We start from the raw sequence: 230686 nt of genomic DNA, 5'->3' as shown, positions 1-230686 counted from the left end.
CTATTTCGATCTGTTTGCCGAGAACCCCGCCGGCCGCATTGATCCGGGCGGCGGCAAGCTTGGCGCCATTCACGATGTCTGTTCCGGCGTTGGCACTGCTGCCCGACAGGGGCACGGGCACGCCGATCTTGATGGTGTCGCCCTGGCTATGCGCCAAACCTGGGGCCATGCCGGCGAGCACGGCGAGCGCCGCGATTGCCGCTAGTTTCGTTTTCCGCAAAACGCGATCAGCGCCGGACGTGTCATTGTTCTGAGCAATCATGTTAGTGACTCCTTATTGTGAAAGGGATCGGATCGATCCGCCAACGGGATTGCCGGTGGCGTCAGAAAACAATTGAAAACTTACATTTTCATGCACGTCTAGAGCTGCCGGTTCAGTCGCCTGACCAGGGCGCTCATCGCAGCGCAATCATGAAAGCACTCCTTTCATGATAGGTGCCGCCGCACGTTTGGAGCGTATAGGGTATCTGCGTATAAAACATCATGCAACAGTGTCGACACCATCGTATTTTTGAAAACCTTGGGGGATGTTCGCACCGTGACGCGTCGAATCACATGACAACGTTTGCTTTCGTAAAGTGGAGACCGGACTCCTTACTTGTTGCGTTGAGCAGGCGCTCTTTGGGTTTCACACAGATCATTTTTGATCCGCGGGACGGCCGGCGCCGAGTGCCTCGAGCAGAGGCCTGAGGGCATCGAGTTCCGAGCCGAAACCGCTCCAGTCTCCTGCCTTCAATCTTTCGATGGCGCGGTCATAGTGTGCCAGCGCCTCGCGGGCGCGCGCGTCCGCCGTGCCCCGGGGCATGGCTGCCGGGGTGGTCTCCTTGAAGAGCGCCGCCAGGGCTTCGCCCAAGGTTTCCTCCATCACCACACGGTCACCGTAGGCGGCGATCACCCGCTTCAACTCGGGCAGCTGACCGGACGCCGCGCGCAAGTAGAGCGGGGAAATGTAGAGGATCGAGTTCTCGATCGGCACGACCACCAGATGGCCCCGGATGACCCGCGAGCCCATCTGGTTCCACAGTGAGATCTGCTGCGAGATCTCGGTGTTCTGCTGGATGCGCGCCTCGATCTGGAACGGCCCATAGACCAGCTTTTCCTTGGGGAAGGTGTAGACGATGAGCTTGCCGTACTCGGGCGGATCGCAACGCGCCGCGAGCCAGGCAATCATGTTCTCGCGCTGGCTGGGCACCATCGGCAGCATCAGGACGAACTCGGCGCGCGCCGCCCCGGGGAGCCGCATGACGGTGTAGTAGGGCGGCATCGGCATGGAAGCATTCCCACCGTCGATGCCGGCCAGTTCCTGGGGAAACTGCCAGAGATCCTCTCGATTGTAGAAGACCTCGGGTGTGTCCATATGGTAGGCGCGGTACAGCTGCGCCTGGATCAGGAACAGGTCCTCGGGGTAGCGGATATGCTGCTGCAGGTCTTTGGGCATCGCCTCCAAAGGCTTGAACAGACCCGGGAAGATCCGCTGGTAGGTCCGCAGGATCGGATCGGTGGGATCGCTGACGTAGAAGTCGACCGTGCCGTTATACGCATCGATCACCACCTTGACCGCGTTGCGGATGTAGTTGCCGCCGTCGCCGATACCCGGCTGGGCGTAGGGGAACCAGCTGCTGGTGGTGTAGGCGTCCTGCATCCAGAAAAGGCGCCTGTCGCTCACGACAATATACGGGTCATGGTCGAGGCTCAGGAACGGAGCGATGGTGCGCACCCTGTCCTGAATGTTGCGGCGGAACAGGATCCGGCTCTGGTCCGTGATGTAGCTGGTCAGCAGGATGTTGGGATCGTCGAACTGCCAGGCGAAGAGGCTGCGTCGCGCCAGGCTGCCCACAGCGACACCGTCGTGCCCGCTATAGGCGGCGTAGACGTTGTCTTTTCCTTTTGGGTAGTCGAACTCGGGTACGTTGCCCTTCACGATCACATAGTCCTGATCGCCCCCGCCAAAATAGAGGCGGGGTTCGCGGATGGCCGGGCCACCGTTGGCGACGGGCGGAATATCCTGCAGATAGAGGGAAGGCAGGCCTTCCGTGGATTTCTCGGTGACCGGCGACATCACGACGCCGTTGCCGTGGGTGAACAGGAGATGCAGGTTCACCCAGGTCTGGGCGTTCGCCGGGAGCATCGCCGGATCCAGTTCGCGCGCCGACAGCATCACCTGCCGGTAGCCGTCGTCAAGCAGGTAGCGATCGATGTCCACGGAGAGGAATTTGTAGTAGGTCCTGATCTCCTGCAACTGGGCGTAGGTATCCATCAATGGCTGCACATCCCACAGGCGGATATTGTCGATGGTTGGGCGATTAGCCTGGAGCGAGGCGAGATTGAGCCCTTGCTCGGCCGGAAACGGTTTCGCCGCGATCTGCTCGAGGCCGTAGGCCTTGCGCGTCAGCGCGATATTGTGTTCGATATACGGCGTCTCCAGTTGGAGCTCGCTCGGCTTGACGTAGAAGCGCTGGAACAGCGCCGGGTAGATCACGGCAAACGCAAACGAGCCGCCGAACACCAGTAATACCGACACGGCAGGAACTCGATAGCTCCGCCAGCGCATATTGGCCCACGAGGCCACGGAGGCTGCAGCGGCAACGCCGACGAGCAGCCACAGGACCGGCAGCACGACGTGAACGTCGGTATAACTGGCGCCGACCACGACACCGTTGTCGCCGTACAGCAGCAGGAAGCGGTCGAGTCCGTAGGACCATGCCTTCAGCACGAAGAACAAACCGAGCAGTGCAGAACCATGAACGGCGGCGGCGGGCGAGAGTCCACGCGGCAACTGCTCGATGGCGATATCGCCGCGCATTGCGTAGACCGCGCCTGCAACGGCTGCGCTGCAGAAGAGCACACGCAGCAGCCAATTCTTGAGCGCGATATAGACGGGCAGCGAGAAGAGATAGAAGCCGATGTCCTTGCCAAAGATCGGATCGCGCTCGCCAAAAGGCACTTGGTGAATGAAGCGCAGCGCCATGTCCCAGCTCGAGATTTCGCTGGCGGCGACGAGCAGCCCTAAAACGATGGCGACGCCGGCGATGGCTGCGCGCCAACGAATGCGCGGCGCGACCCGGTTGGCCAGATCGCTGATAGCCGCCGATCGACCGAACGAAAAAGCTGCTGACACCTGCGAGAATCCAAGGTCCCTCGCGTAACGATGCGCGAGAAACCCCGACGCCCATATAGCACTTGCCGATACGGCGAATACGGCGACGAAGAGGAGCACCTGAGCTGCAAGAACCGTCCAGAAAACATCGGCGTAGCTGATTGAAGAAAACCACAGCCAGTCGACCAGGATGCCGGTGATGCGCCCGACGACAAGCAGGCAAAGTACGACGAGCGCAACCGTGATCGCAGTGCGTCTCAAGCGCGCGCCTGACCTCACTTGCGACCGCATCGATCATGCTCCTTTGCTGGCCCGTCAATCACGGCCGGCGGTGGCCCCATCATTGTCTGCCGTTGACCTGTCAGGCGCGTGGATCAACCCGTGATCGATACGCCCCTCATAGCTCAACGCGCAGCCACGCAATGACGCATGGCAGATGACGCCAGATGAATAATTGTAGTCCGGCGAACAAAAGGCGGTGCGCTCGCCAGACCGGACTTGCGCGCGTGAACGCGACGTGTCTGCAGCAGCCTCGGGCGGAATGACCCCGGCCCTTTCCAAGGCATCCCATGCAAAACGAAACGGGTGCATCGCACATAGTGGGAAGCCTGGCCCAGATGCGCCTGCCCATGACACTAGGGAATGCCTACGCTTGAGCCGCCGCCGTGCAGCGTCGTAAAATCGTGGCACATCGGTTTGGGGGACCAGCAATGTGTCTGGCTTCTCGTTGCGATTTCAGCCGCGATTTCCGGCGGCACCCGGCGCCCCGGCGCCCGACGCTTTTCCGACCCGCTCCTCGCGATGAGGCCAGCGGAGGTCACGGAATTGTCGTCAAATCCGCGCCATGATGCCGCTCATTTCCGTCAAAGGGCTCAGCAAGAGTTTTCCCGGCGTGAGGGCGCTTCACGAGGTCCAGTTCGAACTGGTGGCGGGTGAAGTCCACGCGCTGATGGGTGAGAATGGCGCCGGCAAGTCGACGCTGATGAAAATCCTCGCGGGCGTGTACACCCGGGATTCCGGCGAAATCCTCTATGACGGCCAGCCGGTCGAGTTCTTGAGCCCGCGGCAGGCGCAGGCCATGGGCGTCTGCATCATTCATCAGGAACTCCAGTTGATGAACCATCTGAGCGTCGCCCAGAATATGTTCATCGGCCGTGAGCCGCGCGGACGCCTCGGCGTGTTCCTCGACGAAGACAAACTCAATGCGCAAGCGAACGACATTCTCGCCCGCATGCATGTGAAGCTCAACGCGCGCGCCATTGTCAGCACTCTTACGGTTGCCAAGCAGCAGATGGTCGAGATCGCCAAGGCATTGTCCTTCGATTCGCGCGTGCTGATCATGGACGAGCCCACTTCGGCGCTCAACGGCGCCGAGATCGCCGAGCTTTTTCGCATCATCCGGGAGCTGAAGAGCCGGGGCGTGGGGATCATCTATATCTCCCACAAGATGGACGAACTGAAGCAGATTTCCGATCGGGTCACCGTGTTGCGTGACGGGGAATACGTGGCCACCGTCACCGCCGTCGACACCAGCGTCGAAACGATTATCGGCATGATGGTCGGGCGAACCTTGACTGACGTCGTGCCTCCTGACAGCGCCGCGGACAAAGGCGAGGTCGCACTCGATGTAAAGCATTTAAACGCCGGCCCGCTGGTCAGGGACGTGAGTTTCGCACTGCACAAAGGCGAGATATTGGGCTTTGCCGGCTTGATGGGCGCCGGTCGCACCGAGGTCGCCCGGGCGGTGTTCGGCGCAGATCCGATCGAGTCCGGCGAGATTGTCGTGAAAGGCGTGAAGGCGACGATCAGGAATCCGAGCGATGCGGTGGCGCGCGGCATCGGCTATCTCTCGGAGGACCGCAAGCGCTTTGGCCTTGCGACGGGAATGGACGTCGAATCGAACATCGTCATGTCCAATCTGCGCAAATTCCTGTCGCTCAATTTTTTCTTGCGCCGTGCCCAGATACGCCGGACAGCCTCCCATTTCATCAACCTGCTTGCCATTCGTACGCCCTCCGCAGCGCAGCCGGTGCGGCTTCTCTCGGGCGGCAACCAGCAGAAAATTGTCATTGCGAAATGGCTCGAGCGCGACTGCGACGTGCTGTTCTTCGACGAGCCCACGCGCGGTATCGACGTCGGCGCCAAGAGCGAGATCTACAAGCTCCTGCGCTCGCTCGCCGGGGAAGGCAAGGCGATCGTAATGATCTCGTCGGAACTGCCGGAAATCCTGCGCATGAGCGACCGCATTATCGTGATGTGCGAGGGCCGTATCACCGGCGAGCTCTCGGCCATGGAGGCGACGCAAGAGCGCATCATGCAACTGGCGACGCAGCGGGAATCCCTGAAAGCGGCATGAGTTTCGAGAGGAGAGGTTCAATTTATGACACTGCCATCGGATACTTCGGCACTGGCGAATGAGGGCCGACCGTCCAGCCTCAGAGCCCGCGTGTTCGCGCCGGCCGCTTTGCAAAAGCTGCTCGCCTTCGGGAGCCTGGTCCTGCTGCTGGCTTTTTTCAGCTTCGCCTCGCCCGCCTTCATGCAGATGGACAATATGCTCGGGATCCTGCAGGCGACGGCGGTCAACGGCGTTCTCGCAATTGCCTGCACGTTCGTGATCATCACCGGAGGCATCGATTTGTCCGTCGGCACCCTGATGACCTTCACGGCGGTCATTTGCGGCGTGTTCCTGACCTATTGGCATTTACCGATGACGGTCGGCGTGATTGCTGCGATTGCAACGGGCGCGATCTGCGGGACCATTTCGGGAACACTCACGGCGAAAATGAAAATACCGCCGTTCATTGCTACGTTAGGCATGATGCTGCTGCTGAAAGGGCTGTCACTGGTCGTCTCGGCCGACAAACCGATCTATTTCAGCGACACCGAAAACTTCTACAGGATCTCTCAGGATTCGCTGATCGGCTATGTACTGCCGAGCCTGCCCGTTCCCAACGCGGTCCTGATTCTGTTTTTCCTGGCGGTCGTGAGTTCGATCACGCTTAATCGCACCGCGCTCGGCCGCTATACCTTTGCGCTCGGCAGCAACGAAGAAGCCGTTCGCCTTTCGGGCGTGAATGTGGATCGATGGAAGATCGCCATTTACGGCCTGGCCGGCGCAATTTGCGGCATCGCCGGGCTGCTTATCGCCTCGCGCCTGAATTCGGCCCAGCCGGCGCTAGGCCAGGGTTATGAACTTGAAGCCATAGCAGCTGTGGTGATTGGCGGGACCTCGCTCAGCGGCGGTGCGGGCACGATCCTGGGCACGATCATCGGCGCTTTCATCATGAGCGTGCTGACCAACGGCCTGCGCATCATGTCGGTCGCTCAGGAATGGCAGATCGTGGTCACAGGTCTCATCATCATTCTCGCGGTTTATGCCGATATCCTGCGACGCAAGAAAAGCTGACGAAGGCTGACCCAGCACGAGACAAGATCAACACAAGATCAGAAAAGGGAGCGCCGGCGGCTCCCCCAACGGCTGAAGGTTAATGGCCCACCTTAGGAGGAGAACCACCATGTTGAAAAGAAGACTAATCGGTGTCGTGGTCGGCGTTGGCGCGCTCATTGGCGGGACAAGCATCGCGCGCGCAGACGAAGCCTACATCCCGCTGATCTCGAAAGGCTTCCAGCACCAGTTCTGGCAGGCCGTCAAAGCCGGCGCAGAACAGTCGGCCAAGGAGCACAGCGTCAGGATTACATTCGAGGGGCCGGAAACCGAGGCCATGGTCGATAAGCAGATCGACATGCTCTCGGCCGCGCTCGCCAAGAAACCCCAGGCGCTCGGCATTGCCGCACTCGACAGCAAAGCGGCCATTCCGCTGCTGAGGAAAGCGCAGTCCGAAAAAATACCGGTCATTGCCTTCGACTCGGGCGTCGACAGCACCATTCCGCTGACGACGTGCGCGACGGATAACGTTGCCGCAGCCGCACTCGCCGCCGACAAGATGGCCGACGCTATCGGCAATTCCGGCGAGGTCGGTCTGGTCGTGCACGACCAGACTAGCCGCACCGGCATCGATCGCCGGGACGGTTTCCTGAACGAGATGAAAACGAAGCATCCGAACATCAAGATCGTCTCGGTCCAGTATGGCGGCGGCGACCACCTGAAGTCCGCGGAAATCGCCAAGACGATGATCCAGGCCAATCCCAATCTCAAGGGCATTTTCGGCGCGAATGAAGGCTCGGCGGAGGGTGCCGCGATCGGCGTCAAGGAATCAGGCAAGAAGCTCGTCCTGATTGGCTACGACTCCGGCAAGGAGCAAAAGGACGACATCAATTCCGGCCTGATGTACGGCGCCATCACGCAGAACCCGGTTGGCATCGGCAAATGTGTCGTCGATTCCGCGGTGAAGGCGCTGAAGGGCGAGACGCTGCCCAAGAAGGTCGACACGGGCTTCTATTGGTACGACAAGACCAATATGAGTGATCCCAAGATCGCTGCCGTGCTCTATGACTGACCGTCGCGTCAGCGCGTGAAGACGAGAGGGGCCGCGGTATCTTTTGACGCCGCGGCCTTCTTTGTTCATGGGCTTGGTTCATAGGCTTAGTTCATGGGCTTAGTTCATGGGCTTGTTCCCAGGCGCGAAGTAGATATCTGTCGAAGAGGAGGATGTTCAGATGCCCACGATCACCAAGCTGTCCGTCCGGGACATCCGGTTTCCGACTTCGCGTTCACTCGATGGCTCCGATGCGATGAACGCCGCGCCGGATTACTCCGCCACCTACGTGACGCTCGAAACCGATTCGCCCGATGCGCTCACGGGCCATGGCCTGACCTTCACCATCGGGCGCGGCAACGAGATCTGCGTGAGTGCGGTACACGCGCTTAGCCCTCTTGTCGTCGGCAGAACGCTCGAGGACATTGCCGCGAACATGGGCGCTTTCTGGCGTGCGCTGACCTCGGACAGCCAGTTGCGCTGGATCGGCCCGGACAAGGGCGCCATGCATCTGGCGACGGCGGCTGTCGTGAATGCGGCCTGGGACCTGTGGGCCAAGGCGGAAGGCAAGCCGGTGTGGAAGCTGCTGGTCGACATGAGTCCAGAAGAACTCGTGCGTTGTCTCGACTTCCGTTATGTGACCGATGCGCTCACGCCGCAGGAAGCCATCGCGATGCTGCATCGCCATGCAAAGACCCGCGGCGAGCGCGAAAGGGAGATGCTGGCGCACGGCTATCCGGCCTACACGACGTCGGCAGGCTGGCTCGGCTATGACGACGACAAGATCCGCCGGCTCGCCCGTGAAGGCGTCGCGCAGGGCTGGACGCACTTCAAGCAGAAGGTGGGCGGCAATCTCGAAGAAGATATGCGCCGGGCCCGCATCCTGCGCGAAGAAATCGGCGAAAACCGGAAGTTGATGATGGATGCGAACCAGGTGTGGGATGTCGATGAAGCGGTCGCGAACATGCGGCGCCTGGCGCAATTCGATCCGTGGTGGATCGAGGAACCCACGAGTCCCGACGACGTTCTCGGCCACGCGGCCATCCGGCAGCGGATTCGGCCTATCGGCGTCGCGACGGGCGAGCACTGCCAGAACCGGGTGATGTTCAAGCAATTGCTGCAGGCGCAGGCGATCGACTTCTGTCAGGTCGACAGCTGCCGTCTGGGCGGGTTGAACGAAGTAATCATTGTCCTGCTGATGGCCGCCAAATTCGGCGTGCCCGTGTGCCCGCATGCGGGCGGCGTCGGCTTGTGCGAGTACGTCCAGCACATTTCGCTGTTCGACTATATCTGCGTGTCAGCGTCGCTTGAAAACCGGGTGCTGGAGTATGTGGACCATCTGCATGAGCATTTCGTCGATCCCGTCGTGATCCGGAACGGCCGCTACATGCCGCCGCAACGTGCCGGCTACAGCATCGAAATGCATGCGGCGTCGCTCGATCAGTATCACTTTCCCGAAGGTCCGGCCTGGCGCGCCTGAGACGGTACGCACGGCCAGGAAGGGGCGAACTTCTTCGCGGGCCGTGACCGCACGTCACTCATGACGTCGCGGCGTCGCCATGGTTTTTGTGCTGCGCCGCCATCCGCTCCTGCTGGGCAGGGGGAGCCGGATCGTAGTGGCTGAGCTGGATGCTGTAGTTGCCGTGCCCGCCGGCGATGGCGTTCAGACGCGACTGATAGTCGTTGAGTTCGGACAATGGCACCTGGCCTGCCACGACCACGGCGTTGCCAGCGGCCGTGCGGGTGCCGTGGACCTGCCCGCGCTTGGCGGACAGGTCGCCGATGATGTCGCCCATCGTGGCATCCGGTGTCGTCACTTCGATGTCCACAATGGGCTCGAGCAGGATGGGCCGGGCTTTCAGCACTGCATCGATGAAGGCCTTGCGCCCCGCGAAAACGAACGCCACCTCCTTGGAGTCGACTGAATGGCTCTTGCCGTCGAAGACGGTGACCCGGACGTCCTGCATCGGGAAGCCGGCAAGCGGCCCGCTGTCGATGACCTGCAAGATGCCTTTTTCCACGGCGGGCATGAACTGGCCGGGGATCGCACCACCCTTGACGGCATCGACGAATTCGAAACCCGCGCCTCGCGGCAAGGGCTCCACGCGCAGCATCACTTCGCCGAATTGCCCGGCGCCGCCGGTCTGCTTCTTGTGGCGGTAGCGCCCCTCAGCCTTGGCGCCGATCGTTTCCCGATACGCAATCTTCGGCGGCCGCGTCACGACCTCGAGCTTGTACTGTTCGGATAGCCGCTCCAGCATGAGGCGCAGGTGCAACTCGCCGAGACCTCGCACCACCGTCTCGTTAGTGCCGACCGGGTGCTCGATGCGCAGGCACGGGTCTTCCGCGCTCAGCTTTTGCAGAATCTCCCAGAGGCGCTGCTCGTTGCCCCGGCGTGCGGGTTCGATCGCGAGTCCATAGATGGGCGTGGGGAAGTCGAGCGGGGTCAGGTGGATGTCGCCGTCTTCGGGGGAGTCGTGCAGGACGCTGTCGAAACCGATTTCATCAATCTTGGCCGTGGCGCAGATGTCGCCTGGGCCGGCTTGCGGAACATCCACGTGTTCCTTGCCCTGCAGCATCATCAGGTGGGTGACTTTGAACGGCTGGCGCCCGTCACCGATATAGAGCTGGCTATCGCGCCTGACCGTGCCCTGATGGATGCGAAACACGGCCATCTTGCCGATGTAAGGGTCCATGACGATCTTGAAGGCGTGGGCCAATACATGCTTGTCGGCGATCGGTTCGGCGCGCACGACTTCCTGGCGGCCGCCGCCATCGCGGTAGAAGAGCGGCGGATTGCCTTCCATGGGATTGGGCAGGAGCCGGACGAACACGTCGAGCAATTCCGCGATACCGGCGCCGTTGGCCGCTGACGTGAAGCAGATCGGTACCAGATGCGCTTCGCGCAACGCCCGCTCGAAGGGCTCATGCAACTGCTCCGGGGTGATCGCCTCGCCTTGCTCCAGGTACAGCTCCATCAGGGCGGGATCGATCTCGACCACCTGATCGACCAGCGCATTGTGCGCCGCCGCAACCGACAGGAAGTCTGCCTCTCCGGCAGGCTCGAAAAAACAATCCACTACCTGACGGCCGTTTTGCGCGGGCAGGTTGATGGGCAGGCATTCCTTGCCGAAGGCCTCCTGGATCTGCGTCAGAAGTCCCGGAAGGTCGACCTTTTCACCATCGATACCGTTCACGATGATCATTCTGCAGAGCTTGCGTTTCTCGGCCCACGCCATCATGCGCCGGGTGGTCATTTCGATGCCGGTCTGTGCATTGATGACGATGGCGGCAATCTCCACAGCGGGCAGGGCGCTGATGGACAGCCCGGAAAAGTCCGGGTAGCCGGGTGTATCCAGCAGATAGATGCGGGTATCCCGGTAGTGCAGGTGGGCGACGGCGGAGTTCAGCGAGTGGTGATATTTGCGCTCGAGCGGGTCGAAATCGCAGACCGTGGTGCCGCGCTCCACGCTGCCTGGCGCGCGTAGCTCACCGCCCTGGTACAGCAGGGCTTCCACAAGCGAAGTCTTGCCACATCCGGCATGGCCGACCAGAGCGATGGTGCGGATGGCGTCGGGGCTGTAACGCATGATCGCCCTCGTCCAGTAGTGGATGTGGAGCAATTATTGGCGAAAACGGACCCGTATGCCATAAGGGGTAATTGGCTCGTTCGCAGGCACTTGCCGAAGAGCCCGCCTGGGCGCCATGTATTTGGCGAACCGCAATTGTCACGCCCGCGCTGGTCACAGCGCCGCCGTCAGCATGTTTTTCACGGGCAAGCGAAAGCGAACTATTCTTAAAGAATCGTGCGCAACGATCTCCCGTTCTCTACCTTTCAGAGGAGGTGCGTCATGTCAATGTCTGCCACTCTCGAGGACTGCCTGCGCAGCAAGGGCTCCCGATACGAAATCGTGCATCATCCGCACAGCAATTCCAGCATTGGAACTGCGGCGGCAGCGCATATTCCCGGCGATCGCCTTGCCAAGACCGTGCTTTTTGAAGACGAGCACGGCTATGTGGCCGCTGTGCTGCCATCGACTTACGCCGTAAGGTTGTCCGAGTTGTGGGCCAGGACCGGGCGCCACCTGATGCTGGCCAGAGAGTTCGACTTGCGCGAACTGTTCAAGGATTGCGAGGTGGGGGCGCTCCCGCCGGTATGTACGGCTTATGGCATGCAAACCTATCTTGACGAGAGCCTTGCCAGCCAGCCGGACGTCTATTTCGAAGCCGGTGATCATGAAGAGCTGATCCACATGGGCACGGATCAATTCCTGGATCTGATGGATCAAGCCGAGCGGGCGCGCTTCGCCCGTCGTATGCAGGCTTTGCCAACGTGACCGGCGCCTCCTGATGCGGCAAGGCTTGCGCAGCGCGGTATAAAGCGCGCTGCGCCACCCAACCTTTGCGCGAGGCAGATCATGCAACGCAGCGACACGGTCTTGAAGCAGGTGATGGCGGCCTTCGAACGCGACTCCCACCTGAAGCTCCACAATCATCCCATTCATATGAATTTCGACGGCGATGTCCTGACGGTGGCAGGCGAGGTGCCGGATATCGCATCCAAGAAACGCCTGCTTCAACTGACCCGGATACACAGCGAGGGGAGTGATCTCGTCGACCAGTTGCGTGTCACCGCCAACCCGCCGGTCGGCGATGGCGAGTTGAGGGCGCGTATCTGCGAACGGCTGGCGCAGGCGGTGGATTTTCGTAATTGCGTGATCTGCGCGCGCATCAAGGGTCAGCTCGAAGTATTGCGAGGCACCATAGACGAGGCGGGCAACGACGGCAGCGGCGTCATGGAAGTGACCGTCGAGGACGGTGTGGTGACCTTGACGGGGCAAGTGATCAGCTTGTCTCACAGGCGTCTGGCGAGCGTGACTGCCTGGTGGGTCGGTGGTTGCCGCGACGTGGTGAACCTGCTTGAATTAGTGCCCGCCGAAGCCGATGGTGACGATGAAATTTCCGAGGCCCTTCACCTGGTGCTCGAAACGGATCAGCGTGTGCGCGCGGAGCAGATCACCATCAATGTGGAAAACCACAGGATCACGCTGGGAGGTTGGGTGGCGACTGACGCCGAAAGACGGCAGGCGGAACAGGACGCGTGGTGTCTGGATGCTATCGATGGCGTCGTCAATCGCATCCAGGTGCGGGCCTGAGCCGACCGCAGGTCCGCGTGCGTAGTGTTGTCCGAGGTCGATGTCAAAGACGGCCTTAAGGTACAGGCGATACAGGCCGTTTGACCTTTACCGGACCCTGTCGCGAGATGATCCCGCGGCCTACCGTCAGGATGAGGCGCGGATACTCGGCAACCTGGGTACGCTCCTCAGCCAGACCCGGCGACCGGATGAAGCCGAGCAGGCGAGGCGTGACGCAGCCCGTCTTCTCGATACACCGGACCGCCGTAGATCGCACGGCAAGGCGCCTTTCAGTTACATGCGTTGCCGGGGCGGAACCAGGCGCCAGGTCAGTAGCACCACCAGGGCAAACACCACGTAGGCGAGAGTGAACATCCAGGCTGATACATCGTAGTAGAGGAGACGGCTCACCCAACGCTGGATAAAACCCTGCGTCCCAACCGAGCCATTGCGCAGCCAGTCTTCCAGGACCGTCAGGGGGCAAGCGATACCCAGCAGTGACAGCATCGACACCAGGCCGATCGCGAATAGATGAGCAAGCCGGAACAGCCGGAGGCGTACCCATTCCCAGCCGAGGCCCGAGCCAATCCAGATCGCCGCAAGTCCGCCTACGATAAAGAGGGCGATCAGCGCGTGCAGGACGAGCACCGCATCGGCGAGCCAGATCATGATGTCCTCACTCTATCCGCGGCGAACTTTCGACTGGTTTTTGTGCGGTGCCGCGATGCACGCCGCGCCCTTGGCTAAAGTTTTCCAATTTCTTGTCGTCATACAGAGCGCTACCTATTAGACCGGAGACCGTGATGAAGTCGGTAAGCGCAGAAATCGACATGTTGGAAAAGATGCTACATGAGCTGGTTCGGCGTCCACGTTTGATGCGTAGCGCCTACTGGTCGGCGAACATTGAGTGCCTTCTGGCACGCCCAGGACTCCGGGTTCAAGACAAAGCACGGCTGGCTGCCCTGCTCGATTTGATCGGCGCCGTAGCACCAGCCGGTGATGTCGCCCAGGATTTGCGAGCCGACGCCTTGGCTGCGACCTGAGCCGGGACCGGAGCGGTCCGCGAATTGACCGGGCGTTTCTGAGTCAATTCGCTCTGGCGAACTCCGCCGGAGTGGAGGGCAGCACTCGCTACGCGAACACTGCTGAGTGCCCTCTTTGTCCCAATATTTGCGCAATTCGCCCTCAGATCGACAGGTGCGGCAAAAAAAGGACGCCTGTATCGGGCGGCCAAACGATGAGGCGGTTGCGAAGAAATCGTGTCGATGTCAGCAGCTTGTCGCAAGCTGCCAAATCAGGAAACCTTCCGGCTATCTAGTAACTTGATTTACGTGTTCCGGGTTGTGCGGTGCTGGCTGCCCTATTCCCCTGAGTCGAATTATTGTTGTTTGGGTCGGAGTCGTAGTACGCATCGGCGTCGGGTTGTGCGCCGTGGTTGGGAGCGGCGTAGGTTCCACTGCCTGGCATATAGCCGCCTACCGACGGGTCGCCAGAAAAACTTGCGCCGCTTCCCGCGATGCCGTTCTTTGGCATGGCGCCACCATACATTGCCTGGGCGTCAGCGACGATCGGTATCAAGAGCACGAAGATTGCGAAGACGTTTTTCATTTGGGGGATCCGTTGTAACCCCCAAAAAATAGCGTACCGGGTTGGTGGCTGTGCGACGTTTTGTTGCCGCTGTAAGACGTTTGGGTCGAGGTGCCGGGTGAGGGCGCGATACCCGGGCAATATAAGCTTGCTTCGCGACCGACAAGAATCATTCGAACGATGCAGGTTACGCGGCACTGGCCTCGAACATGACGGAAGCGATTCAGCGGGTGATGTCGCTTCTATGAAAGCTGGATTTGACGCTGGTATGAGGGATCGGACTTGAACCGGTAAGCCGTTAGGCGGCGGATTTTAGCGAGGCGGCCAATGATCGCGGCGAGGGCAAGATACTAGGCGCGCCTAATATCCAGCCTGAAAAGGCACCGTACAGACATACAGGAATGCAACGCGAAAAACCCGCACAGTCTTACGTTGTGCGGGTTTTGATCTGGCCGGGGCGAGAGGATTTAAACCTCCTGCCATCCGGCGCATGGCTGATGAGCACAACGTGTGCATTCGGGAACGGAGCCGCAATAGCGACGCCTGTTACGGACATCGCGGTTATTGAATTGATGCTTCTGCGCGCTTAAGGCCGTGCTAAATACCAAGCATTGCTAAAGAATTTGATGAGAGCGCTTAAATCGGACCTTCTTGTGGACTGCATCTCGTCTCCTTCCTAGTTTTACCCGATACCTATCCGCGGTGCCGTCGGGCCCCGCCGCGATCAGTACAAGGCCGTTGCACGGGTTTCCTGCTCAGGGTTGATGTGATCGTTTTCCCTTACCCGACGACTGACTGACGCAGATCCGCAAAGCCGCAACCCCGTCTGCACGGTGCCACAGCAACCTCCCCGATCTCGCCGCTTGCCGCTCACAGCGGCTTGCACTTCCTTGACATGCAACAAAAATTGCGTAGTATTGGTATAGCAATATTAATTGCATAAGCGTTGGTGTCCAATCGCCAGCCGCGCCAGGATCGCACTCCGGCGTCACGCAGCGACAGATAACGGGAGGAGTGGGAGTCATGTATGAGAAGTTCGGTTTGTTCATTGGCGGCGAGTGGCGTTCCACGGGGGGCAATGGCTTCGCAGAGGTGTTCGACCCTGCCACTGAGGACGTCCTCGGTCACATACCCCTGGCTTCAGTGGAGGACGTGGAGCGGGCTATCGATGCGGCGGCTACCGGGCTGAAGCTCTGGCGGCAGACGCCTGCCTGGACGCGTGCGGACATTCTGCATCGGGTGGCCGATGAAATGCTCCGGGCGACAGAAGAGGGCGCACGGCGCATCACGCTCGAATCCGGCAAGCCGCTCGTTCAGGCGAAGCGGGAATGGCAGCTGAGCGTCGACCAGTTTCGCTGGTATGCCGAAGAGGCGCGGCGCATATACGGGCGGGTTGTGGAAAGTCGTGCTCCGGGCGGCCGGTTCGAAGTGCTGCACGAGCCGGTCGGGATCGTGGCAGCCTTTACGGCGTGGAATTTTCCCGCCGTGCTCATTGCTCGCAAGGTCGCGCCTGCGCTCGCTGCCGGGTGTTCAATCATTGTGCGTCCGTCGACCGAAGTACCGGGCGTGGCGATGGTCATCTTCGAATGCCTGCGCAAGGCCGGTGTGCCCGCCGGTGTGGCGAATCTCGTGATTGGTCCGACCTCCACGACCTACGCCACGCTCGTTGCCTCTTCTCAGGTGAGAAAGATCACGCTGACCGGGTCGACATCTGTTGGCCAGCAGATGATTCGCGATTCGGCACAGACGCTGAAACGCGTCAGCATGGAACTGGGTGGGAATGCACCCCTTGTGGTGTTCGATGACGCCGATCTTGAAACTGCTCTGGATCTGGCCGTTGCAACGAAATATGCAAACGCGGGGCAGGTGTGCGTCACGCCCGACCGCTTCTATGTCCAGAAGGGCATCTACAGCCGGTTCGTTTCTGGTTTCACCGAGCGTGCCAAGGCGCTACGCCTCGGCAATGGGCTGGACGATGCGACGCAGATGGGCCCGCTTATCAATCAGCGCCGACGCGAAGCCATTGAGTCGATCGTGGCAGACAGCGTCGCTGTCGGCGCAAGCGTCGCAGCGGGAGGAAGCCGTCCGCCAGGGTTCGGCAAAGGCTTCTTCTTCGAACCGACGGTGCTGTCCGACGTTCCTCCACAGGCACTGGCGCTAGTTGAAGAGAATTTTGGCCCGATCGCTGCGATTACTCCATTCGGTGATCCAGAGGACGCCTATACCTGGGCCAACGATTCTCCATACGGCCTGTCCGCCTATGTATTTACAAGGAACCCGAGACGAATCCGGGAAGCGGTGTCACGGATAGAGGCGGGCATGGTTGGTGTCAACAGTTTCGCACTCGCAGCAGCCGAGGCGCCGTTCGGCGGGATCAAATCGAGCGGCATGGGGCGGGAGGGCGGACTCGAAGGTGTCCTTGACTTCATGAATGTCAAGCTCGCGCAGATTGCAGTCTAGGAGAGGGGCTATGAAACTCAATAACATCAAGTTGCTGTGGTCAGACGGCAAGCCTGTCGTGAACGGCTGGCTTGCCTTGGCGTGTCCGTTCTCTGCCGAAATCATGGCAGAACAAGGATATGACTCGATCACGATCGACATGCAGCACGGCCTGGTTGGCTACGAAGTTGCCACCACCATGCTGCAGGCGATGCGCGCAAGCCCGGTGGTCCCGCTTGTCCGGGTGCCGTGGCTCGACCCGGGCGACATCATGAAAGCGCTCGATGCGGGCGCGTACGGCGTGATTTGTCCGATGGTCAATACAGCGGAGGATGCGGCGACGCTGGTTTCCTACGTACGTTATCCGCCCCTGGGCTCGCGCAGTTTCGGACCGATACGCGCGAATTTTTCCGCCGGTGCCGACTATGGCCAGCACGCTGACGAGCAGGTTCTCTGCTTTGCGATGATCGAGACGGCGGAGGCCCTTGCGAACATTGACGAGATCGTCTCGACACCCGGTCTGGACGGTGTCTATATCGGACCGGCGGATTTGACGCTTGGTTTGACGGGTAAGAAATATCCGCGTGGATTCGACCGCGAAGAGCCGGAAATGGTCGAGGCCATCCAGCACATCCTGAAGCGTGCACATCACGCCGGAATCAAGGCCGCGCTGCACAACGGAACGCCGGAATATGCGGCTCGCGCAGTGGAGTGGGGGTTCGACCTTGTTACGGTGTCCAGCGACGCGCGGCTGCTTGCGGGTGCGGCGCAGGCAAGCGTGAAGTCCTTGCGCGCGATGCTCGGCAAGACGACGTCTTCGGACGCAAAGCCGGCGGGAGGTTACTGACATGCCCCACGTACTGGTAGCCGGACGGATTCACGACGCGGGGCTGGATATCCTGCGCAATGCCCGCGGTCTGACATTCGATCTCGTCGAGGACATATCGGTCGCGTCCTATGCACCGCTGGTACCGAATGCGGATGCGATCCTCATCCGTACCCAGCCACTGCCGCGTGCGGTGATCGAATCCGCAACACGACTCAAGATCGTGTCGCGACATGGCGTCGGGTTTGACGCTGTTGATGTCGACGCATTGACCGAGCGGTCCATTCCATTGGCGATTATTGGCGACGTCATCTCAAACTCGGTCGCCGAGCACAGCATGATGCTGGTGCTTGCGCTCGCCAAGCGTACGATCGTGTACGACCAGAAGACCCGGGCCTCTTCCTGGCAATATCGGAATAGCTACGATGCATGGGAGCTCCACGGCCGGACGTTGCTGCTGCTGGGGTTCGGTCGTATTGGCAAGGCGATGGCGAGAATGGCCGCAGGGTTTAACATGAAGATTCTCGCCTACGATCCGTACGTTGCCGCCGAAATAATCAGCGCATCTGGCGTAACACCTGTCAGCGATCTGCGGCAAGCCCTCGCTGAGGCTGATGTCGTGTCAGTTCACATGCCGAAGTCAGTGAATGGTCCGTTGCTCGGAGCCCGGGAATTGGGGTGGATGAAACTCTCGTCGATCGTGGTGAACACAGCGCGTGGAGGAATCGTCGACGAGCAAGCACTTCGGGAGGCGCTGTCCGCTGGCCGTCTGGCCGGTGCTGGCCTGGACGTGTTCGAGAGCGAGCCGCCGGGGTCGGATAACCCCCTGTTTGATTTCGACAATGTCGTGCTAAGTCCACACTCTGCGGGCTTGACTGAAGAAGCGGCGGCCGGCATGGCGATGTCCGCTGCCACGAATATTGTTAACTTCTTCGCTGGCCATCTGGACCCGGCGCTGGTGGTCAACGACGTGGGAATTGCCCCGCCCGCGACAATGGACTGAGTAGAGGGCTGATGGGGCAAAGAGACAGTGGGGACAGGTGTGAGAGTATTGGTCGAGGGCGGCCACATGGGCGACGCTGACCGGGTATTGCGACTCAGGCTTGCCGGAGGCGACCACTGGTGGCATCGTTTGGCTGACAGGACTACCAGCGAGGCGAGACGCAACCGGAATGACGAGCGAAAAGAAACCGAAGATGACCAGGGAAACGACCGGCGAGCAGCTTATTCCGGAGGAGAACTACGAGGGGATCGTCAACGTAATCACCACGGAGTACCCGAAGCTGTCTGAGCGGTATCAGCAGGTAGCGCGGTTTTTCACACAGAACCCCAACGTGGTGGCGCTGGAGTCGATCAACGCGATCGCGGCCAAATGCGGGGCACATCCTTCCATACTCGTGCGTTTTGCACAGCACTTCGGATATTCCGGCTTCAAGCAACTCCAGGCGGTGTTTCAGACGCGTCTTGCGACCACCGCTCCGGGTTTTCGTGAGCGCATCAATGCCTTGGAGGTGGATCTCAAGCGCAACGTCGATCAGGGCAACCTTGGATTTTTGCATGACCTGGTGGTGCGTGACATTGCGACGCTGCAGGCGCTGTTAAGCAACGTGACCGAGGAAAGCCTCACGCAGGCAGCCCACTATCTGAAGGACGCGCAGACGATTTACATCGCGGGCCAGCTTCGTTCGGAACCCATAGCGCAGTTTCTGCGCTACATCCTCTCGATGCTGCAACGCAAGGTGATCCTGCTTGACGCATCAGGAGGACTGGCGCCGGAAATGGCTTCGACGATGGCCCGGGAAGATGTGCTGGTCGCCATCGCCTTTCGCCACTACGCCAAGGAGGTCGTCACGATCTCGGACATCGCCGCGCGGGCGGGCGTGCCCATTGTGGCGATTACAGACAGTCAGCTTTCGCCTCTCGCGAAGGACGCAAGCGTGCTCTTTGCCATTCCGGAAGAGGAGTACACGTTCTCGCGTTCGCTTGCTGCCCCCATGTGCCTGACTCAGTGCATCGGCATTGCCCTCGCTGCGCTTCTTCAGCCCGGCCATGACGGAGCGCCTCGCATTGCGACCGTCACAGAGAACGAGCGGAACCGGGGCAAACGGTCCCGGCAACGCACGCAATGAGGCGACTGATGTAACAGGCGCATCACGTCGGTCCGGCACAGTAGTCGCTTCAGGTTTTTCCCCCGGAATCCCGTTGCCGCCCGATGTCACCGGGCTGTGAGCGCTCGTACATCAAGGGGCAGAATGTACTGGGAAAACCCTTAAGCAATTTTTATTGCTGAAACATGTTATGTGCAATAAAGTTTGAGGAGAACGGCGGTGCGACTAGCCCGCGGCCATCCCGAACGTGTGAGGAGAAGATAATGTCGACCATTCGCTGCACCGTGGCACAAGCCATAGTGCGTTATCTGAAGAGCCAGCTTACCGAGATCGACGGAAAGCGCGTTCCGCTCTTTCCTGGCGTCTTCGGTATATTCGGACACGGCAATGTCACCTGTCTCGCAGAAGCGCTTGAAGCGGTAAAAGACGAATTCCCCACCTGGCGTGGCCAGAACGAGCAATCGATGGCGCTCGCCGCGATTGCCTTCGCAAAAGCGAAACGTCGTCGCCAGATCATGGTCGCCACCTCGTCAATTGGACCCGGTGCGACCAACTTTGTGACCGCAGCTGGCCTTGCCCACGCCAACCGGTTGCCGATCCTCTTCCTGTCCGGCGATACATTCGCAAGCCGTCGTCCGGATCCGGTCTTGCAGCAAGTCGAGCATTTCAACGATCCGTCGATGACGGTCAATGATGCGTTCAAGGCGGTCACCCGGTACTGGGACCGCATCACGCATCCGGAGCAGATCATTTCATCGCTGCCACAGGCGGTAGCCGTGATGCTGGATCCTGCGGACTGCGGTCCGGCTTTCCTCGGTTTGTGTCAAGACATCCAGGAAGTGGCATTTGATTATCCGGCTGCGTTCTTTGAACCGACAGTTCACTCGATCCCCCGGCCGAGGCCCGACAGCATTCGCGTGGCGCAGGCTGTGGCGGTGCTCAAGGAGGCGCAGCGCCCCATCATCATCGCCGGCGGGGGTGTACGTTATTCAGAGGCGGAGCGGGCCGTCGTGAAGCTTGCTCAAGAGCGCGGTATTCCCATCGTGGAAACAATCGCGGGTAAAGGCACGCTCACACATGATCACCCGGTCCACATCGGACCGCTGGGCATCGTCGGATCGACCTCGGCTAACGCGCTTGCCGGCGAGGCGGATGTCGTGCTCGCGATCGGCACGCGCTTGCAGGATTTCACTACCGGCTCGTGGAGCTGTTTTTCACACGGCGCGAAGTTTGTTGCTATCAACACAGCGCGCTTTGACGCGGTCAAGCACCGGTCGCTTGCGCTCATCGGTGACGCTCGGGAAACCGTCACTGAACTCGATGCCGCGCTTGGAGACTGGCACGTGGATGCGTCATGGCTTGAGCATGGCCGGCGTGAATTCGCACGCTGGAACGATGCCCTGGATGCTGGCCAGAAGCACACCGATGCCACCGTGCCTACGTACGCGCAAGTTGTCGGCGTTGTGAATGAAGAAGCCGCGCAACGAGACTATGTCATTTCCGCTGCGGGCGGTTTGCCCGGCGAACTGGTCAAGGGCTGGCGAGTCAAGGCGCCGGGTACGTTCGATTGCGAGTTCGGTTTTTCCTGCATGGGCTACGAGATCGCCGGCGGCTGGGGTGCAGCCATGGCTGATCCGTCACGTGACGTCTTCGTCATGGTCGGCGATGGCTCATACATGATGATGAACTCCGACATCTATTCGTCAGTGCTGGCAGGGCACAAGATGATTGTTCTTGTGTGCGACAACGGCGGCTTCGGCGTCATTAACCGACTTCAGAACGGCAAGGGCGGAGCATCGTTCAACAATCTGCTGAAGGACAGCAAGGTCAAGGAAGCCTTCCCGGTTGATTTCATCCGTCATGCCGAATCGATGGGAGCACTTGCTCGCCGCGCCAATACGCTCGACGAACTGCGCGATGCCCTGAAGTGGGCGAAGTCGAATGACCGGACCACCGTCATCTCGATCGTGACCGATGCCTTCGCGTGGACGCCGGGCGACGCGTGGTGGGACGTCGGGGTTCCGCAGGTCAGTGAGCGCGAAGAGGTACAGGCCGCGCGCAAGGATCAGGAAAAGGGCCGTATGAAACAGCGCATCGGCGTTTGATCACTCTTTCTACGGAAAAGAGATATGACACTTACAGCAAAGCTGGGTATTGCTCCAATCGCCTGGTCCAACGACGACTTGCCGCAACTTGGCGGCGATACACCACTCGAGACGTGCCTCGCCGAGAGCGCCGAAGCCGGGTTCCTCGGCGTCGAGACGGGCGGGAAGTTTCCCAAGACGAGTGCCGAGCTGAAGCCGCTGCTGTCACGGTTTGGCCTGCGGCTCGCGTCGGGGTGGTATTCAGGCACCGTCCTGGACTCAGACCTCGAAGCGGAAAAGGACAAAGTGCTGGCGCATCTCGCGTTATTTCGTGAATGTGGCGCCGCGTGCCTGGTGTACGGCGAGACAGCCGGCACCATCCAGAACCGCCAGAATGTCCCGCTGACAGGTCGACGCACGCTCAACGACGACGACTTCGTCGCATATGGTCGCAAGCTGACGAAGTTCGGCGAGTTCTGCGCCGAACAGGGCGTGCCGCTCGCGTTTCACCATCACATGGGTACCGCGATTGAAAGCGCACCGGACATCGACCGTCTGATGGCCCATACCGGGGAGGCCGTGCATCTTCTGCTCGATACCGGGCACGCGGTGTTCGCCGGTGCCGATCCAATCGCGATCCTGAACCGGCATGGAAAGCGGGTTATTCATGTGCATGCAAAGGACATCCGCGACGGTGTTCTGTCTGGATTGGACCGCTCACATGAGTCCTTTCTGGACGCGGTGCTCAAAGGCGTTTATACGGTGCCCGGCGACGGCGCGATCGATTTCCCGACTGTCGCGAAAAAACTTGCCGAGATTGGTTACGAGGGCTGGTTTGTGGTTGAGGCGGAGCAGGATCCTGCCAATGCTCCGCCGCTCGAGTACGCGAGAATTGGACATCGTTCGCTCACCATGGCATTGCAGCGAGCCGGCTACAACATCGAAAGGAGTACGACATGAATCAGCTAGAAGGAAAAATCGCGGTTGTTACCGGTGGCACTCAAGGTCTGGGCGCCGCTATTGCCACGCTCTTTGCACAACGAGGCGCAGAGGGAATCATCATTTGTGGTCGCTCGCGTGAGAAGGGCGAAGCAAAAGCGAGAGAACTGACTGCCGCGACAAAGGCGAAAGTGGTGTTCGTACCAGCGGACCTGTCAAGCGTCGATGACTGCCGTGCTGTCATCGCGGCGGCTGACCAGTCGTTTGGCCGGGTCGACGCGCTGGTCAACGCAGCAGCCATCAGCGATCGCGGCACAATTCTGGACACTACGCCGGAACGCTTTGACGAGATGTTTGCGACGAATGTGCGCGGGCCGTTCTTCCTGATGCAGGACGCGATCAAACTTATGCTTCGAACGGAAACCAAAGGCACGATCGTCAACATTTGTTCGATGGCGAGTCTCGCGGGCCAACCGTTTATCTGCGCTTACTCCGCTTCCAAGGGCGCACTGGCCACCCTCACCCGAAACACCGCGTTTGCGGCGCTGAAGAACCGGATTCGCGTGAACGGCCTGAACATTGGATGGATGGCATCCGAGGGCGAAGACCGGATCATGAAAACGTACCACGGGGCAAAGGACAACTGGCTCGATGAGGCCGCGCAAAAATTGCCTTTTGGCCGCCTGATCGATCCTGCCGAGGTGGCACGCGCAGTAGCGTTCCTGAGCAGTGACGAGTCCGGGCTGATGACAGGCTCCGTGGTCGAGTATGACCAGTCCGTGTGGGGAGGATACGACGAGCCTCCAGGCCCGAACGCGGCCTTGTGACCGGTCGACGAACTCGGGCCGTCAGTGATCGCGGCGCACGTCGTGCCGCACTTCTCGAACTTGAATGAGGTCGTGGAAATCATGCGTACCATCAAGGGGCCGGGTGTCTTCCTCGCCCAGTTCGCAGGCAATGAGGCCCCCTTCAGCACGTTTGCCGGACTGGTTGACTGGGCTGCGGACAAGGGCTTCACGGGAGTTCAACTGCCGGCGTGGGACGCGAGAGTCATCGATCTCGCGAAGGCCGCCGAGAGCCAGACGTATGCGGACGAAATAAAGGGCGTCGCGGCGGCGCGTGGTCTGACGGTGACTGAACTTGCGACACACCTTCAGGGCCAACTGGTAGCCTCTCATCCCGCCTACGACGTGATAGCTGATTCGTTCGCACCGCAGGCCGTGCGCGGCAATCCGCTGCGGCGTCAGCAATGGGCCCGAGAGCAATTGTTGCTGGCTGCCAGGGCTTCGCGCCGGTTAGGACTTGACCGTCATGTGACTTTTTCGGGCACGTTACTTTGGCCCTACCTGTACCCTTATCCGCAGTGGCCCGAAGGGCTGATCGATGAGGCATTCGACGAGCAGGCACGTCGCTGGCGGCCCATCCTCGACGCGTTTGATCAAGAAGGTGTCGACCTGTGCTACGAAATTCATCCGGCAGAAGATTTACACGATGGCCTGACCTTTGAGATGTTCCTCGAGCGCGTCGACAATCACCCTCGTTGCAACATCATGTATGACCCGAGTCACCTGGTTCTGCAATCGATCGACTATCTCTCCTACATCGATCACTACCACGAACGCATCCGTATGTTTCATGTTAAGGATGCCGAATTCCGTCCGAACGGCAAAACCGGGGCGTACGGTGGCTTCCAGCCCTGGGCCAGTCGCGCTGGCAGGTTCCGTTCACTCGGAGACGGGCAGGTTGATTTCAAGTCCATTTTCTCGAAGCTATCAACCTACGATTTTGACGGCTGGGCCGTCCTCGAGTGGGAATGCTTTCTGAAAAATTCCGAGGATGGCGCGGCGGAAGGTGCACGCTTTATTCGCGATCACATTATCAGCGTATCAGACCGGGCTTTTGACGATTTCGTGAAGTCGGGTGCGGACCGCGCGTCGAACCGGGCGATCCTCGGCCTCGGACAGGAGGCGCAATGAACAGCGCAAGGATCAACAGGCGTTTGCGTCTCGCCATGGTCGGCGGAGGCGAAGGCGCATACATAGGTGGCATCCATCGTTATGCATCCCGTCTCGACGACCAATACGAGCTTGTAGCGGGTGCATTCGACATCTCAGACGAAAAAGGGCGGGCGTTCGCCGGGAGCGTTGGTGTCGCAAGCGATCGTGCGTATGGCAGCTACCTCGAACTGATCGAAAGTGAACGTGCGAGGGCAGACAAGGCGGACATCGTTTCAATCTGCACTCCAAATCATACGCATTTCCCGATCGCGAAGGCATTGATTGAAGCAGGCTTTGACATCATTTGCGAAAAGCCGATGACGACCACCCTGGAGGACGCGGTGAGCCTGCATCAGTTGGCCCGGTCAAGTGGCCGCTTCGTTGGCGTCACCTATACATATAGCGGATATCCGCTTGTACACGAAGCCCGCGCGCTGGTTGAGCAAGGTGCGATCGGCACGGTGCGGGTGGTGCAGGTCGAATACCCGCTTGAGTGGATGGCTACGGCGATCGAGGCTGCGGGAAATGCCCAGGCGGAATGGCGGACGGATCCAAAAAGATCCGGGCGGGGCGGAAGCATCGGAGACATTGGCACACATGCTTACCATCTCGCCGCCTTCGTGAGCGGATTGAAGCTCGAAGCGCTATGCGCCGATCTGGCGACCTTCGTCCCGGGTCGATCACTGGATGACAATGCGCACGTGATGTTGAGGTACGAAGGAGGCGCTCGCGGCCTGCTCTGGTCCTCTCAGGTAGCGATTGGTCACTCCAATGGGTTGCGGCTTCGGATAACTGGCGATAAAGGCAGTCTCGCATGGGCCCAGGAACAACCGAATGAGCTGCTTCATACACCGCTTGGCGGCGCACCCGTCACTATCAAGCGCGGCCGTGACGATGTCTCAGACGCGGCAAGAGTCCGGACGCGCACCCCTCCGGGGCACCCGGAGGGATATATCGAGGCCTTTGCCAATCTCTATGGCGGGTTCGCAGAAGCGATTCGGGCGCGCCTGGACAATCGGCAAGCCGGCCCGCTCGGCCGGGACATACCGGTCGCCTACGATGGTTTGAAAGGCGTAGCGTTTGTCGATGCGGTGGTAGACAGCTTCGAGCGTGGATCGGCGTGGGTGAAGCCGGAGTTCGTCTAGTGGCGCGCGGAGCCCGTCGGTAGGTAATCCAGCAACCAGGACGCTGCCGTATTCCTGGGAAGAGAAATGCGGTTTATCGTTATCTTTATTGATAGGTTTATTAGTAATGCTATTCAATAAAATATGATCGTTCATTTCTGCATTGAGCGCGGCAGATCCAAGAGATCAGGGGATAGAGGTGGCAGTAACCCATCCCAAGACAATGAGTGCCTTGCTGAAAGGCACCGTGCGGTACCGCTGACTTTGTGACGGGAGAATCCCGGGCACGGTCTTGCAAGCGAATCTGTCCGGGAACTGTCCCACACCGGCGGTCGATGAGAAGACAGTTTTCAATCCGGAAGCGGCCCCTATGAATTGCGATTCAAAACCCGTTACACCGATTACTGCCAACACGCCAGGCACTGCGGTGGGACGCAGCTTATTTCGCCTCAGTGCGGCGGTCTTTATCTGCGGGATTACTTTTGGCGCCCTGTTACCGGTCGTTTCCATTTTCGTCGGGCGTCTGCTCGGGTTCAGCGACGTCGTTGCCGGTACGGCTGTAAGCGCGCATTTTCTAGCGACACTGCTCACGCGCGGATATGCCGGGCGTCAGGCTGATCATTTGGGAGCTCGCAGGTCGATGTTGCGGGGTTTGCTGTCCTGCTCGGCTGCTGGCGTGGTCTTCGCTGGCGCAACGCTGTTGACGGGAGCACCTGTCTTTCAACTTGCGTGCGTGATGGTCAGTCGTGTGTTTTCGGGTTTGGGAGAAAGTCAGCTCATCACAGGAGCGTTGACCTGGGGAATCGGCCTGGCGGGTGCGCAGCGCTCGGGCAAGGTGATGGCGTGGAACGGAATGGCGCTATATGGAGCCATTGCAGTCGGTGCGCCATGCGGTATGGCATTGGTTCACGTCGGAGGCTTCGCTCTGGTCGGCATCGCCACGATCGGGTTGCCGTTGATTGCGTGCCTTGCGGTACTTGGCCTTTCAGCGGTCGCAGCCAGCGGCGGGCATCGCAGCGGTTTTCGTGAGGTACTCGGAGTCGTTTGGCGTCCCGGGGTAACCCTCGCGTTGCAAGGGTTTGGTTTTGCTGCAATCAGCTCCTTTGTTTCCCTTTATTTCGTCGCGCGGGGATGGGCAAATGCGGGGCTGGCTTTATCCAGCTTCGGCTTCGCTTTCGTTCTGGTCAGGCTGTTGCTCGGATGGTTGCCTGACAGGCTGGGCGGGTATCGGGTCGCACTGGGATCGATGTGTGTCGAGGCAGTCGGCCAACTCATCATGTGTCTGGCGTCTAATGCTGCGATCGCCGTATTGGGTGCAGCCGTGACGGGAGCGGGATGTTCCTTGATGTTTCCTGCGCTCGGGTCGATGACCGTGAAGCGAATGCCATCGCACAGCCGGGCCATCGCCATAGGAACCTTCACCGCTTTTCAGGATATCGCCTATTTCGTAACGGGACCGCTTGCAGGCCTGATCGCGTCGGGGTTGGGGTACGAAGCCATCTTCGGAGCAGGCGTGGTTACGTCGTGTGCCGGAGTCGCCATGACGGTATGGAGCAAACGGGCCACATCACTGCTCATCAGCATGCGTGAGTCGTCTGATTCGACAGTCGAAGGCAATTGTCGGGACGCCCAGCTGCTTGGGGTAAAGAAAACATCCATGTAAGTAGTCACAGATCGTATGGCGGTTTCGCGCAGGTTGTTCGAGCTCGGCCGGGCATCGTTGCCGACGTAGCGAACGAGCTTGTCTACCGCCCGCGCAGATATTGGAACGCCTTGCCAAACGTGCGTTAGAGCGACGGTTCAAATCCTGGTGGCCATGCCGGCAAAGATATCGAATCGGTCGCTTTCCGGCATATTTAATATGCATAACGTATTAAATGAAGGAAGAGAATTTTCTGAACCAAACCGCATGTTTACGATTTGAACCAACAGATCGACTCGTGCCGCAAGACACATCGTGCGGTGGTCCGTGGGACCGGCAAGCATTCGGGGTCGAGGCCGGCCGCCGCCAACACGACGGCCAAAATAAACTGGCACGAACTCTTATGCGCGACAACGCAACAACAATTGCATGGGGACTTGCGCTGCGGCGTTCGATAGAAAGAGGTGCCCTGGAGCCTATCGTTTTCCCTTGGTTCACCTTGGCAGGTCGCGCTGCATGGTAGCGGAAAGCCTTGTCGCAAGGCGATCGCGGTTGATAAGGACAACCTCGGGAAGGCCGTCAGAAGGATACGGAAATCTTGACACGCAACAAAAATTGCATAATATAGATTGTGCAACATTAAGTGCCTTTCACACGAAGACATCGCCCCCTGGCCAGCAAGGCCACGCGCAGCAACGAAGGCTGACGGGCACACAGAGGAGCGAGTCATGTATGAGAAGTCCGGCTTCTTCATCGGTGGCCCGGGCCCCTTAATTGGGGCTCATGAGCGGAGTTGGATGAAACCATCGGCGATAGAGGTGAATACCGATCGAGGTGGTATCGCCGACGAAGCAGCGTTAGGTGAAGTACTTCTTTCACGCCGATTGTCAGGTGCCGGCCTCGACGTATCCGACATGGAGCCACCACTCGCTGACAATTCGCCGTCGCGCAGAGAACGCAGGGTACTAAATCCTTATTCAGCAGCGTTGACGGAAGAGGCTGCCACTCGAAGGTTGGGCGCTGTGGTGACGAACATCACGGACTTCTTTTCGGGCAGGCTCGATCCACAGCGTTGATAAACATCAGCCGGTCGGACTACCGGTGACCGTAAATAAAATTGGAGACAGGTATGACACGCATTGCCGTATTGGGCGCCGGACGAATCGGCAAAATCCATGCTGCAAACGCTGCTGCCAGCCGGCATGCGTCGTTGGTTGCCGTAGCAGATCCGTTCGGAGATGCCGCTCGGTCGCTCGCAGAACAACTTGGATGCGACGCTGATTCGAATCCCCTGGACGCAATTTCGCGTGCAGATGTGGACGCCGTGATCATCTGCACGCCAACCGACACGCACGTCGACTTGATGCTGGCTGCGGCACGTGCGGGAAAGGCCGTGCTTTGCGAAAAGCCGGTTGATTTGGATATCAAGCGTGCCGACGCCGCCGTGGCGGAACTGGAAGCACTGGGGGTGCCGGTGATGCTGGCATTCAATCGGCGTTTCGATCCCAGCTCGATCGAGCTTCGACGCGCCATCGACGCAGGCGACATTGGCGACGTCAGGCAGGTGATCATCTCAAGCCGCGACCCCGGGCTGCCGCCGCTGGATTATCTGAAGCACTCGGGCGGAATCTTCAAAGATATGACCATCCACGATTTCGACATGGCCCGATGGCTGCTCGGTGAAGAACCCGTGTCGGTAATGGCTGTTGCGAGCAGGGTCGTGGAGAGCACTCTCTCGGAACTCGACGACTTCGATACGTTGATGGTGATCATGCAAACGGAGTCCGGGAAGCAATGTCACATCAACTGCTGCCGGGAAGCCGTCTATGGATATGATCAGCGGTTCGAAATTTTCGGCTCGCGGGGAATGCTGCTTAACGAGAACTTGAGACCGACAACCGTGCGTCGATATACGTCGGAGCAAACCGAGTCCCGGCAGCCCTTGCTCAACTTTTTCCTTGAGCGCTATGCCGATGCATATCGAGCCGAACTCGAAGCGTTTCTTACGGCTTTGCGCGACGGCCGGCCCATGCCGGTCACGCCAAAGGATGGCCGTCAGGCATTGAAGCTTGCGGATTGCGCAGTGGAATCCGTGAGAACTGGACGGATGGTAAAGGTCGACTAAGGGCGGACGCGCCTCACGCACGGGTTCAGACCAACGAAGGATCTTGCGGCGATTTCACGGGTGCACCCGCTCATCGACCCAGCTTCAACGACCTGAAAGGCATGGGAGATTCAAAAGGTTACCGACACTTCCATTCGCTCCTCGCGAGAGAGGAGTCGGCTCAACGTGTCGTCAGTCACCGAAGCGTCACGGCCTCGATGCCGGGACGCTTACTAAATCAGGAGACAGGGTCTATGGCTATTCTTGAGTTAAGGAACGTATCGAAGAGCTTCGGCGCCATTCAAGCCGTTTCGGATGTCAGCTGTTCGATTGGAAAGGGCGAAGTAGTCGCCCTTATGGGAGACAACGGCGCAGGAAAATCTACGCTCGTGAAAATGATCGCCGGCAACTTTCCGCCGACCGGTGGTGAGATTTCCGTGGACGGCGAGCTTTGTCACTTCAACCGGCCAATCGATGCCAGAGAGAAAGGCATCGAGATGGTTTATCAGGACCTGGCGCTGAGCGATAACCTTACGGCCGCCGGAAATGTTTTCCTCGGCCGTGAACTAAAGCGCAGAGTTGGCCCGTTCAGCATCCTGGATGACAAGGCCATGGCAGAACGCTCAGCAGAACTGTTTGCTGAACTGAAGTCCGAGACTCGCCCGTGGCAACTCGTACGGAGAATGTCGGGTGGGCAGCGCCAAGCTGTGGCGATCGCCCGTACTCGTCTTTCCAATCCGAAGCTCGTTGTCATGGACGAACCGACGGCAGCCATAAGCGTTCGACAAGTCGCCGAAGTCCTTGCCCTGATCGAGCGGCTCAGAGACACGAATCACACTGTGATCCTGATCAGTCACCGCATGCCCGACGTCTTCGCAGTTTGCAGTCGCGTCCTCGTCATGCGCCGCGGTCGGAAAGTTGCGGATAAGAGCATTGCCTCGAGTTCGCCTGAAGAAGTCACTGGGCTGATCACTGGCGCGATCGAATCGGCCTGACGGCGATCTAGGAGGAAGTAATGATGAACAAGCAATCCGCAACGAGGATCGATGATTTTAGCGACATCGTTCAACGGCGCAAGTCTGGCTTTCTACAGTCCATTACGCACACTCAGCCAGTGTGGGTCTTTTTGGCGATGCTGCTCGTCTGCGTCGTAATGAGTTTTGTGAGTGACCAGTTTATGTCGACACGAAACGTCTTCAACACGAGTCGAAATTTTGCCTTTACAGGAATCATGGCACTGGGCATGACGACAGTCATTATCACCGGCGGCATCGATTTGTCGATCGGTTCGGTGATGGGCGTCTCGGGAATTGTGCTTGGAATGACAATGGCCGGAGGACACTCGATCTGGTTTGGGCTAGTAGCGTGTCTATTGACCGCGGCAGTGTGCGGTCTGATCAATGGGGTGCTGATTGCCTATTTCCGCATGTCGTCGTTTGTTGTAACACTCGGGATGCTCGCGATGGCCAGATCGCTCGCTCTGGTTTTATCGAACAACAAGCTCTTTTGGCAGTTTGGACCCGATCAGGCACTTTTGTTTCAAATCGGAGGAGGAACGGCGGCGGGCATTGCGAACCCCGTCTGGGTACTGGCGATCATGACTGTGCTCTTTGTCCTCGTGTATCGCTACTCGGCTTGGGGACGGCATATTTTCGCCCTTGGCGGAAACGCCGCGGCGGCGAAACTATGCGGCATCCCCATTGAGAGACTCACCGTCTCGGTCTACGTCCTGTCGAGTCTCACAGCAGGCATCACTGCTTTTCTGATGGTCGGTTGGCTCGGCTCGGTAACGAACGCCTTGGGACTATCAAGTGAGTTGCAAGTGATCGCAGCGACTGTTATTGGGGGTGCGAATCTGGCCGGTGGCATCGGCTATGCCATCGGCGCTCCGATCGGCGCGGCGCTAATCGAGGTTATCCGCAACAGCCTCTTGTTGGCCGGCGTTGACCCTTACTGGCAGGGCATGTTCCTGGGTGGATTCATCATTCTTGCAGTAATGCTGGAGAAGTTGCGTCGCAAGTCGGGTGATTGATCCTGACTCGACCGGTTATTCATAACATAACGGAGGAGTACACAATGAAAAAAGCAATGTTGCCGCTGCTGGCGCTCGGGGCTGCCCTGTGCGTCCAGTCGCTCACTGCCCGCGCTGAGGATGTATATGCGCTAGTTCCCAAGGCAATGAACAATCCCTACTTCGACCTGGCTCGTGACGGATGCAACAGCGTAGCCGACAAGTTGAAGGGCGCGAAATGCCTCTATATTGGCCCATCGGAGGCCAACGAGCAGGAGCAGATTCAAATCATCCAGGATCTGATTACACGTCACGTCAAGGGTATTGCGGTGTCACCTGCAAATGCGCCGGCAATAGCTCGTGCCTTGAAGTCAGCGCAGGACGCGGGCATTCCGACGATTACCTGGGATTCGGATCTTCTCCCACAAGACAAGTCATATCGGCAGGCCTACGTGGGGACGAAAAACTACGATATTGGTGTGAATCTGGCGAAGCTTCTTCAGCAAATGAAGCCAAAGGGAGGCAAGATCTGCTTGCAGTCGGGCGGGGCCGCAGCTGCGAACCACAATGAACGGCTGCAGGGGATTCGAGACACACTGGCCGGCACGCATGACAGCAGTCCGCCTGGAAACCGCTTGACGGGGCAACATGGCTGGACAGAGGTAGACGGGTGCCCGCTTTTCACGGACGATGACAGCGCAAAGGCGGACCAGCAACTGTCGGATATTCTGACGAAGTATGGAAATCAGCTGGATGCGTTTGTATCGACTGGAGCGTTCACCCAGTGGTCAGATAACGCATACCGTCAAGCCGTACAGTCGATGCTTCCGAGGATCAAGTCAAAGCAGCTCGTCGTTCTTGTTGCGGACACGCTGCCCATGCAGTTGCAGCAGCTAAAGGATGGCTACAGCAACGGCAATGTGGGTCAGCGACCGTTTGAGATGGGCGCGAAGGCGATTCTGATGCTGCAAGATATCTCATCTGGAAAGAAGGTTTCGGACACCACGTATACCGGCATCGATGTTTGCACGGCCGACAACGTGAACACGTGTCTCAAACATTAACAGGTATTGACAGGCATCTACTTCCGCTGGGCGACCGGATTTTCTTCGGTCGCTCTGCGGAACCCGGACTGTGCGGTTCAGTGAATACCATTGGCAAAACCCAGTGTGAGACGAGGCTCGGGTCACGATGTTAGCGTTCGGCTCTGGCTCCGAAAATGAACACAGGGAAACGGCAGGAGAGAGCAAGGGTGAATGACGAGCGGTTCGTCACGGAGGAAAACCATGAGAGGATCGTGAACGTCACCGCCGTCGAATATCAGAGGCGCTTGGAGCACTATCCAAGTTGACCGGTTCTTCGTGCAAAGCACAATCGGATCGGATAGTCATCTCTGGGTGCGATCTCACCCATGTGGACGCAAGAATCCAAGTTTGGTCAATTTTCCATGGCCATAAATTAGGAAGCCTAATAATGAAAAAGGAACTTCGCGTTGCAGTGGTTGGTGCAGGCCTCATGGGTTCAGATCACGTCGAACGGCTCGCCAATCGTATCGCCGGTGCGAGCGTAGTCGCCGTAGTCGATGTGGACGCGGAGCGCGCGCAGCGCGTTGCAAGCAGGGCACCTGGTGCGATCGCGGCCACCGAGCTTGGCTCGCTGTTCACTGGCGACCGTATCGATGCTGTGGTGATCGCGACGCCGGGGTTTCTTCACGAAAAAACGTTGCTGCAAGCTATGGAGCAAGGTAAGCCGATTCTTTGTGAAAAGCCGCTGACCCCTGACGCTGCCTCATCCTGGCGAATCATTGAAGAAGAACAAAAGATTGGCCGGAAGCTTATTCAGGTTGGCTTCATGCGTCGGTTCGACCGGGAATACCAGCAACTGAGACGCCTCATCGAGTCTCGTGAAATGGGGGATACGCTGATGCTCCATTTCTCTCACCGCAACGCAGCGTCGCCATCGAGCTTCACAAGCGAGATGCTGATCAACGATTCCGTTGTGCACGAGTTCGACGGAATTCGATATTTGACGGGCGAGGAAATCACGACCGTGCAGGTCCGGCTTGGTCGCCCGACGCGCCACGCGCATCACGGCCAGCACGACCCGCAGCAAGTGTTGATGGAAACGGAAAGCGGCATCCTGGTCGACGTCGAGATTTTCGTCAACGCGCAATTTGGCTATCAAGTTGCAGCGCAAGCGGTTTTCGAAGACGGGATTGTTAACATCGGCAACGACATTGGACCCTATATCCGATCGTCGGGCCGCTGGGGCGGGGCAGTACCGCCCAGCTTTGTCGGACGCTTCGAGGACGCATTCAACCTGGAACTGCAAACGTGGGTTGACGCCGCGCGGGAAGGCACGGTCAACGGGCCATCGGCATGGGACGGATATGCCACTGCAGCTTGCTGCGAGGCCGGCGTTGCAGCACAAAAGACAGGACAAAAGGTCAAGGTGGCGCTGAACGAAAAGCCGGCGCTCTATAGCGACGGGAAGGTCGCCACCGCAGCCTGATTTGAGCGCCGGCATCTGTAATCGTTTGCCATACAGAAGGCCCGGAAAAATAGCATACCGCGGTAGGAATCAAGCAATTGAACTGAGCAGAGACAACAATGAAACTTTCATTTTGTACTGACAGCCTCGGGTATCTGCCGTATGAGCAGATGCTCGATAAATTATGTGAGCTCGGAGTATCCGGCGTGGAAATGACCGTAGGTGGCTGGTCTTCTGCACCGCATCTGCGAGCGGACGAATTGTTGGAAGACGCGAGCAAGCGTCGTAGCCTCAAGGAGGCGCTGGAGAGCCGTGGCCTGGAGATTGCCGCACTGAACGTTTCAGGCAATCCGCTTGATCCGGGAACGCTCGGCATGAAGCACAAGGCCGATACGGACAAGACGATCCGGCTTGCAGAACTCCTTGGCGTAAAGAAGATTGTCATGATGAGCGGGCTGCCACCTGCTAGCCCGGAGGACCGAATTCCGAACTGGATCACCTCGACCGTCAGTTGGCCCCCGTCACTGAAAGATTGCCTGGACTATCAGTGGAACGACGTCGCCATTCCTTATTGGCACCAACTCGTTAGTCAGGCAAAAGCATGCGGCGTTGAAAAGTTCGCGCTGGAAAATTTCAGTTCAATGCTGGTCTGGAATCCCGCAACGCTGTTTCGGCTTCGCGAGGCCGTGGGGCCTATGGTCGGGCTAAACCTTGACCCAAGCCACATGATGTGGATGGGTGCGGATCCTATCGCCGCGGCGCGTGCGTTAGGTGACGCGATTCATCACGTGCACGGCAAGGACGCGCGCCTGGAACGGGGAATCGTCGATGTCAATGGCCTTTTGGAAACCAGGCCGATCGAAGATGTGGCACGACGCTCGTGGAATTACGTAGCGGTCGGCTGTGGGAAGGATCTCCAATGGTGGAAGGAGTTCTTCTCGGTCGTTCGGATGACCGGATACAACGATTGGGTATCTCTGGAAATGGAGGACCTGACAATGTCCGTGGAAGCTGGCATCAAGACGTCCGTTGAAGCACTGAAGCAGACCATTAGCCGGTGACGACGCGGCGGGCGCCGGCCGGCTTGCGAAGCGCCGAGCCCGCGCCGGATTTGACCATGACCGGGAGATTCGGAGTTTTTTGTCGCGCGATCTTACGCGACAGCACCGGCAATGTGCCAACCCCATGATGCGAGGTCAGGTACGGTCGACGCTGGACGGGTTCCGATTTTCCCGGTTTCCGCGAAAGAGATTCCCCATTCGGCTCTGTGTCTTCATCGTTGACGAATATACACTCGGGCCAAAGTTACACGAAAACAACGTCGGAGACACCCTATCGCAGGTAGCCCTTCGCTCCGCAATCTCCCGTACGTCGATGAAGCTCGCTGAGCAGGCGCGTCCAGTAACCAATTGGGTCACGTCGACCTCGGGCGGCAAGCGGCTCTAACAAGCAAGCGCAACTGAAGAAGCAGGACAGTCGGCCGACCTGATGTGTGCTGACCCGGGCCTGGAGGAGCGCGGTGTCTCCGGGCGAATGATTTGTGCTCCTCTCACTCGACGGGATCCGAATGAGAGGACGGTGGACACTACGCGCACTTCTCAACGGATGTTGGAAGCGCGCTTTGTGCGTGACTAACAGACGGCAATGGCCCAGTTTTTGACATTGCCGAACGTCAGGTACTGCCGGCAGTATCCAATCGCCACAACGCGATTTTCACCACAGCGGTAATTACTATAGTAGTACTACATAACATAATTAGGAGATGCAATGAAAAAGGTTCTGTTTGGGTTGTTCGCAATGACGGCGGCGGCGTCGGCCAGTGCGCAAAGCAGCGTCACGTTGTATGGCATCGTGGATAACGGGCTTGAATACGAGACCGGCATGCCGAAGGGCCATGTGGTCGGTGCGCAGAGCGGCGGCTGGGCCCAGTCGCGATTTGGCCTCAAAGGCGCCGAAGATATCGGTGGCGGAACCAAGGCTATTTTCCAGCTTGAATCGCGTCTGAACACACAGAACGGCAGCTTGGCCAACGGTAGCTTCTTCGAGGGGCAGGCGACGGTAGGTTTGCATAACGATACGTGGGGGCAACTGAAGCTTGGCAACATGGGCTCAGCCGAAATAAGTCAGTATTCGGGCGATGTCGACCCCCAGCAGACCAAGAAATATGCGATTGGCACGCTGGTGCGTGGCCGGATCTTTTCGCAGGCGGGTAACGGTGCAGAGTATCTGTCGCCGACACTCGGGGGATTTACGCTGCAGGGGCAATACGACCTGACGAACTCGACGAAATGGAACTCCGGGAATCCGGGAAGCGCTCCAGGCCAATTGGGCACGTCGAGCGGTCTGGGTAGTGCTCAGGGGCGATCGGACGGCATCAAGCTGTCGTACCAGACCGGGAGCCTTTTCTGGCAGGCCACCTATGACGAGGTCCGCGATCAGAACGGCCAGTTCAGCAATGTCTACCTGGCGTCGCGCTCCGCTCTTACCGGTGCGACCTACACGCTCGGCCCAGTGGTCGCGTATGTTGGTTATCAGCACCTCAGCGCACCCAACGCGTCCAACGCAGGATACTTCGGTACGGCCACGCCAACCACGTTGCCGGGAGGTACAACGCTGCCGACAGCAGTCAATCACGAATGGATTGGAGCCATCTGGCAGACTACGCCAGCGCTCTCGATCACCGGTGCGGTGTATCACGCCAACGCCAATCACGGCAATGGCAACGCGACGCTATACACACTTGGCACGAACTATTCGCTGTCGAAGCGCACGCTCCTGTACACCGAGCTCGGTTATGTTCGCAATAGTTCGACGTCCAACCTTGGGCTCGACAGCGGACTGTATGGCGCGAATACCAACAACGACCCGGTGAGCAGCGCCGCGTCGAGCACAAACCCGAACTACGGCAAGAGCCAGTTCGGCGTGATCGCGGGTATTGCCACTCAGTTCTAAGGAGAGCGGACGGGTTCGGAAAAATCTATATTCCGAACCCGACTCGGCTCACGCAGACTTGCCGCGCAGGGCACCATATTGTGTCTGATTGACGCAGAACCATTTGCATCAAGCGATTCGCGCTCCCGGATTCGACCATGAATCCGTGGCGCCGAGCGTTCGCGGTTTGCAACGCAACTTCATGTACAGGTACCCCCGAGCACCCCGTCATGGAATACGGGTTCGCGCCCGGTGATTCATCAAGTGCGGAGGCAGCGCGTCAACGGAGTGCCCCGTGGCTATCCGCTGCCACACTGCACGCTGCCTGCATCAACGCCCTTATCAACGAAACCGGCTACCTATATGCGCGGGAATATTCTCTGGTGTCACGACAACGACCGATGAAGATGGCGATACGGCCGACGCCGGCAGGAGTTTGTGGAAACAAATGATGTGTTGGCACGCCGAGCGCATGTCCTGACGTAGATCGTGATGGAGAATCGCCTGGACCTTGCCTTCACGCAGCAGACGCACGTTGTCTCGATCCAGATCGTGCCCGATAAAGCAAATCGGAGATTGCTGTTGTGCTTCGAGTGCTCGAAGAATAGCGACGTTTCCTCCGCCCATGGAGTAGACCGCGGCGATTTTGGTATCTGCGGCGAGGACATTGAGCACTCGTTTTTCGGTGGGCGTGTCAAGGCCGTGGCCGCCGCTTGCATCAATCAACGTAAGCTGTGGGTATCGGGTTCTCAACGCGCGCCGAAAGCTTATTTCGCGTTCCTCCTCGCCCCTGAACCGCTCATCGCTCATTGTTATCAGGATGTTGCCAGCCCGTGCGCCTAGCCACTGCGCAACGAGATAGGCGGCGGTGGCGCCGGCGACCCGATTGTCCAGCCCCGCGTATGCGACGCGTCCGGACAAGGGGATATCGGTGAAGATCGTGATGACCGGAATGCCGCGACGCTGGAGGTCGCCTATTGCTTCGGTAATCTCGGGAACATCGCGCGCCTTCAGCACAACCCCATGGCTTCCCCGACGTCCAATTGACTGAAGCGATTCGGCCACCTCAGCCGTGGTCATCGTTTCCTGCATCATGAAACGCGGACGAATGACTACCGGGTGCATACCCGCCAGTTCCGTTTCAAGCGCGTCCTTGATCTCGTCGGCAAAGCGTGCGGGCGCTTCCACGATCACGTCGATCATGAGCTTTCGTCCTACGGTCGCCAACTGCATCTCTTGCTTTTCAAGCTCCCTGATGGCTTGCTCGACGCGCTTGCGTGTGTGTTCACGAACGTGGGCACGTCCATTGAGCACCCGGTCGACTGTTGCCACCCCGACGCCGGACTGGAGAGCTATCTCCTTGATAAGAAAGCGGTGTGCCATGCCTGTCTTTCCATTCTTGATGTGTTTTTGATGTTTTTATGATAACCGCATATCGGCGCTGGGGGCTATGCTTGGTTCACAGTGGAGGGAGATATGAAACAGGGCGAAGGATACGTCGCAAAGCGTGAGCAGCAGTGGTTTAGCGAGCGTGATTGCTCTCTCAATCAATTTATCGACCAGCTCAAAGCGGGCGACGACTGCCCGACGCGTTATGCGGCGGACATCAGGCAGGGAATTCCCGTGTACGACTGTGATCAGCTCGATGGTCTGGTAGACGATGCATCCGGGCTCGCGCAGTTGCAGGCGGAATGGGTGCACGTCCTTCGGGATGGCGCGGGGGTGCTGGTGCTCCATCGGGCATTCGCCGACACACGATCCGTCGATGCCGCTACGGCCGTCTTCGAATCCATTATCCGCAGTGAGCTGGAGCAAGGCACACGAGCAGCAGACCATTTCGCGAAAGCGGGCGCCAATGACCGGATCTGGAATGCGCAGGAAAAGCTCTGCCTTCGAGCGCCGGCCGTATTCGCGGAATATTTCTCGAACCGGATGCTTTTGGCCGTGTCGGAAGCCTGGCTCGGCCCGTGTTACCAGATGACATCGCAGGTCAATGTGGTTCGCCCCGGCGGCGACGCTCAACTGGCGCATCGCGACTACCACCTTGGTTTCCAGACTGTCGCCGAAGCTGAACGTTACCCGGGGCACGTGCACACCATGTCCGCCTTTCTCACCCTGCAAGGGGCGGTGGCACACACCGATATGCCGGTCGAGAGCGGACCAACAAAACTCCTGCCGTATTCGCAACGGTATGCGCAGGGATATCTGGCATGGCGGCGTGCGGACTTCCGCGAATACTTCGAGGAGCACTTCGTCCAGTTGCCACTCTCGAAGGGCGATGCCGTGTTCTTTAATCCGGCGTTGTTTCATGCGGCGGGTGCCAATCGCACCGCGGACGTTCAGCGCATGGCGAATCTCCTGCAGGTCTCGTCCGCATATGGCCGCGCGATGGAAGTGCTTGACCGTAGAAGTATGTGCGAGGCGGTTTATCCGGTATTGCGCGAGCGCCGCGCGCTGGGGCGAATGAGTGGCGCCGAAGCCGCCGCAGCAATTGCGTCCTGCGCCGAGGGGTACCCGTTCCCTACCAACCTCGACCGCAATCCACCGGTCGGCGGGTTGGCTCCAGAAAGCCAACGGGAACTCATAGAACGCGCACTTGACGAGGATTGGGAGCCCGCCAGATTCACGCAGGCGCTTAACGATCATGCCTCGCGAAGCCGCACCGCATAAATTCGCGCCAGATCCGGGTAAACGTTTTGATTGATGGTTTTTTGATGTGTTTGGGCCTCTCAGCGATAGAGGGAACACAGTATTGTTGCCTGCCATAGACAAACAAGCGGCCAAGCAAGGTTCTCGATAATCGCGCGCCCGTGCGATCTGTCGCGCGATGGAACTTAGCAGAAAAGCAGGGTGATACAAGATGGATCAGTTTAAGGAACTGCAGCTGTTCGTTGAGGTTGCCGAAACCGGAAGCATCAGCCGGGCTGCGGAAGCTGTGGATCTTTCCATATCCGCGGCAAGCCGTTACCTGATCTCCCTGGAGACCCGGCTTGCGGTCCAGCTCGTGCGCAGGACGACACGCAATCTCTATCTCACACAGGCAGGCGCCGAGTTTCATAGACGATGCAAGTCCATCCTGGCGGACCTCGGCGAAGCTGAGTCGGTCATCAAGGATGCAACGGTACGACCGAGCGGAGTGCTTCGCGTCACTGCGTCGCTCTCGTTCTGCATGCTGCACATTGCACCTATGCTTTCGGAGTTTACAGCGCGTTATCCGGAGATCACGGTGGATGTCGTGGCGGCAAACCGGTACCACGACATCATCGAAAATGGCATCGACGTCGCCATCCGTACCAAGGTTCTTGAGGCGGATAGCAACATAACGGTAAGGCGGCTCGCCGCAACGCGGCGAATACTGGTCGCGGCTCCTTCGTATATTGAGGCAAATGGTTCGCCACGCCTGCCGGCGGAATTAGCCAGGCACAAGGTATTGAATTACGGACTCGCGGACAATCCGCGTGAGCTGGCATTTTGTCGCACGGGAGAATCGGTTCTCGTCAAGATCAAGCCTCTTCTTGAATCCAATGATGGCCAGATACTTCGGGTCGCCGCGCTCGACGGCATGGGTATTCTCGTGCAGCCCAAGTACATCGTGTACGACGACCTCAAGGCGGGCCGCCTGGTTCCAGTGCTCAATGACTGGGACCTGCCAAGGCTCACTATCAATATTGCATTCCAGACCCGGGCACATATGCCGGTGAAGGTTCGCCTCTTCATCGATGCACTCGTCGAGCGGTTTCAGCAGAACGAGTACGAGCGGCACTGGACCGCTTGACAGTCGCGCGGATGGGAAAATCCGGCCTGCTTTCGCGCACTTTCCCAGTCTGCGCGAAAGAGATTCCCTTTTTAGCTCTGTTTTGCCGACTTCGGGGAATATAGACTTGTCTCAAAGCAGTACGACAATATTGAAGGAGACACTTCATGCAGTATCCAGAACCCTCTGTTTCGGTATCCTCATCATCGTATTTCGATGAAGCGCGCTCTGCCGATGTCGTTAACGCCCGCATGGACCAGAATGCCGACGAGCGGCTGCAAAAGATCATGTCCATTCTGGTCAGGCATCTGCATGCGGCCGTGAAGGAAATCGAGCCGACGCACGAAGAGTGGTTTGCCGCGATCCGGTTCCTGACGGAAACCGGTCAGATGTGTACCGACTGGAGACAAGAGTACATCCTGCTGTCGGACATCCTCGGCGTATCGATGCTCGTTGACGCAATCAATCACCGCCGGCCGAGCGGGGCGACGCCCAATACGATTCTCGGCCCGTTTTATGTCGCGAATGCACCCGAGTATAAAAACGGCGCGAACATCTGCCTCGACGGAAAGGGCGAACCTCTGGTCGTGGCAGGCCGTGTGACGGACATCGGGGGCACACCTGTCCCGAACGCGAAGCTCGAGGTCTGGCAGACCAACGACGATGGTTTCTATGACGTCCAGCAAAAGGGGATTCAACCGGACTCGAATCTGCGAGGTGTATTTACCTCGGATGCAGAGGGCCGGTACTGGTTCAAGTCCGTCAAGCCGCGCCACTATCCGATTCCATCAGACGGTCCAGTCGGGAAGCTCCTGGGCGCAATGGGCCGACACCCGAATCGGGCTGCTCACTTGCACTTCATCGTGACCGCGCCTGGTTTTGACCCCGTCATCACTCACATTTTCACGCCCGACTGCCCGTATCTTTCCGAAGACTCGGTCTTCGGCGTCAAGCGTGAACTCATCGCCGAATTCAACAAGATTGATGACCCGGAAGCTGGCGAGCGCGTCGGGTTCTCATCACCGTTTTGGTCTGTGTCGTGGGACTTCACTCTCGCGACGTCCACCAAGCCCGCGCCGGCAATCCCGTAACCGTTTGGCACGCGGGAGCGTGTGCCGTCGACGAGCTGACGAAACTGAGAAACAGGATTACTACACATGAGCACGAAAAACATTGATCTGCTGGCCGCGTACTGGACTATTGCCGGTGACGTCTATCCGTGTGGACCGGCTGAAATCAGTCCGTTCCCGCTGCGAGATCGTTGCGAAGCGGCATCGCGTGCGGGCTGGAAAGGCATCGGCCTCATCCTCGACGATCTCGAGTACAGCGTCGGGAAATACGGGCTCTCCGGCGTCAAGAAGATTCTGGAAGACACGGGCATGAAGTATTTCGAGCTCGAAATTCTCATGGACTGGTACCTCGACGGCGAGGCGCGTGCCAAATCGGACAGCTGCCGGCGCCGTATCATCGAACTGGGCGGCGAACTTGGCATGCGCAATCTGAAAATCGGTGCGAGCCCTTTCGACGAAAGTCCGGCTGACTTTGCGCGCATGACCGCCGAATTCGCAAAACTTTGCGAAGACGTGGCGACGGTGGGTGCGACGGTTGCAATCGAGTTCATGCCTTTTTCGCCCATCAGAAACATCGGGGAAGCGCTGAAGATTACGCAAGGCGCCGACCAACCCAACGGTGGCCTGATGGTTGACCACTGGCACGTGGCACGCGGTGGCAGCCCTTATAGCGAGGTCGCCCAAATCTCTGCGCGCTTCATCAAGGGAGTAGAGCTGAATGACGTAGCCGCGCAGGTCAAAGGGACGCTGTTCGAGGACTCGAGCTTTAACCGCCAGCTTTGTGGCGAAGGGGCCGGCGACTGTCCCGCCTTTATAGATGCCCTGCAACAAGCAGGGTGCACGCTTCCTTACTACGGCGTGGAGCTCATCTCCGAGAAGCACCGGAAGTTGCCGCTCGACGAGATGGCAAAGCGCGCCTACGACACCACCATTGCCCAGTTTTCGGCGAAAAGCGCGACTTCCGTCTGACGCTCTTGACCTTAAATCACAAAGTACTCCTGGAGACTCACATGATTCGTATCGCTGTACTCGGCGCTGGCCGGATTGGCCGTATTCACGCAGGTAACGTGGCCGCGAGCCCGAACGCGAAACTGGTTGTCGTCGCAGACCCCATCGAGAAGGCTGCCAGCTCGCTCGCCGAACGACTCGGCTGCGAAGCGTCGACGGATGCCTCGACTGTCCTCGAGCGCGATGACATAGATGCCGTGGTGATTGGCACGCCGACGGATACCCACATCACATTCATGTTGCAGGCCGTAGCGAAAGGCAAGGCTGTGTTGTGCGAAAAGCCCATCGACCTGGACATGGAAAAGTCGCTCGCAGCGGCGAACGAGGTCGAGCGCCTCGGCGGCCGTGTGATGCTTGCGTTCAACCGCCGCTTCGACCCCACGTCCCAGGCCTTCCGCAAGGCGATCGACGCAGGCGATGTGGGCGAGGTGCGCCAGGTTGTCATCTCAAGCCGCGATCCTGGCATGCCGCCCCGCGACTACGTCGAGCATTCCGGCGGCATCTTCCGCGACATGGTGATCCACGACCTCGATATGGCTCGCTGGCTGCTCGGCGAAGAGCCGGTGGAAGTGATGGCGTTCGCGAGCCGGCTCGTCGACCCGTCGCTGGCCGAGCTCGACGATTTCGATACGGTCATGGTGCAGTTGCGGACCGCTTCGGGCAAGCAATGCCACATCAACTGCTGTCGCGAGGCTGTGTACGGCTACGACCAGCGTATGGAAGTCTCGGGCTCCAAGGGCATGCTTCTTCAGGAAAACCTCCGGCCTTCGACGATCCGTCGCTGGACGAAGGAGGCGACCGATGTCCGCGAACCCCTGCTCAACTTTTTCCTTGAGCGTTACGAAGCGGCCTACAAGGCCGAACTCGAAGCGTTCGTCGAGGCGCTGCGTACGAATGCGCCTCTGCCGACATCGGTGCAGGACGGCCTGAAGGCGCTGCGTCTGGCCGACTGTGCGTTCGAGTCCGCTGTATCAGGGAAATCGGTCAAGGTGTAAGTCGTAATCTGGAGGAGATAAATCATGACGCGAAAGATCGGTCCCAACGAAACGATAGGCGTGGCATGCCTTGGCGTCACCCACCCCCACACGTCCGGCCGGGTCAAGGCGATCCAGCGTCGCTCCGGCGCAAAGATGCTCGGCGCGTGGGACACCAGTCCGTTGCTCAAGCCGTTCGTGGATGCGCTCGGCCTCGAGGCGCGAACGAAAGAGGACATCCTCGCTGACGAAAATGTGCACGTCGTGCTCGTGCATTCGAAAAGCGAGAAGATGGCCGACCTGACCATTGAAGCACTCGAGGCCGGCAAGTCGGTCCTGTGCGAAAAGCCCGCAGGGCGCAGCTCCGCGGATGCTAAACGGATTGTCGAAGCGGTCGAGCGTACGGGCGGTCTCGTACAGGTGGGCTACTGCTGGCGCTTCGCTCCGTCGGTCGACGCCATGCAGGCGGCGCTGAAGAGCGGCCGCCTCGGGAAAGTCGTCCAGGTGCGCGCGCACGGCGGCTGCTCACATGACGAGGCGGGCACTGCCCACATGACCCAGCCGGGTGACATCGGGGGCGCCGTGTTCGTCATCGGCTGCCATCTGGTGGACCGCATCCTTCTGCATTTCGGCATGCCGCGAAGTGTTAACGCCCGCATTACGAAGTTCCCGAACTTTCATGGCGACGAGTCTCGCGAGGATGCGGCGGGCGCGGTGCTGAACTACGAAGACAAGATCGTGGTGATCGACTTCATGTCGTGGGACGTGCTGCCGTGGACCGAAAGCTGGGACATCACGGCGTACGGCACCGAAGGCATCATGTCTTCGCGATCGCTGCCGTCAAGCTACAAGGTCTACGACGCCGGCAAGGGGGCCTATCCGGAAGGATGGACCGAATGGCAGGAAACGAGCTTCCCCGAAATATGGGCCACGAAGAAGACCGAATATTCCCCCGATATCGCTGAAATCGGGAACCCGGTTTACTTCGACCGCGAATCGAATGCCTTTTTTGAAGCGCTTCGTAACGGTACACCGTCGGTCGTTCCCGCCACGCAGGCGTACAACATCAGCCGCGTTATCGAGGCTATGTTCGCTTCGTCGAAGCAGGCCGGTTCAGAGATCTTTATTGAGTAGGAAGGCGAGTGGCTGGCTGGCCTCCTTTCGGGACCAGCTACCAAAAACTGACTGAAGAAAGTCAGAAGTAAATTATGTAATCCTTATTAGGAGACAAACGATGAACATCATCAAGAACGTCGCTGTAGCTGTGGCCGCTTCGATTGCATTGTCTGCGGTGTCCCTGTCAGCCTACGCCCAGGACAAGGGTGTCATTGGCATTTCACTGCCGGACAAGACGGAATCACGGTGGATTACCGATGGCAAGAGCATGGTCGACGCGCTGAAGGCGAAGGGCTACTCCGCCGATCTCCAGTATGCCAACTATGATGTCCCGACGCAGGTCAATCAGGTCGAGAACATGCTGGCGAAGGGCGTCAAGGCGCTCGTGATCGCCCCGATCGATGGCAAGACCTTCTCCGACGCCCTGGCGCTTGCGCAACAGAAGGGTATCAAGGTTATCTCGTACGATCGCCTGATCAGCCAGACCAAGAACGTCGACTACTACGCCACGTTCGACAACTACGGTGTGGGTGTCCTGCAGGGTCAAAGCATCGTCACCGCCTGGCAGAAGGCGGGTAGCAAGACCCCGTTCAACGTGGAGGTCTTCGGCGGCTCCTCTGACGACAACAACGCGCATATGGTCTACGCCGGGGGGATGTCGGTACTCAAGCCGTATATCGACAACGGGAAGTTCGTTATCCGAAGCAAGCAGGTGGCATTCGAGAAAGTCGCCACTCGCAACTGGGACGGAGCCACGGCCCAGTCCCGCATGGACAACCTGCTGAGCGCCTTCTATGGCAACAACCGGCTCGATGCCGTGTGGACGCCGAATGATGCCATCGCGATCGGGGTGATTTCGTCGCTCAAGGGTGTCGGCTATGGTTCGGCGCAACAACCGATGCCGGTCGTCACCGGACAGGATGCGGACCTGCAGAACGTCAAGGGAATCATACGCGGTGACCAGACCACGACCGTGTTCAAGGATACGCGCAAGCTGGCTGGCATCACAGCCGATATCGTGGACGACGCGCTGACTGGAAAGCCTGTGCCCGTGAACGATACGAAGAGCTATAACAACGGCGCCAAGATCGTTCCGACCTACCTCGTGAAGCCCATCCTCGTCGACAAGGACAACTGGCAGCCGGAGCTCGTCACCAGCGGGTATTACACGCAGGCGCAGTTGAAGTAACAGTGTCCCGGCCTTCGTGGGCGCCGGGCTCGCGTCAGCAGCCCGGTACTGCACAGACACGCGTTGTACGTGAGTAACCCGAGGAATACGACGATGGAAACCATTCTGGAGATGAACGAAATTCAGAAGAGCTTTGGCGCGGTCAAAGCCCTGAATAACGTCAGTCTTAAAGTCCGCAAAGGCGAGATTCATGCCATATGCGGCGAGAACGGCGCGGGTAAGTCGACGCTGATGAAGATCCTGAGCGGCGTCTATCCACATGGCTCTTATGCGGGCAATGTGGTCTACGACGGTGAAGACCGCGCGTTCTCGGATATTTCGGACAGCGAGCAACTGGGGATCATCATCATTCATCAGGAACTCGCACTCGTACCCATGCTCTCGATTACCGAGAACATCTTCCTGGGCAACGAACAGTCGAAGTGGGGTGTTATCGATTGGCAGGGCTCCCGGTCCCTGGCTAAGGAACTGCTGGCGAGGGTGGGCCTGACTGATTCCCCCGATACCCCTGTAGGCACGCTCGGAATCGGCAAACAGCAGCTTGTCGAAATTGCCAAGGCGTTGTCGAAAGAGGTCCGTCTGTTGATCCTCGACGAGCCAACGGCAAGCCTCAACGAAAAGGACAGCGACACGCTGCTCAATCTCCTGCTGGAGCTGAAGGCGCGTGGCGTGACGTCCATCATCATTTCGCACAAGCTCAACGAGATCTCGCGCGTGGCCGACGGCATAACGGTCATCCGTGACGGCTCAACGGTCGATGCGCTCGACTGCAAGGCCGAAAGTGTGAGCGAAGACCGGATCATCAAGGCGATGGTCGGCCGTGAGATGTCTGACCGTTATCCCAAGCGGGTGCCGAATATCGGCGAGGTGATTTTCGAAGTCAGGGACTGGCGCGCACAGCATCCGACACAACGGGAGCGCGCCGTCATCAAGGGCGTTAATCTCAAGGCGCGAAAGGGCGAGATCGTAGGTATTGCCGGTCTTATGGGTTCCGGGCGGACCGAGCTTGCGATGAGCGTCTTCGGCGGAACGTACGGTCAGGACATTTCTGGAACCGTGCTCATGCACGGGAAGCCGGTAGACGTTTCTTCGGTACAGAAGGCCATTAAAGCGGGTCTCGCGTATGTGACCGAAGACCGCAAAGGAAACGGCCTGCTCCTTGACGACAACATTCAGCGAAACATCACCTTGGCGAACCTCGCAGGTGTGTCGAATCTCGGCGTTATCAACGAACACGAGGAAGCAAGGGTCGCGGGGGATTTCCTGAAGAAGCTCCGTATCCGCGCCCAGGGGGGAACACATGTTGTCGCCAATCTGTCCGGCGGCAACCAGCAGAAAGTCGTGCTGAGCAAATGGCTGTTTTCCGGACCCGAAGTACTCATTCTTGACGAGCCCACGCGCGGCATTGATGTGGGAGCGAAGTACGAAATCTACAGCATCATCAATCAAGCGGTTGAAGCGGGTAAGTGCGTCGTCATGATTTCTTCGGAAATGCCGGAGCTTCTTGGCATGTGCGACCGCGTTTATGTCATGAACGAAGGCCGCTTCGTCGGCGAGTTCACCGCGGAGGACGTCTCGCAGGAAAAGATCATGCGGGCAATCATGCGAAATGGAGGCATCTGAAATGCGTAAGACACTCTCACCGGCGGCGCCGCAGGACGCCGGAGTCAAACATAGCGAAATCGTTCGGGTGCTCAAGCGGGGCGCCAGTGAATACGGACTGCTGATTTCGCTCATCGTCATCATGGCTTTCTTTCAGATGTCGACGAGCGGCGTGTTGATGCAGCCGCTCAATCTGACGAATCTCGTGCTTCAAAACAGTTACATCGTCATCATGGCGCTCGGCATGCTGATGGTGATTGTTGCGGGCCACATCGATCTCTCGGTAGGTTCAACCGCCGGACTGGTGGGCGCACTCGCAGCGGTGCTGATGGTGCAGTTCAATGTCAACTACGTGCTGGCCACCATCATCTGCATAGCCACCGGCGCGCTGATTGGAGCCATCCAGGGTTACTGGATCGCGTTCTGGCGGATGCCGTCGTTCATCGTGACGCTGGCCGGCATGCTGGTATTTCGAGGCCTGACAAACCTCGTGTTGCAGGGCCAATCCATTGGGCCGTTCCCCGACGCTTTCGCAGCTTTCAGTTCCGGCTTCATTCCCGACATCTTTCACGGGCAGGGTCTGCACGTCACGTCCATCCTGCTTGGAATTCTGGTGGGTTTGCTCTTCTTCGTGATTGAATTTCGACACCGCGCGAGCGCAACGAAATACGGCATGGGTAGCGGGTCGTTCTCCATGTTCGTCGCGAAGAACGTCATCCTCACCGGCCTGATTGTCTTCCTCTGCACCATCCTTGCCTCGTATCGTGGCCTGCCGACAGTTCTCGTCATCATGGGAGTACTGATTGGCGTGTACACATTCGTCATGAATCGCACCACCATTGGCCGTCGTATCTACGCAGTGGGCGGCAACGCAAAGGCGGCGAGATTATCCGGGGTCAGCGTTCCGGCCATCAGTTTTTTAACCTTCGTGAATATGGGCGTTTTAGCCGCATTGGCCGGCCTCATTTTCGCGGCCCGCTTGAACAGCGGCACACCAAAAGCCGGAACGGGCTTCGAACTCGATGTGATCGCTGCATGCTTCATCGGCGGTGCGTCGGCTTCTGGCGGTGTCGGGAAGGTGGTTGGTGCCGTAGTAGGCGCCTTCATCATGGGCGTCATGAACAACGGGATGTCCATCATGGGTATCGGCGTTGACTACCAGCAGGTGATCAAGGGCGTGGTGTTGCTCGCGGCTGTCTTTGTCGATGTGTACAACAAGAACAAGGCCTGAGCGTCGGCATGACGGACGTGCAGCCAGATGGTACGGGCGAGAAGCAGCCAATTTCAAAGGCCGAGTACCTGGTGGACCTGGGCAAAGCATCCATAGGTGTGGATGACTAAACAAAATTCGCACGGACTTCGGTCGCAAACACGGAATCGAGATGATTAAGCACATCGTTATGTGGGATGTTCGCGGTGAGTCGCCCGAGCAAAAGAAGGAAACGGCTCAACTGGTGAAGAGCGCCTTTGAAAGCCTGATCGGCAAAATTCCGGGACTGGCGAAGCTCGAGGTCGGTATGGATGTGAGCGGGGTCGACTACGCCTGTGACGTCGTGCTCTACACGGAGTTTGAGGATCTGGAGTCACTGGAGGCGTACGCGTCCCATCCAGAGCATCTGCGCGTCAAGCAGGTTATCGGGGACAGCCGTATCGCGCGGCACCAGGTCGATTACATCTGAGCCGACGAACATCGAACGATAGGGAACTCCAATCTTATGTACGAATTTACCTACACGACGCATGCCTCGCGGGTGGTGTTTGGCGCGGGAAGCATGAAGCTCGTCCAGCAGGAAGTTGAGAAGCTGGGAGCCCGGCGGGCGCTGGTTCTGTGCACGCCGGAGCAGAGAGCGCAGGCCGAGGTTGTTTCGTCGCTTCTCGGTCCGTCGAGTGCCGGAGTCTTCGATGGGGCGCAGATGCATGTACCCATTGAAATCGTGCGCCGTGCGCGGGAGTACGCGAACGCGGTCGACGCGGATTGCGCGGTGGCGATTGGCGGAGGCTCAACGATTGGCCTGGGCAAGGCCATCGCCCTCCAATCGTCTTTGCCGATCATCGCGATTCCGACGACCTATGCGGGTTCGGAAATGACACCGATCTATGGGATAACGGAGGGTGGGCTCAAGCAGACTGGGCGCGACTCCAGGGTACTTCCTAAAACGGTCCTCTACGACCCGGAGTTGTCGGCCGATTTGCCGGATCATCTCTCGTTCGTGAGCGGCCTGAATGCCATCGCACATGCTGCCGAGGGGTTGTATGCAAAAGACGGAAACCCGGTCATGTCGCTTATGGCAGAAGAGGGAATCAGCGCGCTGTCGAATGGGCTTCGCGGCTTGAAGAAGAGCAGCAAGGACAAGACGGCGCGCGGCGAGTGCCTCTATGGCGCGTGGCTTTGCGGGATGGTTCTGGGAAATGTCGGCATGGCGCTCCATCACAAGCTCTGTCATACACTCGGCGGCACGTTCAACCTTCCGCATGCGGAGACGCACGCGATTGTTCTCCCGCATGCACTTGCCTACAACAGCGTCGTGGCAGAGGAAGCAATGGCACGAATCGCGCGTGCGCTCAATGTGGAATCCGCTGCGGACGGGTTGTATGAACTGAGCCGGGAACTCGGTGTGCCACGAGGGTTACGTGAGATCGGACTGAGGGAGGTCGACCTCGATCGTGCGTGCGAGATAGTAATGTCCAATCCGTACTGGAACCCGCGTCCAGTGGAGGCTGCTCCCCTTCGAGAGCTGCTCCAGCGTGCCTGGCAAGGAAGCCGGCCGTGTCCGTGAGAAACGGCTGGGCGCTTACGCAAAATGCACTGGTCCTCAAAAATCTCTATTGGAAAGAGCTCGTGAGAGGTATGAGCGGAGCGGGCTGAAGAGCGCATGACGTGTTGAACCTCCCGCTTTCTACGCCACTGATCGCTAGCCGCAGCGTCTGGAAGTCACCGGTCTTTTTGCTGAAAAGACACCGGTGTCAGAAGGAAGACGATTCGTCATGCGAACTAAAATTGGTTTAACCTAATTTTCTAAATTCAGAAATATATATGCCGTAAAGGTGGTATGTCACCACCGAGGAGAAGATCATGAGGATGACCGTAGGCAGGAAGCTCGCCGCCACGTTTGGCGCAGTAGTAGTCGTTTCTTTGATCGGGAACACGATCTCCATCATCAACTTCCTCCGGCTCAATCAGGCGAACGGCTGGAACATCCGTAGCTACCAGGTTCTGCGGACCAGCGACGACATGCTGACCAACATGATCAAGATGGACGCGAGTGTGCGTGAATTCGTGGCGTCCGGAACCGAACGGTTGCTGCAGCCTTACAACGCGGGGAGCGATCAATTTGCCAAGTCACTCAAGCTGTCCCGCTCCTTGACAGCCGACAATCCCGACCAGCAACAACGACTCAATACCTTGAGCGGGATGCGTACGAAGGTAAATGCGATCGACGAGAAGCTGATCGGACTGCGTAGAGAAGTAACTGCTGGCGAGCAACCGTGGAACGCGCTGACCGACTATTTCAGGCAGGGCAACGACAAGCAGTTCATGGATCGCTATCGAGCGGTCGCGGCCCAGTTCGACAGCGCCGAGCAGGCGCAGCTCGACAGGCGCGCTGACGAGGTGGCAGCGATGACGCGGGCGACAGAGCTTGCGCTTGCGGTAGCGGGCGTCATGACGGTGCTCCTCGCTATCGCGTTGGGGTCCTTGATTACCCGCGGGATCATTCGGTCGCTGGGTGGAGAACCCGTCGATGCAGCGGAGGTCGCGGCGCGCATCGCGCAAGGCAACTTGGCTATTGCAGCGCCGGTGGCAGCGGACGATCACGGCAGCCTGATGGCGTCGCTGGAGTCTATGCGGCAGCAGCTTAGAACCATCGTTGCAGGCATCCAGTCGTCAGCCGAGTCGATGAAGATTTCGGCTGGAGAGATTGCACAGGGAAACAGGGATCTTTCCGAGCGCACGGAAGAGCAGGCCGCATCGCTTGAGCAGACGGCGGCGAGCATGGAGGAACTGACCTCGACGGTGCGTCAGAACACGGAAAACGCGAAACAGGCGAACGCGCTGGCTGGAGATGCCTGTGCAGTCGCGATGCGAGGAGGCGAAGCGGTACATCAGGTGGTCGAAACGATGCAGTCGATTTCACGGAGTTCGGACAGGGTCGCCGCAATCATTTCCGTGATCGAAGGGATTGCGTTCCAGACCAATATCCTTGCGCTCAATGCGGCCGTTGAGGCGGCGCGGGCCGGTGATCAGGGCAGAGGGTTCGCGGTGGTTGCCAGCGAGGTTCGAACACTGGCGCAGCGCAGCGCCACTGCGGCGAAAGAAATCAAGGAATTGATTACCCAGTCCGTCGAGCGTGTAGCTGAAGGATCCGAGCAGGTTGAACGGGCCGGCGCGACGATGCACGACATCGTGAAGTCGGTGCGGCAGGTGACCGATATCATGGGCGAAATCACGGCGGCCTCGGAAGAGCAGGGAACCGGGATCGAGCAGGTGAACGACGCGGTCAGCCAGATGGACGAGGTTACGCAGCAGAATGCGGCGCTCGTCGAGCAGGCGTCGGCTGCCGCGCAGGCCATGTCTGAGCAGGCCACGGCGTTGCGGGACGCTGTCTCGGTCTTCAAAATCGAAGAAACGGCCACTTCAGGTTCGGGATTGTTCGACCAACGCCAGTCACTCGTCGCCGGACTGAGAAGCCTGCAACCGCAGGTGGATGACGCAACTGGCTGACGTCGAGACGAGTGGAGAGTTTGCCCGGGGAGGGAGCGTAGGAATGCACAGCGGTTCGTGAGCGGGCTGAGCGTCGCAGGGCGCAGGGTATTAATCTGGCAGGCTAGGGCCACGTACTGCGTTATCGCTCGACGTCGACGCCGTAAAATCTACGTTGGACGAAAGTGCAAGTTCAACTTTGAGTGACCAAAGGGAACCGGCAATGGAAGAAAAATGGAGAACCATCAGGAGCGAGTCTCTCTTAAAGGACCGCTGGATCGACGTGCGCGCGGATTATTGCGTTACACCAGGAGGGCGGGAGATTAGCCCTTACTACGTGCTTTCTTACCCTGACTGGATACACATAGTAGCGGTTACTGCCGATGACCAATTGGTCCTGGTACGTCAATATCGCCATGCGGCCGGCGATTTCTTTACGGAGGTACCTGCAGGAGCGGTTGAAAAAACTGACAACGATATCGAGCAGGCAGCGCGTCGTGAACTCGAAGAAGAAACCGGGTTTACGGCAAAGTCCTGGAGACATGTAAGTACGTTGCATGCGAATCCCGCGTCGCACACGAATCGGGTGCATATATACCTTGCGCTTGATGCCGTGTGCGATCAACAGCAACGCCTTGACCATGGAGAAGAAGGGCTGTCCGTTCATGTCATCCCCATTGCCCAGGTTCTTGCTAAGCTGCCGACGGGTTTTATTGGCCAGGCAATGCACGTATCTTCTATTCTGCTTGCGCTGAATGTTGCGGGGTATCTGAAATGAAGTCACGACTGGCAATCATTGGGCATTTCGCAGCCGGCCGTGCACCGGGCGGCGCGGCAGATCGAGCAGAACGTCGGGATGTCGCTGTACCGGCGGCGGGTGCACAGCGTGTCGGCAAATCCGTCCAGCAGGCATTCGTCGGGCATCTGCGTGAGGAATGTGCGTCCCGACTCTGAGCGCAGGTCAACTATCAGGTCGACGTCCGGGTCAACAGGCTCAACGCATGGTTCGTCGACCTGGCCTCGTCGACGATCCACTGGACGAACAAGTCGATGCTCCTGCGAGGCGTGGCCGATACCGCATGGTAGGCAACACCACAATCGGACAGCACGGGGAACGGTGCGACGAGGCGACCACTCTCCAGCTCGGATAGCGCCAGAGCGGGTGCGCTGACCACCACCCCCATGTCGTCGGCCGCCGCTTCCAGTGCGGTCATCGCATGCGCGAAATGGTGGCCGTGGGACTCGTCGGGGGCGGTAATGCGCGCGAATTGCGCCCACATTTTCCAGTACGATTCGCCGCCGCGTACGACCCCCCTGTCGTCGTACAGTAAAGGCAGCGAGACAAGTTGCCCGGGCTGGTTCAAGTCGATGCGCGATGCCAGAGAGGGCGATAACAAAGGCGTGAGCGTGAGCGGCAGAATGTGCGTGACATCAAGATTCTCATATCGCCCATCCCCTAGCAACAGCAGCACGTCCACCTCTGCCATCCATTGGCGAATGTTGTTTGCTTCCATGGCTTGCTGGGTCCACGCGAGTCCGAAGCCATGCATACGCGACACGATTCGCACATCGATATCAGCATGTTGAACGAGGAAACGGTGCAGCCGCGGCATCAGCCAGCGATTGGCAAAGGAAGGAGGGCAATCAATGGTTAGCGGTTCCTTGTCCTTAAAACGGCCGAGCAGTTCGATGGATTCGCGCATGATCCGGAAACTCTCCCGGAGTTTCGGTAGGCAGGCGCGACCTGCCTGCGTGAGCACGAGTCCCCCTTTCGTGCGCTCGAAAAGGGATACGCCGAGATGGGCTTCGAGTGCATTGACCTGGAAGCCGACTGCGGCCGGCGTGACGTGCATTTCCGCGGCGGCCTTCGTGAAACTCAGGTGACGGGCCGCCGATTCGAATGCTTTCAGTGCATTGAGAGGGGGCAGCGGCGTGGGCATTGTCTCGATTGGGCTGGTTGAGGCCACATACATTTTTCTCCGGCGCGTTGCTCAAGGAAATCTAGCAAACCGCACAAGGATTTCTCATGTGACCGCAGCGCGACAGGCGGCTAAACTGCACAGCCTTGGGGCCTGGGTTGGGTGACGAAATGTCGGATGCAGACGATTCTTACACAAAAATTCATAGCACGGCTGCCTCGATTCCCAGCATGGCAGATCCTGTCGTCCATACAAAACTGAATGCGTCCATTTAGCCGGAGGTCGTCGCGACTCCCGCGCTTGGGCACTTCGCGCGCTACACAAAGATGCAGCCGGACGAAGGTTCGATCTTCCAAGCCACTTCAGTGACAAGCCTCAGGGCCGGGCAATAACTGCGTCCGCCAGCTATCGGGGTGCGCGGAACACGCATAGAAAGCATGATCCGGCGTCATCAACAGAAAAGGAGACAACAGCGTGACTGGCCGACGAAGGTTTCTGAAAGGTGCACTCATTACCGGTACAGCTGCCGTGCTTGTGAAACCGAACGCCGGCGCCGCGCAACCCGCTGCTGCGGACAAGGGATCGGCAGTGGGCCAGCCGTCCGCGGCGCTGGTCGCTTCTGAGACTGAGGCGCCTTCGCTAGACGAAGCGCCCGCCACCGACACGGCACACATCGGCAACCCCGGTTCGGACTTCATGGTTGATCTGCTGCGAATCGCCGGCATCGACTATGTCGCGGCGATGCCAGGGTCGACCTTCCGGGGTATTCACGAATCAATCGTCAACTACGCCGGCAATACGCATCCGCAACTGATCGTTTGTACTCACGAGGAGGCGTCAGCCGCCATTGCGCATGGTTATGCCAAGGTCGCGGGAAAACCGATGGCATGTCTCGTCCATAGTACGGTCGGTTTGCAGCACGCTTCGATGGCGATCTACAACGCGTGGTGCGATCGAGTGCCGCTGATGGTGCTGGCGGGCAACATTGCTGATGCCGTGAAACGTCGCCCCGGCGTGGAGTGGTATCACACGGCGCAAGATCTCGGTGCGCTGGTGCGTGACTATACGAAGTGGGACGACTACCCCGTGTCGCTTCAGCATTACGCAGAGTCGTTCATGCGGGCTTACACGATGTCGGTCACCCCTCCCATGGAGCCTGTGCTGATTGTCGTCGATGCCGAGCTGCAGGAGCAGCCAATTGCCGATCCGCGCGATATCTTTGTACCGCCGCTGCGTGAGGTCTCGCCGCCTGTAGGAAGCCCGGATGCGCTTGGTGCGGCTGCCTCGCTGCTATGCAATGCGAAGGCGCCGGTCATCGTGGCTGATCGGGCCGTCCGGACGCAGGCGGCCATGGACACGCTGGTCAAGCTTGCGGAGTCGCTCAATGCGCCCGTCATTGATCTGCTCGCGCGCATGAACTTTCCGACTAACCACTACCTGAATCATTCTTCGCTGCAGACGAGACTGCTCGCAGAAGCGGATGTCATCCTGGCGCTGGAGGTTGGCGATGTATGGGGACTGACGGGAAGCGTGCCCGACACCATTGGCCGCCCATCGAAGCGACGTGCAAAAGGCGACGTCAAGGTTATCAGCATTTCCACCGCTTACCTGTATGGCAAATCAAACATGCAGGATGCCGAACGATATTTCTCACCCACTCTGCCTATCGCCGGCGACGCGGAGGCGTCGCTGCCCGGGCTGCTGCATGCCGTGCTAACGACGCTGACGCCGGCGCAACGTCAAGCCGTTGACATACGCGCGCAGCCGATGCGGCAGGCGTTCGAAAGGATGCGGAGCAACGCGCGTGAAGCCGCGACGCGGGCGTGGGACGGCAGTCCCATCAGTACCGCGCGCCTGTCTCAGGAAGTCTGGAATGCTATCCGGCACCAGGACTGGGCGCTGGTTTCTCCGACAGGCGCGATCAGCCAGTGGCCTCAGCGGCTGTGGGATATCACCAAGGTTTATCAGTTCATCGGTGCCGGGGGTGGCTATGGCGTCGGCTATGCTGCGCCCGCTGCAGTGGGCGCAGCTCTCGCGCATCGGGACGCCGGTCGCATAGCAGTCAGTATCCAGACAGACGGTGATCTGATGGTCCTTCCGGGTGTGCTCTGGACCGCTGCTCATCATGGTGTGCCCTTACTCATGGTGATGCACAACAACCGGGCGTGGCATCAGGAGACGATGCACATCCAGCGCATGGCCAGTCGCCGCGACCGGCATCCTGAAAGAGGCACGATCGGCACGGTGCTTCACGATCCGCCGATCGATTATGCGGCGATGGCGAAAAGCATGGGCATGTGGGCGGAAGGGCCGATATCGAATCCGGCCGATCTCGGCCCGGCGCTTGCGCGCGCGATGGCGCAGGTAAAGGAAGGCAAACCTGCATTGGTGGATGTGCTGACCCAACCCAGGTAACGGAACTGTCGATGCAAGCTCATTCTGGTTCAACCATCCGCATTGCAATGGCCGCCGTATTGGCGGCCGCTTGCACATGGCCAATCCTGTCCCACGCCGATTCAGCTGTCGATATAGAAGCAGGGCGCGCGCTCTTCATGCAGAAAGGCTGCTACGAATGCCACGGCATATTCGGGCAGGGCAGTATTGCGACTGGACCGGCACTGGCGCCACACCCGGTACCACTACCGGCGATGGAAGCCTACGTGCGGGATCCTAAAGGCCAGATGCCGGTCTTTAGCGAGGAGATCCTTTCGAATGACGATGTTTCGAAGATCCATTCGTATCTTGCTTCCCTACCGCCGAGTCAGCCGGCCGATAGTATTGCGCTGTTGAACAACGGCACGTCGTTGGCCACGGGACCTGTCAGCAGTTCGTCCAAGTCCCGAACTGAACATCCGCCTGCACCGGGTGCATCGATCTATGCGGCAAATTGCGCTGCATGCCATGGCCAGACCGGCGAAGGCGGAGTCGGTCCCGCGCTGATCGGTATTTCAAGCAGGTATCAGACAGCCGATATCGAAGCGCGCATCCGGGAACCGTCGGGCATCATGCCCCACCTGTATCCGAAGCCTCTCAGTGCTCGGGACGTACAGGATGTAGCAGGCTATGTGGTGTCCCTGAAATGAATGATGCGCGCTGAGAGCGCCTGTCGGGCGCACAGGGACGGACGATAGCGCGTCCACTATAGACTTGCGACTATCCACAATTTTTGTGGCTTCCTCCTGTCAACGGGGGATAAATTTGGGCGATACCACACATATCGACCTCGGTCGCCCAACGTGACTCTGCCCGACAGAGCCCTAATTTTTCCGTATGGGAGCGGTGGAATCGCGTTTGACCAGCACCGGGTCGGTGGTCCGAATAACCGGGGCGACATCCGGAGTGTTGGCGATGAGCTTCAGCAGCAACTCCACGCTTTGCTCGGCGATCTCGGCCGTAGGAATGGCCACGGTGGTGAGTGACGGCCTGGATTGACTCGCCAGTTCGATGTTGGTCACGCTGACAATGGACAGGTCGTCGGGAACATTCAATCCGAGCGAGGCCGCGGCGTTCAGCGCACCCAGGGCGGGAAGGTCGTTCGAGACGAACAAAGCCGTCAAGTCCGGACGTGCGGACAACAAGTCGAGCGCAGCGTCGAAGCCGCTTTGGAACGAGTCGCTGCAGAACCTCGCATCGGCCAGGACATGCTTGACCTTTTGCGCGCGCAGGGCATCGCGAAATCCTTGATAGCGGCCCCCGTGAATGCCATTTTTCGCGCTGCCAACGAGTGCGCCGACGCGGCGATGCCCGAGTTCCAACAGGTGATTCGCTGCGATAAAGCCTGCCTTGTGGGAATCAAAGGCAACGCACGGAACCCCCGGCGGATTGTCTGGAAGCTCCCAGATCGAAATAACCACGGGAGTCCCCGTTGCCTGAATGGCTTTCAATTCGTCAATCCGCAGCTCGCCGTTGTTCGCCACCAAAATGCCGTCCGACAATGAGCCCGCGACATCCGCAAGAAACCGTGTCCCGCCATCCGGCTCATAATCAGTATTGCAAACCAATAAAAAACGGCCGTGCCGGCGAGCCGCATTGTTTGCTTGCAGCGTGAATTCCGGATAGAAAGGGTTCGTGATGCAACCCAACATGAGCGCGAGCGTAGGTGCACGGCGTTCCACTAGCGCCCGGGCGTTCAGATTAGGACGGTAACCCTGCGCGGCCACCACCTCCAAAACCCGCTCACGCGTCGCGTCGCCTACCCGGCCGCGGTTTCGCAGTACGTTCGTTACCGTCGTCGGAGTCACGCCAGCCAACGCTGCGACCTCCTTGATCGTCGCCATCAGCCTTTCCCGCTTAGCCATTCTATTTCCCGGAATCTGCAGTGGTCACCACTTACAACTACCTTTAATGTCATGCCAGACGTCAATGTTACCAACGCTTGCGGCCGACCGACGGTGTCGATTGCGCTAAAAAAATTCTTGCCAATCGTACCGCACGCTGCTAATTTCCATCCGTACAACCACGTTGATCAACATTTCTCACGGCCCCGGGTCGTATTTTTAGAGGAGTTTGATTTAACGTTAAATCAAAAAAATTGGAGACGCGGTGGCAGCGATATCTTTGCAGGGCATTTCGAAGGCGTTCGGAGAGCATGCGCCGGTGCTTCGCGATGTAAATCTCGAGATTGCACACGATGAGTTCTGCGTGTTCCTCGGGCCGTCCGGCTGTGGAAAATCCACTCTGCTGCGCATTATTGCCGGGTTGGAGGACCCGAGCTCCGGAGAGATTTCGATCGGTGGCCGCGTCGTGAACACCGTGCCGCCGGCAAAACGCGGTGTAGCGATGGTGTTTCAAAGCTATGCCTTGTTCCCGCATATGACGGTCGCCGAGAACATGAGCTTTGGGCTGAAGCTGGCCAAATTGCCCGCGCCAGAGGTGGAGCGCAAGGTGCAGGAAGCCGCGAAGATTCTGGAGCTCGGCCCCTTGTTGAATCGCAAACCTTCGGCGTTGTCGGGCGGTCAGCGGCAGCGTGTGGCGATCGGCCGGGCCATCGTGCGCGAGCCCGGAGTCTTCCTGTTCGACGAACCCCTTTCGAATCTCGATGCGACCTTGCGCGGCCAGACCCGTGTCGAAATTGCGCGAATCCATCGCCGCTTCAGTGAGGCGAGCACCGTCTATGTGACGCACGACCAGGTCGAAGCCATGACGCTCGCCGACAAGATCGTCTTGCTCAATGTCAGCCGGGATGCGTCGGCATCTGGAAGCATCGCCCAGGTTGGCACGCCGATGGATCTGTATCTGCGGCCAAACAGCCGCTTTGTAGCGGGTTTCATCGGCTCGCCCCAGATGAATTTCCTGCCGGCGACAGTCAGCAAGTCAGAAGAGGGGAGCACGACCGTCACGCTCGGGGCGTCCCGCGAAGACGTCCGGGTCAAGCGGACAAACGCGCGCCTGACACCCGGACAGGCGGTGACGCTGGGCGTGCGGCCGGAGCACATCACGCTGCTCGCTTCGGGCGAGTCGGATAGGGATGAGCCGGGATGCGCTCGCTCGAAACTGACTCGCACCGTGTCGCTCGTCGAGCGGCTTGGCGAGCAGAGCTACCTCCATTGCAGCGAAGCGGACAGTGCCACGCTTCTCGTCAAGCTGCAGGGCAATACGCAGTTGCGCTCCGGCGAAGTGGTTCACCTCGCACCGGACCCCGCTTCATGCCATCTCTTTACCGAAGAAGGCCACGCCGTCTGAGCGGGCTCACACAACACCAGGAGACAAACCATGCAGAATCGATTCCGCTTGTCGTTGCTTTGCGCCGCACTGAGCTTCGCCGCCACTGTTCATGCCGGTACGCTGACTATCAATATGGCGTTCAAAGGGGCGAATCAACGCGCATTCTGGGAGACCACGGTAGCCGAATTCGAAAAGGCCAATCCCGACGTCAAGGTCAAGATTGCCTACATCGAGGAAGAGGCCTACAAGGTCCAGTTGCCCGGCTGGCTGATTTCCGAGGCGCCGGATATTGTCAGGTGGCATGAAGGTGAACGGATGCGGTACTACGTCGAGCGCGGCTTGCTGGAGGACCTCTCGCCGGACTGGCAAAAGAACGGTTGGAACACCAGCTTTGCCTCCCTGAAAGAACCTTCGTCGTATCAAGGCAAACAGTACGCATTGCCGACGGACTACTTCTCCTGGGGTGTTTTCTACAGAAAGGACTTGTTCGCGAAGGCGGGGATTCAGGGTGAGCCGAAGACGTGGGCTGAATTCCTCGACGACTGCAAGAAGCTCAAAGCAGCCGGCATTGCTCCGATCGCCGTTGGCGGGCGCGATTCGTGGCCGCTCGCCGCATGGTTTGACTACCTCGACCTGCGCATCAACGGCTACGCGTTTCACATGCAGTTGATGGACGGAAAAATCCCTTATACCGATGCGCGCGTTAAAAAGGTGTACGAAGCGTGGAAGGTGCTGATCGACAACAAATATTTTGTCGATAATGGGCTTTCCTACACGCTCGATTCCGCTCAGCCTTTGCTGATTCAGGCGCAGGCGGCGATGATGCTGATGGGCTCGTTCATCTCCGCTGGCCTGCCCGATACGGTCAAGTCGCAGACGGGATATTTCCAGTTCCCGGTTGTCGACCCCAAGATTCCTGTGGCTGAAGATGGCTCCGCGGACTGCCTGAATATTCCTGCCAAAGCAAAGAACAAAGTGGATGCACGACGTTTCATCGCGTTTGTGGGTACGCCTGAGATCGAGGGACGTCTTGCCAAGGCATTCGGTTCATTGCCGGCCAACAATCAAGCGACGGTGTCGGACGATCCGTTTACCAAGAAGGGGTTCGAGATTCTGTCGAATACCAAAGGTGGCATTGCACAGTTCTACGATCGCGACATGACCAAGGAAATGGCAGACGAAGGCATGAAGGGCATGCAGCGGTTCTTCAGCGACCCGTCCAAGCTCGATCAGGTACTGGCGCACCTGGAAGAGACGCGCTTGCGTATCTACAAAAAATGATACGCGACTATCTGGCGCCGTTGCGCGCCGGGGAAGGGATTGCTTAATCAACGTTTAGCCAAAATAGCGCGCCTCGGCGCGCATTACCGAGCTTCGTCATGTCCCCATCCATCAGTGCGTCTCCACTCGCGCGCCGCCGCCGGCGCTCGGCGCTGCTGTTCCTCGCGCCCGCTTGTGCGATGTTCTTAATCTATGTGATCTACCCGATCTTCAGCAGCATCGTGCTGAGCTTTTACGATTGGGACGGAGTAGGAGCGAGAACCTTCGTGGGGCTGGCGAACTACCGCGAATTGCTGCACTCCGACACGTTCTCCACAGCGTTGCTTAACAACGTGATCTGGCTTGTCCTGCTGTTGCTGGCGCCGCCAATCGGATTGCTGCTTGCGCTTTATTTGAATCAGAAAGTACGCGGCATCCGGATAGTCAAATCATTATTCTTTGCGCCGTTCGTTGTGTCGGGTGTTGTCATCGGCCTCGTCTTCAGCTGGTTCTACGACCCTTCGTTCGGTTTGCTGAAGGTACTGATCGGGCACGGTGTACCCGTGCTCGGCGACGAGCATATGGCCACACCGGGGATCATTGTTGCCGCGCTTTGGGTGCAGATTCCGTTCTGCATGATCCTGTTCCTGACGAGCCTGACCGGGATCAATCCCGAGGTCATCGAGGCCGGTCGCCTGGAAGGCGCCCGCGGCTGGACCCTGCTTTGGCACGTGGTGCTGCCCCAGTTGCGCCCGGCGACGTTCATGGCGATCACGCTGACCGTCATAGGGGCGTTACGGAGCTTCGACCTGATTTCCGTCATGACGGGCGGCGGCCCCTTCGACAGTTCGACTGTCCTTGCTTACTTCATGTACGACCAGGCAATTAAGTACTTCCGTTACGGCTACTCAGCCGCGATTGCGGTCGTGCTGTTCCTCATCATGCTGGTCTTCATCGTCTATCAGTTGCGGCGCTTGCTGCGCTCGGACAACTGATTCAGGAGCATCCCATGTATCCCTTACCCGTCGCCAGCTGGAAGCCATCGAACCGGGTGCTGTACAAGATATCTTTGCCGGTTGCGTTGTTTATCTGGCTGTTGCCCTTGTTGGCGGTGCTGGTCACCTCCATCCGCTCGTCCGATGAATTGATGCAGGGCAATTACTGGGGGTGGCCGCACGACTTCGCCGCCCTCCAGAACTACCGGACCGTGCTGGTCGATTCGCCGATGCTCCACTACGCGTGGAACAGTTGCCTCATCACGTTCCCGTCGGTGTTCGGTGCGATCGTGCTTTCCGCCATGGCCGGTTTCGCTTTGGCTACCTATCCGTTCAAGGGCAGCGCGGCCGTTCTGGCCACCTTCGTCGCGGGCAACTTCGTGCCGATCCAGATTCTGATGATCCCGGTACGCGACCTGACTTTGAAGCTCGGACTATTCAACACGGTCGGCGGCCTCATCCTGTTTCATCTCTCTTTTCAGACGGGCTTCTGCACTTTGTTTTTGCGCAATTTCATCAAGGAGTTGCCATACGAACTTGTGGAAGCGGCCAGGGTAGAAGGCGCCACCGAATGGCAACTGTTCTACAAGATTGTGCTGCCCTTGATCCGGCCCGCGCTTGCCGCGCTCGCGGTCCTCGTTTTCACGTTCGTCTGGAATGACTATTTCTGGGCGTTGTGTCTCACACAGGGTGACGACGCGGCGCCGCTGACGGTCGGGGTCGCTGCGTTGAAAGGGCAGTGGACCACTTCTTGGAACCTCGTCTCGGCAGGTTCGTTGCTGGCAGCGCTGCCGTCCGTCGCGATCTTCTTCGCCATGCAAAAGCACTTCGTAACGGGACTCACGTTCGGCGCTACCAAGGGCTGAATTCTTTCACTGCGGGCCGGTAGCGTTTGCGTCCGGTGCCTGTCATTCAAATCAGGAAACATTTATGAAGGTCGGTGTTGATTACTATCCGGAGCATTGGGACCGGGCGATCTGGGAAGAGGATGCGGCGCGCATGCAGGCCGCAGGCATTTCGCTCGTGCGGCTTGCAGAATTCGCCTGGTCACGGTTGGAGCCAACTGAAGGGCAATTCGACTTTGCGTGGCTCGACGATGCCATCGATATTCTCGGCCGCCATGATATCCAGGTGGTCATCGGTACGCCGACCGCGACGCCGCCCAACTGGCTGGTAGCGAAGTGTCCGGACGTCCTGCCGCTGGACAACAAGCGCCAGCCGGTCTATCCCGGCGTGCGCTTGCATCGCTGTTACAACAGTCCGTCGTTGCGCCGTTACACCCAGATAATTGTTGAAAAAATGGCGGGGCACTACGGCAAGAACCCGCACGTCATTGGATGGCAAACCGACAACGAGATGATCGGCAACGACAGTCACAGCGACGCCGCCATCAGCGACTTTCGTCTCTGGTTGCAGAAGAAATATGGTGACCTCGAAACGATGAACCGGGCGTGGGGCACCGTTGTCTGGAGCGGCGAGTACAGCGACTGGTCCCAGGTGAACACGCCTCTGGGTGGCTCACCTCATATGAACCCGTCCTACCTGCTCGACTACAAGCGCTTTTGTTCGGACTCCGTGGCGGATTTCAACCGCTTCCAGGCGCGCATCATTCGGGAGAATTGCAGCGGGCAGTTCATCACGCATAACCTGTGGGGTTACCCGGTCGTCAACGACTACTACGACCTGTTCGACAGCATGGATTTCGCATCGGTTGATTATTACCCGAGCACCGATCTCGCCAACGACAGCAAGTCGCGCGTCTATCACGGCGCCCTTACACACGATCTTACGCGCGGGCTCAAACAAAAGAACTTCTGGGTGATGGAGCAATTGAGCGGCACGCCGGGTTGCTGGCATCCCATGTCGCGAACGCCCTATCCGGGGATGATCCGTGCGCACGCGTGGCAAAGTGTTTCGCGTGGGGCGGATGCCATCGTTCAGTTTCGATGGCGGACTGCTCGCATTGGCGCCGAACAGTTCTGGCACGGCTTGCACGACCATCATGGTAAGCCCGGGCGACGCTTCGACGAGTTCACGCGCTTCAGCGAAGAAGCGCGACGGTTGTCGCCTTTGCTGGATGGCACGAGCGTGGTCAATGACGTCGCGATGTTGTTTTCGCACGATCAACTCAATGCATTGACGATCCAGCCTCAATCGGACGGTTTCGATTATCTTGCCAACTTCAAGCAAATACATCGGGCGTTCCTCAGGCTCGGTGTAGGTACTGACGTGATCAATTGGACATCCGATATCAGTCGCTACAAGCTGGTCGTGGCGCCATTCCTGTTTCTTATCAACGACGCCCTCGTCAAGACGTTGACCGGCTATGTAGCGGCAGGCGGAACGTTGATCCTGACGACCCGGACCGGCGTTAAGAACATGAACAACGTGTGTTTGCCGACACAGCTTCCCGGACCATTGAGCGAGCTTGCCGGCGTGCTGGTCGATGAGTATGACCCGGTGGGTCATGACACGCAGTTCGTCTCGCTCGCTGAAGGCAGTACGTTCGAATGCGCGCAGTGGTGCGATGTCCTCACACCGACCAGGGCCGAAACGGTGGGCACATACGCGAGCGAGTTCTTTGCAGGCCGGTCAGCCGTGACGAGAAACCGTTTCGGCAACGGGGAGACCTACTATCTCGGCACGGTGCTGAAGGACGACGGGTACAAGGCGTGGTTCGAGGGGATTTTGACCGGCCTGAATATCCCTGTGATGCCGCATCTTCCAGTGGGAGTCGAGGTTTCCGTTCGGGCTGACGGCGAGCGACGTTTTTTGTTCGTGCTCAACCTGACCAAGAGCGAACAGGTCGTCGAATTGCCTGAAGGTGACTATCAAAGTGTGCTGAGTCAGCTGGCTGCACCAAAGCACTTGGTGCTGGAGGCGATGGGCGTCGAGATCCTGCGGTCTGTCTACAAAATCTAGCGCGGCGTTTCGTCCGCAATTCGCTTGGCGCTTTAACACCCACGTTGGTGACCAGAGGCGTGCCTTTTATTGAACGCGCGAGTCGATGCATGTTGGCTACGAGGGCGCCCAACACCGGCGGAATTCTATCCTCCTGTAGATCAGGAATCCCTTGTTTGTTAAGGTCCGGTCATTCTGGCTGGACGATCATCTCGCATTGTGCCAAACAAAGACTTGTCCTTCGGCACGGCCGGCTTGTGTGGAAACCAGGAGTGTGTTTGCCGGGTATGGTCGAAGCGTTCCGGTGCTAGTGAGAAATGCTTTCCAGCGACGCACCCCTGGTCCTCGGCCCCATCATTCCAATGACGATCATCACGATCACCATTGCGCCCGCAATGAAGCAGAACACGCCAGTCACGCCGAAATCTCTCAGGATGAAAGCGATGACGAAAGAACTGAAAACGGCCGACAAGCGGCTCCAGGAATAGACGAAGCCCACCGCACGCGCGCGAATCGCGGTCGGATAGAGCTCCTGCTGATAGGTGTGGTACGTGAACGAGATGATGTTGCCCGCCAGCGTCAGGCTGACACCTAATGCGACCACCATCGCGGCGTTGCTCACCTGGCTGAAAATCAGCCCACAGGCAACGTTGGCGCCCGCCATCACGACGATTACATGCTTGCGCTCGAAGCGGTCGGCAATCCGGTAGCCAAGAAGCGGGCCGATGGGCGCCGCGAGTCCGATAACGGTTGTGTACAAGAGGCTGGACGTCACCGTGATGCCTTGTTTGACGAGCAAGGTCGGCACCCAGTTTGCGAAGCCGAAAAATCCGACCGTCTGGAACACGTGGAAGATGATCAGCATTACCGTGCGCTTGCGGTAAGGCGGCTTCCACATATCGCTGAAGCCGGCTTTGCGAACTACCGGCTCGGCAGGTCCGGGCACCGGCAACGGCTCGCCGTACTCTTTCTGAACCCTGGCTTCAAGCTGACTCAGCACCGCGTCCGCCTCGTCGAGCCGGCCTTTGCTAGCCAGCCAACGCGGGCTCTCGGGAAGGTTGCGTCGGAACCACCAGATCATCAGCGCGCTGCTGCCACCGAGCAGCACCACCCAGCGCCAGCCGTCGATGCCCAACGGCGTCCTCGGCACCAGCAGATAGGACAGGAAGGCCACCACCGGCACGGCCGAAAAGCCCACGGCCTGGCAGATCGCAAACGCGCGGCCACGCAGATGCTTGGGCGCGAGTTCGGACATGTAGGTGCCGATCGTGATCAGTTCGACGCCGATGCCGAGCCCCGAAATAAAGCGCCAGGTATTCAAGCCCAACGCCGTCGTTTGAAGCAGCATCGCCGTGTTGGCCACGACGTACCACAGCAGGGCATAGGTGAAGATCGCGCGCCGGCCGAAGCGGTCGGCGAGGAAGCCGCAGGCGATGGTGCCAACAAACAGTCCGGAGAACAGCGCGGCGATGAAACTGGCGACGCCGGAAGTGCCGAAGAGTCCTGCCGTCGTAGACGTGAGGATGCCACTTCTGACCAGGCCGGGCGCGATATAGCCGGTGAACAGCAGGTCGTAGATCTCGAAGAAGAAGCCGAGGCTCAGCAACACGATCAACTTCCAGACCGATCGCGTCGCGGGCAACCGGTCCAGGCGGGCCGAGATGTTGCCGTCGTCGCCGATGCGATCGACGTGGCTCGTGCTGGTAATGTCTATCGCCGGCTGGAGGTCCTGCGAAACGGGTTGTGCGCTAGCCATGCTTGTCTCCTGCTGTTATAGGTGTTCGACCGGCTCAAGCGAAGGCGACTCGCGACTGTCCGATCGAGCTGGCGATCGCTTCGCCCATTTGCCGCGTACCTTCGACTACGGCAGCGAATGCCCGCACTGCCCGAATGCAGACGCGCCGGCAAGCGCAGCCTCGATCGAGAAGTCGAAGTCGAACGGGCGCAACGCGTCAAGCACGCGGAGCGATTGAGCAACGACTTCCGGACCGATGCCGTCGCAGGCGACGACCGCGATCTTCATGCGTGCCGCTGCCGGAGTTCATCGAACGAGACGATTTCACCGGCAAGCGCACTCGCCGCAACGGTCGGCGGGCTCGCCAACCAAACCTGTCCGGGTCCCGAGCGGCCCGGGAAATTGCGGTTGATTGCGCTTACGGTGACCTGAGACGCGCCGGTGGAAGAGCCGGGTCCGCAATTCGCACACGCACCGCACGAGGGCTGCAACATCTCGGCACCGACGCGCTCGAAAGTCTCGATGTATCCGCGCGCCACACAGTAATCGCGAACGTCAGTGGTGCCGAACTGAAGATAGAGCTTCACGTGATCGGGCACGCGCAACCCGCGTTCGGCCGCCCACGAGAGCACCGCGTGATAGTGATCGAAGTCGTCGCGCTTGCCCGCCGTGCACGAACCTCCATACGCGACGTCGATCGCCGGCCGCTCCTGCAATTCGTCGATTGCGACCCCGTTACCCGGATCGCCGGGCAACGCCACCATCGGCTTGATGGCGGTGCAGTCAAGCACGATGGTGTCCGCGTACACCGCGCCGGGGTCACTCTGCATCCACGGTTCGAGCGTGAACTCGACACCGCGCCGCTCTTTCAGGAAACGCACCGTCTCCGCGTCCGGCGCCACGATGCCACTGAAGCCGCCAAGCTCGGCTGTCATGTTCGTGAGCGTTGCGCGTTCGTCGGTCGTGAGTTGAGTAATGGCCGATCCGGCGAACTCGAATACCTTGCCTACGCCCAGTCCCGCGCGAATCTTCGGGTTTGCGAGCAGATGCAGCACCAGATCCTTGGCGGTGACGCCGGCACTCACCGGCCCGCGCATGTCGATGCGCAGCGACTGCGGCACCGTCAGGCGCACAGCACCGGTCATGAACGCGTTCGCCATGTCCGTCGTGCCAACGCCGAACGCAAGGCAACCGAGCGCCCCGCTATGCGGCGTATGCGAATCAGTGCCGACGACGACCTGCCCCGGCAGTGCGTACAGCTCGGCCATCATCGCGTGAGAGATACCTTCAGACCCTTCAGCCGGCTTGCCGTCGATACTGTCGAGATAACCATGATTGCGCACACCATACTCGTCGGCGAACGTGCGGTGTGCCGCCGACAGTTCGCGCACGTTGGGCAGCAGGCCGTTCTTGATGTGCAGTTCGCTGCGATGCGAGTAGGACAGGTGATCCTCGAAGGCGAGGATGCTGGCGGGATCGAATAAATGAAGCGGCCGCCCGAAGGTGGCGTGCAACATGTGTGTTGCCATGCCGGTGTAGTACTCGTGGATAAAGCGCCAATCCGCATGCGCGAAAGCGCCGTTGCCCGGGTCGATCGACGCGCTGGTCTGCTCGGTGCGAATCGCGTGACGGGCGAGGATTTTTTCGGCAAGCGTGCGCGGTGTGGTATCCGCTTCGGCGGCAAGGCTCGTCACCGCGACGTGGCGCATGTTAGTTGCCCCGTAGCGCAACAGGCCGCCGCTACGCAGGATCGCGGCCGCCAGCGTATCGCGCGACGCCACCAGTTCCTCGATGTCGATCGGCTCGCCACGTTGAATGCGCTCGATCAGACCGAAATCGGTCGACGTAAACAGGCCGAGATTGTCGGCGTTCTGCCGGTAGATACGCTCGAAACTTCTGGCGATCACCAGCCGAATTCCCGCATTCACCTCCGCGACCGGGCTGTGTTCACGGGACGAACCCTTTCCGTATCGGTTACCCGCAACCGTGACGCAAAAACCGTTTGATTTGACGTCATCTACGCCGATCGGACATTGCTCGCGCGCGCGTAAGCCGACGTATGGGTAACGGCCAAGACGTTCGTCATATTGCGTCAGCACGCTCATCGGCGTGATCTCGTCGGTCGACACGTCGTCGCGCAGTTCTCCCGCAGTCGTAAGCGTCAGGTTTTCGCCTGCCAGTTGCCGTTCGATAAGACTCGGTTCCGCGCTCAGAAAAAGAATGCGTCCCGCTAAAGTCAAAATTGCCATGTCCGTCTCCTGACTGGCAATGTAGGCCGCGAGAGATCCCCGGACGAAGTGCTGCTTCGGCAAACCGGGCATCGCAGGTTGCGATGTCCGGGCTAACCCTCATCCCGCAGGTGACGACAGATGCTCGATCAACGCCTGGACGGCCTTCAGGCGCGGCGACTTGCGCAGCGCGTACACGCACAGCTCCCGCTGCCCCCAAGGCTCGTCGAGCGGACGTCTCACGAAATTGCGCGTGCCTGCGAACGCGGATGCTGCGCTCGTTGGCACGATGCCTATCCCCAACCCGGCCTCGACCATCCGGCACTGCGCGTCGAAACTGTTGACCGTGACGCTGATCCTGAGCGACGCATGCGCCGCGACAGCACGCTCTTTGAGGAGCAGGTCAAGCGATCCGCCCGCTTGCAGCGCAACCAGCGGAAATCTCACGACATCGGAAAAGGACAGCTTGGCCGCGTCGGCGAGTTCGTGACCGGGAGGAAGCACGACCATTAGAGGATCGTCGGCGAAATGCCTTGATTCGATGCCAGTCGGTACAGACGCCGGTGCGGCACACACGCCGACGTCGGCACGATCTTCCAGGCACGCGCGCAGCACGTCGTCGCTGATGCGCTCGTCAAGCGCGATTTCGACAAGCGGATACGCCGCCTGAAAGCTCATCAACCGTTCGGGCAGAAATCCGACGACGGCGGACGCGTTGGCAAACAGGCGCACGACGCCCGACACCTGCCCGCTGAGAGATTGCACGTCGCGGGCGAGCGACTGAAGGTCATCGTGCAGCCTGGTCGCACGGACGAACGCGTGCCGCCCGGCTTCCGTCAACTCGACGCCGGACGGAGAACGCACCAGGAGTGGAAGACCAATGGCGAGTTCGAGATCGGCAATACGACGGCTCAGCGCCGAAGGCGCAATGTGCTCCCGCTTTGCCGCCCGTGCAATGGAGCCCTCTCTGGCAGTAGCCAGGAATAGCTCCAGGCTATACGGATCGATTCTCATGGTTCGGCGTCGGGACGACTTCAGTTAGGTCGGTCGATCTTACAAGGCCAGTTGGCGCGAGCAATTTCACTCTACTGTCAGCAATCTTGGGGGGCGGCGCCAGCGGTAAAGACGAGACGCTCGCTATCTCTTGTGGCGCTTTGAAACTGAGCTCTATGGCCGCTCGGCTACCGGTCAACCGGACGCAAGAATGCTGCAAACAAGTCTTCACGGTCTGATGTTCACGCGACAAGAGACGGTCGGGCGTCATAGCGGAATGGCCGTACCTGGCAGGACTGAGCCTGTCGTGGCCGGCGGCACACGTTCCACATCGAATCTTCAACGTCAAATACCCCCTTTCCCGGCAGCACGGATCCGCGACGGCGCTACACTAAAAAGGAAGCCGCACGCTGGAGAAAGCCATGACAGACCTTGACCCTGATACCGCCTTTCGGTGGTTACCCTTGATCCCGGAGCAGGGCGTGGAAGTGAGGCATTACATTAAGTTGGAGACGTAGCAGGCCTGCCTTGGGACACGCCGGGGCTAAGCGCGATGCTTAAGGACATGCTGCAACCCCCAGGTGACGACAACGACGGATTCGATGCCTCGGTAGAGAGGACGAAAGCGGCCGCCGAGCGCGCAATGGGTTCCGTTGAAGAAGAGATGGATCCTACCGAGGCGAGCGAGGAGTGGAGCGCCGCGATGGAGTCGGAAATTATGAAAGGGCCCAAGCGGTAGGGCTAGCGGGGCCGATTGCGAAGTTTCTCTCATCGCTGCTGCGTGCGTTTTCTACACTTGAGCGCCAGTCTCGGCCCATCGACACACGGGGCCGCGATATTTCCATCGGACACACGAGGGGCTGAAGATGCGACTAATCGAACCGGATGAACACAAGGAGTTTCTTGCGACCTTGGAACGAATTGGTCTGGCAAGAGATGATTTCAGTCTTCAGGAAACGGATACGACGGATCCCAAAGGCGACGAGAATTTCGGTCTGCAGGGCTATGTCGTCATTACCAGGCTATCGACGCGGGTGGCGAAGGAATACAGAATCGGCGACGAAGGCGACTGGCTAGAGCATTTCAGGAAAGATCTCGAAGCGGGCGCCTTCGATCTGGAATGAAATTGCGCATGCCATGGGAGCGAAGGTGACAAATTGCTGCCTGAGCGTGCGGGCTCTCGGTTTGGACTTTGTCCGGTGGCTGCGCTTAAATTGAATGGCCGTAACTTCTGCTACCGCGACGCGTGAATGCGTTGGCCGCGCTGAGCGAAGGACACATTCGCTGCCTCAGGGCGGGGCGTTAGTATCGCGCAGTAGTCATCCACTTTTCCCGCAAGTCTTACCGCTTCGGTTTTGTCCGTCTCACGAAAATCAGTCTGGGTCTCATTAATTCCGTTTTCCAACACGGCTTACGAGGCCCGCCAGACCGGCGCTGTGTTGGGGTCAATGTTGGGGTCGAACTACACATAAGAAAAAAGGACCTAGCCCGTTAAGGCTAAGTCCTTGATTCTTCTACTGAATTACTGGTCGGGGCGAGAGGATTTGAACCTCCGACCACCTGCACCCCATGCAGGTACGCTACCAGGCTGCGCTACGCCCCGAAAGAGGAAAAGTATATCAGACACTCTGACGTTTTAGAACCTGCGGACTCATCTTTGAAGCAAAAGCCCGTCAGTTTCACTCTTCCATCGAGCAAATGGCGTTCATTCCGCCACCGTGACAGATGCCGGAACACGGCTCCGCGGTTCGGCTTAGCCTGACCGCGCCCACACTCAATAGCGCAACTCGGATTGCGTGTATTCGGACGTATGGATGATCACCGATGGTTCGACCGGGTTTCGGCTCCTCACGCGAAATCTCAAAGCCATCACGGCCGCGACAGCACAAGGAATCGCGTAAGCCAGGGCACGTTCGCCGCAAGCGGATAACGACGATAGATCGATGTACCGCTCACGATCGGTGGTGGTGGCCGACGCGAAAACGAAGGTCAGAGTGAAGTCCAGCAGCATTGCCAGACAGCAGAAGCCGATGAAAATCAGCGCGCCGTTCAACGTCGACGTACGGCGTCCTGTGTTCAACGTATTGCAGACAAACACAAACAACGCCAACAGCAAGAAATTGACGATCAATGGAAACCAGGGGAAATTCATCTCACGCCCGCTTGGTAATCTTGGTGGAAGAAAGGAGTCGTCACTCGTCGGTTCCGGAGAGCCGAACGAGCGAAGTGGCGCGATCTTCACACGAGCGGTAACGTGATTTGAATACGATTTATCCTAGTTTTCGAGGCTCCGGCGAAGACCCGCGCGAGCGGACGGGGGCCACCGGTCGCGGCATGGAGCCGTCGACGGAGTCATCGGCGGCGAGCGCTTCGGAGACGAAATCGATGAACGTCCGCACCTTCGTCGTCATGTATTTACGGCTCGTGTAAACGGCGTACACGCGAGGCGCGAAGGTCGCGTAATCGGGGAAAAGGCGCGTCAGCGCGCCCGACGCCAATTCCTGCGCGACGATCCATTCGGGAAGGTAGGCAAGGCCAATTCCCGCGCGTATAAGTTGCAGCGACATGGAACTGTCGTTGGTCTTGAGCACAGGGCTGTTTTTCACCGCGAAAACACCATCGGGACCGGAGAACTCAACCGTATCCACACTGGTGTACGACGGCAGCACGATTTCATGACGTTCGCTGAGTTCGCTGGGATGCCGCGGATAACCCCGCCGCTTCAGATACTCGGGCGAGCCCACCAGCACGAACGGCACTCTGCAGAGCGGTCGCACAATCATCGTGGGAGAGGGTTCCGACGTCGCCCGCAACGCCATGTCATATCCTTCTTCCACCAGGTCGGCAAAGCGGTTTTCCAGTCGCAGATCAATCAGCACGTCCGGATAACGCGCGCGATAGGCCACCAGAATATCGGCGAACTTCGCGGTTGCGAACCAGCCCGGCGCCGTGATCTTGAGCACGCCGCGCGGTTGGTCGGTCTGCGAGCCGACCGCCGCTTCAGCGGCCTGCAGGATATCCAGCGCCTCCCGGCACTGCTCGTAATAAACGCTGCCGGCTTCCGTGAGGCTCAGATGACGCGTCGTCCGGTTCAGCAAGCGCACGCCAAGTTGCCGTTCCAGATTAGCGACGTGCTTGCTGGTCATCGCCGTGGAGATATCGAGACGCTCGGCGGCTTTGACAAAACTGCCGGCTTCAACGACGTCCCGGAATACCCGCAGACTGGTTAATGCATCCATGACACTTTCCTGACGGGAAACGAAGTCCCCAGTTTAGCGGCGTTTGTCTTCATGCCGCGCGCGCCCGGGGCGCTTGGGCCATTCATCGAGTTCATCATTGAAGAGCGCGGCGACCACGCTGCGCAGCCACATGATCCGTGGATCGTTATGAAACTTGCGATGCCAGTGCTGCTTCAGATCGAAGTTCGGCAAGGGCAGCGGCGGTTCGGCCAGCGTGATGGACGCATGTTCTGTCACGTACGCATAGCCGATGGCGTGCGGCACCGTCGCAATCAGGTCGGTGCGCGAAAGAATGAACGGCAAGCTCATGAAGTGCGGTGTCTCCAGCACGGCGCGGCGGCGGATACGTTTCTTGTCCAGGAAGTTTTCCAGGACTTCCTGGCTGCGTCCCTCGGCCCGCACGACTGCGTGGCCGTACTCCACGTACTGGGCGAGCGTCAGGGGGCTGCGAGCGCACGGATGATCGCGCCGCATCAGGCAGATGAAGCGATGCGAAAAGAGCCGCTGCTGGAAGAAATTGTTGCCGGCGAGATCGGGGAAATAACCAATGGCCAGATCGATGTCACCGCTTTCCAGGGCGCGTTCGACCTGATCGTGTTTCAGCGACACCGAACGCAGGTTGGCCTGCGGCGCAACGGTGGCGAGGGTCTGCAACAGGCGCGGCAAGAACACGATTTCACCGACATCCGAGAGCGCGATGGCGAAGGTATCGGTGGTGAGGGCGGGATCGAAATGCTGGGTATCGAGCAAGCCGCGCTCGATCCGGTTCAACGCCTCGCGAGCCACGGGCACAAGCGCCAGGGCACGCGGCGTGGGTTCCATGCCGCGCGATGTCCGCACGAACAGTGGGTCGCTGAAATAGTCGCGCAAGCGGCCGAGCGCCGTGCTGACACGCGGCTGGCTCACGCCAAGCCGTTCGGCTGCGCGGCTTACGTTGCGCGTCTCCTCGATCGCGACCAGGTAGGGGATCAGGTTCAGGTCTAGCTCGTGCAGCGCGAGGTCCCCCGGTTTCATCGGCATGATTTGATTGGCCTCCGCCTAGCCACGTCTCGCGACCATGTCGGAGACACGCTGGGCCGCGTCCAGCAGCGGCTCCAGAAACGCCTTCACCATCTGCTTTGCGTTCTTGCGCTGCGCGTTGCCGCTGATGTTCAGCGCTGCGATCACGCGTCCCTGCCGGTCGCGGATAGGCGCGGACATCGAAATGAGACCTTCTTCCAGTTCCTGGTCGACGATCGCCCAGCCTTGCTTGCGTACCACGGCCAGCGAGGCTTTCAGCGCGGTTTTATCGGTGACTGTGCGCGGCGTGCGGGCTTCCAGGGAACTGGCGTCAAGCACGGCATCGAGTTTGTCTTCGTCGAGCGCGGCAAGCAGCACGCGTCCGAGCGATGTGCAGAACGCCGGTAAACGGCTGCCGATGGACAGATTGATCGTAATGATCTTATGCGTCGGCACGCGCAGCACGTACACGATTTCCGTTCCGTTCAGCACGGCGGCCGAACAGCTCTCATGCACCTGGCCTACCAGTTCCTCCATCACCGGTTCGGCGAGATTCCAGAACGGCATCGACGTCAGGTAGGCAAAACCGAGGTCCAGGATTTTCGCGGTCAGCGTGAAATGGCGCCCGTCAGCCTCGACATAACCCAGCGCCTGGAGGGTGAGCAGGATGCGGCGCGCGCCGGCGCGAGTCAGCCCCGAGGCCGCGGCGACTTCCGACAAGGTCTGCGCCGGACGCGTAGCATCGAAGGAGCGAATCACCGACAAACCGCGCGCAAACGACTGCACATAAGCATCGCCGGGCCGCGAAGGGGACTCGGAATCAGGCAAATCGGCTTCGCCAGGAGGCGTGGTCATCGCTGTCTCATCCTGTAAGTTGAGCAAATCGCGGCCGCATCGGGACAAACCCGAAGTTCATTGACAGCGCAACGAATGCGGGAATACCATGACGTTTGTTCGCTAAACGAATCGATGTTCGCATAGCGAACTAAAAAATGCAAGCGCTGCCGGTCGAAATCCAGTCATCCGGCGCGCTTTGATTCAGTTGCAATGCGGCTTCGATGCATTCGGCACTCGTCAAAGGAAGAGACGGCATGATCAACAAGATTTTCGACACGCTGAGTTCAGCGGTGAAGGACGTTCAGGACGGCGCGACAGTGATGATCGGTGGGTTCGGCACGGCGGGCATGCCGTCGGAACTGATCGATGCACTGATCGAGCAGGGCGCGCGCGAACTGACGATCGTGAACAACAACGCAGGCAATGGCGAGACCGGCCTCGCGGCGCTCCTGAAAGCGAAACGCGTGCGCAAGATCATCTGCTCGTTCCCGCGCCAGAGCGATTCGCAAGTGTTCGACGGCTTGTACCGCGCGGGCGAACTCGAACTCGAGCTTGTGCCGCAAGGCAATCTCGCCGAGCGCATTCGCGCGGCGGGCGCGGGTATCGGCGGATTTTTCACGCCCACGGCCTATGGCACGAAGCTGGCGGAAGGCAAGGAGACACGTTTTATCGATGGCCGGCATTACGTGCTCGAAGCGCCGCTGCACGCCGATTTCGCGCTGATTAAGGCATTCAAGGGCGACCGGTGGGGCAATCTCGTTTATCGGAAGACAGCACGCAACTTCGGGCCGATCATGGCGATGGCAGCCAAGACCGCCATCGTGCAGGTCTCGCAAGTCGTGCCGCTCGGTGCGCTGGACCCGGAAGACATCGTGACGCCGGGCATCTTCGTGCAGCGTGTGATCGAAGTGCCGCAAGCGGTGCACGCGGCAGAACTGGCGGCTTAAACAGAGTGGCAACGAGGGCGTAACGCCCAAACTGTGCACGCGGCAAATCCGGTTTCTCGCGCGACGGCTAAGCAAGGCACGCTGCGGTAACGGAAATCGAAGGCTGCATCAAGCAAGGACATCGACATGAAAAAACTGACTCGTGACGAAATGGCGCAACGCGTCGCCCGCGACATTCAGGAAGGCGCTTACGTGAACCTGGGCATCGGCGTGCCAACGCTCGTCGCCAACCATCTCGCGGCAGATCGCGAAATCTTCCTGCATAGCGAAAACGGTCTGCTCGGCATGGGGCCGGCGCCGGCGAAAGGCGAGGAAGACGACGAGCTCATCAACGCCGGCAAACAGCACGTGACGCTGCTTACTGGGGGCGCCTATTTTCACCACGCCGATTCGTTCGCGATGATGCGCGGCGGCCACCTCGACATCTGCGTGCTCGGCGCGTTCCAGGTGTCGGCGAAAGGCGACCTGGCGAACTGGCATACCGGTGCGCCCGACGCCATTCCCGCTGTGGGCGGCGCAATGGATTTGGCGATCGGCGCGAAAAAAGTGTACGTGATGATGGAGTTGCTCACGAAGCAAGGCGAAAGCAAGCTGGTGGCCGAATGTTCGTATCCGGTGACGGGCGTGAATTGCGTGAACCGCGTGTACACGGATCACGGTGTGTTCGACGTGACTCCGAGTGGTTTCGTGGTGCGGGAAATTATCGAAGGCTTGTCGTTCGAAGAACTGCAGAAACTGGCGCAAGTGCCGCTGACGTTTGAACCGCTCGACGCGGCCACGACGCTCGAAGCGTAATCAAGGAGTAGTCAAGGAGATGGGCATGAAAGAAGCTTTTATTTGCGACGCGATTCGCACACCGGTCGGCCGTTACGGCGGCGCCTTGTCCTCAGTTCGTGCCGATGACCTCGGCGCCGTGCCGCTGCGCGCATTGATGGAGCGCAATAAAGAGGTGGACTGGAACGCCGTCGATGACCTGATCTTCGGTTGTGCGAATCAGGCCGGCGAAGACAACCGTAACGTCGCGCGCATGTCGGCGTTGCTGGCCGGTTTGCCCGAAGGCATTCCCGGCTCGACCATCAACCGCTTGTGCGGATCGGGCATGGACGCAATCGGCGTGGCGGCACGCGCGATCAAGTCAGGCGAAGCCGCGCTGATGGTGGCAGGCGGCGTGGAAAGCATGAGCCGCGCGCCGTTCGTGCAGGGCAAGGCGACCACGGCGTTTTCGCGTCAGGCAGAGATCTTCGATACGACCATCGGCTGGCGTTTCATCAATCCGCTGATGAAGAAAATGTACGGCGTCGATTCGATGCCGGAGACGGCCGAAAACGTCGCGACCGACTATAAGGTGAGCCGCGAAGACCAGGACGCGTTTGCTGTGCGCAGCCAGCAGAAAGCGTCGCGCGCGCAGAAGGACGGAACGCTCGCGCAGGAGATCGTGCCGGTTTCCATCGCGCAGAAAAAGGGCGATCCGGTGCTGGTCTCGCAGGACGAACATCCGCGCGAAACGAGCATGGAAGCGCTGGCGAAACTGAAGGGCGTCGTGCGTCCCGATGGCACGGTGACGGCGGGCAACGCGTCGGGCGTGAACGACGGCGCAGCAGCCGTGCTCCTCGCCGATGAAGACAGCGCCAAGCGTTTCGGCCTCGTGCCGCGTGCGCGCGTGTTGGGCATTGCAACCGCCGGCGTGCCGCCGCGCGTGATGGGCATTGGCCCGGCGCCGGCGTCGCAGAAGCTGATGAAGCGCCTGGGCATGACCATCGATCAATTCGATGTGATCGAGCTGAACGAGGCGTTTGCATCGCAAGGGCTGGCTGTGCTGCGCATGCTCGGCATTGCCGATGACGATCCCCGCGTCAATCCGAACGGCGGCGCGATCGCGCTCGGCCATCCGCTCGGCATGAGCGGCGCGCGCCTGGTCACGACCGCGATGTATCAGTTGCATCGGACGGGCGGACGCTTCGCGCTGTGCACGATGTGCATTGGCGTGGGTCAGGGCATTGCGATCGCTATCGAGCGTGTGTGATGTCTGAGCCGACATTTTCGGCGTCGGGACGGCTGACGGACCTGATCTGCGGCACACGCGAGATGAATGCCGTGTGGTCCGCACGTCAGACCGTCCAGTCGATGCTGGATGTCGAGGCCGCGCTTGCGCGGGCATCGGCGGAGCATGGGGTGATTCCTTCGAGTGCGGTGGCGGCGATCGTGGCTGCTTGCAACGCTGATCTGATTGATCCCGACGCGTTGATGGCCGGAGCCGCGTCCGGCGGCAACCTCGCCATTCCGCTGGTGAAGTTGCTGACCGCAGCGGTCAAACTTAAGGACGCCGATGCCGCCAAGTATGTGCATTGGGGCGCGACGAGCCAGGACATTATCGATACCGGTACGGTCCTGCAACTGCGTTCCACGTTCGACTTGTTGGAAGCGGGGTTGAATGAGGCTTGCGACGCGCTGGCGAATCAGGCGGCGAAATTTCAGACCACGCCGGCGATCGGCCGGACCTGGCTTCAACAGGCTTTGCCGATCACGCTCGGCCTCAAATTTGCTCAATGGCTGGATGCGTTGACGCGGCATCGCGAGCGTCTTGCGCAATGCCGTTCGCGCGCGCTCGCACTGCAATTCGGCGGCGCGGCCGGGACGTTGGCGAGCCTGCGGGACAAAGCACCGTTGGTAGCGCTTTCGCTTGCCGACGACCTCGACCTCCAACTTCCCTCGTTGCCGTGGCATACCCAACGCGATCGCATTGCGGAAGCGGCGGCATGTTTCGGCATGCTGACCGGTACGCTGGGGAAAATCGCGCGCGATATCTCGTTGCAGATGCAGACGGAAGTCGGCGAACTGGCCGAGCCGGCTGCGGTGGGCAAGGGTGGTTCATCTACGATGCCGCACAAGCGCAACCCGGTTGGCTGTGCAGCTGTTTTAACAGCCGCAATGCGAGCGCCGAATCTGGTCGCGACCGTGTTCAGCGGCATGGTCCAGGAACATGAACGCGCGCTCGGCGGCTGGCAGGCTGAATGGGAAGCGTTGCCCGACCTTGCCCGCCTGACGGGCGGCGCGCTCGCGCAGATCACGGCGATCGTGTCGAATATCGAAGTGAATGCCGGGCGACTCGCCGCCAACCTGGATCTCACGCACGGGTTGATTCTCGGCGAGGCTGTGATGCTCGCGCTGGGCGACCGTATTGGCAGGCTCGACGCGCATACGCTCGTGGAACATGCATCGAAGCAAGCCGTGACCACCGGCGCGACGCTTTACGACGTGCTCTCGAACGACGAACGCGTCACGCAACAACTCTCTCTCATTGAACTGCAAGCCTTGCTCGACCCGGCGAACTACGCGGGCCAGGCGCATGCTTTTGTCGACGCCGCGCTGCTTGCGCATCGATCCCCTTCATCCAGGAGTCTCCCGTAATGCCTTTTGCCGCCGTCAACGGTATTCAACTCTTTTATCGCGTCGACGCCGCCGCCGGCAGCGACGCGCCCTGGCTCGTGCTGTCGAATTCGCTCGGCGCTGACGTATCGATGTGGACCCCGCAAGTCGAAACGCTCGCGGCTAAATATCGCGTGTTGCGTTACGACACGCGCGGCCACGGCCGCTCGGACGCGCCAAAAGGGCCGTACACGCTCGACCAGCTCGTAGGCGACGTGATCGGTTTGCTCGACACGCTCGGCATCAAGCGCGCGCACTATTGCGGCCTCTCAATGGGCGGGCTGACCGGCATTGCGCTCGCGGCACGCCACCCGGAGCGCTTCGAGCGCGTGGTGCTGTCAAATACAGCGGCGCTGATCGGCTCGGACGCAATCTGGACGCCCCGGGCGGCGAAAGCTCGCGAGGAGGGTGGCATGCCTGCATTGGCCGACGCCGTCCTGCCGCGCTGGTTCACGGCTGGTTTCATGGCGGCGCAGCCGCTTTTGCTGTCCGGCATTCGCGACGTATTCCGCCACACGCCGGGCGAAGGTTATGCGTCGAATTGCGAAGCGATCCGCGACGCCGATGCTCGCGAAGAAGCGAAGACCATCAAGGCGCCGGTGCTGGTCATTTCGGGCACGCACGACCTGTCCACGACTGCTGCACAAGGGCGCGAACTGGCCGGATACATCGCGGGCTCTCGTTATGTCGAACTCGATGCCGCGCACTTGTCGAATATCGAGCAAGCGGACGTGTACACGAAAACGCTGCTCGGGTTCCTGGGAGCCTGAGATGACCGAAGACGAACGTTACGAAGCGGGCTTGAATGTGCGTCGCCAAGTGCTTGGCGATGCGCACGTCACGCGCTCGCTCGAGAACCGCACGGATCTCACGACCGAATTCCAGAACCTGATCACGCGCTACGCATGGGGCGATATCTGGACCCGCCCCGGCCTGCCGCGCCACACGCGCAGCCTCCTGACCATTTCGATGATGGTCGCCCTCAACCGCAGCGAAGAGCTCGCGCTGCATTTGCGGGCGGCGAAAAACAATGGCGTCACGCGTGAGGAAATCAAGGAAGTGCTGCTGCAGACCGCTATTTACTGCGGAGTGCCGGCGGCAAATTCGGCGTTCCATCTGGCGCAAAAAATCTTCGATGAGGACGATCGCGCGGCATAGCGCTCGTCCTGACCGATAAGCGAAATAGGGAGCCGGGCCTCACTGCAGGTCATGCTCATATAGATGATGGTTTATCCGATGTTGGTTGGATGTTGTTCGATCAGGACGGCGGCGTGGTTCACCACGCCGCCGTCTTTGTATTTCGGGCAATGGGTTTTGGTTCTTCGCGTGTTGCTGGTCTGAACACGTGCTCCATGTTTCCGTTCTCTTTGATTTAGCTTGATCAGGATACGCGGGTGACACTTCCCGTATATCTCGTCTTTGCTATTGCTGGATTTATGAGATGGAAGTGGCCTTTTGGGGGACGAGAAACGAAAGCAGGGCGGGTTGCAGAAACGGAGGTTCGAAAGTGTGCTGAAACGTCTCGGCCGGTGTCCCGGTAACACGATGCGCGAGCAAATTCCCGGGCAGGGAAGACATGCCCGAGGGCACGCCGCGCGTCCCGTGTCCTCCGGGACTTACAGCGTCAGGGGCACTGTTTTTGCACGGCGACGCGCGGGACCGGTAAAATGCTTGGTTGATCCACGGAAAACGCCGTGGCGTAGCGGAAGGATTTCCCAAACATGACAGATTTTCGTGTGAACAAGCCGGCTTTGAAGGTCGCAGCCCTCTTGATGGTGGGAGGCCTTGTTGCCGGATGCGGTACGTCGTCTCCCGATGCAATCAATTACAAGAGCGATTCCCGGTCAAAACAGGCGTCTCTTGCAGTCCCGCCCAATCTGCTCGACGAAACGGGGGATCAGCGGTCGTTACCGCCTCAGGGCGGGCAGGCTTCGCTTTCGGACCTCCAGCAAGTGCAGAAGGCCGCGCCGAACGCGCCCACGGTCATCCCGCCCGTGTCAGGCATGCATATTCAGCGTGACGGCACGGAGCGCTGGCTGGTTATCGACACCAAAGCGCCAGACCAGGTCTGGCCGCAGATTCGTCGTTTCTGGCAGGAACAGGGTTTTCTGCTTGTCGTGGATGCGCGTGACAAGGGCGTCATGGAAACCGACTGGAACGAAACACACCCGAATATTTCAGACGGGCTGATTCGCAACACGCTTTCAATGGCAACAGGCAACTCGTACGTTGCGGCCGAGCGCAACAAATACCGCACCCGGCTCGAGGCAGCGCCGAACGGCGGTACATATGTGTTCATCAGCCAGAAGGGCATGCGCGAAGCGCTGACGGGAACCAATAACGATCAAAGCCAGTGGCAGGCCAAGCCGAACGACCCGGCGCTGGAAGGCGAATACCTGAAACGCCTGATGGCGAACCTGGCGCTGGCTGATGCTCGTCAGGCTAGCGGCCAGACCGGCGCGACCGACGCTGCCATGGCTGCGGCGGCAGCAAGCTCGCCGTCGTCCGCTACTTCGGCACAGCGGGCTGCACAGAACGTCGCCCTTGCGGCACAGACGCCCATCCAGGAAGACGTGGTGCCGGAAGCCAACTCGGTGGAGATCAACCTGCCTGAGCCCTACGATCGCGCCTGGCTGCGAGTGGGTTTGGCGCTGGACCGTACGAACTTTACCGTCGACGACCGCGATCGTGGCCGCGGCATTTATTTCGTCCGCTATGTCGACCCGAAGGACTTGACGTCGGCGGAGCAGGGCTTCTGGAACCAGGTCTTCCATGGCAAGAAAGAGAAGCTGGCGAAGAACTACGAAATCAACGTGCGCGCGTTGACGGAGACGCAGACGCGTGTGTCGATCATCGACAGCAAGGGCAACGTCGACTCCTCGCCGCAAGCTCGCCAGATCATGGGCTTGCTCGACGACCAGTTGCGCTAACGCACATGGCGGTCTTCGGCAAGCGGATTCGGGGGACTGAATCGGCAAGCTGAATGTCACTGAAAGACAGCTCGCAATATGACCAACCCGCCTGAAGTTCAGGCGGGTTTTTTTATGCGCAGAAGATTACTTGAAGCATTTGATTAAACTTTTGTATTGAAATGCGCGGTAACACGCGCGAGTAACCGGTGTCTCCGCGTTACGCTTCTTGCGAAGGACTGCGGGGAAGGAAGCAATCCTTTCCTGATGTCGGCGGCGCGTTAGCAAGTAGTTACATTGTTGGGTTCGCGCGCTGTTTCTGCTTTTTTATGTGCGGGAAAGCTTATAGGAATCAACTGCATAGGGATTACATTGCAACTGTGGCATGCAATCTGCATGGCGTCCGCGGTGAAGCGGCGCCCTGCGTCACCGCCACCATACGTCACCAATTTTCTTTCACGAATTGCGATCCGCTGGCCAAGCGGATCTCGATGGCCCCGTCGCCTATCCTCGTAGGGCGACGGCTTTTGCCCGCGCTCCCCAAGGGAACGCGGGCTTTTTTCTGGGCGCACGCAAAGGCCGTTTTCAGCGAATGTGCGGCGTCGACGTTATGCTCGATTCTTTAATCTGGAGTCAAGTCATGACGGAAATCGCCGTGGTCGCAACATTCGTCGCCAAGCCGGGAAACGAAGACAAGCTGAAGGAGGCGCTGCAGGGTATCGTGGCGCCGACCCTCAAAGAACCCGGGGCGCTCCAGTACGACCTGCATCGCGATATCAAGGAGCCACGCCGCTTTGTATTCTTCGAGCGCTGGCTGAGCGAGGCGGCACTGGCGCAACACAATCAGACGCCACACATCCAGGCGCTCGGCAAGACGCTGCCGGACCTGATTGAGCACGGCGAAATCAGCGTAGTGGCGAAGCTCTGAGCGGCTGAAATGGAGACACGCGGGCGGCGATGCATTCGCGCTGCTCGGTGCCTCAGTGCCTCAGCACCTTAGTGGGTCTCGTGCGGCACGTCGAGGATCAGGATGATGGTCCAGTCGGCGTCGCCGTCATGGTGATACTGACGCTCGGCCACAATGAACGGTTGCTGTTTGCCGTCCGGGCCGAGAAACAGCACGTCGCCTTCCATGGGCAGGCACTCAACGGGCGGTAGCGCGAGATACGCGTCCTTGTCTTTTGCGTTACGCGGCATCAGCTTTTCAATCTTGCGTGATGCTGCTTCGGTCCATTCGATATCCAACTGGATGTTGCTCATACGATCCTCCGCACACGGGTGCGATTCAATTTATCGACGCGGAATGTAGCATACGCCGCGCCGGCGGAGGTATCGTTGCCGGCATCGTGGCCTGAAGTAGTCGTCCACGAACAAAAAAAGCCGGATACAACACTTTGCGCGTCGTATCCGGCTTTTTTGTCGAACGGTCTGCCAAACAGTTGCCAAATAGCTAACGTTTGCGCGCCGTTGCGACGCGTACGCCCGATCGCTTATTCGGCCGTGCCTTTCGAATGCTTCATACCGGGCTTCTTGTGATGCATGGGAGCCTTGTGCATCGGCATTTCACTCTGCATGTTCGACTGGCGTGCCTGCAGGTCCTGCGCGCGCTGCTCGATATCGGAGATCTTGGCCGGATCGGTACTCATCGTGACGCCCTGATCGGATTGTGCAAATGCTGCGCTGGTCATTGCGCTCAGGGAAAACAAGACTGCCAGGGACACTTTCTTCATTGTTACCTCCATAGACTCGTTGAACCCGGGTTGGCCTGTCCCGATTAGCGAGACATTACATGCTGCGTAGCAAATACCGATCCTGCTCGCGAATCGTTACATGTAGTTACAGTGCCGTCACATTTCAGCAATGGCGCTGCGGTTCGACTCTAACAGAGCTTCAGCCCGGCCAGTCGATTGACTGAGCCGGCGATAATACCGGCGAAGCGTTTTGGTTTCTAGTACTGAATTTGAGATAGCGGACAGTGTTTCTGCATGATTTGTAACATCGAAATGATTCAATAGAGCCCCAGGCGCCGGTACACCCGAAAGCGCGCGAGGCCGACCAGTTCATGAAGGGCAGTTTCTGCATCGATGAAACCACGCGAGCCGGGAAAGAAGGTGGCCTGAGGTTGCCGCACGTTGCTGGTGAACGCTTGCGTGTCGAGGCCGAAAGCATTGAAGGCCAGCAGTGACCGTTCCATATGATAAGCAGAGGTAATCAGTATCAGCGATTCGTCGGGTTCGGGTTGCACGATGCCGGCCACGTTACGGGCGTTCTGGTACGTATTAAGGCTTTCGTTTTCTATCACGAGATCGGAGGCGCTCACGCCGCGAGCAAGCAGGAAGGGGGCGTAATTGTCGGCTTCGGCTTGTTCGTGATGCTGCGGATTGCCGCCGCTTACGATTACGCGGCAAGCGCCGCCTGCGCGCCGACAGTCACGATACAGATCGGCTGTGACAACAATACGTGTGAACGCGTCGCGTTTTGGAACAAGATGTTTTTCGCTGTCGTAACGCGTGCCGCCACCCAGCAGGATAAAAGTCGTTCGCGATGCGAAATGCACGTCCTGCGGCGTCGATGTGGCTTCGAAGCCTCGCTGCGCAAGGTGCAGCAACGGCGCCGAAAGCCAGCCCGCGCCCAGCGCCCAGAACAGCACGAGGCAAACAACCGCAACAGCACGCCGGCGTTGTCGCCAAACGGCGAACAGTGCAAAGAAAAGCAGCAATAAAGTTATAAGAACCAATTTGGTTTGAGGTAACGTATAGGTTTTCGAGATAATCCGCTTCGTGGTCATCGCATTCGTGAGAATGCATCGACGGATCTGCGGAATGCTGTGTGTAGTGCGCGTTTAACGGGCGCTCGGAATTATAAGTAGCGGTAAGCAGAAATAAGCAGCACCTAGCGCAAGCGGCGGCTGCGAGTTCCGGTCAGGGGTCGCGAAGTCGGCATTTTGACTGGTTTCGGGGCGTGCCGCGTTTAGTCGGTGCCGCTGGCAGTCAGTTACTGCCATGTGGTGCCGTCACGGCTGCACTGGAAGACATAACGAGATGACCACGTATTCAAACGAAGCCGTACTCGAAGCGCTCCGGCGAGCTCAGTATCGTCAAGTTCCGTGGGCAAGACGCCCAAACGTTTTTAGCCATCTACGCGACTTGGGCCTGCTGGAACTGGTCCGGCAACGCACCGTAGCACCTGCTCCTGGTTTTCACGCTCCTGTGGACATCGCGGTGGTAACCGAGCGAGGCAAGCTCGAATTTTCCCGGCTCGCACGAGACGAGCGGTCGATGGACTGGGATCTGCACCGCGCCGCGCCTTATTCTCCGGCCGTCATTCAGGAACCCTTGGCCGAAGCGCGCGCGTAAAGCCCCTTTCATCCTCCGCGCTAAAATGGTCCTGCGTTCGCAGTGCCCGAGTGTCGGGCAAACGGTTGCGGCGGCTGTCGTACCACTTCCGGGTCGAATGAGTGCTGCTCTAAAGTGGCGCGCTCATGACCGCGGCAAAATTCCGGCAAAAAAAAGCCCGTACCACTAGGATACGGGCGTACCGGATCTACTTCTGCCACGCTGTGCTCATGGCATAACGTCGGACTTGTGCGATACGGAAGGGTTCCCCATCGGCTGAATATGGCTTGAATTAGCGATATTCCGGCGCTTTGGTGCGCGTCGGCGCTGCTCAGCGCTTTGGCGGTCGATTACTACGCTCCGGTTCCGGCCGCGCTCGCGCATTGCTCGCTATGTCGCCGCGCAAATCTCCGCGCGGCGCTGTTTCGGTTATTGCACCACCACGCACGGGTTCCTTTTTCCAGGTCTGCAGACCGGGTTGCGTTTGCGCGCGCAGTGCGAAGTTGCCCGCGGGCGAAGCGGCGTATATCGGAATTGCCGCGCCCAGCGATGAAACCACAATGCCGCACACCAGCAGTGACATTGGTTTCATGATGAAAACTCCCCTTCGGACCGATATTGGCCCGCTAGCCAGCTTCATAAGCTATGCCAGCACACGAAAGGATGCTGTAAATATTGGTAAAGAGTTGTTTCCTGATTTCCCGCACGGGACGGCAGGCAATGACAAAGCACGCGTTCAAGCGGCTGCAAGGTCAAAGTGTGCAAGACAAGGCATGCCATGCGCTCGCTTTCGGTCAACGAAAGGCGAGCGCTTGCCGGCAGATTTTTGACAGGCTAAAACGGTCTGCGAGCACAGACCGGCGACTCATCACTCGAGGAGAGGCATCGAGCGGGAACCGGGATAAAGCGCAGGGAAACCTGCGCGCGGGTGCTTCGCGTGAATCTGATCGTACCGCACTGGTCATACACAGCTCATCGTACAGCGCTGGTCACCGCGTGGGTCATACCGCGATCGACCATACAGCCCGAACGTGCTACTTGCTGCGTCGTGCCAGGCTGTCAGGCCATCTTGACCGGAGCGCGCCACGATTCCGGATTCGTCCAGAATGCGCCACGCAGACGGTCGCGGCTCGGCGGCACGGGTGGTTTCGCAGCGGTGGAACCGATCCGGCCCCGCAGCGACACCTCACGACCGTTGTTGCCAAGACGTTTCACGATTTCGGCGAGCGTACCGTCCGCTTGCCATTCGTCGAACCGGCGGCGGCAGGTCGGCGGCGACGGGTAGCGGCCCGGCAGCTTCGACCAGCCTTCACCCGTGGACAAGACCCACAACACGGCATTGACAACAGCGCGTGCTTCGACGCGCGGACGGCCGCGCCGTTCGCTGCGTGCCGGTTCTGCGCAAAACAAGGCCTCTACCAGCGCCCACTCGTTATCTCTTAAATCGTCGAACATCATGTTTCACCTCAGCGAAGCTAACCCCGGTGCGCTGCCCCGCGCCGCGCACTCTGGTCGGAATTCGAAGATCGAATCCAGGTAAGGTCGGAGCAGACATTGCGACGGACGATTTGCGTTTAAAACTGCAATGGCACCGACCCCTGCGCAACTTAATGCGAGAACCGTGCCATGCGTGTATCGATCGGTCGGAAAGCCTCGCGGCAGTAGGCTGGCGCGGTGCCAGCATGGGCCGTATGAGACGCTATAAGTGCAGTTAATGAAATCGGGACAATCACCAATCAAGTGCAACAAGCCCATCTGGCGTGCGCGAATGCATTTTTGCTGCACTGCAGCGCACACGATGAAACCGTTTTCCTGACCCGGCGTTGATCTACAATTCGCATTGATAAGCTGGATTGATGAGGGGAAGGTATGGGTCGGGCGCTCAATGTGACGTTGCGGCAGCTTCGTGTGTTTATCGAAGTCGCCAAGCTGCAAAGCTTCAGCCGGGCCGGGGACGAAGTCGGCTTGACGCAGTCCGCGGTGAGCCGGTGCGTGCGCGAGCTTGAGGGGGAAATCGGCCTCAAGCTGGTGGATCGCACCACCCGCGAAGTGCAACTCACCGATGTAGGCGCCAATCTCGTGGGCAGCGTGTCGCGGCTGCTGTCGGACCTCGATGAAGCGCTCCGGGAAATCCGCGACCTCGGCCAGCAGCGACGGGGGCGGGTGATCGTGGCAGCCAGTCCGACGGTGGCGTGCCGCTTGATGCCGCTGGTCATTTCGGCCTGCGTCCGGGAATTTCCGTTGATTTCACTGGGTTTGCGCGACGATCTGCAAAGCGATGTGATCCGCAAGGTCAAGTCCGGCGAAGTCGATTTCGGCGTGGCGATCGGCCCGTACGCCAATGACGAGCTGCATGGGGAAGTCGTGATGACCGACTCGTTCTGCGCGGTCGCGAGGCGGGACCACCCCCTTGCGGCGGCACAGGAGGTGCCATGGGCGGCATTGTCCGGCGAACGTCTGGTGATGCTGGATCACGCTTCCGGAAGCCGTCCGATTATCGATGCGGTGCTGCGCGAGCATCACGTTATCGCCGATGTGGTGCAGGAACTCGGCCATTCCGCCACCGTCTTCGGGCTGGTGGAGGCGGGCGTCGGCATTAGCGTGCTGCCGTGGCTGGCTCTGCCGTTGCCGGCGAACTCGTCGCTGGTGGCATTGCCGCTCGTGCCGCGGGTGGAGCGAACCGTCGAACTGGTGCGGCGGCGCGACCGGTCGTTGTCGCCTGCGGCCGAGTCGGTGTGGGGGCTGGTCGCCGGATTGCCGAAGCGCGTCGAGGAACTGGCGTAGCAGGCTTCTCGATAGCGTTGGCGGCTATGGGTGGGCTGGCTTCGTTCGATCGCCGAGGATTTGCCCGATTCCGCGCTTCGCGAAACACGCGAAAGCGCGAGAACTGGCCTGATGGCTAACGCGTGTGCCGTACCGCGCTTTTCGGAAGACGTCGCGTTAGACTTTCTCTTTCCATCGGCGGAGGCGGCAATGAGTGAGTCAGAAGGGGCGGTTATCTCGGAACTGGGTGCGCTGACCAGTGCGGCGGCCAATGCGCAGGAGGCGGGTGGACGTGCGCCGAATGCACGTGACGCGGTCCGTGCGTTACGCCCGTCGCAGATCCGTGAGGTTGCCAACGCGGGTTTCGGTGTCCCGGACGTCCTGCCTTTCTGGTTCGGCGAATCAGACCAGGTTACGCCGCAATTCATCCGCGAAGCCGCCAGCCGCGCGCTCGCCGATGGTGCAACCTTCTATACCCACAACCTGGGCATCGCCCCGTTGCGAGAAGCGCTTGCGGATTACGTCGGCAAGCTGCATGGCGCTACCCGGCCTGCTGAAATTGCCGTGACCAGTGCCGGCGTCAACGCGCTGATGCTCGCGACGCAACTGGTCGCAGGCGCGGGCGACCGTGTGGTGGCCGTCACGCCGCTGTGGCCGAATCTTGTTGAAATCCCGAAGATTCTTGGCGCGACGGTGGAAACGGTTGCGTTGACCTATGGTCCTGACGGCTGGACGCTCGATCTCGAACGTTTGCTTGCGGCGCTCACCCCGGGTACACGCATGCTGATGGTCAATTCGCCTAACAACCCGACCGGCTGGGTCATGACGCGCGAGCAGCAACGGGCAGTGCTCGACCGGTGCCGGCAGCTGGGCATCTGGCTGGTCGCTGATGAAGTATACGAGCGCCTCTATTACGGCGATGACGCCGCGGTCGCTCCTTCCTTCCTTGATCTGGCAACCCGCGACGAACGGGTGATCGCGGTGAATTCGTTCTCGAAGGCCTGGCTGATGACGGGCTGGCGGCTGGGCTGGATCGTGGCGCCCGAGCGTTTGATGGAGGATCTTGGCAAGCTGGTCGAGTACAACACGTCGTGTGCGCCTTCGTTTGTCCAGATGGCTGGTGTCGCCGCGGTGAAGGATGGTGGGCAGTTTACGCAGGAGCTGGTCGCCGGGCTGCGTGCGAGCCGCGATTACCTCGTGACGGCGTTGCAGCGCATTCCGGGTATCGACGTGCGGGCGCCCGCCGGCTCCATGTACCTGTTCTTCAGGTTTCCGGGCGCGGACCGCAGTCTTGATCTGTGCAAGGCGCTAGTGCGCGAGAGTGCGCTCGGACTGGCTCCCGGCAGCGCATTCGGGCCGGAAGGAGAGGGTTTTGTGCGCTGGTGCTACGCATGCGATACCGCTCGCCTGGACGCCGGGGTGGCACGCCTGAGGGCGTTCATGGAAGCGCACCCGGTTTCGTAAGGGCTGCGCGCTGTCGGGGCGCAAGGGTCGGACTGACGGGAACGGGGCGCGGGGTTTCAGCTCGCAAGGCCGCCAGACCGGATTGCCGGAGTGACCGCCAGACGTGACCGCCAGAAGTGACCGCCAGACGTGAGTCGGGCGGCGACCCAATGTTTCACCTTTACGCACCGTTTGTTTTTGCGTAATATGCGTCCAGTCACGCGCTTCCGCCTTGGAAAGTGCTACTTCGTCCGGCTGGGAAAAGCTCGGCGATCAGGATCTGATCCCGTATTTTGCCTCCCCCCGGTGCGTGCTCCCAATCAATATGACCGATCAGAAATCGGGCGAGCGCGTCTTCAGTATCCTCGTCCACGGTTTTCCAGTCTGAGCGTTGCGAATGGTTCGAGTAGTCGGCGTCATTCGATTCGGCCTGACTTGACCGGTTCATAGACCATACAGGGTCCTATCTAGCTGCATGAATACCCAAGAGGCGAAGATCGTCCTCGAGACTGCCTTGATCTGTGCGCAGGAGCCGCTGAAACTCGCCGAGTTGCGCAAGCTTTTCGCCGATGACATCTCGGCAGACACGGTTCGCACCTTGCTCGACGCCCTGAAGCAGGATTGGTCGGGACGCGGCGTGGAACTCGTGGCGCTGGCGTCCGGATGGCGGTTTCAGAGCAAACCTGCAATGCGGGCCTATCTCGATCGGCTACACCCGGAAAAGCCGCCCAAATATTCGCGAGCCGTTCTTGAAACGCTCGCGATCATTGGTTACCGGCAGCCTGTGACGCGTGGAGACATCGAAGAAATTCGCGGTGTCACGGTGAACACGCAGGTAGTGAAGCAACTGGAAGACCGCGGCTGGATCGAGGTCATCGGTCATCGCGACGTGCCGGGCCGTCCGGCGCTTTATGCCACCACCAAGCAGTTTCTGGATGACCTGGGCTTGAGCGCACTGGACGAGTTGCCCGCTCTCGACAACCCGTCGGCGCAACTGGAAGCGTCGTTGCTAGCGCAGCATGCAATCGATTTTCCCGGTGACGACGCGGCGGCAATCGGCGCCGCGCTGGTGCAGGGGTTGGAATCGAAGGGCGAAGCCGCTTTGTCGCTGGAGGCTCCGGACGCGGGCAATTCGCCGTTGCCCGAGCTTTTGTCCGACGCAGACCCCGCCGCGACAGCAACGGGTACGGCCGAAAACGAGGCGGGTAACGAGCACCGTGCTGTCGAACCTGGAACGCCGGATGCTGCACCGAGTACGACTACGCATGAAGCCGGTCAGTCGCCCCGTTCGCAGGAACCCGTGGCGGCCGAAGCAGTCCACCCGGAAGGCGAGCCGCTTTTGCGCTCGGGGACCGGTGCTGACGAGCCTGTGATTGAGGAGAACGCCGGCACGCAAACGAACGCACCGGCGCAATTTGAATCGCACGAACCGCAACAAGCGGTGCCGCTGACCAGCCCGGAGCCGCTTGAAGCGGTTGCGGGCATCAGCCGGGACCCAGTACAAGCAACGCCCGGCGACGCGCTCAAGCGTCGCGAGGCGGCGCCGGATGCCGGCGCATTGACGAGCGACGCAGCGCAACACGCATCACCGCGCGCCGCAGATGAATCCGATGGCGCTGACAACGCGCATGCATCGGATGCATCGAACCCATTCGACGCATCCGATGCGCCGGACGAATCAAGCGAAACCGACGAATTCAACGCACCGGACGACCAGACTGCGCGCCGCGCCTGAGGCCTGTTTGCCCGAACCTTCATTCGGCTGCTAATCACCATCGGCCGGATTTTTTGACGCGCCTGCGACGGGCGCGCGACCCGACACAATTGAGGTTGTTTTGACACATTCCCACGACAGCGATTCGCCCGAATCCGAGCGCCCCGTTCGTGCCGATGAAGCACATGGCCAGGCCGACGCAGGTGAACGCACACGCAATGACGAACCCGCGGACGGCGAAGAACGTCCGCGTCGAGGTTTGCGGCGCGGGCCTCGCAGCCTGATCGCCCGCCGTCGCGCCGTCGCCAAGACGAAGGGCGCCGACGGTGCACCATCGGCGGCGCCGGCTGGCGTGATTGCTGAAGCTCCCCCGGATGGCGTGGTTGCTGCGCAAGTGCGGATGCCGCGCAAGGATGCGGGCTCGCGTGGGCCGCGCAACGGCGCAGGGAGTGGCGACGGTGCACGGACCGGGGCGGCCGGCAAGCCCCGCGGTCCGCGTGAAGCGTCGGCCGAGGGTGCTCGCGAAGGCCAGCCGCCGCGCGAAGGCGGCCGTCGCCCGGCGCGGCAGGCTCAACCCGGACAGGCTCAAAAGCGCGGTCGCCGCGATGACACGGCAGCACCGGCAATGTTGGCCTCGGCAACCGCAGCAGGAGGGTCAGAGGACGACGTTTTCGCCTACGTGACATCACCAGCATTCGACGCCGACAACACCACGGGCGGCGTGCGCGCTCCCATGTTGCGCCGTGGCCGTAGCGCTCCCCAAAAACGCGTGCTCGAAGCGGACGACGACACGCCGAAACTTCACAAGGTGCTCGCCGAGGCGGGCATGGGTTCACGCCGCGACATGGAAGAGCTGATCGTGGCCGGCCGGGTATCGGTGAACGGAGAGCCGGCGCATATCGGCCAGCGCATCATGCCGACCGACCAGGTCCGCATCAACGGCAAGCCTGTGAAGCGCAAGCTCGCCAGCAAGCCGCCGCGCATCCTCCTGTATCACAAGCCGACCGGCGAGATCGTCAGTCACGCCGACCCGGAAGGCCGTCCTTCTGTCTTCGACAACCTCCCGCCAATGAAAACGGCCAAATGGCTCGCGGTCGGGCGGCTCGACTTCAACACCGAAGGTCTGTTGCTGCTGACGACGTCCGGCGATCTGGCCAACCGCTTCATGCACCCGCGTTACAGCGTCGAGCGTGAATATGCGGTGCGGGTGGTGGGCGAATTGTCAGAAGGCATGCGTCAAAAGTTGCTGCATGGCGTGGAGCTGGAAGACGGCCCGGCCAATTTCCTTCGTATCCGCGATGGCGGCGGCGAAGGCACGAATCATTGGTATCACGTGGCGCTGGCTGAAGGCCGGAACCGCGAGGTGCGCCGCATGTTCGAAGCGGCCGGCCTCATGGTGAGCCGGCTGATCCGTACGCGTCACGGCCCGATCGCTTTGCCCAAGGGGCTCAAGCGCGGTCGCTGGGAAGAACTCGAAGACAACGAAGTGCGTGGTCTCCTGGCGTCGGTTGGATTGAAAGCACCGGCCGAAGAACGGGGCGCGCGCAGCGCTGCGCCGCGCATTCAGCCGGATCCGCTGCAAACGTCGATGGGCATCATCACCCGTGAACCCGTGCTCAGCTCGCATGGCCGATTCGCCCAGACGCCGACACGCGGCGGCCCAGGCGGCGCGGGCGGCCGGCGCGGCGCACCCGGCGGTTTCGGCGGTGGCTCCTCCAGTGGCGGTTATGCGGGCAATGGCGGCGGAGGCTACGGCGCGCGCGGCAGCAACGGCGGCCGGGAAGCCAACGGCAACCGTGCTGGCGGCGAAGCGAACGGGAATCGTGCGATTCCACGTCCAGGTGGCTCGGCAGGTGGCCCACGCGGCAGCCGTTCGCCCGGTTCGCCTGCCATGGGCGGTGGCAATGGCGCAGGCGGACGCTCCGCAAACGCCGGCGGCAAACGCCCCGGCCAGGGTGGCCGTCAAGGCCCGGCTGGCGGCGGTGCGCAAGGTAATGGCGGCAATGCAGGCGGCGCGGGCCGCGGCGGCGCACGCCCGGCGCCGCGCAACCGGACACGCGGACGCTAAGACTTAGACTTAGATAGTCAGATTCCGCGCCCGGCACAAACATCAGAAATTTCTACGGCGCGGCATGTGACTTGAACGGACAGGGTGAAGACGGGCACCGGATCGCCCGCTCACTTGCCCGTGAAATTCAGCTCGATCAGTTTTAGCCTGGGAAGTCCGACAAACGGGTGATGAATGCCTTCGATTTGCCTTGTAAATGGCCCCCAAATGGCTATATACAGGGCGCATTGGTTGCGTTTATCCCGAAAAATGGCTAAAATCACAAAGTCGCTGGGCATGGTGTTTTGTTTCGCCGCCCGGATGTGATCTCGGTACAGAAGGATGGGCGTTGCGCCCATTTTTTTTTGGCCGTTCGGTTCAGCATCTTGGGGCAACGAAAGTGCGCCGGCTCAAGGCGCGGTCCGCAGGTGTTCGGCGTGGAGCGCGCGAACATCTTGGAGTCTTTCACTGTGCAACTGACGGAAATCATCGAAACCACGGTCTCGGGCCTGGGCTACGAGCTTGTCGATATCGAGCGCGCGGGGGGCGGTTTGCTGCGTATCTCCATCGACCAGCCCGCCGGCATCGCGATCGAAGACTGTGAGAAGGTCACACGTCAGCTTCAGTATCTGTTCGAAGTGGAGAATATCGATTACTCACGGCTCGAAGTCGGGTCGCCGGGTCTCGATCGTCCGCTGAAGAAACTGGCAGATTTCGAACGCTTCGCAGGCAGCGAAGTCACTATCACATTGAAGAAGCCGCTGGACGGGCGCAAGTCGTACCGTGGCATCCTGCATGCCCCGGATGGCGAGTCGATTGGTTTGGAATTCGAAGGGAAGGACGGCGGCGCTGCGATGCTCGATTTCACGCTCGCAGACCTCGATAAAGCACGTCTCGTCCCCAAAGTTGACTTTAGGAGCCGCAAACAATGAGTCGCGAAGTTTTGATGCTGGCGGATGCGCTGGCGCGCGAGAAGAACGTCAACAAGGACGTGGTGTACGCAGCGCTCGAAGCAGCGCTTGCTTCGGCAACGAAGAAGCTGTTCGAGGAAGACGTGGACATCCGCGTGGCAATCGACCGTGAAAGCGGCGAGCACGAAACTTTCCGTCGCTGGAAAGTGGTGCCGGACGAAGCCGGCCTGCAGGAGCCCGATCAGGAAATCCTGCTGTTCGAAGCGAAGGAAGAAAAGCCCGACGCGCAGATCGACGACTACATCGAGCAACCCATTCCGTCCATCGAGTTCGGCCGGATTGGCGCGCAGGCCGCCAAGCAGGTGATTCTTCAGAAGGTTCGCGACGCTGAGCGCGAGCAGATTCTGAACGACTTCCTGGAACGCGGCGAAAAGATCATGACCGGCGCGGTCAAGCGTCTGGACAAGGGTAATTTCATCGTTGAATCGGGCCGTGTGGAAGCGCTGTTGCGCCGCGACCAGCTGATTCCGAAGGAAAACCTGCGGGTCGGCGACCGGGTTCGCGCCTACATTGCGAAGGTTGACCGTACGGCGCGCGGTCCGCAGATCGAACTCTCGCGCACGGCGCCCGAGTTCCTGATGAAGCTGTTTGAAATGGAAGTGCCCGAAATCGAGCAGGGCCTGCTCGAAATCAAGGCGGCCGCGCGCGATCCTGGCGTGCGTGCGAAAATCGGGGTGATTGCTTACGACAAGCGCATCGACCCTATTGGTACTTGCGTCGGGATTCGCGGTTCGCGGGTCCAGGCGGTCAGAAATGAGCTCGGTGGCGAGAACGTCGACATCGTGCTATGGTCAGAGGACCCCGCACAGTTCGTGATCGGCGCGCTCGCGCCGGCTGCCGTACAGTCGATCGTCGTCGATGAAGAGAAACACTCCATGGACGTCGTCGTTGACGAGAACGAACTCGCGGTTGCCATTGGCCGCAGCGGCCAGAACGTGCGTCTTGCCAGCGAATTGACTGGCTGGCAGATCAACATCATGACGCCGGACGAGTCCGCGCTGAAGCAGAACGAAGAGCGTGGCACGTTGCGCAGCCTGTTCATGGCGCGACTCGACGTTGATGAAGAGGTGGCCGACATTCTCATCGACGAAGGCTTTACCAGCCTTGAAGAGATTGCGTATGTGCCGCTCAACGAAATGCTCGAAATCGAAGCCTTCGACGAAGACACCGTTCACGAGTTGCGTAATCGCTCCCGTGACGCGCTTCTGACGCTGGCGATCGCGAATGAAGAAAAGGTCGAGGGTGTGGCGCTCGACCTGAAGAGCCTCGAAGGTATGACGGATGAGTTGTACGCGAAGCTCGAAGAACACCAGATCCGGACGCGCGACGACCTCGCCGAACTGGCTGTGGATGAACTGGTCGAGATGACCGGTATTGAAGAGGATGCCGCTAAGGCGTTGATCATGAAAGCACGTGAACACTGGTTCCAGTGAGAAATGACCATGGCGCACTGACATATCGCGGCCGTTAGGCCGCATGACCCGATCAAACAGCAGGGAATTTGTCCTTGCATCAAGAGGAATGAATGGCGAGTAACAACGTAGCCCAATTTGCCGCGGAACTCAAAATGCCTGCGGGCGTCCTGCTCGAGCAGTTGCAGGCGGCTGGCGTCACGAAAGCGAGCGAAGATGACGATCTGTCCGAGACGGACAAGTCGCGCCTGCTCGAACACTTGCGCAAGTCGCACGGTTCCGCCGATGCTGACAAACGCAAGATCACTTTGACCCGCCGGCATACGTCGGAAATCAAACAATCCGACTCTACGGGTAAAGCTCGCACCATTCAGGTCGAGGTCCGCAAGAAGCGCGTGTTCGTGCAGCGCGATCAGAGCGGTGTTGAACAGGTCGTTGAAGGTGCGAACCACGTCGAAGAAGACGAAGTGGACGAAGCCGAATTGCAGCGTCGCGACGAAGAGGCGCGCCACGCCGCCGAATTGCTCGAGAAAGAAGCGCTGGAGTTGAAGGAACGCCAGGAACGCTTCGAGCGCGAAGAGGCGGAACGGGTTGCGCGTGAAGCGGCTGCCGAAGCCGAGCGCCGCCGGGCCGAGGAAGAAGAGGCCAAGCGCGCTGCCGCCCAGGCGGAAGCCGCGGAAATCTCGCGTGCCGCATCGTCGGCGCGTCAGGAAGCCCGTACGGAATCGAAGGCGGAACACGCCGCCGAGGAACCGGTAAAGGTCGAAGCTGCCGCACCGCAGGTCGATGAGAAGGCCGCTGCCGAGCGTGCCGCTCAACGCGAAGCCGCGAAGAAGGCGGAAGACGCCGCGCGCGCCGCGACCGAAAAGGCGCGTGCCGAGCACGACCAGATCGCGAAACGCCGTGCCGCAGCTGAAGCCGAAGCGCGCGCCATTCGCGAGATGATGAATACGCCGCGCAAGGCCCAGCAGGCGAAACCGGCTGAGCCGTCGCCGGCCGTCGTGGCTGCGGCAGCTGCGACAGCGGCCGCAGCCGCAAAGGTGGCGGAAGGCGCGAAGGCTGCGGAAGCCAAGGGTACTCTGCACAAGCCGGCACGCCCGGAAGGTTCGGCTCCGGCACGCCCGGCAGTGGCGAAAAAGCCGGCTGCAGGTGCACCGGCGGCTACCACGCCGTCGTTGGGACCGGACAAGAAGAAGGCGGGTGGCAAGAGCAGCTGGCAGGACGATGCAGCCAAGCGTCGCGGCATCAAGACGCGTGGCGACACCAGCGGCGGTGTGGATCGCGGCTGGCGCGGCGGCCCGAAGGGTCGTGGCAAGCATCAGGACCAGACCAACTTCCAGGCACCGACGGAACCGGTGGTACGGGAAGTGCACGTGCCGGAAACCGTGTCGGTGGCGGACCTGGCGCACAAGATGTCGGTGAAGGCTTCGGAAGTCATCAAGGTAATGATGAAGCTGGGCCAGATGGTCACGATCAACCAGGTGCTGGACCAGGAAACGGCGATGATTGTCGTCGAAGAACTGGGTCACAGCGCGGTTGCGGCCAAGCTGGACGATCCGGAAGCCATGCTGGTCGAAGGCGAGACGCAGGAAGAAGTGGGCGAACGCCTGCCGCGTCCGCCGGTGGTCACGGTCATGGGTCACGTCGACCACGGCAAGACCTCGCTGCTCGATTACATTCGCCGCGCGAAGGTCGCGTCGGGTGAAGCGGGCGGGATTACGCAGCACATTGGCGCCTATCACGTGGAAACGCCGCGCGGCGTGATTACATTCCTGGATACGCCAGGTCACGAGGCCTTTACGGCCATGCGTGCTCGCGGTGCCAAGGCAACGGACATCGTGATCCTGGTGGTCGCAGCCGACGACGGCGTGATGCCGCAAACGAAGGAAGCCATCGCTCACGCGAAGGCGGGTGGCGTGCCTATCGTCGTGGCAATCAACAAGATCGACAAGCCGGATGCGAATTCGGAACGCGTGAAGCAGGAACTCGTGGCTGAAGGCGTCGTGCCGGAAGAATACGGTGGCGATTCCCCGTTCGTGGAAGTGTCGGCGAAGACGGGTTTCGGTATCGAAAGCCTGCTGGAAAACGTCTCGCTGCAAGCTGAAGTGATGGAGCTGAAGGCGCCGATCGAAGCACCGGCCAAGGGTCTCGTGATTGAAGCGAAGCTCGACAAGGGTAAGGGTCCGGTTGCGACCATCCTGGTGCAGTCGGGTACGCTGAATCGCGGCGACATTGTGCTGGCGGGTACGGCTTTTGGTCGCGTCCGGGCCATGCTCGACGAAACCGGCAAGCCGATCAAGTCGGCAGGTCCGTCGATTCCGGTCGAGATTCAAGGTCTGTCGGAAGTGCCGGGCGCCGGCGAAGAAGTGATGGTCCTGCCGGACGAACGCAAGGCGCGCGAAATCGCGTTGTTCCGTCAAGGCAAGTTCCGCGACGTGAAGCTGGCGAAGCAGCAGGCGGCGAAGCTCGAAAACATGCTCGAGTCCATGACGGAAGGCAACGTGCAGAACCTGCCGTTGATCGTCAAGGCGGACGTGCAAGGTTCGCAGGAAGCGCTGGTGCAGTCGCTGGTCAAACTCTCGACCAACGAAGTGCGCGTGCAGATCGTGCACAGCGCAGTCGGCGCAATCAGCGAGTCGGACGTCAACCTGGCAACGGCATCGAAGGCGGTCATCATCGGCTTCAACACGCGGGCCGACGCTCAGGCGCGCAAGGTGGCGGAGTCGAACGGTATCGACATTCGCTACTACAACATCATCTATGACGCTGTGGATGAAGTTAAGGCGGCCATGTCGGGCATGCTCTCGCCGGAGAAGCGCGAGGTGATCACGGGTATGGTGGAAGTGCGCCAGATCATCCGTGTGCCGAAGATCGGCGCGATCGCGGGTTGTATGGTCACCGACGGCTTCGTCAAGCGGAACTCGATGGTGCGCGTGCTGCGCAACAACGTGGTCGTTCACACGGGCGAGATCGATTCGCTCAAGCGCTTCAAGGACGACGTGAAGGAAGTACGTCAGGGCTTCGAGTGCGGTATGTCGCTGAAAAATTACAACGACATGGTGGAAGGCGATCAGTTCGAGATCTTCGAAGTGACCGAAGTCGCGCGTACGCTTTAAAAGATTCACCGCTGGACTCGAGGGCGGAGGGGGCTTCACGCCCGCTCCGCCCTTTTTATTTGCCCGAGTGAGCGCCCTTGGGCGCCCCATGAGTCCGGCGCATACACATTTACGGAAACATCATGGCCAAGAAACGTACTTCACCCAACCGCAATGTGCAGATCGCGGATCAGATCCAGCGCGATCTCGCAGAACTGGTGCGCGATGTCAAAGATCCGCGCATCGGCATGGTGACGTTTCAGAGCGTCGAACTGACGCCTGACTACGCTCATGCAAAGGTCTACTTCACGACGCTGACCGGCGATCCGAAGGAAACGGAAGCCGGGTTGAACCATGCTGCCGGACATTTGCATAACCTGCTGTTCAAACGCCTGCATATCCATACCGTGCCGACGCTGCATTTCCACTACGACCAGACCGTGGTGCGGGCGGTGGAAATGTCGAAGCTGATCGATGAAGCGAATTCCACGCGCGCGTTGGATGACGAAGAAGACAAGCCGGACGACGCGGACAAAACCGACGACGAGAAGGGCGCCTGACCGATGAACGGTTCTACCCGCCCGAAGATCCCGCGCCGTGTGCTGGATGGCGTGTTGCTGCTCGACAAGCCGCTCGGACTGTCGAGTAACGACGCGCTGATTCGTGCCAAGAAAATCTATCTGGCGAAGAAGGCTGGGCATACCGGCACGCTCGATCCGCTCGCAACGGGTCTGCTGCCGTTGTGTTTTGGTGAAGCGACCAAGTTTTCGCAGGATTTGCTTGAATCCGATAAAACCTATGAAGCGACCATGCGTCTAGGCGTGCGCACGACGACTGGGGATGCCGAAGGCGAAGCGCTGCAAACACGTGACGTAAGCTGCGACGAAGCGGCCATCCGGGACGCGATGGCTCACTTTCGCGGCGAGATCGCGCAGGTTCCGCCGATGTATTCCGCACTCAAGCGCGACGGCAAACCGTTGTACGAGTATGCGCGGGCCGGGCAGACGGTGGAGCGTGAAGCGCGCAACGTGACCATTCATGCGCTTGATCTGATTGCGTGTGCGTTGCCGGACGTAACGTTTCGCGTGACATGCAGCAAAGGGACGTACGTGCGGACGCTGGCTGAGGATATCGGCGAGAAGCTGGGGTGCGGCGCGCATCTGGTCGGGCTGCGCCGCACGGGCGTTGGCGCGTTGACGCTCGAGCACGCAGTCACACTCGACACGCTTGCGGAAGCCACGCAAGACACGCGGGATAGCTGGCTGCAACCGGTGGATGCATTGCTGTCCACTTTCCCCGCGGTTCACCTCGATGCCGATGCCACGCGCCGTTTTGCGCAAGGCCAGCGACTGAAGCTATCGGAGATTGCGAATGCACCGGCTGAGGCCGACCGGGTGCGTGTCTATGCACTCGATGGTGAGCGTCTGCTCGGCGTGGCGCGAGCGGGCGAGGGCGTGTTGGCGCCGGAGCGGCTGGTGGTATCCGCGGCTTGAAGATGGGCCGATGCAACGAAAAAACGCCACGAAATTTCGTGGCGTTTTTATTGCGTACCGGACAAGCGTCAATGCGCTGCCGAAGCCGCGGCCGCTGAGTCTCCGCCGCCCGATCGCTCTGGTTTCGTGATCCAGATCAGCGCAATCAGCGCGACGAATATCCCTGCCGAGATATAGAACAAGTCGTTCACGCCCAACTGCGCAGCCTGCTGTGTGGCCATGCTATTGAACAGACCATACCCTTGCGACTGGCTGAAACCAGCCGCACCGAACTGCTGCATGGAAGCCGTGAAGTTCGGGTTGTACAAGTTGGCCTGCTCAACGAGTTGCGCGTGATGAATATTCGACCGATGGTCCCACGCGGTCGAAAAAATCGATGTGCCGATCCCGCCGCACATGATCCGCACGAAGTTCGACAACCCCGAAGCTGCGGGAATCCGGTTTCCCGGCAATCCGGACAGCGTGATGGACACGAGCGGGATGAAAAATCCAGCCATGCCGATACCCTGGATCAAGGTGGGCATCATCAGCGAGAAGGTATCCACGCCCGTGGTGTAGCGCGAGCGCATCCAGAACACGAGCGCGAATACGAGGAATGCGGCGGTTGCGATCTTGCGAGGATCGACGCGCGGCAGGAACTTGCCCACCACCGGCGAGAGCACGACCGCGAACAGGCCGACCGGCGCGAGCACGAGGCCGGCATCGGTAGCGGTGTAGCCAATATCGGTTTGCAACCACAGCGGCAGCAGCACGAGATTGCCGAAGTACAGCCCATATCCGATCGCAAGCGCGATCGTCCCGCCCGTGAAATTGCGCAGCTTGAAGAGTGACAGGTCGACGACCGGATGTTCCGCCGTCAGCTCCCAAACGATAAAAAACGCCAGCGCGATCACGGCAATCAAGGTCAACACCACAATGGTGGTGGAGTTGAACCAGTCGAGATCCTTGCCCTTGTCGAGCATGATCTGCAGCGATCCGACCCATAGCACGAGCAGCCCCAGGCCCACGGTATCAATAGGCGCCTTGCGGATCACCGAATCACGGTCGCGGAAGATCACGAACGTGGCGATAGCCGCGACGATACCCACCGGTATGTTGACGTAGAAAATCCACGGCCAGGAGATGTTGTCCGAGATCCAGCCGCCGAGTATTGGCCCGGCGACCGGCGCGATCAGCGTGGTCATCGACCACATGGAGAGCGCCATGGGCGCTTTCGCCCTGGGATAACTCGCGAGCAGCAAGGTCTGCGAGAGCGGGATCATCGGGCCGGCGACCGCACCCTGCAACACGCGTGCGGCGAGCAGGAAGGGCAGGGTTGGCGCGAGCCCGCACAACCACGAAGCGAGCACGAACAAGACGATTGACGTCATGAACAGGCGCACCTGTCCGAAGCGCTGCGTGAGCCAGCCGGTCAGCGGCACCGAGATTGCGTTGGCGACCGCGAACGACGTGATCACCCACGTGCCCTGATCCGACGATACTCCGAGGTCACCGGAGATCGACGGAATGGACACGTTGGCTATCGACGTGTCGAGCACGTTCATGAACACCGCGAGCGACACCGCGATCGTACCGATCACGAGTTTCGCGCCCTCTAGCGGTGGATGAACGGCGTTTGGTTGAGACATATGACGGTTCCGGAATACTTGTGCGAGCGCTTACATCAGCTTGGCGAGATCTTGCTTCGTCGCCGGCTGCACGTTGTCCTTGGACGTTTTCTGCGTGCCGCCGGTACCTGGACCCGAGCTGCCCTCGTTCGCTTCGATAATGCGAGCGATCTCGGCATCGGCTTGATCGCCGTACTTGGCGAACACCTCGGTCTGGTACACGGTGTTGGGTGCCGCGCCGAGCTGGCCGCCGTTCTCGGACTTGATCGTCACGTCCACGTTCATCGACAAACCGATGCGCAGCGGATGTTTCTCAAGTTCCTGCGGGTCGAGTCCGATCCGCACCGGCAAACGCTGCACGACCTTGATCCAGTTGCCGGTTGCGTTTTGCGCCGGCAGCAGCGAGAACGCTGAGCCTGTGCCGGCCGAGAAGCCGATCACCTTGCCGTGGAACACCACGCCGGAGCCGTACACGTCAGCCGTCAATTCGACCGGCTGGCCAATACGCATATGCGTGAGCTGCACTTCCTTGAAGTTGGCATCGACCCATACGCCGTTCAGCGGCACGATCGCCATCAACGGATTACCCGGCGAGACGCGCTGGCCGACCTGCACCGAACGCTTCGCGACATAACCCGTGACCGGCGCCGGCATGGTGTTGCGTGCGTAGTTGATGTACGAATCGCGGACCTTCGCAGCAGCGGCGAGCACGTTCGGATGACTCGCGATGGTCGTATTCGCGGTGAGCGAACGGTTCGCCTGGAGCTCTTGTTGCGAGGCGTTGAGCGATGCCTGCGCGGCACGCACGGCGTCACGGGCATGCGAAATTTCTTCGCCCGAGACCGCGCCCGTCTGCGCAATCGTCATGCGGCGGCGCAAGTCGTCCTGCGCACGCGAGAGATCCGACTGACGCAGCGCGACTTGTGCCGCGTACTGGTTGTCGTTCACGAACAGCGTGCGGACCTGGCGCACTGTCTGCGCGAGATTCGCTTCGGCCTGATCGAGCGCGACCTTGGAATCCGCGGGATCGAGTACGACCAGCGGATCGCCCATCTTCACGGTTTGCGTGTCGTCGGCGTTCACCGAGATCACCGTGCCGACCACTTGCGGCGTGATCTGCACGATATTGCCGTTCACGTACGCGTCATCCGTGCTTTCGTGGAAACGCGCGATCAGGAAGTAGTACAGCCCGTAAGCAATAGCCGCGATGATCACGACCAGCACGATCAGGCTCATCAACACCCGGCGTTTGGTGTTGTTGGTTTTGGGCGCCGGCGCGGCTGCGGCGTTTTGTTGAGGGTCGCTCATGAATAGCTCCGTATGCTCTGTCTTGGATTGCTGCTAGTCGATTCAGTTTGCTGTCTTGGACGCAGCCGACGCGGTTTGCGACGGTGCGCTCTTCGACGTTTGCCCGTCGATGGCCAGGTTTGTATCCGCGGCGTCGAATCCTCCGCCCAGCGCCTTGATGAGCCCGAATTGCAGGTCACGGCGCTTCATGCGCAGATTCGTCACGGTCTGCTCGTTCGCCAGCCGGTTCTGATCGGCGGTGAGCACTTGCAGTTGCTGCGACAAACCGGCCTTGTAGCGGATCACGGCGAGCTGATACGCGTGTGTCGAGGCGTCGAGGGCGCGCGCGGCGTCGCTGGTTTGCTGATCCACCGAACGGATCGATGCGATCTGCGTGGCCACGTCGTTCAGCGCATTGATCAGCGTCTGGTTGTAATTGGCTACGTTCAGGTCAAAGTCCGCGTAACGGCCTTTCAACTGCGAGCGCAATGCGCCGGCGTCGAAGATCGGCAAGTGAATGGCGGGCCCCGCCTGGAACTGGCGGCTGCCAAAGTTGAGGAAGCGGCTCCAGCCGAATGCATCGAAACCCGCTGCCGCCGACAAATTGATGTCGGGGAAAAACTCTGCCTTTGCTTCCTTGATGTTCGACGTATCGGCTTCCACTTGCCAACGGGCCGCGACAATATCCGGGCGGCGCGAGACCAGGTCAGCCGGCACGTTGTCCGGCAGCGTGACCTCGATCTTCGAATTGAGCACCGGGGTGGCGATCTTCAAGCCGCGATCCGGACCTTGGCCGAGCAAAGCGCCCAACTGATACCGCGTGGTCGTGATCTGGCCGTCGAGTTCGGACAGGTTCGTCTGGCTCGTTGCGATATTGCCTTCGGCGGTGCGGCTTTCCACGTTCGTGTCGAGCCCCGCCAGCACGCGGCCGTTCGTGATCCGCCCGATGTCCGTGCGGTTCGCGATCTCGCGCTGGGCCACGTCACGCAGTGCGTAGAGCAGCGCGAGCTGGTTATAGGTCTGCGCAACGGACGCGGCCAGCGTCACGCGCGCCTGCTGCATGTCGGCCTCGGCGGCTTTCTCCTGCGAGACCGCCTGATCCAGCCGTGCGCGATTCTTGCCCCACAGGTCGAGATCCCACGATGCGCTCACGAGCGCGTTGTTTTCGCTATACCACGAGCCGCCGTACGGAGGCGGGTAGAGCGCGTTGCCGGAGTAAAGTTCGCGTGTCCATGAATACGAGCCGTTCACCTTTGGGTAAAGAGTGGAGCGCGAGGACTCGATATAGGACGACGCCTTCGCGATGCGCGCCTGCGCCTGTGCAATCGAGGGATTACCGGCCAGCGCTTCGTCGATCAATTGCGGCAATTGCGGATCGCCGAACTGCTTGGCCCAGTCAAGCGATGGCCATTGGCCGCCTTGCGACGGCAGGCTTTGCGTGGCTTGCAGCGCATCGCTCTGCGGCTGGGCAATCTGCTTGTCGCTTTTGATGCCGGCGTAGTTCGCGCAACCTGCCAGCGCGAACGCCGCCACGGCGGCAGCCAGGGCTCTGCGCGCAGCGACGGGCGTGGACGCGGACGAATAAAAGAGTTTCATCGCTCGGCTCTTTGATAGGGTGTGTAAAGATGGACGCTGCAACTAATTTCTTTCGTTTCTATTACGACATCAGCCCTGTAACAGGAACGTACTGTCATCCCGCGGGCATCATTCAGCGGCGCGCGACGGGCCATCAATAGGAGGGTTTGGAAGCGGATTTTTCCTGCATGCCGAGCACTGCCGCAGACATGGGGTCGCCCGAATTCAACAGGATCCGACGCAGCATGCTTTTCAGGAAGCCTACTTCCTCCGGCGTAAATCCGCAGAGCAGCTTGTCGAGCACCTTCGTAAAAATGGCCGGAATCTGTCCGGCGAGCGCACGGCCTTCTTCGGTCAGCGCCAGTCGAACGACCCGACGGTCTTCCTCGCTGCGCAAGCGGGTAATGAGTCCGCGCTTTTCCAGCCGGTCGATCAGGCGGGTGACCGCACTCGCGTCGATCCCGTATTCGCGGGCGAGATCCGCCGCGGCGAGGCTCCGGCCGCTCGCCAGCATGAACATGATGCTGGCTTGTGTGCTGGTGATGCCAAGATCAGCCATGGTGAGCTGCGTGACGTTGTTCCACAGAGTCGAGCGGACACGGCTAAGCAGGTAACCCACGCTTTCGCTGAGTTCGTAGTTCGCGATTTCGGGAATCGGCTGGGGGGTGTCGCTCATGGATTCTCGTGCGCTTGCAATAATTGACTATGCAAGATTATAGGGTCAGGTAGTTGACGCGGCAAGGACTTTAAGAATCCCCTTAATTCCTCAGGGCTATCGCCGGTGTTGTTATTTTGAGATTGGCTCGGGCCTCGCCGTGGGCCGAAGGCAGGCGTTGACGGCGTTTTTCGACTGTCTTGAAATAGGCGAGCGGTTCCGGGTTATGTCCTATTGCACGATGGGGAGGAAGAGGACACGCCGGCGTGTTACACTCTCGGGTTCCCATCGCGCCGAGTGCGGGGGGCGTGGACGTTTCTTTTTGAGTTGACCATTTGCGTCAGCTTTCTGAGTTGACCCCGCGGCCTGCTGCTTGCACCCACCCACGGCGCTCAACTGTATGTAAAAGCTCCTCAGCCTCCTATGACTCGCGCCCTCCGCAATATCGCCATCATCGCCCACGTCGACCACGGCAAGACTACGCTCGTCGACCAATTGCTCCGCCAGACGGCCACGTTCCGAGAGAACCAGCAAGTGGTCGAGCGCGTGATGGACTCGAACGACATCGAAAAGGAACGTGGCATCACGATCCTTTCGAAGAACTGCGCGGTCGAGTACGAAGGCACGCACATCAACATCGTGGACACCCCGGGACACGCCGACTTCGGCGGTGAAGTGGAGCGTGTGCTGTCAATGGTCGACTCCGTGCTGCTGCTCGTGGACGCCGTTGAAGGCCCGATGCCCCAAACGCGCTTCGTGACGAAGAAGGCGCTGGCGCTGGGACTGAAGCCTATTGTGGTGATCAACAAGGTCGACCGGCCGGGCGCGCGGATCGACTGGGTGATCAACCAGACTTTCGACCTGTTCGACAAGCTGGGCGCTACCGAAGAACAACTGGATTTCCCGATCGTCTACGCGTCGGGACTGAACGGTTATGCCGGACTGAATCCGGACGTGCGTGAAGGCGACATGCGTCCGCTGTTCGACGCCGTGCTGGAACACGTGCCGGTTCGCCCGGCTGATCCGGAAGCGCCGCTGCAGTTGCAGATCACGTCGCTGGATTACTCGTCGTACGTCGGCCGTATCGGCGTTGGCCGTATTACGCGCGGCCGTATCAAGCCGGGCATGGCTGTCGCGGTGCGTTCGGGTCCGGATGGCGCGATCATCAACCGCAAGATCAACCAGGTCCTGTCGTTCAAGGGTCTCGAGCGCGTGCAGGTCGACCAGGCTGAAGCTGGCGACATCGTGCTGATCAACGGTATTGAAGAAATCGGCATTGGCGTGACCATCTGCGCACCGGACGTTCCGGAAGCGCTGCCCATGATCACTGTGGACGAACCCACGCTGACCATGAACTTCCTGGTGAACTCGTCGCCGCTGGCTGGCCGCGAAGGCAAGTTCGTGACAAGCCGTCAGATCCGCGACCGCCTGTTCAAGGAACTGAACCACAACGTGGCGTTGCGCGTGAATGAAACGGGCGACGAAACCACGTTCGAAGTCATGGGCCGCGGCGAACTGCACCTGACCATTCTTGTGGAAAACATGCGTCGTGAAGGCTACGAACTCGCCGTGTCGCGTCCGCGCGTGGTGATGACGGAAGTCGACGGCGTGAAGCACGAGCCGTACGAAAACCTGACCGTCGACATGGAAGATGCAAACCAGGGTGGCGTGATGGAAGAGTTGGGCCGCCGCAAGGGCGAAATGCTCGACATGGCGTCGGACGGCCGTGGCCGTACGCGTCTCGAGTACCGTATCTCGGCGCGTGGCCTGATCGGCTTCCAGTCGGAATTCCTGACGCTCACGCGCGGCACGGGCCTGATGAGCCACACGTTTGATTCGTATCAGCCGGTGAAGGAAGGCGGTGTTGGCGAACGTCGTAACGGCGTGCTGATTTCGCAGGACGACGGCGCCGCTGTTGCGTACGCATTGTGGAAGCTGCAGGATCGCGGCCGCATGTTCGTGTCGCCGGGCGACGCACTGTACGAAGGCATGATCATCGGCATTCACAGCCGTGACAACGACCTGGTCGTGAACCCGATCAAGGGCAAGCAGTTGACCAACGTGCGTTCGTCGGGAACGGACGAAGCGGTGCGCCTCGTGCCGCCGATCCAGATGTCGCTGGAATACGCGGTTGAATTTATCGACGACGACGAACTGGTCGAAGTTACGCCGCAATCCATCCGTCTGCGTAAGCGTTACCTGAAGGAACACGAGCGCCGTAGCGCCAGCCGTAAGGGCGCAGTGGACTAAATTCACGCGAGTGCGCGTGTTGGGAAAAGCCGCCTTCGGGCGGCTTTTTTATTGCAATGAAGCATCGCACCGGATGCGTCCCTTATTCACGAAAGGTCCCCGAAAGCCCGCTGGATAAGCATTCCGGCTGCGACCATCAGCGCGTCGACGCATTGATCTGTGCTATGCTAGAGAAAGTATTGCCAGTTTTAGGTCCTTCCAAGCAGACTTGATTCGCGCAATCCGCTAAACGGTCAGGCCGTGTTGCGGAAGGTTGAGTAACCCGCTATTTCTCGAGAAACTCGAAGAAAGGTGAGCGTAAAAATGATGAAGAATTCCCAGCTGAACTCCTATTTGTTCGGCGGTAATGCCCCGTACGTCGAAGAACAGTACGAGGCATATCTCGATAATCCCGCGTCAGTGCCCGAGACCTGGCGTACCTATTTCGATGCGTTGCAGAACGTGCCTGCATCGGATGGGACGAATCACAACGACGTGGCCCACGGCCCTATCGTCGAATCGTTCGCGCAACGCGCGAAATCGAACGGCTTCGTGCCGCGCGAGAGCAGTGGTGATCTGGCGACCGCGCGCAAGCAGGTCTACGTCCAGTCACTGATTGGCGCCTACCGTTTCCTCGGCTCCCAATGGGCCAACCTCGATCCGCTGAAGCGCCGCGAGCGCCCGGCCATTCCTGAGCTCGAACCTGCGTTCTACGACTTCACCGAAGCCGACATGGACCAGATGTTCCATGCACAGAACCTGTATTTCGGTTTCGAACAGGCGTCGCTGCGCGAGATCGTGAAGGCATTGCGTGACACGTACTGCGGCACGATCGGCGCCGAGTTCATGTACATCAGCGATCCGGAACAGAAGCGCTGGTGGAAGGAAAGGCTCGAATCAATCCGCTCCACTCCGAATTTCACCCCCGACAAGAAAAAGCACATTCTTCAGCGCTTGACGGCGTCCGAAGGGCTCGAGCGTTTCCTGCATACGAAATACGTCGGCCAGAAGCGCTTCTCGCTGGAAGGCGGCGAAAGCTTCATCGCGTCCATGGACGAAGTCGTCCGCCACGCTGGTGCAGCCGGCGTGCAGGAAATCATTATCGGCATGGCTCACCGTGGACGTCTGAACGTTCTGGTGAACACGCTGGGCAAGATGCCAGCTGACCTGTTCGCCGAGTTCGAAGGCAAGCACGTCGACGACCTGCCGGCCGGTGACGTGAAGTATCACAAGGGTTTCTCGTCGGACGTCTCCACTGACGGCGGCCCGGTGCACCTGTCGCTCGCGTTCAATCCGTCGCACCTCGAAATCGTGAATCCCGTGGTCGAAGGCTCGGCGAAAGCACGGATGGACCGTCGCGGCGACGTGGACGGCCTGCAAGTGCTGCCGGTCCAGATTCACGGCGACGCTGCATTCGCCGGTCAGGGCGTGGTCATGGAAACGCTGAACCTCGCGCAAACGCGCGGTTACGGCACGCACGGCACGCTGCATATCGTCATCAACAACCAGATCGGCTTTACGACGTCCGACCCGCGCGATGCACGCTCGACGCTGTATTGCTCGGACGTGGCGAAGATGATCGAAGCGCCGGTGCTGCACGTGAACGGCGACGATCCGGAAGCGGTCGTGCTGTGCACGCAGTTGGCAATCGACTTCCGCATGCAGTTCCACAAGGACGTGGTCGTCGACATCATCTGTTTCCGCAAGCTCGGTCACAACGAACAGGACACGCCGGCGGTTACGCAGCCGCTGATGTACAAGACCATCGCGAAGCATCCGGGTACGCGCGCGCTGTACGCTGAAAAGCTGGTGCAGCAAGGCGTGATCACGGCTGAAGACGCTGACGGTTATGTGAAGGCATACCGCCAGGCCATGGACGACGGTCATCACACGGTCGACCCGGTGCTCTCGAACTACAAGAGCAAGTATGCGGTGGACTGGGTTCCGTTCCTGAACCGCAAGTGGACCGACGCAGCCGACACCGCCGTTCCTTTGGCGGAACTGAAGCGGCTCGCTGAACGGATCACGTCGATTCCGGAAAACTTCAAGGTGCATCCGCTGGTCGAGCGTGTGATCAATGATCGTCGCGCAATGGGCCGTGGCGAAGCGAAGCTTGACTGGGGCATGGGCGAGCATCTGGCCTACGCGTCGCTGGTGGCATCGGGTTACGCCGTGCGTCTCACGGGCCAGGACTCGGGCCGTGGCACGTTCACGCACCGTCACGCGGTGCTGCACGACCAGAACCGCGAACGCTGGAACGACGGTACGTATATTCCGTTGCAGAACATCGCTGAAGGTCAGGCGAAGTTCACCGTGATCGACTCGGTGTTGTCGGAAGAAGCGGTGCTGGGTTTCGAGTACGGTTATTCGACCGCGGAACCGAACACGCTGGTTGCATGGGAAGCGCAATTCGGCGACTTCGTGAACGGCGCGCAAGTCGTGATCGACCAGTTCATCTCGTCGGGCGAAGTGAAGTGGGGCCGTGTTTCGGGTCTCACCATGCTGCTGCCGCACGGTTATGAAGGCCAAGGTCCGGAGCACTCGTCGGCACGTATCGAACGATTCCTGCAACTGTGCGCGGATCACAACATGCAAGTGGTCCAGCCGACCACGCCGGCGCAGATTTTCCATCTGTTGCGCCGTCAGATGATCCGCTTGTTCAGGAAGCCGCTGATCGTCGCTACGCCGAAGTCGCTGCTGCGCCACAAGGAAGCGGTGTCGGACCTGTCGGAACTGGCGAAGGGCTCGTTCCAGCCGATCATCGGCGAAGTGGACGGCGCGGTCGAGCCGAAGAAGGTCAAGCGCGTGATCGTGTGCTCGGGCCGCGTGTATTACGACCTGGTGGCGCATCGTCGCGAAGCGAAGGCGAACGACGTCGCGATCATCCGTATCGAGCAGTTGTATCCGTTTGCCCATAAGCAATTCGACGCGGAAATCAAGAAATACGAAAACGCGACCGAAGTGGTCTGGGCACAGGACGAGCCGCAGAACCAGGGCGCCTGGTTCTACGTCGAGCACCATCTGCGTGAAGGCATGCGTGAAGGACAGAAGCTGGCTTACAGCGGCCGTCCGGCATCGGCATCCCCGGCAGTCGGCTACTACGCGAAGCACTACGAGCAGCTGAAGGCGCTGATCGAAGGCGCGTTTGGCCGGTTGAAGGGTGCGCAGACGATCTCGAAGTAAACGGCTGTGACCGGGGAGCGGCCTTTGGCGGCTCCCCGGTTTTTCATGCGCTGTCCTGTGATTCAAGTTTCGATTTTGAACGTGGAATGCACAAGCAGCGCTCGCGGTTGGCAAGACCCGTTGGACGCGCGCTGCATTTACACGCTCTGGTCACCCAGGAATTGACGGCGTCGAACTCCCCAGGAATTGACGTTGTACCCAGATACATTCAGGAAAAAACATAATGTCTATCGTAGAAGTCAAGGTTCCCCAGCTCTCTGAGTCCGTGTCGGAAGGCACTTTGCTGACGTGGAAGAAAAAACCGGGCGAAGCAATTGCCATCGACGAAATTCTCGTCGAAGTCGAAACGGATAAGGTCGTGCTGGAAGTGCCGGCACCGGCTGCAGGCGTGCTGGCGCAAGTGATCAAGCATGACGGCGATATAGTGACGGCTGAAGAATTGATCGCGACGATCGATACGGAAGCGAAAGCGGGCGCAGCGCCAGTTGCCGCCGCTGCAGGCGCTGCTGAAGTGCAGCCGGCACCGGCCGCGCAGGAAGCTGCTCCGGCAACGGCATCGGCTGCCGCTTCGAACACGTCGGCTTCGCCGTCGGCCGCCAAGATCCTGGCCGAGAAGAACGTCTCGAGCGACCAGGTTTCGGGTTCGGGCCGCGATGGCCGCATCACGAAGGGCGACGCACTGGCCGCCACGCAAGGCGCGCCGGCTGTTTCCGCTGCGGTCTCCGCGCCTGCTGCAAAGCCGGCCGCTCCTGCCAAGGCTGCTCGTCCGTCCCTGCCGGACGTGAAGGCGCCGGGCGCTGACCAATGGCTGAAGGATCGCCCGGAACAACGCGTGCCGATGTCGCGTCTGCGCGCACGCATTGCCGAGCGTCTGCTTGAGTCGCAGCAAACCAACGCCATCCTGACCACGTTCAACGAAGTGAACATGGCGCCCGTGATGGACCTGCGCAACAAGTACAAGGACAAGTTCGAGAAGGAACATGGCGTGAAGCTCGGCTTCATGTCGTTCTTCGTGAAAGCTGCTGTCCACGCACTGAAGAAGTATCCGCTGGTGAATGCGTCGATCGACGGTAACGACATCGTCTATCACGGTTACTTCGACATCGGTATTGCTGTTGGTTCGCCGCGTGGCCTGGTGGTGCCGATCGTTCGCAATGCGGATCAATTGAGCCTGGCCGATATCGAGAAGAAGATTGCTGAATATGGCGTGAAGGCGCGCGACGGCAAACTGTCGATCGAAGAAATGACGGGTGGCACGTTCTCGATCTCGAACGGCGGTGTGTTCGGCTCCATGTTGTCCACGCCGATTATCAACCCGCCGCAGTCGGCCATCCTGGGCGTGCACGCAACGAAGGAGCGCGCAGTGGTCGAGAACGGCCAGATCGTGATTCGTCCGATGAACTACCTGGCGCTGTCTTACGACCACCGGATCATCGACGGCCGCGAAGCGGTGTTGTCGCTGGTCGCGATGAAGGATGCGCTGGAAGACCCGGCTCGCTTGCTGCTGGACCTGTAAGCCCGGCGTTGGCCCTTTAAATCTGGCAGTAGAACCTTATTTGGGACTCACGGCGCGTTCGGTAGACCCGGACGCGTTGTGTATCCAACAAGAGAAGGATAGTCATGTCCAAAGAATTTGATGTCGTCGTGATTGGTGCGGGCCCTGGCGGTTACATCGCGGCAATTCGTGCAGCGCAACTCGGCAAGTCGGTTGCGTGCATTGAAAGCTGGAAGAACCCGGCCGGCAATCTGAAGCTCGGCGGCACGTGCCTGAACGTGGGCTGCATTCCGTCGAAGGCGCTGCTGGCTTCGTCGGAAGAATTTGAAAACGTTTCGCATCACCTGGCCGATCACGGTATCAACGTGGGTGACGTGAAGCTGGATATTTCGAAGATGCTCGCCCGCAAGGACGGCATTGTCGAGAAGATGACGAAAGGCATCGAGTTCCTGTTCCGCAAGAACAAGATCACGTGGCTGAAGGGTCACGGCAAGTTCACCGGCAAGACGGACGCCGGTGTGCAGATCGAAGTGAGCGGCGAAGCAGAAACCGAAACCGTGACCGCGAAGAACGTGATCATCGCGACGGGATCTAAGGCGCGTCATCTGCCGGGCATTCCGGTCGACAACAAGATTGTTGCTGACAACGAAGGCGCGCTGTCGTTCGACGCCGTGCCGAAGAAGCTCGCCGTGATCGGCGCGGGCGTGATCGGCCTGGAACTGGGTTCGGTGTGGCGCCGTCTGGGCGCGGACGTGACCGTGCTCGAAGCGCTGCCCGCGTTCCTCGGTGCGTGCGACGAGTCGCTCGCCAAAGAAGCTGCGAAGCAATTCAAGAAGCAAGGCCTGGACATTCATCTCGGCGTGAAGATCGGCGAAGTGAAAACGACGGATTCGAGCGTCTCGGTGGCCTACACGGACAAGGACGGCAATGCGCAGACGCTGGACGCCGACCGCCTGATCGTGTCGATCGGCCGCGTGCCGAACACGGACAACCTCGGTCTGGAAGCCATCGGCCTGAAGACGGACGAACGCGGTTTTGTTCCTGTTGACGACCACTGCGCGACCAGCGTGCCGAACGTATATGCGATCGGCGACGTGGTGCGTGGCCCGATGCTCGCGCACAAGGCCGAAGACGAAGGCGTGCTGGTGGCAGAGATCATCGACGGTCAGAAGCCGCATATCGACTACAACTGCATTCCGTGGGTGATCTACACCGAACCGGAAATCGCGTGGGTCGGCAAGACGGAACAGCAGTTGAAGGCCGAAGGCCGCGAGATCAAGACCGGCCAGTTCCCGATGATGGCGAACGGCCGCGCGCTGGGTATCGGCAAGGCCGACGGTTTCGTGAAGATGATTGCGGACGCGAAGACCGACGAACTGCTCGGTTGCCACATCATTGCAGCGAACGCGTCGGACCTGATCGCTGAAGCCGTGGTGGCGATGGAGTTCAAGGCGGCATCGGAAGATATCGGCCGGATCTGCCATCCGCACCCCTCGTTGTCGGAAGTGATGCGCGAAGCCGCGCTCGCCGTCGACAAACGCGCGCTCAACATGTAATAGCGGCACTGCTTGAGCAGCAGGACGAAGGCGGGCGGGAGTTTTCCCGCTCGCCTTTGTTTTATCCGCGGCCTTCAGATTCTTCAGCTCATTTTGGCTCACTTCAGGGCACCCGGTCCCTCGCACCATGAACGTCAACGAATACTACGAAAACGAACTGCAGACGCGGGGTTATCAGTCGGACGCAGCACAACTGGCGGCGGTCGAACGTTTGCAGCGTTGCTATGACGAGTGGGTCGCGTACAAGGCGCGCCGCTCGAACGCGTTCAAGAAGCTGATCGTGCACCCGGAGATCCCGCGAGGCGTCTACATGTGGGGCGGCGTGGGGCGCGGCAAGAGCTTCCTGATGGACAGTTTCTTCGCGGTGGTGCCGGTGCAGCGCAAGACGCGCCTGCACTTCCACGAGTTCATGCGCGAGGTGCATCGCGAGCTGGAGGAGTTGAAGGGCACGGCCGATCCTCTCGATGAACTCGCGCGACGCGTCGCAAAGCGTTACCGGTTGATTTGTTTCGACGAGTTCCATGTCTCGGACATTGCCGACGCCATGATTCTTTACCGGCTGCTCGACCGTTTGTTCGGCGCCGGCGTGCAGTTCGTGATGACGTCGAACTACGACCCTGATTTGCTGTATCCCGATGGCTTGCATCGCGATCGGCTGCTGCCTGCCATCGAGCTGATCAAGTCGAAGCTGGACGTGATCAATGTCGATGCCGGTACGGACTATCGTAAGCGGACCTTGTCGCAAGTGACCGCCTATCACACGCCGCTGGGCGCTGCCGCCGACAAGGCGCTGCGCGCCGACTTCGCCAAGCTTGCCGCTGTGCCGGACGAAAGCCCGATCCTGCGCATCGAGAAGCGTGAGCTGAAGGCGCTGCGCAAAGCCGATGGCGTGGTCTGGTTCGACTTCGCGACGCTCTGCGGCGGCCCGCGTTCGCAGAACGATTACCTCGAACTGGCGAGCCGCTTCCACGCGGTGATTCTCTCCGATGTACCGAAGATGTCGCCGCGCAATGCGTCCGAGGCGCGGCGGTTTACCTGGCTGATCGATGTGTTCTATGACCACAAGGTGAAGCTGCTGATGTCGGCTGAGGTAACCGCGGAAGAACTGTACGTGGAAGGACCGATGGCCAACGAGTTTGCCCGCACGGTCTCGCGGATCACGGAGATGCAGTCGAAGGAGTATCTGGAGTCGGAGCGCCGGCTGGTGGATACCTCGTTGACCTGAAGCAGCGTCGGCCGAACGGCCGAGTTGACAATGCGAGACTCATAATTTCGCCACGAGCTTACTGCTGTAAGGCGTTGAACCGTATTTCAAGATTCGGACATGTCTGATACCGGGGTATCGGACCGATCGGTATCTTCTAATCACTTACTTGTGATTGGAGAGAACCATGAAGCCTTACCGCGATATGTCCGACGAAGAATGGCAAATGGTGGCGCCTTTGCTGCCCGAGTTGCGACCCCGTTCCGAGTTGCGCGGGCGGCCGCTCGCCAATACCCGCGCCGTGCTCAACGGCGTGCTCTGGGTCATGTACAGCGGCGCTTCATGGTCAACGTTGCCCCGCAAATATCCGTCGTATCAGACGTGTCACCGGCGCTTCAAATCATGGCATGACTCCGGCGTGCTCGCGCGCGTGATGCTGGCTAAGGCTCACGACCCGATAAGCACTCTGCGGTTACTCCCACTCAACCCGGCCAGTGGTACAGCCGTGGTACAGCGATTCTAGCTCAGCCGGAGGCGGGGGAGATTTAGCGAACCACGTCACAGCCGCTTCAAGGCTATTGATGACCAGTACCGAGTATACGTCTCCGGATGCGACGATTCCGCTCATGTAGGCGCAATACGGTGCCAGTCGCCGAGGCATCGCGCTGACTTCGATACTAGAGCCGATCAAATCTGCCCTCGCCGCTTCAAAGCCAATGCAATCGGTGAGGATTGCACAGCAGGGCTTTCAAGCCGATGTTAGCGGTGCTTCGGGGCCGGCCTTGTTACGAAATTGGTACAGGCGGAGAATTGTGGCAGTGACTTCTAAGATGAGACTCTTGACACTTTACCTATCCGAGACGCGCCAGTCGATTTGGTAGCGTAGCGGAGGACGACTGTTATACAGGCTAGGTCGGGGCGGGCTATTTGGCTAGCCCGAAGCGCAATGCTGCACGGTCAGTAGAATCACTACGAAGCCTTGCGTTGCATCGCTCGCCGAAGGCCCCGTTCAATTGATAAATGCGGGCCGCAAGGCTAGCTTAGATCGATAAAGGAGGTAGTAGTCTCTTGACGCTTAACCAAGTCCGTCAGTCGTAATTGTTCGGTTTGGAAATAACTTAACGCAGATAGTACCTTTTGTTCGAAGTCCGAAAGCGAGTCTGGTCCCTGTGCGCTTACGATCTGGAGGCAGTCTTGACGTTGTAATTCGGGATTGTCTACGAATCCTTGATTCCAAACTCGGCCTTGCTTGTTAACTCCGAAGCTAGTCATAATCAGGCGATTGTCGAGCGTGTCATACCAATACGTCTTAGTTGATCGCAACTTTTTCAAGACATAACTACTTGCGACCTTACCATCTCGCATCGTGTTAACGCGATCGACGGCGAATGATGACAGATAGCGAGCGACATGCGTAGCGTCCGCTTTATCCGAACCGTTCAGAAAATCCTCGACAGTTTTGTTTAAGTCAGGAAGTTTAAAGTACTTGGTAGACCTGTGTTCGTCGATCTGAAACAGGAATAACAACTCTTGTTTCCAATTTGCCCATTTTCCCGCAAGCAGTTGCGAATAAAATTTTTGTGCAACCGGCTCTGTTCGAGTCTTAACGTAACGTGCTGCAAAGAACTCCTGAACGCTCGCGTGAACGAAATGCGTTTTCTTCCCCTCATCAACCAGTAGACACGTTACCTTTTTGATGTCCTCTATGAACTGTGCAGGGTCCGCTTGCAAGCTGGCATCGGCCAAGCTTTCGTTCGCAAGTTGATACGACAAGTCCTTGTCGAGTGCTGTGGTCTGACGCCGTCGAGTGGCAAAACAGAACGCCTCAAAGGTTATTTGAATTTCGCGGTCATTCAGTTTTGTTTTTCGTTGCCGTCGCCATCCAAGCTTCGAACCGTCGTGGCGCACCAGAAGGATTTGGAAAAGTTCATCGTAGAACTCCGCGAAATCGAGGGGAATTTTATGAGCAGCTTTGTAAGAGATAGCAAGAAGGGTCGCCAGGAGTGGTGTTCGAACGAGTTCCCGTATCTGCATTGGCGAAGCTTTGATTGCAGCAAGTAGCCGAGATGTAAGGTCCTCATCCCGCGTAACTTTTTTGTAAAACGGTTTCAGATCCGATTCGCTGAGCGGGCAGATCGAATTTGTATGGAAGTTTGTGAGATGCTTGCACTCGGAATCGGGCCGCGATGTGACCACAATGCGGCAATCGCCGTATTCGTAAGATAAATCCTCTATTTCTGATGTTACTTTCTTTAAATTGTTGGGCTCTATCTCATCGAATCCATCTAAGAAGAATGTTATTTTCCCCGCCTCTGCAAATGACGTGAAGACAGTTTCATCGTTTTTCAAACCCAGCAGCATTGAAAATCGTTCGGAGAGGTGAGTCTTAAGTGATTTTTCGACGTTGCGAAGCTCAAATAAAACGGGAATCCGAACACCGGACTTTATTTCTTTGCCCAGCAGGTATCGCAATAGAATTGACTTGCCCTGTCCTACCGTACCAAAGATGATGTTATGACTATTAGGTAGGTCATCGAGAGAGTTTAATCTGGTTCCTATGGGAGAGTTAGTCGCTTCTTGACCAACTACCGCGACTGGGTAATAGAACGAACTCAGGCTTAACGGGCGATCTGTGTGCCAAATTGTCTTAACCCGCTGACTTTCCCATAGCCGCCGATGCAATTCCTTTACTTTCGATGCGGCTCTAAGGGCTGCGATCTTTTCCTTAGCAGCGCCCGTTGCCGAGGTGTACAAGTCTTCAATGGGTTTCTTCAACAATGCAAGTGCAGCAGAGAAGTCTGGCATGGCTGGTTTTTGTAGGAGAGGTTGTTATTGTTAGAGAAGATGTGTTGTACGACATCGCAGGCTAAAAACCTATCAGGCCGTAATTGCCTCGGCCACCTGACAAGTTTTGATCCCCGATTGTTGTCATGTTATGGTCGCCGAGTACAGCACGTAGACGTTATGTGAAGGCCGCCGCCTGAAAGCTTAGGTCGATGCGCTCGTCACGGTTAAGAGAAACGGGTCATTGTACTCTGCCGCCGATCCTAGTTTGAATTGGGTAGGCGAAAGCCCCTCGATCGCGCAAAGATCGCTCTAATAGTTGGCCTTGCTTGCGGACGGACGCACAATTCCATCAACGATCATTACTTCCGGAGCATCTGCGCCCGCGCTAGTTACGTGCTTTTTGAACGCCTCCATGCGATCTTCAGACATCCCATTGTCGATGAAAAGATAGACACCGCGTGTCGCCCGCTCCGCTTTCTGATAGATCGGTAACTGTTTGTCGAATCCGTGAAACAGTTGAGAATTGCTGGTCAGCTTGACTTCCACAAGTACCCGGCCGTCAAAACCGCTGCTCATTTTGAAGTCGACCGGTCCACGGCCGCCGTCGCTTTCTGGCGAGAGTTCGATGCCATTGGCTTGGCAGTAAGCGGTGGCGATGCCGTAGAACAACAATTGCGCAGCGGACTCGTGTTTTCGCTTCCCGCCTTTGTCATAGAGCAGCTTGCAAAGTTGATTGTCTTCGATCAGAACTTTGAAGTGCTCGCAGATTAACTTCACAACGGCGAAAACACGGCCGGTGTCCGTGGGAGATTCGAGGGTGAGGGCGAGCGGGTATTCCTTGGAAAATTGCTTTGCTGACCGATACCAAAGCGTCTCGCCGGACGGATCATCCTTGAAGTCATACAGACTCCTTCCCGCCGCCTTGTAATCCTCTAATAGCTCCAGAAGAATTTCCGGGTACTTCGTAAAGGAATTGCGCAAGATCTCTTTCTTTTCCGAGATTGTGGCTCGACTCCATGCGCTGCCGATAATCGCGTTAAGTTCGTTTCTCAGTATCTCGTTGTGATGTGCAATGCGAGCAATGTCGCCATACGTTTCGGCAATCGGAAGATCGCGCAGGACATCTTTCGGAACAAGGATTACGGCGCCGCCGCTCACCGGGTTTACCGGCATGTCTTCGGGGGGTTGACCCTTAGCGACGCGAAGCGGTTCCATTGGTATGCCCAGATCGCTGCATACACGTTGCGTGAACGCGATTAGGTCAGCAAGAATAATCTTTGCGACCATGTCGCTGATGCGATCTGGGCCGACGTTATCCTCGAAGGTGCCAACGATCTCAAATAGAGCCGGGTCATTAACGCCAGCGTGAACAATTTGGCTAACGGTCCCGAGCAGATGCGCCCGCAGATGTGGACCCATGCCACTGCCCGAGTTCGCTGTCGTCGCATAACCGATACACAATCCCTGGACTTCGGGAAAAGTGAGCATCTGGTCCGCCTTTCTCCAAAATACATCGCCAGCGATCCCGATGTTGCTGACAACTTTCAACACGTCCGTGAAATGATCTATGACGCGTTGGTAGCTGACCAGAAGCTCGGGCGTCTCCGTCTGACGCAATAGGCTTGGGTCGATGAAAAGCCGCGTATCAACTCCTAGTACCGGATCGAGTGCTCCGGTGGCATCGAATACGGCCGGATCAATGCCGTGATAATCGCAGAGGCTTTGGGCCAAACCAGTCTCCCAACGGAATGTGGATGTTACATGTGCGTACATGTGTGCGTCTTACGCTTTTAGGTTATCAGGTATTCGTCTGCAATTACCGTGGGCAGTATGGTGGCTTCTGCTGATCAGCGAACTGATCGCTGGACTAGCTAATTTCACAGCGCGACGGAATTTCGATCTAGATTTTTGAGCGACCTGACGCCGGCCGCCCCAGCTCACACGCCCCCGTAGGCGCGCCACGCGCACGTGCAGGCAAGCGCACGCGGGCGAAGGCTCCTGAGTTACGCACGCGAGAGCGCAGGCTGCGCGGGCGCTACGCCCACGAGCCCACACGCGAGCCAGCAACTCATCCGCCACGCAGGACACCGAGCACAAGCCGCCCTATTCGGTACGTTAGGGCATGCGGTAACGAAACCACCGGACAGTTCATTGTGGAGTTACGTTAAGTCGAAATTGACCGCTTATTCGTTACCAGTTACGATTTGTTTACCTAAACGTTACTGAGAGGCGAGGATGGCAATTCGGGCATACCTTCGGGCATCTACAGCGGACCAAGACGCAGACCGCGCACGCGACAGCCTTACTGCGTTTGCAGTTGAGCACGGCGCGCGCATCACCACCTTTTACGTCGAGAACGCGTCCGGCACTAAGTTGGACAGGCCAGCACTGGATGAACTGTTGACCGAGGCGCATGCAGGTGACGTTCTGCTGGTCGAAGGCATCGATCGGCTAACGCGTCTGACGCAGGAAGACTGGGAGGCCCTCAAAGAGCGCGTTCGGCTGAAGAAGGTTCTGATTGTCGCCAAGTACGTGCCGATGACATGGAAACTGCTGAAGGCAACACAGGCGCAGCGCAATGACTGGGCACACGACGCTACCGAGACCGCACTGCGTGACTTGATGGTCGAACTTGCTGCAGCCAAGGCGCGAGAGGACTACGAGGTGAGGCGCGAGCGTGCCGCGCAAGGTGTCGAGCGCCGTAGGACGAAAGATGCTGCTGGTCTAACCGACAAGAAGGGTTACGCGGGCCGCAAGGCGGACGCCGACGTGCACCGCAAGATCATCGACCTACGCAAGGCAGGGTTCAGCTACTCGAAGATTGCGGACACGTTGAGCACAACGCGACCAACTATTGCACGGGCATTGCGTGCGGCTGGCTTGCTGGGGCAGGAGGGCGCAGCAGAGTAAGGCGCTGGCCGCGCACTAGAACGAGAGGGGCGCCGCCGAAGTGCGGGCTTCTTCGATTGCACGACACCGGCAGGGCAGGGGTTAGTTTCCGATGCCGCGCTGCGTAATTGCTGTGCCCGCCTGCCTGAATAGGCGCAGGTGCAGCTACCTCGGAGGGCCTTGAAGCGAGTCATCGCCAAGCGCACGAAGCGAAGCGGAACGGTTGGTGTCGCAATAACGCAACAGTCTAGAGTTGACGATTTAATGGGATTCGGACAGAATTCGTCCGGTAATGACCCGCATGCAACAAGTGGGATAGAGCGAAGGGCACCGAATAGCAACGGTTAAGAAAGCCCGGAGTGACCGGCAAGTCGCAGCAGCACGGCACCTAAGTTGCCGTACAAAGACGCCCGGTAGGTTGGTTGATTTGACGCAGACCATGGCGATACGCCTGTAGTCCGCGACCGATCCGTCAATCTACTGGGCGTTTTGCGTTTACGGCCTGCATGGGCGGAGAGTTCGGATGGATGACAGGCCGCGCAGCGAGGCGCGGACGCGGTAGGGACGCCCGGAGGCAGCGGGTAGGCCGGAGAGCCAGTAAAGAGCCCTATGACCGTATGGCCGGTGTGTAATCTCCCGATCTGTCCTTAGTAGTCCTCTTTTTGATGGAAGGATTCTTTGCATGACTTGGGGCATCGCGCAGAGTATCGCCAGTGCCCGGTTCTGACAGCATCCAGCATGGGGCCGGGTGTTGTTTCAACCGTGAGGAGATTGCATTGGAATTTTGTATTGAGTCTATGGCAGAAGGCGAGCGCAGGGCAACGAAACGCATCGGCAAAGAGCTAACGCAGGAGCTTGCCCGATTGAAGCACAGGGTAGCCCGGATGCAGACGCCAACGCCCGAGAAGGTCGCTGAGCTTCTCCACCGTGAGCTACAGATTTGGATGGGTGAACAGCAAAAGCTGGCACGCATGGCGGTGCGAGAGCTATCGGGTTGGAGTGCGGCCTGACTCGTACCGTGGTGTTGACGGCAATTACGAAGGCCGCGACTTACATGCCGACAAGTAGGCACCTGTCTGTACGCGGTGAGTGGAGCGTACCCCCTTTCAATTACTGTAACTACCAGTGTTTTGGGGGTAGACGGCGATGTTCGCGGCCATGGTCCGTGCCATTGAAGCCATCCAGAAATCTGTTGGCCGATTAAGGGAGGATGCGTGAATCAATCGTTTACGTTAAGTGCAGAGATTGAACAGGCCGCAGCCGGTACGGACGGTCAGAAGTACATTGCCGCACGCGCTGCAGCCAATCTTGCAGATGCAGCGCGCATTGAGCGGAAGTCGGCAGCCGAAGATGGTACGCGGATCAAAGTTAGTCAGTTCGTGCGGGTTGTAGATGGTTCCGAAAGCTGGCCGTCCTCGCTGGCAGATTTGCTGATTCAGTCGCCGGAATTGGCAACAGAGAGTAACGCAGCGCTTTGCAAGCTGATCGGTCAGAAGCTGGGCGTGATGGTTGATAAGCAGCGATTGTCGCGCAAACTATCAAGGCCGGATCGCAAGGCGGTGTCTACCAAGCTGAGCAACGCTGGTTACGACGGCGCATTAGTGAAACTAGGAACCGACATTAAGCGCGCAGTGGCCGGAGTCAAGAAAGCCGCTGGAATTCCGTTCGCGGGCAAGACCGAGTTCCTGGCGGACGGTGTGCGGATCGACGGGACCAAGCTGTCATACATGCTTCGGCCACGGGCGACTCTCACAGGCAATGCGTGGCAGGACTTCTGCGTGAAGATCGCGGGTGATCTAGTTAGCCTGACGGTGCTGCTCCGCATGCGTGCTGTGTCGATTGGCGAGTTCCAACTCGCCGACCAGACGGCGATTGCAAGTGGCGATACTGAGTCTCTAGCTCGCCGGAATGCGCTTCGGCGCGTGCCGCAGTCCACGTCGCCACGTATCGAGCCGCCGCCAGTGGATTTGTCCGAGACGGCCGAATTAGCGCGAGTCTGGTGGCATGCGTTGAGCCCCGTGAGGAAGGCCACTGTCGGATTTTGGGACATGCTCCACCACCTGCGTTCGCAATCCGAGGATAAGGAAGCAGCAGCGGACGCAATGCGCCGGTTGGACTCATGGGCAGAGCGGCAAACGGCCGGTTGGGCAGTGCCAGCGCAGTCGGTGAAGGAGTGCTGTACGTTTGTTGGTCTTGTAGACGGCTCTCGCCTGGAGGTCGACATGTACAGCAATCCCTACGTCGACACAGACGCGTTCGAGACGAACGTCGTATGACGGGCGCGTGCGTGGCGATGCGGTCGGTCACGCGGCTGTCCGAGCGGGCGACCCACCTACCGGGAGCTTTAAACAGTTGAGGAGGGTAGGACTTGAGCAAACCTAGAGGCAGTAGGAACACGTTAAGCCCAGGAGGGTGGCAGATTAGCCCGCACGCGGCGAAGCTGACGCGGAGGCATAGAGCAATTGCTCGCGCTGATCCAGCATTCGAGCAGGCGCTGCGGCGACAAACGCTGTACCCGCAGCGGATTGACGCGCTGATCGAAGGGCAAACCAATTTCATTGGCAAGCCTTGCGACAGGTGCGGGAGTGTGAAGCGCCGGGTCTTCGACTGCGGGTGCTGGTCGTGCAAGCAGATAGCGCGACCGATTGTCTTAGACGGCAGGAATCGGTTGGCGAAACGGTGGGAGGCGACACGCTCACGGGATGGATACGAAGCGATCTTGGATGCCAAGCGCAGGGAGGCCGCTGGCGATTGCTATCGCGTTGAGATCGGTGACTGGTCGGCACAAGTGTATCCGACCGGTAGACTGGCGGTGCAATGTCAGCGGTTGCACATTGACACGCCCGATTTGAGCACGGTTCCGAAGGGTCACCTATTCGAGCTAGGCATGGCAAACCCGGAGTTGGTTGAGATCATGCGAACGGCGGGTTGGAGCGTCTAGTGCGAGCGACGCGCAGCCGTGCTTCCGCTTCTTCTGCATTGCCGAAGGTTCTTCTCTGAGGAGCACTTAGGGCTACCGGCGCACGAGGGGGCGGTTGTGGGCCTTTGCCATGTCAGTGCCTGAGAACTCTACGTCCAGTGGTAGGATTTACGTAAAAGCACCAAACGAAAATCCGACAAGCTTGACCGGGGGCATTGCGAATAATGGACGAGAAGATTTCCCGTACGATTCAAGGTCTTACTAGCTGGGACGAGCTCGGGCAGTTCAAAGAGAACGCTGAATTCAGCGGACGCATGACGGCGGAGTTGCAGAGCGCGCTGGATTGGCGGGCGGCTCAGCTAGGGCGAATTCTTGTAGCTCAAAAGACCGGCCTCGATTTATCAATCCTCAGTCCCGCGCAAGAAAAGATCGTTGAGGCAGTGAGTCGGTATGTGGCGATCAAGACCTCTCATGGCAGCCACGCTTCTCGGACCTTTGACCAGTTGCGTAAGCGTGGTCTTATCGGGGCGGCAGAAAGCGCCGTATGTCGGTCCAGTCCGACGGAGGGCTTCAAGACCCTTACTGATGCGAACGAGAGGGAAATTTCCTACGAGCAAATTGTCGTCTCTTACCCCCAAGAATTCTCTTCGAGAGCGACTTGGTTCTCCCGACGAGCGCTCGGACTTCCCAACGCTTGGTCAACACCGCCCGTCGACGAGAGTAGCCCTACGCAAACGCGCACAGCAGCTCTCTTGCAATGGCTGAAGGCTGTCGCAGCGAAAAATGATGGTGTGATCCCGCCTTTCTCGAACGATGATGCCGCTGCCGCTGTCGGTATGAATGACATGCGGACGCATGGTAGGGTACAGGGAAAACTTCAGACCAGAATTGACTACGCGTGTTATCAAGTTGGCTTGCCGCCGCTCGGGCTAGCGGTGACTCAGCCGTTCCAGCGAGCGTGGACACAAGAGGAGCAAAACTGGGCATTCCCCACTGCGGCAATGCAGCGGGCTGCAAGGCTCAAGGTGTGGTCTGACGCCGACTTCGACAACCTATTACGCGAAACCAAACAGCTACCGGGGGAGGTTCATCCCCTATGGACGGCGGCTATCGCCGGGGAGGAGGAGAAGGTCAAAGCTTGGGCCTTTAGCTTCGGATTTGAGGATGTTGCGCTGCCGCGTAAGGTGAGCAGCGCCGGGCGCAATGCACCCTGGTCTCGCGACGAGTTAATCCTTGCACTTGACTTGTACATAAATCACCGAGCATCGCCACCTGGAAAGGGATCGCCCGAAATTGTGGAGCTATCAAACATCCTCAATAGCCTCGGGAGTGTACTTGGGCAGCGCACGGGCGATAGTTACCGCAACGACAACGGCGTCTACATGAAGTTGATGAACTTCCGACGCCTAGACCCACAATACACGGCTGAGGGCAAGAAGGGCTTGACGCGGGGAAATAAGGATGAAGTTCGAGTTTGGGACGAGTTCGCTAGTGAGCCGCAGCGGTTGGCCGAGGTAGCTCAGTTCATTCGGAACGGGATCGTTGAACACAAGAACGACGCAGACCTTTCGGGCCCAGACGAGCCGGGTATTGAAGAGGCAGAGGAAGGGAAAGTCGCGACGCGGGTACATCGCTATCGAGAGCGCGACAGGCGGCTGGTTGAAGAGGCGAAAGCACAAGCATTGAAGAAGCATGGCCGACTGTTTTGCGTTGCGTGCAATTTTGACTTCACAAACAAGTACGGCACGATCGGCGCGGGAATTATCGACGTTCATCACACGAAGCCAGTCCATACCATGGAGGCTGGTGAGAAAACGAAAGTTAGCGACTTGGTTCTTCTCTGCTCAAACTGCCACCGGGTAGTCCATTCAAAGCGTAAGTGGCTGACATTGGAGCAGTTGAGAGCGGGGATTGGCGGTTAGTCTGATTCGCGATTGGCGGATAAATGATTGCAGGCGTGTCACGAACGGGCTGGTCGATTGATTGACGACTAGACAGAATCAATCGAGCCGCCGTGCGACGTCTTCTAGTTGAAGGTGGGTGTACCGCTCAAGCATCGTCCAAGTCTTGTGGCCGGTGATTCGTGCGACTTCAGGCACGGTCAAACCCTTCTCGAACAATCGAGAGGTGGCCTCGTGTCTTAAGTCGTGGAAGCGGAAATCCTCCATACCGGCGCGCTTTCTCGCTCGAATAAAAGCGCGCTTTACTGCCTCCGCTGTCACGCCCGCAAATACCTGGCCCAGCCTGTCGCCAGGTAGTTGGTCCAGGACATTCATTGCGCGGAGCGATAACGGCACTCCGCGTGAGGTACCGTTCTTCGTCATCGTGAGGTGGACGGATCGGCGGGCTAAATTGACTCTCGACCAATCAAGTCCAACGATCTCCGACTGGCGCATCGCGGTTTCAATCGCAAGCTCAACTATGGGGCGCAGGTAGGCCGCCCGCGCTTCGTCGCAGGCAGCTAGAAGCGCGACCTCTTCGCCCGCATTGAACCGCCTGTCGCGGGGCCTGGCCTCCCTTGGTCGGCGGACGGCTCTAAACGGATTCTTCGCGAATGGCTCGCCCCATTCATCGCATGCGATTTTGAGCACGTGCGCAAGCAGAGTCATGTCGCGCTTGACGGTTGAGCTACTGACGGACTGTAGGCGCAGGTCGCGCCACTCGGCGACGCGCTGGGGACTGAGACTGCTGATGGGACAATCTGCTAACGAATGCTTGAGCAGCCCCTTCATTCGAAGTGCTTCTTGGTCAGCAGAGCGCTTTTGGGGCGTTACTACTGCAAGATAGCGACGCATCAGGTCGCCCAGCGTTCGGTACTGTGGAGCGCACTCCGTTGCTATCCGGTGGCGCTCGGTTTCTTTTTTCACCTCGTGAATACGCTTTCGAATGAGCGTCTCTTGCTCATCCAGCCACGTCTCAGCTTCTGGGCGTGTTGGGAATGTACGTGATAAAGGTGGGAAACCCTTGATACGGATTTTCGCCGTGTAATGCCCGCTGGGGCCTCTTTGGATGGCGCCCATACCTGTATCTCCTTGGTCGGATGCAGGTGCGGGCGGTCATGCCGCCGTTTCTCGGCTTCGTCAGTATGCCATGCAGAACCGTCTGTGAAGTGCTCCCGTCAGGCGAGCCAGCGAAGGTAGGCGAGGAGCGCAATCCCACGCTGGGCTGGCGTGCTCATACGGCGTAGACTGTTTGCACGATTCACTTCGCTCACGGTGGGACCCATGGACATCCTCATGATGCAGGCAGACCTCGCCAAGCTCCAAGCCGAGATAACGCGGGTGTTCGAGGATGTGCAGAAGACCAACCGAGCGCAGCGGTGGTTAACGTCGCTCGTGACCGCATGCGGCGTGCTGGCTATGGGCACCGGCCTTGCTGCTGTCTGTATACAGTTCGCCAAGCTGTTTCTGAACTAATTTCATTGATCGTTCGCCGCAAGTCACGCCGCTTCGTCAGCCCAGCTTCATTAGCAGGTGATCCATGCTGAGGTGCGCGTACCGGCGCAGCATCGTGAGGGTTTTGTGTCCAGTAATGGCACTGACCTCCATCGTATTCAGTCCCTTCTCGAACAGTCGAGATGTTGCCTCATGGCGCAAATCATGAAACCGTAGGTCGGGCATTCCAGCCCGGTCTCGTGTCCGCATGAACGAATGACGCACGACCGTGGAATTGAGCTTGCTGAACGGTCCTGTATCCGTGTATTCCCTTTTGCGGTGCCAATTTAATTCGCGCACTGTCCGCATGGCCTGCATCGCAGCAGCGGCACGGTGAGTCAGGGGCACCGCCCGAGCTTCACCATTCTTCGTGTCGCCCAACACAGCCACCCGTTTCTCGAAGCTGATCCGATCCCACCGAAGGCCCAGTATCTCGGACTGCCTCATGCCGGTTTCGACGGCAACCACCACCAGATGCTCAAGGTACGGAGCGCCTGACCCACGGCACGCAGCAAGCAGCCGCTCCTCCTCGCCGGGCAGCAGGCGTCTCTCACGAGCAGCGTTCTCCTTCGGCAATCTGACAGAGCGCAGCGGGTTCTCAGCCAGATAGATGCCAAGTTCCTTGCGACCGTACTCGATGGCCCGTGCCAGCAGCAGCATCTCATGGCGCACCGTGGAGCCGGTGACAGTTAGCAGCCGTGTGTCCCGGTAATCCGTCAGTGCCTGCCTCGTCAGGTTCGCCATTGCGTATTCAGCCAGCGGGTGACGCATCCAGACTTTGCATCTGTAGGTCTCTGTCTCGTGACCCTTCAGGCCGGGCACCACGTCAGCGAGGTATCGGGCCAGCACATCCCGCACAGTGATCTCCCGGGCGTCCCGGGTATCGACGGCATGCCCGAGGTCATACAGGGCTTCCAGAGCGCGGCCCCATGCCTCTGCCTCGGCTCGACTAGCGAATGCCTTGGTCTGTACGGGGAAACCTTTGCGGCGGACTCTAGCCTGCCAGCGGCGTGTTGATACGTTGTCATCTCGTTTCGTGATCGTTGCCATACGGCTCTCCGTTGGTACAGCAGTGGTACAGGAGAGCAACCTGCCGAGGAAATACAGCCGAGCGCCTTGCGCGACGGCGCGTCGTATCAGACGTGTCACCGGCGCTTCAAGGCGTGGCACGAATCCGGTGTGCTCGGGCGTGTCATGCAGCAATTGTTCGGCGCAGCGAGTGAAGGGTTGTATTCGCTGATGACCTCGCGCATGCGAGTGCCAACCGAGTTGCCGGAGAGATTGGGCGACCGTGCGCTTGCTGCGGATATTGATCAGCCCGCGGCGATGCAGGGCGATGCGCGGCCCGTACTCATGTCGCCCGGGTCACTCGTTCCGCTTGGGGCGCTGACCCCGGCCGAGCCGGTTGAGTACGCGCGGGGCGGTGTGCGTCACGCGGCGTGATGGCGGTGTGATAGGTGGTGTGACGTGCGAGCGAAGATCGCACGCACACAAAAAACCCGTCTGGAAGACTCCACGTCCCCAGACGGGTTTTTTTATGCTTCAGACAACGCGACGCAGCGTTCCTACTGCTGTCGAATCCAGGTCTGCGAGCGTCCGAGCAGTGAAATGCCAATATATCCGCGCACCACAAGTTTCTGTCCGCCGTCTTCCAGGTGCATCTTGCATTTGTATATCTTGCCGTTCTCCGGGTCGAGGATCTCGCCGCCATCCCACGTATCGCCATCGGGCTTCATGCCGTTGATGATGGTCATGCCCTTCATCAACTGATCCTTGCGTGAATCCGTGCAGGCCGTGCAGCGGCGGTTCGGATCGTCGTTGCTGCCCAGGCCGTTGAGGACCTTTCCGCTGAGCGTGCCATCGCTGTCCTCGACGATCTGCACGACTGCCTTGGGCTGACCGGTCTTGTCGTCGATAGTCTGCCAGAGTCCCGTGGGAGATGCAGCCTGCGCCATGGCTGTTGCTGCCGAGGCGAGTAGTGCGCCGGCCAGCAGGATGCGTCTGAAATGCCCATAGGCGCGTGGGGTAAGTCCCGTCATGCTTCCTCCTTGAGGTAAAACGTCTCTTGATACGTTGTCGATGTCGTTATCCTGCCGGCCGCGGGGCACAGCGTGCCGGACAGAATACGTCAAAGCATCGGGATGCGTTTTGTACAAACCCTCTAGTCGGGCCTGGCTGGCCGCCACGGCTTTCCCAGCATCAATTGAATTGGTAGGAAAAGGTTGCGTTGACACGCGGGCTGCGCGATCCGTTCCCTTCCAGCGGGGCATCGCCCACCGGTTTCGCCAGCGATAAATCCAGGCTGTAGTACTTAGCATCGGAGATACGGAAGCCCACGCCTATTGATGCCAGGCGACTCGGTTTCGCAGCGCCGGCATGGAGATACGTGTGGGCGGTATCGACGGAAACGTAGGGCGTGAAGGTCTTCAAAAACGCCAGGCCGATTGCAAACGGCCGGTTGATTTCGGCCGATGCGGCCCAACCCGAATCGCCCGATACTTCTCCCGGCTGGTAACCGAGCGCGAAGCGTTGTCCGCCAAACGCGATCTGCTCCGATGTCGGCAGGGAGTCCGCACTGTACTGCCCGGTCGCCGCAATCGAGGTGCCGATCTTGAACGGCCATTCGTTGGTCTGCGAGATCGTCGCGCCGGTGCGTACGAAGGTGAGCGACGCAGGGTTGGTCGTCAGAACGCCCGGAATGTTGGTGTCGGCCGATTTCGATGCCCCAAGTACGTCGAATGCTTTCGCCACGTTCAGGCTCGCGCGCCGTACCGTTCCCGTATCCACGCCGGTGTAGTCGAGTTGCAACGTGGTGACATGCACCTGCGAACGCTGGCCAAGCTGTGCGCCCGTGATGGTGTTCTTGTAGCGGTCCTCGTCATTCGAAGCGTACGCGCCGACCGTGCCGATCAGGCTGCGCGTATTGCTCAACACGAACGGATACGACGCGGACAGGCCCACTTTGTCGTTGATGACAGTGCGCTCGACATAGGATGGCAGGCCGGGGTTATCGACAGGGTGTCCATAGTAGTGCGATGCATCTGCCTTGACGGTGAAACCGTCCGTACCTATTGGCAATGAGCCGTTGACGTCGAAATAGGTTTGATCGTCGCGGCCCTTGGGCACCAGCGCCGAGACGCCCAGCGTCTCACCCTGGCCAAGCAGGCCGTTCTCCGTTGCAGCAATAATCCCCTGCACGCCGGGATGATTCATGTCTATCCCGGTCGCGAAACTGAAGGGCTTGCGCTCGACATCGAGATCGAGCGTGGTCGCGCCGTCGGTAGTCTGCGGGGGCGCGACGGTCGCCGAGATCTTCACGCCGGGCGTGAGGCCAAGCACATTGACGTAACGCTCGAAGGTCGCCTGCCGCAACGGCACGTCGGCGCGAATCCGGTCGGCGATTGCGCGGATGCGTTTTTCAGCCGTACCAGGGTTGCCCTTGATCTTGATGTCGGCTACGTGACCTTCGACTACCGTGATGCGCACCACGCCGTTCTCGAAGGTCTGCGCGGGCACGAACGCGAAGGAGAGTGCGTAACCGCGTTCCTTGTAGAGCGCGGTCACGCCGTTTGCCGTTTCCATCAGCTCGCCGATAGTGACATCCTTGCCCACCAGCGGCGTGAAGCGTTGCGCGACTTCATCGAAGGGAATGGCTCTGACGCCTTCCACCTCGATCTTTTGCGGCGTCAGGTGACGCGCAAGCAACTCCTGGATGTGCGGGGCCGGAGGCTGGACGTCGACGGTAACAGCCGGCGCTTGTTGCGGCGCGTTCACTTGCGGCAAAGCGTCCAACGGATTGCCCGCCAGCGCCGGCCGCGCGACCTGACCGCTGGTCTGCGCCTGGGCAGCATGCGCCGCCACCGCCGCAAGCAGCAGCGTCCATTTCCATTCGTTGATATTCACGGTGCGGCCCTCGTTGGCTTTTTTCGTGCGAACTGCGGAGGAGGCAGGGTCGACATGACCGGAGGTCCTGCTGCGTTCGTCATCGTTTGATGCTCTGTGCTGCTTTATTGCCTACCTCTGTATTACGGCTCTTCGCGGCCTTTACCTTTGGTTTTATTTGTTCTTGTGCCAATCTATTCTCGTTTATCCCTTCCGGGTACCGCTATTTTTATCGGTTGTCCTTGCTGTTTTTGCTTAGGTCCCGGTTCTGTCTACAACAAAACGATATCCGGTCCGATGCGAAACCGGCGCCGATGCGGCGCCGGGAAAGACAAGGGTGTTATCAGACACTGAAGGACCTCATTGAGGGGTGCGTGGACCCTTACCTCCTCGTCACAAGGACGTATCGAGAGGATGCTTCAAACCGTCAACTGAAACCTGGGGCGGTCCCGCTCACGGACCCGGCGGCCTCGAGACGATCGCTCCAGGCGAAAGGTCCCGAGGCCCAAGCGTTGCGGCAGCGTCCATATCACTTGTTATGCGCACCGAGCAGGCCGCCCACCAGCGATGTCACGCCGCCCACCAGGTTGCCCGGCGAGCTGCTGCCCGCACCACTGCCTGTCGTGCTCGAGAGACCCGCTCCGACGCCAACTCCTACGCCACTGGTGGTCGTTGTTGCACCGGTCGACGGCGATTTCGTCGTCGTGGTCCCCGCGCCTACGCCAGCTCCCACGCCCACACCGGTGATCGATGCGAGCAAGCCGCCAACAGGGTTCGCGGCGCCCGCGCCCGTGCCGGGTGCTGCGCCTGTCAATGCGCCTGTCAGGCCACCCACGAGGCTTGTCACCGGCGCGAGCGGATTGCCCGCCGATCCTGCCGAGCCGCCCGAGGTCGCGTTGGTCAGCGCACCCGTGGTAGCGCCTATTACGCTGGCGACGGGTGTCGTCACGCCGGTGGCGACCGCACCTACCGTGTTGGTCAAGTTGCCGAGCAGGCTCGCGACAGGAGCCGCCGGGCCTGCGCCCGATGTTGCGCCCGCACCGCCGGTCAGGCCGCCGACCAGACTTGCAACGGGCGCCAGCGGACCGGCTGCACCAGGCGCCACGCCAAGGCTTGCAACCGTGCTCGTCACGCCGCCGACAAGGCCTTTGACTGGAGCCAGCACACCACCTGCGCCACCTGCTCCACCGGTTCCGCCCACGCCGCCTGTCAGGCCCGAGAGGATGCCGGTGACCGGCGCGAGCGGGTTGCCGCCCGGCGTACCGTTCACAAGACCGCCCGCTGACGCGAGCGTAGTTCCCGTGGCGGACACAACACTGCCCAGACCCGTTGCGAGAGGATTGTTTCCCGTCGATGCCACCGTGCTGCCCGTCGACTTCAATACGCCGGCAAGCGTGGTGAGCAGGTTGTCGGCCGGTGCACCGAGGCCGGTTGCAGAGCCGACGGTCTGTGTCAGCGAGCCGGCCAACGCTGTGATCGGCGTGATCGCAGTGCTGACCTGTTGCGTGATCTGGCTGACCGCGCCGGTAGAGAGTGTCTTGCCGAGCGCACCGCCGGCTTGCGTGACGGTATTGCCGAGGGTGTCTGCCGCGCTGCCCAAGGGCGTTATCACAGGTGCAAGCGGGGAGAGCGCGCCGCTGCCGACGCTCGTCACAAGATTGCCGCCACTGCTGACGGCAGCGCCTGCTTGTTGAACCACGTGGCCGGTGCTGGCGAGTGTTGTGCCCACCGGGTTGGTGCTCGAACCAATCTGGCCGAGGCCTTGCGAGACACCGTTACCCAGGGCGTTGGCCGCATCACCGAGGTGGGAGACGACACCGCCGGCGGCCTGTGTCGTGCCGGCGCTGACGCCGGGAATAGTTGCATTGCCGACGACCGTGCCCACGTCCGTCACTGCACCACCCACCGCCGATACAACGTTGCCCGCTCCGGCCGCTACGGCTGCAACCGGGGTCGTGATCGATGTTCCACCACCGGTACCGCCGCCCGTACCTCCGCCCGAACCTCCGCCCGAACCTCCGCCCGAACCTCCGCCCGAACCTCCGCCCGAACCTCCGCCCGAACCACCCGTGCCGCCGCTAGTTCCTCCACTCGCACCACCGCCTGCAACGACCGTCCCTCCGCCCGACCCGGCGCCGCCGCCGGTCCCCACGGCACCTCCGGCACCCGTGCCCGAGCTGCTGCCATCGGTGCCGCCGCCCGCGACCGTTGTTCCGTCGCCTGTTCCTGTTCCGCTTGAGCCTGTCCCGCCGCCGACTGTGGTGCCATTGCCTGACCCCGTGCCTCCGCCGCCGCTACCGGCGCCGGCACTGCCTGTACCGCTACCGGTGCCGCCGGCTGTCGGTATTGCTCCGGATCCCGAACTGCCCAATTGCTTGCTGGTTGAACCCGAACCGCCGCAGGCGCCAAGGGCCAGCACGGTCGCGATAGCCGCGGTGAGAATGGTGACGCGCAATGCGCCGCTTCGGATTTGAATGGTCTTCATAACGCCCTCGGATGATATTTAGTTTTTGCTTTTTGAATTGCCATCGTCTTATTGCAGGACGCGTGCCATTTGTTCGGAGGACGACGAACGGTTCGGCATGCGCAACGGGTTAACCAGGCGGTACAAGGCCTGGCATGGCGTTGCCGGCGGGCCGAAGGTCTTGGGGAAACGGGGCGACGCCGAGCCGAGGTCTCACGTAACGTAACGTGCGCTCAAGGTCGTTACGCTTTGGCCCGTAACGCGTTACGCGTCAGTCGACGAACCGGGCTATGAATCCGGGCACGCATTGAATGCTTACTACGTGAGCGGTCGGCCATGCGCAATCACACCCCTGGTTGCTCACGTGCGCGGTGAGACATTCACTTGACGGTAGTACGAACGATTTCCAATACGAAACCGGATTGGGTCGGTCTAATAATGCGTGCGGATCATCCGAATAACGAGTGCGGACGGGAGGGGAAACACTAGAAGATCAAATTCTTAAAGTTTGTGAGAGGCCTTCCGTTAACTAGATGGCTAGCCGTCGAATCGTTTGGTCAATGCCAACAAAAATGACGGGTGGCGGTAAGTGTTTGAGTACAAAGCGTTGTTGTGACACAAACCTTACCTGTCGAGGGTAACAACCGATGAAATTATTGCTTGTTACCCGTTGATTTCAAGATAGCGTTCAGCTATAAATCGTTTCAGGGATTCATCGTTTGACATCCTGACTGATGGAGGCACCATCGACTACACGTCTAGAACTTGAGAGAAGCGGCAAATGAAAACGCGCGCAACGACGCGCACCCAGGCATGCGGAGCCAAGCCCGCGGGGAAGAGAGAACCCGCTGGCGGCGACCCAGAAAAATGCCGGATCATTTGCCAAATGGCCATTAAAAAATATCCGAGGAAAGCATCATGTCTAAGTTCATCCAAGGCTTCGTCAGAGACGAACGCGGTGTCACCGCCATTGAATATGCGATCATTGCCGGCCTTATCGCGGTTGCACTCGCGGCCTCGGTAGGTGGCGTTGTCACGAAGCTGCAGACCGTGTTCACCGCTATTGTGACCGCGTTATAGCGACACAGGCTTCGCGCCGCCGGGCATCAAGGCGTCATATCTTCTCGCATGGCAATTATTGTTATATCGGCCTGTTTGCCGGTATAACTCACTCACTGTGTGGTGTTGCGTTAATTCGCATAACACGTAGCGGATCTGCTGCGCGCAGGCGTGACGCCGGGCTTGTCCAGTCGACTGCTTTAAAGAGCGGCCGGCGGGATTAGTTTGCCTGGTTGAAGCGAGTCCATATCATGATTAACGCCGCGTTATTCATTAGCTGGGCACTCGCGGTCATTTTATTCGATTGCCGGTCGCGCCGCATACCCAACTGGCTCGTTATTGCGGGACTGGCGGTGGCCTGTGTGCTTGTGGCGAGTGGTCATTCACCATTTCATATTGACCTATCCAGTGCCGCGCTCGGTCTCCTGGCCGGACTGCTTGCGCTCTTGCCGTTCTATCTGATCGGCCTGATGGGCGCCGCCGACGTCAAGGTGTTCGCCACGCTCGGTGCATGGTGCGGTTTTCACGCATTGCCCGCGCTGTGGATCGTGGCCAGTATTGCCGCTGGCATTCATGTTCTGTATTTGCTTGCGTCAGCGGTGATCGAGGGGAGGCGGAAGAGAACTTCAGGTTCATTGGAGTCCTCACCGAATGTCGACCGCTACGTGGACGGCTTTCACGACGTCACCAAGCCCGGCGCCGAACGGCCATCAGGGTACACCTTCATTGTTGGAGGCCGCAGGGCAACGCCGTATGCCGCGCTGCTCGCCATCTCCGCGATAGGAAGCCTGACGCTGCACGCATTAGAGGCTGCCCGATGACCCGGTTCAACTCCGCACGACTGGTGTCGCAGGACGCTCAACAGAGTGTCCGGATACGTGCCCCCGTACATGGGCGATCCCGTGCCGGTCGCCGGGTGCAACGCGGCAGCATGGCTGTGGAATTCGCCATCGTGTTTCCGCTTTTCTTCCTCGTGTTCTACGCGATCGTTACGTACAGCATGATCTTCGTCGCGCAGCAATCGCTCACGCTCGCTGCATCCGAAGGAGCGCGTGCAGCGTTGCGTTACGAGGCTGGTGCAACTAGCACGGCCAGCGCGCTCGCGCTGCGCGCGAGCGCGGCTTGCACCACGGCGACGGGTCTCGTGAACTGGCTCGCGGGCGTGGCGCCCTGTACCGCCACGTACGCGGCGTGCAGCTTCGACGCCACGATGCAATGCGTGAATGTGACGCTCAAATATAACTACGCGAGCCAGCCGCTCGTGCCCTCGCTGCCATTGATCGGGCTACCGGTGCCGACAAGTCTCATCGCAAGCGCCATGGTGCAACTGAACCCGGAGAACCTGTTTTAGGCGTTCTCCGCGCTTGAAACGACCAAGACGATCATGGCTAACATTACCCGCATCCTCGCTGTGTCCCTGATCGTACTTGCCGTGCTGCTCGGCATTTTCGCGTGGACTCTCTCGCGTCGGCCAGTAGCGCCCGTGCCGCAGATCGTGCAGGGCCAGGCGAGCTTTCCCGTGGTCGTGACCACGCGTGATCTGCTTCCCGGCAAGCCGATCGACGCCGATGCATTGACCTTGCGAATGGCGCCGTCGCGTGGAGCGGGTGAGTTCGCCGATGCCACCGCGCTCGTGGGGCGCGTGCCGCTGATCGCGATAACCGCTAATACTCCGCTATCCGAAGCAAATCTCACCACCGGACTTGCCGACGCCATCGCACCCGGAGAACGAGCCGTGGCGGTGCGGGTGGACGAGGGCAATGCGGTGGGTAACCGGGTACGGCCCGGCAATTTCGTAGACGTGTTTTTCATGCTCAAACGCGATATGTCCGCTGGTCCTGGCGCGGATGCGGAGGTAGATGCGACCCAGGCGCGGTTGTTGTTGTCGAAGGTCCGGGTGCTCAGTTTCGGCGATGCGACGCTGCCCGGCACGTCCGACGCCACCGACGTTAGCGCGGCCAATGCCCCGCGCGGTGCGGGTGCGCGTACGGCGGTGCTGGCCGTGCGCACGGCGGATATCGATGCGCTCACGCTCGCCGAAGGTGCGGGCCGTCTCGTGCTGGCGCTGCGCAATCCCGCCGATACCGACATAGCCGAACCGCCCGCCATGGCGCCGCTTCTCGCATCGCTAAGGATGCCGAATGATGGTGCGTCGCGTGCGGCTGCGGGTTTGTCCCTGGAGGCACTGGCCGGTTCCCGTGGCGAACGGTCGGCGCGCACGCCGGTCATGCCGCCATTGCCGGCAATGCCTTCCATGCCCGCGGCGCGCGCGCCGCGGTTTCAGGCGGTGTCTAATGATCTCGAGTTGATTCGCGGTGCGCATAGGGAAAAGGTGACGTACTGAAAATACAGGCAGCGCCGTAAACACATTTAGAAGCACGAGTAGAAGGACGAGTAGTAGTCGAAATCAAAAGAAAGTTCGGGGCCATGCCGCCGTATGGCGACAACGCAGTAAGCAGTCGATATAAAAAATCATGAAAGCCAAGGCTTCTTATCGAGGACACGGCGTCTCCGGCGCTGGTCGGTTATTGCTCGCCACTCTGGTCTGCGTGTGTGCGGCGAGTCCGTGCGCCAGTGCGAAGACTGCAAGGCCTGCAGCTGACGCGGCCGACTCGGCGGTTTCGAGGGTTATCGACATCACCGTCGGCGCCCAGAAGCAGATCGCGATGGGGCGCACATTGCAGCGGGTAGCCGTGGGTGATCCCGCGGTCGCGGACGTGCTTTGGCTCAAGAGCAGCGGTGGTGCGAACGGCGGCTTGTTGCTTGTTGGAAAAAGCGCAGGACGTACCGAGATGATGATCTGGGAGCGCGGTCAGAGCGCAGCCCAGACCTACACGATCAACGTCACCACGCTGGCCGCCCGAAAACTGCTCGGCAGCGATACACCCGCGGTCAACGTGCTTGGCCGGACAGCAGTGGTCACGGGGTCCGCCGCGAGCATGGGTGCGCATGAGCTTGCTATCGCCGTAGCGAGGGAGTCGGTTGCGGGTACCGCCGGTTCGTCGGATGCGTCATCAGGAGCGTTGGCCAGGGATTCTCGCGGGCAGAACGGCGGTTCGCCTGACTCGGCGTCAACCGGAGGCAGTAGCGGGGGCGGCAACGGGGGCGGTGGGAAGGAGGGCGCTGTCCTCGACGCATCGACGGTGGCGACAAGTCCCGTCGTGCAGGTTGACGTGAAGGTGGTCGAATTCAGCAAGGCCGTGCTGAAGGAAGCGGGCTTCAATTTCTTCAAGCAGAACAACGCGTTTGCATTCGGGACTTTCTCGCCTTCGTCGCTGACGTCGTATACAGGGGGCGCGACCTCGAATCTGCAGGTCACGTCCACAACGCCCATCAGCAGTGCGTTCAACCTGATGGTGAATCTCGGGACGCGCGGGATTTTCGCGAACCTGAGCCTGCTTGAATCGAACAACCTGGCGCGCGTGCTGGCCGAGCCGACGCTCGTCGCATTGTCGGGGCAGAGTGCGAGCTTTCTCGCCGGCGGGGAAATCCCGGTGCCGGTGCCACAGTCGCTTGGGACGATCAGCATTGTCTATAAACCCTACGGCATCGGGTTGACCGTCACGCCAACCGTGCTCGGACCGCGGCGGATCGCGCTGAAGGTCGCGCCGGAAGCGAGCCAGCTCGACTTTACGCACGCGCTGACCATCAACGGCATCTCGGTGCCGGCCATCACCACGCGGCGTGCGGACACCACAGTCGAACTCGGCGATGGCGAGAGTTTCGTGATCGGCGGCCTGATCGATCGCGAGACGGCATCGAACGTCGACAAAGTGCCGGTGCTGGGCGACTTGCCGATCATCGGCTCGTTCTTCAAGACCCTGCAATACACGCAGAACGATCGCGAGCTGGTGATCATCGTGACACCGCACCTGGTCTCGCCGATCGCAAAGGGCGCGGTGCTTCCCGCCACGCCCGGCGAGCAATCCGAGCAGCGCGACGGACCGGTATGGCGCTCGTTCATGGGAGGTGTCGCGGCGTCGAGCGACGAGGTGCCGGGGTTCTCGAAATGATTGGCGCAAGTGCTGACGGAGAGGATGGCAGGCGGATGGTGGAGACGCGTGCAAGTCCGTCAGGAACGGTGGGGGCCGCGAGATGTGCAGGCAGCGTTGCCCGCGCCGATGTGGCAGGAGAAAGCGGCAATGAACGCAAGGGTTCTATCTTTGACTGAGACGGAAGCGCGCCCCCCGGGCGTCCGGTTCCTGTGCGTCTGCTCTGATTCGGGACGCCGGGCGTGGCTCGCGCACGCCCTGGGAACGCTGGGCGCGCTCGAGCATGTGCCGTTCGACGCTGTCGAGCTGATGCCGAAGATATCGACGCTGGGCGCCGCGATGGTGTTCATCGACTTTGCCCGCGCGCCGCTTGAAGCGCCCGAGGCCAGCATCGCAAGCGCGACCGCCGTGGCGACCGCAGTGCACGACGCATTCCCGGGAGTTGCCATCGTCGCGCTCGGGTCACTTCAGCAGTCGGCCAGCGCGATTGCGGCATTGCGCGCCGGTGTGCGTGATTTTATCGACGTGGAGGGCGAGCCTGGCGAAGCACTTCGGATTGCGAAGCAGTTGATTGAGCAGGCCAGCCAGTCTGCGAAGACGGAACAGATCACCAACCGCCACGGGCATATGACGGTGCTGCTCGGCGCGCGTATTGGCGTAGGTGTCAGCACGCTGGCGGCGAATCTGGCTGTGAAGCTGCAAAAGCGCGGTACGGCAGCAGCGAAGACCGCAGCGCTGCTCGACCTGGGCATTCCTGCTGCGGACAGTTCCGTGTTGCTCGACACGCAAAGCGAATTCAATTTCGTCGATGCCGTGCGTAACCTGCGCCGCTTCGACCAGACCTTCGTCCATACAGCGTTCGGGCGCCACGTCAGCGGCCTGGCGGTGACGACGCTGCCGCCGGATCTCACGGGGATGCGCGAGGTGTCGTACGCGTCGGCGGTGAACCTGGTTAACCGGCTGCGGACCTTCTTCGATCACCAGATTGTCGATCTTGGCGGTTTTACCAACCTTGAGTTCGTCGCGCAGATGGTGCGTGCCGCAGACAACGTGTGGCTGGTTTGCGATCCGAACGTGGCGTCAGCGGTGTCCGCCATGGAGTTGCTGGAAGGCCTGCGTTTCCAGGATGCCGATGCACGCTTGCCGAAGGATCGCGATACCGCCGATGCGCCGCAGAAGCTGCAGCTGGTCGTGAACAAGTTCGATCCAATGTTGCAATTTGGCGCCGAGCAGATTGCCGAGCGGCTTGGCTTGCCGCTGCTCGCGGTGCTGCCGGCGCGCGCGCAGGCGCTTGGCCGCGCGGTGAACCAGGGGCGGCTGCTGGCGGATATAGCGGAACGCGATGCCTATGTGCGCGCGCTCGACCCGCTGGTTGCCCGGCTTGGCGGTCACAAGGCGCTGGCGGCCGACGGCGTCGCACCTATGTCGGGGCCGGTGCCGGACGGCATGGATCCCAAGGCAGCGAAGCAGAGGACGGCGGATACCACGGACGCGGCGAGCGGCTCAAAACAACTTCTCAAGCGGTTCTTTCCCACTTTCACCAAGCGGTCATAGACGATGGCAAAAGACATCGAGTTTGCCGACGACGCTACTTCGTTCGCGCATACCCAGCAGTTCCAGGACATCAAGAACGCGGCGCATGAACATCTGCTTACGCGGATTGAAGAGCTGGGCGCCGAGTTCGGACGCTGGTCGCGCCAGGCGATCCAGCAGTTCGTCGATCTGGAGATCGACGGCTTCGTCCGGCTGCGGCGCATTCCGCTCAACGAGAGCGAAGTGCGGCTGGTCGCGCAGGCGCTGACCAAGGAGCTGGCGGGCTTCGGGCCGATCGAGGATCTGCTCGCCGATCCGGCCGTGGAGGACATCCTCATCAACGGCTTCGATGACGTGTATGTTTCGCGTCACGGCATGCTCGAGAAGATCCCGGTGCGCTTCGCGGACAACGCTCATCTGCTGCGGATCGTGCGGCGTATTCTGGCTCCCATTGGCCGGCGGCTTGACGAATCGAATCCAATGGTCGATGCCCGCCTGCCCGACGGCGGCCGAGTGAACGTGGTGATCGAGCCGCTGTCGCTCGATGGCCCGGTGGTATCCATACGCAAGTTCCGCCGCGACCCGTTGCGGCCCGACGACCTGCTCGCGAACGGTACCTTCAATCAGGAGATCTGCGGGCTGCTCGACGCGGCGGTGGCCGCGCGCTGCAACGTGCTGGTGTCGGGCGGGACCAGCTCGGGCAAGACTTCGCTGCTCAACGCGCTCGCGTTTTTTGTGCCGAAGCAGGAGCGCGTGGTGACGATCGAGGACACCGCCGAACTCTCGCTCAACCACCCGCATGTGGTGCGGCTGGAAAGCCGTCCAGGCGGCTTTGACGGCGCGGGTGTGGTGTCGATCCGCGACCTCTTGCGCAACACGCTGCGGATGCGTCCGGACAGGATCATCGTGGGCGAAGTGCGTGGTGGCGAAGTGCTGGAAATGCTGCAGGCGATGAACACAGGCCACGACGGTTCAATGGGAACGGTCCACGCCAGCTCGGCGCGGGAATGTCTGTACCGGCTCGAGATGCTGGCGGGCTTTGCCGGCTTCCAGGGCACGGAGTCGAGCTTGCGCCGGCAGATTGCGAACGCCATCGATTTCATCGTGCAGATCGGGCGCTTGTCCAATGGGCGGCGGCGGATTTTATCGGTGACGGAAGTGACGGGTCTCTCGGACAACATCGTCGCGACGCAGGAGTTATACCGGTACGAGCCGCTGATGGACGGCGGCGAGGAAGTGGATAACTGGGTCTCGCTCGGCATTCATCCGAGCTCACCGAAGCTTGCCAAGTACCGGCAGTCTCTCGGTAACGACGGAGGCGCCGACAGCTTCAACGACGGCTTCGGGCGCGGCGGCGGTAGCGGTGGTTTTGGCCGCTCGGGAGGAAGCTTCAATGTCTAGCGGTATCGGACTTGTCCTGGTCGTGGCGCTGCTGTGTGCCGCTGGCGGGCTGCTGCTGTGGCAGCGTGCGCAGGACAACCGCGAACGCGCGCTGACAGATCGTTTTGTTGACCGGCGCGTGGCGTCTGTGCAGGGGGCAACACCGGGCACGGCGCCTGCCCAGAACAGCCAGCGCACTCGCGCTGCAGCTCCCGCGGCGATGTCGCCGAATGGAGCGCCGCGCGGCGTTCGCGAGAACGCACGCCATCTGCAAGCGCGTGTGGTTTATGGCTTCGGCAATCTGATGAGCCGCTCGGGCATTGCCAGTACTCGCATCTTTTTGTTGGGCACCGGTGCGGTGATCCTGCCGGGAGCGTGCTGGGTCGGAGTGCGTACGCATTGGATGGTTGGGCTGGGTTTTGTCGTCTTCGGGGTGCTCTGCGCGTTTGCTTTCCTCTCATGGCGCACCCAGAAACGTTATCAACGCATATCGCGGCAGTTGCCCGTATTCCTCGATGGCATCGTGCGGCTCATCATTATTGGCAACAGCGTGCCAGCCGCGTTCCAGGTTGCACTGACAACCACCGACGCGCCGTTGCGCGACTGCCTCGACCGGGTTTCGCGGATGTTGCGCTCCGGCGTCGAAATAGACGTGGCGCTGAAGAATGTGGCCTCGGCGTATCGCGTGCGCGAGCTGGAACTGGTGGGCTCGGTTCTGCGCATCTCGGTGAAATACGGCGGGCGCTCCGACGTGATGCTCGACCGCATGGCGACGCTGATGCGCGATCTCGAACAGGCCGAGCGCGAACTGGTTGCGCTGTCCACCGAAACGCGTTTGTCCGCCTGGGTGCTTGGGCTATTGCCGGCGTTGGTGGGAGGCTTCGTGATGATCTCGAACCCGTCGTACTTCCAGTCCATGTGGTCCGATCCATTCGGCCAGCGCCTCGTGTATATGGCGTTCGGGCTGCAAGTGTTCGGCGCTTTCCTGCTTTACCGGCTGGCGCGCCTGAAGGATTGATCATGACCGCTCACACTGTGTTCGCTCTCGCCTTGCTGGTCGGCGCACTCGGCTGCGCCTTGTTGGGCGTACTCGCATTCACGGGCCTCGCGCGCATGCAGCGCGGCGCGCACACACTGGACCACGCGCTCGATCAACGCGCGGCCAGTTCGGCGGCACGCGCGATTGGCGCGGGCAAGGAGACGCGGCAGACAACAGACGCGAAGGATGCGAGCGAGGCAGGGCGGGGGCGGGCCAAAGGCGGCCGCCTGTCGCACCTGGGCAATGCACTCAGCCGCGCCGCGGCGAGTTGGCTGGACACGCCCTTCGGTGCGATCGTTGTTGCCGCCGAAGACCGGCGGTTGCTGGATCGATGCGGTTTCCTCGATGCCCGTGCGCGGGCACGTTTCTTCGCGGCGCGGATTGGTTCTGCTGCGCTGTTGCCGCTGCTCGCGCTGGGTGTGTTCAACGGCGAACCGCGCCTCGCCATGTGGATGGTCGGTGCGTTCAGTCTCGGCTTCATGCTGCCGAAGTGGTTCATGCGGCGCCGCGCGAAAGCGCGTCAACGTTCGGTGGCAAACGAATTGCCCATGTTCGTCGACTTGTTGCGTTTGCTGCAGGGCGTTGGCCTGTCGCTCGATCAGAGTCTGCAAGTGATGATCAACGACTTCGCGACCTTGCTGCCGGTGCTCGCGCAGGAGCTCGCGCTGGCCCACCGGCAATTCACGAGCGGACGGACACGTGAGCAGTCGCTGAGCCGGCTCGCGACGAGCTATGAAAGTGATGACCTGAATGCCGTGATGCGGCTGGTGGTCCAGGTCGACAAGCACGGCGGCGCAGTGCAGGAACCGCTGCGCCAGTTCGGCGACCGGTTGCGCGAGTCGCGCCGCGCAACCTTGCGTGAACGGATCGGCGCATTGACCGTGAAGATGACCGGCGTGATGGTGGTGACCTTGCTGCCCGCGCTATTGATCATGACGGCCGGGCCGGGATTTATCGCGGTGTTCCATTCGCTATCCACGATACACAGATAGACGTTCGATGGACGTTGAAGAGAGTGAAGCCATGAAATCGATCGCAATTGAACACCGCATGCCCACTGTTGTCCTGGCGCTTGCCTGTACCGTCTTTGCGGGCCTGGGCGGCTGTGCTTTCAAGATGGAAAGCGGTTATGGCGTCGGCATACAGGCGGAGCGCGAAGCCGCGCTCCAGCAATCACAGGAGAAACAGGATGCGCCCGATACGCCCGGCATGTATCTCGCGCTGATCGACCGGATGCAGTCGCAGGGTCTGTTCTATGCTTCGCTTGCGCATATTGATGCGTACGAGAAGCAATATGGCGTGACGCCCGATACGATCCTGCTGCGCGCCGATGCGTTGCGCCAGACTGGCCAGACGCAGGGCAGTGCCGACGCATACACGAAATTGCTGAACACGCCGCTGGCGGCGCGGGGGTATCGCGGGATCGGTTTGCTGGCCGGGGCTGCAGGTGATTTCAGTAAGGCATCCGAATCATTGGATACCGCCACGCGCCTCCAGCCAACCGATGCGCTCACCCTGTCCGACCTGGGTTACGCGCGTTTGCGTCTCGGCGATGTGGCGGGCGCCCGCGTACCGCTGATGAAAGCGGCGGAGTTGGCACAGGACAACCCGAAGATCCTGAGCAATGTCGCGCTGTTCCTGCTCGCAGCCGGACAGTCGGCCGCGGCGCAAGGGCTGATCACGCAGCAGAAGTTTTCTCCGGAGGTGCAGCAGGCGATCCGCACGGACGCACAGCGTATCGCCGCGGCCGAAGCGCAGGCCACGCACGCACGGGCAGCCGAGGTCGCGGCGGCGACAACCGAGCAAGCGCGCGTTCCCATGGTGCGCGCGCCGCAGACGGTCGATTCGTTGCTCAACGCGCAATTGCCGCTGACCCAGGCATACGGTCAACCCGCCGCAATGTCGGCCAGTCAAGCGCAAGTGGTCGCACGGTGAAGGGACCAACCATGAACGAATATCGGACGATGCGGAGGTGGTCCACGGTGACGCGTGTGACGGCGGGGGTGATGATCGCGTTGGGCTCAATGTCGATCGCCACCCACTCGGCGGCGCAGGTTCAGGTGCAGCCTCCGGTGGAAGCAGCGCAAGCGCAGGCGGTTCAGGCAGGCGAGCCGGACGCGGACGTGCCTGTGACTCGGATTGGCGACGCGGCGCACTCTATTCTCGCGATACAGCGGAGCGGCCAGGCTGCCTCGCCGGCACAGCCGATGCTGGGGCCGGAAGCGAGTGCCGCGTACGCACGTTACCTGAAGTCCTTCGATCACCCGATTCCGGAGCATCTGGATTCATCGGTGGGTACGGTCGGCGGCGCGATAGGTGGTGGAGCTGCAAACTGACATGAACCGTCTGCCGACGTCGCGGGGCAGACCGACACCGCGTGGCCCCAAACGGCAGCGCGGCGTAGCGAGCGTGTTGGCAGCGTTCTGGCTTCTGGTAGCAGTCGCGGCGCTTGCCGCTATCGATGTGGGTAACGTGTTTTATCAACGGCGCGTCATGCAGAGCGTGGCGGACATGGCAGCGAATGCGGGTGCCCAGGTTGTCGACAACGCCTGCTCGCGCGCCCCCGCCACGGCTCTCGGAAGTGCGGGCGCGAACGGCTTCAACGCGTCGGGGTCAGGCAACTCGATTACGACGACCTGCGGGCGCTGGGACGCGACGCTCTATGCGGGTCCAAGCTACTACGCGGCGAACGCTACACCGAGTAATGCGGTGCAGGTGACGGTGTCGGAGCAGGTGCCTTATTTCTTTCTGGGAGCAGGGCGCACAGTCAGCGCGACGGGGTTGGCACAAGCGGTCAATATGGGGGCGTTCACCATTGGCACCACGACGGCAAATATTGACCCAACCGTCATTACCGGGCTCCTGAACTCGATGCTCGGGACGAATATCAACGCGCTGCAGATATCGGCGGCGGGTTACCAAGGTCTGGCGCAATCGCGTATCCAGATTGGGGATCTTGTGGCGGCAGCGGGCGTGGGCACCGTGAGCCAGTTGCTTGCGATGAACGTCACCGCCGCGCAGCTTGCCAGTTTCATGCTCACCGCCTTGCAGACCACTCAGGTCGCGAACGCGAATTTGTCGGCGGCGGTTGGTGCGCTGCAGGCCGTCGTGAGCGCGAATATTCCAGGCTCGCAGACCTTTCCCATAGGCGCGGTGAATGGCGCAACGGGCCTGGTGCAAGTTAGCCTGGCCGACGCGCAGTCTGCGCTCACTGCAACTATCAGCCCGCTAGACGCGCTGTTCGTCGCGGCGGACATCGCACAGGCTGGAAAGTCTGCAGTCAATGTGTCGACGGGTCTGAACCTCGGGGTGGCGACGGCGACATTGCAGGTGCAAGTGATTCAGCCCCCGGTACTCGCCATTGGCGAGGCCGGGCAGACGCCGGCAGGCGCGTGGCGCACGAGTGCCACGACGGCACAGGTGCGGGCGTTCCTGAAGGTGACGCTCGGCGCGCTGCCTGGACTACCGTTGGGGCTTGGCGCCCCGATAGTGAAGCTGCCGGTCAATGTGTACGTTTCGCCCGGGCAGGCGTGGCTAGCTTCCACGCAGTGCCTGTCGACACAGGCAGCTAGCAACTCGGTGATTGGTGTTCGGACCGGTCTCGCGAACGTGTGCATAGGCGATGCACCCACCAACCTCTCCGCATCCACGCCCTACAGTTGCGCACCCGCAACGCTTGTCAGCGTGCTCGGTCTTATCACCGTTCAGATCGCCACATCGCTTCCCGCCGTCGTCCCAAATTCCTCTTCGCTGACGTTTGATGGAATTGTTGGCAATGCTGATGATTACCAGGCGACGAACTCGAACCAGGTGGGTGGTGTGCTGTACAACACCACCTCGGGGTTCGCTACGCAGCTGTCCGCAGGGAACGGAGTGACGTTGAATGTACTCGGAATATCACTTCCCATTAGCTCGCCCGTTGGCCAAGCGCTACTGAGTTTCGTCCTGCCTCTCCTGACGCCCATATTCAATGCGCTGGACACGGTTCTTATGCCCGTGCTGCAACTCCTCGGCGCGCAGATCGGCGTGAGCACCGTGCATGACCTGTCACTGACATGCGGTCAGTCGCAGCTTCAATATTGAACGCATGATTGAACCGGAGACCAGCGGGTGCCGTTAACAATGTAACGAGTGCACGTAGCGCAAGGAATGAGCGCAACCAACGAACGCAAGCAACGAACGCAAGCAACGGGCTGCGAAGCCACCAGATGCAAGCCATGAGACTCGAGAGTATGAGACCAGCGACAAAAATCGACGACCTCGATATATACGTGTGGGAAGGCAAGGCGGATATCGTCGAGCGGGTGGTGCGCTGCATGTCGAGTTTTGAAGTCGATGTGATCCGCGCCGACGGCATGTCGATTGCAGCCGGCCAGGATGCCCGGCGCCAGGCAATCGCGATTGTGAGCGTGAGCGTGATCGACACGGGTGCGTTCGCGTTGCGCGATTGGGAAGCGCATCGCGGCATGCCGGTGATCTGGGTGGGCGCGGCGCCGCGAGAGCGTGACACGAGCGTTTTTCCCACCGACTACTCGCATATCCTGCCGCTCGACTTCACCGGCGCGGAGTTGCGCCGGATGGTGGCCAAGCTCGCGCAGCAACTGCGCGCGCACGGCGAGCAGGTGCAGGAATCAAGCGCCCTGATCGCGAATGCGGAGTGCATGCAGGCATTGCTGCGCGAGGTGCAGACCTTCGCCGATTGCGACACCAGTGTGCTCGTGCATGGCGAAACCGGCGTGGGAAAGGAACGCATTGCGCAGATGCTGCACGAGCAGCACAAGCGGTATTCCGAAGGGCCATTCGTGCCCGTCAATTGCGGCGCGATCCCCGACGGCCTGTTCGAATCGCTGTTCTTCGGCCACGCGAAAGGCTCGTTTACGGGCGCTGTGATCGCGCACAAAGGTTACTTCGAACAAGCCGACGGCGGTACGTTGTTCCTCGATGAAATCGGCGACATGCCGCTCTATCAGCAGGTCAAGTTATTGCGCGTGCTGGAAGACAGTGCGGTCACGCGGATCGGTTCGGCTACGCCCGTCAAGGTGGATTTCCGGCTGGTCGCCGCGACTAACAAGAGCCTGCCGCAACTGGTGAAGGACGGCGACTTCCGCGCGGATCTTTACTATCGGCTGGCGGTGATCGAGTTGAAGATTCCGTCGCTGGAGGAACGTGGGGCGCTGGACAAGATAGCGTTGTTCAAGTCGTTCATCGCGCAGGTGGTGGGGCCGGAGAAGCTCGCGACCTTGCCCGAATTGCCGTACTGGCTGGCCGATGCCGTCGCCGATAGTTATTTCCCCGGCAACGTGCGTGAGCTGCGCAATCTGGCGGAGCGCATAGGCGTGACTGTGCGGCAGGTCGGGTCGTGGGATACCGCGCGGCTGCAACGCTTGCTTACGCTTGCCCGCACCTCTCAGCCGGTGCCGCCGGAGCTGAGTGCTGACGTGATCGTTGATCGCAGCAAGTGGGACATGAACGAACGCAACCGCGTGCTGGCCGCTCTCGAGGCGAACGGCTGGCGGCGGCAGGATACCGCGAGTCACCTGGGCATCAGCCGCAAGGTGCTGTGGGAAAAAATGCGCAAGTTCCAGATCTTCGATGAAGAACCTGAAACGCGCGCCGAGGAATGAGACGTTGCAGGCAGCGGTGCCGCACCCGACGCGCTCGCCGCCTGGGTTGACTTCTACGCCAGCGCAGCGGTCAGCGCGGCGAACGTGTGTTCGTCGGTCCGCTCGAAGTGCAGCGGCGTGACCGAGACCCGGCCCGACGCTACCACCGCCGTCTCGCTGTCGGCCGCGTTCTCGCGCGGGCCGCGCTGGAAACGCAGCCAGTGATATTGCAGGCCGCGCGGATCGGTTTGCGGCAGCACGTCGATACCTTCGACCAACCCCACGCCCTGGCGCGTCGGGGTAAGCGGACCGGCCAAAGCGGCGTCTATATCGGGGAAATTCACGTTGAGGCAAGTCGGTGCGTCGTGCGCGATGGCGAGCAGCGAGCGGATCACGCCGGGTGCGAGTTCGCGCGCCGTATCCCAGCGCACGTCGCGGTCGCTGAAGGTCTGGCTCAATGCAATGGATGGCAAGCCGAGCAGCAAGCCCGTCATGGCCGCGCCGACGGTGCCGGAGAACATGGTCTCCACGCCCAGGTTGCCGCCGCGGTTGATTCCCGACAACACCAGCGTAGGGGGCGCGTCCTGCATCAAATGCCGCACAGCCATCACCACGCAATCGCCCGGGGTGCCGAGCACACCGAAGCGATGCTTGCCGTGCTGGCTCACGCGCAGCGGCGAATGCAAACTGATGGAGTGCGAGGTGCCGCTCTGGTCGTGCTCGGGGGCGACGACCCACACTTCGTCCGCGAGTTCGGCAGCCACGGCTTCGAGCACGGCGAGGCCGGGTGCGTCGATACCGTCGTCGTTGGTAAGCAGGACGCGTGCAAGTCTGGGTCGGGCGAACGTTGCAGAGGGCATTGCAAATCTCCTTTCGATTGAGGGAAAACGTCAATCAATCGATTATTCCAGAGATCGCGATGCGGGGTGGCGCCGTGACAGGGCGTGATGGGGCGTCTTCGTGAACGGCGTCCACGAAGACTGTCTGCTTGCGTATTTACTTGATGCCAAGTCCACGCAGCACCGCATTGCCGTCTTCGGTGAGGCGGAACTTGGCCTCGCCCGGCGTGGGCGACACCATTTCCACGTAGCCGTATTCGCTCAGCGAGGCTACGTCGGGAGGCGCGGCCATCGCGTCGATCGGCGCGTGCAGCAGCAACAGCAGCGTGGCGATTTCGTGATGGCTGAGTAATCGTTTGATGGCCCGTACGGGAGCCGATGCGTTGCGGAGGTTCATGACGAACTCCTTTCGTTAATGCCTTGTCTTTGTTTCGTGCAGAGCGTCGATTGCACCACGCAGCGCCGCGTGAGGTTTTGATGAAGTTGGGGCAGGGTACCGATCAAGTCTTAGGCGAAACTTAAAACAGAACAAATGCCACGCGTGCGTTGGCTATGAAGACGATTGGCGAGGCTAAATATTGTGTTTGATCAGGTTAAAAATTGTAAGCCGGGTTCCTGGGGCTGAACGTGGCGTCGTCGAAGGTCTTCGGCACGACGTTCTGGAACACAATGCTTTCGAAGATCTTGCCGTCGTTGTCGAAGGATTCCGCCGTCCGGAAATACGGCCGCCTCAGGTCCAGGCCGAGTATTTCCTTCTTGGCATAAAAATCCGGCTGTCCGGAAGGGGTTTCGTAAGTGAAGGCGACCACGCGCGCACCGTCAATGGTTTTTACTTCGATGTCGTCAGCACGCGTGACCCCGGCGTCGGCGAATTTCTTGCCTTCGGCCAGGAACTGCTGCGTGATGTATTCGGTGCCGAGATCGCGGACAGAATGTCGCGATTGCGAGCGCGCAAGCGCGCCGTTGAGTGACGCCCAGAGCGCAATCACCTTCAGAAAACCGCCCAGATGGCCATACATTTGGTCGGGGTGTGCGGTTTCGTCGTAGAGAATTTCCTGGCCCGCATGCGCGCCGTCGGGCAGCCATTTTGCGTAGACCCGCAGCGGGTCACGCGTCAGGCGCACCAGCATGTGGTCGGCCTGATTCGGCCACCTGCCATGGATACGTTCACGCCGCAGCATGGTGAACTCATACGACGGATAGCCGTTGGGGCCATTCTTCAGGTAGCGCGGCAGCGCAAGCGGATCGAGCGATTTGAACAGCGCCACGAGCGCCGGGTCGCTCATGTTGGCGAGCATGCCGCTCAGCGCGGCTTGGCTCAGCCAGCGGACCTGGTCATCGAGCGGGAGTTTGCCGACCTGCGCCGCGGGTGTCGTCGGCGGTGTGCTCGATGTGCTTGTTACGCTGGCGGAGAGCGCCGGACCGGCCGCGGAGGTTGCGGAGGACACTGGCAAGGCGGCCGCGTCCTGTGCGCTGGCGGGCACGGCGATGGCTGCGAGTCCAACCGCAGTCCACACGCTCCAGATCCAGACGCTTGCGCGAATCCCCTGACGGTTGTGGCAGCGCTGTCGTGCTCGATGCATGAAGTTCTCCGTGGTCCGTTCATTCTGCTTTGGCTGCGTATGTGTCGCGCAGTTCACGGCGGAAATCTTTCCTTGTCTTAGAACGGATCGGGGAGACCGAAAATTCCGGGGCATCGCGCTTTATCTTGGGGAGGCACCGTCGACAAAACCTGATCGACTTGCCCGCCGCCGTCAGCGCTCGAGGATGGCGACAACCCCTTGTCCACCCGCGGCGCAGATGGAGATGAGACCGCGGCGCGTTCGCGTGTCGCCGGTCGCCTGCGCCAGCGTCGCCAGCATCTTGGCGAGCGTCCCCACGATCCGTCCGCCGGTCGCCGCGAACGGGTGGCCCGTTGCCAGCGAACCGCCATTGAGGTTCATGCGGTTGCGCGCGATCAAGCCGAACGGGCCGTCCAGCCCGAGTTGCGTGCGGCAGTATTCCTCGTCCTCCCAGGCCGCGAGCGTGCACAGCACCTGTGCCGCGAATGCCTCATGGATCTCGTAGAAATCGAAGTCGGCCAGTGCAAGTCCAGCGCGTTCGAGCAATTGCGGCACGGCGTACGCGGGCGCCATCAGGAGGCCTTCTTTCTTGTCGAAGAAATCGACTGCCGCGGTTGCCGAGAGCGTCAGATAAGCGAGCACGGGCAGGTTGTGCGCAGCCGCCCATTCTTCGGACGCGAGCAACACCGCCGACGCGCCGTCGGTGAGCGGCGTGGAATTACCGGCTGTGAGCGTACCGGCGTCGCGATCGAAGACGGGTTTCAGCGCAGCGAGTTGCCCGGCCGTGAGGTCCGGACGCAATATGTTGTCGCGTGAAAGGCCTTTGTACGGCGTCATCAGGTCGTTGAAAAAACCGCGCTCGTACGCCGCTGCCAGCTTGCGATGACTGTCGAGCGCAAGTTCATCCTGCGCTTCGCGCGAGATCTTCCAGCGCTTGGCCATCAACTCGCAGTGTTCACCCATCGACAGGCCGGTACGGGGTTCGCTGTTACGCGGCAGCATGGGCTTGAGCAGCATGCCGGGCCGCAGCTTCGCCAGTGCGCTCATGCGCTGTGCCGTGGACTTGCCCCGGTTCGCTTCCAGCAGGATCTTGCGCATCCGTTCGTTCACGCCAATGGGCGCGTCGGAAGTCGTATCCACGCCACCCGCAATGCCTGCATCAATCTGCCCGAGTGCGATCTTGTTCGCGATGAGGATCGCGGTTTCAAGGCCCGTCCCGCACGCCTGGCTCACGTCGTAAGCGGGCGTTTCCCGGGCGAGGGTGGTGGACAGCACCGCTTCGCGTGTGAGATTGAAGTCGCGTGAATGCTTGATCACCGCGCCCGCCGCGACTTCACCGAGACGCAGGCCGTGCAGGTCGTATCGATCGATCAGGCCTTGCAGCGTGAAGGTCAGCATGTCCTGGTTCGATGCTGTTGAATACGCCGTGTTGGAACGCGCGAACGGAATCCGGTTGCTGCCGACGATCGCCACGCGACGCACGGCGGGAAGGGCGCTCACAATCATGATGGAATCTCATCGAAGGATACAGCGGGCGTTTCGGGATCGGTCCCAGCCGGCGTGGCTGGTTTCAAACACCGCATATTCTTGTGCAGGGGTGCAAGCACATCGCGGCGTTTGTTCATGAACCGGGGCTGCATCATGGCAATTCCCATTCGAAGCGGCCGCGCAGATGGTGCCGCTCACCCGCCAGATCGCGCACTTCGAAGTCGCGTCCTGTCGCCGATAAAGCCGCGGTCCACAGCGTTGTCTCGGCCGGCAGGTAAATAGGCGACTTGAAGTCGCCACGTACATTGGCGGTATCCAATTGCTTCGACGGTTGCAGCGCCGCGAGCGTACGCCCAAGTGTCCACATGCCATGCGCGATGGCACGCGGAAAGCCGAACGCTTTCGCTGTCAGCGCGTGCAGATGAATCGGGTTGAAGTCGCCGGACACCTTTGCATAATCGCGGCCCAGTTGTGCAGGAAGTTGCCAGCGTGCTTCACGGATCAGCGCGGCGGGCGTTGCGTCGGTGACGATCGAAGCGCTGCCCCGACCTTCGGCGCCACGCTTCAGATACACACTGTCCGCATCCCATACCGCTTCGCCACCCCGATAGATACGCGTATGCAACGTGAACGCCTGGCCCTTGTCATGCGCCTCGAGCGCGCCGTTTTCCACTTCAATGCGCAATGTCTGTCCGGAGTGCAGCGTACGCCGCAAGCGCACGCTGTTCGACACATGCACGAGACCCATCGCGGGCCAGGGAAACGCGGGATCGGTGAGCAGCATCAGATGCAGCGGAAACGCCATCACGTGAGGGAACGTGACTGGCACGCCTTGCTCGGGGATGAACCCGCACACTCGCGCATAGCGGCCGATCTGTTCGGGATCGAGCGCCACGCTCGGGCGCACGAGCCGCAGCGGCGGCAGTTGGTCAACCGCATCCGCGCGTTTAAAAATGCCCCGCAGCGCGCGGCCGTAGAGTTTTGCCGGAGGCGGCAGGGTCTCCAGGATCACCGTGCGCATGCGTGGCGAGCCCGACGGCAGTGGCATGCTCATGTCACGCTCCGATCAGGCTTTGTCCGCACACGCGCACCACGTTGCCGGTGATGCCGGCGGATGCGGGGCTGGCGAGCCACGCAATAGTCTCTGCTACATCCACGGGCCGGCCGCCTTGGCTCATCGAATTCATGCGGCGTCCGGCTTCGCGAAGTCCCAGCGGAATCCGGGCGGTCATCTGCGTTTCGATGAATCCCGGCGCCACCGCGTTGATCGTGATGCCGCGTGTGCGAAGCGGTCCGGTCATGCTTTGCACGCGGCCGATCACACCGGCCTTCGACGTCGCATAGTTGGTCTGGCCGGGATTGCCGGCAATGCCGCTGATCGACGATACCCCTATGATCCGGCCGCCGTCATGCAGCACATGCTGATCGAGCAGCAAGTCGTCTATCCGTTCCTGCGCCGAGAGATTCACATCGATCACGCTGTCCCACGCGGCCTCCGTCATCTTCGCGATGGTCTTGTCGCGCGTGATGCCGGCGTTGTGCACGACGATATGGACACCGCCCATTGCCAGCAGCGCGGCTGCGATGGTCGCGGGTGCGTCAGGGGCGGTGATATCCGCGACGAGCGCCGTGTGCGCGCCTTGCGACGGCCAGGCATCTTCAAGCGCGAGCATGGTCTGGTCGAGCGCGTCCTGCGCCTGGGGTACGTCGAGCCCGATCACATGCGCGCCACGATCGGCCAGTACCTGCGCAATCGCCGCACCAATTCCCTGCGCCGCGCCCGTCACGAGCGCGCGTTTGCCCGCGAGCGGCTGGTTCCAGTCGGCGGGTGGATTGGCAGGCGTGGCGTCGATACGCACGACCTGGCCCGACACATAGGCCGAGCGCGGCGACAGCAGAAAACGCAGCGCCCCTTCAAAATCCCCGCCCGGTTCGACCTGCACCAGATTCGCAGAGATGCCCCCACGCGCTTCCTTGCCGAGCGAACGTGCCATGCCTTCCAGCGCCCGTTGCGCGGTCCAGGCACGCGGCGAAGCGCAGGATTCCGGCGGCAGTCCGAGTACGACAATGCGCCCGCTCTTCGCGACCGACCGGAGCGCATCGTGGAAGAAGCCGTAAAGCGCATGCAGTTGCGTGCTGTCGGTAATACCCGTTGCATCGAAGATCAGCGCCTGTACGCGGTCGTTCGGCGGCGCGCCCGGCGCACGCGCTTCGAAGCGGCCGCTCATTGCGCCATGTCTAGCCGCGACGGACAGCCAGCCAAGCGCACTTTCGTGGGCGACGCTGGTCATGCCGAGCGAAGTCAGCAGCGTCAGCAGCGGTTCGAACAGCGTAGGCGACGGCCCCGCTCCAATGGCGGCTATACCGTCGAATTCCGCGCGGCCCTGCGCGTGCCGCCGCAATACTTCGGGCTGTGGCAGGCCGATGGAGCGCGCGACGCTCGCGCCGAAGGGTGAATTGACGAAGTCGAGATAGCGATCTTTCATGCCTGCCTGAAAACGGTTTAGGGCTTATGTGAAGGGTCACGCATGGATCTCCTCCGGCTCGTTCGCCAGCGCTTGCTGACGTTGCTTCAACGCGGCGAGCATACCGAAGTCCGCGCCGAAGTCGTCGACCTTGACGACCTCCACGCCGTAGCGCGCATAGTCGGAGAGTACCTGACGTTCGCTTGCATCGATCAAACCGCGCGATTCGCAAGCCGCGCTCCAGGCGTCGAGTTCGGGCAGGCTTTGCGGCATCGGCGGGATCTGCCTGGCCTTGACCGCATCCCGCAGCTTATGCTCGATTTCAGCGTATCTCGGGCTGAGCGCGAACATCAACTCGCCGTAACCGAGCGGATCGATATGCACGGGCGGCGCGTACGAGTCCGCAACCAGACGTTCGCGGGCATCCCCGGGGGTTGTCATCAACTCGGCTATAGCACTCCCCAGCCGATCCCCCGGCACGCACTGCGGCATGCCAAACGGACACGCAAGCACGCGTACAAAACCTGCGGCGAGCGGCTTCGGATAATTGGAGAGTACGCCTTCGAAGGCCGTTTGCGCTTGATGCAGCGCATCTTCCACACCCCAGCGCACGAGCGGAAGATCGGCTTCAGGGCGGCCATCGTCTTCGAAGCGCTTGAGCGTAGCCGAGATCAGGTAGAGCTGCGAGAGGATATCGCCGAGTCTTGCGGACAGGCGTTCGCGCCGCTTCAATTCGCCGCCGAGCACGAACATCGATACATCCGCCAGCAGCGCAAATGCGGTGGACATGCGCGTGGCCGAGCGATAGTAGGGCACAAGACGCGCGTCGGCGCGCCTGGGTCTTGCGATGAAAGCACTGCCGCCCAACGCGAACACGAGGCTGCGCACCCCATTCGATGCCGTGAAACTCGCGTGACCGAAGAACGCGTTGTCAAAGTCACGCAGGCCTTTCGCGCGGTCAGCATCGCGTGTTGCTGTCATCTCTTTCAGCACATAGGGATGACAGCGGATCGCGCCCTGGCCGAAGATGATCAGGCTGCGCGTGAGGATGTTCGCGCCTTCCACCGTGATCGAGATGGGTACCTGCTGATAAGCGCGGGCGAGGAAATTCGATGGCCCCATGCAGATGCCCTTGCCCGCGACCACGTCCATGCCGTCGTTGATCACCTTGCGCGCGCGTTCGGTGATGTGATATTTCGCGATCGCGGAAATCACCGACGGTTTCTCGCCGAGATCGACACCTTGCGCCGATAGGCGGCGTGCCGCGTCCATCACATACAGGTTGCCGCCCATGCGGCCGAGTGCTTCCTGCACACCTTCAAACTTGCCGATAGCGGTACGGAACTGCCGCCGCACGGCGGAGTACGCCCCGGTGCCGCGCACGGCCAGCTTCGCCATGCCAACGTTCGACGACGGCAGCGAGATCGCGCGTCCCGCGGCAAGGCATTCCATCAGCATGCGCCAGCCGTTGCCGACCTGGTCGCGTCCGCCGATCACCCAGTCGAGAGGGATGAATACATCGTTGCCCCAGTTCGGGCCGTTCTGGAACACCGCGTTCAGCGGCCAGTGACGACGGCCGATATTCACGCCCGGATGCGTGGTTGGAATGAGCGCGCAGGTGATGCCGGCTTCGTCGTCGGCGCCAAGCAGATGGTCGGGATCGAGTGCGCGAAACGCGAGGCCGAGCACGGTCGCGATCGGCCCAAGCGTGATGTAGCGCTTGTCCCAGGTCACACGAAAGCCGAGCGTTTCGCGGCCCTCATGCAAACCCTTGCATACGATCCCCACGTCGGGAATGGCAGCCGCGTCCGATCCCGCGTAGGGGCTGGTCAGCGCGAAGCAGGGGATCTCGTCGCCACAGGCGAGACGCGGCAGATAGTAATTCTTCTGCGCTTCGGTGCCATAGTGCATCAGCAATTCGGCGGGACCCAGCGAGTTGGGCACCATCACCGAAACCGCTGCGGCGGAGCAGCGCGTGGCGAGTTTCATGATGACTTGCGAGTGCGCGTAGGCGGAGAACTGTTTGCCTCCGTACTGTTTCGGAATGATCATGCCGAGAAAGCCCTTCGACTTGATGAATTCCCAAGCTTGCGGTGACAGGTCCTGCCAGATCGCCGTTGTTTCCCAGTCATTGGCGAGATCGCAGAGTTGCGTGCATTCCGTGTTGATGAACGCTTGCTCTTCAGCCGTGAGCGTTGGTGCGCCGAGTGCGAGCAGCGTGTCCCATGCCGGGCGCCCCGAGAACAGAGCTGCATCCCACCAGACCGTGCCGGCTTCGATCGCATCGCGTTCGGTCGGCGACATCTCCGGCAGGATCTTGCGGAACAGGTCGAAGATGGATTGGGTCAGCAGCGCGCGGCGTAACGGCTTGATGGCAAGCACGAGCGCAGGCAGCACGAAGACGATCGCAAGCAATGCCGTGACGACTGGCCCGGTCACCCCCGCGAACCAGCCGATAGCCACCCATATCACCGTCCAGGCGAGCCAGGCAGCGGCAGGTGCTTGCCTGTACAGCAAAATGCCGCTCACGATAAACAGTGCGATCACGAAGCTGGCTGTCATGACGACCTCTCCTGATGTTGTTCGATAGTGTGCGGCAGAACGGCATGGAGGCGGCGTGCATCGGCAGCTTATTGTTCAGCACATTACATACCCGGAACGCGCGTCGTCAATTCAGGCATTGACATGTTGCGATGCGGCATCGTGCGCGAACGGACTCTCGCTCGAAGGGTCGGTCTTCAAGGGTGCTGCGCTGTTCAGAACCGGTCCGTGCTCGGCGAACATGGAGGCGAACTGGCAGACGCTGTTCGGGAGCAACAAGGGCGCCTTGAGCGCGGCCACCATGACGAGCGCGAGACGGCCGATCAATTGCGAATCTTCCAGACGCTGCCCTTGCGCGAAATCTGCGATGCGACTGTCGGTATCGGCGCCGGCGAGAATGCCCGCGAGCGAACCGATGCAAAAGTGCAGCCGCCAGCCGAGCTCTTCGCGAGGCAGATGCGGGAGGACGGTTTGAAATGCGTTGAAGAAACGCTCGGCCATCTCGGCATAGACGCCGCGCAGGAAGTTGCGGATGAACGGCGACGGGTCGGTGTAGGCGCGGCCGAGGAGGCGCAACAACGCAGGGCCGCTCTTCTCGATGCAACGCGATTGCTGGAGCGCCGGGATGAACATTGCGCCGAGGATGTGCTCGCACGTGAGCTGCGAACCCAGCGACGACTGGAAGCGTTCGAGCAGGGCCAGGCGGCCCTGGTTGAGACCGTCCAGGCGACGGCTGAGCATGGCGTGGATCAGCGCGTCCTTGCCGCCGAAGTGATAGTTCACGGCGGCCAGGTTTGCGTCGGCGCGGGCGGTGATGAGCCGCATTGACATGGCTTCATAACCGGCGTCGATAAAGAGCGTTTCGGCGGCGTCGAGCAAGCGGGTTTTGGTGTTGCCGGACGTGCGTAATGATGCGCGACTGGAAGGGTTAAGCGTGGAACGGGTGGGCACTGGCGTCTCCGGGACCGTGATGGCGGTCCGCATGGTTGGAATCGTCGCGAAATAGCAGATTCGAGCTTTTTATCGTGATTAAAACGATCGTTCTAATCACGATAAAAAGCTTTGTCGAAATCGACAAGCCATTTCATGGAGCGCGCTCTCTAGAAAGAGAGAGATCGTGCGGGGGGAAGAGGAGAGAGACAGATATGAGGCGAGTGGGAAAATGGGGACGCGAGCGCGTCCCCATCGAATAAAAATGCTTAACTGAATTTAAACCGAACCTTCAGCCCCGACGTGCTGGGCAGACTCTGTCATGTCAATACCGCGCCGCTCGCGGCTAAAGAAAATAAGCGCCGCGATCACCACGGCGACCGTGCCGCCGACCAGCGCCATGGCGAGCCCATAGTTGTTGCCATTCTTGATGGCGATAGACGCCTGCATGGTGGCATTAACCGAAGCCAGCAGATTGCCCAACTGATAAATGAGCCCCGGAAACGTGGCGCGAATCTCATCGGGCGAAATCTCGTTCAGGTGTACCGGAATCACGCCCCAGGCCCCTTGAACCGAGATCTGCATCAGAAACGCTCCGGCGGCCAAGGCTACGGGGCCACTCGAGAACGCCCAGAGCGGCAATACCGGCAATGCGATTAAAGCGGCAATAAAAATTGCCCACCGGCGGCCGATCTTCTCCGACATGGACCCGAAGAACAGCCCGCCGCAGATTGCCCCGATATTCAAAACGATGGTAATGAGCGCAACCGTGTGGGGATCGAAGTGATGCTGTTCGCGCAGGAAGGTCGGATAAAGATCCTGGGTGCCGTGTGAGAAGAAGTTAAACGCGGTCATCAAGACAATGGCATAGATGGAGAGCTGCCAGTTTTTCTTCAGTGTCACCAGCAAGCCGGGCCGTGGCCGCTTCTCCATGGCTTTCCATGCCGGCGACTCAGGGACGTGCGCACGCACATATAACACCAGCAGCGCAGGCGCCACGCCGATAAAAAACATCCCGCGCCAGCCAACATATTGATACGCGACGCCGAATACGATGGAAGCCAGCAGATACCCGCTCGGATAACCCGCTTGCAAGAGACCCGATACAAAACCGCGCGCCTTGGTCGGCACGGTTTCCATCGTAAGGGCCGAACCCACGCCCCATTCACCGCCCATCGCAATACCGAACAGCGAACGCAACACGAGCAGCGTAAAGAGGTTCGGCGAGAAACCGGACAGCATTTCCAGCAACGAATAGATGGCGATATTGACCATCAGCGTCGGACGCCGGCCGTACTTGTCGGCGAGACGGCCGAAGATCAGCGCTCCAATAGGGCGCATCGCTAAAGTAAGGGTAATCCCCAGGGCGACTGCCGGAATTTTCGTATTGAATTCCGCGGCGATATCTTTCAATACGAAAACCATTAGAAAGAAATCGAAGGCATCGAGTGTCCAGCCTAAATAGGCCGCAATCGTCACGTTTCTTTGTTCTCGCGTCCAGCTCATTACCGTAATCTCCCCATTCGCGTAATTGATTAATCATGACGACGTGACCGAGGCCCTTCTCTACGCCGCGCCGAATAAGGCGCTCGGCTGGTGTCGGCAGGTTGGAGTGTACGCCGCTGTTTAATTGGATGCTCGCAACGATCACTCAACCTGGTATTAACCCCGGTATGGTTTCACGTTTACTACGCGTCGCGTCAATCGAATAGCTTTCGATTAAGTCCGATGCTTAATTAAAACGAAAGTTAATTGAATTAATTTTGTATTAAACGGGTTTGCGGGAAAGGGCAGTCCGACCTTCACTTGGGGTCAAGACATCGGTTCACCTACGGACAAGTCCGCTCACTGGACAAAATTGATACTGGCCGCATCCAAACAAGATCAGCCGAGCGTCCCACATGTCCGCCACTCCTCGTGCCCGTTGGCTTTATGTTTTCATTTCGGCTTTTCTCGGCACCGCAATCGAACAGTACGATTTCCTGCTCTATGGCACGGCTTCGGCGCTGGTGTTCAACAAGATATTTTTCCCGAATCTCGATCCGCTGGCGGGCACCATTGCCGCGCTCGGTACCTACGCGGCCGGGTACTTCGCGCGCGGCGCCGGGGCGCTGATCTGCGGGCACTTCGGCGACCGTATAGGACGCAAGACGCTGCTGCTGACGACCCTCCTGGTGATGGGCGTAGCTTCCACGCTGGTCGGTTGCCTGCCGACGTATGCGGCCATCGGCATCTGGGCGCCGGTTCTCCTGACCACGCTGCGCGTATTGCAAGGGTTCGCTATTGGCGGTGAGCAGAGCGGGGCGATCGTGCTCGGGGTCGAAAGTGCACCGGCAAACAAGCGTGGTCTTTATGGGAGCTGGAGTAATTCAGGGAGCTATGGCGGCGCGCTCCTCTCGACCGGTGCGCTTCTGTTGACATCGTTATTACCCGAGCATGAATTCTTGTCCTGGGGATGGCGTGTGCCGTTCCTCTTCAGCGCGGTGCTGGTGGTGATCGGTCTGATGGGGCGCGCCCGATTGCCCGAGACACGGGAGTTCAAGCAGTTGCAGGCGACCGACTCGGTTGCGCGGTTTCCATTGCGTGACCTGTTGCGCGATAAGCGTCGCGAGGTCGTGATCGTCTTCATGGCAAGGCTCGGCGAGATCACGTGGTCAGTATTCGTCCTGTTGTTCTCGGTCGCTTACGTAACGGTGCAGCTCAAGTTGCCAAGGCCGGTGGTTCTGGTCGCGATCATGGCCGGCGCCGCCATGGCGGTATTCACGGTGCCGTTGTTCGCGGCGCTCTCGGATCGTATCGGCCGCAAGCCTCTCTACCTGTTTGGATTGATGGTCTGCGCGGTGTATGTGTGGCCATACTTCAGCCTGCTGAACACGCGTGATCCCGTGCTTATCACGCTCGCGATCGTGGTTGCGCTAGGTGTCGTGCATCCGCTGATGTATGGACCGCAAGGCGGTTTCTTCGCCGACATGTTCGACGTTCGGGTGAGGTTTTCGGGTGTTTCCATTGGCGCTATTGGCGCGGTGGTCGGCGGCGGGATCAATCCTGTCATCTGTTCGTCGCTGCTCGCGCATCGCGCGGGAGATCCTTCGGGTGTCGCGCTCTACATCACGATCAGTACGTTGATTGCCGCATGTTTTGTTGCGTTTGCTCCGCGTGCTTCAGCGTCGCGGCAAGCGGCGCCGGCCGCTATGCCGGCAAGCACGGACACCGCCGCAGCGGCCGCGGTGTCGCAGGCGAATCAGGTGTGAACGCACATGATTTCCGATCAAGAATTTTTCGATGGAGAGTTTGATGAGTGAAGACAACCACCGCGACCTGAGCCAGAAGATCACGGCGCAGATGGACGAAAAACTGGAGCAGGGCGCATGGGACAGCCGGCAGAAGATCGCGCTCGCGTGTCGCATGCTTGCCCATGAAGGGCACTCCGAAACGCTGGCGGGTCAGATCACCGTGCGGCAACAGGATGGGTCGTTCCTGACGACGGCCATGGCTATCGGCTTCGACGAAATCACACGCAGCAACGTGATTCGTATTGACGATGAGATGCGGGTGATCGAGGGAAAGGGCATGGCGAATCCGGCGATCCGTTTTCATCTCTGGATTTACCGGCAGCAACCCGACGTGAATTGCATCGTGCATACGCATCCGCCTTACATCAACGCGTTGTCGATGACGGGCACGCCGCTCGAAGTCGCGCATATGGATGCCACGCCATTCTTCGACGACTGCGCGTTCCTGCGCGAATGGCCGGGCTTGCCGATCGGCGATAGCGAAGGCGACATCATTTCAGCGGCGCTGGGATCCAAACGCACGATCCTGCTGGCGAATCACGGTTTTTTGGCGGCAACCCGGTCGCTGGAAGAGTCCGCGTATCTGTCCATGCTGATCGAGCGGGCGGCGCGCAGCCAGATTCTCGCGCAGTCGGTAGGGGAGGTCATGCGCATTGACCCTGAGCGGGCGCGCGAATCGCATGACTTCCTGCTGCTGCCGAGTATTGTCAAAGCAAGCTTTGCGTTGTTCGGCCGGCGCGTGATCAGGCGCGAGCCCGAGGTGCTGTTCTGAGCTCCGGCCCGTGAGCGCCCCGGTTTGCGCGTCAATCGGAAGGGGGCCTTTTGCGTGTTAATTCCGGCTCCGACATAATGGCCGCGACTGCATCGCCATGCTCCAGGGGGCTGGCTACCCGCGGTCTTCCCAATGACGTGAGGGGCTGCCATGCGTGATATCGCCCGTTTCGACCTGCGTTTTGACCTGCCATTTGCTCCCGCGCTGCGAGAGATGCCCGCGCGGGGAGCGGACGAATTGAAACGCTCGCTGGACGACATCGTGACGCCCGGCGACATTCAACGGACGGCGGAAGCATCGGTACACGCGTCGGCGGGGGCGCTGCGCGCATGCCGTCTGACGGGCGGGGGTGTGCTGGCGACCGTGCGGCTCGGACATCAGGAGGTTCGCCACGAGAGTGCGCACCTGCGGGAACTGACGGGTGACGACGTCATCGTACTGGTCGCGCTGGAGGGCAAGGGCACGGTGACACAGCAGGGTCGCGTGCTGCCTTTCAGCAAGGGCGACATCACGTTTCGCCGTGCAAGGGTGCCGTCGGTTGCACGAATCGACGAGCCGGCCAGTCTCGTGATGCTGCGTCTGCCCATCACGCGTTTTCTCGGGTATTCGGCTTCGCGCCATGCGTCGTTCACCCCGTACCGTGCGGATGCCGCCTCGGGTATTGTCGGCACGATTCACCGGTTCATCGATTCCGTCCTGCCTGCCTTCGCGCACATGAGTCCGGCAACGGTGGCGGCTGCGGAAGAGTCGCTGGTGGCGTTGATATCGGCTGCGTATCTCGAGGCGGGGGATCGTACGCAAGCTGAGTGCGGCGAGGATACGCCGCGCTGTTTCAATCCGCTGCGATGGTCGCAACTGACGGCTTACATTGCCGCGAACCTGTGTGATCCGGAGCTGGATGTTGAATCATGCGCCAGCGCGCTGGGTGTCTCGAAGCGCTACATCCATGTGATCTTCGAAGCCATGGGCATGCAATACGGAAAGTATGTAGTGGAGCAGCGGCTCGCACGCTGCCGTGATGACCTGGCTAGCCCGATCTGGGCATCACTTTCGATAGAAAGGATAGCTTACCGAAATGGCTTTAACGATCCCGCTCATTTCAGCCGGCGTTTTCGCGCGGCCTTCGGCATGTCGCCGCGGGACTTCCGGCATGGGAGCGGCGACGTGCCGGAGCGCTCCGTGAGCTAGTGCGAGTCGGCCAGCGCCCGCAAAGCGGGGTCGCGGATCTCCAGTAAATCGAACAAGCCAAGGGCGCGTAATGCGGGCAGCGCGTCGACAATATCGTTCTCCGCCACGGTACGCTCGTTCGCAGGCGTCAAGGGATCGGCCCAGACACGCGCGTTGGCGAGGAACGCACCAACGGTGCCTTTGCGGACGGGAATGCCGTTGAACGTGCCGGTGTTGATGTCATCGGGAAGGATATCTGCAGCGCGCATCATGTACTCCTGGTGTGGTTGACCCCTCGACTCTAGCGGGCGGCCACCCGATGCGCTGCGGCGCAAGTGCCATTCGATACGCTTGCCACGCCAACGGCACGGCTCATGAGCCGTTGAAGGCCGCTTAATTGAAAGCCATTAACTCCACTCCGTATCCGCATTCTCGTCAGGGTCGTGCAACGTCAGCCCCGACAGCGGTAGCGGCAACGCCGTTTTATACCGCACCTGCTTGAGCGCAAAGCTTGAACGGATGTTCGAGATGCCCGGGATTTTCGTCAGCCGTTCGATGATGAATTTCTGCAGCGACTGGATGTCCGGCATCATGACGCGCAGCAGGTAATCCGCGTCGCCGGTCATCAGGTAACACTCCATGACCTCGGGCCGCTCGCCGATCGCTTCTTCGAAACGCCGCAGCGCATCTTCGTCCTGTTTCGTCAGGCTGACCTGTATGAACACGTTGATCCGAAGCCCAAGCGGTTCCGGGTTCAGCAGGGTGACCTGCTGCTTGAACAGTCCCAGCTTTTCGAGCGCGCGAACGCGGTTGAAACACGGCGTCTGCGAGAGGTTCACCGCCCGCGCCAGCTCCGAATTAGTGATGCGCGCATTCTGCTGCAACTGGTTCAGGATGCCGATGTCGATACGGTCCAGGCGTTTAGGTGATGTGGTCATAGCTCGAATATTCTGGAGAAGGGGGCGTACACGGAATAAATACACTATCCCGGAGCCTGATTAAAAGCAAATCAGTGGCACATTCTGCGGCGTAATAGCTAAGCTGTATTGAAAGCCAATGCTATTTCCCCATTCAATGCGGAGCCATTGCCATGACCGATTTATCCAGCGGAAGCGAACAGATTCTGTCGATATCCCGAGGTCGCGAAGACAGCGATCCCGAGGAAACCGCCGAATGGCTGGGGGCGCTCGACGCAGTCACGGAACACGTCGGCCGCGACCGCGCGCAATACCTTTATGACCGCTTGGCCGAACATGCGCTGTCGCTTGGGATCGAGTCGTCGAGGGCGCGTGTCACGCCCTACATCAATACCATTCCCGTGGCGGAGCAGCCGCGTTATCCGGGCAATCTGGAGATCGAGGAAAAGCTCGCCGCCGCGTTGCGATGGAATGCGCTCGCCATGGTCGTGCGCGCCAACAAGGCTTATGGCGAACTGGGCGGCCATATTGCGAGCTATGCCTCAGCAGCCGATCTCTTCGAAGTGGGTTTCAACCATTTTTTCCGCGCCTCTGCGCCGGACGCCGGTGAAGGCACGGGCGGCGACCTGGTGTATTTCCAGCCGCATTCGTCGCCCGGTGTTTATGCACGCGCGTACCTCGAAGGCTTTCTTGGCGAAGAGCATTTGCAGCACTACCGGCAGGAGATAGCGGGACCCGGGCTGTGTTCGTATCCGCACCCGTGGCTCATGCCGGATTTCTGGCAGTTCCCCACGGGCTCCATGGGCATTGGTCCGATCAACTCGATCTATCAAGCGCGCTTTATGCGCTACCTGCAAAACCGTGGCCTTGCCAAGACGCAGGACCGCAAGGTGTGGGGCTTCTTTGGCGACGGCGAGATGGACGAGCCGGAATCGATCGGCGCATTGTCGCTGGCGGCGCGCGAACAGCTCGACAACCTGGTGTTCGTGATCAATTGCAACCTGCAGCGGCTCGACGGTCCGGTGCGCAGTAACGGCCGCATTATCGATGAGCTCGAAGCGCAGTTCGTCGGCGCGGGCTGGAACGTGATCAAGGTCTTGTGGGGTTCCGACTGGGACGCGCTCTTTGCGCGCGACCAGACGAACGCGTTGTTGCGTGCGTTCGCGCATACGGTCGACGGTCAGTTCCAGACCTTCTCGGCCAACGATGGCGGTTATAACCGCGAGCGTTTCTTCGGCCAGAATCCCGAGCTTGCCGCTTTGGCTTCGCATCTGAGCGACGGGGATATCGACGGCTTGCGCCGTGGCGGTCACGACGTGCGTAAACTCCACGCGGCTTACGCAAAGGCGCTGAGTCACCGAGGGCAGCCGACCGTGATCCTTGCCAAGACCATGAAGGGCTTCGGCATGGGTACGTCGGGTCAGGGCAGGATGACCACGCATCAGCAAAAGAAACTGGGCTTCGACGACCTCAAGGCGTTTCGCGATCGTTTTCGCTTGCCGCTGTCGGACGCAGATGTCGAAGCGGTCAAGTTCTACAAACCTGCGGAAGACAGTCCGGAGATGCAGTACCTGCACGCACGACGCGCAGGCCTTGGAGGCTATCTGCCCAGAAGGCGGAGAGCGGCGTCGAAGGGGCTGATCGTCCCTCCGATTGCAACCTGGGGCCAGTTCGCAATCGATGCGGCGGGCAAGGAGATGTCGACCACCATGGCGATCGTGCGCATGTTCGGCACGCTGATGAAAGATGCCACGCTGGGCTCTCGCGTAGTGCCCGTGGTCGCTGATGAAGCGCGTACCTTCGGCATGGCGAACATGTTCCGGCAGGTGGGGATCTATTCTCCGCTCGGGCAGTTGTACGAGCCGGAAGACCTCGGTTCCATGCTCTATTACCGCGAGGACACCAAGGGACAGATTCTTGAAGAGGGCATTTCGGAAGCGGGGGCAATGTCGTCATGGATTGCCGCGGCAACGTCGTACAGCGTGCACGACCTGCCCATGCTGCCGTTCTACATCTATTACTCGATGTTCGGCTTCCAGCGCATCGGCGACATCATCTGGGCGGCTGCGGACCAGCGCGCACGCGGTTTCCTGATCGGCGCGACCGCGGGCAAGACCACACTTGGCGGCGAAGGGCTGCAGCATCAGGACGGCAGCAGCCATCTGGTGGCATCGACCATACCTAACTGCCGTGCCTACGATCCCGCGTTCGCCTATGAAGTCGCGGCTATCGTTGACGAAGGCATGCGCGAGATGGTCGAGCGCCAGCGCGACGTGTTCTATTACGTCACGGTGATGAACGAGAACTACGCGCAGCCGTCGGTGCCCGGCGGTAACCTGGAGACGCTGCGCGAGGGCATTCTCAAAGGCATGTATCCGCTCGCGGCGGAACCGGACGAGACGGCACGGGTTCAGTTGCTTGGCGCCGGTGCGATTCTTGGCGAGGTGATCGCAGCGCAGCAGATGTTGCGCGAGGACTGGGGTATGGAAGCGGCGGTATGGAGCGTGACGAGCTTCACGGAGTTGCAGCGCGACGGCATGGCGTCCGAGCGGCTTGCCCGTCTCGGCGAGACGGCGCCCGAGCCGCATGTAAGCACGATGCTTGGTGTGTCGCGCGGTCCGGTGATCGCGGCAACGGACTATGTTCGTGCTGTGCCCGAGCTCATCCGCGCTTACGTGCCGCGCCGCTACGTGACGCTTGGCACTGACGGCTTTGGCCGTAGCGACACGCGTCAGGCGTTGCGCGAGTTCTTTGAAGTGGATCGCGCGTCCATTGTGATCGCGGCGCTGAAAGCGCTGGCCGACGACGGCGAGATCGATATGGCGACAGTGCGAAAAGCGTCGCAGCAGTATGGGAAGGCGGCGTTGGCGTTGGGAGCTCCCTGGCAGAGATGATGGCAACGGCGGCTTGGTTCGCCGCCGTTTTCGCGCTACGCAACATGTAACGGGAGCAGGCACGGAAGCAAAGCCGCCTTGATCGCAGATCCACCCTGACCGGATAATCCGCGCGTTTGACATCCCGCACCACAGCGGGATTTTTTATTGTGCGGAGCCACTGCGCTGCGGTATAAGAGCCGTTCCAGAGGGTTTCCCGGCCATGTCCGCTCCGCTTCTTGATCCTGCAAAAATTCAGTCGGCTGATGGCCCGGTGCTGATCGCCGTCGAGCTATCCGGCGATGTCACGCGGGTCACCGGCTCTCATTGTCACGCCCGTGGCCAGATCTTTGGTGCGCTTCGCGGCTTGCTGTCCGTTGGAACGGATGACAGCCAATGGGTCGTGCCGGCGATCCACGCAGTCTGGCTTCCACCCAACCGTTCGCATTCTGTTCGCTCACACGGTGCGTTTGCGGGATGGAGCGTCTACGTTACCGAGAGCGCCTGTGCTGATCTTCCGCATGAGCCTTGCACAATCCGCACTTCAGGCCTGTTACGCGAGGCCGTGAGCCGCGCGGCCACCTGGGAGGGCGGCGTGCTGGACAACGCGCAGATGCGTCTGGCGAGTGTCATCCTCGATGAAATCCGCTCGTTGCCCCGTGAGGCTTTCGGCTTGCCGATGCCGCGCGATGTGCGCGTGCTGCGGATCGCTCGCGCACTTGCCGACAATCTCGCCGATAACCGCCGTCTGGATGAATGGGCCGAGTGGGGTGGCGTTGCTCCGCGGACGTTGACGCGACGGTTTATCGACGAGACGGGGTTCAGCTTTTCCGAATGGCGCCAACGCGCGCGTCTGATCCGGGCGCTGGAGATGCTTGCGTCGGGCACGGCGGTCACGACTATTGCGCTCGATCTCGGTTATGAAAACGTCAGCGCGTTCATTGCGATGTTCCGGCGGACATTTGGCGTGACACCAACCCAATATTTTGTGAAGCTAATACTTTGACGGGAAAAGCCATGAACGAACTAACACTGCTGGCCGAAGCCGATGATCGCGCCCGCCGCTACACCGAAAACATTCCGGGGCGCCGCGTGTTCCCCGATCAAGGGGCGTTGCAGGCACTGGCCGCATTCAACGAGCCGTTGCCGGCACACGGACACGCCGCGGAGGACGTGTTGCGATTACTGGACGATATCGGTTCGCCCGGCACGGTTGCGTCGAACGGGTCTCGTTACTTTGGTTTTGTGATTGGCGCGTCGCTGCCTGCCGCTGCGGCCGCGGAACGCCTGATGCTCGCATGGGACCAGTGCGCGTCGTCATTCGACAATTCACCGGTCGCGGCCACGCTCGAACGGGTAGCGGCGGGCTGGGTCCTTGAGGCGCTGGACCTGCCTCGTGAAAGCGCGGTGGGGTTCGGGACGAGTGCCACGGCTTGCACGCTAAGCTGCCTTGCCGCCGCGCGTCGCGTGCTGCTTGCGCGCAAGGGCTGGGACTTCGACAACGACGGACTGGCCGGTGCTCCCGAGGTCAGGGTCGTGGTGTCCGAGCTTGTGCATGTCACCGTGAAAAAGGCGCTTCGCCTGCTTGGTTTCGGCATGAACAAGATACTGTACGCACCGGTCAACCACCATGGCCAGGTGGACCCGGAACGTTTGCCGCCGCTCGATGACATGACCATCCTTTGTTTGCAGGCCGGTGAGGTCAACACCGGCGAATTCGATCCATTCGACGTGCTCATTCCCCGGGCCAGGGGCGCCGGTGCCTGGGTTCATGTGGACGCGGCGTTCGGCTTGTGGGCGCGGGCTTCATCGCATGCGGAATTGACGAAGGGGATAGAAGCGGCCGACAGCTGGACCACCGACGCCCATAAGTGGCTGAACACCCCCTATGACTGCGCGATGGCAATCTGCCGCGATAGCGAAGCACTCGCTGCTGCAATGAACAGCGATGCGGTCTATTTGAGCGGGGCGAGAGATGCGCAGAAGAACTTGACCCTCGAATTTTCGCGAAGGGCTCGCGGCATTCCTGTGTGGGCCGCGTTGCGCTCGTTAGGACGTGAAGGCGTGGTTTCATTGGGCGACCGCCAATGCGCGCTGGCGCGTCGCATTGCACAGGGCTTGGCACAGGCGGGATTCGAGGTCCTGAACCGTGTCACGCTGAACCAGGTCCTGGTTCGCGCGTATACCGATGAACTCACCGTTGCCGCCCGCGAAGCGGTCCAGGCGTCCGGCGAGGCCTGGTTTGGCGCGACCGTCTGGCAAGGGCGGCCGGCGTTCCGGATCAGCGTGTCATCCTGGCGGACGACGGAACACGAAGCCGACGCACTCGTGCAATTGTTGACCAGGCTTGCAAAGCCGCGCTAGGCAATGCGGCATTGATCACGCTATTGGCGAGGTTCGCGAGGCAACCGATGCCGATCGAAAAGCGCGCGAAGGTTGATTGCGAGGCTGACCAATACCGCCAGCGCGCCGAGTGTTTCGAGTAATGCTGAGAGCATCGCGTCTGATCTCCCAGAGGGTCGAAGCCGGTCGCATGCTCCCGGCACGACGCTTAGATGAAACGCCGCAACAGCAATTGAAGACCGAGCGCCAGCATGCAGATAAAGAACCATCGGCGGAAGGTCGTGGGGCTGATACGGCCGCGTATGCGTTGACCGATCCACATGCCGAGCAAGGCAGGGATAACGGCGAACAGCGAGCTTGCGATGTTGTTGAGGGCGAATGCGTTTTCTCGCGCAAGCCCGATGGCCAATGCCACGGTCGATACCGTAAATGATAGTCCGAGGGCCTGGACGAGATCCTCTTTTTTTAGATCGAGCGCCTGAAGATAGGGGACTGCCGGTACGACAAAAACACCCGTTCCTCCCGTGACAAGACCGGTTACCACGCCAATCACGGGGGACAGGTGCCGCTCGTGCCGTGGGGCCACGGAGAAGTGCCAGGAGAGCAGGCCGGAGGCCGCGTAAAGCGTCAACGCGGCACCCAGGCCGGTCACGGCCCACACCCCGCCGCTGCCGGCAATGAACGAAGCCGCGGCCACGGTGCCGATCACAATGCCCGCCATCATCAGCCAGAAGCGCCTGAGCAGCGCACCCAGGCGCGGACCGGCAACAAGCTGCCAGACGTTCGTCACGAACGACGGCAGGATGAGCAGGGAAGCCGCCTCGGCCGGCAGCATGAGCGTTCCGAGCACACCCATGGCCACCGTCGGCAGGCCCATGCCCGTGACGCCTTTTACGGTACCGGCGATCAGGAAGGTGAGCGTAATGGCGGCAAAACGCGCAATGGCGAACGAGGTCATCGGTACTTTCCGGAAAAATGATCTGCCCTCATTTTCCCCAGATTCGCAACGGCCACAATGCGGAAGATACGTACTGTGCCTTAGGGTATAACTAAGGCTGATCAACAGAATTTCCTTGGGCCATGCGCTTTGATCTGATAGACCTGCGGCTTTTCCTGTTCATCCTCGAGACCGGCAGCATTACGCACGGAGCGGCTCAGGCGAATATGTCGCTGCCATCGGCGAGCGCCCGTTTGCGCGGCATGGAAGAAGCGCTCGGGTTGCCGCTGCTGGAGCGAGGCCGCCGTGGGGTGGAATCCACGCCCGCAGGGGACACGCTGGCGCACCACGCGCGTCTGGTGCTCGGCCAGATCGAGCGGATGCAGGGCGAACTGGGAGAGCACTCCGAGTCCCGCAGAACGCGTGTGCGGCTATGGGCGAATACCGCTGCTGCTACCGAATTCCTGCCCCGTCCCCTTGGAGGATTTCTTCGGCGTAACCCCGGCGTGCATATCGACCTGAAGGAGCGGCAGAGTACCGAGACCGTCAAGGCAATCCTTAACGGTTCCGCGGAGATAGGCATTGTTTCCGATGCACTCGAACATGGAACGTTGCAGACGTTTCCGTTCGCAACCGACAAGCTCGTCGTGATTGTTCCTCGCGATCATGCGCTGAGCGGGCGTCGTCGCGTCGCGCTCAGGGACGTGGTTGAGCAAAATTTCATCGGGTTGAGCGCCGGGAGCGCCCTTCAGGAATATCTGGGCGAGCAGGCGTTGTTTGCCGGGCAGCCTTTCTACTTTCGCGCGCGGGTGCGGACCTTCGACAACATCTGCAGCATGGTCGAGCAAGGGGCCGGTCTGGGGATCGTGCCGGCAACGGCCGCCAAGCGCTACCGGGGGACGCCGGGCGTGCACACCCTGGAGTTGACCGATCGCTGGGCGACACGCCAGCTGCTGATCTGCGTGCGCGATCTGGATGCGCTGCAACGGCCGGAGCGCGCGCTGGTCGAGGAGCTTGTCGCTGCCGCTCAAGCGGGCTCAAGTTAGCGGGCAGCCGGGTTGCGATGGTTCAATGCTTAACAACTCAGGTTGAAATATCCTTTGGCAAGGCATACCCCGTTCACCAGGATCTCGACGTCGTGACGCCCTGCGTAATGCACGCGCGTGGTGAAGTCCCGGATGTTCTGCGTGCGTTCTATGGCTACCTTTTGCCCGCCATCGAGTGTCAGTTCCTTGAGCTTGAATACCTTCGCGGCCGTCACGCCCGATTTCTTCACGTAATGCATCCTGTAGTCGATCACGAGACGCTGGCTTTCCGGGCACTTCGAGGCTAGATCGAACGACAATGTCACACGTTCGCCCAATGCGATCTGGCTTGGCGTCACGGCGAACCTGCTGAGCTTTACATCGGGCGCGCCGCCCGCGCCGATCACCGCCAGTGCGCGGCCATTGCCGGCCTTGATCAGGGAGCGCAGCGCGCGCTTCGCAATCCAGGCCGTGTGGGTGTTTTCAATTGGCCAGGTCGCCAGCCGGTCCAGCACCCAGTCAGGATGCGATTTGGTCACATCGTTCAGATGATTGGCGACCGACTTGCGGACGTAGAGGCTCGTGTCCGAACGAAGGTTCTCCAGAATTGGAGCGGCCAGCGAAGGATCAGCCAGGATTGCGTCGAGCCGGAACGACCATGGCAAGCGCGGACGGCTGCCCTCACTGGCGAGACGTCGCACGGCGTCGCTGTCATCGCGTGACCATACTGTCATGATGCCCAGCGCTCGCTTCAGGTCCTTGCGCAGGAATTCGCGAACAGCGAATTCGGACGTGCCGAAGGACGTGAAAAACTTGAGTGCGTCCATTGAACTATCGAAGTCGTCCTGGCCGTATTGTCCGACGTAATCGGGAAGGACCAACGTAGCAAATCCGTTCCCCATGCGCGGTGCCAGCGCACGAAGAATATCGAGCGCCTGGCGGTAGTCCGCGGGAAGGGTTGCATGCAGTGCCTGAGTCATGCGACGCAGGCGCTGCATCAGGGTCAGCTCGTCAAGCCCGGCTAGGGAAATCTTGAGGAAACGCCGCGTGTCGAATGGGGGATAAACCGCTTTGACGTCGAGCGCCATATCGCGGAACCGGCGCTCGTTGAAGATCTCTTTCAGTGCGGTGTTTTCGGTGTCCGGCATCGTTATCGTTTTCTTGTTGGAATGGCAATGGAGTCGCAGGCAGGGCGCCCGATAATACCGCCGCGCAACCATGCGTTTATTGGTGGTCCGGGTCACGGCATGCGTCACGTCGCTCGTCATGAGAGTAAGTCTCTCGCAACGGCGGGAAACAGCATATCCGTTGTCCCTGTCAGATCCTGTCAGGAGTGGTGTTTTTTAGGGCCGGTTCAATCACAATTCTCGCGCTGCCCTCGTTCCTTCGCAAGCTCAAGTATCCGTCGATGCGGCCGTTAACAAGAGGCCAGCCTGTCAGGTTTCAACGCTGTCTTAGATCACTCGGCGACCATGCTGCAATAGCTTTTCCGATCCACATCCGATGACACTCCCGCGCCGTTTCGTGCTGCCGCGAATGGGCGCTGTCGACGGGTGCTGCAGAAAGACATCTATTGTTTGACAGGCTAAGACACGTTGAAGGGCCATATCGAATTCAACGTTACGAAGAGTCGTCAATATGCTTAAAAAAGCGAGTGTTTCCACCAGTCTTCTGGCCGTCCTGGTCGTATTCTGTCTTTTCCAGGTCGTCACCGAAGGGCTGGGTTTCTGGTCGTTGACCGCAACTCACGAGGATGTGGGCAACCTGTCGGACATCGCGCTCAAGCAAGTCAACGAGGTCAATGAAACCACGCAGCGCCTGATGGACGCGCGGATCAACCTGTCGCGCGCCGGTACGCGCATGGCGCGCGGGGGCACGGAACCGGTCGATATCGTCCAGCACGCGCGCGAGCAGTTGGTGTTGGCGGACAAGTCGTTTACCGCCTTCGTCAATGCGCCGAAAACCGGCGATGAAAACAGGGCGCGCACGGCCGCGTTGCAGGAAAAATTCCAGGCCTATCACGGCGCACTGAGTGAACTGACCCAGTATCTCGATGCCAATAATCTCCAGGCTTTCCTCGACCAGCCGACCCAGGGATTCCAGGACCGCTACCTCGCCGAGCAACAAAACTTCGCCCGGTTTGGCGACGCGGCGAGCCAGTCGTACCTCGATTCCATCGACGCCCGGCTTGGCCTGTTCCGGGGCGTTGGATTGGCGATTTTCATTGTGCTGGTCGCGGGCGTTGCGTTTGTGCACGTCTCGTTGCGCCGCGGTGTGGTCGCGCCGCTCGAAGAGGCTGGCCGTCACTTCGAACGGATTGCCGAGGGCAAGCTCGACGAGCACATTGCCGATCACGGCACCAACGAGATCGGCCGCTTGTTTGCCGGTCTCGCGTCCATGCAGGCAAGCGTTGCGCACACGGTAAAGACAGTGCGCGAGTCGTCGGACTCGATCAATCTTGGCGCTGATGAAATCGCAACCGGCAACGCGGATCTGTCGGCACGCACCGAGAACCAGGCGGCCTCGCTGGAAGAGACTGCATCGAGCATGGAGGAGTTGACCGCGACCGTGCGCCAGAACGCCGAGCATGCCCGCGATGCAAACAGCCTTGCCGGCGACGCGCTGACGGCGACATCGCGAGGCACGGGTGTGGTTGATCGGGTAGTCGAGAAGATGACCAGCATTGCGAAGAGTTCCGACAAGATCGCGGAGATCATCTCGGTGATCGACGGTATCGCTTTCCAGACCAACATCCTTGCTTTGAATGCGGCGGTCGAGGCGGCGCGTGCGGGCGAGCAGGGCCGCGGATTCGCGGTCGTGGCAAGCGAGGTGCGCGGACTCGCACAACGCAGCGCGCAATCTGCCAAGGAGATCAAGGAGCTGATCGGCGAATCGGTTTCGCAGGTGAACGACGGCTCCGCGCTGGCGGGACGCGCTGGTGAGGCCATGCGCGAGGTATCGACGTCAATCTCGCGCCTCACGCAGATGATGGCGGAGATCAGCGCCTCGTCGCTCGAGCAAAGCACGGGTATCGACCAGGTCAATCAGGCTGTGGTGCAGATGGACGAGATGACGCAACAGAACGCGGCGCTGGTGGAGCAGGCGGCGTCGGCGGCTGCATCGTTGCATGAGCAGACGCGCCATCTGAAGGCGGCGGTATCCGTGTTCAAGATCCCGGACGAGGGAAGGATAACGCGCTACTAAGAACTCGATCCGGAAGGGAATGTGTTTCAGCTTTCGCAACCGGGTCTGGACACGCTGCCAACCTGAGTGGTTATCGTGTCCCGGCGGTATGCAATCTCGGTGAACCCATCTTGAACCACGCCTTCGCTATTTTCCCGTTCTCGACCTCATAGATGGCGATCACGTCGATCTCGCCGGGGCCGTCCGGAAAGGTGCGAGTGACAACCTCCTGGTCGACCACCATGTTGCCAACCGACATCCGCGTGATGAGCTTGCCGGAAAGATTGGCTTCGCTGAACCGGGCGACATGCCGTTCGCGGATTTCGTTTGCGCCGCTAGCCAGCAAACGCGAGGGAAACTCATAGTATTCACAGTCGTCGGCCCACCACTGCATGAACGCTTCTACATCCCGGGCGTTATAAGCCTCGAGTTGCTTTTGCACGGGGAATTCGACGTCGCTCAACTTGCTCTCATTCATTTCGTTATTTTCCCTGTGAGTATTGTGAGTATTGAACGATCCCGGTCGCGAGCGTCATCATGAGCACGCACGCCGGGTGTCGGCAGGAAGTATTGCAGCGAAGTATTGCGGCAGTCTATAGCCAGTGGCACGCGCTGCCCTGGACACGCCCACGGCGAAGATGAAGACATTGCTTGCAACGCGCGTACCGGGTCTTTCCTCGATGGGCGAAAGGACCAACCCCCGGCCTTATTGTCCGGCGGTTTCGCTGGCGGGTCGACCGAAAGAGTCTTTGACGGCTTTCCAGCCAAGGTTCACGCCTATGCGCGCAATCATGACGCCGATGACCGCAGCGGCCAGGCGATCCGATATCGCCAGGCCGGCCATGCTGCCCAGGATGCCGACCGCGGCGATCAGTGCCGAGATAGCGTCCGAGCGCGCGTGCCAGGCGCTGGCAACGAGAAGGGTGGAGCGGGTGCGTTTGGCCACGGCCATGATGTAACGAAACAGCGCTTCCTTGGCGACGATCACGAACACCGCCACGACCAGCGCGCTGGCGTGAACGCTGGAAGCACTGGCCACATTGACCGCGTGTCCGAGACTGCTCCACAGGGTTTCCATTCCCGTCGCAATCAACAGGAAAGAGATCAGTAGTGATCCTATGGTTTCGTATCTGTCGTACTGGTCGTTGGCGCTCCGGCGCACTGCCGTGGCGCTGAGGCGCAAGACCGCCAGCACCATTCCGTCAGCCGCCAGGTCAGCCAGCGTATGGACGCCGTCGGCGAGCAAACCGTCCGAGTATGCGAGCCAGCCGATGACGATCTGCATGGTCATCAAGACCGCGTTTAGCAGAACGCTTACCTGGGCCGCCTTGAAGGCGGCGTCATGCTTCTCGCGGCCGTGCTCGGACGTCGACGACATCGTGGAGGGGAATTATTAGTCTAGGTACAGCACCGTAACCGCCATACATGGCGAAGATATGACAGGGGCCGAGGTTGCGGGGAGGGCCGGTCGGAGCGGCTGTCCGTGGGGCCGGGCCGGACTTTCGACGGAACGGCCGCGGCGGCTTGAAACGTCAGCATGTGCTTCGGCAGCGACGGTCCGGGCGTTATCGCCGTTCACTCGTTCCGGCCTCGGTTCAGGTTCCCATTACATTCAGGAGATTCGGCTATTTTCTCAAGTGCCATGCGCTCTTGCCGTAAAGTCTTGTACCAGTCTTGAAACAGCTTGCATCTTTTGGGGTCGTATAGTGGCAAAACAGCATTCGCTCACGTTCCGGATGACTGCATTTATCGTCGTGGTCTGTGCCTTGCTCGTGGGCACGGATATCTGGCGCAGTCTGGCTGCCCGGCAGGTACAGTTGAAGGAAATGACGTCGGCCACTGCCAATCTCGCCCGCGCAATGGCGCAGCACGCGAACGACACGATCAAGGAATCCGATACCGCACTGATGGGCATCGCCGAGCGCGTTGAACACGACGGCACCAACCCGGCTGCCCTGGAACGCCTTCGCCAATTGTTTTCGGCCCGGTTAAACGGGCTTCCACAACTCAACGGCTTGTTTGTTTTTGATCGAACCGGTCAGCTTGTCGTGAGCTCGGAGCCTGGGAAACTACGCAGCTATAACAACGCTGACCGGGATTATTTTATCTATCATCAAAGCCACGCGGATCGTGGTGCCCGCATTGGCGGGCCGCTGCTCAGTCGTTCGACCGGAAAGTGGACTGTTCCGGTGTCGCGGCGAATTGTTGACGCGGATGGCAGTTTCGCCGGCGTCGTAGTGGCGACCATCGACATTGATTTCTTCCTGCGGTTTTATAGCAGCCTGGATATTGGGCATGGCGGCGCCGCGGCGCTGGTCCTCGATAACGGGCGCATGGTCGTACGCAGGCCGTTCGAGAGCCGCTTTCAGGGCGCGGACGTATCGGAGACGGCTCTTTTTCATGCCCACGAGCTGGCAAAATCGGGAACCTTCCTTACGAAGTCATCACAAGATGGCGTCGTGCGGCTTAACAGCTTTCGAAGCTTGCAGGACTATCCGCTGTTCGTCGCTGCCGCTTTGTCGCAGCAGGAAATATTGGCGACCTGGTGGACCGACACGCTTTGGCATTCGGCCGGTGTCGGCGCCTTGGTTATCGCGCTGGCGCTTTTTGGTTTTCGGCTCATCCGGCTTATCGGGCTAAGGACTGCGGCGGAAGAGAGGCTCGCTGCCAGCCTCGACATGACGAGTGCAATTCTTGATACAGCGATCAACCCGATCATCACCATCAATGGCGACGGTGTCGTGCGCTCGCTCAATCCCGCTGGCGAAAAAGCCTTCGGCTACGCGTCGCAGGAACTGGTCGGCCGTAATGTCAGGACGCTCGTTCCCGATAGCTTCATCGATGCCTACAACCACTATGTCGCACAGTTTTCACAACAGGGCAGGACGGGAAGCGGCAGCGGCGGCGGCCGGGAATTGGCGGGACTGCGCAAGGACGGCTCGATCTTTCCGGCGCACGTCTCCACTGCCCCGATGGTCGTTGCCGGCGAGCTTTGTTTCGTCTGCGTCATCACGGATCTCACGGAACAGCACGGACAGCGCACGGAGCTGGCGGCCGCGCGGGACCAGTTGTTATTGGCAGCCCAAACAGCGGAGCTTGGAATCTGGTCATGGAACCTGACGGACAACGCGCTCCACTGGAACGAGCGCATGTTCGAGATCTACGAACAACCCAAGACGCTGCTCGGCAGCGGTTTGAATTTCGATCACTGGCGCACGCGCGTGCATCCGGCGGACATCGACGCCACGATGAATTCGCTCAATGCAGCGATTGAAGGGAATGGCGGCGAGCTCCCGCTGTTTCGAATCACCCTTCCGGGTGAGCGGATCCGGTACATCCAGACGCGGATGCGGGTCGAGCGGGACACGAACGGCACGCCTGTCGTCGTGACAGGGATCAACCGCGACATTACCGACCAGCATCAGCTTGAGCTACGTTTGCGCGAGGCGAAGGAGCAAGCTGACGCGGCGAGCGCTGCGAAGTCGTCGTTCCTCGCGAACATGAGCCATGAGATCCGCACCCCGATGAACGCAGTGTTGGGCATGCTGCATCTCGTGCAACTCAGCAACCTCAATCTCCGTCAGCGCGACTACGTCAGCAAGGCACAGACAGCGGCGAAGTCGTTGCTTAGCCTGCTTAACGACATTCTCGACTACTCGAAGATCGACGCCGGCAAGCTGCAGCTCGATGTGCATCCGTTCGAGCTGGAACCGTTGATGCAGGATCTGGGCGTTGTCCTCTCCGGCAATCAGGGCGACAAAAACGTCGAGGTTTTGTTCGACCTGGATTCGGCGCTTCCCAATTCGTTGATTGGCGATAGCCTTCGGTTGCAACAGGTCCTGATCAATCTGGCTGGCAACGCACTCAAATTCACGTTGACCGGACAGGTCATTGTCAGCGTCGAATTGCTGCAACGCGTGGACGCGACGGTACGCGTACGAATTGCGGTCACCGACAGCGGCATTGGCATCAGCGGCGAGCAGACCGGACGCATTTTCGAGGGCTTTAATCAGGCCGAGACGTCGACCACGCGCCGTTTCGGCGGCTCAGGCCTCGGATTGGTCATTTGCAAGCGCCTCGTCGGACTAATGGGCGGCGACCTTCAGGTTGAAAGCGAAGTGGGCGTCGGCAGCCGCTTCTGGTTCGACATCACGCTCGGCGTCGATGGCGCGAACCCGCCCGCTACGGCGCCTGTCATCGACCGGCCTTTACGCTTGCTGGTAGCCGACGATAACCAGATGGCAGGAGAGCTGCTGGTCCGCACGGTCGCGGCGCTCGGATGGCAGGCGGACCTGGTTTGCGGCGGTATCGACGCGGTCAGGAAGATCAGCGAGTCGGTGAACGCCGAGCAACCGTATGACGTGGTCCTGATGGATTGGCGCATGCCGGATCTGGATGGGCTGAATGCGGCAAAGCTCATTCGCGGGGCGAAAGACGGCCTGCCTCTTCCAGTGGTCGTGATGGTCACCGCCTATGGGCGTGAAGTATTGGCTGAGGCCCGCGATAGCGGAGAGGCACCGTTTTCGGGCTTCCTGACCAAACCGATCACACCGAGGCAACTGAGCGACGTTGTACTGCGTGCACTGAGCGCTGTGGGTACGCGGCAGCCCGAGCATCGGGAGCCGGCCTCCAAACCTGCTGCTCGCCTTGCCGGGCTTAACCTGCTCGTGGTCGAAGATAACGCCGTGAACCGTCAGGTTGCCGAGGGGGTGCTAAGAGCGGAGGGCGCTCAGGTACAACTGGCTGAGGGTGGGATCGAAGGGGTGCGAAGGGCCACCACGGCAGGCATTCCGTTCGATGCGGTTCTGATGGATATCCAGATGCCGGATATCGACGGCTTCGAAGCGACACGGCGCATTCGCGCGAATCCTCGCTGTGCCGCGCTACCCATTATCGCGATGACGGCGAATGCATCGAACGCCGATCGGCAAGCGTGTCTTGATGCCGGCATGAACGATCACGTGGGGAAACCGATCGACGTCGAGTTGCTGGTGTCGGTGCTGCACGCTCAAATCGACGGAAGAAAATCCCCGCTCGCGTTCGCACCCAATCAGGCCCCGTCCGGAGTGGACGTGACAGCGGAACCCCTGGTCGAAACCAAAGCTTCGATTGTTGCGCGTTTTGGTGGCAATATTGCGCTGATCAACAGTGTTCTCGATAACTTTGCGTCGCAGACGGAAAAGCAGCTTTTGTTGCTCAGCCAGCAAATCGCAGACGGCGAGCCTCTTGGCGCCGCCTCGGTGCTGCATGCGATCAAAGGGACCGCAGGCACGGTGGGCGCGCGCGCTCTTTCGGTGCGGGCCGGCCAGCTTGAGTATGATTTGCGCCACGCCGATGTGTCGGCAACGAACGTTGTCATCACTGACGAGGGCGTTGCCGATCTGAGAGGTCTACTACAGGACAGCGTCGTGGCATTGGCGCATGAATTTGGAGATGACACAATCCAGGCGCCGGTGATCGACGTTGCATTGCCGTTGGCGGAATGGAAGCTGCGGCTGAACGAGATAGTGGCGTTTCTCGAGTCGTCGAATTTGCAGGCCGTCGCGCTTGCCGAGGCGCTGGTTGCTCACACGGGTTCGGAACAGCGGGACCAATTCGATCAGTTCCTGAAGCAGGTACGGGAATTGGATTTCGCGGTCGCGGCGCTCAGCGCGCGCGACATGCTGGAGCGATCGTGACAAATGGAGCATATTCTGGAAAGCTGGTTACTTCATGCGAATCGCCGTCCCAAGATCCTGATTGCCGACGATCAGCCCACGAACATTCGTGTTCTATACGAGCTGTTTCGCGACCAGTGCGACGTGTTCATGGCAACGAGCGGGGCGCAAACCATACAAATCTGTCGCGCTGAGTTGCCGGATCTCATCCTGCTGGACGTGGTGATGGAAGACATCGACGGGCATGAGGTATGCCGCCGTCTCAAGGCCGACTCGCTGACGGGCGCCATTCCGATTATCTTCGTGACCTCGCAGAATCAGGAGGCAGATGAAGTCATCGCGTTGGGATTGGGGGCGGTCGATTTCATCACGAAGCCCATCAACCCGGTGATTGTGCGCGCGCGCGTGCGAACGCACCTGACCCTGAAGCTACAGGGTGATTTGCTGCGGGCAAGCGCGTTGCTTGACGGCTTGACGGGTGTCGCGAACCGCCGCAAATTCGACGAGGATGTGCAGACCGACTGGCGCCAGTGCCTGAGAGAAACCGCACCTCTCTCACTGATTTTGATCGATATCGATTACTTCAAGCTTTATAACGATCGTTATGGTCATCAAGCAGGTGACAACTGCCTGAAGCTGGTTGCACGGGCTCTGTTTGAGGCGCTTCGACGGCCGTATGACAAGTTGGCCAGGTACGGAGGTGAAGAGTTTGCCTGTCTCTTGCCGAAGACCGAACTCGCGGGAGCGAGCGCAATGGCGGAAAGAATGCGAACGCGCGTGAGCGAATTGAACGTGGAGCACCTTGGCTCCGATGTTGATCAGGTTGTGACCATCTCCTTGGGCGTTGCTTCCATGGTGCCGGCGCCCTCTGTCACGCCTGAATTATTGTTGAAGGCCGCTGACCAACAGCTCTATGAAGCGAAGCGCACGGGCCGCGCGCGCGTCTGTGCGTTGACGACGTCGTGAGCCGGGCGCGAGCTATTCGCGCACGCCGGACAATGGCCCGCACGTAAATGACGCGATCCATTTCAAGCTTATAAGGGGTGTTTGCGTTCGCGTGCGGTTGCTTGCGGCGAATCAGTGTCCACCGTTTGCCAATATTGAATAATGGCGTGAACTTCCGCTTCGATGCGTCGCGCCGTGTCAATGATGCTTTGAATACGGGCTTGCAGGACTGCAGCCTTGAACGGTTTGGCGATGACATCGGCTGCCCCGAGGTCGAGGGCGCGCTGCTCAGCGTCGATGTCGGCCGCAGGTGAGATATAAACAACAGGCACATGTTCGAGCGCCGGTTCGGCTTTCAGCGCCGCGCAAATTTCAAACCCGTCGTTGTGCGAGGTATGTGTGTCGAGAAGAACGACGGTTGGCGCGTAGCTATGCGCCAACCGCAATGCTTCTTCGCGGGAGGCCGCAAAATGTAAGGTGCCTGTATTCTCCAGCGTTCGCCGCATCAGCTGGATGGTGGAAAGGTCATCTTCGATAATCAGCAGGTTGGGCCTTGCCGGCGTCACCGGCCATGTTCGTGACTTGCCCGCCCGACAGTCCTGATCAATATCTTTCACGATCTGTCTCACGCGAAGTTGAGCGCGCACGCGAGCCTTGAGTTGCGCGGCTATAAGCGGTTTCGTGACGTAATCCGCTGCTCCCAGTTTCAGTGCATCGACTTCCAACGCAGGCGCGTCATGGCTCGTTACGAAAATGATCGGGACGTGTGCCAGGTTTGCGTCGCCCTTAAGGACTTCGCATGCGTCGAATCCGGTCATGCCCGGCATATCGGCGTCAAGGAGAATAAGGTCCGGGGGCGAATCCTTTGCAAGCGCAATGGCGGCTTCGCCCGAGGTGGCGAACCGTTGATCAGGGTACGCGTCAAGCATTTGACTCATGATTCGAATCGTCAACGGATCGTCGTCTACTAAAAGAAGTCGCGCACTGTTTGCTGACATTCGGTTCTTCCTCAGGATTTTTGATGTACGTCGCCATGATGCGGCATTCCGATGCGGCTTGATCGGGAGAAATGCGACGGTATGGGACCTTAAATCGTAGCTTGAAGCGGCCGCTAAAATGCAGCCTTGCCGCATTCTAATATAGGGCGGCCCGACGGTCTGTTGGTTAAGTGTGAAAATCGAATACTCCAAAACGCGGTATTCAGTGCGATCGCGGTTATTACTCGGATTCGATCGTTCATGCCCTTGTTAAACTCAGGTCGGTTGAACAAATGGACGCCCATGTTCCGTAAAGATGAGGGATGCAGGCGTTGATGAATCGAATTTCCCGGGAATGCGTGCACGGAGAAATTTCGTTAGGAAGCCGTAAAGTGAGTAACGGCCGAAGGCGCTGGCGTAACAGAAGCCGCGCAATGATTGGCAATAGTCGGACGTCGAGGAAGCTGTTCGAACTTGGTCAATCTAGCCACGGTTCACTTCCTTGAAGTCCTGTGCTTGGGTTTGAGCGCGTTCGCCGGAGGTGCGAGTGAGTTCGGTTCCGATCTCGGGCAATGAATGGGCTCGGAATTCATTGACGTTCTCTGACGTGATCGCGTATTGACTTGGTCCGAAGAGCAAATTTACTCGAGGCAGACCTTGATGCGCGGATCTCGGATCGCTCGTCGCGCCGGCCGCTTTCTCGCGGGTCGACAGCATGATGTTTTCCCCATGCCGACCAGTGTAGGGCAGGGAAGTCGCAGTCGATGTGCCATCGTGCCGCATTGCACAACAGAAAAGTGCAGTGTTTCCGAGCGCGGGCCCAAGACCCATGCATCCTTAACGTAAATACCTAGTTGCCAACTGTTGACAATTCAATCGAGCATGTCAAAATAAACTGTCGACAATTAACAGTCGACAAGAAAATTATGTCTAACCAATGAAACTCGCTGAACGAGCATTTCTCGCCGAAAGGGCGACGATAAAAAGCGGGTTCAACGGGGGCTATCAAAAAAGGGCAAACATGAAGCCGTTCAATTTCTCTTATGTCAGAAGGACAATGGCGCTCGGCATCCTTGCGCTAGCCACGGGTTCGTTTGCGCATGCGCAATCTCACTACGCATTGATTAAAACGATCGATTTGCCGGGGAAAGGTGGCCATGGAGACTGGGTCACGTTCGATGAACCCACTAACACAGTGTGGATAGGCCAGGCGCCGGCGCATAACGTTGTCGTCCTCGACGCTGAAAAGTTGGCGGTGAAAGCAACTATTCCGGGTGTCAAGGAGGCTACCGGTATCGACCTGGACGATGCTTATGCGTACGTCTCCGATGCTAAAAGCAACACGATGGTTGTGATCGATAAACGCACGTTCGAGAAGGTCGCGACGGTGGATTCAGGCGGTGAATCGCCCGATGGCATCAGCGTTGACCGACGCACCGGGAAAATCCTTTTGGCCAATGACGATAGCAATAACGAAGTGATGTTCGATGGCAAGCCGCCATTCACAAAAATCAGCGCAATCGAGTTGAAACCCCGTCCTGCGAAACACGGACCGGACGTCGGCTTGTACGTGCGGGAGCTGGACCGTTTATATCAGCCGGTGGACAACATGATCGACGTCATCGATCCAAATACGAACCAGATAGAAAGTGTCTGGGACTTAGGGGTGAAAACCGACGCCAAGCCCATGGCGTACGACAGCAAGACCAAGCGCCTGGTGATTGGGACGCGGGACAAGAAGATGCTGATCGTCGACCCCGCAATGGGAAAAGTCATCGCGACCATCCCGTTTGAGGGTGGTGATATTGACGAGACTGCCATCGATGTCGGCGCTCGTCGCGCTTTCATGGGCGACAAGTCAGGCAACGTTGAAGTCGTGGATCTCGATGCCAATACGGTAATCGATCACCTGATGACGGAAAAAGGAGTTCACACGCTGACGGTTGATCCGAAGACGCACAGGATATTTGTCTATCTCAACGTTAGTAACAAGGTTGCGGTATTCGAACCCACTTGAGGTTAGAGGTGGCAGGCAACGCCACGCAGGCGTAATGCGGGACGCAATCGGCAGAGCGGCCAAACCGTGAATTGAGCCTTTGCTGGAGGCAAGCGTTTCATCAAGCCTGCGGAGAACAATCCCCAGTATCCCGATTTGCCGGAAAACGCTGTGAAACACTGTGAAAAGACAGGTGCAGGCGTGGGTACCAGTCCGTGCCGGCAGCGTTTTATCAAAGTGTTGACAGTTTGCAAAGTGCAATTTAGTATGACTCCATGACAACCGACTACAGCACCTCAACCGTTACCGTCGCCGAACTCCAGTCACATACCCTGACCGGAGTGGTGCAGAACGAGATCGAAAAAATGATCCTGCGGGGCGAGTTAGCCCCAGGGCAGCGCCTGAACGAGAAACTCATTTCCGACAAGTTGTCGGTCAGCCGTGGCCCGGTGCGGGAAGCATGCCGGGCGCTCGCAGAACTGGGGCTCGTCTATTTGATTCCGAACCGCGGTGTCTTTATCAAGCGGCTGACAAAGAGCGATGCGATCGAGGTCTACGATCTGCGCGCCGGGTTGATTGGCCTGTCGGCATCGCTGCTGGCGCCAATCCTGACCACGCAGGCTGCAGCGAAGCTCGATGCATTCGTCGACGAGATGGAAGATGCGGCGGAAAAGGGCGATTTTTCGCGCTTCGATCCGGTGAACCTCGAGTTCCATGACTTCATCGTGCGCTCGACTGAGAACACGCGGCTGATCAAGTTGTATGGGAGCCTCGTGAAGGAGTTTCACCTGTTTCGTGCGCACGGACTGGTTCAACGCGGCTCCTTGTTGCAATCGAATCGAGAGCATCGCGAGATTGTCGTGGCGCTGAAGTCGAAGGATGCGAAGTTGAGCTATGAGGCTAGTTTCAGCCACGTTAGCCATGGCAAGGAACGCATGCTGACGGCGCTGGATGACCTGGCTAAAAGCTCGTCGTCGCCCGTGAAGCACTCGGAGATGAGCGACCCGATCGTGTAGAACGGCGGGCAGAAGACGCGATTGAATCTGGAGGGTCAATTACAAATTGACCGACTTGATTATTACGGTCTACGAACTGTATTGGATGTGCATGCCCGGAGATGCTGATTTGGGCACCGCTATAAGACGCTGTCAAAGAGGTTTGCCAATATCATGCTTGAGCTTTCGTTAGCATGCCAAATTACCGATCGAACCCGGGCGTTGATTGACGGCCGCGTAAGCGTCGGTGGATGCCGGATCAACTTTGTTCATGGTCCCGCGGAGGAGCTGTTTCAGCGAGCGTTTCGTCATGAGGAATTTGACATCTCGGAGCTGTCCCTCGGCACGCACCTGCTCACCACGGCGCGTGGCCAGAGCCGCTACATCGGCGTGCCCGCTTTTGTGTCGCGCTCGTTTCGCCACTCGGCCATCTATGTGCGTGCCGATCGCGGGATCGACTCAGCCGAGGCGCTACGCGGACGCAGGATCGGCGTGCCGGATTTCCAGCAGACGGCAGGGGTGTGGGTACGCGGTTTCCTCGACGACGAACACGGCGTGCGCACACGTGACGTCCACTGGTTCACCGGCGGGCTTGAGCAGGCGGGGCGCGAAGTGCGCATGCCGCTCGACTTGCCAGGGGACATCAGCATCGCTCCGATCGATTCGGGCGCGACGCTTTCAAAACTGCTCGATGCTGGCGACGTCGACGCGATCATCGCGCCCAGACCGCCCTCATGCTTCGGCCGCAATCCGAATGTCCGGCGCCTGTTCCCGCATTTTCGCGAAGCTGAGGAAGCTTATTTCACGAAGACGCGTCTGTTTCCGCCGATGCACACCATCGGCATCCGCCGTTCGCTGGTGGAGAGATATCCCTGGTTGCCGGTGAACGTATTCGCCGCTTTCGTAAAAGCGAAGGAGGCCGCCATGACCGAATTGACCATCACGGACACGCTGCGCATTACGCATCCGTGGATCAACGCGGAGGTGGACCGGGTCAAGGCGCTGATGGGCGACGACTACTGGCGCTATGGACTCGACGCCAACCGCCCCGAACTGGCCGCACTGCAGCGCTATGCGAGAACCGACGGACTCATTGGCCAGGAGGTGCCGCTCGATCAACTCTTTGCTGCAACTACGTTTGATGGCTTCAATTTCTGAGCCACGAAACGTCGATCAAAAAACAATCAGGAGACGATGTAATGGGCAAGACCGGTAGTACCCGCTTCAATCGCCACAGCGCGGCGCTGTTCTCATGTGTAGTGCTTCTCGCGATCAACTCGATAACTGTGCGTGCCGCCGACGGGTGGCAGCCTCATCGGCCCGTGGAGATCGTGGTGCCGAGCGCGCCCGGCGGCGGGCTGGATCTCGTAGGACGCACGCTGCAAAGCGTCATCCAGCAAGACAAGCTCTCAAGCAAGCCTGTCACCGTCATCAACCGTCCGGGCGGCGGCGGTACGGTTGGCATTGCGTACATCAACTCGCATCCCGGAGACGGCCACTACGTCAGCGTGCAGGCACTACCGCTCATCACGAACCGCATCACCGGCATCAGCACGGTAGGCGTAGACGACGTGACCCCGCTGGCGGTCTTCGTGACCGAGCCCGTCGTCTTTGCGGTCGCGGCGTCAGGGCCGATCAGGACGGGCAAGGATCTTATCGAGATGCTGCAAAAGAATCCCTCGGCGGTCAGCATGGCGGTGTCCAGTTCGCCGGGTGGCCAGAGCCACGACGCCGCCGCCCTGGTACTGAAGGCGGCTGGGCAGGACCCGAAGAAGCTGAAAATAGTGTTCTTCGATTCAGGCGGCGAAGCGGTCACCTCGCTGATGGGCGGGCACGTCACCGCGAGCGCAACACCTGCGGGAGTCGTGCTTGGACCGAGTCAGGCGGGTCGCGTCAGAATGATCGGAATTCCTTCGGATTCGAGACAAGCGGGTGATCTGGCCACTGTGCCGACCTGGAAAGAGCAGGGTGTGAACGTGGATTTCAGCACATGGCGGGTGCTCGTCGGGCCGAAGAACATGACCCCGGATGAGATCGCCTGGTGGGACAACGTGTTGAAGAAGGCCACCTCATCCCCCGAATGGAGCGCAGCAGTCAAGCGTAACCTCTGGACTGCTGACTATAAGAATAGCGCCGAAACCAAAGTTTTTTTGAATGGGGAACAGAAGCGGCTGACGTCTCTTCTTACAGACCTCGGTCTCGCAAAGTAGCCGCATAGCGGAAATATTCGTAAGAGTTTGCCCCACCCCTGACTTTTCCACCGTAGCAACCAACGACATGGAGAACCATATGTCACGCATCGTCCATCTCGCCGTCAAGGTCAACGATCTCGAAGAGGCGACCAAGTTTTATACAGAAGTATTCGGTTTTACGGAGGTCAAGACCGGCCGCAACCGGGAGCACATCTCGCGGCACATGACCGACGGCCACATCGACTTCACGCTGATGCAATACGACAGCGAGGATTCGCATGAGGCGACTATTGCGGGAGAGGGACCGCGTCTGCACCACTGGGGCGTGACCGTAGACGATCAGGAACTGGCGGCCGAGAAGATCAAGCAATATGGCGGCACGATCCTCTCGGCCAAGGGCGAAGGGGCGCTCAAATTCCGCGCCCCGGATGGCACGATTGCCGAGGTCGTGAAGCCCGGACGCTACAACGAGAAATAGAGCGCGGAATAACGTAGTTCCAGTGCCATTGCAGGACCGGCGACGCCTGTGTAACGGGCGCGCCGGTGCATGGAAATATAAGGAGGAGACGTGAAAAGCTTAAAGGGTGACGCGCAGCTTGCCATCGGCGTGATCGTGCTTGCCGCCGTATATCTGTACATGGACATGCGCCTGCCGGAAGTGCGCCTGAGCGATCCGCTTGGACCCAAGGCTTTTCCGGCGCTCGTCGGCGTGGGACTGATAGCGTCCGCGTTGTTGCTGCTGCTCGAACGGCGGCACAAGCTGCGGATCAATCCGCTCGCCGAAACACCGCCTGCGGCTGATGAACCAGGCACCAATCCAGGTAAAAGCATCAGGCACTCGCCACTGGTCCTGGTCGGCATGGTGGCCTGGACTGCGCTTTATTACGTGTGCTTCGATCGTGTTGGCTACCTGATTGCTACGACCGTGTTCCTGCTGGGTCTGCTCACGTATTTCAACCGAAACCGCCACAAAACGAATATTGCGGTCGCACTCGGTTTCACGCTTGTTTTCGACTTGCTGTTTTCCCTGGTGCTGGGCGTTCCAATGCCCGCCGGCCTGTTATCGATCTGACGCGGAGCACCACATGGAAAGCTTGTACGGGATACTGCATGGACTGGCTGTTGCCATCCAGCCGACCCACCTTCTCTATACCTTGATCGGTGTGTTCATCGGTACGATGATTAGTCATCTGCCAGGCATCGGTCCATCGGCGGGGATCGCGCTGCTGATTCCTGTCACCTTCGGCATGGACCCGATTACTGCGCTGATGATGTTGACCGGCATCTATTACGGCTGCATGTACGGCGGCGCAGTTACAGCCATTCTGCTGAACACCCCGGGCGATGCCGCTGCCGTGATGACCGTACTCGACGGTTATCCGATGGCGCGCAAAGGTCGTGCTGCGGCCGCACTCGCCATTGCAGGCGTGAGTTCCTTCATTGCAGGCATGATCGGTGTGACGTGTCTCTCGTTCGTCGCCGTGCCGCTCGCTGCGGTGGCGCTGCACTTCGGCCCGACCGAATACTTCGCGCTCATCTTCTTCGCTCTCTCTACCGTTGGTGCGCTCAATGGCAACTCGATAGCGAAGGGCATGATGGCGGTGTTCATGGGGCTGGGCCTCGCGACCATTGGCATCGACCTGCAGAGCGGCGTGCCGCGCTTCACCATGGGTCTCGCACAACTTCAGGACCGGGTGAGCTTTCTTGTGGTCGTCGTCGGGCTTTTCGCGATCGCCGAGGTCAGCCGGATGGTGGAAGGCACGCTCGGTGGGACGCTGCATTCAGTGAAGGTGGAAGGCAAGCTGTGGTTCACGAAGAAGGAATGGAAACGCGCCCGTCCGGCAATCTTCCGCGGCACTGCGGTGGGCTTCCTGTGTGGTGCTGCGCCAGGCCTGGGCGGCACCTTGGCTGCGATGCTGTCGTACGTGCTGGAGAAGAAGATCTCCAAGCATCCCGAGGAATTCGGGCACGGTGCGGTGGAGGGTATCGCTGCCCCAGAGGCCGCGACCAATGCTGACACCTGCGGCGCTTTCGTCCATCTGCTTGCCCTCGGCGTGCCGGGCTCCGGGGCGACGGCCGTGATTATGGGTGCGTTCATCATGTACGGCATCCAGCCCGGCCCCATGCTGTTTCACACGCAGCCCGATCTTGTCTGGGGGCTGATCGCGAGCATGTACATAGGCAACATCATGCTGCTGGTGCTGAACCTGCCTCTGGTAGGCATTCTCTCCAAGATTCTATATGTGCCGCCCGGTATCCTGCTGTGCCTCATCCTGGGCATAGCTTCGGCGGGTGTCTATTCATTCAACAACGATGTCTTCGACCTGTACCTCGCGCTTGGCTTCGGCGTAGTCGGTTTCCTGTTCCGCAAACTTGACGTGCCCAAAGCGCCGCTGCTGTTTGGGCTGATTCTCGGGCATACGCTCGAGCAGTCGTTCAGGCAGGCGCTGACGATCTCCAATGGCGACCCGACCGTGTTTGTCCGCAGCCCGATCGCGGCGGGCCTGCTTTTGTGCGCTGTCCTCATGATCGGGGCTTCGATCTGGAGCAAGCGTCGTCCGGTCAAGGACCTGCAACTGGCCGAAGCCCGCATTGCGGAGCAACGTCTGGCGGAACAGCGCCTCGCTGAACATCGGCACTGACGCTGCCTGATTGATATCCAACGAACCTGCCGACGGCGCGGATCTCCGCGCCGCCAAGGGGGCGGCTCGCGCTGAATTTACCCGATCGATCGTGGGAACGACAATGACTGTCTATCGACTATCACTAAGCTTAGTGATCCTTATGTTAGAAGGTTCGAACGCCTGGGCGCAAAGCAGTGTCACCCTCTATGGCACGCTGGACGACGCGGTGGCCTACTACAACAACGTAGGCGGTCACTCATTGATCCAGATGCAAGGCGGCGGGCAGGAAGATAACAAGTGGGGCCTCAAAGGCGCAGAAGACCTCGGCGGCGGCATGAAGGCGGTTTTCGCACTGGAAAATGGCTTTGTGATCAACAACGGCACGCTGGACCAGGACGGCCGCGAATTCGGGCGACAAGCCTATGTGGGCTTGTCGAGCGAGGCGTTCGGAACACTGACTTTGGGACGTCAGAACGATCCGACCGTCGACCTCGTTCAGCCCATCACCGCAGACGGCTATGGGGCGGCGTTTTCAACACCGGGCGATGCGGACAATAACGATAACTCGCTGTGGGTCAACAACGCGGTGAAATATCTCAGCCCAAGCTATGCGGGATTCCAGTACGAGTTGCTTTACGGGTTCGGTGGCGTGCCTGGCAGCACGACATCGGGTCAGACTTATTCAGCCGCAGTCTCTTTTACCAACGGCGGATTCAGTGCTGCGGGCGGGTATTTCTTTGCGAAGAACGATCGCGGTGGAGCGGGTTCATCCGATCCGACCGCCGATAATTCGGTGACGCCATTGAGTGGCGCGACTGCCTTTGTGGGTTCGCGCCAGATCGTACAGGCAGGCGTGCAATACGTATTGGGCGACTTCACTGCCAATGCCCGATACAGCAACGCCCAGTTCAAGCCCTATCTGAATTTCGGGGCGTTCAATCGCACCGAGACGTTCAATATCGGCGCGACATCGCTGGGCTGGCAGGCAACGCCCGCGTTATTGCTTGCGGTTGGCTACACGTATATGCGATCCAGCGGAAATGCTTCGGCCACCTATAACTCGGGGGCGGCCACGGCCCAGTACGGCTTATCCAAACGCACGAACTTTTACGCAACCGTGGGCTACACGCACGCTAGCGGTACCTCATTTTCTACCGATGGCTCAACGCTCGTGCCCGCCGGAGGCGCGGTCTCCGACCTTGCGCCGACCTCGGGGACACCGACTCAGGTGGCGGTGATGCTCGGCATCGTCCATAAATTTTAAGCGCGCATTCGGCGATCTTTTCTGCGGACATATAAAAACCGGGCGGTTAACAACAATTGCTGGAGGTTCCCGGGCTAAACCTACTTGCACATCCAATTACTTATGTATATTGTCGACAGTTAGCAGCCTAGCGTTTACAGTAAGAACGATGAACGGTTGTTAAGCGGATGCGTGGTACAGGCGAAGTGAAAGAGCCGCGGAGCAAACAGTACGCGGCAGAGCCGGTATAAATAGTAGGTGTACTAATAAAAATGAAGCCAGTAAAAACTTGTCAATATTGAAGGAGATACCATGCGACGCCTCGTGATTCCCAGTCTTGCCCTGGCTGCATTGAGCGGAGTTTCGACTTCCTACGCTCAAAGCAGCGTTACGCTTTACGGCGAAATAGATAACGCGTTCGCCTACTACAACAATGTGGGTGGTCATTCGTTGTTCGCCATGCAGGGCGCGGACTTGACGGCTAACCAATGGGGGATCAAGGGCAAAGAGGACCTGGGAGGGGGATTCTCAACGATCTTCAACCTGGAGAATGGCTTCGATATCAATTCGGGCACGTTGCGCCAGGGCGGTCGCGAGTTCGGCAAGAACGCATGGGTCGGGCTCGCGTCCAAGTCCCTCGGGACGATAACCATGGGCCGTCAACTCGATCCCACTGTCGACCTGGTGCAACCGATCACGGCTGACGCCTACGGTCCGGCGTTCACCACACCGGGCGATGCAGACAACAACGACAACACGTTCCGGATCGACAATTCGATCAAGTACACGAGTCCGATCTATGGCGGCTTGCAATACGAATTGATGTATGCCCTTGGGGGCGTGGCGGGCAGCATCTCATCGCAAGACACGGTTTCCGGTGCTGCGGCGTACACACGCGGACCATTGAGCGTGGCGGCGGGTTACATCTTTGCGAAGAATGACGGAGCGGCCGGGGTGGGGACAGCCGACTTGACCCATAACAATTCGGTCACGCCACTGTTTGGCAGCGTCTCGTTCGTCGGCTCGCGCCAGATCGCCCATGTAGCGGCGCAGTATGTAATAGGGCCGTTCACGGCGAACATTCGTTACAGCAACGCGCAATGGAAACCGTATATTAAACTAGCGGCGTTCAACCGGACGGAAACCTTCAATACTGGCGGAACGTCGCTCCAGTATCTGCTTACGCCTGCGCTGGCGCTCAATGTAGGGTACGTCTATACAAGATCGACGGGTGCGTCATCAGCCACTTATCACACGGTTGCCGCCAGCACTGAATACTACTTGTCGAAGCGCACCACGCTGTACGCCATCAGCGCGTACTCGCATGCACGAGGCACGACCTTCAACGCAGCCGGCACCGGTATCGTATCTGCGGCGGGTTCGATCGGTGACCTCGAATCGAGTTCGAGTACGCCCAGTCAGGTCGCTGTCATCCTCGGCATTACCACCAAGTTCTAAGGATGACGAAGCGTTGAATATGCGCGGGAATCCATGACTTGCACTGGAGGATAGTGCCAGGTGCGCGCGCTGCATCCCACAAGGGGAGATCCGACAGGAGGCAGGGCTTCGGCCTCGTTTTGGCCTTTCGAAATGCCAACCCCGACGTCAAAAACAAAAAACCCCGCAGGCTCAAGGCTTTACGGGGTTTTCCTTTTACTACCCTTACTGTCCTACCAGACTACTTGTTGGTGCCCAAGAGAGGACTCGAACCTCCACACCTTGCGGCGCATGGACCTGAACCATGTGCGTCTACCAATTCCGCCACCTGGGCCAACCGATACAGCGAAGAGTGCTATTTTAGCGAACGATTCAAAGCTGTCAATGGCCGCGTAAGAAATGGATCAAAAAGGACAGGAAAGCGGCCGCGCGGGAGTCAGCGTTTCATGGCATTTCTCGCGAAGGCGAGGAACCGCCAGCAGAGTCCTCAAGCGGACGCAGTCAATATCAATTGCCGGCACGCCCGGCATTTTCAGATTTTCAGCCGCTCGTTGACGATAGCGGGCCCGAGGTAAATGCGCGCCAGCCCGGTCGTGATGGCTTCCACGATCTGATCGGTCCGTTTCGTGATATGCCCCCGGATCATTTGCTCGGCAGCACTGGCGTCGCGTGTGCGTAACGCCGCAAGAATCCGCCGGTGTTCCGCCTGCGTATTGTCGCGGCCGACCGTCTCCATGCTGATCCACCGGATAAAGCGGATACGCTCGTTGAGGCTCGTCAGCATCCGCAGCAATTCGGCGTTATTCGCCGCGCGGGCGATCCGTTCGTGGAAACCTTCATCGAGTTCCACGAGTTTGGCTGCGGGTGCGTTTGAAGGCGTCTTGATGCTGCTCTCCAGAAATTTTTCGACGTCGTCGAGGGCCTTGTCCGTTCCACGCAGCGCGACAAGGCGCACACACTCGGCTTCGACTGCGCTGCGCGCTTCATAGAGATCGAGCGTTTCTTTCACATCCAGTGGACGCCGGCTGTAACCGCGGCCCGACTCCACGAGAAAGCCGTCCTGCGCGAGCCGGTAAAGCGCTTCACGCACCGGTGTGCGGCTCACGCCCAGACGCTCCGCCAGTTCGACTTCGTTCAGCCGTTCGCCCGGTTTCAATTCGTACCGGATGGCCATGTCGCGAAGGCGGGCAAATACTTCGCCAGCCAGGTTCGGCTTCGCCGCAGCAGCGTCTGGTTTCGTCGTTTGTCGTGGCATATCCGTCTCTCTCGGTATTCTTGCGTGTATACAAAAAAAGTATAACGCATTGGTACTGGAGGCATCATCGGTTCAGCATCAAGCCTTCGCTGAAAAGTTGCTGGCCGTAACGATGGTCAATCATCAGCCCTTTCCAAGTTGCGATTATTATTGAAATGTATCCAAACGTGGATATACTTGTGGACACTTAAGGGTGACATTTCGACAACAGGGAGCGGACGGCTATCTGCTCCCGGGATCAACGGCAGCGTTTTGCGCGAACAAGAACCAAGGAACGTTCATGAGCAAACTCAACGGCGCGGAAGCAATGGTGCACATGCTTTGTCTCAATGGCGTCAAGCATATCTTCGGGCTGTGCGGCGACACCAGCCTGCCTTTCTATGACGCGCTCCAGCGTCTCGATCACGGCATTGACCACATCCTGACACGCGATGAGCGCAGCGCGGCTTACATGGCGGACGGTTATGCCCGGGTGACGGGCAAAGTTGGCGTGTGCGAAGGCCCGAGCGGGGGTGGTGCGACCTATCTGCTGCCCGGGTTGGTGGAGGCGAACGAGTCGTCGGTCGCAGTGCTCGGAATTACATCGGATGTGTCGGTGGATTCACGCGGCAAATATCCGCTCACTGAACTTGACCAGGAGGCGCTGTACCGGCCGCTGACGAAGTGGAACACCACGATCGATCGCGCCGGCCAGATCCCGGGCGCCGTTCGTGCGGCCTTCAGGGCGATGACGACCGGAAGGCCAGGCACAGCGCACCTTTGCCTGCCGTACGACGTGCAGAAACATGAAGTCGATCCCGCCGAACTTTGGGCACAACCCGGCCATGACACGTTTCCTTCGATGCGCTCGGCGCCCGCGCCCGACGACATCGATCGCGCGGCGCAAAAGCTGGTTGCCGCGAAGTCTCCGGTGATCGTATGCGGGGGCGGCGTCGTGATTTCGGGCGCATGCGCCGCGCTCGCGACGCTCGCCGGTCAACTCAACGCCCCCGTTTGCACCACGGTCAGCGGACAGGGGAGCCTTGCCGACACGCACCCGCTCAATGCGGGTGTGGTCGGATCGAATGGCGGCGTGCGTGCGACTCGCGAAGTGTTGTCCGCCGCCGATCTCGTGTTGTTTATCGGGTGCCGCGTCGGCTCGACCTCGACGGAGCACTGGCGTGTGCCGAGCCGATCTGTCCCCATCCTGCATATCGACTCCGATCCCATGGTCATCGCAGCCAACTATCAGACGGAGGTCGGTATGGCCGGCGACGCACTGCTCGCGCTGACCATGCTGAACGAAGCGGTCGAAAGCCGCCTTGCCAGCCGTCCTGCCGATGCCGCCGATGGCCGCGCGATCGTTGCCCGTGCGCAGGAAGCAAAGTGGGCGCTTTTCAAGCCGCTGGCGGAGTCGCTGGATCGTCCGATCAAACCTGAGCGCGTGGTGGACGCGTTGAACAGGCTGCTTCCTCCCAATGCCATTGTCGTCGCCGATCCCGGTACGCCGTGTCCGTATTTTTCGGCCTACTTCAAGGCCTCGCAACCCGGCCGCCATTTCATTACCAACCGAGCCCACGGCGCACTGGGTTTTTCGATGTCCGCTGGCATGGGCGCGGCAATCGGGAGGCCGGACACCAAGGTGGTATCCGTGATGGGTGACGGCAGTTTCGGCTTCACGGTCGGCGAAATGGAGACAATCGTGCGCCGCAAGGTGCCGCTGCTGATGATCGTATTTTCGAACTCGGTCTATGGCTGGATCAAGGCGAGCCAGAAGGCCGGTTACGATGCACGCTATTTTTCAGTCGACTTCGACCGGACCGACCACGCGCGCATTGCCGAGGCATACGGCGTGAAAGCCTGGCGCGTGGAAGACCCCGCGCAGCTCGATGCCGTGCTCAAGGCGGCGATCGAGCATGGCGGCCCGGCGCTGGTCGATGTCATTTCACAGCCGCTGCAGGAAACCGCCGCACCGGTCAGTCAGTGGATGGGTTGAGGATAACTAATCATATGTCAGGAAACGCGTCACCTGTGGTTGTGCTGGGAGCGGGGATTGTCGGCGTTTGCGCGGCCTCGTGGCTGCAGCGCGAAGGCTACGATGTCGTTGTGATCGATCGGCAGGAGCCGGGTGAGGCCACATCGTTCGGCAACGCCGGGTGTATCAACGGGTCGTCGATCGTGCCCGTGGCCATGCCCGGTGTTCTGAAAAACGTGCCGCGCTGGTTGCTGAACCCCGACGGTCCGCTCGTTGTGCGCTGGCAGTATCTGCCGAGGCTGATGCCGTGGTTGCTTCGTTTCATTGCATCGAGCGATCCGGCGAAGGTCGACGCACAAGCGCGGGCGTTGCGAGCATTGATGGAATCGAGTCTGGCCGATTACGCGCCGCTCGTGCGTGATGCGCGAGCGGAACGCTTCGTGCACGAGCGCGGCCACCTGATTGCCTACACCACGGACGCAGGCCACGCATCCGACGACAAAGCCATGCGTTTGCGCGCGCAAAACGGCGTAGTGATCGATGAAATCACAAAGGCGCAATTGCACGACATGGAGCCCGACCTTGCCCCCGGCTTTATCCGGGCGCGACGGATCGGGGAGACCGGGCATGTCAGCGATCCCGGGCAGTTCACGAAGCAACTGGCGCACGCGGCCGTCTCGCGTGGCGCGCGCTTCGTGAAGGCTGACATTCGCGGCGTTCAAACCGACGGCACGCGTGTCACGGGCGTTATCACGAACGCGGGTGTCCAGCCGGCGAGCGCCGTGATCGTTGCGCTCGGCGCATGGTCTGTATCGATTGTTCGCGAGTTGGGCGACCGGGTGCTATTGGACACGGAGCGCGGATATCACATTGAAGTACCGGGTGCGCAGGCACGTCCGCGTGTCCCCACGCTCTGGTACGAAGGCAAGATGTTCGCCACGCCAATGGACGGTCGCGTCCGATGTGCCGGCACCGTCGAACTGGCGGGGCTCAACGCGCCTCCAGACTGGTCGAGAACGCGCCTTCTCGAACGTCAGCTTAAACAGATGTATCCGGCCATTGCCGACGATATCGCACGCGCGGGCGAGGGCGCCTTGCCACGCTGGCTCGGCTTCAGGCCGAGTACGCCCGATTCATTGCCTGTCATCGGTCCGTCGGCGCGATTCAGCAACGCGATCTACGCGTTCGGGCACGGGCACGTTGGACTGACGGCGGCGGCGTCCACCGGCAGGGTCGTCGCGCGGATTCTCGCAGGCCAGTCCTCCGGGATCGACCTGGAGCCGTTTTCTATCGGACGTTTCCGTTAGCCATCGATAAACAAGCGCTTGACAGTGGTAATTTGATCAAAAAGTATACGTATTTGGATACATTGAATGTATCCAAATGACTCGATGACGGCATTTTCTCAATTCGCTGGAGGACGTCGATGCTTTTTTCAGATGACAGTCGGGCGCCTCGATCGTCCGATCCGGACGGTGTATTTCATGGCGGCAAGTCGGTATATGGCGCATCGCTCGGCATCCTGATGCTGGACGCGCGGTTTCCGCGCATCCCTGGCGACATGGGGAACGCCGGGACCTGGCCATTCCCGGTGCTCTACAAAGTGGTGCGCGGAGCTTCGCCGGAACTGGTCGTGCGTCGCGGCGCGGAGGGCACGCTGCCGCTTTTTATCGACGCTTCTCGCGAGCTGGTCGATATTGGGGCGGATGGCATCACGACCAATTGCGGCTTTCTTGCGTTGTTCCAGAAAGAGCTCCAGGAAGCGGTGCCGGTTCCAGTACTGACGTCATCGCTGTTGCAGATTGCCCAGGTGGCGCGGACGCTGCCGCCGGGCAAACGCGTGGGCGTGGTCACTATTTCGGCAGGCACGCTCACGGCGCGGCATCTCGAAGCGGCCGGCGCTCCTGCCGATACCCCGATTGTCGGAACCGACAACGGACTCGAATTTTCTCGCGTCATCCTGGGCAACGAACTCCGGCTGGATCGCGCCGCCGCCGAGCGCGACGTTGTCAACGCTGCGCTGGCCCTGAAAGAAGCGCACCCGGACGTGGGCGCCATTGTTCTCGAATGCACGAACATGTGCCCCTATACGGCAAGCGTACGACGCGCGACAGGCCTCCCCGTTTTCGATATCTACAGTCTCGTGCACTGGTTTCAGCTCGGACTCGCACCCCACAGCTTCTAGGTAAAACGACACGCAACCACTCTCCAGGACAAGAAATGAAAAGACGTGAAGCACTGCAGCGCTCGTTGGTGGCCAGCGCGGGTCTGGCTGCGGTGGCGGCGACAATGCCTTCCGCACGCGCCCAAGGCAACGCGGCCTCTACGCTTGACCGCATCAAGCAGACGAAGGAGTTGCGCGTTGCGGCCCTCACCGGCGAGGAGCCGTATTTTCACAAGGACATCGTATCCAATGCGTGGTCGGGCGCATGCATTGCCATGTCGAACGACATTGCGTCGAACTTCGGCGCCAAGGTGGTCGAGGTCGAGTCCACGTATGCAAATTCGGTGCTCGACCTGCAGAGCGGCAAGGTCGATATTGCTTTCGCGCTGAATCCGACGCCGGCCCGCGCACTTGCTATTGATTTCACGACACCCATCCTGGTTCATTCGTTCACGGTGATCGGCCGCAAGGGGTTGCCGCCGGTGAATAGCTGGGAAGACATCAACAAACCCAGTGCACGTGTAGCGGTCGACCTGGGCACCTCGCACGAAATCATTGCACGCCGATATCTTCCCAAGGCGACCATTACGGGTTTCAAAGTACGCGATCAGGCGTTGCTCGCCATCATGTCGGGCCGCGCCGACTATGTCGTTGTACTGACTGTACTGGCCATCAACGCGCTCAAGAAGAACCCGGAACTGGGTAGCTTGTCGATCCCGAAGCCCGAGCTGACGATGCCCGCCAACATGGGCGTGAGGATAGAAGCTGACGGCCGCTGGCGCGATTTCCTGAGCGTATGGGCCGACTACAACCGGTCTCTCGGCACGATGCGCCAGTGGATGCTCGACGCGCTCGCACAAGCAGGGATCAAACCGGGCGATATTCCGCCGCAGGTTCACTTCTAAGCGGACTCTGGCATGCACTACACCTGGGACTTCGCGACCGTCCTCGCCTACAAGGTGTTGTTCCTTCGGGGACTGATCACCACGCTTCTCTATACGGTGGGAACGGTCGCGGCCGGACTTGTCATGGGCCTGGCGGCAGGCTGCGCGCGCACATTCGGCAACCGCCTAATTGCCGCGCCGTTCCGTCTGTACGTGGAGGTATTCCGCTGCACGCCGTTGCTGGTCCAACTGGTCTGGATGTACTACGCGCTACCCGTGTTGACAGGTGCCACGATGACGCCCGGCATGGCCTCTTTCCTCACGCTGACGCTCTACACCGGGGCCTTTTATGCCGAGATCTTTCGTGGCGGGATCGCCGCCGTCGACAAGGGGCAATGGGAAGCTGGGCGCGCGACGGGCATGATGCCGGTCATGGTGTTTCATCGCATCATCCTGCCGCAGGCTGTACGCGTGATGATTCCTTCTTTCATCAACCAGACCGTGACGCAGTTGAAGAACACGTCGCTCATATCGACCATTGCCGTGGCTGACCTGGTGTATCAGGGCAGTGTGGTGACGGCGGCGACTTATCGGCCGCTCGAGGTCTATACCGCGGTCGCGGTTCTTTACTTCATCGTTCTGTTCCCGGTGACGACCTTCGCGGAGTATGTCGAACGCAGACTCGGAGCCCACAAAGCATGAGCGGCCAGACCAGCGCGATGATCCAGGCGCGTCATATCGATAAAAGTTTCGGCGCGAACGCGGTGTTGCGCGATGTATCAATCGAGGTGTCGAAAGGACAGGTGGTTGCGCTCATAGGCCCGAGCGGCTCCGGAAAATCGACGCTTCTGCGGTGCCTGAACCTGCTCGAGGTACCGGACGCCGGCAACCTGACCGTAGGCGAGCACAGTTTCGACTTCCGGCCCTCGGTCGGCCGTCCCGGACGCGTCGCTGCGCGTCCGGCGGCGCGATTGCGCCGTGATATTGGCATGGTGTTCCAGCATTTCAATTTGTATCCGCACATGACCGTGCTTGGCAATGTGGTGGAGGGCCCGATCCGCGTCAGGCGCATGCCGCGTCAGGAGGCCCGCGATCTTGGCGAAGCGTTGCTCGCCAAGGTGGGTCTCGCCGACAAGGCGGCGCAATATCCCGCGAGACTTTCGGGCGGGCAGCGTCAGCGTGTCGCGATTGCCCGGGCGCTCGCGATGCAGCCCAAGGCCATGCTCTTCGATGAAGCTACATCCGCGCTCGACCCCGAATTGGTTGGAGAAGTCCTTCAGGTCATGGAGGACCTCGCGAACGACGGCATGACCATGATCCTCGTCACGCATGAAATGGCATTTGCACGGGAGATAGCGGACCAGGTGTGCTTCATGGACGGCGGAACGATTGCATTGAGCGGCCCGCCTGCCGATATCTTCGACGCAGCGAAAGACAGCCGTATCGGAATGTTTCTGGATCGATTCAACAAGCGCTGACCGGGCGGGCCAACCCGGTTCGCGTCGTCATTCGAATTGCTCCGTCATTTTCAATAAACAATTTAGGATAACAAATTGAAGACCATCAGCCTGGGCATTGCCATCGGGCTTTGCTCGAGTTATTGCATGGCGCAGAGTTCCGTGACCCTGTACGGTGAGATCGATGAAGGCATCTCATACATCAACAACGCCGGTGGTGCTTCGACCTTCAAGATGCGCAGCGGTGCATGGGATGGCTCTCGCTGGGGTTTCAAGGGAACCGAAGTCCTCGGCGGCGGATACAGCGCAATCTTCCGGCTTGAGAATGGTTTCGATGTCACGAGCGGAAAACTGGCCCAGAACGGACGCATGTTCGGCCGGTCCTCGTACGTGGGTATTGCCAGCCCCTATGGCACCGTGACGCTCGGACGTCAATACGATCCGGTGGTCGATTACCTTGGCCCGATCCTCGCCAGTGGTCGAGGATCGTCGCCGGTGTACGACCTCGACAACACCGGCAATGACTATCAGACCAGCAACTCGGTCAAGTTCGCGAGCAACAACTACGGCGGGTTTTCGTTTTCAACGCTTTATGCCTTTGGCGGTGTGGCGGGGCAATTCTCGACCAACAGCGTGGTCGGCGTAGGGGCAGGCTACTCGTCCGGCCCGTTGTCTGCAGGAGCTGCTTATACATCGGTTCGTAATCCTTATCAGACATGGTACGACGGGACTGGCGCCTCCAGCATCCTGATCTACGGCGCATATCTGCCAAGCGCGCGTGACTTGAATATCGCGGGAGTGGGTGCGTCGTACAAGCTCGGCAATTTTGTGGCTCATGCGGGCATGACGCGCTCTGTCCTGACCGATTCAATCAACGGAAGCAACGCCCAGTTCAATACCTACATTATCCAGGGGGACTATTGGCTAAGGACCGATATTCGCCTGACAGCCGCCGCGGATTTGACAAGCGCGACCATCGGCACGACAGGCGGGCATCCCAAGTACCGGCAGTTCAACCTGGTCGGCGACTATCTGCTGTCCAAACGGACCGATGTGTATGCATGGGTGCTCTACAGCACGGCGGGAGATGGTGCTACCCAGGCGCAGATCGGTCAGCTTACTGCCTCGACTACCGACCGGCAGGTGAATGTTCATGTCGGCATGCGGCTTCGGTTCTGATCACCGGGATCCCGCGGTCTGTTGGAGTTTCTCAATCAAGGGAGTGACTGTGCCCGGCGCAGATTCGTATTTTGAAGCAAGACAAGTTGGCGAGGACTATATCCCCGTCATCGACGGGGCTGATGGCCGGGCACGCGAAGAACAAGAGAGACTTCAAGCAGTACGCGTAGCATGCAGGACCGTGCGCCTCTGCACGGCCCACTCAGTGAGGATCAATCAGCACGGTAGTGATGCCGGGTGAAAAACCGGTCGAGCTCACGCTCTTCCGGCCGGCGTCCGGTAAAGACCTCGACGTACTCGGCAATACGCATCATGCGGACAGATAGCGCCTCTTCGCTTTTCATCGAGATGTAGCCCATCTGCGTGAGGTAGATGGCCCGGGCGCGTACATCGGCGGAGATCGGCTCGTAGTCATAACGCTCGAATAATTGCGTGAGCGCAGCGATGCGCAGTTGATCGGCCACCTGGATCTCGCCGGCAATCTCGGGCGACTGCAGCGCCCAGCTCCGGATGGCCGCTTCAAACCGCGAGTCGAAGATCCGGTCATCGAGCCAGCAATCAAACACATTCAGAACCGCTTCGCAGATTGTTTCGGCATAGGCCTCGGTCTGCCTGACCCAGTTGCCGGTGTTCTTGGCGCGCCAGCGCTCCAGCAACCCAGCCAATAGCTCCTCGCGGTCCTTGAAAAACCAGTAGAAACTGGTGCGCGACAGATTCAGCTTCTTGGCCAACGGAAGGATCCGCACGGAATCGACGCCGGCATCGCGCAGGCTTTCGTAAGCGACCTCGAGCCACGCCTCGGGCGACCCTCGTCCGGCATCCGTAGTCGGTAGATCCATAGGTAAACAATTCCTTAAAACAGTCGTGATCGCGAGCCCGCAACGCGACGGCCCATCACGAAAGCGACGACATTTTGGCGTGTGCATCGGCGTCGGTCAAAGCGCTTTCGCCCTTTATTTTCTCCTTGCTTCGTCTTTTACCCCGCCGCGCAACCCCGCGGCAATGGTCAACCTCGCATCCTGATGTTCATTGTAGTCGAGATACTTGACACGGGTGTACAGAGTGAATAATCTTGATCGCATCCTCCCAAACCATCGTCAAAGGCCACGTCATGTCGTCAAGCGACCCGCTCCTTCAGCCTTACACCATCAAACATCTGACGTTCCGCAACCGCATCATGACTACGTCGCACGAGCCGGCGTATGCGGAGGACGGCATGCCGAAGGAGCAGTACCGCGCGTATCACGTCGAGCGCGCCAAAGCGGGCATCGCGCTCACCATGACGGCTGGATCGGCGGCGGTATCGAAGGACAGCCCGCCGGTGTTCAACAACGTTCTCGCTTACAAGGACGAGGTCGTGCACTGGATGAAGGATCTCGCGGACGAATGCCACGAGCACGGCGCGGCGGTGATGATCCAGTTGACGCACCTGGGGCGTCGCACGCGCTGGGACAAGGGCGACTGGCTGCCGGCGGTGTCCCCCTCGCACAATCGGGAGCCTGCACACCGCGCGTTTCCAAAGAAGCTCGAGGATTGGGATATCGAGCGCATCATCAAGGACTATGCGGACGCCGCAGAGCGAATGAAGGCGGCTGGTCTCGACGGGCTTGAGCTGGAAGCCTATGGACACCTGATGGACCAGTTCTGGTCGCCACTCACAAACACGCTCGATGCACCCTACGGCGGTTCGCTGGACAACCGGATGAAGTTCACGTTCGACGTCCTGACAGCTATGCGCAAGCGGGTGGGTCCGGACTTCCTGCTGGGTATCCGATACACCGCCGATGAGATTATCGAAGGCGGCCTCACGAAAAAGGACGGTCTGCATATTTCGAAGAAGTTGAAAGAAAGCGGCCTTGTCGATTTCCTCAACGTGATTCGCGGCCACCTGGAAACCGATGCAGGCTTGACCGACATCATCCCGATCCAAGGCATGAAAAGCGCTCCGCATCTGGACTTCGCGGGAGAGATTCGCAAGGCGACCGAGTTCCCCACGTTTCACGCTGCGCGAATCCAGGACGTGCCAACGGCGCGGCACGCAATCGAGTCAGGCAAGATCGACATGGTCGGCATGACGCGCGCGCACATGACGGACCCGCACATTGTTCGCAAGATCATCGAGCGCCGGGAAGACGATATTCGACCGTGCGTTGGAGCGAACTATTGTCTCGACCGCATCTATCAAGGTGGCGCGGCCTACTGTATTCACAACGCCGCCACAGGTCGCGAAATCACGATGCCGCACGACATAAAGCGGGCACCGTCCAGGCGCAAGGTGGTGATCGTCGGGGCAGGGCCCGCAGGGTTGGAGGCGGCCCGCGTGGCGGGTGAGCGAGGTCATGAGGTCGTGGTGCTCGAGGCCACGAACCACCCCGGCGGCCAGATCCGCCTGACCGCGCAAAACGTGCGGCGCAAGGAGATGATTGGCATCATCGACTGGCGGATGTCCCAATGTGAACGGCTTGGCGTGAAGTTCAAGTTCAACACGTGGGCCGAGCCGGAAACAGTTCAAGCTGAAAACCCGGACGTGGTGATTGTCGCGACGGGGGGAATGCCCCGCACTGACGTCTTGCGCGAAGGAAACGAATGGGTTGTGTCAACCTGGGACATCATTTCCGGCGACGTCAAGCCGGGTTCGAACGTGCTGATCTTCGACGACGCAGGCGACCACGCCGCGTTGCAGGCTGCCGAAGTGATTGCGCAAGCCGGGGGGAGGGTCGAGATCATGACGCCGGACCGCTCGTTTTCGCCCGAAGTCATGAGCATGAACCTCGTGCCGTATATGCGATCGCTTCAGAAGCTGGACGTCAAGTTCACCGTGACCTATCGGCTCGTTTCGGTGCATCGCGACGATGACGGGTTTGTCGCAGTCGTAGGCAGCGATTACGGCGGTATCCGCAACGAGCAGCGTCATGACCAGGTTGTGGTGAACCACGGAACCATTCCGATGGACGATCTGTACTTTGAACTCAAGCCGATGTCGAGCAACCTTGGTGCGATCGACTACGGCGATCTTATCGATGGGACGAAGCAGTCACGCAAGTCCAACCCGGAAGGCGCGTTCCAGCTTTTTCGTATCGGTGACGCGGTGTCGGCACGCAACACGCACGCAGCGATCTACGACGCACTTCGTCTGGTCAAGGACCTGTAAGGGCAGCTTCCGCGGGCAAAGCCAAAATGGCTATTCCATGTAATTTGGATAGCTAATTATTATGATTGTGACAGAGCCACGCGCAAGCCTCATGGCAGGTCCGTTTATTAGGCGGATGCTTCAAAAATCGATCATCAATTTCGCGCAGAATCGGCGTTTTTGATACCTTGACAGATGGTTCCACGTGGGACTAATCTGAAATTGACGGTAGCCGGATAGCAGGTCGCAAGGGACGGTGGTCCCTTTGCACGTCTCGAACCGTTCGACGAATTCCAACGCGCTGTGGACCTTCGAAAGTGGATGGACGTAACCATGGATTGCGACTCGCGCCTTTCCGGACTGACCGTGCAACGTCCTCGCGAGGGCCGTGCGTATCGAGAGGATTCGGCGGTCAGGGATCACCAGATAGCGCCTGTCGACCGGTCGTTGATTGAAAGATATGAGCGCATCGACCGCCGTTCCCTGCGCGCTTATCGTCTCGAGAGAATTCGTGCGCAACTGCGCTCGCATGACTACGGCGGGATGCTGCTGGCCGATCCGCTGAACATTCGCTATGCCACCGACACGAACAATCTGGGGCTCTGGGTCATGCATTCCCCGAGCCGTTACGTATACATCGCGACGGATGGACCGGTTGTCCTGTTTGACTTCGTCAGCAGCCGCCACAACAGTGAAGGCATTGAGACCATTGACGAGATACGTCCGGCCACTCCGTGGCTGTATTTTCTCGCAGGCCCCAGGGTTGAAGAAAAGGCCGCGTTGTGGGCCCGGGAAATTGCCGACCTGGTTTCCACCTACGGCGCGGGTAATCGCCGGCTTGCGGTTGATCGTTGCGACCCTTGGGGCGCGGAGCGCCTGAAGGCGCATGGCATTGAATTGTTCGACGCGCAGCCGCTCACCGAACAGGCGCGGTTGATCAAATCACCGGAGGAAATTGCGCAGCACGAGGTGTCTATGGGAGTGTGCGATCTAGGCATATCGCGCATGGTCGAGTCGCTTCGTCCCGGTGTGACCGAGAACCAGTTATGGAGCATCCTGCACGAGACAAACATCGCGCATGGAGGCGAGTGGGCGGAAAGCCGGCTGCTGAATTCAGGCCCGCGCACGAACCCCTGGTTCCAGGACGCGACGAACAGGGTGATCGAAGCGGGAGACATGGTTTGCTTCGATACCGACATGGTCGGGCCGGGCGGCTACCTGTCCGATATCTCCCGAAGTTTTGTTTGTCCGGGTCGAACGATCTCCGCAAGTCAGGGGAATCTTCTCGGCTTCGCGGAAGACCAGGTCATGCACAACGTAGGTCTGCTTCGCGCGGGGCTTTCATTCCGCGAGTTTGCCGAACAATGCTGGCCGGTTCCCGAGCGTTATGTGCATAACCGATACATGATGATGCTTCACGGTGTCGGGCTGGTGGATGAATATCCGAGCGTCGCCTATGCCGTCGACTTCGATGCCTGGGGGTACGACGGCACGTTCCAGGAAAACATGGTCGTGTCAGTGGAGAGCTATATCGGCGAGCAGGGCGGTAAGGAGGGTGTCAAGCTTGAAGAGCAGGTCCTGATCACCGCGAACGGTGCGACCGTTCTTTCCCAGAGTCCGTTGCCGGGTCGTCGGTACCCGTAACAGATGCCATTCCACAGGCGATGCGTGATGACCGAAGTCCTTCCTCGCGTGATTGATTCCGACTCGGTGCTGGCACGCGTTTCTCCTATTGCGCTGATCGATGCAATGGAAAAGAAGCACCTGGAGAACTACGAAACGGTAGGCCGGCTTCATGCGTCGATCCCGAGAGACGACCGACCCAGCGCCGGGTTGCTCATCTGGGCGGGCGGGCGGGTGGATGGATCAATGGGCACGAAAATCGTTTCGATCTCTCCGGACAACGGGCAGTTGAACACGCCCGCACCCACGATTCATTCCTCGTTTGCACTGGTCGACCGGCTGGATGGGCGTTTCAGGTCTTTTATAGTGGGAGAAAGCTTTACCCGATGCAAGACTGCGGCCGATTCAGCGCTTGCGGCGCGCTATCTCGCCCCGTCCATGCCGACGAAACTGGTTGTGCTCGGCGCCGGTGCCCAGGTCAGGACTCATCTGACCTACCTGCACGCGGTTTGCCCGACCATCGAACGGATTGATGTGTGGAACCGGAATCGCAGTAGGGCGGAGCAGTTGGTAGCCGAGCATTTTCTGCCCGTCAATTTTCATGTGTCGAATGATCTTGAGGCGAGTGTTGCGGACGCGGACATCGTAGTGTGCGTGACGTCGTCGCCCATGCCCCTACTCGACGGGAAGTGGCTGAAGCAAGGTTGCCATGTCGATCTTGTCGGCGGCTACACGCCGGAGATGCGCGAGACAAACGACGCCGCGATTCTTCGATCGAGTGTTTTTGTAGACCACCGGGGACTGACGGCTGAGCATTGCGGCGACATCTTTCAACCGTTAAAGAACGGAACCCTCGACATATCGGACATTCGGGGAGACCTGTTTGACCTGTGCAGAAAAGAGGTTTCCGGGCGACGCAACCCGCAGGAAATTACGCTGTTCAAAAACGGCGGCGGCGGGCATCTGGATCTGATGGTGGCGGAATGGCTGACCGAGACTCCGTGCTGTTGAAGCGGCAAGCGTCGCCTGCCGTCGTTCCGGATGTAGTCTGTTTAGACTTTTCGTGATTGTCGAATGTGAGGATAAACAGATATGGTTAGTACAGTTGAGGATGTGCAGATAACAGAAACGAAGGCGTCTGACAGTACCGTGAACGCGCAGGACGTGTTCGCTTCGGTCGTCACCAACGGACCGATCAGCGACGCATGGCGCTTCACGCTCTGGTCGAACTACTACACCGAGCCGTGCTTTTCAGTGATGAGCCGTGACTTCGATGTCGGCCGTGACGAGTTCAACGTGCTGAGTTGTCTGAGTTCCTATGGTCCGATGGCCGCCAAGACAATTTGCGAAGTGACAGGTCGTCCGAAAAACAGCATCAGCCGTGCAGTAACACGACTAAGCGAAAGGAAGATGATTCGCCGCAAGATCAACCCGCTTGACCGGCGGGAGAGTTCGCTCATCCTGAACGAAAGCGGGCGGAAGCTCTATGACCGGGTGCTTCCCATTGCGATTGACCGGCAATCCGCCATGCTGAGCGGATTGAGTTCGGCAGAACGCGCGCTTCTCGATCAGGTACTGAACAAGTTGATGCAGTTTCGCCATGAATGGTGAAAAGATTGCGCTGTCGGCGGCGCACAAGTTGTATGGGACCAGAGTAAGTTGATTCGGTTTCCGTACTACATGATGCGAAAGCATCACTTGAAGTCCACTTTTTGGCTTAGTCAAATCAACTAAACGAGTGGTGGTGCGAAGTGACCCCGGCAAGCGCAGGTGTTCGCCAAGCGACCGAGACCGGCTTTACAAGAAGTTCACGGAGTGAGTTCCATGAATAGTATCGCTTCCTCCTTTCTAGAGTCTGAACCGGCAGCATCGCAGCGCGCAGGGCTTGCTTGTGGCCCGATACTTTGCGTTGAGTCGGTGAGCAAGACATACGGCACGCACCGGGTACTCGAGAACATCACTTTCCAGATGCAGGTTGGAGAGGTCATCGCAATCATTGGCCCCAGTGGTTCCGGGAAAAGCACGTTGCTTCGGTGCATCAATCAACTCGAACCGCCCAACGAAGGCAGGGTGACAATCGGAGGCGTAACCATCGACGCAGGAAACCCGCCCGCCCGGCGCGATCTCGTCGCATTGCGCCGGAAGATCGGCATGGTTTTCCAGTCCTTCAATCTGTTTCCCCACCTCTCCGTATTGCGCAACGTCAGTCTTGCGCAGGAGCGCACCATGGGACGCACCAGGAAGGAAGCCGACGCCAAGTCGATGGATCTCCTGGCGCGCGTTGGCCTTGCGGACAAAGCAAATCAGTATCCCGCCCGCTGTTCCGGGGGCCAGCAGCAACGGATCGCGATCGCCCGTGCGCTCGCCCTCGAACCGGAGATCATGTTGTTCGACGAGCCGACTTCCGCACTCGATCCGGAACTGGGCCTGGAGGTGCTGGCGGTCATGAAGGAACTCGCTGTATCGGGCATGACGATGATCGTCGTCACCCACGAGATGCATTTCGCAGAGAACGTTTCGGACCGCGTGATCCTGATGGCGGAGGGTCACATCCTTGAGGAGGGACCCAGCGCCGAGATCATGCGCGCACCGAAGACCGAACGCGCCGCCAAGTTCCTTAGCGCCGTGAGGGACCGGTAATGCTCATGGATCTCTCAGCAATCCTGAAGGGTGTCCCGTGGACAATCGCGCTCACGCTGGCGTCGTTCATTGTGGGTGCGGCGCTCGGGTTGCCGCTTTGCGCCATGCGCCTGTCGACTAATGGCGTGCTACGGCTCACGTCGACGTCGATCGTCGTGTCATGCCGGTCGATTCCACCCATTGTCTGGCTTTTCTTCGTGTTCTTCGGCATTGGCAACGGTCTCATTGCCATGAGCCCGTTTACCGCGGCCGTGGTGGGTCTGGGCGTGGTGACCGCCGCCAATATGTCCGAGATCTATCGAGGTGCGCTCACCGCTATTCATCCGGGGCAGTTCGAAGCAGCGAAGGTGCTGAACCTGACGAAGAGCCAGCAGTTTCGCGACGTGATCCTGCCGCAGTTGACGAGGATCGCATTGCCGTCCGGCGCTACCTATCTTATTGGCTTGCTCAAGGACTCGGCCGTTGCTTCGACCATCGGTGTAAGCGACCTTGCGTACCAGTCGTATCACGTTTCTCAACAGACGTTTCGAGGGCTGAGTGTCTACGCTGCTGCTGCGCTTCTTTACATACTCCTGAGTTTGCCGATCGCGTGGCTGTCGCGCTGGACCGACCTTCAATTGCGTTCGAGGGTGTCGAGATGATGGAGCTTCTTAACCTCTGGAAGGGCTGGCTTCCGGAACTCATCGACGGGTACGGCCTTTCGCTCGAAGTCACGGCGTTGAGCCTCGCGATAGGCATTCCGCTAGGGCTCGTGCTCGCGCTTGCGGTGCCGGCGAAGTCGAAGGCTATCCGGATCACTGCGTTGACGTTCGTGGAAATCGGAAGAGGGGCGCCTGCCCTGATCCTGCTCCAGTTCGTTTATTTCGGCTTGCCGACGGCGGGTCTTACGCTGTCATCGTTTGCGTCGGCGGTGGTTGCGCTGGCGTGCTGCACCGGCGCGTATACGAGCGAGATCATCCGGGCAGGGTTCGAGGCCGTCCCGTATGGACAAAAGGAGGCTGCCCTGGTGATCGGACTCAATGGCGTTGACGCCTTGCGCTTCGTCGTTATTCCTCAAGGCTTAAGAGTTGCGCTGCCCGCGCTGCTTGGATTTTCGATCATGATGCTTCAGGCGACATCTCTCTGTTTCACGATCGCACTTCCCGAACTGGTCAGCCGGGCGTCAAATATCGGGTCCACGACCTTTGAATATATGCCGGTGCTGATTCTCGCCGGTTTGCTGTTTGCTGCCATCTGCGTCCCGGCAACGCTGTTTGTCTCCGTACTGGAACGAAGATTGGGACGTCATGCCGTTCGATAGATCGATCCGCTCCATGTTTGCTGCTTAGCTGACTGTGAATATCCCCCACTGAAGCCACGATAGGAAAATGCCATGAAAACGTCCGCGAAATTCTTGGGGAGGCTGTGCGCAGGCCTCCTTTTATCCTGTATCACCTATTCTGCTTTTGCGGATCAATGCAAACCCGCTCATACGTTCCCGACTATTACTTCGGGTACCTTATCGGTTGCAGCGTGGGTGTTTCCTCCCTATTCGATCCCGGCGGGTAGCACCGACATTGGTGGTGTGGATGGCGATATCGTCAAGCTGATTGCCGCGAAAGAATGCCTGAAGCTCTCGATCAGCACGGTGGATCCGGCGGCAGTAATCCAGTCGGTCGTGTCCGGGAAGGCGGACATAGGGATGGGGGACTGGTACAGGACCGCTGACCGCGCGAAGGTCCTGGGCTTAAGCGGGCCGATGTATCTCGATCAGATGGGTGTCATCTCCAAGGACGGTATTGACACGATCGCCGGTTTGCAGGGGAAGCGGGTCGGATCGGTTCAGGGTTACCTCTGGACGGGTGATCTCCAGAAAGTACTCGGCAGCTCGTTGACGCTTTATCCAAATCCGGTTGCCATGGCTCAGGATCTGGCGGCCGGCCGGATTGACGTGGGTACGGACAGCTACGCCGTCGCGCAATACGACCAGAAAAAGGGCGGTTATACGTCGATCAAGATCATGGCAGTGAAGCCGGACCCTCGAGTTCCGGCGTCAGTGCAGCCCGGTCAGACCGCCTTTCCTTACACGAAATCGAATCAGGCGCTTGGCGACGCTTTGAGTGCGGACATCGCGGATCTGCACAAGTCGGGTGACATCGCGCGGATCCTGAAGGCCCACGGTCTGGAGCCTTCGGCCGCCGACGTCGGGCAACCGCGACTGGTCCAGTAACGAATGTTCATCTAGCATCGAGGAGAAGTAATGATCAGTTCAGCATTGGGTCCAGATGTGAAGGGCTCGCATTTTCTCGATGCGACAGCCCTTCAATGGCAGCCGTCGGATACTCCAGGATTCGATCTCGTGACGTTGTTCCAGAATCCGTCCAACGGCGAATCGACTGCCTTGATGAGAGTCGAGCCTGGTGCAAGTACGGGCTCGCACAGCCACGATTCACTTGAGGAGATCTACGTCCTCGAGGGCGATTTCTCGGACGAAGAGCGCACTTACCTGCGCGGGCAGTACTGCGTGCGTTCGCCGGGAACGCTTCATACAGCGGCGTCGGAACACGGATGCGTTCTTTTGCTGATCTACCGGAATACGACGACGGTGTCGCCGTGACCATGCAAATGGCGCGCGCATCCATGACCAATCTCGGCGTAATCGGAACCGGTCAGTTCGCTTTGTCTTTCATTGGCGGCCTTCGCCGTGGGGGCTATGACGGCAAGGTCCTGCTCGCACCCCGAAACGCCGATGTCGCCGGCACATTGGCGCGCAAGCACGGCTGCATGGTGGCTAGGTCCGCACAAGCGGTGCTGGCTGACGCTGACCTGATTCTCCTGAACGTAAGGCCGGAGTATGCAGAGGCCGCGTTGGCGAACCTGCGTTGGGAGCGTCGTCACACGATCCTTTCCGCCATGGCCGGTATTCGCATCGACGATCTTCGCGCGTTGTTGCCCGGTGTGGGCGGCATCCATCTCATCATGCCGGGCAGTTACATTGAAACTGCACCGGGCCCCCTACCGCTTTATCCGCCCGCGCCGGGGCTCATGCCGTTGCTCTCTTGCACGGGGATGTGATTGCGTTGCCGAACGAAGGCGCGTTCAACGCGGCGATGGTATCCCTGTGTGCGTCGACGTGGATATATGATCTTGCCGATGTACTCGCTAGCGAACTCGAGCGGCATGGTCTTGAACCTGACGCACGGCGCGTGACGTGTTGAGCGCCATGGCATTGATCAGCATGGGGCCTGGTTGGTGTAAAAGATGGCTTAGGGAACGTGCTTGCGAACGCGAGCCGTCCAGCTACCAATAATCTGGAGTGAGTCGTGAGTTCTAAGGTCGTTATAGTGGGTGGCGGGGTAATCGGTAGTTCGATCGCCTATTTTCTGCGTGCTTCAGACCCGACGGTCGAAGTGACCGTGATCGAGCGCGACCCCAGCTACGCGAAGTCATCGTCGGCGCTTTCGGCTGCCTCGATCCGGCAGCAGTTCTCCACGCCGCTTTCCATTCAAATGTCGTTGTACGGTATCGAGTTTCTTCGCGGTATCGGCGACATCCTTGAGGTCGACGGTTTCAAGCCGGCGATCGAATTGCACGAAGGCGGTTATCTTTTCCTCGCCACCCAGGCCGGCGACGCCACGCTGCGGGAAAACCACGCGTTGCAAAGGAAGCTTGGTGCCGACATCACGCTCATGGGCCAGGACGCGCTGCACACGAAGTTTCCCTGGCTGAACGTTGAGGATCTCGCCTCCGGCGCGTTTGGTGAAAGCGGGGAAGGGTGGTTCGACGGCTATGGTCTCGTGCAGGCGCTTCGCAAGAAGGCGCAGTCGCTGGGCGCGCGGTACGTCGCGGCGGAGGTGACCGGGCTGATGCGGGACGGCAGACGCGTTACGCACGCCGTTGCGAGTAATGGCGAGCGCTATGCATGCGACACGGTGGTCAATGCCGCGGGTGCGTGGGCGCGCAAGATATCGGAAATGATGGGGATCGGCATTCCTGTTTTCGCGCGGCGCCGGAGCATCTTCAATGTGTCGTCACCTGCGCGGCTGGAACACGCTCCCTTGCTGATCGACCCGACCGGGGTCTACTTTCGCCCCGAGGGGAAGACGTATCTCTGCGGCACGTCGCCGGGCGCGGACAATGATCCGGACGACTTGCCGCTGGACGAAGTCGATCACGCCATCTTCGACGAAGTCATCTGGCCGACGCTTGCTCACCGGGTTCCGGAATTCGAAGCTCTGCGCGTCGAAAACTGCTGGTCGGGCTATTACGAGTACAACGTGCTCGACCAGAACGCTATTATTGGCTATCACCCGGACGTCGAGAATTGCGTGTTCGCGAATGGCTTCAGCGGTCATGGGCTTCAGCAGGGACCCGCGACCGGACGTGGGGTAAGCGAGTTGATCCTCTCAGGGAAGTACACTTCGCTCGACCTGTCGTCGCTGAGCTGGGAGCGCGTGATCGAGGGCCGTCCGATCGTGGAAAAGAACGTTGTCTAGCGCGAGCCTCGCCTCCTTGGCCGCTGTTATCAAGTCCCGATATAGCGGTTAATATTCGTCGGTCAGGCGGCCCTTGGCTGCGATCACTGGACCCAATTGATTTCGGAAAATATGGAAACGGTAATGCCTGGTTTGAAGGAACTGCTGGCGCGGCGCGAAGCGCTTCAACAGGAATTGGAGCAAGCACGTCAGCAGGAAGCAGATCGCGCGCTGCGCGAGATCGTCGCGAAAATGAGGGAATATAAAATCTCCCTGCAGGAGCTGATAGGCACCCGGGCGCATGCCCGTCTCGTCCCGCCGGTCCCGAATGCAAAATACCGTGATCCGGCCACCGGGGCGACGTGGAGTGGGCGGGGACGGGCTCCCCAATGGATCGCGGACAAAAACCGCGACGATTTCCTGATCCAGCCGTCTTTGTTTCGCAATCAGTGAGGTCTGTCAGGGAGGCCTTTCCAGGGAAAGATCCTGCGGGCTCGAGAGAGCAACGCCCTTCGGCCCAGCTGGCGATGCAAAACACTCGTACAAGCTGCACCGCGTGACGTCTTCGGGCGCGCCTTTCGCCCCAATACCCGGGCAGGCCGGAACGCGAAAAAACAAAAAACCCCGTAATCACAAGGATTGACGGGGTTTTCCGGACTTCTTCAAACTTGAATCTTGGTGCCCAAGAGAGGACTCGAACCTCCACGGTGTTGCCACCGCTAGGACCTGAACCTAGTGCGTCTACCAATTCCGCCACCTGGGCAGGTGCGTGTGCAGCAAAGAACGCAATTATAGCCGGGTGTATCGCGCTGTCAAGCATTTTGGGACCGAAACTGAAATGGGGCTCCGAGCCATTGCCCATATGGCTTTTGCGCCGATGTGGCCCGGTTGGCGGGTGTTAGAATGACCCGCAAACTATTCGTGAACGAACCGGAACAACGTTAAGTGCAATGTCCCGGCAACGCGCCGATCCGGCCCGAGCGGGCTGGAAAGTAGAGCCGGGATGGGATTGCCGACGGGTAATCCCCCATTAACCGCGACATTCAGTTAGACGAGAAGAGATCATCGATAAGCCCTTGAACAAATATCCGTATCCGATTCCGAGCCGCGAAGAAATTCTCGGTGTGTTGCGCACGAGCGAAGCTCCGCTCGCCGCGAATGACATCGCCGAAGCTCTGTCGATCAAGCGCCAGGAGCGCGAAGGATTTTTCAAGCGATTGGGAGCCATGGAGCGTGACGGTCAGGTCCGTCTCGACAAACGCGGCTATTACCAACTCACGCATCCCTCGAACTTCGTTGCCGGCCGCGTTCAAGGCCATCGCGACGGCTTCGGCTTCCTGATTCGCGACGACGGCCAGGACGACCTGTTCCTGCCCAACGGCGAAATGCAGAAGGTCATGCATAACGACCGGGTGCTCGCGCGCATTGTCGGGTATGACCGCCGCGGGCGGCCTGAAGGCCATATCGTGGAAGTCACGGATCGCGCGAATAAACGCATCATCGGCCGGCTGATCAGCGAGAACGGCGCGCTGATCCTCGTGCCCGAAGACAAGCGCATCGGCCACGACATCCTGATCACGCAGAATCCGAAGAAGGCGAAAGTGGGGCAGGTGGTCTCGGTGGATCTCACCGACTTCCCGAGCCGCCATTCGCAGCCGCTCGGACGCGTGGCGGAAGTGATCGGCGACATTGACGATCCGGGCATGGAAATTGAGATCGCGGTGCGCAAATACGGCGTGCCGCACGAATTCAGCGACCGGGCGCTCGAACAGGCTTCGAAGCTGCCGGACGAGGTTCGCCCTGCCGATATCCGGCATCGTGTGGATTTGCGTGATGTGCCGCTCGTCACCATCGACGGCGAAGATGCCCGCGACTTCGACGACGCCGTGTATTGCGAACCCATGACGGTCGGCCGCGGTACGGGCTTCCGTTTGCTGGTCGCCATTGCCGACGTCTCGCACTATGTGCGCCCGAACGAGGCGCTGGACGTCGATGCGCTCGATCGCAGCACGTCGGTGTATTTCCCGCGCCGCGTGATTCCCATGCTGCCCGAGAAGTTGTCGAACGGGCTGTGTTCGCTGAATCCGCAAGTGGATCGTTGCGTGCTCGTCTGCGACATGGTGATCACAGCGCGCGGCGAGATCAAGGCGTACCAGTTCTATCCGGCGGTGATGCATTCGGCGGCCCGCCTGACGTATACGGAAGTGGCGTCGGTCCTGACCAACACGAAGGGACCGGAAGCCGCGAAGCGCGCGGACTTGCTGCCGCAATTGCAGAATCTGTACGGTGTGTACAAGTCGCTGCACGCGGCGCGCCAGAAGCGTGGCGCAATCGACTTCGATACGACCGAGACATACATCGTCTGCAATGCGCAGGGCAAGATCGAGCAGATCGTGCCGCGCCATCGCAATGACGCGCATAGGTTGATCGAGGAATGCATGTTGGCCGCGAACGTGTGCGCCGCTGACTTCCTGAAGCGCCACAAGCATCCGGGACTGTATCGCGTGCACGCCGGGCCAACACCCGAAAAGCTCGAAAACCTCCGGGCGTTCCTGCGTGGCGTGGGGTTGTCGCTGGGTGGCGGCGAGAAGCCACATGCAAGCGACTATGCCGCGCTCATGGCCATGGTTCGCGACCGGCCGGACGCACAGATGTTGCAGAGCATGGTGCTGCGCTCCATGCAGCAAGCCGTCTACAGCCCGGACAACATTGGTCACTTCGGTCTCGCGTATGAAGCGTATGCGCACTTTACGAGCCCGATTCGCCGTTACCCTGACTTGCTCACCCATCGCGCGATCTACGCCATCCTGCAGGGCAAGAAGTATCAGCCCGAGGTGGGTCACGACATCACGCTCAGCACGGGCCTGACGAAGGCCGCGCGGGCGATGCAGAAATCGGACGACGAATCCCGCAGCCGGCAGCGCAACAACGTTGCGATCTGGGAAGAGCTCGGACTGCATTGTTCGTCGAATGAACGCCGTGCCGACGAAGCGTCGCGCGACGTGGAAGCCTGGCTCAAGTGCTATTTCATGCGCGACAAGCTTGGCGAGGAATACGGCGGCATGGTGAACGGCGTGACGACGTTCGGCATCTTCGTGCAACTGGATTCGTTGTTTATCGAAGGGCTGGTGCATATCACCGAGCTCGGCGCCGATTATTTCCAGTACGACGAGATCAAGAACGAACTGCGCGGCGAACGCACGGGCATTCGCTACCGGATGTCGGACCGGGTGCGCGTGCAGGTCAGCCGTGTCGATCTGGATTCACGCAAGATCGACTTCCGGCTGGTCCGCGATACCCCCGTCAAGCCACCAGGACGGACCTCGGCGCCGGCCGTCGAGCACTCGTCCATGAATGGCGTTGGTACGGGTGCGGGACCGCGTGTGCGGCCGTTCCCGTCGGACGAAGGCAGCAGCGTGAATAGCCGGCGGCGCGACCGCGGCGGCAAGAAGGCGGCAGCTCAGGCTGCAGGCAAGGCAGCCGCGGCTGCCTTGCCGCCGACTATCGCCAAGGACGTAGCAGTGGCGAAGAAACGCGGTGTGGCCCCGAAGGTGGCCGCCAAGAGTCACCCGCCACGAAAGAAGCGCTGAGGCGCGCGGTAGCCACGAAGGCGACGCGCCCCAGTTTGAAATGCGCGGCCCGATGCATCATGCACCGGGCCGCGTTTCCATTTTGTTTTGTTTGAATACGGTCTGGTCCAGTCATGTCACGTCTCAAAGTTTTGTATGGTTTTCACGCGGTGACCGCACGGGTTCGCGCCGACGCATCGACGATCGAAGAAATTCTCTACGATCCGACCCGCAAGGACCGGCGCATGACGGATTTCCTGCGTACGGCGAAGGAAGCGGGCATCCGCCTGATCGCCGCCGACGAAGCGCGCTTGTGGGGCCTGTCGGGCAACGTCGGCCATCAAGGCGTGGTCGCGCGTGCGACCGACATGCCGCTCGCGCAGAACCTGGCGGAACTGCTCGACGGCGTGAGCGGAACACCGCTGCTGCTGGTGCTGGACGGCGTGACCGATCCGCATAACCTCGGCGCGTGTCTGCGTGTAGCCGATGCCGCCGGCGCGCACGCGGTGATCGCCCCGCGCGATCGTTCGGCCGGGCTGAACGCAACCGCCGCGAAGGTCGCGAGCGGCGCGGCCGAGACCGTGCCGTACATCACGGTGACGAATCTGGCGCGTGCATTGCGCGAATTGAAAGATGCAGGCGTATGGGTGATCGGCACGGCGGGCGAAGCGACCGCGAGCGTCTATGAGACGAAGCTCGATGGTCCGGTGGCGATCGTTGTCGGTGCGGAAGGCGAGGGCATGCGACGCCTCACCGGCGAGACCTGCGACGAGATCATGAAGATCCCGATGGCGGGCAGCGTCGAGAGTCTGAATGTGTCGGTGGCGAGCGGGATCTGCCTGTTCGAAGCCGTGCGGCAACGGTCGGTGAAGAAGTAAGCGCACCCCATGCGATTCGGCTCAGCCGTCATTTGCGGTCTGTGCTGTGCGCTGCTTGCAGCGTGCTCCAGCACTGAGATCAATCGCGGCGCGTATATTGCCGACACGCGCTATCACGCGGTTAGCGCCGACTCACGGGTGCGTTTTCTCGTGATGCATTACACGCGAGGCGACGAAGCGCAATCGCTCGCAGTCCTGACTGGGGACGACGTCAGCGTGCACTACGTCGTGCCGGATAATCCACCTGTCAGGAACGGCGAGCCGGTGGTCTATCAACTTGTACCGGAGTCAGAGCGGGCGTGGCACGCAGGACCAAGCGAGTGGCAGGGAACGACGGAGTTGAACGCTGCGTCAATCGGTATTGAAAACGTCAACGTGGGTCCCATTGATACACCGCAAGGACGCACCTGGCAACCGTATCCGCCGGCGCAGGTCGATGCGCTCGTGAAGCTTGCGAAGGACATTGTCACGCGCTACAAGATTCCGCCCACGCGCGTGGTGGGTCATAGCGATATCGCGCCGCAACGCAAGACCGATCCGGGTCCCGCATTCCCCTGGCGCACGCTCTACGACAACGGTATTGGCGCGTGGCCGGATGACGCCGCGGTGGCTCAGCATCTCGCCGGACGCGACCCCAAGTCGCTGGTCGACGTGGCCGCCTTGCAGCAAAAACTCCAGCGATACGGCTATGACGTCGCAACCGACGGTGTGCTCGACGACAAGACGCGCCACGTGATCGCCGCGTTCCAGATGCACTTTCGCCCCGCTGATTACGCGGGCAACCCTGACGCTCAGACAGATGCGATCGCAGCCGCATTGCTCGATAAATACTTCCCTTAAAGGCACTTCGCGCCCATGTCCGATCTTTATCTGCCGCTGCGCTCCGTGCACATGACCTGCGTGGCCCTCAGCATCCTGGGCTTTGTCATTCGCTATATCTGGATGCTGCGTGAATCGCCGCTGCTGCAAAAACGTGCGGTAAAAATCCTGCCGCATATTGTGGATACGTTGCTGCTGCTGAGCGCAATCGGGCTGGTGGGAATCATCGGTTTTGGACCGAATGCGGCTTGGCTGTCGGCGAAGATTGCCGGGCTGATCGTGTATATCGTACTGGGTACGCTTGCGCTCAAACGCGGTCGCACCAAGAGCGCGCGAGCGGTGTCCGGTCTGCTGGCAATCATCGTGTTCGCGTTTATTGCGTCGGTGGCCCGCACCCATAATCCGCTCGGGTTTTTCATGCACGTCTGAACGGACGGCGTGGCCGCTGCCGCTAGCACCGCCTTTGCCGCGCTCAGCTAGAATTGACGTTTCCCATTTTTACGCTGTCAACCTCGCCATGACCCAAGACGAACTGAAGCAACTGGTTGCCGCCGAAGCGGCCGCTTATGTCCACGCCAACGTACCGGAAGGCGCGGTGATCGGCGTCGGCACGGGCACGACGGCAAACTGTTTCATCGACGCCATCGCCAGTACGAAGTCGCGGTATCGCGGGGCGGTATCCAGCTCGCTTGCTACTACCGCTCGACTCGAAGCCCATGGTTTCAAGGTTCTGGAGTTGAACGAGATCGAGTCCCTGCCTGTGTATGTGGATGGCGCCGACGAAATCGATCCGCACGGTGCGATGATCAAAGGCGGCGGCGGGGCGCTCACGCGCGAGAAGATCGTGGCTTCTGTGGCGGACGTGTTTGTCTGCATCGCGGACGCAAGCAAGCGCGTCGAGGTGCTTGGGACGTTTCCCTTGCCCATTGAAGTCGTGCCGATGGCACGCACGGCTATCGGCCGGCGCATCACGGCATTGGGCGGTGTTCCGGTGCTACGGGTGAAGCAGGACGGCTCGCCGTTTATTACTGACAACGGCAATGAGATCATCGACGTGAAGACGCTGAAGATCACCGATCCGCTTGCGCTCGAAGCGCAACTCAATGGGTGGCCGGGCGTGGTGACGGTGGGATTGTTCGCGGTGCGCGGCGCAAATGTATGCCTGCTTGGAACGCCGGGTGGCGTGGAACGGATCGATTACGCGCAGCGCTAACGCCTGCGGTAAGCACTGAAAAATGCGCGGAGGCTTTCAGCCGGCCGCGTTTTTTTCATTCGATGCGGCGAAAAAGCCCGGCCTGATTGCGGCTTGAGGCAAAGATGCCCAGAATAGATTGTTTCAATACAGTACGCATTTACTAAGATATCGCTGATCGAGAAGAACAGCCAGGCAGTCAAAATAGGCCAGTCCCTAGAGCACGCGCTCTAAGCCCACCCGATAGCGCGACCGCGAACATTCTGTCTGCGTTAGAAAGCGTAATAGCTTGTATAGCCGCTGATGCGTGGGCGCGAGGTCAAAGGTCTTAACAATTAAGGGAATTCGGCGATGCAAACCAATCTTCGCAAGACGCTCGACGCGTCGTACACGCGGCTCAAGGACATGGAGCCATCACCCACGGCATTCGCAGGCAACTACGCGTTGTGCCTTGGCATGATCATGGGTGGACAGACTTGCAAGGGGATGTCGGTCCAGGAAGCCGAAAGTGAACGCGCTTACCTGGCGATGCTTGCCGCGTTGTATGAGATCCAACTCGGCATGCCAGGCTATCCAAGCAGGCGTTGAGGCACTCAGGCATGCAGGTTATTGAAAAGGCCCGGCATTTCATGCATCGGGATTTTTCAATCTTTAACTGTTTGGTTCAATTTTCCTTTGCGTCTGCTTCGGTCTTTGCCTTAGCATTTCACTTAGCGATGCCTTATCAGTTTCACATCGCCTTCGGCCTTAGGCGCCGGTGCCGCGATGTCGAAAAGCACACGTGTCATCTGGCGTAGATATCGTTCGATGGAGAAGTGCTGGCCTGCATCGGCACGACCCTGGACAGCGAGACGCACGGCCAGTTCGGGGTCACGCTGCAACGTACCGATTGCATCCGCGAGCTTGGCTGCATCGGCCGGTTCGACGATCAACCCGTTCTCGCGATCCCTCAGTATTTCAGGCACTGCACCTCCGTTGGAGGCGATCACGGGTTTGCCTGCGGCCATTGCTTCAATGATCACAAGGCCGAACGGTTCCGGTTGCGTGGACGCGTGCACGACCACGTCCATCACGTTCATCCATGATGCTACGTCGTGCTGAAAACCCGCGAAGTGCACCCGCTCCTCTATGCCTAGCGCTTTCGTTTGGGCTCTTAGCGCCTGGGCATAATCGGTCTCGCCGAAGAGCGCATCGCCGACAAGGACAAGATGAGCGTCTGGCACGCGTGCAATCGCATCGAGTGCCACATGCTGCCCCTTCCATGCAGTGAAGCGACCGAACAAGCCGACGAGAAAGGCATCGGCGGGAAGTCCCAGTGACGCGCGGCGCTGGGCCATTGGCGTTGCGGCTTGCACGGTGTTGCCACGAAAGCGCACCATGTCCACGCCGTTGTGGACGACGGGCACCGCGCCGGGTGGCAGGCCGGTGAGTTCGATGAGCGCATCGGCGGAAGCTTGCGAATTAGCGATCAGATGATCCACGCCGATCTTCACGGCCCACTTGATCAACAGCAGATGCAGGCGGCCGAAGTGATCGCGGGAGACGATGTCGTGGACATGCCAGACCGTAGGCTTGCGATGCAGTACGCGGCCTAGTGCGCCCAGAATCAAGGCCTTTTGCGTGTTGAGGAACACGATATCGAAGGACTTCGCGCGAGCCGCAATGGAGCGGACCTGGTGCGCGATACCTGGCAATGCAGCGAGCGCGGCGAAGCGCATGCGGTCCTTCTTGATGTTCGAGATACGTGCGTCTGTGTCTACCGATACCCGCACGCCTTCAGCCTGGAGCCGTTCGCGGAACGGGCCGTCCGAGAGCAGCAGGACTTCGCTGCGACGGGTGCATTGAATGGCCAGCGGCAGCAGGCAGATCTCGGCGCCGCCGAGCTGGCCGCTCTGATCGACGAAGAGGATGCGAGGCTCGCTTTTCGATAACGACAAGCCCGTGGTATCCGCGCGTTGGGGGTTGGTTTCGCGTGCGTTGACTGGCGATACCGGGCCTTTGTCACGCAGCAGTGTGGTGGACGGAATTGATAAGCTGGCTGCGGATTTTGTTGGCATCGGTGACAGGGTAGTACGAAGAGTCGAATGAACGATGGACAAACCCTGAGCCGATGAAGATACCGACCGTGGGCAAGCGGACACAGCGCTCATTATTCGCAATGCGATGGTCAAGGTGTGTGGGCGTGCGCACGAAAGCGTGCAGTGACTATCTTTAAACTCGCTTCATCGGCAGCAAAGGCTGCGGCAGACGGGTTTCATCATGAAAGTGGCTATTGTTCACGACTGGCTGGTGGTGTCGGGCGGTGCGGAGAAGGTACTGGAGCAGATGATTGCGTGCTTTCCGCAGGCAGATATCTTCAGTCTGGTGGACTTCCTGGAAGACCGCTCCATTGTCCATAACAAGCCTGTGAAGACCTCATTTATCCAGGGGCTTCCGTACGCCAGGAAAAAGTATCGGGGGTATTTGCCGCTGATGCCGCTTGCTATCGAACAGTTCGACTTGTCTGGCTATGACCTTGTGCTCTCGAGTTCGCATGCGGTGGCGAAGGGTGTGCTGGTTGGCCCCGACCAGACCCATGTGAGCTATGTGCATTCCCCCATTCGTTACGCTTGGGATTTGCAGCATCAGTATTTGCGTGAGGCGCGTCTTGAGCATGGGCCGCGATCATGGGCTGCGCGCTTGTTGCTGCATTACCTGCGTAACTGGGATGCGCGCTCGGCTAACGGCGTGGACCGCATTATTGCGAATTCGCAGTTTGTGGCGCGCCGGATCATGAAGAGTTACAGGCGTGAAGCGGCGGTCATTGCGCCGCCGGTTGATGTGCAGGCATTCGAGGTGGGCGACAAGAAGGGCGACTTCTACTTGACGGCTTCGCGGATGGTGCCTTACAAGCGCATTGATATGATTGTGGAGGCGTTTGCTTCCATGCCTGATCGTAAGCTGGTGGTAATTGGCGATGGGCCGCAGATGGATCTGGTGCGGTCGAAGGCGACGCCTAATGTGAGCATCCTGGGGTATCAGTCGTTCGAGGTGTTGAAGGATCATATGCAGCGTGCCAAGGCGTTTGTGTATGCGGCGGAAGAGGATTTCGGCATTGCCATAGTGGAAGCGCAGGCATGTGGTACGCCGGTGATTGCTTATGGCAAGGGTGGAGCGCTGGAGTCTGTCGTGCCGCTTGGATCGCCCGGGGCAACGGGGTTGCATTTCATGACGCAGACACCTGCGTCGCTGTGCGATGCGGTGGAGCGGTTCGAGGACTGCTCGCATGCCTTTACGATTGCTGCGTGCCGCAGGAATGCCGAACGATTTGGTGCGGCTGATTTCCGGCGCCGGTTTATTGTCGAGGTGTTGAACGCGATGGCCAAGGCCGGTCCTAGCCGGGAGAGCGAGTTGACGAGCGTTATGCCGCCGGCGTATGTGAAGGCCGCATAGGGCGTGGGTTATTCGTTCGCACCGGTGGACGGAGTTTGGGTTCTGGTGGGTCGGGGTTAGCGGTCGGGGTGGTGGGTTCTGGGGTAGCGGTCGGAGTCAGTGCCAGGTTGCTGCTTTCAGAGCCTTCGCGCGTTATATGCCGACTATTCTCTTTATCACTATTAGCCACTGTGCGTGGCGGCACGTCATTTTTTTGTCCAAAGCGACAAAGAAACGAAGCAAAGAAAACGCTTTAACCGCACTACCCTAAGTGTCCACAGCGTGCAGTTTTGATTCATGGGTGCCCCAAAAGCACGGTGCTCGCCAGAGCCACGAATGTTTGAACCCCTCCTTCTCCGAACACGGATACCCACACGCTTCGCCACCAGTGATTGAACCTGCCCAAGGTTCTCCCCGCGCTATCCGCGGACAACCTCCCCGCATGAAGTAAGCCGCTCGAATAGCCATCCCCCCACACACACGCGCGCGCAGCACACATCCCCGCATCTTGTCCATTCCACCTATATACTTTGCACTCCTGAAGTTATAGGAAGGCGAGGCTTGACCTCGTAGAGTTCGTGCGTTCAGAAAAACTAAGATAACCAATGAACCTCTTAGAGGCCAGCGCGCGCAATGCCGCGCGAGTCGGACGTGACTGACCGTTGAGAAATGAAGCAACAAATACGGATGAGGTCGTGCCGATCTGGGGGGCTGGTGCTTGCCCGAGAGCACTGGTGGCGAAGCGTGTTCATGTCAGGATCCGCGAGAAGGAGGGGTTCAAACATCCGTGGCTCTGGCGAGCACCGTGCTTTTGGGGCACCTATGAATAGAAACTGCACGCTGTGGACACTTAGGGTAGAGCGGTTAAAAGCGTTTTCTTTGCTTCGTTTCTTTGTCGCTTTGGACAAAGAAATGACGGGCGGCCACGCACAGTGGCTAATAGTGATAAAGAGAAAATCCGACTCAGGCGGACCACTAACCCCGAAAGCAGCAACCCGGCATTGACTCCGACCGCTAACCCCAGAACCTGGCACCGCGGCATAACCCCGACCACTAACCTAAGCCCGCCAAAAACCCCAAACCCGTCCACCGGCGCGAGCGAAAAACCAATTGAAAACGCCCGCTTGCGCGGGCGTCGAAAACACGGGCAGCCTAACTGGCTATCTCATCTCACAACTTACAACAGCCACCACATCTCCCCCGGAAATCCCTCAATGCTTGACGTCTGCAACCAGCGGATCGCTCGTATATGTGTAGGCGTAAGCATAATCATAAGTGCCCTTACGTCCACCACTCCTGGCCGGCATCGCATTCAACACCCCACCCACAACCCTTGCATGAGCCCGCTTGAGCTTCTTCAGCGAATCAGCAATGTTCTTTTCCGAATGAGCACCCGAACGCATGACCAGCACAGTAGATCCAGCCAAACTGGCAATGACAGCCGCATCCGGCACAGCAAGCAACGGCGGTGTATCAACAATGACCAGGTCAAACTGCTTCTCAAAAGCCTGCAGCAGCGAAGCAAACCGTGCTGACGTCAGAATCTCCGACGGGTTAGGCGGATGAGCACCCGAACCAATGAAGTGCAACCCATGCACGCCCGTCTCACGAGCAGCCATCTCGAAGTCGGTCTGCCCGGTAAGCAGCTCAGTCAGCCCACCATGCGATGACCGCCCCAGATACTGAGCCAGTCGTCCACGACGCAAATCCGCATCAATAAGCAGTACCCGCTTGCCCGACTCAGCCAACAACGCAGCAAGATTAGCAGACAAGAAGCTCTTGCCATCCGACGGCGCCGGACTCGTAATCGCAATCACCCGATTAGGCGCATCAACAAGCGCGAACTGCAACGTCGCCCGAAGCCCGCGAAGCCCTTCAATCGATGTATCAAACGGATGTGTCGTCGAAAGCAAAGGCTGCGTCGCGCTGCGTGAAGCCGGCAAGACAGTCGCATTTTGCATCGCCATTGCCACCTGCTTCTTCGCAGTAAGACCCGAGGTCAAATTCACGCCATCGCCCACCGACTGCGTGCCCAAACGCCTGACGCCATTCGCCGTCCCCTTTGCTGAGGGCAAAGCAACCGGCCGATCAAGCCGCACACGGTCAAGCCGGGCTTGCTCGGCACTGAACGGAATCGCGCCGAAGATCGGCAGGTTGAAGCGGCGTTCAACCATATCCGGATCATCCACACCGGCAAAAAACGCACGTCGCACAAAGGCAAACACAACACCCGCGATCACACCAAGCAAACCACCCGCGGCAATGATCAACGCTGCCTTGGGCTTGACCGGCTGCGAGGGCACAAGCGCCATATCGATGATATGCACATTGCCCACCGTGCCCGCACGGCTGATCGACAATTCCTGCGTCTTGTTCAGCAAGGCAACGTAGATCTCCGAGTTGACCTTCGCCTCTCGTTGCAGCGAAACAGCCTGGCGCTCCGATCCCGGCAACGTCTTGAACTGATTCTCGAAGCGCGACTTCTCTACATTAAGGGCAGCAAGTTGTGCATCGATTGCACGAACTTCGTCGGCGCCATCGGTAAAGCGCTGCAGCAGTTGAACACGCTGCATCCGCAGTGCCGCGATCTGGCGTTCATAGTCAAGTCCACCGGACAAATACGTCTGCGCTTCCTGCGTAGGCTGGAACGAACCGGCAGCGGTCTGGTATTGCGCCAACGCGGTCTCACTGGCACGCAACTCGTCGCGCACTCGCGGCAGTTCATTGTTCAGGAAGGTCAGCATGCGGTTCGCTTCTTCCTGTGCCCGCTCCGTACGTTGCTTCAAATAGGAAGCGGCTACCGCATTTGCCACTTCGGTAATGAAGATCGGCTGCGCGCCGCTATACGAAATCTGCACAATGCCCGTATCCTTGCCTTTCTCACCGACCTGCAGGCCGGTGCCAAAAGCTTGCACGGCCTCGAGCTGCGAGGCCCGCGTGACGTAGAACTCGGTGCCGGGTCGCGCAACCAGCTGGCTCACCATCAGCGTGACACCGTTGCCCGTCGCGAGGGTACCGGCTTGGCCCTGGAGCAGTTCGCGATTCTCCGGATCGAGCAACTCGAAGCGGCCTTCACCCAGCGCACGCAACTTAAGACGCTGATCCTGCAAGATGGTCGGCACGTCCACCGAGTCCACCTTGAACTCTTCTCCACCCCAGGCATACGAATCGAAGCCGAACAGGGCGGGCAGGGGACGGCCCTTGTGCGCGAACAGCGACGTCATCCGGCCAATCACCGGCATGACATTCGAGGACGTGCCGAAGTTCAGCTTGAACTGCTCGACCACCGGGTCGATCACAGCACGGCTCTTGATGATCTCGATCTCGGCGTCCGCATGCAGTGAACCAGCACTCGGCATCAGCGCTGCGGCAAGCGATGCCTGCGCGCTGTTTGGAGCATTGGGACTGGGAGTTTCCACCTGCACCAGCGCGTCTGCCGAATAGACCGGCGTTGACAGCTTCGCATACAGGATGGCAGCCAGCAGGATACTGAGCGAGATGCCCAGCACCCACCAGATCTGGTCGACAATCATCCGCACCAGATCACGCAGGACGAACTCTTCGTCCTTGGCCGGTGTAGGCGAATGCTCCAGCATTTCATAAGTACTCATGTCGCACTCCAGGCGTAACAAGTGACACTCGTGTCAGCGGGTGGTTTGTATGGTGTAGAACAAGGTCTGGATGGTCGGCGAGATCTGCTCGAGCACGCGATTGAAACGAGCGGCGCTGGCAACCTGCACATAGATCACGTCGCGCGGATGCAGGTCGAATTGCGTCATCAGCATCAACGCATCCACTTGCGTCATGTCCAGTTTGTACACGTTCAGATCAAGCGGCCGTGAAGCCGCCGCCATGCTTCCATCGGCCGAGGTAATGGCCGACGTCTTGAGCATGCCGCCCTTCGCGAACTGCTGGTCCGAGCCACGGATCACGTAGATCATGCGCGGATCGGCAGAGTGAGGATCAATGCTGTTCGCATTGGCGAGTGCATCGGCCAGCGTCAGATGGCCACGGTTCATCGGCACGGTCTGCGGTTTGGTCACTTCGCCAAGCACGAACACACGGCTCTTGGTGCGATCCGGGACGTCGATGATGTCGTCGTCCTGCAGCAACACGTTCTGCTGGATGTCGCCGCGATCGAGCAGGGCGGCGACATCGACTGCGTAACGATGACCATCGCGCGTGATGCCGACGTTCTGCAGGTCGGCATCAGCGTTCGCGCCACCCGAGCGGTTGATCGCATCGATGATGGACAACGGCACGTCGGTTATCGCCTGCGACGAAGGCTGCTTCAAGTCACCGGTGACCTGGACCTGCTTGCTGTAGAAACCGGTTATGCGCACGTCGAGCTGCGGATTGCGAATGGTCTTCGAAAGACTTTTGGTCAGGGTTTCCTGCAGTTCCTGTGCGGTCTTGCCAACTGCCTGAACACGGCCTACGCGCGGAAAGAAGATCGTGCCGTCATTGGCTACGCGCACGGTCACACCGCCGGCTTCCGGACCGTTCGCGCCACCCGTGCCGCCTGCTGAGCCGACGGTCCCGCCGCCGCTTGCTGCCGTGCCGCCAGGTGTTGCCGCGGGCAACGGCGGGATACCCGCTGCGCCCGTGCTCGCCGAGATGCCGGAGGAGCTGAATTCAGGGTGGTCCCATACCGTAACGCTGATCTGGTCATTCACACCAATGTGATACGCGTACAGCTTGCGTGTGTCCTTGGTGAGGCAGGTCAGCGGACATACGCTCGCAAGCGTTGCTTCGCTCATGCGCGGATGGGTCTCGAAGTACGAGACGTCGATAGGCTGGACGTGATACTTCACGTTGGCCTGCGCGACGCTTTCCGGTGACGGTGTCTGGTCCAGCCGGTCGGTATCGAGAAACGGTCCGGGTGCAATAGCGCAACCGGTAAGCGATGCTGTGAAGGTCGCGCCAACCAGCAGTGATACGAGTAGTTTGATGTTCATATTAGTGGTCCTCGCGTTACGGATACGCCGAAATTTCCTCAGCGCAAAGTCTCCTGCCCGTCACCGCGCAGTGCGCGTAAAGGGTGCTTCCCGTGCATGACACGAGCGCCTTTGCAGCTCTGCCCCGGTTTCGCTCGCGACTGGGTTTCTTCCCCGGTCCACCCAGCGCGGCAACCACTCGAGACAACAGCTAACGCTCCCCGCCTGACTATCGGGCGGGTGTTCACACAGGAAGAACCCCAGGTTGAAAGGCCCGCGGCAGGAGAACCACGTACCTTCGAAAAAAATCGGTATTGACTATGTTTCTCTACGGCTTGGCTTTATTTCTTCTTGCTGCTTATATCGTCCGGGCTACTCGCACTTGCCTGCCGTGAGGGTCAAGGCGGAGGCGCGCATCTGGCTGTTCGATATGACATCGTGGCGTTTTCGGCAGGGTCGGTAAGTGCGCTTGCGCACGTCCGGGTCTTACTTCACACAAATACTTCTTGCATGAGACCAGGCGCCCGGCTCTTCAATTCAAATGTTCTTCGATTCAAATGCTCTTCAGATAATCGGCAATTCAGCATCCGCGACCCGGAAGAAGAAACAATTAAAACGGTTTCAAGGAATGCGGACGTGCTGCTACAGGTCGATGCAAAGTTGAATGCAACAAGCCGGGTCGTCTTAAGAACGTTATCGGCGCCCGCATCAACATCAGGCGAGCGATCACGATTGCAGGAAGGGGCGGGTATGCATTCGGCCGGAACTGAGGTGAACAGCTGCCGGGGAATCCGTTTCGCGGGCTTCTGCGATACGGGAAATTCCACCCTGCCTGATGTCCATCCAGACACTCCAACCACTCCAAACCACGAGGCCGATTCGCCAATAGCGCCCAAGGGTCGCATCGAGACAAAGCGCCGCACGCTTGAGGCCATGGCCTGGCTCCTTCACTGCACCATGTCCCGCGTTCAGTGAACCGCTTCAGCCTGATGCAGACGCGGTAGCAGCCGGTCGAATTCGCGCTTGACGATGCCGTAGCATTCGCACGCACGCGACTCGAGGCCTTCGCGATCCAGGACCTTGATGCAACCCCGGCTGTGATGGATCAGGCCGGCATCGTGAAGTTTGCCTGCGGCTTCCGTCACACCTTCACGACGCACGCCGAGCATGTCCGCAATCAACTGCTGCGTGACTTGCAACTGGTTCGACGTGGTGCGATCGATTTCGATGAGGAGCCAGCGGCACAGTTGCTTGTTGAGCGAGTGGTGGCGATTGCATGCTGCCGTTTGCGCAACTTGCGTGAGGAGGGCTTGCATGTACAGCAGCATTAGGCGGCGCAGGAAGTCCGAGCGGCCAAACTGTTCACGCAGCGCGGAGGCGCTCATGCGATAAGCGAAGCCCGGGCATTGCACCTGGACACGCGTCGGCATGGTTTCGCCGCCAGTCAGTACCGGCACCCCGGTCATGCCTTCGCGGCCGACTGCTGCGATCTCTACGGAACCGCCGTCTTCCATCGTGTGCAGCAGGGAGATGATGGCGGTGGTGGGGAAATACACGTGATGAATGCGTTGTCCCGAATCACACAGCAACTGGTCGGTGCGAAGTTGAACCAGTTCAAGATGCGGGGTAAGTGCTTGCCATTCGTGCGCAGGAAGCGCACCCAACAGATGATTGCCGTGCAGGTCGGACTGAAGGGTCAGCATGATGTTCTTCTCTCGTAACTTTGCGCATTGCGCCTTACTTGTTATTTACCGGTCAGCGATTCGTTTCGTGGATGCATCTGACGGCATCCATCGAAACGTGTCGCGACCAGCCCCGTAAGCAACCCAGCATCGTCGTTTAGTTGAATTCGTTTTTCGACGGTGCCGGTGCTGCGAGACTCATTTAGCGAGGACCGTGCCAGCAATGCGTTTTCTCAATGCCATCATGGCGTCGTGCTTCAAGCGAGATGCGCGCGAATCAGCAGATGGATATTTTTGTTTCACTCTTGAACATGGCGGTAGTGGACAGGCTCTAATGATGCGATTGATGCAGCGCACGCTTTCGTCTGCGCAATGCCTTGCTGGTGGCCCATGCGAGTTTTTTTCGGCATGTGCAAGGCAGCCCCGCCGACTGATGCATCGAGGGGTTGAATGACCATTCGTCGGTTGTTTTGAAATTGATTCAGAACTGTTCCATCAACTTCGTGTGCTAGCGAACGCAGTTGCTTCGCAGCGCCGCTTGACAAGCTTGTACGGCCTGATGGAACACATGCCGCCTTGCTCAGCATGGCCTCTTAG

Annotated in this window: 193 protein-coding genes, 3 tRNA genes and 1 pseudogene (2 of these 197 cut by a window edge); 135 read left to right on the top strand and 62 right to left on the bottom strand. The window is 59.8% G+C overall.

The genetic code is table 11. The features are described 5' to 3' along the window. Both ABH944_RS05000 and ABH944_RS04995 read right to left on the bottom strand, forming a co-directional pair. Positions 1-262 carry the beginning of a branched-chain amino acid ABC transporter substrate-binding protein gene (locus tag ABH944_RS05000; protein ID WP_404604309.1) on the bottom strand. It extends 938 nt beyond the left edge of the window, so 262 of the gene's 1200 nt are visible here — the first part of the coding sequence; its start codon is at positions 260-262; its stop codon lies beyond the left edge, outside the window. Positions 263-637: 375 nt separating this feature from the next. Beyond that, positions 638-3388, bottom strand: a complete 2751-nt coding sequence (locus ABH944_RS04995; protein ID WP_404604310.1) for a UPF0182 family membrane protein — start codon at positions 3386-3388, stop codon at positions 638-640. Positions 3389-3941: 553 nt separating this feature from the next. Here ABH944_RS04995 and ABH944_RS04990 point away from each other — a divergent pair. The 4 genes from ABH944_RS04990 to ABH944_RS04975 all read left to right on the top strand — a co-directional run bounded on the left by ABH944_RS04990 (position 3942) and on the right by ABH944_RS04975 (position 9013). Continuing rightward, positions 3942-5453 carry a sugar ABC transporter ATP-binding protein gene (locus tag ABH944_RS04990; RefSeq protein WP_404604311.1) on the top strand — a complete coding sequence of 504 codons (1512 nt, stop codon included), beginning with the start codon at positions 3942-3944 and terminating at the stop codon, positions 5451-5453. Between the two features lie 24 nt (positions 5454-5477). Next, positions 5478-6503, top strand: coding sequence for an ABC transporter permease (locus tag ABH944_RS04985; RefSeq protein ID WP_404604312.1), 1026 nt, complete (start codon positions 5478-5480; stop codon positions 6501-6503). Between the two features lie 109 nt (positions 6504-6612). Further along, the gene (locus ABH944_RS04980) at positions 6613-7554 is read left to right on the top strand and encodes an ABC transporter substrate-binding protein (protein WP_404604313.1); all 942 of its coding nucleotides are present in this window, start codon (positions 6613-6615) and stop codon (positions 7552-7554) included. Positions 7555-7714: 160 nt separating this feature from the next. Then, positions 7715-9013 carry an L-fuconate dehydratase gene (locus ABH944_RS04975; protein WP_404604314.1) on the top strand — a complete coding sequence of 433 codons (1299 nt, stop codon included), beginning with the start codon at positions 7715-7717 and terminating at the stop codon, positions 9011-9013. Between the two features lie 58 nt (positions 9014-9071). Here ABH944_RS04975 and fusA read toward each other — a convergent pair whose 3' ends face one another. After that, on the bottom strand, positions 9072-11123 hold the full coding sequence (gene fusA, locus ABH944_RS04970; RefSeq protein ID WP_404604315.1) for an elongation factor G: 2052 nt from the start codon (positions 11121-11123) through the stop codon (positions 9072-9074). Between the two features lie 261 nt (positions 11124-11384). Between fusA and ABH944_RS04965 the strand changes: the two genes are divergently transcribed. Both ABH944_RS04965 and ABH944_RS04960 read left to right on the top strand, forming a co-directional pair. Next, on the top strand, positions 11385-11870 hold the full coding sequence (locus ABH944_RS04965) for an aminoacyl-tRNA deacylase (protein WP_404604316.1): 486 nt from the start codon (positions 11385-11387) through the stop codon (positions 11868-11870). Between the two features lie 81 nt (positions 11871-11951). Next, on the top strand, positions 11952-12689 hold the full coding sequence (locus tag ABH944_RS04960) for a BON domain-containing protein (protein ID WP_404659296.1): 738 nt from the start codon (positions 11952-11954) through the stop codon (positions 12687-12689). 55 nt (positions 12690-12744) lie between these two features. Here ABH944_RS04960 and ABH944_RS04955 read toward each other — a convergent pair whose 3' ends face one another. Further along, positions 12745-12945 carry a hypothetical protein gene (locus tag ABH944_RS04955; protein ID WP_404604317.1) on the bottom strand — a complete coding sequence of 67 codons (201 nt, stop codon included), beginning with the start codon at positions 12943-12945 and terminating at the stop codon, positions 12745-12747. 17 nt (positions 12946-12962) lie between these two features. Next, a complete protein-coding gene (locus ABH944_RS04950) occupies positions 12963-13337 on the bottom strand; it encodes a DUF2784 domain-containing protein (protein ID WP_404604318.1) in 375 nt (124 codons plus the stop codon). Between the two features lie 134 nt (positions 13338-13471). On the opposite strand from ABH944_RS04950, the gene ABH944_RS04945 reads away from it, so the two are divergent. Then, positions 13472-13711 carry a hypothetical protein gene (locus ABH944_RS04945; RefSeq protein ID WP_404604319.1) on the top strand — a complete coding sequence of 80 codons (240 nt, stop codon included), beginning with the start codon at positions 13472-13474 and terminating at the stop codon, positions 13709-13711. A gap of 271 nt (positions 13712-13982) precedes the next feature. Here ABH944_RS04945 and ABH944_RS04940 read toward each other — a convergent pair whose 3' ends face one another. Next, complete coding sequence (locus ABH944_RS04940) at positions 13983-14276, bottom strand: hypothetical protein (RefSeq protein ID WP_404604320.1); 294 nt, start codon at positions 14274-14276, stop codon at positions 13983-13985. A 1002-nt stretch (positions 14277-15278) separates the two neighbouring features. Between ABH944_RS04940 and ABH944_RS04935 the strand changes: the two genes are divergently transcribed. From ABH944_RS04935 to ABH944_RS04850, 18 genes are all read left to right on the top strand, one after another. Further along, positions 15279-16715, top strand: coding sequence for an NAD-dependent succinate-semialdehyde dehydrogenase (locus ABH944_RS04935; RefSeq protein ID WP_404604321.1), 1437 nt, complete (start codon positions 15279-15281; stop codon positions 16713-16715). 10 nt (positions 16716-16725) lie between these two features. Further along, a complete protein-coding gene (locus ABH944_RS04930; RefSeq protein ID WP_404604322.1) occupies positions 16726-17541 on the top strand; it encodes an HpcH/HpaI aldolase family protein in 816 nt (271 codons plus the stop codon). Between the two features lies 1 nt (position 17542). Continuing rightward, the gene (locus tag ABH944_RS04925; protein WP_404604323.1) at positions 17543-18523 is read left to right on the top strand and encodes a hydroxyacid dehydrogenase; all 981 of its coding nucleotides are present in this window, start codon (positions 17543-17545) and stop codon (positions 18521-18523) included. Positions 18524-18692: 169 nt separating this feature from the next. After that, positions 18693-19649 (top strand): MurR/RpiR family transcriptional regulator, encoded by a 957-nt coding sequence (locus ABH944_RS04920; RefSeq protein ID WP_404604324.1) that lies wholly within the window; start codon positions 18693-18695, stop codon positions 19647-19649. 242 nt (positions 19650-19891) lie between these two features. Then, the gene (iolD, locus tag ABH944_RS04915; protein WP_404604325.1) at positions 19892-21733 is read left to right on the top strand and encodes a 3D-(3,5/4)-trihydroxycyclohexane-1,2-dione acylhydrolase (decyclizing); all 1842 of its coding nucleotides are present in this window, start codon (positions 19892-19894) and stop codon (positions 21731-21733) included. 24 nt (positions 21734-21757) lie between these two features. Beyond that, a complete protein-coding gene (iolE, locus tag ABH944_RS04910) occupies positions 21758-22672 on the top strand; it encodes a myo-inosose-2 dehydratase (protein WP_404604326.1) in 915 nt (304 codons plus the stop codon). Further along, positions 22669-23478 carry an SDR family oxidoreductase gene (locus tag ABH944_RS04905; RefSeq protein WP_404604327.1) on the top strand — a complete coding sequence of 270 codons (810 nt, stop codon included), beginning with the start codon at positions 22669-22671 and terminating at the stop codon, positions 23476-23478. Before iolE ends, ABH944_RS04905 begins: the two co-directional genes overlap by 4 nt. A gap of 81 nt (positions 23479-23559) precedes the next feature. Then, positions 23560-24627: a sugar phosphate isomerase/epimerase family protein gene (locus ABH944_RS04900; protein ID WP_404604328.1), complete on the top strand. Its 1068-nt coding sequence runs from the start codon at positions 23560-23562 to the stop codon at positions 24625-24627. Beyond that, positions 24624-25793: a Gfo/Idh/MocA family protein gene (locus ABH944_RS04895; protein ID WP_404604329.1), complete on the top strand. Its 1170-nt coding sequence runs from the start codon at positions 24624-24626 to the stop codon at positions 25791-25793. Before ABH944_RS04900 ends, ABH944_RS04895 begins: the two co-directional genes overlap by 4 nt. Before the next feature lie 349 nt (positions 25794-26142). Continuing rightward, complete coding sequence (locus ABH944_RS04890; protein ID WP_404604330.1) at positions 26143-27435, top strand: arabinose transporter; 1293 nt, start codon at positions 26143-26145, stop codon at positions 27433-27435. A 707-nt stretch (positions 27436-28142) separates the two neighbouring features. Further along, positions 28143-28490: an NAD(P)-dependent oxidoreductase gene (locus tag ABH944_RS04885; RefSeq protein WP_404604331.1), complete on the top strand. Its 348-nt coding sequence runs from the start codon at positions 28143-28145 to the stop codon at positions 28488-28490. 53 nt (positions 28491-28543) lie between these two features. Next, the gene (iolG, locus tag ABH944_RS04880) at positions 28544-29539 is read left to right on the top strand and encodes an inositol 2-dehydrogenase (RefSeq protein WP_404604332.1); all 996 of its coding nucleotides are present in this window, start codon (positions 28544-28546) and stop codon (positions 29537-29539) included. A 233-nt stretch (positions 29540-29772) separates the two neighbouring features. Beyond that, the gene (locus tag ABH944_RS04875) at positions 29773-30513 is read left to right on the top strand and encodes an ATP-binding cassette domain-containing protein (protein WP_062089943.1); all 741 of its coding nucleotides are present in this window, start codon (positions 29773-29775) and stop codon (positions 30511-30513) included. A gap of 20 nt (positions 30514-30533) precedes the next feature. Next, positions 30534-31550, top strand: a complete 1017-nt coding sequence (locus ABH944_RS04870; protein ID WP_404604333.1) for an ABC transporter permease — start codon at positions 30534-30536, stop codon at positions 31548-31550. Positions 31551-31594: 44 nt separating this feature from the next. Next, positions 31595-32593, top strand: a complete 999-nt coding sequence (locus ABH944_RS04865; RefSeq protein ID WP_404604334.1) for a sugar-binding protein — start codon at positions 31595-31597, stop codon at positions 32591-32593. A 349-nt stretch (positions 32594-32942) separates the two neighbouring features. Next, positions 32943-34040 (top strand): Gfo/Idh/MocA family protein, encoded by a 1098-nt coding sequence (locus ABH944_RS04860; RefSeq protein WP_404604335.1) that lies wholly within the window; start codon positions 32943-32945, stop codon positions 34038-34040. Positions 34041-34138: 98 nt separating this feature from the next. Continuing rightward, positions 34139-35080: a sugar phosphate isomerase/epimerase family protein gene (locus tag ABH944_RS04855; RefSeq protein ID WP_404604336.1), complete on the top strand. Its 942-nt coding sequence runs from the start codon at positions 34139-34141 to the stop codon at positions 35078-35080. Positions 35081-35786: 706 nt separating this feature from the next. Beyond that, positions 35787-36971 (top strand): porin, encoded by a 1185-nt coding sequence (locus ABH944_RS04850; protein ID WP_404604337.1) that lies wholly within the window; start codon positions 35787-35789, stop codon positions 36969-36971. A 321-nt stretch (positions 36972-37292) separates the two neighbouring features. On the opposite strand, the gene ABH944_RS04845 is transcribed toward ABH944_RS04850, so the two are convergent. After that, on the bottom strand, positions 37293-38333 hold the full coding sequence (locus ABH944_RS04845; RefSeq protein ID WP_404604338.1) for a LacI family DNA-binding transcriptional regulator: 1041 nt from the start codon (positions 38331-38333) through the stop codon (positions 37293-37295). 93 nt (positions 38334-38426) lie between these two features. Between ABH944_RS04845 and ABH944_RS04840 the strand changes: the two genes are divergently transcribed. The 13 genes from ABH944_RS04840 (at position 38427) to ABH944_RS04780 (ending at position 53140) form a co-directional block, all read left to right on the top strand. After that, positions 38427-39620 (top strand): phytanoyl-CoA dioxygenase family protein, encoded by a 1194-nt coding sequence (locus ABH944_RS04840; protein ID WP_404604339.1) that lies wholly within the window; start codon positions 38427-38429, stop codon positions 39618-39620. A gap of 190 nt (positions 39621-39810) precedes the next feature. Further along, entirely contained in the window at positions 39811-40725 is a 915-nt protein-coding gene (locus ABH944_RS04835) for a LysR family transcriptional regulator (RefSeq protein WP_404604340.1), read from the top strand. 146 nt (positions 40726-40871) lie between these two features. Beyond that, the gene (locus tag ABH944_RS04830; protein ID WP_404604341.1) at positions 40872-41795 is read left to right on the top strand and encodes an intradiol ring-cleavage dioxygenase; all 924 of its coding nucleotides are present in this window, start codon (positions 40872-40874) and stop codon (positions 41793-41795) included. A gap of 66 nt (positions 41796-41861) precedes the next feature. Further along, the gene (locus ABH944_RS04825) at positions 41862-42743 is read left to right on the top strand and encodes a sugar phosphate isomerase/epimerase family protein (protein ID WP_404604342.1); all 882 of its coding nucleotides are present in this window, start codon (positions 41862-41864) and stop codon (positions 42741-42743) included. Between the two features lie 41 nt (positions 42744-42784). Beyond that, entirely contained in the window at positions 42785-43777 is a 993-nt protein-coding gene (gene iolG, locus ABH944_RS04820; RefSeq protein WP_404604343.1) for an inositol 2-dehydrogenase, read from the top strand. A gap of 24 nt (positions 43778-43801) precedes the next feature. Continuing rightward, on the top strand, positions 43802-44890 hold the full coding sequence (locus ABH944_RS04815; protein WP_404604344.1) for a Gfo/Idh/MocA family protein: 1089 nt from the start codon (positions 43802-43804) through the stop codon (positions 44888-44890). A 100-nt stretch (positions 44891-44990) separates the two neighbouring features. Then, positions 44991-46061 (top strand): multiple monosaccharide ABC transporter substrate-binding protein, encoded by a 1071-nt coding sequence (chvE, locus tag ABH944_RS04810; protein WP_062089932.1) that lies wholly within the window; start codon positions 44991-44993, stop codon positions 46059-46061. 93 nt (positions 46062-46154) lie between these two features. Further along, positions 46155-47684, top strand: coding sequence for a multiple monosaccharide ABC transporter ATP-binding protein (gene mmsA, locus ABH944_RS04805; protein ID WP_404604345.1), 1530 nt, complete (start codon positions 46155-46157; stop codon positions 47682-47684). Between the two features lies 1 nt (position 47685). Beyond that, positions 47686-48894: a multiple monosaccharide ABC transporter permease gene (mmsB, locus tag ABH944_RS04800; RefSeq protein WP_404604346.1), complete on the top strand. Its 1209-nt coding sequence runs from the start codon at positions 47686-47688 to the stop codon at positions 48892-48894. A gap of 151 nt (positions 48895-49045) precedes the next feature. Beyond that, a complete protein-coding gene (locus ABH944_RS04795; RefSeq protein ID WP_062089930.1) occupies positions 49046-49342 on the top strand; it encodes a Dabb family protein in 297 nt (98 codons plus the stop codon). Positions 49343-49378: 36 nt separating this feature from the next. Next, entirely contained in the window at positions 49379-50440 is a 1062-nt protein-coding gene (locus tag ABH944_RS04790) for a maleylacetate reductase (RefSeq protein ID WP_404604347.1), read from the top strand. Positions 50441-50742: 302 nt separating this feature from the next. Further along, entirely contained in the window at positions 50743-52383 is a 1641-nt protein-coding gene (locus ABH944_RS04785) for a methyl-accepting chemotaxis protein (RefSeq protein ID WP_404604704.1), read from the top strand. A 202-nt stretch (positions 52384-52585) separates the two neighbouring features. Further along, positions 52586-53140: an NUDIX hydrolase gene (locus tag ABH944_RS04780; protein WP_404604348.1), complete on the top strand. Its 555-nt coding sequence runs from the start codon at positions 52586-52588 to the stop codon at positions 53138-53140. A 190-nt stretch (positions 53141-53330) separates the two neighbouring features. On the opposite strand, the gene ABH944_RS04775 is transcribed toward ABH944_RS04780, so the two are convergent. Beyond that, positions 53331-54329, bottom strand: coding sequence for a LysR family transcriptional regulator (locus ABH944_RS04775; protein ID WP_404604349.1), 999 nt, complete (start codon positions 54327-54329; stop codon positions 53331-53333). Between the two features lie 426 nt (positions 54330-54755). On the opposite strand from ABH944_RS04775, the gene ABH944_RS04770 reads away from it, so the two are divergent. Together ABH944_RS04770 and ABH944_RS04765 are read left to right on the top strand one after the other, a co-directional pair. Then, positions 54756-56696 (top strand): thiamine pyrophosphate-binding protein, encoded by a 1941-nt coding sequence (locus tag ABH944_RS04770; protein WP_404604350.1) that lies wholly within the window; start codon positions 54756-54758, stop codon positions 56694-56696. Between the two features lie 11 nt (positions 56697-56707). Further along, a complete protein-coding gene (locus ABH944_RS04765) occupies positions 56708-57364 on the top strand; it encodes a c-type cytochrome (RefSeq protein WP_404604351.1) in 657 nt (218 codons plus the stop codon). A 174-nt stretch (positions 57365-57538) separates the two neighbouring features. Here ABH944_RS04765 and ABH944_RS04760 read toward each other — a convergent pair whose 3' ends face one another. Next, a complete protein-coding gene (locus tag ABH944_RS04760) occupies positions 57539-58558 on the bottom strand; it encodes a LacI family DNA-binding transcriptional regulator (protein WP_404604706.1) in 1020 nt (339 codons plus the stop codon). 265 nt (positions 58559-58823) lie between these two features. Here ABH944_RS04760 and ABH944_RS04755 point away from each other — a divergent pair, with 265 nt between their 5' ends. The 5 genes from ABH944_RS04755 to ABH944_RS04735 all read left to right on the top strand — a co-directional run bounded on the left by ABH944_RS04755 (position 58824) and on the right by ABH944_RS04735 (position 65122). After that, positions 58824-59963: an ABC transporter ATP-binding protein gene (locus ABH944_RS04755; protein WP_404604352.1), complete on the top strand. Its 1140-nt coding sequence runs from the start codon at positions 58824-58826 to the stop codon at positions 59961-59963. 30 nt (positions 59964-59993) lie between these two features. Then, positions 59994-61226 (top strand): ABC transporter substrate-binding protein, encoded by a 1233-nt coding sequence (locus ABH944_RS04750; RefSeq protein WP_404604353.1) that lies wholly within the window; start codon positions 59994-59996, stop codon positions 61224-61226. A gap of 98 nt (positions 61227-61324) precedes the next feature. Then, positions 61325-62200: a carbohydrate ABC transporter permease gene (locus ABH944_RS04745; RefSeq protein ID WP_404604354.1), complete on the top strand. Its 876-nt coding sequence runs from the start codon at positions 61325-61327 to the stop codon at positions 62198-62200. A gap of 14 nt (positions 62201-62214) precedes the next feature. Next, positions 62215-63066 carry a carbohydrate ABC transporter permease gene (locus ABH944_RS04740; RefSeq protein ID WP_404604355.1) on the top strand — a complete coding sequence of 284 codons (852 nt, stop codon included), beginning with the start codon at positions 62215-62217 and terminating at the stop codon, positions 63064-63066. 64 nt (positions 63067-63130) lie between these two features. After that, positions 63131-65122: a beta-galactosidase gene (locus ABH944_RS04735; protein ID WP_404604356.1), complete on the top strand. Its 1992-nt coding sequence runs from the start codon at positions 63131-63133 to the stop codon at positions 65120-65122. Between the two features lie 286 nt (positions 65123-65408). Here the strand turns inward: ABH944_RS04735 and ABH944_RS04730 are convergent, their stop codons facing one another. From ABH944_RS04730 to ABH944_RS04715, 4 genes are all read right to left on the bottom strand, one after another. Next, entirely contained in the window at positions 65409-66857 is a 1449-nt protein-coding gene (locus tag ABH944_RS04730) for an MFS transporter (RefSeq protein WP_404604357.1), read from the bottom strand. A 105-nt stretch (positions 66858-66962) separates the two neighbouring features. Beyond that, on the bottom strand, positions 66963-67124 hold the full coding sequence (locus tag ABH944_RS04725) for an isocitrate/isopropylmalate family dehydrogenase (protein ID WP_404604358.1): 162 nt from the start codon (positions 67122-67124) through the stop codon (positions 66963-66965). After that, on the bottom strand, positions 67121-69085 hold the full coding sequence (locus tag ABH944_RS04720) for an aconitase family protein (protein ID WP_404604359.1): 1965 nt from the start codon (positions 69083-69085) through the stop codon (positions 67121-67123). Before ABH944_RS04720 ends, ABH944_RS04725 begins: the two co-directional genes overlap by 4 nt. Positions 69086-69184: 99 nt before the next feature. Then, positions 69185-70078: a LysR family transcriptional regulator gene (locus ABH944_RS04715; protein ID WP_404604360.1), complete on the bottom strand. Its 894-nt coding sequence runs from the start codon at positions 70076-70078 to the stop codon at positions 69185-69187. Positions 70079-70479: 401 nt separating this feature from the next. Here ABH944_RS04715 and ABH944_RS04710 point away from each other — a divergent pair. Together ABH944_RS04710 and ABH944_RS04705 are read left to right on the top strand one after the other, a co-directional pair. Next, a pseudogene (locus tag ABH944_RS04710) lies at positions 70480-70796 on the top strand (hypothetical protein). Between the two features lie 127 nt (positions 70797-70923). Beyond that, positions 70924-71181, top strand: coding sequence for a transcriptional regulator (locus ABH944_RS04705; RefSeq protein WP_404604361.1), 258 nt, complete (start codon positions 70924-70926; stop codon positions 71179-71181). Positions 71182-71583: 402 nt separating this feature from the next. Here ABH944_RS04705 and ABH944_RS04700 read toward each other — a convergent pair. The 5 genes from ABH944_RS04700 to ABH944_RS04680 form a co-directional block, all read right to left on the bottom strand. After that, positions 71584-71660: transfer RNA gene (locus tag ABH944_RS04700), tRNA-Pro, on the bottom strand. 171 nt (positions 71661-71831) lie between these two features. Further along, positions 71832-72209: a hypothetical protein gene (locus ABH944_RS04695; protein WP_404604362.1), complete on the bottom strand. Its 378-nt coding sequence runs from the start codon at positions 72207-72209 to the stop codon at positions 71832-71834. Positions 72210-72327: 118 nt separating this feature from the next. After that, complete coding sequence (locus ABH944_RS04690) at positions 72328-73296, bottom strand: LysR family transcriptional regulator (protein WP_404604363.1); 969 nt, start codon at positions 73294-73296, stop codon at positions 72328-72330. Positions 73297-73329: 33 nt separating this feature from the next. Then, positions 73330-74310, bottom strand: a complete 981-nt coding sequence (locus ABH944_RS04685) for a LysR family transcriptional regulator (RefSeq protein WP_404604707.1) — start codon at positions 74308-74310, stop codon at positions 73330-73332. A gap of 24 nt (positions 74311-74334) precedes the next feature. Beyond that, positions 74335-75150, bottom strand: a complete 816-nt coding sequence (locus ABH944_RS04680; protein ID WP_404604364.1) for an IclR family transcriptional regulator — start codon at positions 75148-75150, stop codon at positions 74335-74337. A gap of 236 nt (positions 75151-75386) precedes the next feature. Here ABH944_RS04680 and ABH944_RS04675 point away from each other — a divergent pair, with 236 nt between their 5' ends. The 8 genes from ABH944_RS04675 (at position 75387) to ABH944_RS04640 (ending at position 83342) form a co-directional block, all read left to right on the top strand. Further along, positions 75387-76079 carry a 3-oxoacid CoA-transferase subunit A gene (locus tag ABH944_RS04675; protein ID WP_404604365.1) on the top strand — a complete coding sequence of 231 codons (693 nt, stop codon included), beginning with the start codon at positions 75387-75389 and terminating at the stop codon, positions 76077-76079. A gap of 126 nt (positions 76080-76205) precedes the next feature. Then, complete coding sequence (locus ABH944_RS04670; RefSeq protein ID WP_404604366.1) at positions 76206-76874, top strand: 3-oxoacid CoA-transferase subunit B; 669 nt, start codon at positions 76206-76208, stop codon at positions 76872-76874. A gap of 25 nt (positions 76875-76899) precedes the next feature. After that, a complete protein-coding gene (gene pcaF / locus ABH944_RS04665) occupies positions 76900-78102 on the top strand; it encodes a 3-oxoadipyl-CoA thiolase (protein WP_404604367.1) in 1203 nt (400 codons plus the stop codon). After that, a complete protein-coding gene (locus ABH944_RS04660; RefSeq protein ID WP_404604368.1) occupies positions 78102-79487 on the top strand; it encodes a 3-carboxy-cis,cis-muconate cycloisomerase in 1386 nt (461 codons plus the stop codon). Before pcaF ends, ABH944_RS04660 begins: the two co-directional genes overlap by 1 nt. Further along, entirely contained in the window at positions 79487-80275 is a 789-nt protein-coding gene (gene pcaD / locus ABH944_RS04655; protein ID WP_404604369.1) for a 3-oxoadipate enol-lactonase, read from the top strand. The genes ABH944_RS04660 and pcaD overlap by 1 nt, the downstream gene beginning before the upstream one ends. Before the next feature lies 1 nt (position 80276). Then, positions 80277-80663, top strand: a complete 387-nt coding sequence (pcaC, locus tag ABH944_RS04650) for a 4-carboxymuconolactone decarboxylase (protein ID WP_404604370.1) — start codon at positions 80277-80279, stop codon at positions 80661-80663. Positions 80664-81226: 563 nt separating this feature from the next. After that, the gene (bamC, locus tag ABH944_RS04645) at positions 81227-82435 is read left to right on the top strand and encodes an outer membrane protein assembly factor BamC (protein ID WP_404604371.1); all 1209 of its coding nucleotides are present in this window, start codon (positions 81227-81229) and stop codon (positions 82433-82435) included. A gap of 619 nt (positions 82436-83054) precedes the next feature. Continuing rightward, entirely contained in the window at positions 83055-83342 is a 288-nt protein-coding gene (locus ABH944_RS04640) for a putative quinol monooxygenase (RefSeq protein WP_404604372.1), read from the top strand. Positions 83343-83410: 68 nt separating this feature from the next. On the opposite strand, the gene ABH944_RS04635 is transcribed toward ABH944_RS04640, so the two are convergent. From ABH944_RS04635 to ABH944_RS04625, 3 genes are all read right to left on the bottom strand, one after another. Continuing rightward, on the bottom strand, positions 83411-83674 hold the full coding sequence (locus tag ABH944_RS04635; protein ID WP_031358965.1) for a hypothetical protein: 264 nt from the start codon (positions 83672-83674) through the stop codon (positions 83411-83413). A 230-nt stretch (positions 83675-83904) separates the two neighbouring features. Next, a complete protein-coding gene (locus ABH944_RS04630; protein ID WP_404604373.1) occupies positions 83905-84144 on the bottom strand; it encodes a hypothetical protein in 240 nt (79 codons plus the stop codon). A 278-nt stretch (positions 84145-84422) separates the two neighbouring features. Next, positions 84423-85064 (bottom strand): YdcF family protein, encoded by a 642-nt coding sequence (locus tag ABH944_RS04625; protein ID WP_404604374.1) that lies wholly within the window; start codon positions 85062-85064, stop codon positions 84423-84425. A gap of 391 nt (positions 85065-85455) precedes the next feature. On the opposite strand from ABH944_RS04625, the gene ABH944_RS04620 reads away from it, so the two are divergent. Beyond that, positions 85456-85770 (top strand): hypothetical protein, encoded by a 315-nt coding sequence (locus ABH944_RS04620; protein ID WP_062087073.1) that lies wholly within the window; start codon positions 85456-85458, stop codon positions 85768-85770. 310 nt (positions 85771-86080) lie between these two features. Here ABH944_RS04620 and ABH944_RS04615 read toward each other — a convergent pair whose 3' ends face one another. Both ABH944_RS04615 and ABH944_RS04610 read right to left on the bottom strand, forming a co-directional pair. Continuing rightward, positions 86081-86341 (bottom strand): hypothetical protein, encoded by a 261-nt coding sequence (locus ABH944_RS04615; protein WP_404604375.1) that lies wholly within the window; start codon positions 86339-86341, stop codon positions 86081-86083. A gap of 467 nt (positions 86342-86808) precedes the next feature. Beyond that, the gene (locus ABH944_RS04610) at positions 86809-87207 is read right to left on the bottom strand and encodes a transposase (RefSeq protein WP_047898056.1); all 399 of its coding nucleotides are present in this window, start codon (positions 87205-87207) and stop codon (positions 86809-86811) included. A 411-nt stretch (positions 87208-87618) separates the two neighbouring features. Between ABH944_RS04610 and ABH944_RS04605 the strand changes: the two genes are divergently transcribed. The 4 genes from ABH944_RS04605 to rluB all read left to right on the top strand — a co-directional run bounded on the left by ABH944_RS04605 (position 87619) and on the right by rluB (position 93737). Then, positions 87619-88533, top strand: coding sequence for a LysR family transcriptional regulator (locus ABH944_RS04605; protein ID WP_404604376.1), 915 nt, complete (start codon positions 87619-87621; stop codon positions 88531-88533). Between the two features lie 189 nt (positions 88534-88722). Continuing rightward, positions 88723-89976, top strand: a complete 1254-nt coding sequence (locus ABH944_RS04600) for a pyridoxal phosphate-dependent aminotransferase (protein ID WP_404604377.1) — start codon at positions 88723-88725, stop codon at positions 89974-89976. 454 nt (positions 89977-90430) lie between these two features. After that, positions 90431-91690: an SMC-Scp complex subunit ScpB gene (gene scpB, locus ABH944_RS04595; protein ID WP_404604378.1), complete on the top strand. Its 1260-nt coding sequence runs from the start codon at positions 90431-90433 to the stop codon at positions 91688-91690. 100 nt (positions 91691-91790) lie between these two features. Continuing rightward, complete coding sequence (rluB, locus tag ABH944_RS04590) at positions 91791-93737, top strand: 23S rRNA pseudouridine(2605) synthase RluB (protein WP_404604379.1); 1947 nt, start codon at positions 91791-91793, stop codon at positions 93735-93737. A gap of 110 nt (positions 93738-93847) precedes the next feature. Here the strand turns inward: rluB and ABH944_RS04585 are convergent, their stop codons facing one another. Further along, on the bottom strand, positions 93848-94111 hold the full coding sequence (locus tag ABH944_RS04585) for a hypothetical protein (protein ID WP_404604380.1): 264 nt from the start codon (positions 94109-94111) through the stop codon (positions 93848-93850). Positions 94112-94186: 75 nt separating this feature from the next. Here ABH944_RS04585 and rimP point away from each other — a divergent pair, with 75 nt between their 5' ends. The 5 genes from rimP (at position 94187) to truB (ending at position 100687) form a co-directional block, all read left to right on the top strand. Then, complete coding sequence (gene rimP, locus ABH944_RS04580) at positions 94187-94648, top strand: ribosome maturation factor RimP (RefSeq protein WP_047898052.1); 462 nt, start codon at positions 94187-94189, stop codon at positions 94646-94648. Next, positions 94645-96120, top strand: coding sequence for a transcription termination factor NusA (gene nusA / locus ABH944_RS04575; protein WP_404604381.1), 1476 nt, complete (start codon positions 94645-94647; stop codon positions 96118-96120). The genes rimP and nusA overlap by 4 nt, the downstream gene beginning before the upstream one ends. A gap of 92 nt (positions 96121-96212) precedes the next feature. Beyond that, a complete protein-coding gene (infB, locus tag ABH944_RS04570) occupies positions 96213-99215 on the top strand; it encodes a translation initiation factor IF-2 (RefSeq protein ID WP_404604382.1) in 3003 nt (1000 codons plus the stop codon). A 122-nt stretch (positions 99216-99337) separates the two neighbouring features. After that, on the top strand, positions 99338-99754 hold the full coding sequence (gene rbfA / locus ABH944_RS04565; protein WP_404604383.1) for a 30S ribosome-binding factor RbfA: 417 nt from the start codon (positions 99338-99340) through the stop codon (positions 99752-99754). Positions 99755-99757: 3 nt separating this feature from the next. Continuing rightward, positions 99758-100687, top strand: coding sequence for a tRNA pseudouridine(55) synthase TruB (truB, locus tag ABH944_RS04560; RefSeq protein WP_404604384.1), 930 nt, complete (start codon positions 99758-99760; stop codon positions 100685-100687). Between the two features lie 68 nt (positions 100688-100755). On the opposite strand, the gene ABH944_RS04555 is transcribed toward truB, so the two are convergent. From ABH944_RS04555 to ABH944_RS04540, 4 genes are all read right to left on the bottom strand, one after another. Further along, entirely contained in the window at positions 100756-102315 is a 1560-nt protein-coding gene (locus ABH944_RS04555) for a DHA2 family efflux MFS transporter permease subunit (RefSeq protein ID WP_404604385.1), read from the bottom strand. 30 nt (positions 102316-102345) lie between these two features. Next, a complete protein-coding gene (locus tag ABH944_RS04550) occupies positions 102346-103602 on the bottom strand; it encodes an HlyD family secretion protein (RefSeq protein ID WP_404604386.1) in 1257 nt (418 codons plus the stop codon). A gap of 42 nt (positions 103603-103644) precedes the next feature. Further along, complete coding sequence (locus ABH944_RS04545; protein WP_404604387.1) at positions 103645-105177, bottom strand: efflux transporter outer membrane subunit; 1533 nt, start codon at positions 105175-105177, stop codon at positions 103645-103647. Positions 105178-105310: 133 nt separating this feature from the next. Then, the gene (locus tag ABH944_RS04540; protein ID WP_404604388.1) at positions 105311-105832 is read right to left on the bottom strand and encodes a MarR family winged helix-turn-helix transcriptional regulator; all 522 of its coding nucleotides are present in this window, start codon (positions 105830-105832) and stop codon (positions 105311-105313) included. A 402-nt stretch (positions 105833-106234) separates the two neighbouring features. Here ABH944_RS04540 and typA point away from each other — a divergent pair, with 402 nt between their 5' ends. The 6 genes from typA (at position 106235) to ABH944_RS04510 (ending at position 116001) form a co-directional block, all read left to right on the top strand. Next, a complete protein-coding gene (typA, locus tag ABH944_RS04535) occupies positions 106235-108061 on the top strand; it encodes a translational GTPase TypA (RefSeq protein WP_404604389.1) in 1827 nt (608 codons plus the stop codon). A gap of 303 nt (positions 108062-108364) precedes the next feature. After that, the gene (locus ABH944_RS04530; RefSeq protein ID WP_062087098.1) at positions 108365-111223 is read left to right on the top strand and encodes a 2-oxoglutarate dehydrogenase E1 component; all 2859 of its coding nucleotides are present in this window, start codon (positions 108365-108367) and stop codon (positions 111221-111223) included. Between the two features lie 223 nt (positions 111224-111446). Then, the gene (gene odhB, locus ABH944_RS04525) at positions 111447-112739 is read left to right on the top strand and encodes a 2-oxoglutarate dehydrogenase complex dihydrolipoyllysine-residue succinyltransferase (RefSeq protein WP_404604390.1); all 1293 of its coding nucleotides are present in this window, start codon (positions 111447-111449) and stop codon (positions 112737-112739) included. Positions 112740-112843: 104 nt separating this feature from the next. Beyond that, positions 112844-114274 (top strand): dihydrolipoyl dehydrogenase, encoded by a 1431-nt coding sequence (gene lpdA / locus ABH944_RS04520; RefSeq protein ID WP_404604391.1) that lies wholly within the window; start codon positions 112844-112846, stop codon positions 114272-114274. Between the two features lie 127 nt (positions 114275-114401). Beyond that, on the top strand, positions 114402-115499 hold the full coding sequence (zapE, locus tag ABH944_RS04515; RefSeq protein WP_404604392.1) for a cell division protein ZapE: 1098 nt from the start codon (positions 114402-114404) through the stop codon (positions 115497-115499). A gap of 166 nt (positions 115500-115665) precedes the next feature. Beyond that, complete coding sequence (locus ABH944_RS04510) at positions 115666-116001, top strand: transposase (RefSeq protein ID WP_404604393.1); 336 nt, start codon at positions 115666-115668, stop codon at positions 115999-116001. 512 nt (positions 116002-116513) lie between these two features. Here the strand turns inward: ABH944_RS04510 and ABH944_RS04505 are convergent. Together ABH944_RS04505 and ABH944_RS04500 are read right to left on the bottom strand one after the other, a co-directional pair. After that, positions 116514-118283: an NACHT domain-containing protein gene (locus tag ABH944_RS04505; protein WP_404604394.1), complete on the bottom strand. Its 1770-nt coding sequence runs from the start codon at positions 118281-118283 to the stop codon at positions 116514-116516. A gap of 291 nt (positions 118284-118574) precedes the next feature. Next, the gene (locus ABH944_RS04500) at positions 118575-119996 is read right to left on the bottom strand and encodes a hypothetical protein (RefSeq protein WP_404604395.1); all 1422 of its coding nucleotides are present in this window, start codon (positions 119994-119996) and stop codon (positions 118575-118577) included. A gap of 504 nt (positions 119997-120500) precedes the next feature. Between ABH944_RS04500 and ABH944_RS04495 the strand changes: the two genes are divergently transcribed. From ABH944_RS04495 to ABH944_RS04480, 4 genes are all read left to right on the top strand, one after another. Further along, positions 120501-121175, top strand: coding sequence for a recombinase family protein (locus ABH944_RS04495; RefSeq protein WP_404604396.1), 675 nt, complete (start codon positions 120501-120503; stop codon positions 121173-121175). 755 nt (positions 121176-121930) lie between these two features. Continuing rightward, positions 121931-122164 (top strand): hypothetical protein, encoded by a 234-nt coding sequence (locus tag ABH944_RS04490; protein WP_404604397.1) that lies wholly within the window; start codon positions 121931-121933, stop codon positions 122162-122164. Positions 122165-122368: 204 nt separating this feature from the next. Next, entirely contained in the window at positions 122369-123430 is a 1062-nt protein-coding gene (locus ABH944_RS04485; RefSeq protein ID WP_404604398.1) for a hypothetical protein, read from the top strand. Positions 123431-124298: 868 nt separating this feature from the next. Beyond that, entirely contained in the window at positions 124299-125996 is a 1698-nt protein-coding gene (locus ABH944_RS04480) for an HNH endonuclease (protein ID WP_404604399.1), read from the top strand. A gap of 78 nt (positions 125997-126074) precedes the next feature. Here ABH944_RS04480 and ABH944_RS04475 read toward each other — a convergent pair whose 3' ends face one another. Continuing rightward, positions 126075-127094: an integrase gene (locus ABH944_RS04475; RefSeq protein ID WP_404604400.1), complete on the bottom strand. Its 1020-nt coding sequence runs from the start codon at positions 127092-127094 to the stop codon at positions 126075-126077. Positions 127095-127298: 204 nt separating this feature from the next. On the opposite strand from ABH944_RS04475, the gene ABH944_RS04470 reads away from it, so the two are divergent. Further along, positions 127299-127490: a hypothetical protein gene (locus tag ABH944_RS04470; RefSeq protein WP_404604401.1), complete on the top strand. Its 192-nt coding sequence runs from the start codon at positions 127299-127301 to the stop codon at positions 127488-127490. Positions 127491-127526: 36 nt separating this feature from the next. Here ABH944_RS04470 and ABH944_RS04465 read toward each other — a convergent pair whose 3' ends face one another. Next, on the bottom strand, positions 127527-128558 hold the full coding sequence (locus ABH944_RS04465) for a site-specific integrase (protein WP_404604402.1): 1032 nt from the start codon (positions 128556-128558) through the stop codon (positions 127527-127529). A gap of 66 nt (positions 128559-128624) precedes the next feature. On the opposite strand from ABH944_RS04465, the gene ABH944_RS04460 reads away from it, so the two are divergent. Beyond that, positions 128625-128951 (top strand): hypothetical protein, encoded by a 327-nt coding sequence (locus ABH944_RS04460; RefSeq protein ID WP_404604403.1) that lies wholly within the window; start codon positions 128625-128627, stop codon positions 128949-128951. Positions 128952-129073: 122 nt separating this feature from the next. On the opposite strand, the gene ABH944_RS04455 is transcribed toward ABH944_RS04460, so the two are convergent. From ABH944_RS04455 to ABH944_RS04445, 3 genes are all read right to left on the bottom strand, one after another. Beyond that, positions 129074-129547 carry a DUF2147 domain-containing protein gene (locus ABH944_RS04455; RefSeq protein WP_404604404.1) on the bottom strand — a complete coding sequence of 158 codons (474 nt, stop codon included), beginning with the start codon at positions 129545-129547 and terminating at the stop codon, positions 129074-129076. Between the two features lie 160 nt (positions 129548-129707). Beyond that, positions 129708-131411: a ShlB/FhaC/HecB family hemolysin secretion/activation protein gene (locus tag ABH944_RS04450; RefSeq protein WP_404604405.1), complete on the bottom strand. Its 1704-nt coding sequence runs from the start codon at positions 131409-131411 to the stop codon at positions 129708-129710. 508 nt (positions 131412-131919) lie between these two features. Continuing rightward, on the bottom strand, positions 131920-133875 hold the full coding sequence (locus ABH944_RS04445; protein ID WP_404604406.1) for a collagen-like triple helix repeat-containing protein: 1956 nt from the start codon (positions 133873-133875) through the stop codon (positions 131920-131922). Between the two features lie 897 nt (positions 133876-134772). Between ABH944_RS04445 and ABH944_RS04440 the strand changes: the two genes are divergently transcribed. The 13 genes from ABH944_RS04440 (at position 134773) to ABH944_RS04380 (ending at position 148481) form a co-directional block, all read left to right on the top strand. After that, a complete protein-coding gene (locus ABH944_RS04440; protein WP_404604407.1) occupies positions 134773-134934 on the top strand; it encodes a Flp family type IVb pilin in 162 nt (53 codons plus the stop codon). A gap of 230 nt (positions 134935-135164) precedes the next feature. Beyond that, entirely contained in the window at positions 135165-135734 is a 570-nt protein-coding gene (locus ABH944_RS04435) for an A24 family peptidase (RefSeq protein ID WP_404604408.1), read from the top strand. 110 nt (positions 135735-135844) lie between these two features. After that, a complete protein-coding gene (locus ABH944_RS04430; protein ID WP_257026136.1) occupies positions 135845-136264 on the top strand; it encodes a TadE/TadG family type IV pilus assembly protein in 420 nt (139 codons plus the stop codon). A gap of 33 nt (positions 136265-136297) precedes the next feature. Beyond that, positions 136298-137257 carry a Flp pilus assembly protein CpaB gene (gene cpaB / locus ABH944_RS04425; RefSeq protein ID WP_404604409.1) on the top strand — a complete coding sequence of 320 codons (960 nt, stop codon included), beginning with the start codon at positions 136298-136300 and terminating at the stop codon, positions 137255-137257. A 130-nt stretch (positions 137258-137387) separates the two neighbouring features. Next, on the top strand, positions 137388-138926 hold the full coding sequence (locus tag ABH944_RS04420; RefSeq protein WP_404604410.1) for a type II and III secretion system protein family protein: 1539 nt from the start codon (positions 137388-137390) through the stop codon (positions 138924-138926). A gap of 129 nt (positions 138927-139055) precedes the next feature. Then, on the top strand, positions 139056-140459 hold the full coding sequence (locus ABH944_RS04415; RefSeq protein ID WP_404604411.1) for a fimbrial protein: 1404 nt from the start codon (positions 139056-139058) through the stop codon (positions 140457-140459). 3 nt (positions 140460-140462) lie between these two features. Then, positions 140463-141839, top strand: coding sequence for a TadA family conjugal transfer-associated ATPase (locus ABH944_RS04410; RefSeq protein WP_404604412.1), 1377 nt, complete (start codon positions 140463-140465; stop codon positions 141837-141839). Further along, positions 141832-142836: a type II secretion system F family protein gene (locus ABH944_RS04405; protein ID WP_404604413.1), complete on the top strand. Its 1005-nt coding sequence runs from the start codon at positions 141832-141834 to the stop codon at positions 142834-142836. The genes ABH944_RS04410 and ABH944_RS04405 overlap by 8 nt, the downstream gene beginning before the upstream one ends. 2 nt (positions 142837-142838) lie before the next feature. Further along, the gene (locus ABH944_RS04400) at positions 142839-143849 is read left to right on the top strand and encodes a type II secretion system F family protein (protein WP_404604414.1); all 1011 of its coding nucleotides are present in this window, start codon (positions 142839-142841) and stop codon (positions 143847-143849) included. Between the two features lie 58 nt (positions 143850-143907). Further along, complete coding sequence (locus ABH944_RS04395; protein ID WP_404604709.1) at positions 143908-144792, top strand: tetratricopeptide repeat protein; 885 nt, start codon at positions 143908-143910, stop codon at positions 144790-144792. 11 nt (positions 144793-144803) lie between these two features. After that, positions 144804-145193, top strand: coding sequence for a DUF3613 domain-containing protein (locus tag ABH944_RS04390; protein ID WP_404604415.1), 390 nt, complete (start codon positions 144804-144806; stop codon positions 145191-145193). Position 145194: 1 nt separating this feature from the next. Next, positions 145195-146940 carry a TadG family pilus assembly protein gene (locus tag ABH944_RS04385; RefSeq protein ID WP_404604416.1) on the top strand — a complete coding sequence of 582 codons (1746 nt, stop codon included), beginning with the start codon at positions 145195-145197 and terminating at the stop codon, positions 146938-146940. A gap of 149 nt (positions 146941-147089) precedes the next feature. Next, entirely contained in the window at positions 147090-148481 is a 1392-nt protein-coding gene (locus tag ABH944_RS04380; protein ID WP_404604417.1) for a sigma 54-interacting transcriptional regulator, read from the top strand. Between the two features lie 53 nt (positions 148482-148534). Here ABH944_RS04380 and surE read toward each other — a convergent pair whose 3' ends face one another. From surE to ABH944_RS04335, 9 genes are all read right to left on the bottom strand, one after another. After that, positions 148535-149320: a 5'/3'-nucleotidase SurE gene (gene surE / locus ABH944_RS04375; protein WP_404604418.1), complete on the bottom strand. Its 786-nt coding sequence runs from the start codon at positions 149318-149320 to the stop codon at positions 148535-148537. A 136-nt stretch (positions 149321-149456) separates the two neighbouring features. Beyond that, on the bottom strand, positions 149457-149696 hold the full coding sequence (locus ABH944_RS04370; protein ID WP_062087117.1) for a hypothetical protein: 240 nt from the start codon (positions 149694-149696) through the stop codon (positions 149457-149459). Positions 149697-149892: 196 nt separating this feature from the next. Beyond that, positions 149893-150882, bottom strand: a complete 990-nt coding sequence (locus ABH944_RS04365) for a DUF1571 domain-containing protein (RefSeq protein ID WP_404604419.1) — start codon at positions 150880-150882, stop codon at positions 149893-149895. A 171-nt stretch (positions 150883-151053) separates the two neighbouring features. Beyond that, positions 151054-152367 (bottom strand): acetyl-CoA C-acetyltransferase, encoded by a 1314-nt coding sequence (locus ABH944_RS04360; protein WP_404604420.1) that lies wholly within the window; start codon positions 152365-152367, stop codon positions 151054-151056. A 133-nt stretch (positions 152368-152500) separates the two neighbouring features. Then, positions 152501-153403: a MaoC family dehydratase gene (locus ABH944_RS04355; RefSeq protein ID WP_404604421.1), complete on the bottom strand. Its 903-nt coding sequence runs from the start codon at positions 153401-153403 to the stop codon at positions 152501-152503. A gap of 1 nt (position 153404) precedes the next feature. Beyond that, positions 153405-154835: a 3-oxoacyl-ACP reductase gene (locus tag ABH944_RS04350; RefSeq protein WP_404604422.1), complete on the bottom strand. Its 1431-nt coding sequence runs from the start codon at positions 154833-154835 to the stop codon at positions 153405-153407. A gap of 36 nt (positions 154836-154871) precedes the next feature. Next, positions 154872-157376 carry an acyl-CoA dehydrogenase gene (locus ABH944_RS04345; RefSeq protein ID WP_404604423.1) on the bottom strand — a complete coding sequence of 835 codons (2505 nt, stop codon included), beginning with the start codon at positions 157374-157376 and terminating at the stop codon, positions 154872-154874. Positions 157377-157487: 111 nt separating this feature from the next. After that, the gene (locus ABH944_RS04340) at positions 157488-158306 is read right to left on the bottom strand and encodes a TetR/AcrR family transcriptional regulator (protein ID WP_404604424.1); all 819 of its coding nucleotides are present in this window, start codon (positions 158304-158306) and stop codon (positions 157488-157490) included. A 258-nt stretch (positions 158307-158564) separates the two neighbouring features. Beyond that, positions 158565-159791: an MFS transporter gene (locus tag ABH944_RS04335; protein WP_404604425.1), complete on the bottom strand. Its 1227-nt coding sequence runs from the start codon at positions 159789-159791 to the stop codon at positions 158565-158567. 395 nt (positions 159792-160186) lie between these two features. Here ABH944_RS04335 and ABH944_RS04330 point away from each other — a divergent pair, with 395 nt between their 5' ends. The 3 genes from ABH944_RS04330 to ABH944_RS04320 all read left to right on the top strand — a co-directional run bounded on the left by ABH944_RS04330 (position 160187) and on the right by ABH944_RS04320 (position 163538). Then, positions 160187-161536, top strand: coding sequence for an MFS transporter (locus ABH944_RS04330; protein WP_404604426.1), 1350 nt, complete (start codon positions 160187-160189; stop codon positions 161534-161536). 43 nt (positions 161537-161579) lie between these two features. After that, positions 161580-162350 (top strand): aldolase, encoded by a 771-nt coding sequence (locus ABH944_RS04325; RefSeq protein ID WP_404604427.1) that lies wholly within the window; start codon positions 161580-161582, stop codon positions 162348-162350. 150 nt (positions 162351-162500) lie between these two features. Then, positions 162501-163538, top strand: coding sequence for a helix-turn-helix domain-containing protein (locus ABH944_RS04320; RefSeq protein ID WP_404604428.1), 1038 nt, complete (start codon positions 162501-162503; stop codon positions 163536-163538). Here the strand turns inward: ABH944_RS04320 and ABH944_RS04315 are convergent. Next, positions 163535-163786 carry a hypothetical protein gene (locus tag ABH944_RS04315; RefSeq protein ID WP_404604710.1) on the bottom strand — a complete coding sequence of 84 codons (252 nt, stop codon included), beginning with the start codon at positions 163784-163786 and terminating at the stop codon, positions 163535-163537. The genes ABH944_RS04320 and ABH944_RS04315 overlap by 4 nt on opposite strands. 138 nt (positions 163787-163924) lie before the next feature. Then, complete coding sequence (locus tag ABH944_RS04310) at positions 163925-164455, bottom strand: Lrp/AsnC family transcriptional regulator (protein WP_404604429.1); 531 nt, start codon at positions 164453-164455, stop codon at positions 163925-163927. A 152-nt stretch (positions 164456-164607) separates the two neighbouring features. Between ABH944_RS04310 and mdeB the strand changes: the two genes are divergently transcribed. The 3 genes from mdeB to ABH944_RS04295 all read left to right on the top strand — a co-directional run bounded on the left by mdeB (position 164608) and on the right by ABH944_RS04295 (position 169671). Continuing rightward, entirely contained in the window at positions 164608-167328 is a 2721-nt protein-coding gene (mdeB, locus tag ABH944_RS04305) for an alpha-ketoglutarate dehydrogenase (protein WP_404604430.1), read from the top strand. A gap of 202 nt (positions 167329-167530) precedes the next feature. Then, positions 167531-168313 (top strand): AraC family transcriptional regulator, encoded by a 783-nt coding sequence (locus ABH944_RS04300; RefSeq protein WP_404604431.1) that lies wholly within the window; start codon positions 167531-167533, stop codon positions 168311-168313. Between the two features lie 11 nt (positions 168314-168324). Beyond that, entirely contained in the window at positions 168325-169671 is a 1347-nt protein-coding gene (locus ABH944_RS04295; protein ID WP_404604432.1) for a pyridoxal phosphate-dependent decarboxylase family protein, read from the top strand. A gap of 187 nt (positions 169672-169858) precedes the next feature. Here the strand turns inward: ABH944_RS04295 and ABH944_RS04290 are convergent, their stop codons facing one another. Then, the gene (locus ABH944_RS04290) at positions 169859-170608 is read right to left on the bottom strand and encodes a sulfite exporter TauE/SafE family protein (RefSeq protein WP_404604433.1); all 750 of its coding nucleotides are present in this window, start codon (positions 170606-170608) and stop codon (positions 169859-169861) included. Positions 170609-170730: 122 nt separating this feature from the next. Here ABH944_RS04290 and ABH944_RS04285 point away from each other — a divergent pair, with 122 nt between their 5' ends. Beyond that, the gene (locus ABH944_RS04285) at positions 170731-171633 is read left to right on the top strand and encodes a LysR family transcriptional regulator (protein ID WP_404604434.1); all 903 of its coding nucleotides are present in this window, start codon (positions 170731-170733) and stop codon (positions 171631-171633) included. A gap of 29 nt (positions 171634-171662) precedes the next feature. On the opposite strand, the gene ABH944_RS04280 is transcribed toward ABH944_RS04285, so the two are convergent. Further along, positions 171663-172760, bottom strand: a complete 1098-nt coding sequence (locus ABH944_RS04280; protein ID WP_404604435.1) for a DNA alkylation repair protein — start codon at positions 172758-172760, stop codon at positions 171663-171665. Between the two features lie 490 nt (positions 172761-173250). Between ABH944_RS04280 and ABH944_RS04275 the strand changes: the two genes are divergently transcribed. Continuing rightward, positions 173251-174816, top strand: a complete 1566-nt coding sequence (locus ABH944_RS04275; RefSeq protein ID WP_404604436.1) for a methyl-accepting chemotaxis protein — start codon at positions 173251-173253, stop codon at positions 174814-174816. Positions 174817-174886: 70 nt separating this feature from the next. Here ABH944_RS04275 and ABH944_RS04270 read toward each other — a convergent pair whose 3' ends face one another. Together ABH944_RS04270 and ABH944_RS04265 are read right to left on the bottom strand one after the other, a co-directional pair. Next, positions 174887-175273, bottom strand: a complete 387-nt coding sequence (locus tag ABH944_RS04270; RefSeq protein ID WP_404604437.1) for a nuclear transport factor 2 family protein — start codon at positions 175271-175273, stop codon at positions 174887-174889. Positions 175274-175501: 228 nt separating this feature from the next. Then, on the bottom strand, positions 175502-176173 hold the full coding sequence (locus ABH944_RS04265; RefSeq protein ID WP_404604438.1) for a cation diffusion facilitator family transporter: 672 nt from the start codon (positions 176171-176173) through the stop codon (positions 175502-175504). A 328-nt stretch (positions 176174-176501) separates the two neighbouring features. On the opposite strand from ABH944_RS04265, the gene ABH944_RS04260 reads away from it, so the two are divergent. Both ABH944_RS04260 and ABH944_RS04255 read left to right on the top strand, forming a co-directional pair. Next, complete coding sequence (locus ABH944_RS04260) at positions 176502-180473, top strand: response regulator (RefSeq protein ID WP_404604439.1); 3972 nt, start codon at positions 176502-176504, stop codon at positions 180471-180473. A 3-nt stretch (positions 180474-180476) separates the two neighbouring features. Further along, complete coding sequence (locus tag ABH944_RS04255; RefSeq protein WP_404604440.1) at positions 180477-181418, top strand: diguanylate cyclase domain-containing protein; 942 nt, start codon at positions 180477-180479, stop codon at positions 181416-181418. Positions 181419-181486: 68 nt separating this feature from the next. On the opposite strand, the gene ABH944_RS04250 is transcribed toward ABH944_RS04255, so the two are convergent. Further along, positions 181487-182395, bottom strand: a complete 909-nt coding sequence (locus ABH944_RS04250; protein ID WP_404604441.1) for a PleD family two-component system response regulator — start codon at positions 182393-182395, stop codon at positions 181487-181489. A 462-nt stretch (positions 182396-182857) separates the two neighbouring features. After that, positions 182858-183091, bottom strand: coding sequence for a hypothetical protein (locus ABH944_RS04245; RefSeq protein WP_404604442.1), 234 nt, complete (start codon positions 183089-183091; stop codon positions 182858-182860). A gap of 220 nt (positions 183092-183311) precedes the next feature. Here ABH944_RS04245 and ABH944_RS04240 point away from each other — a divergent pair, with 220 nt between their 5' ends. The 9 genes from ABH944_RS04240 to ABH944_RS04200 all read left to right on the top strand — a co-directional run bounded on the left by ABH944_RS04240 (position 183312) and on the right by ABH944_RS04200 (position 192882). Next, a complete protein-coding gene (locus ABH944_RS04240; protein WP_404604443.1) occupies positions 183312-184391 on the top strand; it encodes a YncE family protein in 1080 nt (359 codons plus the stop codon). A gap of 254 nt (positions 184392-184645) precedes the next feature. Then, the gene (locus ABH944_RS04235; protein WP_404604444.1) at positions 184646-185386 is read left to right on the top strand and encodes an FCD domain-containing protein; all 741 of its coding nucleotides are present in this window, start codon (positions 184646-184648) and stop codon (positions 185384-185386) included. A 201-nt stretch (positions 185387-185587) separates the two neighbouring features. Next, positions 185588-186523: an ABC transporter substrate-binding protein gene (locus ABH944_RS04230; protein WP_404604445.1), complete on the top strand. Its 936-nt coding sequence runs from the start codon at positions 185588-185590 to the stop codon at positions 186521-186523. Positions 186524-186564: 41 nt separating this feature from the next. After that, complete coding sequence (locus ABH944_RS04225; RefSeq protein ID WP_404604446.1) at positions 186565-187575, top strand: tripartite tricarboxylate transporter substrate binding protein; 1011 nt, start codon at positions 186565-186567, stop codon at positions 187573-187575. Between the two features lie 79 nt (positions 187576-187654). After that, positions 187655-188035 carry a VOC family protein gene (locus ABH944_RS04220; RefSeq protein ID WP_062087159.1) on the top strand — a complete coding sequence of 127 codons (381 nt, stop codon included), beginning with the start codon at positions 187655-187657 and terminating at the stop codon, positions 188033-188035. A gap of 90 nt (positions 188036-188125) precedes the next feature. Further along, positions 188126-188629, top strand: a complete 504-nt coding sequence (locus ABH944_RS04215) for a tripartite tricarboxylate transporter TctB family protein (RefSeq protein WP_062087161.1) — start codon at positions 188126-188128, stop codon at positions 188627-188629. A gap of 13 nt (positions 188630-188642) precedes the next feature. Further along, the gene (locus ABH944_RS04210) at positions 188643-190199 is read left to right on the top strand and encodes a tripartite tricarboxylate transporter permease (protein WP_404604447.1); all 1557 of its coding nucleotides are present in this window, start codon (positions 188643-188645) and stop codon (positions 190197-190199) included. 10 nt (positions 190200-190209) lie between these two features. After that, positions 190210-191445 carry a porin gene (locus tag ABH944_RS04205; protein ID WP_472975125.1) on the top strand — a complete coding sequence of 412 codons (1236 nt, stop codon included), beginning with the start codon at positions 190210-190212 and terminating at the stop codon, positions 191443-191445. A gap of 291 nt (positions 191446-191736) precedes the next feature. Next, positions 191737-192882: a porin gene (locus tag ABH944_RS04200; RefSeq protein WP_404604449.1), complete on the top strand. Its 1146-nt coding sequence runs from the start codon at positions 191737-191739 to the stop codon at positions 192880-192882. A gap of 228 nt (positions 192883-193110) precedes the next feature. Here the strand turns inward: ABH944_RS04200 and ABH944_RS04195 are convergent. Together ABH944_RS04195 and ABH944_RS04190 are read right to left on the bottom strand one after the other, a co-directional pair. Beyond that, a tRNA-Leu gene (locus tag ABH944_RS04195) sits at positions 193111-193195 on the bottom strand. Between the two features lie 198 nt (positions 193196-193393). Then, positions 193394-194116 (bottom strand): GntR family transcriptional regulator, encoded by a 723-nt coding sequence (locus tag ABH944_RS04190; RefSeq protein WP_404604450.1) that lies wholly within the window; start codon positions 194114-194116, stop codon positions 193394-193396. A gap of 280 nt (positions 194117-194396) precedes the next feature. On the opposite strand from ABH944_RS04190, the gene ABH944_RS04185 reads away from it, so the two are divergent. The 7 genes from ABH944_RS04185 (at position 194397) to ABH944_RS04155 (ending at position 201754) form a co-directional block, all read left to right on the top strand. Next, complete coding sequence (locus tag ABH944_RS04185) at positions 194397-196091, top strand: thiamine pyrophosphate-binding protein (RefSeq protein WP_404604451.1); 1695 nt, start codon at positions 194397-194399, stop codon at positions 196089-196091. A 14-nt stretch (positions 196092-196105) separates the two neighbouring features. Beyond that, entirely contained in the window at positions 196106-197377 is a 1272-nt protein-coding gene (locus ABH944_RS04180) for an NAD(P)/FAD-dependent oxidoreductase (RefSeq protein WP_404604452.1), read from the top strand. Positions 197378-197496: 119 nt separating this feature from the next. Continuing rightward, a complete protein-coding gene (locus ABH944_RS04175; protein WP_404604453.1) occupies positions 197497-198255 on the top strand; it encodes an aspartate/glutamate racemase family protein in 759 nt (252 codons plus the stop codon). 35 nt (positions 198256-198290) lie between these two features. After that, positions 198291-199139 (top strand): transporter substrate-binding domain-containing protein, encoded by an 849-nt coding sequence (locus ABH944_RS04170; protein WP_404604454.1) that lies wholly within the window; start codon positions 198291-198293, stop codon positions 199137-199139. A gap of 12 nt (positions 199140-199151) precedes the next feature. Beyond that, entirely contained in the window at positions 199152-199820 is a 669-nt protein-coding gene (locus ABH944_RS04165; RefSeq protein ID WP_404604455.1) for an amino acid ABC transporter permease, read from the top strand. After that, the gene (locus ABH944_RS04160; RefSeq protein WP_404604456.1) at positions 199817-200596 is read left to right on the top strand and encodes an amino acid ABC transporter ATP-binding protein; all 780 of its coding nucleotides are present in this window, start codon (positions 199817-199819) and stop codon (positions 200594-200596) included. Before ABH944_RS04165 ends, ABH944_RS04160 begins: the two co-directional genes overlap by 4 nt. Before the next feature lie 75 nt (positions 200597-200671). Then, on the top strand, positions 200672-201754 hold the full coding sequence (locus ABH944_RS04155; RefSeq protein ID WP_404604457.1) for a porin: 1083 nt from the start codon (positions 200672-200674) through the stop codon (positions 201752-201754). Between the two features lie 212 nt (positions 201755-201966). On the opposite strand, the gene ABH944_RS04150 is transcribed toward ABH944_RS04155, so the two are convergent. Beyond that, on the bottom strand, positions 201967-202593 hold the full coding sequence (locus tag ABH944_RS04150) for a TetR/AcrR family transcriptional regulator (protein WP_404604458.1): 627 nt from the start codon (positions 202591-202593) through the stop codon (positions 201967-201969). Between the two features lie 272 nt (positions 202594-202865). Between ABH944_RS04150 and ABH944_RS04145 the strand changes: the two genes are divergently transcribed. From ABH944_RS04145 to ABH944_RS04090, 12 genes are all read left to right on the top strand, one after another. After that, positions 202866-204905: an oxidoreductase gene (locus ABH944_RS04145; protein WP_404604459.1), complete on the top strand. Its 2040-nt coding sequence runs from the start codon at positions 202866-202868 to the stop codon at positions 204903-204905. Positions 204906-205205: 300 nt separating this feature from the next. Next, positions 205206-206528, top strand: a complete 1323-nt coding sequence (locus ABH944_RS04140; protein ID WP_404604460.1) for a M24 family metallopeptidase — start codon at positions 205206-205208, stop codon at positions 206526-206528. Positions 206529-206555: 27 nt separating this feature from the next. Further along, entirely contained in the window at positions 206556-207518 is a 963-nt protein-coding gene (locus ABH944_RS04135) for an ornithine cyclodeaminase family protein (RefSeq protein WP_404604461.1), read from the top strand. An 81-nt stretch (positions 207519-207599) separates the two neighbouring features. Further along, entirely contained in the window at positions 207600-208118 is a 519-nt protein-coding gene (locus ABH944_RS04130; protein WP_404604462.1) for a MarR family winged helix-turn-helix transcriptional regulator, read from the top strand. 306 nt (positions 208119-208424) lie between these two features. After that, positions 208425-209147: an amino acid ABC transporter ATP-binding protein gene (locus ABH944_RS04125; RefSeq protein ID WP_404604463.1), complete on the top strand. Its 723-nt coding sequence runs from the start codon at positions 208425-208427 to the stop codon at positions 209145-209147. A 5-nt stretch (positions 209148-209152) separates the two neighbouring features. Further along, positions 209153-209788 carry an amino acid ABC transporter permease gene (locus ABH944_RS04120; RefSeq protein WP_404604464.1) on the top strand — a complete coding sequence of 212 codons (636 nt, stop codon included), beginning with the start codon at positions 209153-209155 and terminating at the stop codon, positions 209786-209788. Further along, positions 209785-210447 carry an amino acid ABC transporter permease gene (locus ABH944_RS04115; RefSeq protein WP_404604465.1) on the top strand — a complete coding sequence of 221 codons (663 nt, stop codon included), beginning with the start codon at positions 209785-209787 and terminating at the stop codon, positions 210445-210447. The genes ABH944_RS04120 and ABH944_RS04115 overlap by 4 nt, the downstream gene beginning before the upstream one ends. Before the next feature lie 216 nt (positions 210448-210663). Further along, entirely contained in the window at positions 210664-211356 is a 693-nt protein-coding gene (locus ABH944_RS04110) for a substrate-binding periplasmic protein (protein WP_404604466.1), read from the top strand. A gap of 30 nt (positions 211357-211386) precedes the next feature. Then, positions 211387-211743, top strand: coding sequence for a cupin domain-containing protein (locus ABH944_RS04105; RefSeq protein ID WP_404604467.1), 357 nt, complete (start codon positions 211387-211389; stop codon positions 211741-211743). Next, positions 211695-212201, top strand: a complete 507-nt coding sequence (locus ABH944_RS04100; protein WP_404604468.1) for an NAD(P)-binding domain-containing protein — start codon at positions 211695-211697, stop codon at positions 212199-212201. The genes ABH944_RS04105 and ABH944_RS04100 overlap by 49 nt, the downstream gene beginning before the upstream one ends. A 248-nt stretch (positions 212202-212449) precedes the next feature. Further along, positions 212450-213622 (top strand): NAD(P)/FAD-dependent oxidoreductase, encoded by a 1173-nt coding sequence (locus ABH944_RS04095; RefSeq protein WP_404604469.1) that lies wholly within the window; start codon positions 212450-212452, stop codon positions 213620-213622. A 123-nt stretch (positions 213623-213745) separates the two neighbouring features. After that, complete coding sequence (locus ABH944_RS04090; RefSeq protein ID WP_404604470.1) at positions 213746-214054, top strand: H-NS histone family protein; 309 nt, start codon at positions 213746-213748, stop codon at positions 214052-214054. Positions 214055-214277: 223 nt separating this feature from the next. On the opposite strand, the gene ABH944_RS04085 is transcribed toward ABH944_RS04090, so the two are convergent. Next, positions 214278-214364, bottom strand: a tRNA-Leu gene (locus ABH944_RS04085). Positions 214365-214677: 313 nt separating this feature from the next. Between ABH944_RS04085 and rnr the strand changes: the two genes are divergently transcribed. The 6 genes from rnr to ABH944_RS04055 all read left to right on the top strand — a co-directional run bounded on the left by rnr (position 214678) and on the right by ABH944_RS04055 (position 220647). Continuing rightward, positions 214678-217191, top strand: a complete 2514-nt coding sequence (gene rnr / locus ABH944_RS04080; protein ID WP_404604471.1) for a ribonuclease R — start codon at positions 214678-214680, stop codon at positions 217189-217191. A gap of 113 nt (positions 217192-217304) precedes the next feature. Continuing rightward, positions 217305-218048, top strand: a complete 744-nt coding sequence (gene rlmB / locus ABH944_RS04075) for a 23S rRNA (guanosine(2251)-2'-O)-methyltransferase RlmB (RefSeq protein ID WP_047897710.1) — start codon at positions 217305-217307, stop codon at positions 218046-218048. 9 nt (positions 218049-218057) lie between these two features. Next, entirely contained in the window at positions 218058-218888 is an 831-nt protein-coding gene (locus ABH944_RS04070; RefSeq protein ID WP_404604472.1) for an N-acetylmuramoyl-L-alanine amidase, read from the top strand. Positions 218889-218903: 15 nt separating this feature from the next. After that, entirely contained in the window at positions 218904-219296 is a 393-nt protein-coding gene (locus tag ABH944_RS04065) for a SirB2 family protein (protein WP_404604473.1), read from the top strand. A gap of 88 nt (positions 219297-219384) precedes the next feature. Continuing rightward, a complete protein-coding gene (gene rpiA / locus ABH944_RS04060; RefSeq protein ID WP_404604474.1) occupies positions 219385-220080 on the top strand; it encodes a ribose-5-phosphate isomerase RpiA in 696 nt (231 codons plus the stop codon). A 330-nt stretch (positions 220081-220410) separates the two neighbouring features. Continuing rightward, the gene (locus ABH944_RS04055) at positions 220411-220647 is read left to right on the top strand and encodes a hypothetical protein (protein ID WP_404604475.1); all 237 of its coding nucleotides are present in this window, start codon (positions 220411-220413) and stop codon (positions 220645-220647) included. Positions 220648-220769: 122 nt separating this feature from the next. Here the strand turns inward: ABH944_RS04055 and ABH944_RS04050 are convergent, their stop codons facing one another. After that, positions 220770-222116, bottom strand: coding sequence for a glycosyltransferase family 4 protein (locus tag ABH944_RS04050; RefSeq protein WP_404604476.1), 1347 nt, complete (start codon positions 222114-222116; stop codon positions 220770-220772). Between the two features lie 202 nt (positions 222117-222318). Here ABH944_RS04050 and ABH944_RS04045 point away from each other — a divergent pair, with 202 nt between their 5' ends. Beyond that, positions 222319-223491 (top strand): glycosyltransferase family 4 protein, encoded by a 1173-nt coding sequence (locus tag ABH944_RS04045; protein WP_404604477.1) that lies wholly within the window; start codon positions 222319-222321, stop codon positions 223489-223491. A 1190-nt stretch (positions 223492-224681) separates the two neighbouring features. On the opposite strand, the gene ABH944_RS04040 is transcribed toward ABH944_RS04045, so the two are convergent. The 5 genes from ABH944_RS04040 to ABH944_RS04020 form a co-directional block, all read right to left on the bottom strand. Next, complete coding sequence (locus ABH944_RS04040) at positions 224682-227081, bottom strand: polysaccharide biosynthesis tyrosine autokinase (protein WP_404604478.1); 2400 nt, start codon at positions 227079-227081, stop codon at positions 224682-224684. Positions 227082-227114: 33 nt separating this feature from the next. Further along, positions 227115-228428 carry a polysaccharide biosynthesis/export family protein gene (locus tag ABH944_RS04035; RefSeq protein ID WP_404604479.1) on the bottom strand — a complete coding sequence of 438 codons (1314 nt, stop codon included), beginning with the start codon at positions 228426-228428 and terminating at the stop codon, positions 227115-227117. Between the two features lie 470 nt (positions 228429-228898). Continuing rightward, on the bottom strand, positions 228899-229342 hold the full coding sequence (locus ABH944_RS04030; RefSeq protein ID WP_404604480.1) for a hypothetical protein: 444 nt from the start codon (positions 229340-229342) through the stop codon (positions 228899-228901). 33 nt (positions 229343-229375) lie between these two features. Beyond that, complete coding sequence (locus ABH944_RS04025; protein ID WP_062084044.1) at positions 229376-230110, bottom strand: Crp/Fnr family transcriptional regulator; 735 nt, start codon at positions 230108-230110, stop codon at positions 229376-229378. 572 nt (positions 230111-230682) lie between these two features. After that, on the bottom strand, positions 230683-230686 hold the 3' portion of the coding sequence (locus ABH944_RS04020; protein ID WP_404604481.1) for a glycosyl hydrolase 2 galactose-binding domain-containing protein. Its footprint extends 2510 nt past the window's final position; the window shows 4 of its 2514 coding nt (coding positions 2511-2514); its start codon lies off the right edge, out of view; its stop codon occupies positions 230683-230685.

This window comes from Caballeronia udeis (assembly GCF_044909315.1).
Lineage (GTDB): Bacteria > Pseudomonadota > Gammaproteobacteria > Burkholderiales > Burkholderiaceae > Caballeronia > Caballeronia udeis_A.
Note: the sequence above shows the minus strand (reverse complement) of the source record. Positions and strands in the feature narration are given on the sequence as shown.

What these genes read in the sequence shown, in the direction of transcription:
- ABH944_RS04420 (WP_404604410.1), top strand. Translation starts at nt 137,388, where the DNA reads ATGAAAGCCAAGGCTTCTTATCGAGGACACGGCGTCTCCGGCGCTGGT.
- ABH944_RS04140 (WP_404604460.1), top strand. Translation starts at nt 205,206, where the DNA reads ATGGACGTAACCATGGATTGCGACTCGCGCCTTTCCGGACTGACCGTG.
- ABH944_RS04675 (WP_404604365.1), top strand. Translation starts at nt 75,387, where the DNA reads ATGATCAACAAGATTTTCGACACGCTGAGTTCAGCGGTGAAGGACGTT.
- ABH944_RS04055 (WP_404604475.1), top strand. Translation starts at nt 220,411, where the DNA reads ATGCAAACCAATCTTCGCAAGACGCTCGACGCGTCGTACACGCGGCTC.
- ABH944_RS04280 (WP_404604435.1), bottom strand. Translation starts at nt 172,760, where the DNA reads ATGCCGGACACCGAAAACACCGCACTGAAAGAGATCTTCAACGAGCGC.
- rlmB (WP_047897710.1), top strand. Translation starts at nt 217,305, where the DNA reads ATGTCACGTCTCAAAGTTTTGTATGGTTTTCACGCGGTGACCGCACGG.
- ABH944_RS04795 (WP_062089930.1), top strand. Translation starts at nt 49,046, where the DNA reads ATGATTAAGCACATCGTTATGTGGGATGTTCGCGGTGAGTCGCCCGAG.
- ABH944_RS04185 (WP_404604451.1), top strand. Translation starts at nt 194,397, where the DNA reads ATGAGCAAACTCAACGGCGCGGAAGCAATGGTGCACATGCTTTGTCTC.
- ABH944_RS04470 (WP_404604401.1), top strand. Translation starts at nt 127,299, where the DNA reads ATGGACATCCTCATGATGCAGGCAGACCTCGCCAAGCTCCAAGCCGAG.
- ABH944_RS04190 (WP_404604450.1), bottom strand. Translation starts at nt 194,116, where the DNA reads ATGCCACGACAAACGACGAAACCAGACGCTGCTGCGGCGAAGCCGAAC.
- ABH944_RS04610 (WP_047898056.1), bottom strand. Translation starts at nt 87,207, where the DNA reads ATGATGTTCGACGATTTAAGAGATAACGAGTGGGCGCTGGTAGAGGCC.
- ABH944_RS04275 (WP_404604436.1), top strand. Translation starts at nt 173,251, where the DNA reads ATGCTTAAAAAAGCGAGTGTTTCCACCAGTCTTCTGGCCGTCCTGGTC.
- ABH944_RS04540 (WP_404604388.1), bottom strand. Translation starts at nt 105,832, where the DNA reads ATGAGCGACACCCCCCAGCCGATTCCCGAAATCGCGAACTACGAACTC.
- cpaB (WP_404604409.1), top strand. Translation starts at nt 136,298, where the DNA reads ATGGCTAACATTACCCGCATCCTCGCTGTGTCCCTGATCGTACTTGCC.
- ABH944_RS04870 (WP_404604333.1), top strand. Translation starts at nt 30,534, where the DNA reads ATGATGAACAAGCAATCCGCAACGAGGATCGATGATTTTAGCGACATC.
- iolG (WP_404604332.1), top strand. Translation starts at nt 28,544, where the DNA reads ATGACACGCATTGCCGTATTGGGCGCCGGACGAATCGGCAAAATCCAT.
- ABH944_RS04350 (WP_404604422.1), bottom strand. Translation starts at nt 154,835, where the DNA reads ATGAAAGATCGCTATCTCGACTTCGTCAATTCACCCTTCGGCGCGAGC.
- ABH944_RS04550 (WP_404604386.1), bottom strand. Translation starts at nt 103,602, where the DNA reads ATGAGCGACCCTCAACAAAACGCCGCAGCCGCGCCGGCGCCCAAAACC.
- ABH944_RS04705 (WP_404604361.1), top strand. Translation starts at nt 70,924, where the DNA reads ATGCGACTAATCGAACCGGATGAACACAAGGAGTTTCTTGCGACCTTG.
- ABH944_RS04360 (WP_404604420.1), bottom strand. Translation starts at nt 152,367, where the DNA reads ATGATTGTGAGCGCCCTTCCCGCCGTGCGTCGCGTGGCGATCGTCGGC.
- ABH944_RS04245 (WP_404604442.1), bottom strand. Translation starts at nt 183,091, where the DNA reads ATGCTGTCGACCCGCGAGAAAGCGGCCGGCGCGACGAGCGATCCGAGA.
- ABH944_RS04850 (WP_404604337.1), top strand. Translation starts at nt 35,787, where the DNA reads ATGAAAAAGGTTCTGTTTGGGTTGTTCGCAATGACGGCGGCGGCGTCG.
- odhB (WP_404604390.1), top strand. Translation starts at nt 111,447, where the DNA reads ATGTCTATCGTAGAAGTCAAGGTTCCCCAGCTCTCTGAGTCCGTGTCG.
- ABH944_RS04440 (WP_404604407.1), top strand. Translation starts at nt 134,773, where the DNA reads ATGTCTAAGTTCATCCAAGGCTTCGTCAGAGACGAACGCGGTGTCACC.
- ABH944_RS04935 (WP_404604321.1), top strand. Translation starts at nt 15,279, where the DNA reads ATGTATGAGAAGTTCGGTTTGTTCATTGGCGGCGAGTGGCGTTCCACG.
- ABH944_RS04100 (WP_404604468.1), top strand. Translation starts at nt 211,695, where the DNA reads ATGCGTTCTTTTGCTGATCTACCGGAATACGACGACGGTGTCGCCGTG.
- rbfA (WP_404604383.1), top strand. Translation starts at nt 99,338, where the DNA reads ATGGCCAAGAAACGTACTTCACCCAACCGCAATGTGCAGATCGCGGAT.
- ABH944_RS04120 (WP_404604464.1), top strand. Translation starts at nt 209,153, where the DNA reads ATGGATCTCTCAGCAATCCTGAAGGGTGTCCCGTGGACAATCGCGCTC.
- scpB (WP_404604378.1), top strand. Translation starts at nt 90,431, where the DNA reads ATGAATACCCAAGAGGCGAAGATCGTCCTCGAGACTGCCTTGATCTGT.
- ABH944_RS04730 (WP_404604357.1), bottom strand. Translation starts at nt 66,857, where the DNA reads ATGGCTAGCGCACAACCCGTTTCGCAGGACCTCCAGCCGGCGATAGAC.
- nusA (WP_404604381.1), top strand. Translation starts at nt 94,645, where the DNA reads ATGAGTCGCGAAGTTTTGATGCTGGCGGATGCGCTGGCGCGCGAGAAG.
- ABH944_RS04320 (WP_404604428.1), top strand. Translation starts at nt 162,501, where the DNA reads ATGCGTGATATCGCCCGTTTCGACCTGCGTTTTGACCTGCCATTTGCT.
- ABH944_RS04660 (WP_404604368.1), top strand. Translation starts at nt 78,102, where the DNA reads ATGTCTGAGCCGACATTTTCGGCGTCGGGACGGCTGACGGACCTGATC.
- ABH944_RS04335 (WP_404604425.1), bottom strand. Translation starts at nt 159,791, where the DNA reads ATGAGCTGGACGCGAGAACAAAGAAACGTGACGATTGCGGCCTATTTA.
- ABH944_RS04685 (WP_404604707.1), bottom strand. Translation starts at nt 74,310, where the DNA reads ATGAAACCGGGGGACCTCGCGCTGCACGAGCTAGACCTGAACCTGATC.
- ABH944_RS04855 (WP_404604336.1), top strand. Translation starts at nt 34,139, where the DNA reads ATGAAACTTTCATTTTGTACTGACAGCCTCGGGTATCTGCCGTATGAG.
- zapE (WP_404604392.1), top strand. Translation starts at nt 114,402, where the DNA reads ATGAACGTCAACGAATACTACGAAAACGAACTGCAGACGCGGGGTTAT.
- ABH944_RS04405 (WP_404604413.1), top strand. Translation starts at nt 141,832, where the DNA reads ATGTCTAGCGGTATCGGACTTGTCCTGGTCGTGGCGCTGCTGTGTGCC.
- ABH944_RS04395 (WP_404604709.1), top strand. Translation starts at nt 143,908, where the DNA reads ATGCCCACTGTTGTCCTGGCGCTTGCCTGTACCGTCTTTGCGGGCCTG.
- ABH944_RS04115 (WP_404604465.1), top strand. Translation starts at nt 209,785, where the DNA reads ATGATGGAGCTTCTTAACCTCTGGAAGGGCTGGCTTCCGGAACTCATC.
- ABH944_RS04930 (WP_404604322.1), top strand. Translation starts at nt 16,726, where the DNA reads ATGAAACTCAATAACATCAAGTTGCTGTGGTCAGACGGCAAGCCTGTC.
- ABH944_RS04555 (WP_404604385.1), bottom strand. Translation starts at nt 102,315, where the DNA reads ATGTCTCAACCAAACGCCGTTCATCCACCGCTAGAGGGCGCGAAACTC.
- ABH944_RS04720 (WP_404604359.1), bottom strand. Translation starts at nt 69,085, where the DNA reads ATGGCAATTTTGACTTTAGCGGGACGCATTCTTTTTCTGAGCGCGGAA.
- ABH944_RS04030 (WP_404604480.1), bottom strand. Translation starts at nt 229,342, where the DNA reads ATGGCCTCAAGCGTGCGGCGCTTTGTCTCGATGCGACCCTTGGGCGCT.
- ABH944_RS04345 (WP_404604423.1), bottom strand. Translation starts at nt 157,376, where the DNA reads ATGACAGCCAGCTTCGTGATCGCACTGTTTATCGTGAGCGGCATTTTG.
- ABH944_RS04040 (WP_404604478.1), bottom strand. Translation starts at nt 227,081, where the DNA reads ATGAGTACTTATGAAATGCTGGAGCATTCGCCTACACCGGCCAAGGAC.
- ABH944_RS04670 (WP_404604366.1), top strand. Translation starts at nt 76,206, where the DNA reads ATGAAAAAACTGACTCGTGACGAAATGGCGCAACGCGTCGCCCGCGAC.
- ABH944_RS04310 (WP_404604429.1), bottom strand. Translation starts at nt 164,455, where the DNA reads ATGACCACATCACCTAAACGCCTGGACCGTATCGACATCGGCATCCTG.
- bamC (WP_404604371.1), top strand. Translation starts at nt 81,227, where the DNA reads ATGACAGATTTTCGTGTGAACAAGCCGGCTTTGAAGGTCGCAGCCCTC.
- chvE (WP_062089932.1), top strand. Translation starts at nt 44,991, where the DNA reads ATGAACATCATCAAGAACGTCGCTGTAGCTGTGGCCGCTTCGATTGCA.
- pcaF (WP_404604367.1), top strand. Translation starts at nt 76,900, where the DNA reads ATGAAAGAAGCTTTTATTTGCGACGCGATTCGCACACCGGTCGGCCGT.
- mdeB (WP_404604430.1), top strand. Translation starts at nt 164,608, where the DNA reads ATGACCGATTTATCCAGCGGAAGCGAACAGATTCTGTCGATATCCCGA.
- pcaD (WP_404604369.1), top strand. Translation starts at nt 79,487, where the DNA reads ATGCCTTTTGCCGCCGTCAACGGTATTCAACTCTTTTATCGCGTCGAC.
- pcaC (WP_404604370.1), top strand. Translation starts at nt 80,277, where the DNA reads ATGACCGAAGACGAACGTTACGAAGCGGGCTTGAATGTGCGTCGCCAA.
- ABH944_RS04025 (WP_062084044.1), bottom strand. Translation starts at nt 230,110, where the DNA reads ATGCTGACCCTTCAGTCCGACCTGCACGGCAATCATCTGTTGGGTGCG.
- ABH944_RS04270 (WP_404604437.1), bottom strand. Translation starts at nt 175,273, where the DNA reads ATGAATGAGAGCAAGTTGAGCGACGTCGAATTCCCCGTGCAAAAGCAA.
- ABH944_RS04945 (WP_404604319.1), top strand. Translation starts at nt 13,472, where the DNA reads ATGAAGTCGGTAAGCGCAGAAATCGACATGTTGGAAAAGATGCTACAT.
- ABH944_RS04530 (WP_062087098.1), top strand. Translation starts at nt 108,365, where the DNA reads ATGATGAAGAATTCCCAGCTGAACTCCTATTTGTTCGGCGGTAATGCC.
- ABH944_RS04295 (WP_404604432.1), top strand. Translation starts at nt 168,325, where the DNA reads ATGAACGAACTAACACTGCTGGCCGAAGCCGATGATCGCGCCCGCCGC.
- ABH944_RS04435 (WP_404604408.1), top strand. Translation starts at nt 135,165, where the DNA reads ATGATTAACGCCGCGTTATTCATTAGCTGGGCACTCGCGGTCATTTTA.
- ABH944_RS04145 (WP_404604459.1), top strand. Translation starts at nt 202,866, where the DNA reads ATGTCGTCAAGCGACCCGCTCCTTCAGCCTTACACCATCAAACATCTG.
- ABH944_RS04285 (WP_404604434.1), top strand. Translation starts at nt 170,731, where the DNA reads ATGCGCTTTGATCTGATAGACCTGCGGCTTTTCCTGTTCATCCTCGAG.
- ABH944_RS04325 (WP_404604427.1), top strand. Translation starts at nt 161,580, where the DNA reads ATGAGTGAAGACAACCACCGCGACCTGAGCCAGAAGATCACGGCGCAG.
- ABH944_RS04890 (WP_404604330.1), top strand. Translation starts at nt 26,143, where the DNA reads ATGAATTGCGATTCAAAACCCGTTACACCGATTACTGCCAACACGCCA.
- ABH944_RS04835 (WP_404604340.1), top strand. Translation starts at nt 39,811, where the DNA reads ATGGATCAGTTTAAGGAACTGCAGCTGTTCGTTGAGGTTGCCGAAACC.
- ABH944_RS04105 (WP_404604467.1), top strand. Translation starts at nt 211,387, where the DNA reads ATGATCAGTTCAGCATTGGGTCCAGATGTGAAGGGCTCGCATTTTCTC.
- ABH944_RS04510 (WP_404604393.1), top strand. Translation starts at nt 115,666, where the DNA reads ATGAAGCCTTACCGCGATATGTCCGACGAAGAATGGCAAATGGTGGCG.
- ABH944_RS04900 (WP_404604328.1), top strand. Translation starts at nt 23,560, where the DNA reads ATGCGTACCATCAAGGGGCCGGGTGTCTTCCTCGCCCAGTTCGCAGGC.
- ABH944_RS04330 (WP_404604426.1), top strand. Translation starts at nt 160,187, where the DNA reads ATGTCCGCCACTCCTCGTGCCCGTTGGCTTTATGTTTTCATTTCGGCT.
- ABH944_RS04170 (WP_404604454.1), top strand. Translation starts at nt 198,291, where the DNA reads ATGAAAAGACGTGAAGCACTGCAGCGCTCGTTGGTGGCCAGCGCGGGT.
- iolG (WP_404604343.1), top strand. Translation starts at nt 42,785, where the DNA reads ATGATTCGTATCGCTGTACTCGGCGCTGGCCGGATTGGCCGTATTCAC.
- ABH944_RS04875 (WP_062089943.1), top strand. Translation starts at nt 29,773, where the DNA reads ATGGCTATTCTTGAGTTAAGGAACGTATCGAAGAGCTTCGGCGCCATT.
- ABH944_RS04250 (WP_404604441.1), bottom strand. Translation starts at nt 182,395, where the DNA reads ATGTCAGCAAACAGTGCGCGACTTCTTTTAGTAGACGACGATCCGTTG.
- ABH944_RS04455 (WP_404604404.1), bottom strand. Translation starts at nt 129,547, where the DNA reads ATGACGGGACTTACCCCACGCGCCTATGGGCATTTCAGACGCATCCTG.
- ABH944_RS04600 (WP_404604377.1), top strand. Translation starts at nt 88,723, where the DNA reads ATGAGTGAGTCAGAAGGGGCGGTTATCTCGGAACTGGGTGCGCTGACC.
- ABH944_RS04905 (WP_404604327.1), top strand. Translation starts at nt 22,669, where the DNA reads ATGAATCAGCTAGAAGGAAAAATCGCGGTTGTTACCGGTGGCACTCAA.
- ABH944_RS04715 (WP_404604360.1), bottom strand. Translation starts at nt 70,078, where the DNA reads ATGAGAATCGATCCGTATAGCCTGGAGCTATTCCTGGCTACTGCCAGA.
- ABH944_RS04180 (WP_404604452.1), top strand. Translation starts at nt 196,106, where the DNA reads ATGTCAGGAAACGCGTCACCTGTGGTTGTGCTGGGAGCGGGGATTGTC.
- ABH944_RS04135 (WP_404604461.1), top strand. Translation starts at nt 206,556, where the DNA reads ATGACCGAAGTCCTTCCTCGCGTGATTGATTCCGACTCGGTGCTGGCA.
- ABH944_RS04980 (WP_404604313.1), top strand. Translation starts at nt 6,613, where the DNA reads ATGTTGAAAAGAAGACTAATCGGTGTCGTGGTCGGCGTTGGCGCGCTC.
- ABH944_RS04620 (WP_062087073.1), top strand. Translation starts at nt 85,456, where the DNA reads ATGACCACGTATTCAAACGAAGCCGTACTCGAAGCGCTCCGGCGAGCT.
- ABH944_RS04355 (WP_404604421.1), bottom strand. Translation starts at nt 153,403, where the DNA reads ATGAGCATGCCACTGCCGTCGGGCTCGCCACGCATGCGCACGGTGATC.
- ABH944_RS04210 (WP_404604447.1), top strand. Translation starts at nt 188,643, where the DNA reads ATGGAAAGCTTGTACGGGATACTGCATGGACTGGCTGTTGCCATCCAG.
- ABH944_RS04265 (WP_404604438.1), bottom strand. Translation starts at nt 176,173, where the DNA reads ATGTCGTCGACGTCCGAGCACGGCCGCGAGAAGCATGACGCCGCCTTC.
- ABH944_RS04045 (WP_404604477.1), top strand. Translation starts at nt 222,319, where the DNA reads ATGAAAGTGGCTATTGTTCACGACTGGCTGGTGGTGTCGGGCGGTGCG.
- ABH944_RS04615 (WP_404604375.1), bottom strand. Translation starts at nt 86,341, where the DNA reads ATGAAACCAATGTCACTGCTGGTGTGCGGCATTGTGGTTTCATCGCTG.
- ABH944_RS04315 (WP_404604710.1), bottom strand. Translation starts at nt 163,786, where the DNA reads ATGCGCGCTGCAGATATCCTTCCCGATGACATCAACACCGGCACGTTC.
- ABH944_RS04365 (WP_404604419.1), bottom strand. Translation starts at nt 150,882, where the DNA reads ATGCATCGAGCACGACAGCGCTGCCACAACCGTCAGGGGATTCGCGCA.
- ABH944_RS04630 (WP_404604373.1), bottom strand. Translation starts at nt 84,144, where the DNA reads ATGAAGAAAGTGTCCCTGGCAGTCTTGTTTTCCCTGAGCGCAATGACC.
- ABH944_RS04790 (WP_404604347.1), top strand. Translation starts at nt 49,379, where the DNA reads ATGTACGAATTTACCTACACGACGCATGCCTCGCGGGTGGTGTTTGGC.
- ABH944_RS04130 (WP_404604462.1), top strand. Translation starts at nt 207,600, where the DNA reads ATGGTTAGTACAGTTGAGGATGTGCAGATAACAGAAACGAAGGCGTCT.
- ABH944_RS04090 (WP_404604470.1), top strand. Translation starts at nt 213,746, where the DNA reads ATGCCTGGTTTGAAGGAACTGCTGGCGCGGCGCGAAGCGCTTCAACAG.
- ABH944_RS04050 (WP_404604476.1), bottom strand. Translation starts at nt 222,116, where the DNA reads ATGCCAACAAAATCCGCAGCCAGCTTATCAATTCCGTCCACCACACTG.
- ABH944_RS04465 (WP_404604402.1), bottom strand. Translation starts at nt 128,558, where the DNA reads ATGGCAACGATCACGAAACGAGATGACAACGTATCAACACGCCGCTGG.
- mmsA (WP_404604345.1), top strand. Translation starts at nt 46,155, where the DNA reads ATGGAAACCATTCTGGAGATGAACGAAATTCAGAAGAGCTTTGGCGCG.
- iolE (WP_404604326.1), top strand. Translation starts at nt 21,758, where the DNA reads ATGACACTTACAGCAAAGCTGGGTATTGCTCCAATCGCCTGGTCCAAC.
- ABH944_RS04840 (WP_404604339.1), top strand. Translation starts at nt 38,427, where the DNA reads ATGAAACAGGGCGAAGGATACGTCGCAAAGCGTGAGCAGCAGTGGTTT.
- ABH944_RS04780 (WP_404604348.1), top strand. Translation starts at nt 52,586, where the DNA reads ATGGAAGAAAAATGGAGAACCATCAGGAGCGAGTCTCTCTTAAAGGAC.
- ABH944_RS04815 (WP_404604344.1), top strand. Translation starts at nt 43,802, where the DNA reads ATGACGCGAAAGATCGGTCCCAACGAAACGATAGGCGTGGCATGCCTT.
- ABH944_RS04640 (WP_404604372.1), top strand. Translation starts at nt 83,055, where the DNA reads ATGACGGAAATCGCCGTGGTCGCAACATTCGTCGCCAAGCCGGGAAAC.
- ABH944_RS04990 (WP_404604311.1), top strand. Translation starts at nt 3,942, where the DNA reads ATGATGCCGCTCATTTCCGTCAAAGGGCTCAGCAAGAGTTTTCCCGGC.
- ABH944_RS04925 (WP_404604323.1), top strand. Translation starts at nt 17,543, where the DNA reads ATGCCCCACGTACTGGTAGCCGGACGGATTCACGACGCGGGGCTGGAT.
- ABH944_RS04385 (WP_404604416.1), top strand. Translation starts at nt 145,195, where the DNA reads ATGAACCGTCTGCCGACGTCGCGGGGCAGACCGACACCGCGTGGCCCC.
- ABH944_RS04220 (WP_062087159.1), top strand. Translation starts at nt 187,655, where the DNA reads ATGTCACGCATCGTCCATCTCGCCGTCAAGGTCAACGATCTCGAAGAG.
- ABH944_RS04895 (WP_404604329.1), top strand. Translation starts at nt 24,624, where the DNA reads ATGAACAGCGCAAGGATCAACAGGCGTTTGCGTCTCGCCATGGTCGGC.
- ABH944_RS04735 (WP_404604356.1), top strand. Translation starts at nt 63,131, where the DNA reads ATGAAGGTCGGTGTTGATTACTATCCGGAGCATTGGGACCGGGCGATC.
- ABH944_RS04765 (WP_404604351.1), top strand. Translation starts at nt 56,708, where the DNA reads ATGCAAGCTCATTCTGGTTCAACCATCCGCATTGCAATGGCCGCCGTA.
- ABH944_RS04175 (WP_404604453.1), top strand. Translation starts at nt 197,497, where the DNA reads ATGCTTTTTTCAGATGACAGTCGGGCGCCTCGATCGTCCGATCCGGAC.
- ABH944_RS04785 (WP_404604704.1), top strand. Translation starts at nt 50,743, where the DNA reads ATGACCGTAGGCAGGAAGCTCGCCGCCACGTTTGGCGCAGTAGTAGTC.
- ABH944_RS04985 (WP_404604312.1), top strand. Translation starts at nt 5,478, where the DNA reads ATGACACTGCCATCGGATACTTCGGCACTGGCGAATGAGGGCCGACCG.
- ABH944_RS04760 (WP_404604706.1), bottom strand. Translation starts at nt 58,558, where the DNA reads ATGGCGACGATCAAGGAGGTCGCAGCGTTGGCTGGCGTGACTCCGACG.
- ABH944_RS04035 (WP_404604479.1), bottom strand. Translation starts at nt 228,428, where the DNA reads ATGAACATCAAACTACTCGTATCACTGCTGGTTGGCGCGACCTTCACA.
- ABH944_RS04725 (WP_404604358.1), bottom strand. Translation starts at nt 67,124, where the DNA reads ATGAAGATCGCGGTCGTCGCCTGCGACGGCATCGGTCCGGAAGTCGTT.
- ABH944_RS04940 (WP_404604320.1), bottom strand. Translation starts at nt 14,276, where the DNA reads ATGAAAAACGTCTTCGCAATCTTCGTGCTCTTGATACCGATCGTCGCT.
- fusA (WP_404604315.1), bottom strand. Translation starts at nt 11,123, where the DNA reads ATGCGTTACAGCCCCGACGCCATCCGCACCATCGCTCTGGTCGGCCAT.
- ABH944_RS04920 (WP_404604324.1), top strand. Translation starts at nt 18,693, where the DNA reads ATGACGAGCGAAAAGAAACCGAAGATGACCAGGGAAACGACCGGCGAG.
- ABH944_RS04750 (WP_404604353.1), top strand. Translation starts at nt 59,994, where the DNA reads ATGCAGAATCGATTCCGCTTGTCGTTGCTTTGCGCCGCACTGAGCTTC.
- ABH944_RS04400 (WP_404604414.1), top strand. Translation starts at nt 142,839, where the DNA reads ATGACCGCTCACACTGTGTTCGCTCTCGCCTTGCTGGTCGGCGCACTC.
- ABH944_RS04225 (WP_404604446.1), top strand. Translation starts at nt 186,565, where the DNA reads ATGGGCAAGACCGGTAGTACCCGCTTCAATCGCCACAGCGCGGCGCTG.
- iolD (WP_404604325.1), top strand. Translation starts at nt 19,892, where the DNA reads ATGTCGACCATTCGCTGCACCGTGGCACAAGCCATAGTGCGTTATCTG.
- ABH944_RS04545 (WP_404604387.1), bottom strand. Translation starts at nt 105,177, where the DNA reads ATGAAACTCTTTTATTCGTCCGCGTCCACGCCCGTCGCTGCGCGCAGA.
- ABH944_RS04830 (WP_404604341.1), top strand. Translation starts at nt 40,872, where the DNA reads ATGCAGTATCCAGAACCCTCTGTTTCGGTATCCTCATCATCGTATTTC.
- ABH944_RS04160 (WP_404604456.1), top strand. Translation starts at nt 199,817, where the DNA reads ATGAGCGGCCAGACCAGCGCGATGATCCAGGCGCGTCATATCGATAAA.
- ABH944_RS04070 (WP_404604472.1), top strand. Translation starts at nt 218,058, where the DNA reads ATGCGATTCGGCTCAGCCGTCATTTGCGGTCTGTGCTGTGCGCTGCTT.
- ABH944_RS04975 (WP_404604314.1), top strand. Translation starts at nt 7,715, where the DNA reads ATGCCCACGATCACCAAGCTGTCCGTCCGGGACATCCGGTTTCCGACT.
- ABH944_RS04255 (WP_404604440.1), top strand. Translation starts at nt 180,477, where the DNA reads ATGGAGCATATTCTGGAAAGCTGGTTACTTCATGCGAATCGCCGTCCC.
- ABH944_RS04950 (WP_404604318.1), bottom strand. Translation starts at nt 13,337, where the DNA reads ATGATCTGGCTCGCCGATGCGGTGCTCGTCCTGCACGCGCTGATCGCC.
- truB (WP_404604384.1), top strand. Translation starts at nt 99,758, where the DNA reads ATGAACGGTTCTACCCGCCCGAAGATCCCGCGCCGTGTGCTGGATGGC.
- ABH944_RS04445 (WP_404604406.1), bottom strand. Translation starts at nt 133,875, where the DNA reads ATGAAGACCATTCAAATCCGAAGCGGCGCATTGCGCGTCACCATTCTC.
- ABH944_RS04690 (WP_404604363.1), bottom strand. Translation starts at nt 73,296, where the DNA reads ATGGATGCATTAACCAGTCTGCGGGTATTCCGGGACGTCGTTGAAGCC.
- ABH944_RS04505 (WP_404604394.1), bottom strand. Translation starts at nt 118,283, where the DNA reads ATGCCAGACTTCTCTGCTGCACTTGCATTGTTGAAGAAACCCATTGAA.
- ABH944_RS04065 (WP_404604473.1), top strand. Translation starts at nt 218,904, where the DNA reads ATGTCCGATCTTTATCTGCCGCTGCGCTCCGTGCACATGACCTGCGTG.
- ABH944_RS04300 (WP_404604431.1), top strand. Translation starts at nt 167,531, where the DNA reads ATGTCCGCTCCGCTTCTTGATCCTGCAAAAATTCAGTCGGCTGATGGC.
- ABH944_RS04825 (WP_404604342.1), top strand. Translation starts at nt 41,862, where the DNA reads ATGAGCACGAAAAACATTGATCTGCTGGCCGCGTACTGGACTATTGCC.
- ABH944_RS04380 (WP_404604417.1), top strand. Translation starts at nt 147,090, where the DNA reads ATGAGACCAGCGACAAAAATCGACGACCTCGATATATACGTGTGGGAA.
- ABH944_RS04480 (WP_404604399.1), top strand. Translation starts at nt 124,299, where the DNA reads ATGGACGAGAAGATTTCCCGTACGATTCAAGGTCTTACTAGCTGGGAC.
- ABH944_RS04845 (WP_404604338.1), bottom strand. Translation starts at nt 38,333, where the DNA reads ATGGCACACCGCTTTCTTATCAAGGAGATAGCTCTCCAGTCCGGCGTC.
- ABH944_RS04410 (WP_404604412.1), top strand. Translation starts at nt 140,463, where the DNA reads ATGGCAAAAGACATCGAGTTTGCCGACGACGCTACTTCGTTCGCGCAT.
- ABH944_RS04430 (WP_257026136.1), top strand. Translation starts at nt 135,845, where the DNA reads ATGGCTGTGGAATTCGCCATCGTGTTTCCGCTTTTCTTCCTCGTGTTC.
- ABH944_RS04150 (WP_404604458.1), bottom strand. Translation starts at nt 202,593, where the DNA reads ATGGATCTACCGACTACGGATGCCGGACGAGGGTCGCCCGAGGCGTGG.
- rpiA (WP_404604474.1), top strand. Translation starts at nt 219,385, where the DNA reads ATGACCCAAGACGAACTGAAGCAACTGGTTGCCGCCGAAGCGGCCGCT.
- ABH944_RS04605 (WP_404604376.1), top strand. Translation starts at nt 87,619, where the DNA reads ATGGGTCGGGCGCTCAATGTGACGTTGCGGCAGCTTCGTGTGTTTATC.
- typA (WP_404604389.1), top strand. Translation starts at nt 106,235, where the DNA reads ATGACTCGCGCCCTCCGCAATATCGCCATCATCGCCCACGTCGACCAC.
- ABH944_RS04475 (WP_404604400.1), bottom strand. Translation starts at nt 127,094, where the DNA reads ATGGGCGCCATCCAAAGAGGCCCCAGCGGGCATTACACGGCGAAAATC.
- ABH944_RS04635 (WP_031358965.1), bottom strand. Translation starts at nt 83,674, where the DNA reads ATGAGCAACATCCAGTTGGATATCGAATGGACCGAAGCAGCATCACGC.
- surE (WP_404604418.1), bottom strand. Translation starts at nt 149,320, where the DNA reads ATGCCCTCTGCAACGTTCGCCCGACCCAGACTTGCACGCGTCCTGCTT.
- ABH944_RS04865 (WP_404604334.1), top strand. Translation starts at nt 31,595, where the DNA reads ATGAAAAAAGCAATGTTGCCGCTGCTGGCGCTCGGGGCTGCCCTGTGC.
- ABH944_RS04370 (WP_062087117.1), bottom strand. Translation starts at nt 149,696, where the DNA reads ATGAACCTCCGCAACGCATCGGCTCCCGTACGGGCCATCAAACGATTA.
- ABH944_RS04415 (WP_404604411.1), top strand. Translation starts at nt 139,056, where the DNA reads ATGAACGCAAGGGTTCTATCTTTGACTGAGACGGAAGCGCGCCCCCCG.
- ABH944_RS04680 (WP_404604364.1), bottom strand. Translation starts at nt 75,150, where the DNA reads ATGACCACGCCTCCTGGCGAAGCCGATTTGCCTGATTCCGAGTCCCCT.
- ABH944_RS04390 (WP_404604415.1), top strand. Translation starts at nt 144,804, where the DNA reads ATGAACGAATATCGGACGATGCGGAGGTGGTCCACGGTGACGCGTGTG.
- ABH944_RS04995 (WP_404604310.1), bottom strand. Translation starts at nt 3,388, where the DNA reads ATGCGGTCGCAAGTGAGGTCAGGCGCGCGCTTGAGACGCACTGCGATC.
- ABH944_RS04695 (WP_404604362.1), bottom strand. Translation starts at nt 72,209, where the DNA reads ATGAATTTCCCCTGGTTTCCATTGATCGTCAATTTCTTGCTGTTGGCG.
- mmsB (WP_404604346.1), top strand. Translation starts at nt 47,686, where the DNA reads ATGCGTAAGACACTCTCACCGGCGGCGCCGCAGGACGCCGGAGTCAAA.
- ABH944_RS04235 (WP_404604444.1), top strand. Translation starts at nt 184,646, where the DNA reads ATGACAACCGACTACAGCACCTCAACCGTTACCGTCGCCGAACTCCAG.
- ABH944_RS04240 (WP_404604443.1), top strand. Translation starts at nt 183,312, where the DNA reads ATGAAACTCGCTGAACGAGCATTTCTCGCCGAAAGGGCGACGATAAAA.
- infB (WP_404604382.1), top strand. Translation starts at nt 96,213, where the DNA reads ATGGCGAGTAACAACGTAGCCCAATTTGCCGCGGAACTCAAAATGCCT.
- ABH944_RS04745 (WP_404604354.1), top strand. Translation starts at nt 61,325, where the DNA reads ATGTCCCCATCCATCAGTGCGTCTCCACTCGCGCGCCGCCGCCGGCGC.
- ABH944_RS04960 (WP_404659296.1), top strand. Translation starts at nt 11,952, where the DNA reads ATGCAACGCAGCGACACGGTCTTGAAGCAGGTGATGGCGGCCTTCGAA.
- ABH944_RS04885 (WP_404604331.1), top strand. Translation starts at nt 28,143, where the DNA reads ATGTATGAGAAGTCCGGCTTCTTCATCGGTGGCCCGGGCCCCTTAATT.
- ABH944_RS04165 (WP_404604455.1), top strand. Translation starts at nt 199,152, where the DNA reads ATGCACTACACCTGGGACTTCGCGACCGTCCTCGCCTACAAGGTGTTG.
- ABH944_RS04965 (WP_404604316.1), top strand. Translation starts at nt 11,385, where the DNA reads ATGTCAATGTCTGCCACTCTCGAGGACTGCCTGCGCAGCAAGGGCTCC.
- ABH944_RS04290 (WP_404604433.1), bottom strand. Translation starts at nt 170,608, where the DNA reads ATGACCTCGTTCGCCATTGCGCGTTTTGCCGCCATTACGCTCACCTTC.
- ABH944_RS04740 (WP_404604355.1), top strand. Translation starts at nt 62,215, where the DNA reads ATGTATCCCTTACCCGTCGCCAGCTGGAAGCCATCGAACCGGGTGCTG.
- ABH944_RS04495 (WP_404604396.1), top strand. Translation starts at nt 120,501, where the DNA reads ATGGCAATTCGGGCATACCTTCGGGCATCTACAGCGGACCAAGACGCA.
- ABH944_RS04200 (WP_404604449.1), top strand. Translation starts at nt 191,737, where the DNA reads ATGCGACGCCTCGTGATTCCCAGTCTTGCCCTGGCTGCATTGAGCGGA.
- lpdA (WP_404604391.1), top strand. Translation starts at nt 112,844, where the DNA reads ATGTCCAAAGAATTTGATGTCGTCGTGATTGGTGCGGGCCCTGGCGGT.